This is a genomic window from Embleya sp. NPDC008237, assembly GCF_042956465.1.
Classification (GTDB): Bacteria; Actinomycetota; Actinomycetes; order Streptomycetales; family Streptomycetaceae; genus Embleya.
Genome location: NZ_JBIBGL010000004.1, coordinates 228,102 through 450,602 on the forward strand (window position 1 = coordinate 228,102; position 222,501 = coordinate 450,602).

The following is a 222,501-nucleotide window of genomic DNA, read 5'->3' on the forward strand; positions in this document are numbered from 1 at the left end:
CACCGCCGCTGAGTCGTCACCTGGTCTTCGCGGGCAACCCGGGCACCGGCAAGACGACCATCGCGCGCCTGTACGGACGGTTGCTGAAGGCGCTCGGACTCCTGGAGCGCGGCCATCTGGTCGAGGTCGACCGCAGCTCCCTGGTCGGCGAGTACGTCGGGCACACCGGCCCCAAGACGACCGAGTCGTTCAATCGCGCCCGCGGCGGTGTGCTGTTCATCGACGAGGCGTACGCGCTCGTGCCCGCCGGCGTGGCGAACGACTTCGGCGGCGAGGCCGTCGCCACGCTCGTCAAACTCATGGAGGACCACCGTGACGAGGTCGTCGTGATCGTGGCCGGGTATCCCGGCGAGATGGAGCGGTTCATCGCCTCGAACCCGGGTCTGTCCTCACGGTTCACCCGCAGCCTGCTGTTCGACGACTACTCGGCCGACGACCTGGTGCGCATCGTCGAGCACCATGCGGGTCGGCACCGCTACGAACTCAGCGTCCCCGCGCGCAAGGCGCTCGGCGAGTTGTTCGTCGCGATGCCGCGTGGCGCGCAGTTCGGCAACGGCCGCACGGCGCGCCAGGTGTTCCAGCAGATGACCGAACGTCAGGCGATGCGAATGGCCGAGATCGACGCACCCGACGAGCGCCAGTTGGTCGTCCTCGACGAGATGGACCTGCCGCGGCCGGCGGGCTCGTCCTGACCGTGCACACCCCCTTTGTCATCTGTCGTGCCCATGGAGGAGAGCTCGTGTCCGAACCCAACGAAGCCGGCCCGCACGTCGGTTCGTCCGCGCCGTCGTTGGCGCAGGCGTACGCCCGCCGTCCGGCCCGTCCCCGTCGCGGTCTCCTGCCGGGGCGTCGGGTGTGGGTGTCCCTCGGCTCGGCCGCGGGCATCGCCGCCGTCACGACGCTGGCCGTGGCCCTGACCCCGAGCGGGGCGAGCGGCGACCCGGCGGACGGCGACCGGGTGGTCGCCGCCGCGGGGGCGCCCGGGAACGCGAAGTCCGGCGGATCCGGGACGGTCGGCTCGCCGGGGCCGCCCGGGGCTCCCGGATCGTCCGGGGCTCCGGGAACACCCGGATCACCCGGAGCACCCGGAGCACCGGGATCCCCCGGCTTGCCCGGCGAGTCCGCCGCGTCGCCGACGGGCGCCGGGGCGCCACCCGCGGGCACTCCCGAGGCACCCGCCGCAGCCGGCCCCGAGGCGCCGAGCGCGGAGCGGCCCCCTGCGGCCGGGCCGCCCGCGACGAAACCGCAGGTGCCCCGGTCCGTCCCCCGTGGGCCGGTCGAGACCACCCCGGCGCAGCAGCCCAGGATCGCGGCACCCCCGCCCGCTCAGCCGCCGCGGCCGAACGTCCCGGGCAACCCCCTGCGGAACGGATACACCGGCAAGTGCCTGAGCGGGTCCGCGGGTTCCGACGGCACACCGCTGATCCAGTGGTCGTGCAACGGCGACGTGAACCAGAAGTGGGACATCAGATCCGACGGCACGATCCGGACCAAGGGCCTGTGCATGGACGCGGCGTGGGGCTCCACCGCCAAGGGCACGGTCGTGCAACTCGCCTACTGCAGCGGAAACCCCGCCCAGCAGTTCGCCCTCCGCGGCAACAACATCTACGCGAAGGCGTCCAACATGTGTGTCGACCTGTGGGACTTCAACACCCGCGACGGCGCGGCGATCCGCCTCCACCCCTGCCACTACGGCACAAATCAGGTGTGGACCCGCGGCTGAGACCGACCGCCGACCGTACCCGTCACCCGTCGCAGGCAATCGCGCCGCGGGTGACGAGTAGGCCCGCAGCGCTTGCGCATGATCGCAGCCGCGGCCCCGCCCCACCGGCCGATCAACGGCGTGTGCCGGCGCACACACGCGCAACGCCGCAGGCATCCTTCGGGGAGGGCGGTGCGCTGCACCGGATGGCACGGGTGTCAACTCGCGGCCGCGGGACAGGCTCGGATCATGTCCGGTGTTTCTTGGGGTCGACGCACATCCGGTGTGCCCGCAATGGTCGGGGCCGAGCTTCGCGGGCTCGGGCGGTCGACCGCCCGAGCCTGGCGGGGGCCGGGGCGCGAGCGGGATCTGGTCCGGCAGTCGGCCAAGGCCGCGTTCGCGGCGGTGCTGAGTTGGGCCGTGGCCGGGTGGTGGCTGCGGGCCCCGATGGCCATCATGGCGCCCTGGGTGGCGATCGTGCTCGTGCAGGCCACGGTGTACCGGTCGGTGGCCCAGGCCCTCCAGGTTTTGGTGTCGATGGCGTTCGGAACGCTGATCGCCGCCGTCGGTTGGGCGGCATGCGGCAGCACCATCGGGGCGATGGCGGCGGTGTTGCCGATCACGATGTTGCTGGGCAACTGGCGGCGGTTCGGCGATCAGGGCATGTACAGCTCGACCAGCGCGCTGTTCGTGCTCTCCTACGGCCCGGTCACCGGCGCCACGATCGGCCACCGGCTCGGCGAGGCGCTGCTCGGCGCGACGATCGGGCTCGCGGTGAACTTCCTGGTGTGGCCACCGGTGCACCTGCGGGACAGCCGTCGTGCCGCACTCGACGTCGCGGACGAGATCGCCGAGATCCTGGCCGCATCGGCCGCCGGACTGCGCGTGGAGTGGAACGCGGCGGCAGCGGACGAGCGGTATCGCCGGGCACTGCGGGTCTCCCGCCGTTGGGAGGATCTGCGGGCGGCCACCGAACACGCGCGCGAAAGCGTGCGGATGAATCCGCGCAGGCACCGCCACGGCCCGGTGCCTGAGATCGAGCACGGCTTCCTGCCCACGCTGGAGAACCTGGTCGCCCGCACGATCGCGATCACCAGGACGATTCGCGACACCGCGCGGGAGGACGGCATGGACCTGACGCCGGACGGAAGGACGTTGGCGCCCTATGCCGACTTCCTGGATGCCCTGGCCCGCGCGGTGCGCGAGTACGGCGGGGCCGTGGCCGCGACCGGAACGTCGGTGCCACCGGACGCGGCAGGCTCACCGGACACCCGACTGCGCCGTGCCGGACGCGAGGTGTCCCGAGCCGTCGAGATCCACACCGTCCTGACCGAGCGCCTGCCCGAGGCGGCGCGGTCGGGCCCGCTGACCACCGCACTGACGGGTTCCCTGCTCGCCGAGGCGGGCCGACTGCTGGGCGATCTCGACGCAGGCTCGGACACCGGCCGACATCCGGTCGTCGACTGAGCGGGCTCGTCGCGGACGACATGTCGGCAAGCCCCGGTCGATCGCAGCGGTGGCCGGCACACCCGCGCGGGTCGGAGTTCGACGAGATCGGCCCGCGCGAGCGGCCCGCAACCCGGCCGTACCCGGCACGACGGTCGGGCGGCCTACCACCACGACGCCGCCCGTGCCCGACGCCCGCCCACCGACGGGCGGGCGTACCGCGTTCAGCCTCGGCGGTGGATCATCGACATCAGCAGCCCGTGGGTTTCCGCGTCGGCGGCCACGACCAGCCCGCGACCCGCCTCGCCGATCGGGGCGCCGTCGATCCCGGTGACCACACAACCGGCCGCCCGGCACACCGCGATCCCGGCGGCGAAGTGCACACTCCCCGACAGGTCGCCGCCGTCGGTGACGTACGCGGCGCGCTTGCCGGCCGCGACCCAGGCCACCGCCAGCGTCGAGGACACCACCCGCGGCCGGAACCGCTCGACGAACCCGGGATGGGCCACCAGGTCCACGGCTCGAAAGCCCGGCGCGTTCGGGAACGGCGGATCCAGGTTGACATCCACCAACCGCGAGGCTGACGAGGGCACCAACTGCGTGTCCGCGCCCTCGCGTCGCACCCACGCGCTCGCGCCGTCGGTGTGGAAGATCTCGCCGCCGAACGGGTCGGCCACCGCGGCCGCGCCCTCGCGCAGCGCCACGTTGACGGCGACCACCATGGTGCCGACGGCGTAGTTCAACGTCCCGCACAGGGGGTCCACCAGCCACCGGCGCGCGGCCTCGGCTGTGCCCCGTTGCCCGCCCTCCTCACCGAGCACCGCGTCCTCGGGTCGCGCCGCGCCGATCACGCCGAGAATCGTCTTCTCCGCCTCGACATCGGCGGCGGTGGCGAAGTCCCCTCCGCCCTTGTCGATCCGGGCCAGTCGCCGCCCGTACAGGTCACGCACCACGTCCGCGCCGGCACTCGCCGCGGCTATCGCAACTTCGGCATCGGACAGACCCGCAGATGAGTTGATCATGCTCCGCACCCTACCGGCGTCCCTCGGTGGCACCCGGTGACGCGACATGCCGCGAAACGCGAGGATCGTTCGCCCGAACGCACCGACGACCGCTCCCCGCTGCCACGGGACGACCGGCACCACCCAACCGCGCTCCGCCACACGGCGGTTCCGGCTCCGACTCGGCCCCGACTCGATCGCCTCCGAATCGCGCAGAACAGCGGATCGGGCCCCGGGGCGGACCCGATCCGGCCCCTGCTTCCGCAAACCGGTGGGAGGGTAGGACTCGAACACCCCGCGGTCGGGCACGGCCCCGGACCGACACCGACCCGGAGAAGGACCCACCGATGCCCACCACCCGACACGAGGAACTGCGCGCTGCGGTCACAGCCGCCCGCCGGGCACTCGCCGCCCATCCCGACGCCGCGACCTCACCGGCCCTGGCCGACCTGATCGCCGCCGCCGAACCCTTCGCCAACTTCGCTCCCGCCGTTCCACCCCCCAAAAGACGTGCGAGCGCGGATCCGGCGCGGCGTTCGGAACGGTCGGGCACCGACGACGACACCGGCTCCGACGACGCGGACGTGCTGATACAGGACACGCTCGACGACGAAGCCCGCGGTCCGGCTCCCCATCCGCGAGGGGCGCAGCCGGGCGGCGACGGTCCGCCCGGAGTCCACGCCGCCGTCGCCGGCCCACCATCGTCCATGCCGTAGCGCCCCGCCCGCCCGCCCGCCGCCCGGCCGCCACAGCCGCGCCTCGACCGGGCCGTCCGGGTCGTCGGCAACCACCACGAACCCGGGGATCCGACGCCCGGCACCCGAGCGCGCGGGCGCCTCCTCCCCCTCGGTTGGGAGGAGACGCCCAGCACACGCAGTCCCCCGGAGCCCCCATCGGGGGAGGAACCACGCGCGCCCCATCCCTGCCCCGGCGACGACGCCGCGCACGCGCCCGACCGGGTGAACCGGGCCGGCCGCCGCACCGCCCTGACCGACGGGTGCGGAACAGTCGAATGGGTGACGCTTGAGGCGCCCGTCGGCGGGCAGGTGTGCGGGCACGACGGTGCCGGCTGCGACAGGATTGCCGGGGCCGCACCAGCGGGCTCGTCACGACCGCGCGGAGGAGTCGTGGCTGCTCGCCGGCTCGGATCGCACTCGTGGGCCGTCCGGACGAGAACCCGGTCGAGGACTCCGTTTCCTGGCGGTCCGCGCGCCGATGTCGAGCCGAAGTACCGTCCGCCGTCCGCCCTCGTGTCCCTTGAGGAGGGTCATGTTTCGACTTCGTCGTTCCCTCGTCCGGTGGCGCGTGCCACGACGGACCGGTGCTTCCGGGCGGGCCCGGAAGGCGGTGCGGACCACGCTCGCCGACTGGGGCTGGGACGAGGACCGGGTCGCGCCGGCCGTCCTGGTCCTGTCCGAACTGTTGACCAACGCGCAGCTGTACACCGACGGGGAGGTGGCCCTGGCCCTGCGTCGGACCCGGCGCGGGGCGCGGCTGTCCGTCACCGACACCGATCCCCGGATGCCGACCCGGCGCGACACCGGCCCCGAACACGAGGGCGGTTTCGGGCTGCACATCCTCGACACGATCACCACCGACTGGGGCGTCCGAACCCACCGGGGCGGAAAGACCGTCTGGGCCGATATCGACGCCCCCACCGCCGCCGCTTCGCACCGCCCGAGGCGGTCGAGCGCCCGAGCGAGGACCTCCTTGATCCGGGCGTCGCTCGTGTCGCGGTGGCCCGAGGGCCCGCCCACGACCCGTCGTCGGGCCCGAGCGGGCCTACCGGTGGCGGACGTGTGGCGACGGGCCGGCGCAATCGGTTCGACCGCGCGCGCCGTCGTGTCCACCCTGGTGGGGCGCACGCGCCGACGGGGGTCGGGCCTGATGCTCGTGCACCTCCTGGCCACGGCCCGACCCGCGGCCTGAGCAGGCGGCCCCACTCGGTCCGGTCAGCCGAACCCCGGGCGGACGGCGCCGTGCCATTGCAGGAGCAGGATGGTGGCGTCGTCCTGAAGCCGGTCGCGGTGGTATTCGCGGATCGCCCGGATCAGTCGGCGCAGGGTCTCGGGCGCGGGGAGGCCATCGGCTATGTGCCGGATCACGAAGTCCACGAAGCGGTCCAGTCCGAAGACCTCGCCTTCCGGGTTGCGGGCCTCGGTGACGCCGTCGGTGTAGAGCAGGAGCCAGTCGCCGGGTTCCAGCTGCTCCTCGTACAGCTCGACGGGCAGGCCCATGGCCGTGCCCATCGGGTGCGCCGGCGGGCGTTGCAGAGTGGCGACCCACTGGCCGTTGCGGACCAGGACCGGCGGATGGTGGCCGCGGTTGACCCAGGTCAACATGCCGCTCAGCAGGTCGAGCCGGCCGATGATCGCGGTGGCGTAGCGACTGCGGCCGAACTGTTCCAGGAGGGCGGCCTCGATCGCCTCGCTCGTCTCCACCAGGCCCACCCCGTGGCGGCGACTGCTGCGGCAGCCGGCCAGGGCGAGGGCGACGGTGAGGCCGGCGGAGGTGTCGTGGCCCATCGCGTCGAAGACGGCCAGGTGCGCGGTGTCGCCGTCGACCGCGTACTCGTACGCGTCGCCGCCCATCTCGTACGCGGGCTCCAAGGCCGCGCTGACGGTGGCCTGTTCGCCGGCGAAGGAGCCGGGCGGCATCAGGGTCCACTGCATCTCGGCGGCGAGCCCCATCGGGCGGGTGCGTACCAGGCGCTCGTAGGAGTCGCTGTACGCGCGCTTGCTCACCAGGAGCAGACCCACCAGGAAAGCGAGGTCGAGCGCCCGCTCCAGGACGGCGTCGTCGATCTCGTCCGTCTCCAGACCCAGCACGCCCAGGCGTTCGGCCCCGTCCGTCAACGGAAGCCACAGCCGCCTCGTCCGCGTCTCCCCGGGCGCACCCTGCTCCGCGCCCGCCGGGGCCTCCACGGGCTCGGCGCTCTGAAAGGCCCGGCCGGCCAGGGTGGCGTCCACCCGCAGTTCCGCCTCGGGCGCATCGGGGTCCTGGTCCGTCACCGTCTCGTCCGTGCCGCGGCCGGGAAGCAGGCGCAGCAGTTGCTGCTGCACGTCCACGAGGTAGATCAGCGGACGCAACAGCCCCAATGGTCGGGCGTGCGCGGCGATCAGCCTCGGGAGATCCTCTATGACGGCATGACGAGTGGCCCGGAGCAGCCCGCCCGCCGTGGCCACATCGTTGGGAAGGGGCTTCACCGGCGTCCTGTCTGATTCGGGCCCGATTGCCGGCTGTCGAACACGACATCGCTCGGCTGCTGCCGGTCGGGCAGCATCCGAAAGTAACAGAGCCGGCCCCGGACTGCCCGCAACACCGGCCCACGACGCTCTCGCACCCTGCGCAGTTCCCGTCGACACCGGTCGGCACCCACCCGAACCACCCGCATGTGACCGAGGGATGTGCGTGCGCTCCAGCCGCGGAATCGGGCCGGTTTTCTCGATCCTCCATCGGGCAGACGCACCGTACGGGGCAGTGCCCGGCGGTCGCCGGATGTCCGCCGGCAGACAGGTCGGAGGTACCACCGATGTTCAAGGCCATAGCGGATGTCCTGCGGTCCGTGGGCGGTGCCATCGCCACGGTGGTGACCCTCCCCTTCCGGGCCGTCGCCCGACTCTTCGGCGGCGCATCGGACAGCGCCCACGGCCGCCACTGACCCGCCCGCCCCGCCTCCGCCCCCCGGAGGGCGGAGGCGGGTCCGCGGACCACGAACGGGTCCGCGTTCCGGGTATGGGTGGCCGGGACCGGGTAGTCGCCGCGCATGGCGCGACGACAACAATTGATCAACGCGGATCCCGCACGGGTGTGGGACGTACTCGCGGATGCCAAACGCTACGCCGAGTGGGTCGTGGGCACCCGAAGCATCGAGCGAGCCGACAAGGCATGGCCCCGCCAGGGGGCCCGCCTGGAGTACACGATCGGTTTCGGGCCGATCACGTTCCGGGACGAGTGCGTCGTTCGGCTCTGTGTCCCGGGCAGCCGCCTTGAACTGGAGGCCGTGGCATCGCCGCTGGGGACGGCTCGCATCGGCATCGAACTGCTCCCGTGGGACACCGACACCCTGGTCCTGGTGGACGAACATCCGCTGCGCGGGCCGGCCGCCCGTCTCCACGGGCCGCCGGGCGAGCTCCTTCTGCACCTGCGCAACCGAAGGATGCTGCACAACCTCGCCCGGGTCGCCGAGGAGTCCCCGGGAGAGGAGGCCGGGGAATCCGAAGCGCGGGAGCCGACGCTCGACACCGGCCGCGGACTCGAAGGAGACCGATGACCGACGACGCTGACGCCGTGGTCGTCGGGGCCGGTCCGAACGGACTCGTGGCCGCCAACATCCTCGCGGACCAGGGATGGCGGGTCGAGGTACTGGAGGCCCGGGAGGTGCCCGGCGGCGCGGTGCGCAGCGACCGCGGGGTGCATCCGGACTTCGTGAACGACCTGTTCAGCTCCTTCCATCCGCTCGCCGCGGCCTCGCCGGCGATCGCGGCACTGAACCTGCACGAGTTCGGACTCCGGTGGTCCCGTGCCCCCTCGGTGCTCGCCCACCCGCTCCCGGACGGCCGGTGTGCCACGCTGCGTCACGGCGTCGATGCCACGGCCGCGGGGCTGGCGGCGGATTTCGGCGCCGACGACGCGAGCGGGTGGCGCCGGTTGTCGGCGCTGTGGGACCGGTTGGACCCGCATGTGGTGAACTCGCTCCTCTCTCCCTTCCCGCCGATTCGATCGGGCGCCGCCCTCGCCATGCGACTGGGCAGGGCTGATGCGCTGCGCTTCGCGCGGATGATGGCGCTGCCCGTGCGCAGGTTGGGCGAGGAGGAGTTCTCCGACGTCGGCGCCACGATGTTGTTGGCCGGTTGCGCCCTGCACGCGGATCTGTTGCCGGACGCGGTGCCGAGCGCGGCATTCGGCTGGCTCCTGGCCATGCTCGGCCAACAGTATGGCTGGCCCGCCCCGATGGGTGGCGCCGGCGCGCTGACCGACGCGCTCGTCCTACGTCTCACCTCCAAGGGCGGCATCGTGCGCTGCGGCTCGCGGGTGACGTCGGTCGTCGTACGGGGCGGTACGGCCCTGGGCGTACGCACCGCGGACGGCGAGGCGGTGCGGGCCCGCAGAGCGGTACTGGCCGACGTGCCCGCGCCGACGCTGTACGGCGGCCTCGTCTCCTGGGACGACCTGCCGACCCGGTTGCGCGAGGACCTGCGCCGATTCGCCTGGGACCTGGGGACGTTCAAGGTCGACTGGGCCCTGAACGGGCCGATCCCGTGGACCGCGCCCGAGGCGGCCGGCGCCGGGACCGTGCATGTCGCCGCCGATCTCACCGAACTCTCCGACTACGCCGTGCAGGTCGGCTCGGGCAGACTGCCCGCCCACGCGTTCCTGCTCCTGGGGCAGATGACCACGACTGACCCCACGCGTTCCCCCGCCGGGACGGAATCCGCATGGGCGTACACGCACGTGCCCCGGCACGTCACCGAGGATCTAGGCGGCAGCCTCACCGGACGCTGGGACTCCGCCGAGGCGGAGGCCTACGCGGACCGGGTCGAAGCACGCGTCGAATCCTTCGCCCCGGGGTTTCGCGCACGGATCACCGCGCGCCGGATCCTGTCCCCGCTCGCTCTGGAGGCGGCGAACGAGAACCTGGTCGGCGGCGCCCTCAACGGCGGAACCGCCGCGCTTCACCAGCAGTTGATCTTCCGCCCCGTCCCCGGCCTCGGCCGTTCGGAGACGCCGGTCCGCCGGCTGTACCTGGCCTCCGCCTCCGCTCACCCCGGCGGCGGTGTGCACGGGGCCTGCGGCGCGAATGCCGCCCGCGCCGCCCTGCGCACCGACCGTCTCGCGCTCACCCGCACCATCCGCCGCCGCCCGGTCACCCGCCACGGCTCCCCCGCACAGGACCGTTGAGCCCACCGAGGGCGCGCCGAGACGGCCACCGGGCGAACGGGTTCACCTACGTCTCGATCCGCGCGGACTCGCTCCGGTGCGGCCTCGGCGCGGGCGAGGCGATCGCGCGGGCAGGCGGGTAGGGCCGGGCCGCGGTGCTCGCGCGTGGGGTGCCGGGCGGTCAGCCGCCGATGGCGTCGGCCTGTCGGCGCAGGTCGTGGCCGAAGCCCGCGGGCGCCCGGTAGTCCAGGCGGGACGACGTCAGCACCCGCAACGCCGCGGTGCGCAAGACCCGGCGGCCGGCCGCCTCCAGGGCTTCCACCAGGGCCCGGTCCTCGCCCACCGCCAGCGGGGCGAAGCCGCCGACCTCCAGGTACGCGCCGGCGGAACAGCCGAGGTTGGCGCCGTGCACGTGCGGCGAGCGACCGCTCCAGGAGTCGTACCGAGTCGCGAACGCGGCGGCGCTGCCCGGTGGATGGCCGCTCCAGTCGATCACCGAAACGGTCCCGGCCACCGCGTCCCAGCCCCGGGCGGCCCAGGAGACCTGTCGGGTCAGCCAGTTCGGCGGCACCCGGCTGTCCGCGTCGGTGCTCACCAGCCACAGGTCCTCGGGGTCGCCGCGATCCTCCGCCAACACGGCGGCGAATCCCGCCGCTCGGGCCGCACCCGCGGCGCCCGCGCGTGATTCGACCACCCGGGCGCCGAAGGCCTGCGCGATCTCGGTGGTGCGGTCGCGACAACGATCGGCGGTGACCACGACGGTCGTGGCCACCCCCCGGGCGGCCAGGCGTGCCCGGGCCACGTCCAACGCGGCCAGACAGCCCGGCAGTTCGGCCTCCTCGTCGCGCGCCGGTACGACCACCGCCACCGCACGCACCGGTCGGCCCGCCCGACGGGGGCTCAACGCAGCCCCTCACGGGCCGCGGGCGACACCTCCGCAGCGGGCGCGTCCGCCCGGACGAGCACGTCCAACAGGAAGTCGGGCTCGCGGTGTTCGACGACCCGGACCAGGCCGGGCAGCGCGCACACGGCGGCGTGTACCCGTTCGGCGGGCAGTACGTGCTCCTCGGCGGGCGGTCGCCAGTGCACCGCGACCAGCGTGCCGCCGGGCGCGAGCGTGGCTCGGGCCCGGTGCAGCACGTCCGCGACGCCGGCCGGGTCGAAGTAGTAGAGGAACTCGGAGAGCACGACGAGGTCGAAGGGGACCGCGTCCGGTGCGTCGGCGGGGGTCGGCCACTGCTGCGGCAGGGTCCGCCGCTCGACGCTGACGCCGGGCAGGCCCCTGGTTCGCGCCCGCGCCTGCTCCACCGCGACCGACGCCAGGTCGCAGGCCAGCAGCCGGTCGCAACGCGGGGCCAGCGCGGCGGTCAACACCCCCACCGAGCAGGCCGGTTCGAATGCGCTGCGGTAGCGCTCCCGGGGCAGGGCGGCCAGCGTGAGCGCGTACTTGCGCCGGTCGTAGGCGCGTTCGGCCAACTGCCAGGGGTCCGGGGAGTGCGCGTACAGGTCCTCGAACCGGTGCTGCGGGGGCGGTATGCGGCTCACCGGAACAACACCTCGAAGGACCTTTCGAAGTGGGCGAGTTCCTCCGGCGGCAGGATCACCCGGTCGTCCAGCCCCGGAAGCAGCGGTGCGATCTGCGTCTCGAAACACCCGATCGCGCGTTGCTTGCGGCGGACCCGTTCGGGGTTCAGGTCGATGCGGACCGCCCGCTCCCACGGCACCCGCGGGTCGGCGGGCTCGGCCCAGTGCCACATCCACACGGGATACTCGACCAGCCGGACGCCGGCCGCCGCGCACGCTCCGGCCGCGATCCGACCGGCCGCCTCGTGGTCGGCGTGCAGGTCTCCGGACCACGGCGCGGCACACAGTGCGTACCCGGCCAGCAACTCGGCCAGGGCCGGGATCGTGGCCGCCTCGTGTGCGGCGACGGCGGTGTCGGGCAGACCCAGGCGCACGATCTCGGCGACCGGCCCACCCGGCGACAACACGGCGAGGGCCCGCCTGCTCTCCTCGATCCGGCGGGCCACCAGGTCGGCCGGCGGGATCGGGCCGTTCGGATGCGAGGCGTCGCCGTCGGTGAGCACGACGACCCGGACCCGCTCGCCGGCGTCCAGAACGCTCGCCAGCAGCCCGCCCGCGCCCAGGATCTCGTCGTCGGGATGGGCCGCGACCACCACGAGTCCGCCGACCACCCGGGGGGTGACCCGGGGCAGGCGGTCCAGTCCGCGCCACTGGGCCCACGCGGGCTCGGGCGTGCCGGGCGCCTGGATCGCGTTCTCGTGCTCCGGTGCCGCGTCGGTGATGTGCTCGGCGATGGGCGCAGTGGTGGGCTCGGTCATGGGCTCGGTCGTCATCGGGTGGCCGCCTTCGTTCGTTCCGTCCCGGTTCCCCCGGTCTCGGTCCCCCCGGTCTCGGTTCGCTCGGGTCCGGTTCGCTCGGTCCCGACTCGCTCGGGTTCCGGCGGTGCGGCGGCGAGCAGCGCGCCGAGTCGGGCCAGGTCGCGCTCCGCGTGGTGCTGCCGGATGTAGACGGTGAGGTCGGCGACCGCGCGGGCGTGCCCGGCGTCGTGGCACAGCGGTTCCGCACCCAGGGCCCGCCCGACATGTTCCAGGACGTCGGCGCAGGTGCGCTCCACCAGCGCGCGTACCCGCAGCGCACGAACCTCGGCGGTGCCGGACCGGTCCGCCGGATCCGCGTCGATCTCCGTCGCGGCGGTGCGCAGCGCCTGCGCCGCGGTGTGCAGGGCGAGGTCGACCGTGCCCAGGTGTGCCAGGCCGTGCGCGTCCAGGCGCCCGGCGCGGGCGGCGGCGGTCAGCGGGCGGGCCACCGCGCGGGCGCCGCCGAACCAGCAGGCCGCGACGCCGGCTCCGCCGTGGTGGAACCCGGGTCGGTCCAGGTAGGCGCCCACCGCGCCGAGCGGCCGGCCCGGTACCGCGTCGAGCTCGACGTCGAGGGTCTGGCTGGCCGCCATGCCCACCGCCGGCCAGGAGTCGGGCCGGGGCCGGTAGCCGACGTGGTCGAGGTCGATCCGAAACAGCCGGGAGCCGTCCGCGGTATCGGCGGTGACCAGGGCGTGCGTACACATCAGCGCGCCGGAGCAGTAGCGCCGGACGCCGTCGAGTATCCACGTCCCGTCCCGCGGCGTCGCGGTCAGCCGACTGCCCGGCGGCTCGGCCGCCCAGACGCCCCAGCGCGACCCGGGCGGCACCCTCGCGGCGCCCGGGTCGACCTCGGCGATGATCGCGAGCGCGTCGGCGTGCCCTTCCGCCAGTCGGCCGAGCGCGAGATCCTGCTCGGCGAGCGCGGCCAGGGCCCGCCACCGCGCGCCGGTGGCACCGGAACCGGGTAGTGCGAGGTCCCGTCCGGGGCCGGTCGCGAACCGGGCGAACCGGCTCTCCACCAGTGCCGTGTGCCCGTCCGGGGCACCGTCGATCGCTCCTGCCCCCATGCGTGCCGCCGGTGCGTCGGGTGTCCCTTGGGTTCTCATTCACCTCGGCTACCCCTGGCCTCACGGCCTCATGCCGGCCCGCCCGGTGCTTCCGGGAGGCCGGCGGCGCCACCGATCGGCACCGGCGGATCCGTGGCCGGGGGCTCCCCACCTGCACGTCCGGGCACGGAACCGGGCACGGGCGGGTGCGACGGAAGTGGGCCCTTCAGCCGGCGATGATCACGTCGAACACGAGGGGCGCGCGATCCGCACGAGGGCGTTGCGCTGCTGCCGGTTGACGACACCGGGTTCGGCATCCGCTTTCTGCCGACCCGGGAGCGGAAGGTCGACCGGAACCGAATGCACTTCGACCCGACGGGCACATCCCTGGCGGACCAACGGCGGACGGTGGTCAGGGCATTGGAACTCGGCGCACGGCACATCGACATCGGCCGGCTCCCTGAGGAGGGTCATGTCGTGCTCGCCGACCCCGAAGGCAACGAGTTCTGCGTCATCGCGCCGGGCAACGCATTCCTCGCCGACTGCGGCTTCATCGGAGCTCCGGCCTGCGACGGTTCGCAGGAGGTCGGGTACTTCCGGAGCGAGGCGCTGGGCCGGCCGTCACGTACGGCTCCCGCGCGATGCGGCCCGGGGACCCGCGTCCGGCCGTGCGGCACTTCCCCGGAGGCGGCTCCCGACCCTCCGCAGCCGCCGGACATCCCGGGCCCGGGCAGGCGTGGTCGACCGGGGGCGCCGGAGTCACCTCGGCTACGGCTGCGGCTGCGCCGGCCAGTGGTGGTCCGTGAACAGGCGGGCGACCAGTGCGCCCCGGCTGGATACCTCGGCCTTGGTGAAGATCGTCTTGAGGTGGTCGCGGACCGTGTGCGGCGAGATGAACAGTGCCGTGGCGATCTCGGCGGTGGTCAGCCCGCGTGCGGTGAGCTGGGTGATCTGGACTTCCCGTGAGGTCAGGCCGTACGCCTCGGCGACCAGCACCGCCAGGTCGGCGGGCGTCGCGGGCTCGATGACCAGGGCCACCGGGCCGGGCCTGCCGCCGGGTCCGGTGAGGCACGAGGCGTGGCAGCTGAGCCAACGGCCCTCGGTGGTCCGGATCCGCACCCGGGCGCTGCCGCGATCCCGGCCGTCGGCGATGGCGCGGGCCTGGAGTGCCGTGCCGATCACCCAGATCGGCAGCGTCAGCCCCAGCGGCGTACCGAACGACGGCCCCTCCGGCAGCCGCGCGAGGTGGTGCCGCGCCTCGTCGTTGGCCGACATGGCCTCGCCGGATTCGTCGAAGAGGATCAGGCCGGGCGCCGGGGAGTCCGTGCCGCGCGCGGACGTGAACGGCCGGGCGAGCGTGCGCAGCCGCCCGGCCAGCGGGCGGGACAGGTCGGCGAGCAGCGCGGTCTCCTGCGGGCGGAACGCCTCGGTGGTGCGGAACAGGCTCACCAGGCCCCACGGCCGGTCGCCGATCCGAAGCACGGCGCGCAGCTCGTCGTGCACGCCCTGGGACAGCAGCAGGCGCCGGAACCGGGCGCTGCGGGCGGGCAGATCGCCGGTGGCCGCGCGCAACCCGGCCGCCGGTACGGGGGCACGGGCCAGCTCGCGGAACGGCAGCACGTTCTCCTCCAGCAGTTCGCTTTGCCAGTAGGCCGCACAGCCCTCCCCGGAGCCCAGGTTCTGCACCAGCATCGGTGCGGTGATCAGGCCGGTCTCCGGGTCGGCGGCGGTCCACACGGCCGACTGGAACGGCACCAGCCGCCGCAGCCGGGCCGAGACGCGGCCGAACAACTCCATTGCGTCGGCGGCCTGTTCGGCGGCGGCCAGCACGGGTGCGTGTCGATCGTTCATGCCCGCCCCCGCCACCGATCGGCCCGCCATTCGCCCGCCCCGGTCCCGGGCACCTTCCGGTCCCTCGTCCAGCCCCCGACGCCGCACACCTTCAGGTCCCCCGATCCCGCCTCGATGCCGCACACCTTCAGGCCCCCGTCCCGCCCCGACGCCGCACACCTTCCGGCTCCGGCCTGCCCCGCTCCCCCGCACCTTCCGGCCCCCAGCCTGTCCTGTGGCCACACGGCACGGTACCCCTCGATCGAGGGGGTCGTTCCGGACCGATCTCCCGGAAGTGGGGGATGGGACGCCACGGCAAGGAGGGACAGGGTCGGTGGCATACGACCACCGGAGAGGCACATCATGGATATCGCGATCGTCGGGGGAGGCGCGGCAGCCGTCGGCCTGTTGGACGCGCTGGCCGGTACCGAGGGCAACGCCGCAGGGGGCGGGACCGGCACCATCACGGTCTTCGAGCCGTCGCCACACCTGTGGCGGGGGCGACCGTACGGACCGGACCTGGACGCGGTGTTGGTCAACACGCCGCCGGCCCTCATGTCGGTCCGGGGCGGCGACTTCGGCCACTTCGCGGCCTGGCTGGGCGAACGCGGTGCCGAGCACATCGACCCGCTCCTCGGCCAACCGCTGGTCCCGCGCGCACTCTACGGCGAGTACCTGGTCCACACCGCGGAGAAGGCCGTGGCGGCACTGGGCGAACAGGGCCGGCCCGTGCGCGTCGTGGCCGCGCGGGTGACGGACATCGCCGCCCGCTCCGGCCCGCGCCCGGTCCTGCGTACGGACGACGGGCAGGAGTATCGGGCCGACCGCGTGGCGCTGTGCGTGGGAGGGGGAACTTCCCCGGACCCGTACGGACTTGCCGGGCAGGCCGGCTTCACGGCGGATCCCTATCCGCTCGCCGGCACGCTCGACCGCATCGCCGCCGGTGACGATGTGGCGGTCGTCGGCAGCGGCCTGACCGCCGTCGACGTCGTCGTGGCCCTCGCCGCGCACGGGTATCCGGGGCGGATCACGCTCCTGTCGCGCAGCGGGGTGCTCCCGTACGTGTGGCAGCGCCCGAACGGCCGACGCCCGAACCACGTGACCGTCGAGCGGGTGGCAGCGCTGCATCGCGCCCGGGGGCATCTCGCGCTCGACGACCTGGTCGGCCTGCTGCGCATGGAACTGGCGGACACGGGCGAGAACTTCGACGATCTCGCGGCCCAACTCCGCGATACCCGCACCGACGATCCGGTGCAACGGCTCCGGCGCCAACTCGCCGCGGTCGACGACCCGCGGGTGGGCCGTCGGGTGGTGCAGGAGACGGCGCACAGCGTCGGCCCGTACGCATGGCACCTGTTGCGTGAATCCGACCGCGCCTGGCTGCGGCGCCACCTCCGCACGGTCACGAGCGTCGCTTCGCCGATGGTCCCGGTGAACGCGTCCGTGCTGATGCGACTCCTGGACTCCGGTCAGCTCACCGTCTCTTCCGGCATCGAGGCGATCGAGCCGGTGAACGGGCGGTTCCGGGTGCACACTGCCGAGGGCCGACACACCGCGCACGTCGTCGTCAACGCGGTGAACGCGTCCGCGCAGGCGATCCCGGACCTCGCCCGACCCCTGGTGCGATCACTGACGGCCAACGGTCTGGCCACCCTCCACCCCTCCGGCGGTCTGCTCCCCGCCGACCCGCGCGTGCATGTGGTCGGCGACCTGTCCGGCGGCTCGTTCATCACATCGAGCATCGCAGGCGTGGCCACACAGGCGACCCGCACCGCGGCAGCCCTGCGAACCCCCGGACCGTCGGCCGCAGGCTGAGCCACCATTGCGCCGAACGGAATCTCCGCAGGCCGAGTCCGGCACCCTGGCGGCGTGGCACGGGCTCAGACGCGTGGCTGCCCGGGCAGTTCGACGATGCGGTCGGCGGACGGGCGTTGCACGGTGACCGGTCGGTCGAAGTCCAACCAGTCGAGCGTGACGCCGATGTCGGCCCGGTCTTCCATGGTCAGCCGGGTCGGCAGCAGGTTTCCCTCGGCCGGGAGGTACAGCCGGACATCGCCCAGGGCGTCGTCATGGGAGGACAGCACGATCATCCGGCGCCCCTCCACCTCGACGTCACCCTGCCGCTCGCTCTCCTCGATGCCCTCGGCGAGCGCGCGCGTGTCCGCGAGGCCCTTGATCCGGTTCGGCTCGGCGACGAGCGGGCTGTCCGCGGGCAGCCGTACGTACTTGCCCGTCAGCCGTGCGGCCAGGCCGGGTTCCACCCGACTCCAGGTGCCGGCGTCGCCGTTGAGGTACAACTCGGAGTCGACCGAGACCACATCGAAGGCGCCGACGCCGACCTCCTCGACGGTCACGGTGTAGTTGCGGGTGCCGAGGTCGTACCGCAGGTCCGTGCGTATCGTCCGCTTCCCCACCCGCACCACGCCGCGCACATGCACGGTGCGTACCCTCGACGCCGCGAGTGCGACGCGGGTGTACAGGACCCGATCGTCGAGCGTCGAGTTGTCCTGCGGCCTGTCGCTCGTGGTTCGGGCGTCCGCATTCCCGGACGGAGCCGGCGCCTCGGTGCAGCTCGCGAGCAGTGTCACCGCGAGCGCCGCGACCGCGATCGCGGTCCGCGCCGCCGTCGTATGGGTCGGCTTCGACAAAGGACTCCCCATCCCCCAGCCGGGTCCCGCCGACCACGGCTGCGCCACATGATCGCGGGGCTCGCGCGACGGCCTTCGCGGGGGTGGGCAGGACGGCCCCGCTCCGCCACCACCGCCATCGCCGTTGCCGCCGTCACCGCCGCGCGGGCGCGAAGGCTGTCCGGATGGGCCGTCGGGCGGCCGGGGGAAGGGCTCGGAGGCGGGTCGGGGTGGGTGAGGGGTTGACGGCCGTGTTCATCGGGTGGAAGCCTACGTGATGAAACAACGTTATATGACGTTCGTTTATTACGGCGTCGTGCCGCCGCTCCGGGCCCGGCGGAGCGCGTGCCGGCAACCCTCTTCATCGCAAGGAGCTTCGGCCATGGCTGCAAGAAGACAGGCGCTCGCCCTGCTGGTGAGTGCCTCGCTGGCCGCCGGCACGGCCTGTTCGGCGGGGTCCGGCAGCGGTGCGAGGCCGTCGTCCGGTGCCTCGTTGAGCAGCACCACGCCGCCCGGCGCCGGTGCCCTCGACCGCGTGACCTGGGCGCTGCCGATGGGCGAGCCGACCACCCTGGATCCCGCCAAGGTCGGCGACTACTCGCCGCAGACGGTGGTCGCGAACCTCTGCGACACGCTGCTGCGGATGGCCCCGGACTTCTCCATCGGCCCCGGTCTGGCCGAGAAGGCCACCTGGGCGGACGAACACAACCTCGTGCTCGACCTGCGCCCGGGGGTGACGTTCTGGGACGGCACGCCGCTCACCCCCCGGGACGTCGTGTACAGCCTCCGGCGCCAGACCGACCCGAACACGCAGGGCATCTACGGGAGCGCCCTCGCCCAGGTCACCGCCATCGAGGCCACCGGCCCGCACCAGGTCACGCTGCGCACCAAGGCTCATGACGAGGGCCTGTTCAAGGCCCTGGTGACCCCCTTCGGCGCGGTCGTCCAGGAGACCTTCGCCGCGAAGGCCGGCGCCGGCTACGGCACCCCCACCGGCGGCGTCATGTGCTCCGGCCCGTTCAAGCTCGCGTCCTGGAAGTCCGGCGACAGCATCACGATCACGCGCAACGACGCCTACTGGGACGCGCGGCTCAGGCCCAAGGCCGCCCGGGTCGTCTTCCGTTTCGTGACGAACGGGAACACGTTGACCGGCGCCCTCCTGTCCGGCGAGATCGACGGGGTGTACGAACTCCCGCCCGGCAGCGCCGCGGCACTCGCCAAGGCGAACAACGGGAGCATCCACCTCGGTCCCGCGACGCAGAACGTGATGCTGGTCCCCGGCAATCCGCAGACACCCGCGGCCGACCGTCGCCTGCTGGACGCGCTGTCCCTGGCCGTCGACCGCAACGCGCTGATCAAGAACGCCTTCGGCGGCGACGCCACACTGCTCAAGTCCCTCACCCCGCCGCCGACCTGGGCGGGCGACCCGGCCGCGGCGCAGTTGAACGCCGCGTACGATGCCCTTCCGGCGATCGCCGGGCCGGACCTCGAACGTGCCCGGCAACTCGTCGCCGAGGTCGGCGCGCCGAAGCGCCCGCTGGTGACCGCGATACCCGCGGGTGACCAGCGGGACCTCCAAATCGTCACCTTCCTCCAGGCTGCGGCGAAGAAGATCGGCGTCGACATCGAGATCCGGCAGTTGCAGCCGACCGAGATGTCCTCGCTGTTCTACGATCCGTCGATCCGCAACGGCCTCGACCTCGTCGTCACCTTCGGTTACGTCGCGGCCCCCGACGCCCCCTCCTACGTCGCCGACATGGTCGACGAGGGTGCCCTGTTCAACTGGACCGACTACCGCAACCCGGAGGCGACCCGCCTCCTCGACCAGGCCCGCACCGCCGCCGACCCCTCGGAGGCCGCCGGGGCGTTCGCCCGGGCCCAGGCCGCCTACACCCCGTCCCTGCCGGTGATCTACCTCGTCGCCCCGCACGAGCGGATGTTCATGAACAAGCGCATCAGCGGCGCGCCCGCGTCGTTCGCGTACATGAACATGCCGTGGGCGGCGTACCTCGGCGGCACCGCGTCATGACCCCATCCATCCCCGCACCCCTGGACGCGCACACGATGACGAACTTCGCAGACTCCGCCGAGCCCGCCGGGACGCCGGCCGCGGCGCCGACCCGCACGGGCGCCGACGCCGACGCCCTGTGGAACCGCCCCGCGATCGACCTGGCCGCCGGGATCCGCGCCCGCGAGTTCACCGCCGTCGAGGTCGCCGAGGCGTTCCTCGGCCGGATCGAAGCGGTCAACCCGGTGGTCAACGCTCTCGTCGACATCCGCCCCGACGAGGTCCTGGCGCAGGCGCACGCGGCCGACCGCGCCGTCGCGGCCGGCGGCCCGCTCGGCCCCCTGCACGGCGTCCCGACCGCCACGAAGATCAACACCTCCCAGCGCGGGTACGCCTCCTCGCACGGCATCCCCGCGTGGTCCGGCCTCGTCGCATCCGAGGACGCGGCGTGCGTGGCGGCGTTGCGGGAGGCGGGCGCGGTGCTCCTGGGCCGCAGCAACAGCCCCGCGTTCGCCGTGCGTTGGTTCACCCGGAACGACCTGCACGGACGGACGCTGAACCCGTGGGACCACGGCCGCACCCCCGGCGGGTCCTCGGGCGGAGCCGCCGCCGCACTCGCCGCCGGGATGGTGCCGATCGCCCAGGGCAACGACATCGGCGGGTCGATCCGCTACCCGGCGTACTGCTGCGGCGCGGTGGGGATTCGTCCGACGGTCGGCCTGGTGTCCGCGTGGGAGCCGGCCGGCGAGGTCGAGTTCGACAGCCCGATGTCGTTCCAGACGATGGCCGTGCACGGCCCGATGGCCTGGACGGTCGCCGACCTGCGGGCCGCGATGCACGTCATGGCCACGCCGGACCTGCGCGATCCGGTCGGGATCCCGACGCTGTTGCCGAAAGGCGCAGCGGCGGGTCCGGTCACGGTCGCGGTGGTGCGCGACGTCGGCATCGCCAAGCCGCAGCCGGCCGTGAACGCGGCGATCGACACGGCCTCGCGGGTGCTCGCCGAGGCCGGATACCGGGTCGAGGAGGTCGAACTGCCGTTGCTCGCCGAGGCCGCGCGCCTGTGGTCGCTGCTGCTGTTCGAGGAACTGCGCACGATGCTGCCGGAGATCGAGCGGTTCGGCGACGCGGGCGTGCGGGATTCGCTGGCATCGACGTTCCGCGCCGCCGCCGCGATCTGGGGAGAACAGCCGGACCTGGCCACCTACATCCGGGGCTATGCGCGCCGCGGCACGCTCGTCACCCGGTTGCAGGAGTACCTCGGTGGGGACCGCATCCTGCTCACCCCGGTCTCGGCGGAGCCGCCGCTGGAGCAGGACGCCGACCTGGTGGGCGACGCGCGGATGCGCGAAGTCGTGGCCGCGCAGTGGCCGTTGCAGGCCGTTCCGGTGCTGGGCTTCCCGGCGCTCGCGGTCCCGACCGGCGTCGCCGACGGGCTGCCCTCGGGCGTGCAGCTGATCGGCGGGCGGTTCCGCGAGGACCTGCTGCTCGACGCCGCGGCCGCGATCGAGGCCCGGACGCCGCGGGTGCGTCCGGCGATCCTGCCCGCCTGACGCCGCGATCGCACGGCCGGTGGGGCGGGGTCGAACCGTCCCACCGGGCCCATCGCCCGCGCGGGACTCGGCCCGTGCGGGCCGGTCGCCCGGACGCGCCCCGGCGGTCCGCGGCCGCCGGGGCCTTCCGGCCGCCGGACGGGTCGCCCGCCCGACGCCGGACGGTCCCGCCCACCGCCCGCCTACTGCGCCGGGCCCCCCGCAAGCGCGGTCCGGGCCCGGTTGAGGTAGTCGCGGAACGCCCGGCGCTCGGCCTCCGAGAGACCGTCGAGCATGCGCTCCTCCAGTGCGCCGACCTCGTCCCGGGTCTGCGCCAGGAGCGCCTGTCCGGCCGGGGTGAGGGCGATGAGCAGGCGGCGGCGGTGCGCGGGGTCGTGGCGGCGGGCGATCAGGCCGCGCTTCTCCAGGGCGGTGACCAGATCCCGCATCGCCTGCGGGGTCACGAACGAGTTGCGGGCGAGTTCGGCGCTGGTCAGGCCGTCGCGACGGTCGAGCACGGTGAGCGCGGTGTACTGCAGGGCGGTGATGCCCGCCGGGCGCAGCAGTTCGTCCAGGTGCGCGCGCACCGCGAGTTCGACCTGCTTGACCGCGTACAGCAACAACGGAGCGGCCTCGCCCGGTGCGTCGTCCCCCGTGGCCCGCGCCGCCATACGCCCCACTCCTCGCTCCTCGTTCCGTGGTCCCGCCGTGTGCGCCCCGAGTCTCGCATGCCGGGACGCGCGTCCCGCACCGGTGACCATTGCACGGAATCTTGATATAAGGATTCCTGTCATTGCCTCGACGTGGAGGACCCATCCATGAACACCACAGCCGAGGGCACCCGCGCCAACTTCGGTCTCGGCACGTGGCCCGCCCGCCGTGCCCGGATCTCCCCGGAACGCACGGCACTCGTCGAGGCCGGCCGCACCCTCACGTACGCCGCCCTCGCCGACCGCACGGCACGTCTGGCGGGACACCTGGCCGAGCGCGGGGTGCGCCCCGGGGACCGCGTGGCCTACCTCGGCGTCAACGCCGCGAGCACGTTCGAGACGTTCTTCGCCACGTGGCTGCTCGGCGCCATCGCCGTGCCGCTGAACTTCCGGCTCTCCGGCGCGGAAATCCGCTACATGCTGGCGGATTCGGGGGCGGCCGTGCTCGTCCACAGCCCGGACGCCGACGCACTCCTGGCCGCCGCGGCGCCGCTGCCCGGCACACTGCGCATCCTCATCCCGGCAGAACCGGCAGGGCCGGCAGAACCGGCAGCCCCCGCAGGACCGGCGGACCCGGCACGACCGGCCGAACCGACGCACTCCGCAGACCCGGCCGACCCGGCCCCCGCCCGCCCGACCGGCCTGGCCGCCGCGATCGCCGCCGGCCCCCCGCTCGACGCACCGCCCGCCGTCGACCTCGACGACCCGGCCGTCCTGCTCTACACCTCCGGCACGACCGGCCGGCCCAAGGCCGCCGTGCTCAGCCACGCCAACCTGACCTGGAACACGGTCAACCAGCTCGCGCACCTCGACATCGGGCAGGACGAACGCACGCTGTGCATCTCGCCGCTGTTCCACGCCACCGGGCTCGGCCAGGTCACCCTGCCGACGTTCTTCAAGGGCGGCAGCGTGGAACCGGTCCCCAGATTCGACGCGGGCGCGATCCTCGACCGCATCGAGCGGGCCCGGATCACCGCCTTCTCCGCGGTGCCCACGATGCTGCGCATGATGTGCGAACACCCGCGGTGGGCGGACGTCGACCTGGGATCGCTGACCGGCGTCGTCTACGGCGGCTCGCCGGTCCAGGAGCGCGTCGCCCGCGCGTGGCTCGACCGCGGCGTGCGCCTCCACCAGGGCTACGGCATGACCGAGGCCGCGCCGGGCGTGTACATGGCGCCCGCCTCCGGCGCCGCCGAGCGCCCCGTGTCGGTCGGCGTCCCGCACTTCTTCACCGACGTCGCCATGCTCCGCGCCGACCGCCCCACCACCGTCGCCGGCCCGCCCGGCGAGTTGCTCGTCCGCGGCCCGCACGTCTTCTCCGGCTACTGGAACCGGCCCGCCGACTCCGTCGACGCGTTCGTCGACGGATGGTTTCGCACCGGCGACCTGCTCAGCGTCGACTCCGACGGCTGGGCATCGGTCACCGACCGGGTCAAGGACCTGATCATCTCCGGCGGCGAGAACGTGTACCCCGCCGAGGTCGAAGCCGTGCTGCTCCGGCTCGACGCGGTCGCCCACGCCGCCGTCGTCGGCGTCCCCGACGCCCGCTGGGGCGAGGTCGGCGCCGCCTACATCCAACCGCGCGAGGGCATCGCCCTCGACGAGTCCGGCGTGCGCTCCCACCTGGAGGCACACCTGGCCCGCTTCAAGATCCCCAAGTACGTCGTCTTCGTGACCGCACTCCCCGCCAACGCCACCGGCAAGATCCGCCGCGTCGAGCTGCGCGCCCGAGCGGCCACGGAATTCGCCGACGTGGAAGGAACCTCCGCATGACCCGCCCCGCCGTCCACACCGTCCCCGCCCCCGAGGGCCCGCCGACCGCGGCCACGGCCACATCCGCCGCGACGCCCCTCCCTCCGCCGCCCGCGCTGCCGTCGTCCCTGCACGTCGAGCGGCACGGCCCCGTCGCGGTCCTGCGCCTGTCCCGCCCGGCCAAGCGCAACGCCCTCGACGACGCGACGGTCCTGGGCCTGGAAGCGTTCTTCGCGGCGCCCCCGCCGGACGTGCGCGCCGTCGTCCTGGACGCCGAGGGCGAGCACTTCTGCGCCGGACTGGACCTGTCCGAACTCACCGAGAGCGACACGCTCGCCGGACTGCGGCACTCGCGCATGTGGCACCGTGCCTTCGAGCGCATCGAACGCGGCGACGTGCCCGTCGTGGCGGTCCTCAAGGGCGCGGTCGTCGGCGGCGGTCTCGAACTGGCGTGCGCCGCGCACATCCGGGTCGCCGAACCGAGCACCTTCTACGCACTGCCCGAAGGACAACGCGGCCTGTTCGTCGGCGGCGGCGCGTCGGTGCGCGTCCCGCGGCTGATCGGCGTGCACCGCATGACCGACATGATGCTCACCGGCCGCGTCGTCGACGCCGCCGACGGCCAGGCCCTCGGCCTGTCGCAATACCTGACCGGCGCCGGCGAGGGCCTCGGCCGCGCCCTCGAACTCGCCCGACGCATCGCCGACAACGCGGCCATCACCAACTTCGCCGTCCTCCAGGCGCTGCCCCGGATCGCGGAGGCCGGCCCCGACGAGGGCTACCTGCTCGAATCGCTCATGGCGGCCGTCGCCTCCGGCAGCGACGAGGCCAAGACCCGCATGCGCGCCTTCCTCGCCGGCCGCGCCGGAAAGGTCGGCCGCTCGTGACCACCCCCGCAACCCCCGGCACCACCCGGCAGGACGCGCCCGAATTGTTGCGCGCACCCGCCGCGGACGTGCTCGACACCACCGAACTGGGCCGCTTCGTGCGCCACGTCGAGGCCGCCCGGGGCGAGTCCTTCGCCGACTACCGCGAGTTGCACCGCTGGTCGATCACCCGGCCCGAGGAATTCTGGACCTCCGTCCGGGACTTCTTCCGGGTCCGATTCGCCGGCCCCGAACACGCCGTGCTCCCCGACCACGGCATGCCCGGCGCCCGCTGGTTCCCGGGCGCCACCCTCAACTACGCCCGGCACGCCCTGCACGGCGCCGGCGTCGACGACTCGACGCCCGCGCTCATCGCGTACTCGCAGACCCGCGACCGCGTCGAGCTGAGCCGGGCCGAGCTGCGCGACCGGGTGGGCCGCGCCCGCGCGGGACTGCGCCGCCTGGGCGTCGGCCGGGGCGACCGGGTCGCGGCCTACCTGCCCAACATCCCCGAGACCGTCGTCGCGTTCCTCGCCACCGCGAGCCTGGGCGCCGTATGGGCAAGCTGCGCACCGGAGTTCGGCGCGCGCAGCGTGGTCGACCGATTCGCCCAGATCGAACCCGCGGTGCTGCTCACCGTGCCCGGCTACCGGTACGGCGACAAGCACGTCGACCGCCGCGCGACCGTCGCGGAGATCCGCGCCGCACTGCCGACGCTGCGCACGGTGGTCTGCGTCCCCTACGGCTCCGGCACCGTGCCCGACACCCTCGGGTGGGACGAACTGCTCGCCGAGCCAGGCAGCGCGGACACCGACCCCGTGCCGTTCGACCATCCGCTGTACGTACTCTTCTCGTCCGGCACCACCGGCCGCCCCAAGGCGATCGTGCACGGCCACGGCGGCATCCTGCTCGAACACCTCAAGAACCACGCACTGAGCTGGGATCTGACCCCGGGCGACCGCATGGTGTGGTTCACCACCACCGCGTGGATGATGTGGAACGCGCTGGTGTCCGGCCTGCTCGTCGGCGCGTGCCCGGTGCTGCTCGACGGCAATCCGCTGTACCCCGACCTCGACGCGCAATGGCGCATCGCCGCCGAGACCGAGGCGACGCTGCTGGGCGCCAGCCCCGGCTACCTCATGGCCTGCCGCCGCGCCGGACTGAACCCGGGCCGCGCGCACGACCTCGCCGCGCTGCGCCAGATCGGCGCCGCCGGGAGCCCGCTGCCGCCGGAGGGCTACCGCTGGGTCCACGAGCAGTTCGGCGACCGAGTGCTGCTCAACGTCGGCAGCGGTGGGACGGACGTGTGCAGCGGCATCGTCCAGGGCGGTCCGTGGCAGCCGGTGCGGGCCGGCGAGATCTCCGGACCGGCGCTCGGGGTCGCCGCGGCCGCGTTCGACGCGGACGGCAGGGAGGTCGTCGGCGAACTCGGCGAACTCGTCATCACCGTGCCCATGCCGTCGATGCCCGTCGGCTTCTGGGGCGACACCGACGGCTCCCGCTACCGCGCGGCCTACTTCGACACCTACCCGGGCGTGTGGCGGCACGGGGACTGGGCGCGCTTCGCCGAGACCGGGAGCTGCGTGATCGCCGGGCGCTCGGACGCCACGCTCAACCGCGGCGGCGTGCGGCTGGGCACCGCCGAGTTCTACCGGGTCGTCGAGGAGATCCCGGAGGTCGCGGACAGCCTCGTCGTGCACCTGGAGGACGCGGCGGGCGGCAACGGGGAGTTGCTGCTGTTCGTCGTTCCCGCGTCGGGGGAGGGACTCGGCGCGGAACTGCACGAGCGCATCGTCCGGGAACTGCGCGGCGCGCTCTCGCCGCGACACGTTCCCGACGCCGTCATCGCCGTCGCGGCCGTGCCGCGCAACCGCACCGGCAAGAAGCTCGAACTGCCGGTCAAGCGCATCCTGCTGGGCGCGGACATCGCCGACGTCCTCGGGCCGGACACCCTCGCCGACCCGACCGCGCTCGACGCCTTCCTCGCCCTCGCCGCAGAACGGAGAAACCCGTGAGCACGGACACCGACCACGAGTCGGACGCCGCCGCGGGCGCCGCGACGCCGTACGCCGGCATCGCCCGCGTCGCGATCGTCGGCACCGGCGTGATCGGGGCGAGTTGGGCCGCGCACTTCCTGGCCCGCGGGCTGGACGTGATCGCCACCGACCCGGCCCCGGGTGCCGAGGAGCGGCTGCGCGCCGACGTCGCCGCGCTCCGGCCGACCCCGGCCGGTACCGACTCGGCACACGCCGCCCGGCCCGACCGGTTGACGTTCACCGCGGATGCCGCCGAGGCCGCCGCCGCGGCCGACTTCGTCCAGGAGAACGGCCCCGAACGCGAGGACGTCAAGCGCGCGCTGTTCGCCCGCCTCGACGCGGCGGCGCGTCCGGGGGTCGTCCTGGCCAGCAGTTCGTCCGGCATGGCGGCCACGGTGATCGCCCGCGACTGCGCCGCCCACCCCGAACGCGTGCTCGTGGGCCACCCGTTCAACCCGCCGCACCTGATCCCGCTCGTCGAGGTCGTGCCCGGGGAGCTCACCGCCGAGCACGCGGTCGACACCGCGCTCGCGTTCTACACGGCGGTCGGCAAGAAGCCGATCCGGGTCCGCCGCGAGTTGCCCGGTCACCTGGCCAACCGGCTCCAGGCGGCGCTGTGGCGGGAGGCGTACTCGCTGGTCGACCGGGGTGTGGCGACGGTGGCCGACATCGACACCGCGATCGCGTACGGGCCCGGCCTGCGCTGGGCGATCCTGGGACCGTTCGCCAACCAGCACCTGTCCGGCGGGGCGGGCGGCATCGCGCACGTCCTGGCGCACCTCGGACCGCCGACCGAGGCGTGGTGGCGCGACCTCGGCGACCCGTCGCTCACCCCCGAATTGACCGCCAAGCTCGTGGCCGGCGTGGACGAGGCGCTCGCCGGGATCGACCACACCGCGCTCGCGGCCCGCCGCGACGCACTGCTGCACGTGCTGCTCGCCGCGAAGGCCGACGCCGACCTGCCCTGACGCCCGGCCGCAACCGGCCGCAACCGGCCTCGTCCGCCGCCGGCACATCCCGTCACCCGTCCCACCCGCCTCGCATCCCAGGGAACCACCATGGACCCGACCACCATCGACGCCGTCGACATGCACGTGCACGTCGAACAGGACGGCCACGGCTGTTTCGCTCTCGACCGCGAACTGCTCGACGCCTCCGCCGCCTACTTCAAGGCCGACCAGGACCGCACCCCGACCCTGGAACGCATCGCCGCGCACTACCGCGCCCGCCGCACCGCCGCGGTCGTCTTCACCGTCGACGCGAGTGCCGCGACCGGCCATCCGGCGCTGTCCAGCGAGGAGATCGCCGACGCCGCCGCGGCGCATGCCGACATCCTCGTCCCGTTCGGCTCGGTCGACCCGCACGGCGGCCGGGCCGCCGTCGCCCGCGCCCGCCGCCTGATCACGCGACACGGCGTCCGCGGCTTCAAGTTCCACCCCAGCCTCCAGGGGTTCGACCCGAACGACACGCGTTTCTACCCGCTGTACGAGGCACTCGCCGAGGCCGGCGTACCCGCGCTCTTCCACACCGGGCAGACCGGCATCGGCGCGGGCCTGCCGGGCGGGCGCGGCATCAAGCTGCGGCATTCGAACCCGATGTTGATCGACGACGTCGCGGCGGACTTCCCCGAGTTGACGATCATCCTCGCCCATCCGTCGGTGCCGTGGCAGGACGAGGCGATCTCGATCGCGACGCACAAGGCCAACGTGTACATCGACCTGTCCGGCTGGTCGCCGAAGTACTTCCCGCCGCAGCTGGTGCGCGCCGCGAACTCGATGTTGCGCCACAAGGTGCTGTTCGGCTCCGACTATCCGGTCATCACGCCCGAACGCTGGCTCGCCGACTTCGCGCGACTGGACATCAAGGACGAGGTACGGCCGCTGATCCTCAAGGAGAACGCGATCCGCGTCCTCGGCCTGGCCCCCACCACCGCCACCGCCACCGAAAACGCCACCGCCACCGCCACCGACACCGACACCGACACCGACGACACGAACGCCCGCCGCGTCTAGGTGTATTCACCCGCGCCGAGCCGTCGACCGGCGCAGGCCCCGCAGGTTCCGCAACCCGGCCCCGTGCGCGCCGCGCCGTTTCCGGGGTGCTCAGTCGGTGCCGGCGGGCCTGCGCGTGAGCATGTCCACGATCGCGTTCGCGACCCGCGCCACGCGCTCGGGCGTCCACGGTTCGGGGTCCTCGACGGTGGAGATGAAGTAGCCGCGCACGAGCAGGAAGAGCAGGTCGGCGGCGAGTTCGGGGTCGGCGACGCCCGCGGCGGTGACGGCGTCGAGGAGTTCTCGGCGGGTGGCCGCGGGTTCGCGGGTCTGCGCGGCGTCTGCGGATTCGGCGCCGCTCTGCACGGACGACAACATCTCCACCCACAGGCGGCGCAGTTGCAGGTCGTCCGGGTCGGTCGTGAGGTTCCAGGCGACGGTCGCGTGCAGTCGCTCCCGGCCGTCGAGGCCGTCGACGTGCTCCTCCAGTTCGCCGTTCCATCGGGACTCGGCCGCCGCGACGGCGTTGGTGATCAGGGCGATCCGGGTGGGCACGTAGTTGGTGACCATCGCGGTGGAGCCGCCGAGTTCCCTGGCGACCGCGCGGATGGTCACCGCGCGGGCCCCGTCCCGCGCGGCGACGGTGAGCGTCGCCTTGGCGATGGCCTTGCGGCGCTGGACTTCGTCGACGTCGATCGGCATGAGGGCAACCTAGCTCAGAGGGGGCTTGACGTGGAACTTCGCGTGATGCAACGCTGTTATATCACAGCGTTTTCCACGTGTTCTCGCGTGCTTTCCCCCGCGTTGGAGTGCTCATGAGCCTTGCCTTCGAACGCGTCGCGGCCCAACCCGTTCCCGATCACGCACAGCAGCACATGGTGCGCATGCGCGACGGCGTACGACTGGCCACCGACGTGTACCGCGCCGGATCGGCCCCCGCGCCGACCGTGCTCGTGCGCCTGCCGTACGACAAGAACAGCCGCTACGTCTTCTTCGAGAACGTCGCCGAACGCTTCACCACCCGCGGCTACGTCATGGTCGTCCAGGACGTCCGCGGCAAGTTCCGCTCCCAGGGCCACACCCTCGGCTGGACCGGGGAGGTCGACGACGGCTACGACACGCTCGACTGGATCACCCGCCAACCCTGGTCCGACGGCATCGTCGGCATGTTCGGCGACTCCTACTACGGGTTCACCCAGTGGTCCGCCGTCTCCAGCCAACACCCCGCGCTGCGCGCCATCGTCCCGCGCGTCACCTCCACGAACATCGTCCCCGGCACGGCCGCCTACGCCGCCGCCCGGCAGCCGGTGTGGCTCGAAGGCGCGGACTACCAGGCGCACATCTGGATCGACAACGCCACCTACGACTTCGAACCCGACCTGAGCAAACGACCCCTGATCGCCGCCTACGAGGAAGCCTTCGCGGCGATCGGCAAACGTTCGGCGGGCTTCGACCTCATCGTCGGCGACATCGAACTGCCCGCCTACAACGGGCCCCACCCCTACGACGCGCGCCCCGTCCCGGTGCTGCACTGCGTCGGCTGGTTCGACAACCTCGGCATCGCGCACATGCACGACTACACCGAACTGGCCAAGCGTCCCGGCTGGGCCGCCGTGCAGTACCTCGACGCAGACGCGATCGACCACGAGAACTACTTCCTGGAGAACGCCCCGGTCGGCCCGGCGAACGACCACATGACCGACGAAGACGCCCTGACCAGGCTGCTCGACGCGTACACCGGACCGGCCCTCGACTTCTTCGACGTCTTCCTCAAGGGCACCGCCCACCCCGACACGCTGCCCCGCGTGCGCTGGAAGCTCGGCCACGCCGGCTCGCGCGTCGCGAGCACCTGGCCGCCGTCGGAGGCCGTCGCCCGCGACTGGTACCTCGGCACGCCGCACGCCGCGACCGGCCCGCTCCCGGGCGGCACGCTCGACGAACTCCCGGCATCGGGGCCGGAATCGGTGACCTGGCGGTACGACCCCGACCACCTCGTACCGTCCGCGGTCGCCAACACCTTCATGCTGCTGCACGACCACCCGGACGAAAGCGCCACCGCCGACCGGGACGACGTGCTGGTCTTCACCGGCCCCGCAGCAGCCGGCCCGCTCGACCTGGCCGGCCCGGTGCACGCCGTCCTGCACACCGAGAGCACCACCCCCACCCACGACCTGTTCGTCCGGCTCCTGGACCTCGCCCCCGACGGCACCGCCCGGCTCGTGCTGCGCGGCTGCGCCCAGGCGGACGCCGCCGGCGCGCACGAGATCGAACTCGGCCACACCGGCTACCGGTTGCGCCCCGGGCACCGGCTCGCCCTGATGGTCGCCGGCAGCGACTTCCCCAACCACCTGCCCAACTCCGGCACCACCGAGAACCCGTGGCTGACCACCGCGCCCAAGGCCGGCGTCCAGACCCTGCGCACCGGGCCCGCGTACCCGTCCCGGCTGCGCCTGACCGTGCTGCCGCCGGCCCCCGGCACCGACCCGGACGGCGAGTGAGCGCCATGTCGCCGTCCTTCGTCGCCGGCCGCATCGCCACGCTCGCCGTCACCGTCGTGATCGCCGGCCTGGCCATCCACGGCGCCCTCATGCTCGCCCCGGGCGACCCGGCCACCCTGCTCGTCGGCGGCGCCCGCAAGCCCGATCCGGCGGTCCTCGCCCGAATCCACCGCGACTACCACCTCGACGACCCGTTCCTGCAAGGCTGGTGGCACTGGTTCTCCGGTTGCCTGCACGGCGACTTCGGCAAGTCGCTCGTCTACCGCGACAGCGTCGGCCACCTGATCGGCTCCCGCGCGGGCGACACGTTCGCGCTCGTCGGGTACGCCGCCGTCCTGGTCATCGTGCTCGGCACCGCCGCCGGGACCCTGGCCGCGCTGCGCGGCGGGCGTACCGAGGCGCTGGTCACCACGGCGACCGCGAGCGCGATGGCGGTGCCGACGTTCATCATGGCGGTGCTGCTGATCTGGGTGTTCGCCGTGCAACTGCCGTGGTTCCCGGTCTACGGCACCGGCAGCGGCTTCACCGGGACCCTGGCGCACCTGACCCTGCCCGCCATCGCCCTCGCCGTCTCGTGGATCGGCTACGTCGCCCAGGTCACCCGCGCGGCCGTACGCGCCGAACTGCGCGCCGAGCACGTCGAGACCGCACGCAGCCGCGGCGTGCCCGAGTCCGTCGTCATCCGCCGGCACGTGCTGCGCAACGCGTCCGGGCCGGTCCTCGCCGTCTCCGGCGTCGGGGTCGCGGGTCTGATCGCCACCACCGCGGTCGCCGAACAGGCCTTCGGCATCGGCGGATTGGGCGCGCTGATGATCGACGCCGCGGCCAAGCAGGACCTCGCGGTCGTGCAGGCCGTGTCGCTGCTGTTCGTCGTCGTCTTCGTGGTCGTCAACACCCTCGTCGATCTGGTCGGCGCGGCCCTGGACCCGCGGTCCGCACGGAAGGGAAGCCGATGAGCAGCACCGCGGCCGGCCGCACGGCCGGCTCCCACCCCGCGCCCCGGGCCGAGCCGGAGCACCCGCCCTCCGCACGCCCCCGGCCCGGCGACCGCATCACCCCGGCCGCGGCCTGCGTGCTCGGTGCCTTCGTCCTGCTCGCCCTGATCGGACCCTTCATCGCGCCGCACGACCCCAACGCCGTCGACCCGTTCGACGTCAACGCGCAACCGTCGGGCGCCCACCTGCTCGGCACCGACGACACCGGCCGGGACATCCTGTCCCGGATCATCTGCGGAACCCGCGCCGCCCTGATCGCACCGGCACTCGTGGTGGCCTTCTCGACCGTGGTCGGAGTCCTGCTCGCGCTGTCCGCGGCCTGGTTCGGCGGGTGGGTCGACCGGATCGTCTCCGGGCTCCTGGACGTGGTCTTCGGCTTCCCCGGGCTGATCCTCGCGGTGCTCGCCGCGGCGGTCTTCGGTGCCGGGCTCGTCGCCCCGGTCGCCGCGCTCTCCATCGCCTACCTTCCGCTGGCCACCCGGGTGGTGCGCTCCGCGGCGCTGAAGGAACGCGCACTGCCGTACGTCTCCGCCCTGCAACTCCTGGGCGCCCCCACCCGCCGCATCTGGCTCCGCCACCTGCTGCCCAACCTCGCCCCGCTCGTCCTGGTCCAGGCCACCATCGGCTTCGGCTACGCACTCCTGGACGTCGCCGCGATCTCCTTCATCGGCCTCGGCGCCCAACCGCCCGACCCGGAATGGGGCCTCATGGTGTCCAACGGCGCCTCCGGCATCCTGGCCGGCCACCCCCAGCAGTCGCTGTTCACCGGACTGGTCGTGCTGGTCGTCGTGGTCGCCGTCAACCTGCTGGGATCGGGGCTCTCCCGGCGCCTGCTGGGAGAGAACACATGACCCCGACCACGAAGCCACCGCTCGCGCCGCTGCTGGAGATCGGTGCGCTGCGCCTCGACCTTCGAATCGACGGCACCCCCAGGACCGTCGTGCACCGGGCCGACGTCACCGTGGCGGAGGGCGAAGCGATCGCCCTGGTCGGCGAATCGGGATCCGGGAAATCGCTCACCGCGCGTTCGGTGTTGCGCCTCCTGCCGCCCGGCGCGCAGGTGCACGGCACCTTGCGCTTCGCCGGCGAGTCGGTCCCGGACATGACCCGCACCCGGCTGCGCGCCTATCGGGCAAGCGAGGTCGCGATGGTGTTCCAGGACCCGCGCGCCCACATCAATCCGGCCCGCGGCGTCGGCGACTTCCTCATCGAGGGCCTCACCACCGCATGCGGGATGCCCGCGTCCGACGCCCGGCGCAAGGTCGCGGGCATCCTGCGCGAAGTCGGCATCACCGACGCGGAGCGCCGCATGCGGCAACGCCCGTGGGAGTTGTCCGGCGGACTCCTCCAACGCGTGATGATCGCCGCCGCCCTGGCCGCCGAACCCCGATTGTTGCTGGCCGACGAACCGACCACCGCGCTGGACGTCACCACCCAGGAGGAGGTGATGGCGATCATCGCCGAGGCCCGCGAGGCCCGCGGCCTGGCCATGCTGTTCATCACCCACGACCTCGAACTCGCGGCGGCCGTATGCGACCGCGTCGTCGTCATGTACGCCGGATCGACCGTCGAACAGGTGCCCGCCGCAGCGCTCCACGAAGGCACCGCACACCCGTACACCCGGGCCCTGCTCGCCTCCCGACCCGCCGTCGGCGGCCCGAGGGCCGAACTGCGCGCGATCAGCGGACGTCCGCTGTCCGGATTCGAAGTACCGCCCGGATGTGCCTTCGCCCCGCGATGTCCGCAGGCCGAGCAGCGGTGTCGCATCGAACGCCCCGAGCCGCGCCCCGCCGGCCCCGGCACCACGGCATGCCACTTCCCGCACACCACCGCACCCGAGGAGGCCGGCCGCCATGCTTGAGGTCACCGACCTGCGCAAGGTCTACGGCGGTTTCGTCGCCGTCGACGGCGTCGGCTTCGCCCTGGGCGCGGGCGAATCGCTCGCGGTGGTGGGGGAATCGGGATCCGGCAAGACCACCACCGCGCGCATGATCGCCGGGCTGGAGCCGCCGAGCGGCGGACGCATCGTGGTGGCGGGAGAGCAACGCCGGCCCGGGTGCAGGGGCGGCGCGGACCGCCGGACCCGGGCCGGGCAGATCCAGATGGTCTTCCAGGACCCGTATTCGTCGCTGGACCGGCGCCAGTCGGTCGCGGACGCGGTGGCCGAGGCCGTCGGGCTGCATCGTCCGCTCGAGGGCGAGGCGCTGCGCGCCCGGGTCGCGGAACTCCTGGACATGGTCGGCGTGGACGATCGCCAGGCCCGCTCGCTGCCCAAGGAACTGTCCGGCGGCCAGCGTCAACGGGTGGCGATCGCCCGCGCGCTGGCGGCAGAGCCACGCGTGCTGATCCTGGACGAGGCCGTCGCCGCACTCGACGTGTCGATCCAGGCGCAGATCCTCAACCTGCTGGCCCGCATCCGCGAAAGCACGGGCACCGCACTGCTGTTCATCACCCACGACCTCGGTGCGGTCCCCTACGTCAGCGACGAGGTGTTGGTGATGCGCGCCGGGCGGATCGTCGAGCACGGTCCGGTCGAGCGGGTGCTCGGCGCGCCCGAGGACGCCTACACCCGCCGTCTGATCGACTCGATCCCCAAACCCGGATGGGTACCGCGCCGGCGCGGGCCCGATACGGCGTGACACCGCAGGACCACACCCGGCACACTCCGACCCCGGAATTCTCCGACCCCTTCATTCTCCGACCCCCTCCCTCCCTTCCCTTCCCTTCTCGTCGAGGACCCGCAATGACCTTCACTCCCGCCCTCGAATTCGCCTTCGAGATCCGCGCCCACGTCGCCGAGACGCTGCACATCGGCCACGGCGACGGCGAGATCACCGAGTTCACCCCGATCGTCGGCGGCACGGTCGCCGGACCCTGGTTCAACGGCACCGTGTTGCCCGGCGGCGGCGACTGGAGCAACACACGCGGCGAAGTCTGCGAACTGGAGGCCCGCTACCTGATCCGCGCCGACGACGGCGCGGTCGTCGACATCGTCAACCGCGGCTACTACCGCCCCGCTCCGGACGGCCCCGACCAGTACGACGGCGACCTCCGGGTCACCGAGAAGGGCCACTACTACCGCACGTCGCCGATCTTCCGCACCGACGCCCCGGCCCACCGCCGCCTCGCCGAGACCGTGTTCGTCGGCCTGGCCCGGCCGGACGGCGAGGACGTCGTGGTGATCAGGATGTACGCGCTGGCCTAGTGCGGCGGACCCGGCGGGCGCCCGGCCGGGGGCCCACCGGACACCGCGTACACCGAGGCCCCGAAGGCAGCGGCCGGAGCCGACCGCCTTTCGGGGCCTCGGTGTTCGGGCACGTCCGTACGACGCGGATCGCTCAGTCGGTTCCGGACTCCATGGCCGCGTGGTCGAGGGCGTCGGATGCCTCCGCGACGGCCTCGGCGTCCTCGCTGCTCGCGGCAATGGCCGTCGCGCCGCCCGGGGTCAGCTCGCCGATGAGCCGGCTCCACGGGTTGAGCGCACCGTGCGCGGCGTACTGTTCGAGCTTGTTCCGCGAATCGGCGATGTCCAGGTTGCGCATGGTGAGTTGCCCGATCCGGTCGGCCGGAACGAACGGCTGGTCGAGGCTGCGCTCCATGGACAACTTTTCCGGGTGGTAGCTGAGGTTCGGGCCCTGCGTGTCGAGCACCGAGTAGTCCTGGCCGCGCCGCAGCCGCACCGTGACGCTGCCGGTGATCGGGTAGCCGATCCACCGCTGCAGGCCGTCCCGGAGCATGAGCGCCTGCGGGTCGAACCAACGGCCCTCGTAGAGCAGTCGCCCGAGCCGGCGCCCCTCGACGTGGTACATGGAGATGGTGTCCTCGTTGTGGATGGCGTTGAGCAGCCGCTCGTAGCACACGTGCAGCAGCGCCATGCCGGGAGCCTCGTACACACCGCGGCTCTTGGCCTCGATGATGCGGTTCTCGATCTGGTCCGACATCCCGAGCCCGTGACGGCCGCCGATGGCATTGGCCTCGCGCACCAGTTCCGTCGCGTCGGCGAAGGCGCGTCCGTTGATGCGCACCGGGCGACCGTGCTCGAACTCGACGGTGACGTCCTCGGTCGCGATCTCCACCTCGGGGTCCCAGTAGGCGACACCCATGATCGGGTTCACCATTTCGAGCGAGGTGTCCAGGTATTCGAGACGCTTGGCCTCGTGCGTGGCTCCCCAGATGTTCGCGTCGGTGGAGTACGCCTTCTCGGCGGAGTCGCGATAGGGCAGGTCGCGTTCCGCCAGCCAGGTGGACATCTCCTGCCGACCGCCGAGCTCCGCCACGAACTCCCCGTCGAGCCAGGGCTTGTAGATCCGCAACTCGGGGTTGGCGAGCAGACCGTAACGGTAGAACCGCTCGATGTCGTTGCCCTTGTACGTGGACCCGTCGCCCCAGATGGAGACGTCGTCCTCGTGCATGGCCCGCACCAGGAGCGTGCCCACCACGGCGCGCCCGAGCGGGGTGGTGTTGAAGTAGGCCTGCGCACCCGAGCGGATGTGGAAGGCGCCGCAGGCCAGCGCGGCAAGGCCCTCCTCGACCAGCGCGGCCCGGCAGTCCACGAGCCGCGCCTGCTCCGCGCCGTAGGCGAGGCCACGCTGCGGCACGTCGCCCAGATCCGGCTCGTCGTACTGACCGATGTCGGCCGTGTACGCGTAGGGGATCGCGCCGCGTTCCCGCATCCACGCCACCGCGACCGAGGTGTCCAGCCCGCCGGAGAAGGCGATACCGATCCGTTCGCCGACCGGCAGCTTGTTCAAGACCTTCGACATGTGTGCACCCCAAGCGGCCCGATCGCGCGTGGCCCCGAATCGTAACGAGTGAGCCCGGGAGAACCCGAGACCGACAGCATGGCATAGATTTACGCTTCCCAGCAAAACTATGCACTCGATCGGGAAGGCCGCCTCCCGTCGCCGCCCCCGGAGGGCTCCGCCGAGCGGGGCCCGGGCGGGCCCGACCCCCTCCCCCACCCACGCGACGCGGTCCCGCCCGGCCGCACCGCGGCGAGCCGGGCAGGGCCGCGGGCGGGCCTACTTCGCCGGGTCGACCGCGAAGGTGCGGGCCAGGTCGTCGAGGACCATGTCCGCGCCCTGGAGCGAGACCGAGGTCATCCAGTGCTCGTCCTTGACCTCGTACACGTGTCCGGCCTGAACGGCCTTCAGGCGCTGCCACAGCGGGTTGGCCAGGAACTTGTTCTTGCGCTCCTCGCCGCCGGAGAAGGACGTCATGAAGATGTAGTCGGCGTCCGCCTGCCCGATCTGTTCCTCGCTGACCTCGATGTTGAACTTCTCGGGGTCGCGCTGGTTTTCCGGACGGGTCAGGCCCATGTCGCTCAGGATGATGCCGCTGAACGTCTTGCCCAGGTAGATGCGCGTCGGGCCGTCCACGAAGCGCACGACGGACACCGTGGGCTTGTTCGCCTTCGCGTTGATCGCGTCGCCGATCTTCTTCGCGCGCGTCTCGTACGCGGCCAACTTGGCCTTGGCCTTGTCGTCCTCGCCGAGCGCCTGGCCGACGAGCTTGACGTTCTCCTTCCAGATCGGGCCGGTGGTCTTGACGAAGACGGTCGGCGCGATCTTGGACAACTGCGCGTAGAGCTGGTCGTGTCGCACGGTCGCGGAGATGATCAGGTCGGGCTTGAGCAGCGCGATCTGTTCCAGGTTGGGGCTGTCGAGCGGGCCGACCTCCTTGGTGTTCTTGACGGCGTCGCCGAGGTAGGGCGGGAAGCCCTTCTGGTCGCGGTAGGAGCCGATGCCGCCGATCAGCGGAACGTCGAGCGCGGCGACCGCCTCGACGAGACTGTTGTCCAGCGCCACCACGCGCTTGGGCTTCTCCTTGATCGTGGTGGTGCCCTTGTCGTGCGTGATGGTGCGCGGGAACGACGCGGTGGAGGCCGCCGCGCCGGAGGACGCCGCCGCGGGCTTGTCCGTACCCGCGGCCTTGTCGTCGGAGTCCTCGCCGCACGCGGTGAGGCCCGCCGTCAGCGCGATGGCGAGTGCGGCGAGACCGAGACGGGCGTTTCGTCTACGGCGTCCGAGCGTGAGCATGAATCCTCCACGAATGACAGGAACGACAGGAACGACGGGGACAATCGGGACAACAGGACCGACGGGGCCATGCGATCCGGCAAGGGACATCCGGGCAGGCGGCAGCGCGAAGCCACCTTCGGCCGGGGAAGTGGAAATGAGGTTAGCCTTGCCTTTCCGGGCAGATGCGACGGGGTCGCGTTTTCCGGATTTTAGGCGTGCCTTACCTTACGTTCGTGCACTCGAACACCGATCTCGTCGCCCCGCGCGCGGCACCCGAACGACCACCGGCGCCGGACCGCCACGGCACCGGTCGCCGCGTCACCGTGGCAACGACCCTGCTCGCGGCCCTGGCCGTGGTCGTCTTCGCATCGCTCGCCATCGGCACCAAGAACGTCCCGCTCACGGACGTCTTCCACGCGCTGGGCGGCAGCCGCGAGGGCGACGCGATCATCGTCCGGGACCTGCGCGTTCCCCGCACGTTCCTGGGCCTGTTGGTCGGCATCGCCCTCGGCGTCGCGGGCGCGGTCGCGCAGGACATCACCCGCAACCCGCTCGGCGACCCCGGCCTGATCGGGGTCAGCGCGGGCGCGGCATGCGCGGTGGCGGCGAGCATCGGCCTGCTCGGACTGACCAGCCCCTACCAGTACGTGTGGTTCGCCTTCCTCGGCGCCGCACTCGCGGGCCTGCTCGCCTACCTCGTCGGCGGTACCGGGTACGGCGGCGCCACCCCCGCCAAGCTCGCTCTCGCCGGCGCCGCCGTGACCGCACTGCTGGACGCGTTCACCAACGCGCTCGTCCTCCTGGACGTCCGCACCCTCGACCAGTACCGCTTCTGGGCCGTCGGCTCGCTGGCCGGACGCGACACCGATCTCGGCGTGCGCCTCCTGCCGTTCGTGGCCGTCGGACTGATCCTGGCCCTCGCCCTGTGCGGCCGACTCAACGCCCTCGCCCTGGGCGACGACCTCGCCTCCACCCTGGGCATCAAGGTCGGCACCACCCGCGCCCTCGGCGCCCTCGCGGTCATCCTCCTCGCCGGCGCCGCGGTCGCCGCCGCGGGCCCGATCACCTTCGTCGGCCTGGTCGTTCCCCACCTGGTACGGGCCTTCACCGGCCCTGACGCCCGCTGGCTCGTGCCCTGTTCCGGCCTCGCCGGCGCCACCCTCACCATCGGCGCCGACGTCGTCGGCCGACTGGTGGCGCGCCCCGGCGAACTGGAGGTCGGCGTGGTCACCGCGATCCTCGGCGCGCCCTTCCTGATCGCGCTGGTCAAGCGCGGCAAGCTCAAGGAGCACGCCCGATGAGAGTGCAACTGGGCCCCTTCGGCATGTCCGTGCGACCCCGCGTCGCGATCGTCACCACCGCACTGCTCGCGACCATCGCGTGCGGGCTGGTCGCGTCGGTGTCCATCGGTACGTTCTCCATCCCGATCCGCGACGTCGTCGACTCGCTGCTGGGCATCGGCTCCGGCGACGCCGACCTGATCGTGCACGAACTGCGGCTGCCACGCGCCCTCACCGCGCTGCTCGTCGGCCTCGCGTTCGGCCTGTCCGGCGCGATCTTCCAGGCCGTCACCCGCAATCCGCTGGCCGGACCCGACCTGATCGGCATCTCCGCCGGCGCGAGCGCCGGCGCCGTCTGCGCGATCCTGATCGGCGGCGTCACCTCGGCGGGCGCCGCGTCCTTCGGCGCCGTCCCCTTCGGCGCGCTCGCCGGGTCGATGCTCACCGCCGCCTTCATCTACCTGATGGCCTATCGCGGCGGCACCATCACCGGCTACCGATTCGTCCTCGTCGGCCTCGCGATGCACGGCGTGTTGATGGCCGTGACCCGCTGGATGCTCGCCCGGGCCGACATCGACCAGGCCTCCCGCGCCATGGTGTGGCTCACCGGCAGCCTGAACGGGCGGGACTACGCGCACGTGCGCTGGGTCGGCATCGCGCTGGTGATCCTCGTGCCCCTCGCGCTCGCCCTGGCCCGCCCCTACCAACTCCTCCAGTTCGACGACGACACCGCGCTCAGCCTCGGCATACCGCTGCGCCGCGCCCGCATCGCCCTGCTCGTGGTGGCCACGTGCCTGGCGTCGGTGGCCGCCGCCTCGGCCGGACCGGTCGCGTTCATCGCGCTCGGCGCACCCCAGATCGCCCGCCGACTCACCGGCACCGCCGGCATCCCGCTGATCGCGAGCGGACTGGTCGGCGCCGCGACACTGCTCGCCGCCGACCTGGTCGCCCGACTCGCCTTCTCGCCGACCGAACTGCCGGTGGGCATCGTCACCGGCGCGGTCGGCGCCCCGTACCTGATGTGGCTGCTCGCCCGGACCAACCGGGCCGGAAAGGGTTGACGTGACCACCACCGCACCGGACCCGGCCGGATTGTCCGGCCACGGTCTTCGGCTGGGCTACGGCGACCGCGTCGTGGCCGAAGACCTCGACCTGCACATCCCCGCGGGCAAGGTCACCGCGCTCGTCGGCCCCAACGCGTGCGGCAAGTCCACCGCGCTGCGCGCCCTGGCCCGCCTGCTCAAGCCGGCAGCCGGCGTCGTACACCTGGACGGCAGCGACATCGCCGACCTGCCCGGCCGCGAACTCGCCCTGCGCCTGGCCCTGTTGCCCCAGACGCCGACCGCACCCGACGGCATCGGCGTACGCGACCTGGTCGCCCGCGGCCGCACCCCGCACCAGCGCTGGTGGCGGCAGTGGTCCTCGGCCGACGACGCCGTGGTCGATCGTGCCCTCGCGGTCACCGGCACCACCGCCCTCGGCGACCGCTCCATCGACGAACTCTCCGGTGGCCAGCGGCAACGGGTGTGGATCGCGATGGCGCTCGCCCAGGACACGAACGTGCTCCTGCTCGACGAGCCCACGACCTACCTCGACCTCGCCTACCAGGTCGACGTACTCGAACTCGTCGCCGACCTCAACCGCACCGACGGACGCACCGTCGTGATGGTCCTGCACGAACTCAACCACGCGTGCCGCTACGCCGACCATCTCGTCGCGATGCGCGCCGGCCGAGTCGTCGCCGCAGGACCTCCCGCCGACATCGTCACCCCCGAACTGGTCCGCGAGGTCTTCGACTTGCGCACATCGGTCATCCCGTGCCCGGTCTCGGGCGTCCCGCTGGTGATCCCGCTGGGCGGCCGACGAGAGACCACCGAACCACCCGTCAAGGCTTGACCCGCACCCGCACCCGGACGGGAGCGCCCGGGCGCCCATCACCCCGGCCCCGGCCCGGCGGCGCCCGGCGCACTCCCCGCGGCGGGCGGCGCCGCGCCCTGCGCGCACGATCGTCGACCACGCCGAACGCCCCGCGGCAACGCCCGATCACGGGGTTTCGGCATCGGACGACTGGGCCGCCGCGTGTGCGGCGAGGCCGTCGGCCATGCGCTGCATGACGCCCCGCATGACGCGCTCCATCAGCCAACCCGTTCCCCAACGGGCGGAATAGGTGCCGTGCCAGTGGATGACCGTGCCCCCGTCGGCCGCAGGTGTCAGGTCGACGACCGCCCGATAGTCACGGATGGCCGGGTTGAACGCGTCCTCGTAGGTCAGTTGCCTCTCCTCGTCGAGCCCGGTCAGCCGCTCTCCGGTCACCGTCCGCCCGGTACGGAACGCGCGGACCGCCCCGACGGGATCCCGCCCGTCCGGCTCGAGCCCGCTGGAGCGTTCGGTGTCCAGGCTGTCGACGGTCGACCAGACGGGCCAGGTACGGGCGTCGACGAGCAGACGCCAGACGACGGCCGGAGGCGCCGTCGAAGTCGCGGTCGCGTCGTAGCTGCGCAAGATCCGAATCCTTTCCTTCGCTGCCGCACACCCCGTGCGAAAAGACCGTCCGGGGGTACCGCGACCGCCGGGTCGCGGTGGCCCGGAGCGGCTCCCCGAACGAACACCCGACGTGTCCGGGTCCGTCGGCGAACATGCGGCCACGACGTGGCTGTATGACTCCGTCCGAACCTAGCGACGCGGCCGGCCCGGGGACATGCGCCGGATTGCCGATCACCGATCAGATCTTGCGGTACACCGAGGGCCGGACGCCGACCCGACCCAGGAAGGCCGCGGACAACGCTCCGGGACTCGCGAAACCGCAACGGTCGGCGATCTGCCCGATGGTGAGGGTGCCGTCGGCCGGCAACTCCTGCGCCCGCTCGATCCGCAGCCGGGTGAGGAACCGATGGGGCGTCTCCCCGGTCGCCGCCCGGAAGACGCGGATGAAGTGGTAGACGCTCAGGTGTGCTTCGGCGGCGATGTCGGCCAGCGTGAGCGGCTCGGCCAGCCGGTCGCGCATGACGGCGACGCCCACCCGGACCGCGGCGTGTTCGGGACCCGGCAGGCTTGCGTGCCGGCCCCGGTTCAGCAGGTGCGCGGCGAGGAACGCGGCGGCCGACTCCGCGTACAGGTCGTTCGCGCCGGCGGCGGGCAGTGCGCGCACGAGGTGTTCGACAACCGGATCGCCCGCGTCCGCCGCGGCCGACAGCGCTTCGTAGTCCGGCTCCGAGCCGCCCAGGTGAGCGGCGGCTCGACCGACGGTCGCCGACGGGATGTGCACCTGGATGGTGCGCAGCGCGGACGTCGTCCGGTAGCTGCGTACGCTCGACCGGCCGGGCACGACGAGTTCCAGATTGCCGGGAAGCCGGCGGCGGCGGACCGCCCGCCCGTCCGACCGTGTCCGCATGACCGCGTCCCCGGCCACGCAGAGCACCAGATGCAGGTCGCAGACCCCGGGAAGCCGAAAGTGTTCGACCTCGGGTGCGTGGTCGAAGCACTGCACGAGCAACGAACGCCAGCCCGCCTCACCCCAACTGCAATAGGTGCGCCGCACGGCGGATACCTCGGAGTCTGCGTACGGCGTCAGATCGAAGTCAGACGAATCGAACACGGCACAACCCTAGGGCCAGGGCGGCACGGATCGAGGGCCGGGAACAAGGCACCCGGCCGACCGGTCCCGCGGACGCCCGAGCGGCCACTCACGCCGAGCGGGGCCTGAGCAGGTCCTCGACGAGGGTGTCCACCAGATCGCGGGGGATGCTCGACCCGGTCAGGGCCCGATAGACGATCGGGCCGACGAGGGCGTCGATCGCGATGTCGGGGCCCAGTCGGGGCGAGATCTCGCCGGCGTCGACGGCGCGCGCGAGCATGTCGCGTTCCCGGGCGCGGCGCGGACCGAGGTAGCGCTCGTGCAGGCTCCTGGCCGTGTCGGGATCGTGCTGCGCCTGCGCCACGAGCGCGAGCAGGACCTTGCCTGCCGGGTCGCGGGCGAGGAAGCGCGCGAAACGGCGCAGGTAGCCGCGGATGCTCTCGGCCGTGGGCTCCTCCGTCGGGAAGGGCAGGCGTTTGTCGCTGTCCTCGATGAGGGTGTCGAGGAGGATCTCGACCTTCGAGGGCCACCAGCGGTAGATCGTCTGCTTGGCGACGCCGGCACGGCGCGCGATCGCCTCGACGGTGAGGGCACCGAAGCCGTGCTCGACGAGCAGATCGTCCGCGGCGTGCAGCACGGCCAGACGCGCGGCCTCGTCACGCCGGTTGCCGGAGCGCGGTCTGCGGGGCTGGGAACTCGTGACGGACATGCGAAACACCATATCCGTCGGCGACCTCGTGCCTTACTGTGTAGACGCAACGACTCGTCTAGACAGAGTCGCCCCATCGCGAAGGAGTGCGCGTGTCCGCCATGTCCAACCGTCAAGCCCTCGTCATCGGAGCCTCCCAAGGGTTGGGTCTCGTCCTCGCGAACGAACTCGTTCGACGCGGCCGGCAGGTGATCGCCACGACCCGCCGAAGCGGCGGCGAGCTGCAAGCGAACGCCGACGCCTCGAACGGCCGGCTGAAAGTCGAATCGTTGGAGATGACCAGCCCCGCGGACCTGTCCGCGCTGCGCGAGCGCCTGGAGGGCGTGCGCCTCGATCTGCTCTTCGTCAACGCCGCGATCGACCGGGGCAACCTGTCCATCGACCAGGTCCCGACCGACATGTTCACCGAGGTGATGATCACCAACGCGTTGAGCCCGCTGCGCGCCCTGGAGGCCCTCCGCGGACTCGTCGTGCCCGGCGGAACCGTCGCGGTCATGTCCTCCGAACAGGGCAGCATCTCGCGCAACACCGAGCACGGCTACGAGCTCTACAAGGCCGGCAAGGCCGCGCTCAACCAGCTGATGCGCAGCTACACCACCCGCCATGCCGACGACGGACACACCAAGCTGCTCATCGACCCCGGCCACAACCGGACCCGGCTCGGTGGATTCGACGCGCCGCTGGCCCCCGAGGAGAGCATCCCGGCCGTTGTCGACGTCCTCGAAGCCCAGGCCGGTGCCCCCGGGCTCCAGTTCCTGGACCTGCACGGCGAGATCGTCCCGTGGTAGCGATCCGGGCCGAGCCACCGCGCCGGCACCGCACGTACGGCCGGCAGTGGCGGCCATCGCGTGGCGGGTGACGCGTGACGGCCGAGCGTCCGCCCGGTTCGGTCCGTGGCCGGCCCGGCCCGAGCGGACCGCGCTTCAGGACGCCTTTCGACCGCCGCGCGCGCGTGCGGTGCCGCCGGCATCGCGGACGGCGTCCTCGAGTTGGTCGCGGGTCATCCTGGATCGGCCGGGGATGTCGAGATCGGCCGCCCTGCGGGCCAGTTCGGCCTTGGTGAGCGCGGACAGGTCCTCGGCCTTCCTCGCCGCCGAGCCGCCCTTCCGGCCCTTGTCGCCCGTGCCGGGCCGGGACTTCGCGCCGGCAGGGGTGCCCTTCTTCCCCCGTGGCCGGGTCGTTCCCGCGCGACCCTTGGCGGTGCCCGCGGCCTGGCCCTTGCGCTTCCCCGTCCCGGACCGGCCGGCGCGGGCACCGGCGGTCTCAACGCTGCGGCGCAGGGCCTCCATCAGGTCGACCACGTTGGTCGGTTCGGGGGCCTCGTCGGCTGCCACCATCTCGCGGCCCTGGCGCTTGCTCTCCAGGAGTTCCTCGACCCGTTCGCGGTAGGTGTCGTGGTACTCGTCGGGACGCCAGGGGGCGGCCATCGCCTCGACGAGTTGTTCGGCCATCGCGAGTTCGCGGTCCTTGAAGGAGGTCTTCTTCGGCAGGTGGTCGAGTTCGGTGGCGGGGTCGCGGATCTCGTCGGCGAAGTGCAGGGTCTCCAGGGTCAGCACCCGGCCCTGGGCGCGCAGGGCGGTCAGGTACTGGCGGCCGCGCATCACGAACAGGGCGATGCCCGCGCGGTTCGTGCGTTCCAACGTTTGCAGGAGCAGGGCGTAGACGCGTTCGTACTCGGACTTGGCGGGAGCCAGGTAATAGGTCCTGTCGAAATGGATGGGGTCGATGTCGGCGAGGTCGACGAAGGCGCTTACATCGATGCTCCGCGAGCGACCGGGGGCGATGTCGGCGAGTTCCTCGGGCTCCACGGTGATGTAGTGGCCGCCGCCGGTGTCGTAGCCCTTGACGATGTCGGCGTAGTCCACTTCCTTGCCGGTGCGCTCGTTCACCCGCTGGTTGCGGACCCGGTCGGCGGTGCCGCGTTGAAGTTGGTGGAAGTGGATCGTATGGTCCTCGATCGCGGAGAACAGACCGACCGGCACGGTGACCAACCCGAAGTTGATCACCCCACTCCAGATCGCGCGCGCCATACCCGCTCCTCCTGTCGACGATCGGGTCGGGCAGCGCCGACCGGGCCGAAACGGCGGGACCACCGGACGTCGACCCGGCAGGCCCGTCCGCCTGCCTGCGGACCGGCTGACTACGGGCCGCCTGCTACGGGGCCACCCGCCTGCGGCCGCCCGCGTCACGACGCATGTCCCGGTGCGTCCCCCGGTGCGATCGACATGCCCGACCGACCGCACGGATCCCATTTACCCTATTTCCGACTTTTGTCGCACCTGAAGATCGACGGATCAGGGCCTTCGGCCATCCACGACGCCGCGGCCGCGGTCAGGCCGCAGCAACAGGGGTGGCGTCGAGGAACTCCCGAGTGATCCGGACGAGCCGGCCGGGATCGGCGAACCAGTCCATGTGCCCTTCGCCGGCGATCTCCTCCAGCCGGCTGCCGGGGATCGCCTCGTGCAGTTGCCGGGAACCCGCCATCGGGATCATGGCGTCGCCGCCGAGTCCGACCACCAGGGTGGGGGCGGTGATCCGGGGCAGCAGTGCGCGGATGTCGACGCGCGCGCCGAGGTCGATCCGGCGTCCGATGCCGGGCGGAGGCCATGCGTCGGCCAGGGACTGCGCGAGACCGTCGTGGCCGAACCCGTCCAGCGCGCCTGCGCTGAAACCGGTCAGCATGGAGAACCGCTTGAACAACTCGCGGTCGGTGTCCAGCAACGTGCGCCAGGTCTCGAAGTACAACCGGTCGCGCGGGCCGGTCGAGTGCGCCCACCCGCCGACCAGGACGAGCCTGCGGACCAGCCCCGGGTGGGTGGCCGCGACCGCGGCGGCGGCCACCGCTCCGAGGGAGAAGCCGAGCATGTCGACCGGCCCGTCGACGCGGCGCGGGTGGCCGCGGCCACCTGGTCGGCGATCAGGTCGACGGTCGGCTCGCCGCCGTCGTCGGTGGTGGCGCCGCTGCCGCCGAAGTTGGGGCGGACCACGGTGCGGGCGTCGCCGAAGTGCCCGACGACGTTCCCGAAGACCTTCTCGGCGTCGCCGCCGGTGCCGTGGACGAGCACCAGGCCCGGACCGCGGCCGTCGACCTCGTAGTGCACCTCGGTGTCACGGAGGGAGGTGAAAGGCATGGTGAGCACCCACTCGATAAGCCAGAGCCGATAAGATGAGCACTAAGATAATCAGCGCTTAGCTGAGCGTCAACTAGATGAGCGCTCAGATATTTCAAGGAGGGCACATGCCCGACGCCGTGGCCGAACTGCTCGCGCAATGGCGGCGCGAACGCCCCGACATCGACTTCCGGCCGATCGGCGTGGTCGGCCGCCTCATGCGGATCTCCCGGATGTGGGACAAGGAGATCAAGGACTTCCTGGCCCATCACGACCTGGAGCCCGGCGAGTTCGACGTGCTGTCCACCCTGCGGCGCTCGGGCGAACCGTACGAACTGACCGCCGGCGCGTTCCTCAAGTCATCGCTCGTCACCACCGGTGCGATCACCTTGCGCGTCGACCGTATGGAGACCAAGGGCCTGGTCACCCGCGTACGGGACACCGTCGACCGCCGCTCGGTCCGGATCCGCCTCACCCCCCACGGCCTGGAGGTCGTCGACCGCGTGCTTCCCGAACACATCGCCAACGAGGCCCGCCTCCTCGAAGCCCTCGACCCCGCCGACCTCGAACACTTCACCGCGACCCTGACCACGCTCCTCCGGTCCTACGGCGACACCCCCCGCTGAAGGCGCGTCTTCCTCCCCCCGGGCTCCCCACCGGGCTCCGCGGCGTCCGGTGCCGTGCACCGGCGCGCCGCGCCCGGGGCCCCGCTCGACCCACGCCGGCGGAACGGCCCTCGGACGACCCGGTCGCGGCGCATCCAAGGGGGTCGACCGACGACCCAACGTCCGAGCCCACTCCCCGCATGGGCGCATGCCCACGGGGTAGGCGGCGGTCGACCCGTTGCGAAGGAGCTCACGATGCCCGATCCCGCCTCCCCGCGCGGCCGGGCCGTGGCCCGCCCGCCGATTCCCGCGCCCGCACCGGCTCCCGCGTCCGGTGCGCAGCGGCCGCCCGTGATCACCCTCGGGGTGGAAGAGGAGTATCTGCTGCTGAACCGCGCCGACGGGGAGCCGGTCGCGCGGGCCGAGTCGGTGCGTGCGGCGGCGGACCTACAGGCCGCGCTGCACGACGGCGAGGTACAGCCGGAGCTGCTCCAGGTCCAGGTGGAGGTCGCGACGCCGGTGTGCGAGAGCCTCGACGAGGTCGGCGACCATCTGCTGCGGATGCGCCGGGCGGTCTCCGCCGCCGCGGAGCAGAACGGTTGCCTGCTCGCGGCCTGCGGCGCGGCGCCGTTCGCCTCCGATGGGCACGCCTCGGTCACGGCCCGGCCGCGCTACCGGTCCCTGCAGGCCGACGCCCCGCAACTGGTCGACGAGCAGTTGATCAACGGTATGCACGTCCACGTCCGCATACCCGGCCGCGGTGCGGGCGTCGCCGCGATCAATCGGCTGCGACCGTGGTTGCCGCTCCTGGTCGCGATGTCGGCGAACTCGCCCCTGTGGCACGGCGACGACACCGGCTTCGCCAGTTGGCGCACGGTCGTCTTCGGTCGCTGGGCCGTCAGCGGCATCCCACCGCTGTTCGCCGACGCCAACGACTACGACCGCCGCGTGGACGACCTCCTGGACGTCGGAGCGCTGCGGGATCGCGCCGCGATCTACTGGCAGGCCCGCCTCTCCGAGCGGTTTCCCACCGTCGAGGTCCGAGCCATGGACGTGCAACTGCGCGTGGACGACGCGATGCTGCTGGCGGGGATCGTACGCGCGTTGATCACCACGGCCGTCGCCGAGGACGAGGCGGGCGCCGCCCTTTCCACCCCCGCCCCCGAACTCCTGGCCTCGGCCCAATGGCACGCGGCGCGCTACGGCCTGGATGATGCGCTGATCGATCCGCGGGTCCCTCGTCGGGTGCCGGCCGCGGATCTGATCGGCCGGTTGATGGACCACATTCGGCCGGCTCTCCGGGAGGCCGGCGACGAACCGCGCGTCACCGCACTGGTGGACAGATTGCTCGCCGAGGGGAGCGGCGCCGCACGACAACGCGCGGCCATGCGCCGAGGCGGCCCCGAGGCGCTGCTCGGCCTGATCGCCGCCGAAACGACGGCGGCCCCGGAAAGCCGCCGTTAGCGACGCGGCCGATGGAGGCGCACCGACGCGCGGTGGGTGCGGCGGCCAGGGCCGACAATGCATACGAGGGCGCCGGCCTCCCGGGACGGGACCGTTCGTGGTCGACGCCGGTGCGTGCGTCGGGCATCCGGAGTCGGGTCCGCGGCGAAACGGGTGCACGGGGCGGCAGTGGCCGACCGGCGTTCGGCGCCTCCCGGCGGGCGCTCCCGCCCCGGAGCCCGGGAACGACCGGGTGCTTGCGGACGGACCGGCCTGCAACGGCACCTCCCGGCGGAGTCGGCCTCGCGAAGCCATGGATGTGCCTGCCTCGGCTCCGCCCGGACCGGCCCGAAGGCGGGTGTGGTTCGCGCACGCGAGGGCGCACCGTGGTCGGCGCGCCGGCCCAGGGTGTGGCCACCGTGGGCGAGGGCCTGGCCCTGGACCTGGTGGAGCGGGTCGCCGGTTGGCGGGAGTCCCGCGCCCACCACGATGCGTGGGTTCGCGCCGAGCAGGATCTGGTGGGCCGGCCCGAGGACGCCGTGGCCGACGCGGTCGTGACGGAGCGTCCGGGCCCGGCCCCGACGGACGCGGCCGAGCACTACGCCGAACGCGCGCCGGAGGTGTCCGCCGCGGCGGGCCCGGCGGCCATCCCCCTCGTCGGCCCCCGGCACGGCCTGGCCCTCCCGCGCGTCGACGAAGGGCGGGTCGGCCGAACAGGGTTCAGCCGAGCGCGAGTTGACCGACGACATGGTCGCGGAGTTGACGTTCGTGGGGTTCGTCGGGCCGGCGGATCCGGTGCGCACCGGCGCTGCTCCGGCCGCGGCACGGCTGCGCGACGCGGGAGTGCGGATCGTGATGCTCACCGGGGATCACCCCGCGACGGCCGACGCGATCGCCGCCACGGTCAACGGCGTGCATGAACAAAATTCGTGTACCGGCGCGGAGTTGGACGAGCTCGACGACGACGGACTCGAGATGACCCTGCGCGCGGCGACCACCACGCTGGGCGCCGGATTGGCCCGGAGTGCCGCGCGCGTCACCGGGCGACGCCGCCGCAGCGGCACGATCGCTCTGGCCGCCCTGGTCGGCACCCAACTCGGCCAGACCCTGACCACCGGGCCCCGGACCGCAACGTCCTGATCGCCGGGCTGGGTTCGGCGCTCGTCCTCGCGGCCGTGATCCAAACCCCGGGGCTCAGCGGCTTCTTCGGCTGCACGCCGCTCGGCCCGATCGGCTGGACGATCGCCCTGAGCGCGACCACCGTCGCAACCGCGCTCAACCTGGCACCGACCCCCATGGCGCGGCGGCTGTCCCGGCAGACGTGAAGCCGTCGACGCCGACCGCGAGTGTGTCGGCGACGGCACGACGGTATCCGTACCCATGAGCACTCAATAGGATGGTTTATCCGCCAATCACCTTATTTGCAGCCTGATTCCCGCCTACGGTGACTCCCGCATGGGCTGCCGAACGCGAGGAGTCGCCATGACCACCGGTACGGTCCTGTTCGCCTTGTCCGACGACCCGGAAGGCAACGGTTCGGGAGCCGAGCAGTTGCGGCGAATCCGAGCGCAGGTCCAGGCGCAGGGGTTCGAGGTGCGCTGGGTGCGCACGGCCCGGGACGCACGAGCGGTCCTGCGCACCGAAGCGGGCCTGGCCGCCGCGGTGTTGGAGTGGGAACTGTCCCCCGCCGCCACACCGGAGTCGGAGTCGGGAGGCGCGGCGGTGCTGCGCCGGATCGGCCGGCGCTTCGAGAACCTGCCGGTCCTGCTCGTGATGGCCGACGAAGACCTGGAGCAACTGCCGCTGTGGGCGGCGGAGTCGGTGGTCGGCTACGTCTGGCCGTTGGAGGACACCCCGGCCTTCATCGCCGGACGCCTGGTGCACGCGGCGCGCTCCTACCTCGAAGCCGTGTTGCCGCCGTTCTTCCGCGCACTGCGCCGATTCGGCGACGCGCACGGCTATTCGTGGCACACTCCCGCACACGCCGGCGGTGTGGCGTTCCTGAAGTCCCCGGTCGGGCGGGCCTTCTTCGACCACTTCGGCGAGCAGTTGTTCCGCAACGACCTGTCGATCTCGGTGGAGGAACTCGGTTCGCTGTTCCAGCACACCGGACCGATCGGCGACGCGGAGCGCAACGCCGCCCGGATCTTCGCCGCCGACCGCACCTACTTCGTGTTGAACGGGAACTCCACCGCGGACCGCATGGTCGGGCACTTCTGCGTCACCCATGACGAGATCGCGCTGGTGGACCGCAACTGCCACAAGTCGGTCCTGCACGGCCTGGTCCTGTCCGGAGCCCGGCCCGTCTACCTCGTCCCCACCCGCAACGGTTACGGCCTCGCCGGCCCGCTCCCCCCGGCCGAACTCGCCGCCGACGCGGTCGCCGCCCGCATCCGGGCCAACCCGCTGACCCCCGACGCGGTCTCCGACCGGGCGCAATACGCGGTCGTCACCAATTCCACGTACGACGGACTGTGCTACGACGCGGTCGGGGTCGCGCACGCGCTGGGCCCCAGCTCTCCCCGGGTGCACTTCGACGAGGCATGGTTCGCGTACGCCCGCTTCCACCCCCTGTACGTCCGGCGCTACGGCATGGCGGTGGACGCCACCACCTTCCCCGGTCCCGATCGGCCCACCGTCTTCGCCACCCAGTCCACCCACAAGCTCCTCGCCGCCCTCTCCCAGGGTGCGATGGTCCACGTCAAGGCGTCCCCGCGCGCGCCGGTCGAACACGAGCGGTTCAACGAGGCGTTCATGATGCACGGCACCACCTCGCCGCTGTATCCCGCCATCGCCTCGCTGGACGTGGCGGCCGGGATGATGGACGGCGCCCAGGGTCACTGGCTGGTCGACGAGGCCGTCACCGAAGCGATCCGCTTCCGCCAGGCCATGGTCCGCATCGCGCGCCGCATCGCCGACGCCGGCGATCGCCCCGACTGGTTCTTCGGTGTCTGGCAGCCCCCCACCGTCACCGACCCGGCCACCGGCCGTGCCCTCGACTTCGCCGACGCCTCGCTCGACCTGCTGCGCACCGAGGCATCCTGCTGGCAACTGGAGCCCGACGCCGACTGGCACGGCTTCACCGGCCTCGACCGGGGCCACTGCATGCTCGACCCGATCAAGGTCACCCTCACCTGCCCCGGCATCGACGCCGCCGGGCGCACGGGCGAACTCGGCATCCCCGCCCGGATCCTGACCTCCTACCTGGCCGCCCGCGACATCGTGGTGGAGAAGACGGACAGCTACACCGCCCTGGTCCTGTTCTCGATGGGCATCACCAAGGGCAAGTGGGGCACCCTGCTGGACGCCCTGATGGACTTCAAGTCCCTCTACGACCAGAACGCGCCGCTGGACCGGGTCCTGCCCGACGTCGTCGCCCACCACCCCGGCCACTACGCCGACGACACGCTCAAGGACCTGTGCCGACGGATGCACGACCGGCTGTGCGCCGCCGATCTGGTCGAACTCCTCGACACCGCGTTCCGCGAACTCCCCGAGCCGGTCGCCCCGCCCCAACACTGCTACCGACAGCTGATCCGCAGCGGCACCGAACGCGTACGCCTGGCGGAGGCGTCCGGGCGCGTCGCCGCCGCCATGGTCACCGTCACCCCGCCGGGCATCCCCGTCGTGATGCCCGGCGAATGCCTCGGCGGCACCGACGGTCCCCTGCTGCGCTACCTCACCGCTCTGGAGACCTTCGACCGCCACTTCCCCGGCTTCCGCAGCGAAACGCACGGCGTCACCATCGACCCGGACACCGGCGACTACCTCATCGAGTGCGTACGACCCGGCCACGAAAGGCCCACCCCGCGCCCCTGAACACCGCACCACGACGCCGCTCGCCGTCGCGGCGGTCGCCGACTCGTCGTCGGCCTCGTGCGGTGCGCGCACGCACCCGTGACACGGCCGGGCCGGGCCGCCCCGCCCGGCCCGCACGTCGAGGGCCTGCCGTGGCGGTGGCGAGTTCTCCCTCCCGCCGAAGGCCGCGGGGCGCTCAAACCGGCGCCGGGCCCTCGATGCGAATCACCGAGACGAGCCGGGCGTCCTCGTCGACGTGGTAGGCGGCGACGCACCCGGCAAGGAGCACGTGCCGGAAGTCGCGTCCGGTGATCGCCAGCGAGTCCGGGTGGTACGGATCCTCGGCGAGCCGGCCCAGTTCCGCGTCGAAGCGTCTGCGCGTCTCGGACGGCAGGGCATGCAGGCCGGCCTGGGCATCCTGCGCGAACCACATCCGAAAGCTCATCCCCGAACATCCCTACCCGGTTCGTGCAGTCCCACGAAGCCCGTGCCGTCGCCGGCTTCGAGTCGTGCGACCAACGCCTCGTCCTCCCGGACGGCCTCCGCCGGCAGACCCCAGCGCGCCGCCACCAGCGGAACGTGCGCGAGCGGGACGGACCCCACCGCGCGATCGAACTCCTCCCGCCGCTCCTCGGGCAGCGCCTCCCGGATCCCGTCGAGTGTTCCGGGGAGATCCACGAACCGCCCGCCGATGCGTGTGTGCAACAACCTCGCGTCTTCCGCCTGCATATCCACTTCCTCGATCGATCGACGTGCCATGGTTCCGCCCGGTGGCGGGCTTCTCGTCGATGAACCCGCGGGCTGACGGCATGGAAAGGGCGCTTCTCCCATCCGTCCCTTTCTCAATCCGAGCCGTGGTCATATTTGCCTCTGTGATATCCCCGGATTTGCGTCCGCAAGTCCTCCACGCCCTGGTGGGCGCCGGGCGCGCCGGTGACGAGCAACTGCCGGCATGGGATCGCCGCCCGGCCGACCGGCACCGCGGCCTGCGCGGTCCCCGCGTGGCGGTCGTACCGGGCCTTGTCGATCGGCAGCGCACCCCCACGCTCACCCACTGGGTCACCAGCGTCAACGGCATGAAGCGGGAGTTCGACGCCGCCGTCACCGAACAGATCCCGGACGAACGCGTCGCCTGGACCACCGTCGAAGGCGAGGTCCGACAGGCCGGTGTGGTCACCTTCCACCGCTTGGACGACGGCCGCTGCAAGATCATGCTGCCGCTCGACCACGACCCGCAGGGCATCGCGGACACCGTCGGAGACAAACTCGGCTTCGTCCGCCGTCAAGCCAAAGGCGACCTGACGCGCTTCAAGAAGTTCATCGAGTCCAGGGGCACCGCGACCGGAGCCTGGCGCGGCGAGGTGTGAGCGCGGACGGGTGGAACGACTCGCCGACCCCGACCCGGCCGGGCAGCGCCCATGCCGTCGGGGTCGGCCCGCGAGGGCACGAAGGGAACGGCATGAACAGCGAGAACGTGGAGAGCATCCGAAACGCCCAGGTCCTCGTTCGTATGCGGTCAGCATGCCGCCCGGCGGATGATCGCGCAGGGCGACGGTGGCCGGATCGTCAACATCACCAGCGTGCACGAACACCAGCCTCGGGTGGGCAGCGCCCCGTATTGCGCCGCCAAGGGCGGCATGCTCGGCATGGGCCCCAAGCGGGTTCGCCCTAAGCGGGTTCGCACTTGACCGACGACTCGTGGCGCCGCCCCTGACCGCCCGGCGGGAACGCCTCTCGGCCTCGAACGCGTTTTCGGAGCAATCGGTTCGAACGTTGGTTTGAGCGGTCCGGACACTGCGGTAGAGGTGATCTTGTGGGTGAGCCGAACGGCGTTGACAGGCCACCCACCCCCCGGACGACGCATACCGCCGTCCGCGAGATAGGCGCACCGACGACGCGCGTTCAACGAGCGGTCGCGCGCGTCGTCGGTGCGTCCCCGTGTTCGGCGTGGTGCGAGCCCGTCAGGCCCGCCCACCCGGCCCGCAGCCGGAGTGGGACGGACGGCACCCGGCCGGGGACTGCGTTCAGGTGCGGTGGTCCTCGGTGCCCAGCCCGAGGGCCCTGGCCAGCTGTTGCACGCTCTCGTAGTCGAAGCCGTCGGCCGGCAACTCGGCAACGAGGTTCACCAGGCGGTCGGGGGCGGCCTCCTCGCGCAACCGCGCCAGGAGCGCCTCGCGATCGGCGGGGTAGACGTCACGCCCCAGGTGCCGGGCCAATTCGCTCCGCGTCTGCACGTCGGTCGCGTTCATTCCCGGCGGTGTCCCGCCCACGCCCGAGGCGCGTTCGACGAGGTCCTCGTTCACCGGAGCATTGTCGTTCTCGTGAGTGTCCATGATGTGCGTCCGATTCACTTCGCTGAGGAATCCCGGATCGGACCCGGTAACTCCCGATCCGGGTGGGCACGATCGCCCATACCCACGGTCCTCGCGAGCACCCGCCTTCGCCGGGTCGAGATCACGGAGGTGCGGAGTCCCGTGCCCGGGAGCGCGCAGTGCCGGGCATCGCGAGCCTGCGGGAGGGCTACAACGCGGCAGGCGGCACCGCCGACAACGCCCCGCTCGAAGGCGTCGAAGCGCACCCGGTCGAGGAGGATGACCGGCCCGAGGAATCGGCCCCCGAGGAGGATTGAGGAGACGCGTCGAGCCCGGGTCAGGTGATCAGGACCTGCGTACACGATTCCTTGAGTTTCGCGTTGGCCCAGCGGACCTGCCGCAACGTGTCGGGATGGCAGCGTTGGGCCAGGGCCAGCAGTTCGGCGTCCTTGAGTCCCCGGGCGGCCTGGGCGATCATCACCCAGTCGACGGAGACCCCGGATGCCTTGACGTAGACCTCGCGCAGGTCGCGCAACATCAGCAGACTCGCGTCGGGACGGCGGCCGATCAGCTCGCCCGCCTTCTCGCGCAGGCGATGGGCGACGCCCGTCTCCTCGGTCGGCTCGGCGTCGAGGTGGAGATCGAAACGTTTGCCGAGGTCGGCGATGTCCCGGGCATGACGTTGCGACCAGCGGGCCAGGTCGCCGCCGAGATGGTGGATCTCGTGGTCGACCCGGTGGCGGTCGGCCACCCGCAGCAGTTCGCGGGCCAGGTCCAGCTCGTCGTGATGCAGTTCCTGGAGGGCGAGTGCGATCTTCACGACGGGTTCCCTTCGCGTGCCGGCCCGAGATTCTCGTCGGCTTCGGCCTCGGGTCCGCCCCGGGTGCCGTCGATGCCCGGCTCGGCCGGAGCGCTCGCGCCGACGGTGGGCGCGGGGGCGGGCCCTGGTCCGGGACCGATCCGGCGCAGTGCGGCGGCGGCGGTCTTGAAGATCGGCTGCTTGGAGGCGGGATCCCAGTCGGTGAGCGTCAGTTCGTTGGCCGCGCGGCCGCCGTCGAATCCTGGTTCGGATCCGGTTTCGGTGTCCCAGTAGCCGTAGTGGAAGGGTACGAACAGCACGCCGTCGCGGATCTCGGTGATCCGCGCGGCGGCGCGGACGCTGCCGCGTGGGGTACGGACCTCGACGAAGTCGCCTTCGCGAATTCCCGCGGACGCCGCGTCGTCGACCGAGAGTTCCACCCACACCTCCGGTGCCGCGGCCTGGAGTTGAGGCGCGCGAGCCGTCTTGGTGCGGGTGTGGAAGTGGTAGAGGGTACGGCCGGTGATCAGCGCGTAGGGGTGCTCGTCGTCGGGTTGCTCGTGCGCCGGCAGGTATTCCGCCGCCTTGATCACCGCTTTTCCGGACGGATTCATCGCCCGGTACTCGACCGGTTCCACGGGCGCTCCGGTGATCAGGTCGCGTCCGTAACTCTCGCAATGGTCCGGGTCGCTCCAGAACCCACCGTCGGTGTAGAGGCGTTCGGTCCCGTCCGGACTGTCGTCACCGCACGGCCACTGGATGCCGCCGCGTTCCCTGAGCTTGGCGTAGCTGAGGCCCGTGTAGTCGCACGGACGGCCCCGGCTGCACTCCTGCCAGGCCCGAAACGCCGACTCGGGGTCATGCCAGGTGATCAGCGGTTGCCCGTCCTTGTCGGTCAACTCCAGGCGCCGGGCGTAGTCGAGGAAGATGTCGAGGTCGGAGCGGGCCTGCCCGGGCGGATCGACGGCCTTCTCGGAGAGGTGGACGGTGCGGTCGGCGTTGGTGAACGTACCGGTCTTCTCGCCCCACCCGGCGGCCGGCAACACGATGTCGGCGAGTTCGGCGGTCTCGGTGAGGAAGAGGTCCTGCACCACCAGGAGCAACCGCTGCTGGGACAACACCGAGCGCACGCGCGCGAGTTCGGGCAGGGACACCGCCGGATTCGTGCCGGAGACCCACAGCAGCCGGATCGAGCCTTCCTCGACATAGCGCAACATCTGCATCAGGTGGGTGGGCGGCGCGTAGTGCGGAATCTGCTCCGGCGCCACGTTCCACAGGCGGGCGAGTTCGGCCACGTGCGCGTCGTTGGCCCAGTTGCGAAAGCCGGGCAGGTCGCCGTCGGCACCGCATTCACGGGTGTTCTGCGCGGTGGGCTGGCCGTTCATCTGGAGCACACCGCACCCGGGTTTGCCGAGCATGCCCCTGAGCAGATGCAGATTGTTGACCTGCACGGCCGCCGCCGTGGCCTGATGCGACTGGTAGAAGCCCTGGAGCACGGTGGAGACCAGGCGCTCGGCCGTACCCAGGATGCGGGCGGCGGCACGGATGCGCTCGGCGGGAACGTCGCAGATGCGGGCCGCGAGTTCGGGGGGATAATCGGCGACCCGCTTTTCGAGTTCGTCGAAGCCGACCACGTGGGCGTCGAGATAGGCGCGGTCGATCCAGTCGTTGGCGATGATCTCGTGCAGAAGCGCGTTCATCAGCGCGACGTTCGTACCGGGTCGCGGTGCGAGGTGCACGCGGGCGGCGCGGGCGACCGGGGTGGGGCGGGGGTCGACGCACACCAGTTCGGGCGCGTTGGGGCCGGCCAGGCGGTCCAGTACGCGCATCCACAGCACGGTCTGGGTCTCGGCCATGTTGTGTCCGAACAGGGCGATCGCGTCGGCGTGGTCGATGTCGGTGTAGGAGCCGGGCTGGCCGTCGCAGCCGAAGGACTCCTTGAGCGCGGCGGCGGCCGTGGCGGTGCACAGCCGGGTGTTTCCGTCCAGGTGATTGGTGCCCAGGCCGCCGTGGGCGATCACGCTCAGCGTGTAGTACTCCTCGGCGAAGAGCTGGCCGGTGGTGTGGAAACCCAGTGCGCTGGGGCCCTGTTCGTCCAGGAGTTCGCGGGTTCGCCGGACGATCCGGTCCATCGCGGTGTCCCAGTCGGTCTCCACCAACCGGCCGCCCTCGCGGACCAGCGGACGGGTCAGTCGGTCGGCCGAGCCGTTGGCCTGCCAGCCGAACAGGTCCTTGGGCCCCAGGCGGCCGTGGTTGACCCGATCGTCGGCCCGCCCGCGCACCCCCACGATGCGGCCGTCCTTGACGGCGATGTCCATCCCGTCACCGTTGGAATGCAGAATCGACGCGGTCGGCACCCACCGGTCCACCTCGCCGGGAGTGACGCCCTGCGCCAAGTGGGTGTCCACCCGGACCGGCCAGGGTTGCCCCGGTCCGTACGGCGTGCGGGTCCCCCACGGTTCGGCAATACGATCCTTGCGACTCACGTGCGGCCTTCCCTCCTGCGCCATGTCGGCGAGAGCTACCCGAAGGGGCAGGCCGCAAACTGCTTCGGGTCCCCGTCGGGGCCGGCCCGGAGCGATGCGGAGCGCGCGGATTTCTTCCGCCGCGAGCAGGCGCGAGCCGCGAGGACGCCGAGCAGGCCAGGGTGCTGTTGGCAAAGCGGCTCGGTGGGTGGCACCCGCAACGTTCGCGATCCACGCCGCGCCGCCCGCGCGGACGCGCGCGTGCGTCAGCGAAGGCGCCGCCCCCGGGCGGCGCCTTCGCCTTGCAGCGATTCGTCCGTGTTCCCGTCCGTCCCCGTCGTCACCGACGCGGAGCGTCCGGCCCGTCCCCGGGGGAGCGCATCCGGCCCTGCCGCACCCGGTGGTCCTTGTCGGCGGGCGCGGAACGCCAGTACGCGTCCGACAGCCACATCAGTGCCCGGGCCATCGCCTCACCACCCGTCGATTCCTCGGCCTCTCGCGCCGCGCAACGATCCGGCCCGACCCCGTTCGTCCCCATCGCCCACGCTCCTCACCGGCCGCCCACCCCGGGCGTCTCCACCAAGACTGTCCGCGCCCGCCACGGACATGCACGGCGCACCGCCGAAATTCGGCGCGGTACGACCGCCCCCCACCCGGCGAGGACGCGCAGCGTCACGTCGTCGCCCACAACCCCGGCGCGCGACCACGCACGCCGGTGGGCACCCGTCCCGTCGGCTACGCGGCCCGGCCGGCCAGGAGCCTGCGGGTCACGGTCGCCAGGCGCGCGCCCTGGTAGCGGGCGGCCTCGAGGATGTTGTCACCGGGCTCGCCGGTGCCGGACGCGTGCGCGGTGCCGTACGGGTTCCCGTTGGCGCCGTACACGACCGGGTCGGTGTAGCCCGGCGAGACGATCAGCGAACCCCAGTGGTGCAGCGTGTTGTACAGCGCCAGCAGGGTCGACTCGTTGCCGCCGTGCAGGTTCGCGGCGCTGACGAAACCGGTCGCCGGCTTGTCGACGAACACACCCTGCTGCCACAGCCCGCTGGTGGTGTCGATGAACTGCTTGAGCTGCGACGAGATGTTGCCGAACCGGGTCGGCGAGCCGAACGCGTAGGCGTCGGCCCACACGAGGTCGTCCAGCGTCGCGACCGCCGTGTCCCGGGTGGCGTCGAGGTGCGCACGCCATGCCGGGACGGAGTCGACGACCTCGTCGGGCGCCGACTCGGACACGCGACGCAGGCGCACCTCGGCCCCGGTCTTCTCGGCGCCTTCCGCGACCGCGCGGGCCAATTGATGCACGTTGCCCGTGGACGAGTAGTAGACGACGGCGATCTTGGGGGTCATGACGGAACCTCCGGCAGCGACTGATCGGATTGTTATCCGCTTCGCCGGAGAGTCAAGCGGATAGGAATCCGTTTGGCAAGCGAAAAGCGGATGGCTATCCGCTAGGCTGCGATCATGAGCCCCGCGCCCCGTATCGATCTGCCGATGGCCGAAGACCGCCCGCCGGAGCGGGCCGACGCGGCCCGCAACCGTCGCCGGATCCTCGATGCCGCAGGCAGGATCGTCGCCGAGCAGAGCCCCGAAGCGCTCACCATGAACGCGGTCGCGCATGCCACCGGCATCGGCGTCGGCACGGTCTATCGCCGGTTCGGCGACGTCGCGAGCCTGCTGTTCGCGCTGTTGGACGAACGCGAACAGGCCTTCCAGGCGGCCTTCCTCGCCGGCCCGCCTCCGCTGGGCCCGGGCGCGCCGGCCGCCGACCGCCTGCGTGCGTTCCTGTACGCACTCCTCGACCGGGTCGCGGAACAGCACGCCATGCTGCTCGCCGCCGAGGTCGCCGATCCGTGTGCGCGTTACGTCAGCCCGCCCTATCGCGCGCTGCGGATCCATACGGCGACGCTGATCGCCCAACTGCGGCCGGACGCCGACGCCGCGACCGTCGCGGACTTCGTCCTGTCCCCCCTCGCCCCGAGCATGCTGCACCACCTGCGCACCGACCGCGGACTGACGATCCCCGAGATCAAAAGCGCCCTCGACCAGACCCTGGAGCTGTACGGGCTGCACTGACCCGGACCAGTCGCCCTCCACGCCCCGCCGTCGCGCCACCCCGCGCCCCGACCGCGACACCCGACCGTGCCGCCGCCGAACACCTGTCGACGGAGCGGCATTTCCCGCTTCCGGGAGGCTGCCCGCGGAAGACGGGTTTGGCGACGGGTCGACGGGCGAGGCTCTCCCACGGCCGGCACTCGAACATGCCCGTTCCGTGACGAGACGGGGAGGGGAAGGATGGACACCCATCACGACTCGACACACCCCCGGGGAGCAGTGGTCTCACCGCCCTCGCGCGCCGCGATATACCTGCTGCCTGCGGAGGCCCGTTGCCTCGTCGCCGGCAAACACTTCCCCCTCGAAGCCGCGGGCCGCGACGACCCGCACACCGACAGCGCCCCCTTCCGCGGGGACGCGCCGAACAACCCGCCCCCCGAGGACGGCGCCATCGCGAGTTGCGGCTCACCGCAGGCACGTCTGCTCGACAAGATCCACGACGATCGTTGCGCCACCGAGGTGTACGCGAACCAAACGCTGCCGTTCGTCTGGGAACTCGACGCGCCGTACCCGGTGCGCAGATTCAACTACTTCATCACCCGTACCGGCTGGGATCCCGCCCAGGCCCTGAGCCGAGCCCAGTTCGAGGCCACCCCCTTCGCGACGCTCGTCACGCCCGGCACGGCGACCGAATGCCGCAGGGCTGGGGTCCAGGAACTGCACGAGATCACCCTGCCCGCGCGACTGCCCGGGCACCACGTCGTCCTGGCGGTCTGCGAATTCGCCGACACCGGTGACGCCCTGTATCAGGCCGTCGACCTCCGGTTCGTGCCGTACACCGGCCGCTCGTGATCCGAAAAGATCGCCGACGCGTAGAGCGGGGACGGCGCCGCCCCGGTCGGGGACGGCGCCGTCGAAGGCCGGCGAGGGTGGCCGCCTCACGGCGGAAGGCACACCGTGGCTCCAGCCGAGCGGTATTCCACGGAGGCAATGGTTGGGCCCGGGGGCACACCCTCACCGACGTTTCATCACAACGGGCGGCGCCGGTCCGACATTCCCGGCCGGGAGAACCGAGTTTCCGAGGGTGCGCCCGGCACCTGCCCGGGCATCGCGGATCGGCCGCGCCGGCGGCTTCCGGCCGGGACGGACCGCTCCGTTCGCCGCCGGAAAGTGCCCGGCACACACTGGAGCCATGGACATCTTGGGCGCAAGGGCGATCGTGGTCATGCCCGATCGCGACGAGGTCGAGGTGACCGTGGACGTCCACGACTGGCCGGTGGACGGCGACGCGTTTCCGCACACCTGGAACGCGGTGGTCCCCCGGGACCTGAACCTGAACGTGGGCGAGGAGATCACCCTGTTCGTTCGGGACGAGAACACCGCCCTGGGGCATACGTGCGTGGTCGTGTCCAACACCCACCACAGGACCTGCCTGTGCGCACACGAGTGACCGGGACCCCGCCGAGCGCGGATGATGCGGAGGCCGTTCAGGAGGTTCCGGGTTCGTTCCAGCGGCGGGCCGCGTGTTCGCCCAGTGTCGCGACGCGATCGGTCCAGCGGGTCCCCTTCGCGTGCTCGCTCGCACCCGAGGTCTCCCCGGATCTCGCCGAGGAACCGGCCGAGGGCAACAACCGGGCGGCGAGGGACAGCGCACGGGTCGTGGTGGCCGGGGCCAGTCCGTGGGCGCGGACGGCAACCTTGGCCACCGCCGTCAGCACGAGTTCGGGCTTGCGTCGGATCCCGGCGCGCACGATCAGCCGGGCCGCTCGCTCGGCGTCCATCGAGATCAGGGGCAGCGACGCGGCGGCGGCGAACCAGGCGTATTCGCGCGAACGTCGTCCCGTGAAGCGGGCCGCCCGGTGGGAGCCGGTGCGCATCAGGCCGGGGACCGCCGTGGTCACGCTCACACCCGAACCGGCGAGTTCGGCTCGCAGCCCCTCGGAGAAGCCCGTCGCGGCGAACTTCGCGCAGTCGTAGGGCAGCAGGTGCGGTGCCGCGATCCGGCCGCCGATCGAGGTCACGTTGATCACCCTGCCCTCGCCGCGCTCGCGCATGCCCGGCACCACCGCGAGGGTCAGTCGCACCGCGCCCATGAACATGACTTCGATCGCCCGGCGGAACGCGTCGACGTCCAGCGATTCGACCGGGCCCACCGTGATGATCCCGGCGTTGTTGACGAGGATCTCCACGGGCCCGTGCCGCCTGGTCACCTCCACGACCATCTCGTCGACGGCCCGACCATCGCTCAGGTCGCACTGCTCCCAGGACACCGAGCGCCCGGTGTCGCGGCGGATCAGCGCCGCGGCGTCGGCGAGTTCCTCCTCGTCCCGGGCGCAGATCGTCACCCGCGCCCCCAACCGGGCCAACTCGCGCGCGATCAGCAGACCCAGGCCGCGCGAGCCGCCGGTGACGAGTGCGACCCGGCCGCGCACGTCCGCCGTCGTACGCGAGCGAACGCGGCCTTGCAGACCGGCCTGCGTGGTGTCGGTCACGGCGTTTCCCTTCTCCTGCGGCAACCGCTCCGGGCGGGCTCCGGGCGCGTTCGTGGCCGAGAGCACTGCCGACACCGATGCCCGCGCAGCCGCGTGGCAATCACACCGGTCCCCCCGCCGGGGGCCGGCGGCCGGGAAGGCGGGAGGCTCCGCCCGCTCGGCGGGATCCGGCCACGCCGGCGGTGGCCAACAGTGCCGCCGCCGCGGTCAGCGGGCGGCGGTGCCGGGAGAGCCATGGTTGCGGGGCCCTGCCGTGCGCCCGCTCGTCGAAGTCGCCGTGTGCGCCGCGGTCGTGGTTGCCGGGGCTGCCGTCGTCGTCCAGGGGCCGGTAGAGGTTGCCGGCGTGGTCCGGCTCGCCGGGGTGCGACGTCTGCTGGGACGCGTAGCCGGTGCGGGCCAGGTAGCGATCGAGCAATGCGGGGGCCAGGCGGTTGGCGAGGATGGTGGCGGCCGTGGAGGCGCCGACCCAGAATTCCTTGCGGCCGGGGTGGTCCGCGGCGAACACGATCGCCCGGGCCGGGATTTCGGGTTGGTAGATCGGCGGGACGGGTTGCGGCTTGCGGGGCAGCCGGGACCGTACCCAGGTGAACTGGGGGGTGTTGACCGCGGGCATCTGCACGAGGGTGATGCGTACGTTGCTCTTCTCGTGCAGGAGTTCGGTGCGCACCGAACCGGTGAAGCCGTTGACGGCGTGTTTGGCGCCGCAGTAGGCCGATTGCAGCGGGATGGGCCGCTCCCCCAGCGCCGAGCCGACCTGGACGATGGTCCCGGCGTCGCGGGGACGCATGCGCGACAGCGCGGCGCGAGTGCCGTTGACGAATCCGAGGTAGGTGACCGCGGTGGCCCGTTCGTACTCGTCGGCGGTGATCTCGGCGAAGGGGGCGAAGATCGAGGCGAAGGCGGCGTTGACCCACACGTCGATCGGGCCCAGGACGTCCTCGATGCGATCCGCGGCGGTCTCCACCTGCGTGTGGTCGGCCATGTCGGTGGGCAGCACGAGGGCTTGGCCGCCGGCGGCCTCCACCTCGCGGGCGGCGGCGTGCAGGCCGGCCCGGCCGCGGGCGAGCAGGGCCACGCTGTCTCCGCGGGCGGCGAACCGGCGCGCGGCGGCGCGCCCGATGCCGGCGCTCGCTCCGGTGACGACGACGATGCGGGTCATGATCGGTTCCCTTCCGAAGGCCATGGCCGGCTCAGGCGGGCGGCGGATTCCAGCAGCAGCGCGTGCACGAATGCCTGCGGCAGGTTGCCGCGCAGTTGCCGCTGGGTGATGTCGTACTCGTCGGCGAACAGGCCGGACGGCCCGCAGGCGGCCCGGTTGCGTTCGAACCAGCGATGCGCCTCGACCTCGTGGCCCTGCTGGTGCTCGGCGAGCGCCACCACGAACCCGCGGAGCAGGAAGGCGCCTTCGGCCTCCGCGAGCGGGCGCGCGTCGTGCCGGAAGCGGTACGCGTAGTGGTCCTCGGTCAGTTCGGCCAGATAGGCGTTCAGCGTGGCCACCGTGCGCGGGTCGTCGCCCGCGAGCGCGCCGCGCAGCGACGGGAACAGCAGGGCGGCGTCGCATGCCCCGTCGTTCGGGGAGCGTTTCCAGCGCCCGTCGGGATGCAGGTTGTGTGTGCTCGTGTGCTCAACGATCGCCTCGGCCAGGGCTCGCCAGGTGGGTGCGTCCGGAAGGTGTTCGGCGATCGCCCACAGCCCCGCCGCGCAGATCAGCCGGCTGTGCGTCCACGCGCGCGGCTCCAACTCCCGGATGCCGGCGTCGGGTTCGAACCGGCGCCGGGCGATCGCCTCGGCCGCGATCCGGGCGGCGGCGCGGGCGTCCGGGTCGAGGCGGTCGTCCGCGGCGGCCTCGGCGAACAGCAGCAACGCCTCGCCGAACACGTCGAGTTGGAACTGCCGGTCGACCCGGTTGCCGACCAGGTCGAAGCCGCCCGGGTAGCCGGGGAGGTCCACGGGTCGCAGGTCAGGGATCGGCCCGCCCGCGGCCGTGTACGCGGGCCGCAGGTGCGGCCCGTGCTCGCGCAGGCGGCCGGCGACGAACCGCACCGCGTCGTCGAGCAGGGGGTACGCGCCCGCCGCGGCCACCGCCCGGCCGCCGTAGCACTGGTCCCGGATCCATACGTACCGGTAGTCGTGGTTGCGGCCCTGTTCGGCGCGTTCGGGCAGGCTCGTGGTGGCGGCGGCGACCATGCCGCCGGTCGAGGCGGTCAGCCCGCGCAGCACCGCATGGGCGTGTCGGGCGTCGCGGGGTGCCAGGGTGGCGTCCAGGCGGGGCACCGCCTCGGCCCAGGCCCGGCGGGTCCGCTCCCAGGCCCGGTCGGGATCCACCGGCGCGGGCAGGGCGCGGTCGCCGATCTCCAACACCGGGTCGCGGCGCTCTCCTGCGGCCAGGCGAACCCGCGCGACCAGGTGCCCAGTCCCGTCCGGGCGGGCCGACGGCGCCCCCGACCAGCGCACCTCCAGCTCTCCCACGCGTCCGGCCTCGCCGTCGGCGACAAGCGCGTAGTCACGCAGACTCTGCGGCGGGAACCGCGGAGTCCTCGCGAACTCGGGGTCGACGTGCATGTGCTTCACCGATCGCGGCGGGTGGCGTCGGCCATCTCCTCGTGGCGCGCCTGGATGAAGCGTGGCCGGTCGTCCGCCCGCCCCCACGCGGCCGGCAGCCCGTTGATGCCGTCTCCCGGATAGGCGAAGACGTGCTCGACGCCCCACTCGCGCAGCCTGGTGAGAACGTGATCCGAAACCTTCTCCGACATGACCTGTCCTCTCCGGTGCACGCCGGCGGCGTGTTCGGGGCTCGATCCGCTCGACATCGCGCTCGCCGCGTTTTCGGCCTGCGGGTCCGACGAGCCGCACGCGACTCGGCTACCCGACGCGAGCCCGGATATACGCGCGCGACGCGGGAGCATGTGCGCGCCGAGTCGCCCGGACCGCGGCCGGTGAATCCCGTTCGAATCCCGAGTCGGATCCCGATGGGGCATCGGGATCCGAACGGACCGGGCCCGGATGCCGCGCGCTGCGGTCGCGCATGGGTTGCATGCGAGGGGACAGCAGTAGGCCATGGTTGTTCACACACGTTCCGTACACATTGCCGCGCCCGCCGACCGGGTCTATCTCACGCTCGTCGATCCGCTGCGACTGCTGCGCTACTTCCCACCGGTCACCGAGGTCGGCGCGGTCGCCGAGGACTCCTGGGAGGTCACCGTCGGAGAGGGGGCGACCGCCGTGCGGGCCGCGCTCGCGCTGGATCGCGACGGCCCGGCAACCCGGATCGGCTGGGCCGTACGCGACTCGCCCTATCGCGGCACCGTCGTCGTCTCGGGCGGGCCCGGCGAGGTCGACAGCATCGTCACCGCGACCGTCAGGGACGCGGAGGACCCGCCGGATCTGGACGCCGAGCTGGCCCAGACCCACGACCCCGGCGACTTCGGCGGCTCGCACGGCCGGGAGGCGCTGCCGGTGGACGCGCTCACCGCCGACCCGGCCGCTCGCCCGGCCGTCGGAGACGTGCTGGAACGGGCGCTGGACCATCTGCGCGCGTATGTCGAATCCGATCCCGACCGACGCTGACCTCGTCGCCGTGCGCGCGGGTCGGCTCCCACCCGAGGCGGCTGCCCTGGTGGGAGCCGACCCGCGCGCACACATGACGACCGGTCCCGCCCCCATCGGGTGGGGCGGGACCGGTCGTCGACTCGGACGCGCGACTCGGGCGTCCGGGTCGTGTCAGGCGTCCCTGTCGTGCTCGCGCGCGCCGGGCTCCGCCGGTCGGGAACCGAGGTTGCCGAACCCGGGCAGGTCGTGCGGTCCGCGCCGATGGCCGTCTCGGGGCATCTCCGCGGACTCCCGGCGTTCGCTCCCCGGGTCCGGGGTCGAGCCGGCGGGCAGGTCCCGCGGCGGGGCCGGCGGCGGGCGACGCCTGCGCCGCACCCCGCTGACCACCGGAATGATGAGCAGGACGGCGATCAACAGGGCAGCGAGGATCGCCACCGTGGTGACGGTTTTGGGGGAAGCCGAGGCGAGCTGTGCCAGAGCAGTCATGTCGGCACCGCTACCCCGACTCGGCGCAGCAATGCCTGGCGACCTCGGTGGACGAGTGTGGTCGAGTGCGGCGGACTCCGCGCCGGCCGGCATGTCGGCGCGGTTCTCGGGAAGCGGGTTCCCATGAGGATCTCGACTACGGTAAGCCGCCTGGAGCAGGCCCAGGGCCTGGACCGTCCCGCGGCGTGGCTACGCACACTGGTGGGCCGGCTGCCGCAGGGCCCGGTCCGGGACACATTGCACGGCGTGCCGCTGGGGCACGCGGTGCACCCGGTGCTGGTGCAGGTGCCCATCGGCACCTGGCTCTCCGCCTCGATGCTCGACCTCGTGCCGCGGACCGGGCCCGCGTCCACGGTGTTGATCGCGGTGGGCATCGGCGCCGCGGCGCCCGCCGCGGCCGCGGGGCTGGTGGACTGGGCCGAGACGCACGAGCAGCAGCAGCGGGTGGGTCTCGTGCACGCCGCGTGCAACACGGTGGCGGTGGGCCTGTACTCGGCCTCGCTGCTGGCCCGGCTGGGCAACCGACCACTGCGCGGCCGGATGCTGGCCCTGGCCGGGTTGGCCGCGGCCGGCACGGGCGGCCTGCTCGGCGGGCACCTCGCCTACCGCCAGGCGACCGGCGTCAATCACGCCGAGCACGTGCCGCACGTGGTCGGCGACGGCTCCCGCTGGCATTCGGTCGGCCTGCTGTCCGCCCTTCCGGAGGGAAAGCCCGCCCGGCGCCTCCTCGGCGAGACCGCGCTGCTGGTCGTCCGAAACGGTTCGCAGGCGCACGTACTCGCCGATCGCTGCTCGCACCTGGCCGGTCCGCTGTCCCAGGGCGAAGTCGCCGACGGCTGTGTGACCTGCCCCTGGCACGGCAGCGTGTTCTCCCTCACCGACGGCGAGGTCGTGCACGGCCCGGCGACCGCCCCGCAACCGGCCTTCGAGACCCAGATCCTCGGCGGAGAACTCCAGGTCCGCCTGCCGGGCGCCGGATAGCCGCTGCCACCGCCCGGACGCGTTCCCGGCGTCCGGGCCGGTCCCGCACGACGCCCCCGGTCGGGCGGAGGCGCTCGACCGCGCCGCGCCATACCCACGAGACGAGGCATCCGGGTTCCGCTCCACCGACCGCGCGCGCCCGATCACGTCGGGTTCGGCGAGCGTCCGCAACCGGGTCCCGATCGGCCGGCGTCCCGTGTTTGATCGGGCGTCGACCGGTCAGGCGATTCGGTACGGGATACCCCCGCCCGGCCGGCGGTCGTGGTTCCCGCGACTCGACGGGTCCCCCGAGGCCGCCGGCCCATCGAGTACTCGACTCCGGAGATGATCGCGATGAAGGCACTCACCTGGCACGGCAAGCGCGACGTACGCGTGGACACGGTCCCCGACCCCACGCTCAAGGATCCGGACGATGTGATCGTCAAGGTCACCTCCTCCGGGATCTGCGGCTCGGATCTGCACCTGTACGAAATCCTCGGCCCGTTCCTGAGCGAGGGCGACATCCTGGGGCACGAGCCGATGGGGATCGTCGAGGAGGTCGGCGCCGAGGTCACCCACGTGCGACCCGGCGACCGGGTGGTGATCCCGTTCAACGTCTCGTGCGGGGTGTGCCACACCTGCACGCAGGGACTGCATTCGCAGTGCGAGACCTCGCGGGTGCGCGAACAGGGCATGGGCGGCGCGCTGTTCGGCTACACCAGGCTCTACGGGCAGATCCCGGGCGGACAGGCCGAATACCTGCGGGTGCCGTTCGGCAACGAACTCCCGATCAAGGTCCCCGAAGGGCCGCCCGACGATCGGTACGTCTACCTCTCGGACGTGCTGCCGACCGCATGGCAGGCGGTCGAGTACGCGGCCGTCCCACCCGGCGGCACCGTCGCCGTGCTCGGCCTGGGCCCCATCGGCGACATGGCGTGTCGCATCGCGCTGCATCGGGGCGCCGCCCGCGTGTTCGGCGTCGACCTGGTGCCCGAACGGCTGGCGCGGGCACAGCAGCGCGGCGTCGAGGTGTTCGACCTCACCGCACATGACGACGTCGCCGAGGCGATCCGGACCCTCACCGACGGTCGCGGGCCGGACGCGGTGATCGACGCGGTGGGCATGGAGGCACACGGCGCGCCGGTGGGCAGGCTCGCCCAGCAGATCGCCGGCCTGCTGCCCGACGTGGTCGCCGAGAAGATGATGCGCAAGGCGGGCGTGGACCGGCTCAGCGCGCTGTACACCGCGATCGATCTGGTCCGCCGCGGCGGCACCGTCTCGCTCTCCGGCGTCTACGGCGGGATGGCCGACCCGCTCCCGCTGTTGACCATGTTCGACAAGCAGATCCAACTGCGCATGGGTCAGGCGAACGTGCACCGGTGGGTGAACGACATCCTGCCGCTGCTGGAGGACGACGACCCGCTGGGTACCGAGGATTTCGCCACCCACCGCGTCCCGCTCGCCGAGGCGCCGCAGGCGTACGAACGGTTCCAGAAGAAGCAGGACGGCACGGTCAAGGTCCTGCTGCGCCCCTGAGACCCACCGACCGGCGCGGCCCCGGCGGCGGGGCCGCGCGCGTAGGCTGGGAGCGACAGCCGTGGGCCTCTCGTGGCCTCCTGCGGAGCACACGAGTTCCCATCGAAGTTCGTGGGCCGGCGGATCGACGCGAGTCTCCTCCTTCCCTCTCCGGGATTCTCGCGCGATGACACCACCCCGTACCGATCTCGCCGGCGCGTTGACCGACCTCCTGGAGGCGGGCCGTCGCGCGACCTTCGAGGACCTGCCCCGCCTGCCGGACACCGCCGCGTTCCGGGCCGGCCTCGGGTACGCCGCACTGTTCGGCCCTGCAGGAGGAGGTGCCGCGCGAGGTGACCGGTCGCGGGCCCGACGATCGGCTCCTGCTCCACACCGATGGCATCACCGAAGCCCGCGACGGCAACGGGGAGCGCTTCGGCATCGAGCGATTCACCGACTTCGTCATCCGCCATCACGCCGACGGCCTACCCGTCGCCGAGACCCTGCGCCGGTTGGTCCACACCGTTCTCGCCTACCACCGGGGCCGACTCGACGACGACGCCACCGTCCTGTTCTGCCGGTGGAACGGCCATCCGAAGAGCACGCACTGACCGCGCGCCCGCGAAGGAGCGCCACGACGTCCACCGTCCTGCCGTCCTCCGCCGCCCCCGCCCGCCAACCGCTCATGTGTGCGCATCGATTCGCCGGGTAGCGGAGGGGGACGGCGCGGGCCTCAGGTGCTCGCCGTACCGAGAAGAGGCAGGTTTCATGGGGCACGGCGGGAACGTCATCGAGGAACTCACCGTCGATCATCGCGAGGTCGATGCGCTGTTCGCACGGATCGAGATCCTGCCGGTCGGAGACTCGCGGCGGCGGGAGGTGGCCGACGAGTTGACCATGGAGTTGGTCCGGCACTCCGTCGCGGAGGAGATGCACCTGTACCCGGCGGTGCGCGAGCACGTCGAGGACGGGGACTCGATCGCCGACAAGGAACTCGCCGACCACGCCGCCGTGGAGGAGCTCCTCAAGGAACTCGAAGGCCGCCCCGCCGACGACGGCCGCTTCGACGACCTGGTCGCCCGCCTACGGCTCGCCGTGGGCGAACACGTCCGCGACGAGGAGGGTCGGCTGTTCCCCCTGCTCGCCGCCGCCTGCACGAACGAGGTGCTGGACGTGTTGGGCGACCGGGTCCGCGCGGCGAAGAAGACGGCGCCGACCCGCCCCCACCCCTCCGCCCCCGACACCCCACCCGCCGGCCGGATCCTGGCCCCGGGTCTCGGCCTGGTCGACCGCGCCCGCGACCTGCTCTCCGGCCGCGGCGGCCACTGACCCCGGAGTCCCCGTTCGGCGGCTCGCCGCGACGCACGTGACCCGCCGGCCCGGCAACCGGCGGGTCACGCGGCGGTCGCGGCGGCCGCGCGGATCTACCAGCGGTACCAGCGGCCGCGCCTTCCGCCGGTCCCGGCCGAACGGAAGAGGAAGCCGAGGAGCCAGATGACCAGGACTGCGATGGCCACCCACCACAGGACCTTGATCGCGAACCCGGCGCCGAACAGGATCAGCGCGAGGAGCAGGACGAGAAGCAGGGGAATCATCGATTTCACCTCCGCCGAATTTGTGCCCCGTCCTTGGGTCCGCACGCCACGGTCACGCACCTTTTCCTGACGATTTGTCGCGCCTTCGACGGGCCGGCCGACCGCCCGGACCGACGGTGGCCCGTCCGGTGCGGCCGCGCATGTCCTCCCGGCTGTCGGGTACGCGGCATGACGTCCGATTTTCCCCACGCGAGGTGAGCGGCATGCCCAGCGGATCGAGTCCCAAGCGGGAACGTCAGTACGAGCACATCAAGGAAAGCGCGAAGAAGCGCGGCGAAAGCACCAAGCGTGCCGAGGAGATCGCGGCCCGCACGGTGAACAAGGAGCGCGCCCAGTCCGGTGAGTCCAAGACGGCGAGCCGTACCTCCGTCAAGGACAAGCCGGCCGGCCGACGCGGCGGGCAGCGCTCGCACAGCGGCGCGCAGGGTCCCACCTACGACCAGCTCTACGCGGACGCCAAGCGCCAGGGCATCAAGGGCCGCTCCTCGATGAACAAGAAGCAGCTCCAGCAGGCGCTGAGCCACTGACCCGACGGCCGAGGCGCCCTCCCCCGCGGGTTCCGCCCGGAGGCGCGGCCCGACCCGACGCCGCCCCTCAGCCGTGGCGTCACGGCTGAGGGGCGGCGGTCGGGTACCGACCCGCTCGGCGGGCGTCGTGCTCGTCTTCGTGCACCGGCGCCGCCGCGCGGCCCGCCGACCGCGCCGGGTCGCACGCGATGGATCAGATGGTGTCCGCCCCCGCCGTCGGGAAGCGGTCCCATACCCGGTGGGTGCCCAGGAGTTCGGTGATCCGGGTCAGTACGGCGGACGCGTCCGCGGCCACGACCACTCCCGGGGCATTGGTCGGAATACCGGCTGCCACCAGGCATTCCTCGCTGTCTCCCCAACCGCCGATGGCCTTGGCGTGGCGGTACGCCTCGGCGAGCATGAGCAGGACCCGCGGGTCGGTGCCGGACTGCGGGGCGCCGTTGCCCGCCTTGGCGTCCCGCGCTCCGTACGCGTCCTTGCCCGGGGCCGGGGAACCGGCCAGCAGGATCGCGTCGAACTCGATCGAGCGCGCGGTGGCGAAGCTGCGCTGCACCGGGATGGGTGCGTCGTCGTCCGCCCCGAGGGTGCCGCCGGTGGGGCCGATGACCAGCGGCACCATGCCCGCGTCGAACACCGCCCGCCGCACCGCACGCACGCCCTCCAGGTCGGCGGCCGGGTCGGCGACGATGCCGATCACACGGCCGGCGACCGGCCACGTGCCGCCGATCTGCGACAGCGCCGGGCTCGGTTCCACCGAGGCCAACGGCTCCGAGGGCGAGGGTGCCGGCAGCCCCAGGCCCTCGGCGACGCGCGCACACAGCAGCGGGTCGATCTCGGCCAGCACCCGCAGGTTGCGTTCCTTGATCCCCTGTTCGTGGCACTTGCCGAGCTCGAACGTGTACGCGGCGATTACGTGTTCGCGCTCGACCGGGGTCAGGCTGAGCCAGAACAGTCGGGGCTGGCTCGTGTGGTCGGCGAACGATGCCGGGGCCTCGCGGACCTTGGCCGCGGGTGGCAGCGGGACCGGCACCTCCACGTAGCCGCCGAGGTCGGCTCCGGCGGTGAACGGGCAACCGCCGTCGAGCGAGTTCGGTCGATACGGCGCCACTCCGCGATGTACGGCGTCCTGGTGCAGGCCGTCCCGGAGCATGTCGTTGATCGGGGCGTGCGGGCGGTTGATCGGGATCTGCGCGAAGTTGGGGCCGCCGAGTCGGCTGATCTGCGTGTCGAGGTAAGAGAACAACCGGCCCGCCAGCAGCGGGTCGTCGGTGATGTCGATGCCGGGGACAAGGTGACCGGGGTGGAAGGCGACCTGTTCGGTCTCGGCGAAGAAGTTGCTCGGGTTGGCGTTGAGCGTGAGCAGGCCGATCGGCTGGACGGGCGCGAGTTCCTCGGGAACGATCTTGGTCGGGTCGAGGAGGTCGATGCCCTCGAACGTCTGGTCGGCGGTGTCCGGGAAGGTCTGGATGCCCAGTTCCCACTGTGGGAACGCCCCGGCCTCGATCGCGTCGGCGAGGTCGCGACGGTGGAAGTCGGGATCCATGCCGCTGATGATCTGGGCCTCCTCCCACACCAGCGAGTGCACGCCCGCCTTCGGCTTCCAGTGGAACTTCACCAGCGTGGTGCCGCCGTCGGCGGCCACGAGCCGGAAGGTGTGGATCCCGAAGCCCTCCATCGTGCGGAACGAGCGCGGAATGGCGCGGTCCGACATGTTCCAGATGGTGTGGTGGGTGGCCTCGGTGTGCAGCGAGACGAAGTCCCAGAAGGTGTCGTGGGCGCTCTGGGCCTGCGGGATCTCCCGATCGGGATGCGGCTTGCCGGCGTGGATGATGTCCGGGAACTTGATCGCGTCCTGGATGAAGAACACCGGAATGTTGTTGCCGACCAGGTCGAAGACGCCCTCGGAGGTGTAGAACTTGGTGGCGAACCCCCGCGTGTCCCGCACCGTGTCGGCCGAGCCCCGCGAGCCCAGCACGGTCGAGAAGCGCACGAACACCGGCGTCTCGACGTCCTTGCCCAGGAACGCGGCCTTGCTCACGCTGCCCGCGTTGCCGTAGCCGACGAAGACGCCGTGCGCCGCCGCGCCTCGGGCGTGCACGACCCGCTCGGGGATGCGCTCGTGGTCGAAATGGGTGATCTTCTCGCGCAGATGGTGGTCCTGGAGCAGGACCGGTCCACGCGGTCCGGCCTTGAGCGAGTGGTCGGTGTCCGGCAGTCGTACGCCCTGGGCGGTGGTCAGGTACGCACCGCCCTGCGCCACGGCGGCCTGGTCCGTGCCGGTGGGCTGCCCGGTCGGGCTCACCGGATCGGGACCGCTCTGGTCCGGCTTCGGGGGAAGCGGCTCGCGCGGTTCGGTGGGCTCGTCGAGCGGGACATTCTCGGTGCCGGGGCGGCCGGGGATCACACCCGCCGGGTCGGTCCTGCGGCTCGCGGGCTCGGGCTTGGCCATGCTCTTCCTCCGTGTACCAGGTTCTCGGGCGGTGGGTGGGCTCGGACCGGTGGCACTGCTCGCGGACGGGCGCCGTCGACTCGGGCGGGTCCGAACCGGTCGCGACAGTCACGGCTACCCGTACCGGCCGGATCAAACCGAAACGCCGGTGCCGCCGGGGCCGGGCCGGCGCCCTCGCCCGGCCCGGTTCCCCGACCGATCGATCGCACGGGTGGGTCGCGCCGCGCCGCCGACCCGGATTCCCGGCCTTCGTTCCCCGACACTTTCCCGAAGGCGCGCATGCGCCATCGGGGTGTCGGGATTCGAGGATGTGTGGGCAGCCGAGGGACATGGATCAGTCGGAGACACCCGTTCTGGATGCGCTCGTGGCCTAACCACAAGAGGGCCTACACACCGTTCACCCCACCGGGTCACAAGCAGGGCCGGGGCATCGACGCCCGCACCATGGCGATATTGGGGCAGGACGTGTTCCGCTCCGACCTCCTCGCCACCTCAGGACTGGACGACCGGAAGTCCCGGGAGGGCGTGCCGGCCCAAGCCCAGGAACTGATGGCCGAGGCCATACACGCCCGGCACACCTTCTTCTCCACATGCGGCAGTTCGCTCTCGGTCGAAAGCGCGATGCTCTCGGTCACCGGGCCGCACCAGAAACCGGTGATCTCCCGGGACGCCCACAAATCCGTGGTGTCCGGACTCATCCTCTCCGGCGTGCGCCCGATCTGGGTGGAGCCGACCTGGGACCCCGAACTCCACCTGGCCCCTCCCCCACAGCCCCGGGCGTACGCCGCGGCCTTCGCCGAACACCCGGACGCCCGGGGCGCGTTGGTGACGAGCCCGACCCCGTACTGCACCTGCGCGGATCTGGCCGCCATTGCCGAGGTCCGCCATGCACGTCGAGCATGCCGAGTTCCTGGGCCCCCAACGCGCCCACGACCTCGACCCGCTCCAGATCGTCATCGACATCCGGGCACCGGGGAGCACCGGCTACGCCGCCGCCGACTGGCTGCGCGAGCGCCACCGGATCAATCTGCACGTGTCCGACCATCGCCGGATCAGCGCACAGCTGACCTACGCCGACGACGACCACACCACCTCCACGCTGCTCCGAGCACGACCATCGGCCGTCCGGACCCGAACGGGCGCTCGGCGAGCACGGTCGGGCCGCTCGCCGAGGTTTGTCGCGAGTACGTCAGGGCAGCGGGGCGAAGAGACCGGCCGGCCCGGAACCGACTCGGCCCCCTCGCGTAGCGGCGAAGCCGGCCGAACGTCGGCCGCCCGGAAACCACGACCGGCGCGGCCGGACCCCCACACGAAGACCCACCGAGAATGGACTCGTCACCATGACCGACATCGACCTGACCGGGCGCCGCATCCTGGCGATCGTCACGAACTACGGCGTGGAGCAGGACGAACTGCTTGTCCCGGTCCGCCACTTGCGTGATCGCGGCGCCGAGGTGGACATCGCGGCGGCATCGGCGGATCCGATCCGAACACTCGTCGGCGACAAGGACCCCGGCGAGAACGTCCAGCCCACCCTCACCCTCGCCGAGGCCGATCCGGCCCGCTACGACCTCCTGCTCGTACCGGGCGGCACCCTCAACGCGGACTCGCTGCGCCTGAACGACACCGCGATCGGCATCGTCCGCTCGTTCACCTCCTCGGGAGGGCCCGTGGCCGCCATCTGCCACGGCCCGTGGGCGCTGGTCGAGGCAGACGTCGTCCGCGACCGCACCCTGACGTCCTACGCCTCCCTGGAGACGGACATCCGCAACGCCGGCGGCCGTTGGCTCGACGAACCGGTGGTGCAGGACGACACCGGCGACTGGGTACTGATCACCTCGCGCACCCCCGACGACCTGAAGGACTTCCTCGGCCGGATCGACGCCACTCTGACCCGGTCCTGACGGACCACCCCCGCAGGCCGCACGGCATGCGCAGAACGGGAGAGGAAACGGTGGACCATGGTCGCCGCACGCGAGGACAACCGGGCGCTCGTCATCCTCGCCAACTTCGTGTCGCCGCTGACGGTCGACCTGCGTGCGGCGTCCGTCCCGCGCCGGTGGTCCGAACAGGCCCCGCGCAAGATCTGGCTCACCCGGCCCGGTCACGTCCTCCTCGTCCCGCTCCCGCTGTCCGAGTCCTTCCGCCGCTACGCCTTCGGGCGACTGGGGATGTCCGAGGACAGCGTCACCGTCGTCACCGTGCCGGACATCCCCCGCGTACCGATGGCGGAGGCCGTCGCCGCACACGGCCTGCTGGAACCGCTGCGCGCGCTCCTGCGCGAGTCCCCGGACGCCCGCCTGCTGCCGACCGCACTGGACGAAGCCTGCGTTGCCCTCGCCGCCGACCTCGGCATCGGGATCGAACCCTATCCGGCGGGCGGCCCCTCGCTTCGAGTCGTGCGCACCGTGGCGGACCTGAACACCAAGTCCGGCTTTCGCGCCATCGCGACCCGACTCGGCATCCGCCTGCCCGACGGCGTCGTGTGCACGTCTGCGAACCTCGCCCGCGCCACCGACGAACTCCTCGCCGCGTGGAAGCGGGTCGTCGTCAAACCCGACCGCTCCGCCGGCGGCCACGGGCTCCGCTTCGTCACCCGCGACGATCGCGCCGCCGCGACACCCCCGACCGCGGGGGAGCGCTGGGTCGTCGAACAGTACGTGGACCACAACCGCGCCGTCAGCGCACAGGGGCACTGCGCACCGGACGGCGTGTCGGTGCCCTTCGACGGGGAAATGCGGATGAGCGGCGGCTCCTTCGCCGGCTATCGTTCCCCGCTGCACGACGTCCCGGGCGTCGCCCGCGCCGAACTGGCCACCTGGACCCTCGCCCTGGGACGGCACCTGGCGGCCGAGGGCTACCGAGGCCCGTTCAGCCTCGATGCCGTCTGTGCCCCGGACGGGACCCTGCACGCCCTGGAGTGCAACGTCCGGCGCACCGCGACCACCACCCCGCACGTCCTGGTCACCCGCCTCACCGGCAATCCCGCTTCCGCCTGGTCCACGGGCACGATCCGCACCGATCCGCCGTGCCCCTTCGACGCGGTGGCGGAACGGCTGATCGCCACGCGTTTGGACTTTCGGCCGGAGGCCGGCCAAGGCGTGATCATCTATACGGATCGCCCCGTCGACGGTGTCGGCTGGCGCTACGTGGCGATGGCGCCCGACCACGACGGGCTCACCGAGCTGGAGACCCGGTTGACAGCCTCCTTCGGAGGCGACGACGCCGGAGGGTGACGCGGACGGTGCCCGGGGGGCGTCGGCGCGTCGGCGTCGCCCCGGCCCGGCCTCGGATCGGGGCGACGCCGCGACCGCGGCGAACACGTACGTGACGCGGCCCAAGCCGCCGCCCGGACGCCCGGAGGTTCCGTTCCCGGGGATCGCGCCGCCGGAGGCTGCCGGGCCGGGGTCAGAACGGCCGGTCGCCGAGGATGGTCACGCGTTCCATGATCCGCTTGTGCGGGTGGTAGTCCGCGCTCGCGTAGTGCTGCGTGGCCCGGTTGTCCCAGAACGCGACCGTGCCGGGACGCCAGCGCAGCCGGCACTGGTACTCCGGGTGCCGGGCCTGGTCGTACAGGAACGCCAGCAGTTCGCGGCTCTCGTCGTCCGGCAGACCCTCGATGTGGTGGGTGAAGATGCGGTTGACGTACAGGAGTCGGCGGCCGGTCTCCGGATGCGTGCGCACGACGGGGTGCGCGACGGCGGGGTATTTCTCCTGCTGCCGGGCCAGTTCCTCGGGCCCGAGGGCGTTGCCGAAGGTCTGGGTGAAGTCGTGGACGGCGCTGAGCCCGTCGATCCGCGTCCTGGTCGCCTCCGGCAAGCCGTCGTAGGCCGCTGCCATGTCCGACCACAGCGTGTCCCCGCCGACCGCGGGCACGTGCACGGCGCGCAGGATCGAGCCCATCGGGGGCGTGGTCTCGAACGACGCGTCCGAGTGCCACACGTTCTCGACGGCGGGCGAGTCGGCGCCTCGGGAAAGGCGGACGACCTCGACGACGTCGTCCGCCTTGGGCAGGAAGGGGTGCACCTCCGGCGTGCCCCACAGCCGCGCGAGATCGCGGTGCCGGGGCGCGGTGAGCTCCTGGTCGCGGAAGAACAGGACCTTCCATTCGAGCAGGGCCCGGTGCAGCTCGGCGTGCAGTTCCGGGCCGAGCGGCCCGGCGAGGTCGACACCGGTGATCTCCGCACCGATCGTGGGGCTGCACGGCGCCAGTGCGAACAGTTCGTACGGCGCGGTGGGCCGGTAGTCGCCGGTGGGGCAGAGTTCGCGCACCGGCACGGCGGACAGGCCGTTGTCGAACACCGGCCGGGTGGTCTCGGGAGTTGTGGTCACGACGGAAAACCTCCATGGGTGAGGGGAAACGGAAGTGCCGGAGCGGTCCGCCCGGTCACGTCGTGCATGCGGCGCCGCCGGCAGCGGGGGCGCGGCCGTGGCGCATGAGCACGGCCACCAGGCCGACGACCGTCGTGCCGAGACCGAGCAGGGCCCGGCGTTTGCCGTAGGTGTCGGCGAGTTTGCCGGTGAGCGGGATGCTCACCACCGCGCTGAGACTGACGATGGTCAGGACCCAGGCGATGTGCGGCGTGGGGAAGTCCGCGGCCATGCAGCGCAACGACGGGTAGACCAGGGTCAGTTCCATCGGGGTGAGCTCGGATGTCAGCACGATCGCGGTGAGTGCGACGGCGAGCCGGAACCGGCTGTGCAACGGGGTGGGGTCCGCGGACGCGTCCGGAATTTCTTCTGCGGTTCCGGGATGGGGGTCGGCGATGCGCTGACGGCCACGAGGGCCTCCTTCAAACGGCGTGGCGTGCAAACGGCGTGGCGTGGCTCCGGGCAGGGTGCGGCGCCGGCAGTGCGGAGCTCCGGGCAGGGCGGGGCGGCGCGTCGGCCGGGCGGAGACGGCGGGCGCGCGGGCGTGGCCGGTGGGCGGTTCTGCTCCGGCAGGTGGGGGAACTGCGGTATGGGAACGGGAGGTGATGTCCTGCCGGTCCCGGCAGGGGATCACCCGGACGGGGCCTGCGGTTTGCAGCCCTACGGGGCGCCGGGTTTCCGGATCGGCTCCGGTGGGGTTCCCGATGCGGCGAGGGCCAGGGTTTCCGGGCGGCACGGCGCGGTGAGGAGGCCGACGCCGGCGTCCACCAGGTCCGCCACGTACAGCGCGGTGGCGTCCGCGGCGAAGTGGGGGTCGATGCCCTGGCGCAGCTCGCGTTCGGCGAGTGCGCGCGTGACGAAGCCGGCGAAGTGTTGCCAGCGGCGGAGGGCGACCCAGCCCGGGAAGGTGCCGCCCGGCAGTTTCAGGGCGCGGGCGTTGAGTTCCTTCAACCCCGTGGTCCATGGGCTCTGCCCGAGGTCGTCCGGTGCGAACGTGACGACGTCGGGGTGCACGGTGTAGGCGGCCTGTACACAAAAGCGCAGGTACCAACTGCCCCCCGAGGGGCTGTCGCGCAGTCGGTCCAGCAGTTCGGCGAGGGGCAGCACGAACGCCTCGGCGAGGGCGTACGGGTCCTGCGCCCGCCCCTGCCGGTCGAACAGTGCGATCAGTTCGATGCGGCGCGCGTTGATCGGCCCCATGCGGTACTCGAAGATCGCGTCGACCAGTCCCTGCGGCGACCCGAAGTGGTACTTCACCGCATTGGTATTGCGCTGCCCGGCCGCCACGGCGATCTCCCGGGCCGAGACCGCGTTGATCCCCCGCTCGGCGAACAGGCGTTCCGCCGTCGTCATCAGGCAGAGCCGGGTGGCCGCCGAATTCTCCATGTCGGGGACGTTAACGCAGATGCGTTAATCATTCAAGGGTCCGCCGGATCCCGGGTCCGGACCCGCCCGGTGTCACCGGTAGCGCAGTGCTCCCGCGGCCGTGGCGCTCGCTCCCTGCCGGAACCGGACCGACGCCTGCCGATCGTCGCGCAGGAAGCACTCGATCCGGGCCGGCGGGTCGAACTCGGTGAAGTGCGGGGTCCGCAGTCGAAAGGCCGTCGGCCGCAACAACTCGCCGTCGCTGGCGACCGCGACCGCCTGTCGGGCGGCCTCGACGAGCACCATGCCGGGCACGTGGTCGCCGGCGTGGTCGAAGAAGAACGGATGCAGATGATCGGCGGGATCCAGTTCCAGGGCTCCGCCGGCGCCGTGTGCGAGCAGTACGTCGCGGGGCAGCGTCGCGTCCACCGCCTGCGGCGTCGGTCTGCGGCGCGGTCGAGGCCCCGACGGCCCGAGCATTCCACCGCGCAGGGCGGCGTATGTGGGTGCGTCCAGGAACCGCGCGTTGCCTCCCGCGCGCGCGAAGGTCGTGACGCCGACCGAGAGCCGAATGCGCAGCCGCAATCCCCTCAGTCCCCGGCCGTCGCGGGTGGGGCGCAGGTCGTCGACGTACGCCAAACAGGTGATATCGGTGGCGCCGCTCTGCAAACGCGGCTCCAGGGCGATGTCGACACCGTAGAAAAGGTCCTTGATCAGAAAGTGCGCCTCCAAGGGCACCGAAAAGAACTGCGACGGGATGAAGATCCCCAGTTGGCGAAGGGTTTCCACGATCATCAGCCGACTGTGTCCACCGTCGCCGGCCGGCGGGAACGTGGGGTGCGAGCGGGGCCATTGGGCCGCGGTCAGGAAGGTCGCCTCCGCGAGGCGCACCACATCGGTCAGCAGCACCTCGGCCACCGAGGTCCGGTGCACCGACTCTCGCGCCACGGTGCGCGACCAGCTCAGCGGTCTTGCCGAGAGACCCGAGGACGCCGCGCCGCCGCCAAAGGTTGTCATGAATACAAGCAGAACCCAGTCGCCGGGAAGGTGCACGTCGTCTTCTCGCCGTGCCTTGCGCGGCATGGAGAAGGCCCGGCGAGGTCCGGCGATCGGCGTGCCGTCGTGTCGCGTCGGCCATGCGCCGACACCCGCCGCGAAGCACCTGGGCAACACCGGTATCCACGCAGACATCCGAGCTGGAGGTGGCACGTGCAGGCACGGGCAGGGACGACTCGCCAATCCCTTCTGGAGACGGCGGCACGCCTGTTCCACGAGCAAGGTTTCGCCGGGACTAGCATCAGCGACATCGGCAACGCGTCGGGGCTCACCAGCGGTGCCATCTATTTCCATTTCTCCAACAAGGATGCCCTGGCCCGCGCGGTCGTCGAGGCCCACTTCGCCACCTGGCCGGAGCTGATCGAACGGCAAGGCCCGGCGGAGGGGCCCGCGTTGCAGGCCCTGGTACGGCTGAGCTTCGCGGTGGCCCGGGCCTATCGCGACGACCCCGTGGTCCGCGGCGGAGCACGGTTGTGGGGAGAGCGCTACGCCATCGACGCGAGGCTGCCGACTCCCTTCGTGGGCTGGATCGCCACCGCCCGCGCACTGTTGGAACGCGCCCGGGAGGAGGGCGACCTCGCGGACCGGGTCGATCCGCCGGCGGCTGCCCGCTCGATCATCCACGCCTTCTTCGGCATGCACACCGTCTCCGACGCGCTCTCCGGCCGCGCCGACATCGAGGACGACCTGACCGACCTGTGGCATCTGCTCCTGCCGGCGCTGCTGGCCGATCCGCGCCGCGCCGAGGACACCCTGGCCCGGGCCGTGGCGGGCGCCACGGGCTGCGCCGACCAAGCCGGCCCGAGGGTGCGGGTGGACGCCGAATAGCCCGGGTTCGCAAGCGGCGGGGCCGGCGCCCCGGGCGGGGCCGCTCCGCCGCGGTCAGCCCGGGAGGGTCTCCCCGCCGATGGGTGCCAGGACCTCTCCCGTGTAGTAGCCGGAGAGCCGGTTCGACGCGAAGAACACGTAGGAGGGCGCGATCTCGTCCGGGTGTGCGGCACGGCCCATCGGGGTCTGCTGCCCGAAGGAGGCGACCTTGTCCTCCGGGAAGGTCGCGGGAATCAGCGGGGTCCACACCGGCCCGGGCGCGACGCAGTTGACCCTGATGCCGCGTTCGCGGAAGGACTGGGCCAGGGAGTAGGTCAGGGCCAGGATCGCGCCCTTGGTCGCCGAGTAGTCGATCAGCGTCTTGTTGCCGCGCAGTCCGTTGATCGAGGACGTGTTGATCACCACGCCGTCCGAGGGCAGGTGGGCCAGCGCCGCCTTGGTGGTCCAGAAGTAGCTGTGGATGTTGACCCTGAAGGTGTACTCCCACTGTTCGCTGTCCAGTTCGGCCAGGTCGTCCACGGGCTTTTGGGTGCCGCAGTTGTTGACCAGGATGTCCAGGCCACCGAGATCGGTCGCGGTGCGCTCCACCAGGTCGCGGCAGTTCGCCTCGACCGAGAGGTCGCTGCGATAGGTGGTGCAGGTGCGGCCGGCCTCCTCGACGAGTCGGGCCGTGTGGGCGGCGTCCTCGTCCTCCTGGTCGGACAGGTACCCGATCGCCACGTCGGCGCCCTCCTTGGCGAAGGCGACCGCCACGGCCCGACCGATCCCCGAGTCGCCGCCGGTGATCAGCGCGCGGCGCCCGGTCAACAGTCCGCTGCCGGTGTAGTCGCGCATCTCGTCGCGGGGGGCCGGGTCCAGGTCGCCGGTGGTGCCGGGGTGCGCCTGCTGCTGCGGCGGAGCGGGGTGTTGCTCCGAGGGCGAGTTCATCGGCGGCCTTTCTCTCGTCCGGGCGTCCCTTCCCGTCCATCCACGCCCGGGCGCCGAGCGCGTCTCGGCCCCGGGCCCGGGCGTGGACCGGGGACCGTCGTCGGGTACCCGGGAACCTCGCGGCCATGCCGCCCGGTTTCGGTCCTGTGCTCGCGGGGCCGACCAGCGGTCGCCCCGGCCGGCCGGGACCGTGCGCACGATGCCCGGCTGCGCGCCGCGGGTGCCACGGGTGAGCGGTCCGTCGTACGCGTGGATGGGCCGTCAGGGCGTATCGGCGGGGCGGCCGACCGCGGGTGGGTCCACCAGGGCGTCGATGCGCGCGACCAGATCCGGATGTCGGGCGGTCAGGTGCGGGCGGGTCGCGGTGAGCGGGTCGATGAGCGCGGCCGGGTCGTCGCCGCCCAGCGCCTGGTCCAATCTGCCCACGGGAGCGCGGGAGCCCACCGGCAAATCGGTGAGCGCGGTGATCTGACCCGCCAGGCGCCGCAGGTCGGCGGCGTTGTCACGGGCCCGGGCGGTGGCGGCGCGGTCGGCGGCGCGGCGTTCGCGGGTGGCCGTGACGCGTTCCTCGCCGGTGGATCCGGCCGGGCCCGGGCGCAGCCGGAGATAGCGGCGCTCCGCGGCCTGGCGGCTGGCCACGCCCAGGGGTTGGGCCAGATCCGCCCAACTGGCCCCGGCATCGCGGGCGGTCTCGATCAGCCCGCTCTCCCAGCCGGCCAGGCGTTCGCGGATCTCGCGCAGCAGCAGCAGCGAGGCCAGGGCCTGTTCGGGGCCCTGGTCCGCTCTCGCGGGCTCGCCGTCGCCGTTCTGTGCCGTGCGGACGGCCTGGTCGATGGCTTCCAGGGCCGCGGCGGCGGCGAGGAAGGAGGCGGGCCCGGTGGGGTGGCCGGCCGGTCTGCCGGATCGATCGTTCGCGGTCATCGGAACTCCTCTCGGCTCGTCTCTCGGATCGTCATCCTTTCGACGACCTCCGTGTTTGTCATCCATCCGATGACATGCTACAACGGTTTCAGGCAGCCCGACCGGGCGCTACCGACCGAATCTTTCGGAGGTGTTTTCGCGATGTTGATGCGTACCGACCCCTTCCGCGAGCTCGACCGGCTCGCGCAGCAGCTCCTCGTGCCCGGCAACCCCTCGCGGCCGACCGCGATGCCGATGGACGCCTACCGCGACGGCGAGGTGTATGTGGTCGCGTTCGACCTGCCGGGTGTCACCCCCGAGGCGATCGACATCGACGTCGAGCGCAACATGCTCACCGTCAAGGCTCGCCGCGAGCCGGTCGCCAAGGCGGACGAGGTCCAGATGGAGCTGTCAGAGCGTCCCGTGGGCGTCTTCTCCCGCCAGATCGTGCTGGCCGACACCCTCGACACCGAGCGCATCGACGCCGACTACGAAGCCGGTGTGCTCACGCTGCGGATCCCCATCGCGGAGCGGGCCAAGCCTCGCAAGATCTCCATCGGCACCGGTTCCGACCGCAAGGTGATCACCGCCTGAAGCGGGGCGACCACCGTCCCCTGCACCGGGCGGGGCGGACGCGCCGGGAAACCGCGCCTCCCGCCCCGCCCGTGCACCGCCGAAACTCCCGCCGCCCGCACACCCGGTACGGGCGGCACGGGGCGGTCCGGAGCGGGCACGGCTCGCCCTGGCGGCACGATCCCCCACCCTCCGGGACCGACGCCGTCGGAGCCGTGTCCTCCCCCTTCCGATCGACACCCCGACACCACCCGTCACCCATCCAGCCGGCGAACCCGAGACCGGAAAGGCGATCCGCAGCCATGCACCCCCGCAGCGAAACCTCCTCCGTGGCGTTGAGCACCTATGCCGACCTGGTGGACAAGGTCCGTCTCGAAGGGGCCTACCGCACCCGGGAGGAGGCCGAGGACGCGATCCGCGTCGTGCTCTCCGGGCTGGGTCGGCAACTCACCGGCCGGGAGCGTCTGGAGCTCGCCGCCCGGCTGCCCCTGGAAGCCGCGCTCCGGCTCACCTCGCACACCCTGGACCCGGAGCCCTCGACCGGACTGGGCTTCGTCAAGGACATCGCCGCCCGCACCGGCACCACCCCCGGCATCGCCCGCTGGGACACCGGCTCCGTGCTGACCGTCGTCGCCGCGCTCGCCGGACCCGACCTCGTCACCCGCATCCTGACCCGGCTGCCCGCCGGCTGGGCCCTGCTGTTCGGCCGCGCCGAACTCGCTCCGGCGGCCTGAGCACGCCGCCACCACACAGCGCCGACGAGGACCCGGAGCCAACCGCCGGGTCCTCGTCGGCGTGCCCGGGGTCGCCCCCGCCCACCCGGGAGACGAGTCCCGGGAACCCGTCGGGGCGACACCGGCCACAGCCGTGCCCGGACGTCCCCGAGGCCACCTCCGTCCGGGTGGTGTGCATGAACACGGCAGGGCCGGGCAAGCGATCTTTGCCCGCGCCGAACGCCGACTCCGCCGAACCGAGCGGACGGCGACCGACGACCGTGCCTGATGCTCCCCGTCCGAGGGAGCGCCCACCCGGCGGCAGGCCGTAGTCACGGCGCCGCGACCCAATGCTCGTCACGATGGAATCGGTGATCGCCGATGCCATCGCACTGCCGGAGGCCCCCATGTCAACAATCGGTGTCACGGTTTCCCCCCTCGGCCGGATCCTCACCGCCCCGGGCGTGTACGTCCCCCAGTCGGACAGCTTCCTCCTTGCCGAGGCGATCCGCCGGGAGGGCATAGGCCCGGGCACCCGAGTCCTGGACATGTGCACCGGCAGTGGGGCCCTGGCCGTGTACGCGGCCCGGCTGGGGGCCCGGGTGACCGCCGTCGACAGCACCAGACGCGCCGTCCTGACCACCCGCGCCAACGCGCTGCTCGCCCGCCGGCGGATCACCGTGCGACGCGGCGACCTGCTGTCGGCCGTCACCGGTCACTCCTTCGACCTGGTCGTGTGCAATCCGCCGTACGTGCCCGCGCCCCGGCCCGGCGTTCCGCAGTTCGGCGCCGCCCGGGCGTGGGACGCCGGACTTCGCGGCCGGGCGGTGGTGGACCGGCTCTGCGCGGCGGTCCCCGACGTACTGCGGCCGGACGGCGTCCTGCTGATGGTGCACTCCGGCCTGTGCGACGCCGAGGCCACTCTGGACGCACTGGAACGGTCCGGCCTGCGCGCCACGATCGCCGACCGCACGAGCATCCCGTTCGGCCCGGTCCTGCGCGAGCGGCTGGACTGGCTGCGCCGCACCGGCCTGGTGGGCCCGCACGACAGTCACGAGGAATTGGTGGTCGTCCGTGCCGAAAAACGCTGACCGCCCGCGCCGGATCACCGCCGACCGCGACGGCCCCCTCCTGATCGAAGGCCCCGTGGAGGTGGCCCTTCCGAACGGAGAGGTCGTCACGTCGCGACGCTTCGTCGTCGCCATCTGCACCTGCCGGCGCAGCCGCACCTACCCGTGGTGCGACACCAGCCACCGCCCGCGCACCGCATCGGCGTGCGCGGGTCCGTCGTCGGGCGAACCGAGGACGGAAACGACCGACGACGAAGGGAGCCGCCCGTGACCGTGTCGACGCATGCCTCCCACGCCGCCCCGGCGCTGCCGCGACCGCGCGGCGCACTGTCCGCGGGCGTGATCGCCGCTTTGCACACCGGCCGAGGCCCCCTCCCCGGGCTCGACGAGGTCGCCCACGCCCATCCCTTCGGCGAGGACCTGCATCTGGCCCTGTACACGCTGTACGAGTTGCACTATCGAGGCTTCGCCGGGGTGGCCGACGATCGCGAATGGGACCCGGAGCTGCTGAGACTGCGTGCCGCCCTCGAAGAACGCTTCCACACCGCACTGCGTACGCACGTCCACGACGACCGACGTGTGGACGACGTGCTGGCCGCGCTCCTGGTCGAGCCGACGGGGGACGACGGCACCAGCGTCAGCCGGTTCCTCAGTACCCGGGGAGAACTGTGGCAGCTGCGCGAATACGCCGCGCTGCGCTCGCTGTATCACCTCAAGGAGGCCGATCCGCACGCCTGGGTCATCCCCCGCCTGCGCGGTCGGGCCAAGGCGGCGATGGTGGCCATCGAGTTCGACGAATTCGGTGCGGGCCGCGCCGAGGACGTCCACGCCCAACTGTTCGCGGATCTGCTGGTCGACCTCGACCTGGATCCGTCGTACGGGCGGTACCTGGACGCGGCGCCCGCCAAGGTGTTGCCGACCGTGAACCTGATGTCCCTGCTCGGCTTGCACCGCGCGCTGCGCGGCGCGCTGGTCGGGCACTTCGCGTGCGTGGAGGTGACCTCCTCCCCCGGCTCCCGCCGATTGGCCCAGGCAATGCGCCGGACCGGTGCCGGACCCGCGGCCGAGCGCTTCTACGCCGAGCACGTCGAAGCCGACGCCGTCCACGAGCAGGTCGTGCGCCGCGAGGTGATCGGCGGCCTGCTCGCCGACGAACCGGACCTGGAAGCCGATGTCGTCTTCGGCATCGCCGCCACCGAGTTCCTGGAGGGCCGCCTCGGCGACCACCTCCTGACCGCGTGGCGAGCCGGACGCAGCGCCCTGCGCATGCCGCTCGACGCGTCCTCGACCTGAGCCCGACCGCTCGTCGTGCGGCCGGGCCGGCCGAAACCGGGCCGGGACGGTACGGGTGCCGCCGTGCAGGATCGCCGCAGGCCGGGTCGTCGCCGATCGCACACTCGGCATAGGCCGAACACTCGTCGCAGGCCGAAAGAGGTGCAGCGATGACGAAGACCGCCCTGATCGTGATCGACATGATCAACGCCTACGAGCACGAGGATGCCGAGGCCCTGATCCCATCGGTCCGCGAGACGCTGCCCGCGATCCGCGCGTTGATCGCGCGAGCTCGTGCGGCCGAGATCGATCTCGTCTACGTCAACGACAACTTCGGCCGGTGGCGCTCCCACCACGACGAGATCCTCGACATCGCGCTGCGCGGTCCGCATGCCGACCTGGTCGAGCCGATCCGGCCCGACGACACGTCGATGTTCGTGGTCAAGGCCCGCCACTCGATCTTCTATCAGACCCCACTGGAGTATCTGTTGGCCCAGCGCGGCGTGGATCGGGTGGTGCTGTGCGGACAGGTCACCGAGCAGTGTGTGCTGTATTCGGCGCTGGACGCGCACATCCGACATCTCCGGGTGGCGGTGGCGCAGGACGCCGTCGCCCACATCGACGCCGAACTCGCCCGAGCGGCCCTGCGGATGATGCGCCGCAACATGCACGCCGAGGTGCGCCCATGGCGCCGACTCGACCTCGGCGAGCCCGCGCGGTCGGGTTCGGCGGCGCGGGAACACCCGACCGGGCGGTGACCGCGTGCATTGGTCGACCGGGTGACGGTCCGCCGAGTGAAGTCCCTCCCGTGAAGGCCCGCCGGGTGCCGGCCCTTCGAGATGAAGGCCCACCGGGTGAAGGCCCGCCGGATGCGGTCCACCCGCGGGCGACGTCCGGGTGCCTCGACAGCCGTTTGCATTGCGACACGCTGACGCAGCGTGGCTGATTGATTACATAACGTATTCAACCTAACGTAATGATCGTTATGTTTCGGGCCGGCGTCGTTCGCGGACGCCCCCTTCGGGGGACGTGCCCGCACCGCCGCCTCGGGACTTCGCGCGGGCACCCTCAGGGCCCGCTCCTCTCGATCGGACGGCTCATCGATGACAGGCAACTCCCTTCTCTCCTGGACCCCGGCGGCCATCGTCTTCGATTGCGACGGGACCTTGATGGACAGCGAATGCCACTGGGTGGAGGCGCGTGAACGGGTTCTCCGTGGATATGGCATCACGGCCCCGAGCGACTTCGGCGAACGCACCAAAGGTTTGCATTTCACCGAATGCGGACGGGTCATGACCGAAGTGGCCGGCCTTGCGGCCCGCCATGCCGACCGGGTGACCGGGCAACTCCTCGACGAGTTCCGCCGGTTGGTCGCAGCCGATCCCGTGACGATCCCCGGTGCGGTCGACTTCGTGGGCCTGGCCTCGCACTTCGCGCCCCTTGCCGTGGCGAGCAACTGTCCCCGCGACGTGGTGGAGTCGGGACTGGCGCACGCCGGACTGCTCCACCACTTCGCCGACGTCGTGGTCCCGGACGTGGACCTGCGCCCCAAGCCCGACCCGGACGTCTACCTCGCGGCCACCCGAGCCTGTGGCGCCACCCCCGCCGTGACCCTGGCGGTGGAGGACTCGTACTGCGGCATGCTCTCCGCGACGCGCGCGGGCCTGCGCGTCCTGGGGGTGGGCCCCGACCCGCGCGACGAGGAACTGGCTCTCGCCGACCTGTGGGTGAGCACGCTGGCCGACGCCGACCTCCTGCACTGGGCCAAGACCCGCGAGAGCCTGCCGGATTCGTACGTGCCGGCGGCCGGCCGGGCGGTTCGGGCAACGGCAGCGGCCGTGGCGCGGTGACCGTGCGCTGATCGCGGTGATCGCGCCGTGATCGTGCGACGGGGGTGCCGACTCGCCCGGTGACACCGTCGCGACGGCAGCGACCCGGGGGCTTCGCATACCCACGCGAAGTCACCATGCAATCGAGGAAGTTCGTGGTGCAGCCCGGCGCGACTTCGGGGTCTTCCCCGGAGTCGCGCCGGGCCGTACCGCGTTGTGCGGGGCGAATGTCGTGCCGTCGCCGCGCCCTCGACACGAGCATCGCGCGCCGATGACGCACGCCCACCGGACCACCCGCGCCGCGCGTCGGACTCGTACGACCGGGCGCGGGCCGATCGCCCTTCCCGTCGCACCGATTCACAATGCCGGGTGTGCGGCAGAGTCGGCGGGGCAGGCGTGGGTCGAACCATTGGAACCGACGAAACCCGGATGACGGGCGATCCGTTGCCCGCTGCGGGCTTCGTCGACAATCGAGGAGAGTTCCTGTGAGCACCGGCGCCAACGTTTGGGGTCACCGACCCGAGTCCGGCCACACCGCCGGCACGAGCCTGGTCGGCTACAAGGTCGACGCCACCGACGGCCACATCGGCAAGGTCGACAAGCACAACGACGACGTCGACGCGTCCTATCTCGTGGTGGACACGGGCGTGTGGATCTTCGGCAAGCACGTCCTGCTGCCCGCGGGCACGATCTCGCGCATCGATACCGAGAACAAGGTCGTGCACGTCTCGCGCACCAAGGAAGAGATCAAGAACTCGCCCGAGTTCGACAAGGACAAGCACCTCGACGACCACGAGCATCGCACTCGTATCGGCGACTACTACGGCAACACGGCGCCGGGCGCCCCGGGCGCGGGCCCTGCCGGCACGCTGTAACCGACCGGCGGTTGCGGCGCCGATGCCCGAGCCACGAACCGACAAGGCGGCATCGCCTTGCGCTCCGCGCGCATGATCGCGCTGGCTGGTGGGGTGGGGTGCGGGGCCGGCCCCCCCCGTAGCGGGGCCGCGGCCCCACAGCCGGGGGGCCGGCGCGGCGGTCCGCCCCCGGACCCCGGGCACGGTCGGGGCAGCAGCCGCGGTCCGGATCCGACCGCGCCGCGTTCCCGAGGGTCCCCCGATGATCGGCGCCGCAGCCCTCACCGTCATCCATCAGGATCGGCTGGAGTTCGGACATGCCCACCTCGCCCCACAACCCGTCCGCACCCCGGATGTGGACCCTGTCGAATGCCCCCGGCATCCTGGGGCAGGTCCGCGCCGCCGTCCGCGACACGCTCGACGCCTGGGGCTGGCCCCCGGAGCGCACGGACGACGTCGTGCAAGTCGTCTCGGAACTGGTGGGCAACGCTCTCCGGCACACCTGCGGCGAAGCGGAGTTGACGCTGGCCCCCGCCCCCGACGGAATCGAGATCGGGGTGACTGATCGCGCCCGTGATCTCCTCGTTCTCCAACGTCCCGCGAACGCGGACGGCGGCTACGGATTGCGCCTGCTCGACATGCTCAGCACGGGCTGGACCGTCGAACAGTACGCCACCGGCAAACACGTCCGCGCCCACATCCGACGCTGAACCCGTGCGCCCCGCGGCGCGACCGGGCGGGACGGCGGCTGCGACCCCGCCCGCTCCCCGGGGCGAGGTCACGCGAACCGCGGGCCTCCGTCGACGCATCGACGGAGGCCGCCTGGACGTGTCCGGGCCCTCCGCCATATTGTGTCGTCGTAACGACGACACGGCACGGCGTCGCCGAGGGGATGACTTCCGATGGGGCACAAGGAGCGCGGCCCGGGGCCGACGCCCGGCGCGGCGCGCGATGATGCCCCGGCCGCCCTGGATACCGGCGTGGTCCTGGGATGGATCCGGGACGCGATGCGCGCGGTGCACGCGCCGAAGTGCGCACCCGATGCGCCCGGCAGCGCGGTGAGCGCGAACCAGGTGCTGGTCGCGCTCACGCTGCTGCGCGAGCTGCGCTCGGAGCTGGCCGGTTGGGAACCCGATCTGATCGAGGCCGCCCGGGAGTTGGGTACCAGCTGGGCCGATCTGGCGCCGGCGTTGGGGGTGGCGAGCCGCCAGGCGGCCGAACGCCGCTATCTGCGACTTCGGCCCGCCCCGGACGGCTTGCCGGCCACCGGGGACCAGCGGGTGGCCGCCGAGCGGGACAGGCGGGCCGGTGACCGTGCGGTGGCCGGCTGGGCCCGGACCAACGCGGCGAGCCTGCGGGAACTGGCCGGGCAGATCGGCGCCCTGACGGACCTGCCGGCCGGCTCCGAACCCGACCTGGCCGCGCTGCACCGGGCCCTGGATCGGGACGATGCCGCGGACCTCCTGGTGCCGCTGGCCGAGGCCGGCGGCCATTTGCAGCCCGGTCATCCGGCGCTGGCCGAGCGGGTCGGCGCCGTGGGTCGCCGCACCGCCGAGGTGCGCCGGGCCTGCGACCGGCTCCGCCGGGAAGGCAGCCGTGAACGTGCCGCCGAGTGAGGATGCCGGAGTCCGCCGCCGGGGGGCGCGCAAGACGCAGGTACCGGTTCGCGGAAATTCCTCCGGAAGTATCCGTTCCATCATGTTTCATTCCGAAAGGGGACCCCAGAGTGGGTAGCAGCGTCGAAACGCTGGAATTCCAGGCCGAGACCCGTCAGTTGCTCCAGTTGGTGATCCATTCGATCTACTCGAACAAGGACATCTTCCTGCGCGAGCTGATCTCGAACGCCTCGGACGCTCTGGACAAGCTGCGGCTGGAGTCCCTGATCGACTCCGACCTCGATGTCGACACCTCCGACCTGCACATCGCCTTGGAAGTCGACAAGGACGCCCGCACGCTGACGGTCCGCGACACCGGGATCGGCATGACCCGGGACGACCTCGTGGAGCTGATCGGCACGATCGCCAAGTCCGGCACCGCCGGCCTGTTGGAGAAGCTCAAGGAGGCCAAGGAAGCCAAGGAAGCCACCGACGCGGCCACGGCACAGAACCTGATCGGGCAGTTCGGCGTCGGCTTCTACTCGGCGTTCATGGTCGCCGACAAGGTCACCCTGCGCACCCGCAGGGCCGGCACGGACTCCGGCACGCAGTGGGAGTCGGACGGCGAGGGCACCTACGAGATCCAGGCCGTCGACGGCCTGCCGGTGGGCACTTCGGTCACCCTGCACCTCAAGGCCGCCGACAGCGAGGACGGGCTGGCCGACTATCTCGCGGAGTGGAAGATCCGCGGGATCGTGAAGCAGTACTCGGACTTCATCCGCTGGCCGATCCGGATGGCCACCGTGCGCACCGACTCCGACGGCGTCACCACGCACGGAGTCGACACGCTCAACTCGATGAAGGCGCTGTGGGCCCGACCGCGCAGCGAGGTGACCGAGGCCGAGTACCACGAGTTCTACAAGCAGATCAGCCACGACGGGCTCGACCCGGCCGAGACCATCCACATGCGGGCCGAGGGCAACTTCGAGTACGAGGCCCTGCTGTTCATCCCCTCGCACGCCCCGTTCGACCTGTTCTCCCGCGAGTCCAAGAGCGGCGTGCAGCTGTACGTCAAGCGCGTGTTCATCATGGACGACTGCGAAGCGCTGATGCCCAACTACCTGCGCTTCGTCAAGGGCGTCGTGGACGCCCACGACCTGTCGCTGAACATCTCCCGCGAGATCCTGCAGCAGGACCGTCAGATCCGCGGCGTGCGTCGGCGCCTGGTCAAGAAGGTCCTCGGCGCGATCAAGGACATGCAGGCCAAGGACGGCGAGCGTTACGCGAAGTTGTGGGCCCAGTTCGGCCGGGCGCTGAAGGAGGGCCTGCTGGAGGACACCGACAACACCGAGGCCCTGCTGGAGCTGGTGTCGGTGGCCTCCACGCACGACGCGGACAAGCCCACCACCCTGCGCGAGTACGTCGAGCGCATGAAGGACGGCCAGGACACGATCTACTACCTGACCGGCGAGACCCGCGCGATGGTGGAGAACTCCCCGCACATGGAGGCCTTCGCCGCCAAGGGGTACGAGGTCCTGATCCTCACCGACCCGGTCGACGAGGTCTGGGTCGACCAGGTCCCGGCCTTCGATGGCCACCGCCTCCAGTCCATCGCCAAGGGTCAGGTCGACCTCGACGAGCCGGCCGAGGACGGCGACGAGGAGGCCGGAGCCGAAAAGGCCAAGCGCGAGCAGGACTTCGCCGCCCTGCTGCCGTGGCTGACGACGACGCTGTCCGAACAGGTGAAGCAGGTCCGGCTGTCGTCACGGCTGACCACGTCGGCGGCGTGCATCGTCGGCGACGCCCACGACATGACCCCGACGCTGGAGAAGATGTACCGGGCGATGGGGCAGGAGATGCCCTCGGTCAAGCGCATCCTGGAACTCAACCCGACGCACCCGCTGATCACCGCGCTGCGCTCGGCGCACGCGGCGAACGCCGACGACCCCGCACTGGCGGAGATCGTCGAGCTGGTGTACGGCGGCGCACTGCTCGCCGAAGGCGGCGACCTGCCCGACCCGGCCCGCTTCACCCGGTTGCTCACCGACCACCTGGCCCGCGGCCTGTGACGCCCTCGGTGCGACCCGCCGCGGCCCGAACGGCCCGGCGGGTCGCACCCCGCAGGCCCGGATCCTGATCCGGGTGATGCCCGGCAGGTGGCCTGCCGGGCATCACGCGGTGCGACGTGGGCGTGCGTCACGTCAGGGACGACGGATTCAGCAGGCTCCGAGGTCCTGCCACACACCCCATTGGCCGGTGGTGCCGGGCGTCTCGCCCAGCGTCCACCACTTGGCCTTCCAGGTGTGACCCTGGTGCGAGACCTGCTGTCCGCCGGTGTAGACCGTGCCCGACGCCCACGCGGGGGCCGTGCACTGGTGGCCGTTTCCACCGGTGATGGTCAAGGCGTAGGTCGCGCTGTGACTCCCGGAGGCGGCGGTTCCGGTCACGGTGATGTTGTACGTGCCCGAGACGGCCGCCGCGGTGGTGTTGACGGTGAGTGTCGAGGAGCCGCCCGCCGTCACCGAGGTGGGGCTGAGCGAGGCGGTGACACCCGTCGGGGCGCCGCTGACGGTCAGGTTCACCGTCTGCGCGGCTCCGGTCGTCACCGCGGTCGAGATCGTCGAGGTGGTCGAGGCGCCGGCGGCGACGGACCCGGAGGCGGGGGTCGCCTTGACCGAGAAGTCGTTGGTCGGCGTCGTGGTGCCGCCCGTGAAGGGCTCGAAGATGTGGCTGAAGTCCCAGGTGTTCTGGGCGATGCCGGAGCAGTTGTCCGCGGCCGGCTGGTTCGGGCAGTTGCCGTTGTCGCGCTGGAGGGCCCAGAACGAAAGGGTGTTGATGCCCTTGGCGACGGCCCAGTTGTAGACCTGGCGGGCGTTGGCGAGGGTGAACGTCTCGGCCGGCCCGAAGTCGTCGACGCCGATCATCTCGGTGACGCCGATCATGCCCCACAGCTGCGCGGGGGTCTTGCTCGGGTACAGCTGCGCGAGCGTGTTGTACAGGCCCTGCGCCGCGGTCTCCGTGTCGTTGGCCATGTTGTGCGTGGCGTTGTCGTAGTAGTCGAACGTCATGATGTTGACGACGTCGACCTTGGTGCCGTTGGCGACGGCGTTGCGCAGCAGGGCCACGCCGTTGGGTGCCAGACCGCTGGTCGTGGTGGGCAGCGTGTAGGAGATCTCGATCTTGCGCCCGTTGGCCGCGGCCCAGTCCTGGACCTGCTTGATGGCCTTGTTCCGCCGGTCGATGCCCACGGTGTTGTCGAGCGCGTCGATCTCGATGTCCATGTCGAGCCGCGTGATGTCGTAGGTCGTGATCACCTTCTCGTACACGGCGGCGATCTGGTTGACATCGGTACAACTGTCGGCGATCTCGGTGCCGGTGGTGTCGGCCGTGTAGCCGCCGAACGAGGGGATCACGTCCCCGCCGTTGGCCTGGATGGTCTTGATGTCGGCACCGAACGTCGAGGAGGCGATCGGCATGCTGCTGTCGCCGTTCCAGTACGCCGTGCAGGAACCCTTGGTCGCCGTCTGGAGGAAGGCCATGGTCAGGTGCTTGGCGCCGGATTGGGCGGCCAGCGCGGCGGGGCTGTCGCCGGTCCACGCCTCGAAGTAGGGGGCGAAGACGTGGCTCGGGAGTGGGGTCGCGGCCTGGGCGGGGCCACCGCCCATCACGGTCAGGCTCACCGCCGCTGCGGCGGTGACGGTCGCGGCTACGGCCGCGCGGAATGTACGCAAGAGTCGCATGTGCGTCCAGTCTGTAAGCAGGGGACGGACCGCCGATTCGCGTGGCACGGCGGCATGGGGTATGAGACAGCCCGGCACGCGCAGAAGTCAATGGTCTGGACCAAAGTGGACTAGACCATTAACTTTCGAAGAAAAGGTTTACCGGGCAAGGGAGTTGCTCGACGCGGCGAACGGCGCCGCCGCTCGATCTCGTCGGCCGGCCCGAAACCGTCGATCCGGCCGCGTCGATCCCGGCGGGGACCGTCGATCCCGGCCCGCGGCGGGCGACTTCCGGCCGGCCGTGGCTCCGCCGTCTCCACGCGCGCACGTGCGACGCCCCGGCGGCACCCGAAGCACACCCGCGTCGCCGGGCGGCACCTCACGACCTGGGAACACACGTGGGCGGACGCCGACCGAGCCCGGGTCACGGCCGTCGGCCGCCACCGACGGATTTCGCCCGCGGGTGATCGAGGTGTGAATCCCGCCCTGGCGACCACACCGCGGGCACAGGCTGGATAGGCTGAAACGCTTCTGTCGACAGGCAGGGTCTCGCGTTCCTCTCTTTCCGCGAACTCCTCCCGGCGCCGGGGTGGGTGGAGTTGATCGTCGGGACGACCGGCGGTCGAGCAAAGGTTGTGGTGCATGACTGGTACGCCGGACGTCGGTACTTCGCCCGCTCCGCGGGGGCGCGCCGATCACGTCGCCGCAACGGCCGACGACGCTGAACTGCGGCAGCTTCTGGCCGGGTTGACGGCGGTGCGCGACGGTGATTTCCGCACCCGGTTGCCCGACGCCGGGACGGGTGTGCTGGGCGAGATCGCCGTGGTGTTCAACGGCATGGTCGACCAGTTGGCGCTGTTCACGTCCGAGGTGACGCGGGTCGCGCGCGAGGTCGGGGCCGAGGGCACGTTGGGCGGGCAGGCGCAGGTTCCGGGGGTCTCGGGCACGTGGGCCGACCTGACGGATTCGGTCAACGCGATGGCGGGAAACCTCACCACGCAGGTGCGCGACATCGCGCAGGTCGCCACGGCGGTGGCCCGGGGAGATCTGTCGCAGAAGATCGACGTGGACGCGCGTGGGGAGATCCTGGAGCTGAAGGAGACCGTCAACACGATGGTCGACCAACTCTCCGCCTTCGCCGACGAGGTCACCCGCGTCGCCCGCGAGGTCGGCAGCGAGGGCCGGTTGGGCGGACAGGCACAGGTGCCGGGCGTGGGCGGGGTCTGGCGGGATCTGACCGACTCGGTCAACTTCATGGCCGGGAACCTCACCGATCAGGTGCGCAACGTCGCCCAGGTGACGACGGCGGTGGCTCGCGGTGACCTGTCGCAGAAGATCACGGTGGACGCGCGCGGCGAGATCCTGGAACTGAAGAACACCATCAACACGATGGTCGACCAGCTCTCGTCGTTCGCCGACGAGGTCACCCGGATGGCCCGCGAGGTGGGCACCGACGGGCGATTGGGTGGACAGGCGGACGTCAAGGGCGTCTCGGGCACCTGGCGGGACCTGACCGACTCGGTCAACTTCATGGCCGGGAACCTGACCGCCCAGGTGCGGTCGATCGCGCAGGTGGCCACCGCCGTGGCGCGCGGCGATCTGTCGCAGAAGATCCGGGTGGACGCGCGCGGCGAGATCCTGGAACTGAAGGAGACCATCAACACGATGGTCGACCAACTCTCCGCCTTCGCCGACGAGGTCACCCGCGTGGCCCGCGAGGTGGGCACCGACGGGCGGCTGGGTGGACAGGCGGACGTCAAGGGCGTCTCGGGCACCTGGAAGGACCTGACCGAGTCCGTCAACGTGATGGCGGACAACCTGACCGCCCAGGTGCGGTCGATCGCCCAGGTGACCACCGCCGTGGCGCAGGGCGATCTGTCGCAGAAGATCCGGGTGGACGCGCGCGGCGAGATCCTGGAACTGAAGGAGACCATCAACACGATGGTCGACCAACTCTCCGCCTTCGCCGACGAGGTCACCCGCGTCGCCCGCGAGGTGGGCACCGAGGGAAATCTCGGTGGGCAGGCGACGGTGCGCGGCGCGTCGGGCACGTGGAAGGACCTGACCGACAACGTCAACGTGATGGCGTCCAATCTGACCGGTCAGGTGCGATCGATCGCGCAGGTGGCCACGGCCGTGGCGCGCGGCGACCTGTCGCGGAAGATCACCGTCGAGGCCAAGGGCGAGGTCGCCGCGCTCGCCGAGGTGATCAACACCATGGTCGACACGTTGTCCGCGTTCGCCGACGAGGTCACCCGGGTGGCTCGGGAGGTGGGCACCGAGGGAATCCTGGGAGGCCAGGCCCGGGTGCCGAATGTGGCGGGCACGTGGAAGGACCTCACCGACAACGTCAACTCGATGGCGAACAACCTCACCGGTCAGGTGCGCAACATCGCGCTGGTGACCACCGCGGTGGCCAACGGTGATCTGTCCAAGAAGATCGACGTCGACGCGCGTGGCGAGATCCTGGAACTCAAGACCACCATCAACACGATGGTCGACCAGTTGTCGTCGTTCGCGGCGGAGGTCACCCGAGTGGCCCGCGAGGTGGGCAGCGAGGGCCGGTTGGGCGGTCAGGCCGAGGTGGAGGGCGTCTCGGGCACGTGGAAGCGGCTCACCGAGAACGTCAACGAGCTCGCCGGGAACCTGACCCGGCAGGTGCGCGCGATCGCCGAGGTGGCCAGCGCGGTGGCCGAGGGCGACCTGACGCGTTCGATCACCGTCGACGCCTCCGGGGAGGTGGCCGAGCTCAAGGACAACATCAACGCCATGGTCGGGTCCCTGCGGGAGACCACCCGGGCCAACGAGGATCAGGACTGGCTCAAGTCGAACCTGGCCCGGGTCTCGGGGCTGATGCAGGGTCACCGCGACCTGGCGGTGGTGGCCGAGTTGGTGATGGACGAGCTCACTCCGCTGGTCTGCGCACAGTACGGGGCGTTCTACCTCGCCGAGGAGGGCGAGACGGGGACGGCGCTGGGCCTGATCGGCTCGTACGGTCTGCCGCTCCCGCGCGACGCCGCCGAGCGCATCCCGCTGGGGCGTTCCCTGGTGGGCCAGGCCGCCCGCAGCCGTCGCATCATCGCCGTGGACGATCTCCCGGCCGACTACGTGGTCTCCTCGGGGTTGGGGCAGACCGCGCCGAACGCGTTGATCGTGCTGCCCATCGTGGTCGAGGAGCAGGTGTTGGGGGTGATCGAGTTGGCGTCGGTCACCCCGTTCACGGCCGTCCATCGGGACTTCCTCGAACAGTTGATGGAGACCGTGGGTGTCAACGTCAACACGATCGTCGCCAATGCCCGTACCGACGAACTCTTGGACGAGTCCCAGCGGTTGACGGGCGAGCTGCGGGTGCGTTCGGAGGAGTTGCAGAACCGGCAGGAGGAACTGCAGCGCTCGAACGAGGAATTGGAGGAGAAGGCGACGCTGCTGGCCTCACAGAACCGTGACATCGAGGCCAAGAACCTGCAGATCGAGCAGGCTCGGCAGGAACTGGAGGATCGGGCGAGGCAGTTGACGCTCGCCTCCAAGTACAAGTCCGAGTTCCTGGCCAACATGAGCCACGAGTTGCGGACCCCGCTGAACAGTCTGCTCATCCTGGCCCAGCTACTGGCGCAGAACCCGAGCCGCAACCTCAGCCCCAAGCAGGTCGAGTACGCGGGCATCATCCACTCCGCCGGGTCGGACCTGCTCCAGTTGATCAACGACATCCTGGACCTGTCGAAGGTCGAGGCGGGGAAGATGGACGTGCACACCGAGCGGGTGTCGGTGCGGCGACTGCTCGACTACGTCGAGGCCACGTTCCGCCCGATGACCACACAAAAGAGCCTCGCGTTCGAGATCACCACCGCGCCCGGGGTGCCGACCGATCTGCTGACCGACGACTCGCGGTTGCGGCAGGTGTTGCGCAACCTGCTCTCCAATGCCGTCAAGTTCACCGATCGCGGCGGTATCGAACTGCGTATCGAACCGGCCGCCGACCACGAGGTCCCGACGATCGTCCACCGCGGCGGCGCCGTGGTGGCGTTCCGCGTCAAGGACACCGGGGCGGGCATCGCCGAGCATCAGCTGGAGACCATTTTCGGCGCGTTCCAGCAGGCCGACGGCACCACCAGTCGCAGATACGGCGGCACCGGTCTGGGGTTGTCCATCAGCCGGGAGATCGCCCATCTGCTCGGTGGCGCGATCACCGCGGAGAGCCTCCCCGGGCAGGGCAGCGTCTTCACCCTCCACCTGCCCGTGGTGCACGCCGCCTCCGAGACCCGATCGGCCCCGGAGGAGACACCGCACCCGGCCGACCGCGACACCCCCCGCCGACCGGTGCCGCCGGTCGAGCCGCCGGCGCACCGGCGTGTACTCGTGGTCGAGGAACAACCGCACGGCTTGCTCAGCCTGGTCGCCCAGAGCGCGGTGGCCGACCTCGCCGCCGGCGCCCACGACGGCGGGACGCGGCCCGGCGCCGACGTGTTGACCGTCATCGACGCACAGGAGGCGGCCGCCGCCCTGGCCGCCGAAGCGTGTCACTGCATCGTCTTGGACCTGGGTATGCCGGGGGGCCAGGCCCTGAGCCTGCTGGAGGCGCTGGACGCCGACTCCGCCTCCGCGAACGTGCCGGTCCTGGGACACAACAGCAGGCGCCTGCCCCAGGATCAGGAGCGCGCGCTGCAGTCACGCGCCGAGGTCCAACCCCTGGAGTTGCTCTCCGGGCTGGACGAACTCCGCGAACGCATCGCACTGCACCTGTCCGCGGAACAGCCCGGCGACGTGCTCCCACTGGTCCGCGTCGCGGAACCGACCCACCTCGCGCCCTCCCCGATCGACGAAACCCTCGCGGGACGCACCGTGCTGGTGGTCGACGACGACCCCCGCAACCTCTACGCCCTCAGCGGCATCCTCGAATTGCACTCCATCCGAGTCCTGCACGCCGAGAACGGCCGCCAGGGCATCGCCGCCCTGCTGGCGCACCCCGAGGTGGACCTGGTCCTGATGGACGTGATGATGCCCGAAATGGACGGCTACGCGGCCACCGCGGAGATCCGCGGCATGCCCCGGTACGCCGACCTGCCCATCGTGATCGTCACCGCCAAGGCCATGCCCGGCGACCGGGAGAAGAGCCTGGCCTCGGGGGCCAGCGGCTACGTCACCAAACCCGTGGACACCGACGACCTGCTCACCGTGCTGAACCATCACCTCGTGTCGCGCTGAGCCGCGCCGGCACCCCCACGCCCGCCCACGAGAAGCCGAGCACACGATGAGCACCGACCCGCCGCGACACCGGCCGTCCGACCCGGGCCCCGATGCGCCGCAGCCCCGTCCGGACGTCCCGGCGGGCCGACGGTCGCAGGACGCTCACGATCACCCGCCCACCGCCGCGACGAAGGGCCGGCGGCAATGGCAGTCCCTCTCCGCGGTGGGACGACTGGCCGCGACCGTCGAGCGCCTGCACCGCGAGGTCAAGGCCGCCCAGGCCGCCGCCGACGGCCGGGCGCTGATCGAACTCGCCAAGGGCATCCTGGTCGAGCGCCTGCGCTGCAGCCCCACCCAGGCCGCCCGCCAACTCACCGCCCTCGCCCGCCGGGCCGGCGTCTCCGAGATGGAACTCGCGGCCGACATCGTCAACCGCACCGCCGCCGACCGCCTCACCGAGGCCGCCCGCGACTTCGTCGACGACACCGGCCGGCCCGCTCCGTCCGACCCCGACCCGGTGGGCATGCGACTGCGCACGGCGGAGAGCGGGGCGTGGGCCGCCACCGACACCGAGGCCGTCGCCCGCTCGCTGCTCGAACACGCCCTGGCGCCGCTGGGCGCCGCCGCCGTCGCCGTCTGGGCCGTCGCCTCCGACGGGTCGCTGACCCTGGCCGGCAGCGCCGGATTCACCGAGCACGAGGCCACCCGATGGCGCCACGTCCCGCCCGGCGTCGCCACCGTGGCCCGCCGTGCGCTGACCGATCTGGACTGGGTCTGGATTCCTGCCCTGGCCGAAGCCGGTGTTCCCTCCATCGGCCAACACCACCTCACCGGCGCTCGCGCCGCGGCACCCGCCGGCACCGGTGGCCGCGTCCACGGCATCCTGGAGATCTGCTGGCCGCACACCCTGCCCGCACAGCCCGCCCGGGTCCGACGCCAGATCGAAGCACTGGCCGAACTGAGCGCCCACACGCTGGAGGTGTGTTCGCCGACCCGTGCCACGGCAGGGTCCCGCCCGGCCGACCCCGGACCGGTCGAACTCGTCGACATCGCCGACTGCCTGCACGACTCCGCCATGGTCCTGGTGCCCCATCTCGACGGAGGCGGACGCCTTGCCGACTTCCGCGTCCACCACACCAACCGACGCTTCGTCGATCCCGCCGGCCGACCCGCGGGCCTCGTCTCGGGTTCGCTTCTGTTGGAGGCCTACCCGCTGGCCGCGAATCCCGGTGGCCTGTACGACATCATCGAACGCGTCTACGCGACGGGAGAGCCCTACCGCGCCGAACGCGTGACCCTGACCGCACTCGTCGACCAGGTGCCCCTCGACGCGACCGCCGACGTGGCCGCCACTCGTCAGGGCGACGCCGTCCTGCTCATCTGGCGCATCGAACACGCCAGCGCCCGCTTGGCGAACCTGCTGCAGCACGCCCAACGGCTGGGCCGCATCGGCGGATTCGAGGAGGACACGCGCACCGGACGGATCGCCTGGAGCGAATCCCTGTTCGCCCTGCACGGACTTCCGTACACGGCCGCCCCCGTCTCCCTGCGGGACCTGCCCCTGCGTGCGCACCCCGACGACGGCCCCGCGCTCGATCGCTTCCTGCGCACCCTGCTGGACCAGCACCGCAACGCCACGGTCGCCTTCCGCCTCGAACGCGTCGACGGCGTGACCCGACGCATCCGCATCATCGCCGAACCCGTCCTGGACAGCCACGGACGGCTGATCGCGGTACGCGGGGCCTACCAGGACGTCTCCGCCCAGCACTGGACGGAGGTCGCCCTCGCGGTCACCCGCGACCGACTCGCCCACTCCGAGCAACAGGCCACCGAACACGACCGCCTGGCCCGGCAATTGCAGCACGCCATCATGCCGCCGACGCACACGCCACCGGCCGTCACGGGCCTGAACGTCGCCGTGCGCTACCGACCCGCCGCATCCGACGCCGCCGTCGGCGGCGACTGGTACGACGTGGTGATCCTGCCCTCCGACCACATCCTGCTGTGCGTGGGCGACGTCGCCGGCCACGGCATCGACGCCGCCACCAGCATGATCGTGCTGCGCAACGCACTGCGCGGCCTGGCGATCACCGGAGCCGGACCCGCCCAACTCCTCGCCTGGTTGAACATGGTCGCCCACCACCTGACGGACCGCGTCACCGCCACGGCCATCTGCGGCCTCTACGATCCGACCACACGCGTCATGCGGTGGGCCCGCGCCGGCCACCTGCCCCCGGTGCTGATCCGCGCCCACCAGGCACAGACCCTGCCGCTGTTGGAGGGCCCGCTGCTGGGCGCCTTCGCCGACGTGATCTACGACGAGGACGAGGTCCGCCTGGCCCCCGACGACACCCTGCTGATGTACACGGACGGCCTCATCGAGCGCAGGGACCGCTCCCTACAGGAATCCCTGGAGCAACTCCTGATCACCGCCCGCACCGAGGCCGCCACCGTCGAGGATCGTCTCGATCGAATCCTCACGCACAGCCGGGCCGACACCGACGACGACACGTGCATCATCGGTCTCCAGGTCACCTGAACACGGTCACCGCCCCCGCCGATCGCGACCCGGCGGTTCTATCGGACGGGCCCTGCGGGCGTCTCCTGCTCCGGGACCGCCGGGCCGGGTGTGTCCGAATCGCTCTTCGGGTGCCGCTCGCCCGGATCGTGGTTCTCGTAGGCGTCGTAGCGCCAGAACGGGCGGACGGCGAGGCTGCCCAGGATGACCAGGACGATGCAGAGCATGGCGCTTCCCGACCAGGCGATGCCGAGGGTCGTGGCCGCCGCCATGGCTCCCGCGCGCAGGTCGCCCAGGCGCGGGCCGCCGGCCACCACGACGGTGAAGACGCCCTGCATGCGGCCGCGCATCTCGTCCGGAGCCCAGGTCTGCAGGATCGTCTGCCGGTAGACCGCGCTCACCAGGTCGGCGGCGCCGGCGAGCATGAGGAAGAGGACGGCGAGCCAGAGTGCGTGGGTGAAGCCGGCCAGCGTGATGGCGGTTGCCCAGCCGACCACCGCGACGGTGAGCGCGACGCCCTGGCGTCGCACGCCCGCGATCCACCCGCTGCACAACCCGGCCAGCAGGGATCCGATGGCGACCGCCGAGTACAGCAGGCCGATTCCACCGTGGAAGCGGGTGGCGGCGGCCTCGGGGAAGAGGGCGTTCGGCATCGCCAGCACCATGGCGGCGATGTCCACGCCGAACGACATCAGGAGTACCGGGCTGCCGCCGATGAAGCGAAGGCCCTCCAGCACGGCGGACACTCCCCTTCCGGCCGCGGCCCCCGCCGGTTTGATCGCGGGCAGCCGGAACGTCGAGTAGAGGGAGACGGTGAACAACACTGCGTCGGCGCCGTAGGCATAGGCGAACCCGTGCGGGAAGGTGAGGAGAACACCCGCGACGAGCGGCCCCAGGATCTGGCCGATGTTGCTCACCGTGAAGCTCAGCGTGTTGGCCGCGGGAATCATCTCGTACGGCACGATCCGCGGGATGATGGCGCCGCGCGCCGAGGAGGCCGTGGCGAAGCCGGCTCCCTGGACGGCGACCAGGACCAGCAGAAGGATCTCGGACCGGGCGTCCAGGAGCGTCTGGGCGAGCAGCGCGATCGTCACCGCCCAGGTCACGAGCGACGACCACAGGCACAGCAGCCGACGGTCGACCATGTCGGCGATGGCACCGCCGTACAGGCCGAACACCACGATGGGCACGAATCCGGCGAGTCCGGCCAGGCCCACGTACAACGACGAGTGCGTCATCGAATAGATCTGGACCGGGACGGTGACCTCGGTGACCATCGTTCCCACCAGCGAGGCGCCCTGACCGAACAGGACGCGCCGATAGGCCGGGACGGCAAGGGGTCGCGTGTCCACGGCCGCGCGGCGCAACCGGCCGAGCAGGCCCGCGGGCGGCTTCGGCTCGTTCGACACCGTCACCGTGCGGCCGTTCCGAACGTCGTCCCGTGGCGGGCGAGTGATCCCGGACACGGGAAGGGACGATGCCGTCGGCTACGCGAAACCCCCGGTGCTGTGCTCATGACGTCACGCTGTCATGCGGCCCCGATGGCTTGCTTCCATTAATCTGCCTACTTGTGTCGCAGAACCGCCATCACCTGTCGAACGCGCCCTCGACGGCCCACGCCCACGCCGCCGGCGACTTCATCGACCGCCACCGGCACGACTACCACCAGCTCATCTACGTCAGCTCCGGGGTTTTCGCCATCCGGACCGAGCAGGGCGCCTGGGTGGCGTGCCCGGATCGTGCCGTCTGGATGCCGGCGGAGATGTGGCACGAGCACCGGGTCTACGGGCACAGCTCCGTGCACACCCTCGGCTTTGCCTCGGGCGACGCCCCCCTGGCCGTCGACTCGCCCACGGTTCTGGCCGTGGACGGGCTGCTTCGTGAGCTCTTCATCGCCTGTACCGAACCGGACCTGCCGGCAACGGAGTTGCAGCGGCTGCGGGCGGTGCTGAACGATCGGCTGCGCCGTGCCCACATCCGCCCGCTGACCCTGCCGACGGCGCGGGACCCGCGCCTTGCCCACGCCTGCCGGGTGGTCGAGGACGATCTGAGCCGGCCCCGAACCATTGCCTGGCTGGCCCGCCACGTCGGCGTCGGGGAGCGGACCCTCACCCGGCTCTTCCGCACCGAGTTCGGCACGACCTACCCCCGGTGGCGTACCAACACCCGGGTCTTCCACGCCATGATCCAACTGGCCGAGGGCGCCACCGTCACCGCAACGGCCCGCCGCTGCGGCTGGGCCACGACCAGCGCGTTCATCGACACGTTCGCCCAGACCATGGGCCGGACACCCGGCGCGTACCGGAGTGCGGCCCAGCGCCCGGCCACGACCGGCCCGTCGACGGAGGAGTCGGCCGCAGGATCGTCCGCGGCCGACGTCCCGAGCCGAGCCGTGCCCATCCGCGGCAAGGGGGCGGAGGCGGTCGACCACACCCTCGTCGAACGTGACCGGCAGAGCCTGGGGATCGAGCGGTAGCCCACGCCCCGATCCGCCTGCCCGAGTCGTCGCGCTCGGTGGCACCCGACGACGACCGCGGTCGCCGATCGTCCCCTCGTTGCCGAAACGGCATGAAGGTTTGCCGTGGGATCGGTGGCGTCGCAAGGTGGTCTGCATGAGCGAGAACACGTTGGTGCGGACGAATGATCGAGTGTGGGACGTCGTGGTCGTCGGGGGTGGTGCGGCGGGACTGTCGGCCGCGTTGACCCTGGCGCGGGTGCGTCGGTCGGTGCTGGTGATCGACGCGGGCGAGCCGCGCAACGCTCCGGCCGCTGCGGCGCACGGCTTCCTGTCGCGGGACGGGATCGCGCCGTTGGAACTGCTGCGGCTGGGGCGGGAGGAGGTCGCCTCCTACGGTGGGCGCGTCGAGTCCGGCCGCGTCTCGGGGGTGCGCCGCGAGGGCGCACATCTGGTGGTGACGACCGAGGACGGCGTCCGGGCCCGGGCGCGGCGCCTGTTGGTCACCACGGGGCTGGTGGACGAGCTGCCCGACGTCCCCGGGCTCGCGGAGTTGTGGGGACGCGACGTGTTGCACTGCCCGTACTGCCACGGGTGGGAGGTGCGTGATGCGGCGGTCGGCGTACTGGCCACCGGTCCGGCGGCGATCCATCAGGCGCTGATGTTCCGGCAGTTGACGTCCGACGTGACGTTGTTCCTGCACACCGGCGGCGATCCGACCGACGAGCAGTGGGAACAACTGGCCGCACTCGACATCGACGTGGTCGACGGCGAGGTCCGCGCGCTGGAGGTCGACGACCGGGGCCGGCCGGCGCGCGTACGTCTGGCCTCGGGCGAGTCGGTCGCGGCGGACGCCCTCGTGGTGGCGCCGCGGTTCGTGGCGCGCGCCGGCTTCCTCGCCGAGCTGGGCCTTGCGGTGCACGAACATCCGATGGGCATGGGCGTACAACTGGTCGTCGAGCCGGGCGGGTTCACCGGCGTCGAGGGAGTGTGGGCGGCCGGTAACGTCACGGACCTGATGGCCTCCGTCCCGGTCGCCGCGGCGTCGGGGGTGCAGACCGCAGCGGCGATCAACATGGACCTGATCGGCGCCGACGCGACGGCCGCGGTCACCGCCCGCGCCGGCGAGGCGGCGCAGGCGGCGGCGAGGAACGCCTAGCCGGCCCGGGGGGACCGGGTCCGCTCGCGGAGGAGCGGGCGGAGGCGTCCGGCCGGGACGTGGACCCACTCGTGCCCCTCGCGCGGCGCATGGCTCACGGCGCATGGCTCGCGGCGCAGCGCTCGGGCAGGTGTTCGCGGGCGATCGACCGCCCCATGGCCTCCAGCAGCGGGGCGGCTTGGGCGATGGAGCGTTCCGGGTCGGGTTCGAGGCTGCCCAGGGTGTAGCCGGCCCGGAATCCGGCGGCGACGACCTGCTCGCGGGTCAGGCTCAGGCGTCCGCACACGGCGATGACCGGGACCCCGTGGAGCCGGGCGCGGCGGGCGACGCCCAGCGGGGCCTTGCCCTGGAGGGTCTGCGCGTCCATGGAGCCCTCGCCGGTGACGACCAGGGTGGCGTCGCGCAGCGCCTGTTCGATCCCGACCGCGTCCAGGACGACGTCGACGCCCGGGCGGCGCCGCGCGCCCAGGCACACCAGCGCGCCGAAGCCGCTGCCCCCGGCGGCCCCCGCGCCCGGCAGCGCCGCGATCCGCCCGGCGCGCGGGCCCACGGTCGACGTCAGGACGTCGAGCAATCGGCCGAGACCGGCCTCCAGTACGGCGACGTCCCGGGGGCCGGCGCCCTTCTGCGGCCCGTACAGGACCGCGGCCCCGCCGGGCCCCAGCAGGGGTGCGTCGACATCGGTGGCGAGCACGAACTCGGTGGCTGCCAGCCGCGGATCGAGGCCGGTGAGGTCGGCGTGGGCGAGGCCGCGCAGGGCCGCGCCGCCGTCGGGTGTCGCTCCCCCGTCGGCATCGGTGAACCTGGCCCCCAGCGCGCCGAGCAGTCCCGCTCCCCCATCGGTGCAGGCGCTGCCGCCCAGGCCCAGCACGATGGTGCGCGCACCGGTGTCCAGCGCCGCCCGCACGACCTCGCCGGCGCCCCTGCTGCTCGCGGTGAGCGGCGCCCGGATGTGGTCGGGCAGGAGGTCCAGGCCCGAGCTTTGGGCGAGTTCGACCACGGCCGTGTCACCGCGTTGGGCGTAGGAGGCGCGGACGGCCCGGCCGGTGGGCCCGCCGACGGTGACGATGCGGCGCCGGAAGCCGCACTGGACGAGTGCGTCCACCGTGCCCTCACCGCCGTCGGCGATGGGCAGAGTGGTCACCGACAGACCGGGGCGGGCACGGCGCAGCCCGGCCGCGAGGTGCCGGGCCACCTCCGTCGCGCCGAGCGAGCCCTTGAACTTGTCCGGCGCGAGCAGGACATGCGGCGGGCGCGTCCCGGGCGTCCCTGCCCCCGGTTGGGCGGCGGCGCCGCGGTCCGGGTCGGGTGCCGGCGGGACGGAGTGGGCCACGGTCATGCGGAGCCTTGTCCGGACGGCGGTTCGACCGGTCCCCGCGACCAGGGCTCGCCGCGCAGGGCGGCCTGCACGAGGTGCATCATCTGCTGCTGGTCGTCGATCTCCTGCCGGCGGCTGCTGGTTTCGTGGCCGCCGCTGAACCAGTCGATCCGGACGTCGCCGCCCGCGCGTTGCAGGGCCTTCGCGTAGGCGTACGCCTGCTTGGGGGGAGTACGGGTGTCGTGGGTCGCCTGCACGATCCACACCGGTGCGCGGACCGCTTCGACGTAGGTGATCGGCGAGGAACGCCGGTAGCGGTCCGGGTCGAGGTCGGGGGCGGCGCCGAAGAACGCCTTCCAGGCCGCGCGCAGGGCCGGGTTCATGTCGTCGTAGGCGGTCACCCAGTCGGCCATCGGAACGAAGGCCATCGCCCCCGCGAACAGCTTCGGCAGCCGGCCCACGGACAGCAGGGACAGGAAGCCGCCGTAGGAGGCACCGGTGACGAAGACCCGGCCGGCGTCGGCGATGCCGTCGGCCACCAGTCGGCGCACCGCCGACTCGATGTCCTCCAGTTCCCGGTCGCCGATGGAGCCGATGAACCCCTCGCGGAACCGGCGGCCGAAGGTGACCGAGCCTCGGTAGTTCAGCGACGCGTACGCCACCCCCGCGGCGACCCAGGCCTGTGCCTGCGGATTGTAGGAGTCCACCGACACCAGGTTCGGGCCGCCGTGCAGGTTCAGCACCAGGGGCAGCGGAGCGTCGGCGTCCGGGGGCCGGCACACCCACAGTTGCAGCGGGGTGCCGTCGGTGGAGTGCACCGTGTACGAGGTGGCGCGCACGCCCGGCGCCACGTCGGCCGGCGGATCGGCCGCGGGCGCCTCGCCCGTCGCGCGGTCGACGTGCAGGACGGTCAGGGGCTGGTCGAAGCGCTGGTGGAGCAGCCGAATGCGGCCGTCGGCGGCGTAGTGGGAGGCCCACTGGTGCAAATGGGCGGCGGCGACGTCGGGCTCGAAGTACGCCCCGGTCGGATGGGCGACCGCCGTCAGGGCCCGGCTGCGCAGGTCGAACTCCAGCACCCGGTGCAGGCCCTCGTCGACGTGGACGAGCAGAATCCGCGAGCCGTCGTCGGACCAGTCCAACGCGACCAGGTCGCCGCGCAGATGCGGGGCGTCCACGTCGGTGCGGCTGCCGTCGGCGGGGTCCCACACGCACGGGCGGGCGTATCCGGTGCGCTCGGTGGACACGAGCAGCCGGCCGTCGCCGACGACCGGGGAGAAGCGCACCGCCCGTACGGGTGCCTCCGGGCCGTCGGTGAGCCGGCCGAGGACCGCTCCCGTGTCGGTCGCCACGACGGTGACGGCGAAGCGGCGCACCCCGGGGTTGTGGTCGGTGGTGTCGATGCTCGCGATGTGCCCGTCGGCGGAGATCAGCCCGTTCCATGCCTCGTGGGGCGAGGTGAACAGCCGCCTGGGCGCCGAGCTTCCCGAGCGGTGCACGTGCCAGAGGCTGAAGCCGTCGGGGGCGGCGGCGGTGATCACGATGCCGTCGCCGTGTCGGGCGGTGTCGATGCCCCGGAGCGTGTAGGGCGCGAGGTCGGGGGTCAGGTCGCGGCGGTCGGTCCCGTCCACGGAGGTGGCCCACACGTGTCCGACTTCCGAGCCGTTGTCGTCGTGCAGGCTCAGCACCCATGCCCCGTCCGCGCTCAGGATCGCCTCCCCGGGGTCGCCGACGTCGCTCGGGAGCGGCAGGTCGGTCCCTCGCGGTACGTCTCGGCGGACGAGGGCCTGGCCCTGCTCGGTGTCCTCGACCACCAGACACAGGTCGCGCTCTCCGCGCCCGCGGCGCACGGACAGGATCCGGTCGGTGCTGAAGAAGCGGTGCCAGGACACGGTCATGGTGCGGGCCTTTCGGGGGTGGTGTCGGCGTCGGGTTGCGGTCGTGCGGGGATGTCGGCGGTCGGCTGCGCTGCGGCGGGGGTCTCGGCGGCCGGTTGCGGCCGGATCTCGGGGAAATGGCAGGCGGTCAGGTGTCCCTCGCTCGTCTCGACGAGTGGCGGTGTCACTTCCGCGCACACGTTCTGTGCCTTCCAGCAGCGCGTGCGGAAGCGGCAGCCGGAGGGCGGGGCCAGCGGGCTGGGGATGTCGCCCTCCAGCACGATTCGCTTGCGGGTGCGCTGGATACGCGGGTCGGGGATCGGCACGGCCGACAACAGGGCCTGCGTGTAGGGGTGCCGCGCGGAATCGAACAGCGAGTCCACCGGCGCGTGTTCGACGATCCGGCCGAGGTACATCACGGCGACCTCGTCGCTGATCTGGCGGACCACGGACAGGTCGTGGGCGATGAACAGGTAGGTCAGTCCGAGCTGTTCCTGGAGGTCGTCCAGCAGGTTGACCACCCCGGCCTGGACGCTGACGTCCAGGGCGCTCACCGGTTCGTCCAGGACCAGCACGTCGGGTTCCACGGCCAGCGCCCGGGCGATCCCGATGCGCTGGCGCTGCCCGCCGGAGAACTGGTGCGGGAAGCGGTGGGCGTGCGCGGGGTCGAGGCCGACCAGGTCCAGCAGTTCGTGGACCCGCTCCCGTTCGCGCTTGGGGTGCAGGCCGTGGATGCGCAGCGGCTCGGCGAGGATGGCCCGCACGCTCATCTGCGGGTTGAGCGAGGAGTAGGGGTCCTGGAAGACGAGTTGTACCCGGCGGCGGATGTCCGACAGGGCCCGTCGGTTCGCGGTGGCGATGTCGGTCCCGTCGAGCAGGACCCGTCCGCCGGCGGGGGTGACCAGGCGCACGAGGCAGCGGCCGAGGGTGCTCTTGCCGCAGCCGGTCTCGCCGACCAGGCCCAGGGTGCGGCCGCAGGCGATGCTGAAGTCCACCCCGGAGACGGCCTGCACGACGCCGGCGTTACGGCCGCGTCCGCGGCCGGTCCGGTATTCGGCGACCAACCCGCTGACGTCCACCGCGGTCGTGGTCATCGTGTCACGCTCCCGATCTCGTGGTGGCGCACGCACGCCGTCGTGTGGGTCGGATCGACGGCCTGCGGTGGCGCGTCGACGTCGCCGCAGACCGCCGGGACCGCGTGCGGGCAGCGGGGCTGGAACGGGCATCCGGTGGGGCGTTCGCTCGGCAGCGGGGGCCGGCCGGGGATCTGTACCAGTCGTGCGGCGCGGCGGTCGATGCGCGGCAGCGATCCCAGCAGGCCGGTCGTGTACGGGTGGGCGGGGTGGTGGAACAGCGCGTCGACCGGGCTTTCCTCCAGCTTGCGTCCGCAGTACATGACCATGACGCGGTCGGCGATGCCGGCGACCACCCCCAGGTCGTGGGTGATCAGGAGCACCGAGGTGTGGGTGCGGTCCTGGACGCGCTCGATCACGTCGAGGACCTGTGCCTGCACGGTCACGTCCAGGGCGGTGGTCGGTTCGTCGGCGATGAGCAGGTCGGGGTCGTTGGCGATGGCCATGGCGATCATGACGCGCTGGCGCATGCCGCCGGAGAGTTCGTGCGGGTACTGGTCGGCGCGCTCGCGTGGGGAGGCGATGCCGACCAGGTCCAGGAGGTCGACGGTGCGCTCGCGCAGGGCCTGGCGGCTTCGGCTCGCGTCGTGCACGGCGACGGCCTCGGCGACCTGCGTGCCGATGGTCATCATCGGGTTGAGCGCGGCGAGTGCGTCCTGGAAGACCACCGCGATCCGGTTGCCGCGGATCGGGCGCAGTTCGCGGTCGGAGAGGTCGAGCAGTTCCTGTCCGCGAAAGAGCACCGATCCCCGGGCGGTCGCGTTGCGCGGGAGCAGGCCCATGATCGCCATGGTGGCGGCGCTCTTGCCCGAGCCGGACTCGCCGACGATGCCCAGGGTCTCGCCGGGGGCGACGTCGAAGGACAGGCGTTCGACCGCGGTCACCGGGCCGGAGTCGGTCCGGTAGGTGACGGTGAGGTCGCGTACGGACAACACCGGGGACGTGTCGGGGGTCATCACTGCCTTCCCTGGGGGTCGAAGGCGTCGCGCAGGCCGTCGCCGACGAAGTTCACCGCGAGCACGGTGATCAGGATCGCCAGGCCCGGTACGTACAGCAGGTAGGCCTGCGAGGTGCCGATCAGTCCGGCGGCCTGGCTGAGCATGTTGCCCCAACTGGATTGGGGCGGTTGGATGCCGAACCCGAGGAAGCTGGTGGTGGATTCGAGGATGATGGCGGTGGCGACCGCCAGGGACACGTTGACGGCGATCACGCCGGTCAGGTTGGGCAGCAGGTGGCGCACGACGATCCGCGGATTCGAGGCGCCGATGACCCGGGCGGCCTGGATGAACTCCTTGTTGCGCAGGGTGAGTACCTGCGAGCGCACGACCCGGGCGATCATGGTCCAGCCCAGCGCGGAGAGCACCAGGACGATGGTCACCGGTGAGGGGCCCACCGCCTGCAGGGCCAGGGCCAGGACGGCGATGGCGGGCACGATCAGGAAGAGGTCGGTCACCCGCATGATCAGTTCGTCGGCCCAGCCCCCGGCGAATCCGGCGATGGCGCCGACGGCGGTGCCGACGATGGTGGACAGCAGCGCGACGCAGATGCCGATCGCCAGCGAGACCTGCCCGGCGAACAGGACTTCGCTGAGGTAGTCGCGGCCGAGCGAGTCGGTGCCCAACCAGTGGGCCGAGGAGGGCTGTTGGGCACCCAGCAGGAGATCCTGCCGGTTGTGCGGGTAGGGCGCGATCCAGTCGGCGCCGAAGCAGGAGATCGCCAGGGCGGTCAGGATCAGCAGGCCCACCACGGCCGGGCGGTGGCGCAGGAGGCGTTCCAGCACGATCCGGTGCCGGGGCTTGTCCTTGGTCGCCGAGGGTTCGGTCGCTGCGGGCGTCGGGGTGGTCGGCGGCGCGGATTCGGCGATCCGCAGTGCGGCGGAGTCGGTCATCGCAGGGCCACCCTCGGGTCCAGGAGCGCGTACGCCACGTCGGCCAGCAGGTTGAAGGCGATCACGGCGACGGCCACCACGAGCATCCACGGGATCAGCACGAACACGTCGCCGGCCAGGATCGAGCTGAGGAAGAGCCGGCCCATGCCGGGGATCGCGTAGATCTGTTCGGTCACGACCAGCCCGCCGACCAGCGCGGCGGCATCGAGGGCCACCACGGTGACGAACGGGGCGAGCGCGTTGCGCAGGGCGTGCCGGAACAGGATGCGGCGGCGCGGCACGCCCTTGGCCCGGGCGGTGCGCACGTAGTCGCTGCCGAGGGCTTCGAGCATCGAGGTCCGGCTGAACCGGGACCAGCCGGCGACCAGGCCGATGGTCAGGGTGACGACGGGAAGCGCCAGGTGGCGGAAGTAGTCGAGGTTGATCCCGCTTCGGCCCACCGAGTGCAGACCGATGAAGTACAGCGGGGGTTCGCTCAGGCCGAACTGCTGCCTGGGCCACACCGCCAGGACCTGGATCAGCACCAGGCCGAGCCAGAACGCGGGCATCGCGATACCCATGTAGGAGAGCCCGGTGAGCACGTAGTCCCCGACCGAGTACTGGCGGGCCGCGGAGTAGATCCCGATGCCCAGGGCGATCACGGCGGCGAACAGCACTCCCCAGAACATCAGTTGCAGGGTGACTTCGAGTGCGGACCCGATCATCGGCAGCACGGACCCGCTGGTTCTGGTGCTGGTGCCCCAGTCCCCGGTGACGAATGCCTTCATCCACAGCAGGTACTGCTCGGGCACGGATCGATCCAGGCCGAGCAGCTCCGTCTGCCGGCGCACAGCGCCGGGGTCGGTCGACTGGCGCAGCTTGGCGAGCGGGTCGAAGGTGGCCCGGACCGCCCAGAACAGGATGAAGGAGGCGATCACCAGCACGGGCAGCGAGTAGGCCAGGCGGCGCACGGTGTATCTCAACATGGGGTGTCCTCGGCAAGGAGTCGGGCGCCGGTCATTTCGCCAGCCCCCATTCGGCGAGATTCCAGAACGGGCCCCGGACGGGGTTGATGCCGATCGGGCCGCCGACTCTCTTGCCGGTCAGCAGGATGTTGGGGACCGCGCCCAGGGGGAGCGAGGGCACGGCGTCGGCGAGCAGCTTCTCGGTCCGGTGCGAGGCCTCCAGCCGGGACGTCTGGTCGACGTCGGTGCTGACCCTGCCGAGCAGCGAGTCCAGGCCGGGCACGTTCGCGCGGATGAAGTTGATGCCCGAATTGCCGTTGGCCTCACTGGGGATCGCCGCCGAGCCGAAGCTGGCGTCCAGGGTGGGGTCGGGGAAGGAGTCGGTCAGCGTCCACAGGCCCAGTTGGAAGTCCCCGGTCGGGGCGACCTTGCCGAACAGGTTCGCGGCGCTGGTGTTCTTGATCGTCATCTTGAATCCGGCCTGGCGTAGTTGCGACTGCAGGATCTGCTCGGTGAGTTCGCGGCTCTGGTTGCCGGCGAGGGAGACGATGGTGAACTGCGCGGCGCGGCCGTCCTTGGCCCAGATCCCGTCACCGTTCCTGGCCCACCCGGCGGCGGTCATGATCTGCTCGACCTTGGCCGGGTCGCGCCGGTAGGTCGCGAAGTCCTCGGTCGCGAACGCGGACACCAGGGGTGACAGGAAGCTCTGCGCGGGCGCGGTCACGCCCAGCGAGCCGAAGAGCTTGCGTACGATGGCGCCGCGGTCGACCGAGTAGGCGACCGCCTCGCGGACCGCCTTGGAGTCGAACGGGAACGCCGCGTTGTTCATCCACAACGCCTGAAGGTTCCCGGTCCGGGTCTCCACCTGCATGTTCGCGCTGCCGCCGAGCGAGTTGATCTGGGCGAGCACGTCGAGCTGCGGCGTCGGGTACAGCGCGTCGAGCTGACCGCCGGCGAACGCCTGGAACTCGGCGGCGGTGTCGGTGGTGAACTGGAACGTCACCTTGTTCAGGTGCGGTTTGGCGCCCCAGTAGCGGTCGTTGGGGACCAGGGTGACGGAGGTGCCCCGGATCCAGGAGGCGATCTTCCAAGGGCCGCCGCTGAAGGTGTAGCCGTTCTTCATCAGCGCATTGCGGTCCTTGCCTTCGAGCAGGTGCGCCGGCAGCACTCCGTACTCGGCGCCGAACAGTTGTCGCCAGTTGGCGTAGGGGGACTCGAGGGTGACGATCGCGGTCCGCGCGTCCGGGGTGGTGATCGAGTCGATCAGGTCGTAGCCGGTCCGGGTGAAGATGTCCTTGCCGTCGCGGATCTGCAGCGCGGTGTATCTCAGGTCCGCCGAGGTGATCGCTTGTCCGTCGGACCAGACCGCGGCGGGGTTGAGCCGGTAGGTGATCGTCTGCCGTCCGTCCACGACCTCGGTGGTGGGCGTGGAGGCCATCAGGTCGGACGTGACGGGAACCCAGTCGTCGTCTTGGCGCACGACGGTGAAGACCTGCGGGATCGTCTGGGTCTGCATGAGGTAGGTGCCCCAGATGGAGCCGGCGCAGGTGGAGAGCCAGTCGGCGCAGTCCGGCTCCTGCTCGGCGCCGATGACCAGGCTCCCGCCCTGCTTGACCGGGACGTTGCCAGTGGAGTTGCCCGGCGCCAGTGCCGGCGTGCCCGACGTGCATCCGGTGGCCACGAGAACCGCCAGTGCCGCAAGGGCACTTCCGATCGGGGTTCGGCGCCGTCCGGCTCGGGACGGCCTGTGGTCGTTTCGTGACTGAATCATGGTTTTCGACCTTCCCTGTACGGGATGTCCCCGGGAGTCGATGATCAGAGTAGGGAGACGTGAACCGCTTAGCAATACAAGTAGGCTAGGAGTTAGCCGATGAGATTGACTTGAAATGTGGCGAGGCTTTCGGCAGGCTCGACCCAGCTGCGCCCATCGGCGCCGACTCCCAGGGAAGGACCCGCATGAGCGCCCCGAAGACCGAGGACACGCCCGGCCCCCGACCGCAGGGTTCGGCACGTCGCCGGCTCCCCCGTGACACCCTCAGCCGCCGGGTCATCCTGGACGCGGCCGAGCGGGTCGCCGCCCGCGACGGACTGGACGCCTTCACGTTCCAGTCCCTCGCCAAGGAGGTGAACGCCCACCCCACCTCGCTCTACCGGCACTTCCGCGACAAGGACCAACTGGTCCTGGAGTTGATCGACGACCTGCGGGCCCGCTCCTACGGCGGCCGGCTGGAGGCGACCGATTCCTGGCGCGAGGACCTGCGAACCCTGGCCCGCTACATCCACGAACACCTGCTGCGCTACCCGCAGTTCGCCGTACAGATGGCCGCGCGCACCACGCGCAGGCCCACCGAGTTCGCCAACGTCGAGTTCGCCTTGGACGCGCTGCTGCGCGCCGGCCTCGACGAGGAGGACGCGGCCATGTACCTGCGGGTGTTCGGGAACGTGGTTCGCTCGCTGGCCAGTATGGAGGCGGGCATGCTCGTCCTGGACCCGGAGACCCGCGACGGCGACACACTGGCCTGGCAGTTGGAATACCGCAGGCTGCCGGCCGAACAGTACCCGCGCATCGCCGCGATGAGCGGGCAGCTCAAGGACATCGGCGACCCGCAGGTCTTCGACACCGCGGTGGACCTGTTCCTCGATGCGATCGAGGCCCGTGCCGAGCAGGCTCGGAAGGGGAAGTCCGCGCCCGAGGGAGCGTGAGCCGACCCGGCCGGCATGCGCCTGGTAGGCCGGCGTGCGGTCGAGGCGAATGCGGCAGGCGCAGGATCGGTACGGACGCGGTCAGCGTGCGGTCGCGGCGACGGCCGGTGCCCGGATCAGCCCGGCCACCAGCATCGCGCGCTCCGGAAGCGAGCCCAGGTCCACCCACTCGTGCCGGGCGTGCGCGCCGGCACCCGCCGGGCCGAGCCCGTCCAGGGTGGGAATGCCCAGCCCGGCGGTGAAGTTGCCGTCGGAGGCACCGCCGACCCGGGCCTCCTCGATCGCGGCCAGCCCAAGCTCGCGGGCCAACCTTTGTGCGGCCAGCAGGAGTTGCGCCGACATGGCGCGTTCCAACGGGGGCCGGTTGATGCCCCCGGCCAGTTCGACGCCGGCTCCCGGCAGCTTGGCGCACAGGACGCCCAGCGCCTCCTCGACCCGCTCCAACTCCCTCCGTTCCCAGGCCCGTACGTCCACCTCGACATAGGCGCACTCGGGCACGGTGTTGGTCGTGGTCCCGGCCCGACCGACGGTGGGGGTGACCGTGGTGCCGCGGCCGCTGTCGCCGAGCCCGTCGATCGCCAACACCTGGTGCGCCAGCTCCACCAGGGCGTTGACGCCGAGTTCCGGCTCCAGCCCGGCATGGGCCGCGCGTCCGCGCACACCCAGCCGATACAGCGCCACGCCCTTGCGGGCGGTCTTGAGGGCCCCGTCCCGACCGGGCTCCAGCACCAGCACCGCCCGGCAGCCGGCCGCCGCCTCCTCGACCAACGCGCGCGAGGTGGGTGAGCCCTGCTCCTCGTCGCCGGTGACCAGCATCCGCACGTCGTCCGGGCCGCCCGCCAGTTCCAGCGCGTCCAGAGCCGTCACCAGGCCCGCCTTCATGTCGAACACCCCCGGCCCGGTCGCCCGTCCGTCCACCGCGGTGAACGGCCGCTCGGCGAGCGTGCCCAGCGGCCAGACGGTGTCGGCATGGCCGAGCATCAGCACCGGAGCCCTGGCCGGGTCGCTCACCCGCTCGTGCACGTACAGATGCGACACCCCGCCCCTGACCACACGTTCGGCCCTGCCCAGCAGGCCGTTCGACCACGCGGCCAGCAACTCGTACAGCGGGTCCAACCCCGGCACGTGGCCGGACGGTGTCTCCAGCTCGACCAGTTGCCGCAGCCGGCGCAGCGAGCGGGCGGTGTCGACGTCGGGGGAAGTGTTCAACGGGATGCTCCCGGTTCGGTGTTCCGACAGAACGAGATCAGGGCGTGCGCCACGTCGTGCGGTGCCTCCTCGCACAGGTAGTGGTCGGCGCCGACGGGTGCCGCTTCGACGTGGCGCGCATAGGACTTCCAGATGCGCGGCACGTCGAAGCCGCGCCCCACGTAGCTGTGCGTGCCCCACAGCGCGAGCAGCGGCGGCTCGACCATCCGGCCCCGCTCGCGGTCGTGTCGGTCGTGCACCAGGTCGATGCCGGCCGCGGCCCGGTAGTCGGCGCACGAGGCGCGCACCGTGGCCGGGTCGAAGCAGCGCTCGTACTCGGCCTTCGCCGCCTCGTCGACGGGCACCCCGCCGGCGTGGCGACCGGCGAAGCGGCTGCGCAGCCAGGTCGGGGTGTCCGCCAGGATCAGCCGCTCGGGCAGGTCGGACTCCAGCGCGAGGAAGAACCAGTGGAAGTAGGTGGAGGCCATCGCCCGGTCCACATTCTCGAACATGTGCAGCGTCGGCACGATGTCCAGGACCGCCACGGACCGCACCCGCTCGGGAGAGTCCAGCGCCATCCGGTGCGCGACGCGCGCACCCCGATCGTGTCCGACGACCGCGAAGCGGGAAAAGCCCAACGACTGCATCAGCGCGACCTGGTCGGCCGCCATGACCCGCTTGCTGTAGGGCTCGTGGGAGGCGGTGTCGGCGGGCTTGTCGCTGTCGCCGTAGCCGCGCAGGTCCGCCAGGACGACGGTGTGGCCCGCCGCGACCAGTTCCGGGGCGACCCGGTGCCACATGGCCGAGGTCTGCGGGTAGCCGTGGAGCAGCAGGACCGGAGGACCCTGGCCCGCGACGAGCGCGTTGATCCGCACGCCGTCGCGAAACGACGCGACGCGCCGCAGGCCGGGCAGGCCGTGTAGGTGGTGTGGGAGGCGCAGGCCGGGCAGGTGGTGGTTTCGATCGTGCGGGTTCATGCGACCGTTCCGGTTCGGCGCAGCTCCGCGATGAAGGCGTCGCACACCTGGTCCGTCGACAGCGCGCCGCCCAGGTCGGGGGTGACCGAGCCGGCGGCGACCACCCGGTCCATCGCCCGGACGAGTTCTCCGGCCGCCTCCCGCTCGCCGAGGTGTTCCAACATCAGGGCGGCGGACCAGATCTGGCCGATCGGGTCGGCCGATCCGGTGCCGACGATGTCCGGCGCGGAGCCGTGGATCGGCTCGAACATCGACGGCCCGCGCCCGGTGGGGTCGATGTTGCCGCACGGGGCGACGCCGATGCTTCCGGCCAGGGCGGCGGTCAGGTCGCTGAGGATGTCGCCGAAGAGGTTGGAGGCCACGATCACGTCGAACCGCGTGGGGTCCAGGACGAGCAGCGCGGCCAGGGCGTCGACGTGGTAGTGCGTGAGTTCGACGTCGGGGAAGTCGGCGGCGACCTCGGCCACCACCTCGTCCCAGAACGGCATGGTGTGCACGATGCCGTTGGACTTGGTGGCCGAGGCCACCCGGCCCGAGCGGGTGCGGGCCAGCCCGAAGGCGTAGCGGGCGATGCGCTCGACGCCCAGTCGCGTGAACACGGCCTCCTGCACCGCCAGTTCGTGCGGCCGGCCGCGGTACAACCGGCCGCCGATCTCGCCGTACTCGCCCTCGGTGTTCTCCCGCACCACCACCAGGTCGAACGGTCGCTCGTCGCGCAGCGGCCCGCGGACCCCGGGCAGCGTACGCACCGGGCGCAGCGAGACGAACTGGTCGAACTCGCGCCTGATGGGGATCAGCAGTCCCCACAGGGACACGTGATCGGGAACCTCCGGCGTGCCGACCGCGCCGAGCAGGATCGCGTCGGCCTCACGCAGTCGTTCGATGCCGTCCTGCGGCATCATCGCGCCGGTCTCGGCGTGGAACGCGCACCCCCAGGGGTGCTCCGTCCACGACAGTTCGAACCCGTGGGTCGCGGACAGTACGTCCAGGACCCGCCGAGCGGCCGGCACGGTCTCCCGACCGATGCCGTCGCCGGGAATCGCCGCGATCCGATATGTGCGCACCTGTAGTTCCCCTCGCCAGTTAGCAACACATCTAGCCTAGGAGATAGCCACAGTGAATTGCTAGAGGCGATCGCATGTCACCGCGCCTCGCCCTGCGCTCCCACTCGGCCGGCGCCGCGCCGGAGACGGCGCGTCGTCGCTTCCCGTGTCGTCCACCGATGGGCGCAACCGCGCGCGCCGTCGGCAGGCTCCCGGGTAAGGATGGCAACGATGCAGGGCTGCGCTGCCGGCACGCGGTGCGCACGGGTCGCCGGGAGATGTGAGCACATGACGATCGATCGACGCGCGTTTCTGACCGCTTTGGGTGTCGGCGGTGCCATGGCGGTGACGGGTGCGGCAGCCGCGGGGACGACGCGGGGCGCGGGGCCGGTGTTCGGCGGGCGGCCGGTGCCGGGCGACCCGGGGCGGCGGGTGTCCGTGGCGGTGGTCGAGCCGCCGGACTGGTCGGCGTTGAAGGCGCGGCTCGACGGGCGGCTGCTGCTGCCGCAGGACCAGGGGTACGGCGTGGCCCGGCTCGGATACAACGAGCTGTACGACGACCAACTGCCGGCCGCGGTGGCCCGGTGCACCTCCGCGGCGGATGTGCAGAGTTGCCTGGACGCGGCCCGTGGACACGGCGTGCCGATCACCGCGCGCAGCGGCGGGCACAGCTACCTCGGGTACAGCGTGCCCGACGGCGGGCTGGTGATGGATCTGCGGCCGATGGCGCAGGTCCGGGTGCAGCCCGACGGGACGGTGCAGGTCGGCGCGGGGGCCCGACTGATCGAGGTCTACGCCGCGCTGGCGCAGGCCGGGCGCCTGATGCCGGCCGGTTCCTGCCCGACGGTGGGGGTCGGCGGGCTGGCCCTGGGCGGCGGGATCGGGGTGTTGACCCGCAAGTACGGACTGACCTGCGATCGGCTGGTCTCGGCGGAGGTGGTCACCGCCGACGCGCGGGTGCTCACCGCCTCCGAGTGCTCCGAGCCGGACCTGTACTGGGCACTGCGCGGCGGGGGCGGCGGCAACTTCGGCGTGGTCACCCGGTTCACCTTCAGCACCGAGCCGGCGCCCGCACTCACCGTCTTCTCGCTGCGCTTCCCGGCCGCCGCGACCGCCTCGGTGATCGGGGCCTGGCAGCAGTGGATCGCGGACGCGCCGCCGGAACTGTGGTCGAACTGCGTGGTCTCCGGCGGCACGCCGCCGACCTGTCGGGTGGGCGGGTGCCATGTCGGCACCGCCGACGGGCTGAACCCGCTCCTGGACCGGCTGATCGCCGCCGCCTCGACGCAGCCGACCTCGCGCAGCGTGCAGGCCAAGAGCTATCTGGACGCGATGAAGTACATGGCCGGCTGCGCGAACGACACCATCGCGCAGTGCCACCCGACGTTCGAGGGCGGGCGGTTGCCGCGCTCGTCCTTCGTCGCCGTCTCCCGGGTGCTGCCCGCCCCGCTGGACGCGCAGCGGATGGTGCAGCTGATGGCCGGGCGTACCGGGATGGACCTGCTGCTGGACTCGATGGGCGGCGCGGTCGCGCGGCTCGCCCCCGACGCGACGGCCTTTCCGCATCGCTCGGCGCTGGCCACGGCGCAGATCTACGCGAGCACCACACCCGCCGGCCAGGCCGAGGCCACGGCCGCGGTGGACGCCGTCCGGGACGGACTCGAAGCGCTGGGCGCGACGGGCGCCTACGTCAACTACATCGACGCGAACCTGCCGGACTGGGGTACCGCCTACTACGGCGGGAACCTGACCCGCCTGAAGGCGGTCTCGCAACAGTACGACCCGGACGAGGTGTTCTCGTTCCCCCAGTCGGTGGCGCGGGCCTGAGCCCGTCCCACCACCTCGGCAGGATCGTTCGGCGCCCGGGTCCGGCGGCCGGGCCGCCGGACCCGGGCGGCAACGCGGTTGCAGGATCCGCGCACCGAGACCGTCGGCCTTCGGGGTCCGGCACCGGATCGATCCTCAAGCCCCGGGGTCCGGTTGCACCGGTTCGGTCAAGTGGGCGCGAACGGCCTCCAGTTGGGCGGCGAAGGCCAGGCCCAGGAACAGCGCGATCGAGGTCAGGTAGGCCCACAGGATCAACGACACGAACGCGCTGAGGGGTCCGTAGACCGAGTCGAAGGAGCCGCTGAGCCGGACGTAGAGGCCGAGCAGCCAGGTCAGCAGCACCCACAGCACCAGGTAGACGGCCGCCCCGAACGCCAGCCAGGTGAAGCCGGGTTGGCTGCGGCGCGGGGACCACCGAAACACCGCGGACGCCGAGATCAGCGCGAGCGCGACACCCACCGGCCAGCACAGGACGCCCGACACCGTGCGCTGCGTATCGCTCCAGCCGTATACGTCGGCGGCTGCCCCGACCATGTCGCGGCCGGCCACGGTCAACACCACGCCGAGCCCGATCGGCACACCCACCACCAGCGTCATCACCGCGGCGCGGCCGTACTTGCGCGCGAACGGGCGATCACGCTCGACGCCGTATATGCGGTTCGCGCCCCGCTCGATCTGGCTCATCGCGGTCGCGACGTTGACCAGCGAGAACAGCAGTCCGAGGGAGAGTGCGACCGCGCTTCCTTCGCCCGCGTCGCGCAGGGTGTCCTGCACGACGGCCGAACTCGGGCCCGTGGACAGCCGAGCGAGCGCGGCGGAGACGAACCGGCCGAATTTGTCGGTGTGCAGGACCCGGGAGAGTCCGACGACGGCGATCGCCAGCGGGACCACGGAGAGCACCGTTTGTAGGGCGAGCGCACGCGAGTGGGTGAACCCGTCCGCGTACCGGAAGCGGATGAACGCGTTCCTGACCAGCTTCCACCCGCCGTAGCGGCGCAGCGTCGCCCACGCCTCGTCCCCGGAGAGTTCCTCGCCCATCATGTCCCGCGTCTGCGGAACCTTCATCGCTGTGCCCATGGACGGCTTCTGCCCGGCCCTCGCGAATGCAGCGCTCGACGGCGGGTGGGTTTCCTTCCCGGCCCGATCGTGCCGCGTCGCCCGGGAGCCGGTTGCCACTCGGAGGCCCTGCGGCGTCGGGCGCCGGCCGACCCCCGGGGCGGCCCCGCGCGCACGCGTCGGAGGCAACTCGGGATCATGTATGCGAGTCGCGGTCGGTGGGGTCGGGGCGGGAGCGGATCGGGGACGTCGATGGCACACGTGGGTTCGGTTGTGCGGGTGACGGCGGCAGCAGTGGGAATGGCGTTGTTGACGGGGTGTTCGGCAGCCGTGGACCTGGCCGACGCGACCTCCGGGAACCTGTCGGGACTGGGCGACAAGGCGCTGCACGAGCGGATGCGCAAGGCGGTGAACGGTGTTCGCTATGTCCGCATCTCCGACGTTCGGGCGGCAACCACGAGCACCCGCACCGAAGTGCATCTGGACATGCGGACCGGCGACTTCACCACCAGCGGCAAGGCGGCGAGCCACACCATCGAGATGATCAGCGTCGGCGGGGAACTCTACGTCAAGGCTTCGCGCGCCTACTGGCAGCGGCGCCTGGGGGCCGACCGGGCAGACCTGGTGGCCGCGTTGGAGGGCAAGTACGGGCATGCCGCGGCCGACGATCCGGTGCGGTCGAAAATGGCGGCCACGGCCAAGGCGGTCGACCCGCGCACCGTCGTGGACAAGTTGGCGAAGGCCGATCGACGCGAGGAGACCTTCGTCGACGGGCGTCGTATGGTCGTGCTCGTAGAGACCGAGGCGGGCGAAGCCGCCCGGATGTACGTCCCGGCCGACGGCCCGGCACTGCCCTACCAGGCGATCTCGACCGGCTCCGGATCGGACGACGGGGCCGTCACGGTGACCTGGTCGGAATACGACCGTCCCGTCGACATCAAGGCACCTGCCCGCGACCTCGTCGTCGAACTCCCCAACCTCGGCAAGGCGCCCGGCCCCGCACTGTGACCGGCGGGTGCGACGGAGTCTCGCACCGCGCTCACCCCGGAGGCCCGTCGTCGGGCGGCGGATGCGGGCCGCCGGGGCGTACGTGCGCCCGGATGCCCTGGAGACCGAACAGGATGAGCAGCTCGACCGCGCCGCCGTCGGCGCTGCCCAGCCAATGCGGCAAGGACGTGTCGAACTCCGCTGCCTCACCCGCCGAGAGCGTCAGGTCGCGCTCGCCGAGGACCAGTCGTAGGCGACCGTTGAGCACGTACAACCACTCGAAACCCTCGTGCGTCTGCAGGGTCGGTTCGAGCGGTTTCGGCCGAGCCGGGATGAGCATCTTGAACGCCTGCGTCCCGCCCGGCCGCCGCGACAGCGGGACGAAGACCATCCCGAACCGCCGGATCGGCTGCAGGTGGATCCGCGGATCGCCGGTGCGCGGGGCGCCGACGAGCTCGTCCAACGGCACGTCGTAGGTCCGGGCCAGCGGCAGCAACAATTCCAGGGTCGCCCGGCGCTGTCCGCCCTCCAGCCGGGACAGGGTGCTCTCCGACACCCCGGTCGTCGCCGCGAGGTCGGCGAGCGTGATGCCGCGTTCGCGACGCAGCGCACGCAGCCGCGGCCCCACCGCGTCGAGCACGTCTTCCGTTTCGAGATCCACGGATCCATCTTGCCAGAACCGCAAGTTCTCGTGCCGTATCCGGTGCGCCTGGCAAGACTGAGCGTGTTCCGACGGAAGGAGACCCGATGAACACCCCTGATGCGGTCGCGTTCTGGGACGGCGTCTACGCGGACCGACCTACCGACCGCGACCCGCGGCCGAACGGCCGGCTCGCCGAGACGGTCGCGGACCTGCCGCCCGGCGACGTGCTGGACCTGGGCTGCGGCAACGGCGGCGACGCCCTGTGGCTCGCCCGCCGGGGATGGCACGTCACCGCCGTCGACATCTCGGCCGTGGCCGTCGACCGGCTCGCCGACCTCGCCCGCTCACTCGACCTGGACGACCGGATCGTCGCCGAACGGCACGACCTGCACGAGTCCTTCCCATCGGGCCGGTTCGACCTGATCTGCGCCCACTACCTGCACACCCCCTTCGGCCTGGACCGGGCCATGGTCCTGCGGGTGGCCGCGTACGCGCTGCGCCTGGGCGGGCGGCTGCTGGTCGTCGACCACGGCTCGACCGCGCCGTGGTCGTGGAACCGGGATCCGGACGCGCGCTACCCGACCCCGCAGGAGGTCGCCGCGGACATCGACCTGGATCCGGCGGCCTGGATGGTGGAACGGGCCGACTCACCCCGTCGGATCGCGACCGGACCGGACGGGCGTACCGCCGAGGTCACCGACCACGTCCTGCTCATCCGCCGCACCGGCTGACCCGGCCGCTCCCCCGCTCGAAGACCACGACGCCCACCGCGCACACCGATCGACGGCACGACCGGGCGCCGACTCCCCCACCTTCGCCAGGACAGGACCCCATGATTCCCGCACCACGGCCGTCGTCGCGCCGCCGCCCGCGATTCGGGCGGACGGTGGCGACGATCGCGCTCGCCCTCCTGCTGACGAGCGGCGCCGCCGCCTGCAGCACGTCGCCCGACGACGTTCCCTCCTATGCCACGGCCACCCGGGACGATCCGAAGTTCAAGAACACCTTCCGGCACGAGTTCGCCGACGTCGACGGCGTGCGGATGCACTATGTGACCGGCGGAAGCGGCCCGCCCGTGGTGTTGATCCACGGCTGGCCGCAGACCTGGTTCGGCTGGTGGCCGATCATGCCGGCCCTCGCCGAGCACCACACCGTCTACGCGGTCGACCTCCCCGGGCTGGGCGACAGCACCGGCACGCCGACCGGCTACGACAAGGCCACCCTGGCGCGGTACGTGCACAACCTGATCGCCGTTCGACTCGGGCTGCGCGACGCCCGTGTCGTCGGGCACGACTTCGGCGCCGCGGTGGCGTTCCAGTACGCCGGTCAGTTCCCCGCCGACACCGCCCGGCTGGGCTACCTCGACCTGCCGCTGCCCGGGCCCGCGATCGATGCGCGCACCTACCGCTCACTGAGCTGGCACATCGCCTTCCACTCCCAACGCCGGGTCCCCGAGGCGGTGGTCGGCGACGACGTCCGCGCGTACCTGGCCCTGTTCTACCCCCAAGTCTCTTTCGGGGGAACGGCGTTCGGCGGCACCTCGGAGCGATCCCCGTTCACCGACGCCGAGATCGACGAGTACGCACGGACCTACGGCCGGCCCGAGGCGCTGTCGGGCGGCTTCGAGCTCTACCGCGCCCTGGACAAGGACGTCCGCGACACCACGGCGGTGGCACCGACAGGTGTCCCGACCCTGCTCATGACCGCCCAGGGGCAGCTCGACCCGATCCGGGCCACCCTGGCCTCACGCATGACCAACATCGTGCGCGCGGTGGATGTGCCGAACGCGGGGCACTGGCTCGTCGAGGAGAACCCCCGTTTCGTCACCGAGGAGTTGCTGCGCTTCCTGGACGGATGACCCGCGCGAGCCCGGCGCGGGGTGCCGGGCGGCACCCCGCGCCGGCGCGGTCCCGTCGCATCGGGCGGCCCGAACCGGGCCGTGTCCGGCGAGATCGTCGGCAGTCGGCTTGCTGCGGCAGAATTGGGCCGTGCCAACCACCGAATCGGACAGGATCGAACTGAGCGCGGACGAACTCCGTGGGATCGCGGGCTACGCCGCCGATTGTGCGCGCAGGGTGTTGTCGATCTTCGAACGAAGTCTTCCCGCCGACCCTCGCCCTCGCGACGCCATCGATGCGGCAGACGCCTTCGCCGGGGGTGGCCGGCGCACGGGCGCCCTGCGGCAGAGTGCGTGGGCGGCGTACAAGGCGGCGCAGGAAGCCGCTTCACCCGCCGCGGCCGACGCGGCACGAGCGGCAAGCCATGCGGCCGCCGCCGCGTTCCTGCATCCCCGGGCGAGCGCCCATCAGGTGAAGCACATCCTCGGCGCGGCAGCGCATGCGGCGCGCGCGGAGGAACTGGCATCCGAAGAGGGCGGGCACGTCACCGCGGGGACCCTGGAATGGGCGCGGCAGCACGCGCCGGCGGCGGTCACCGCGGTGCTCGCCCGACTGCCCGCCGCCCCTTCCGGAGGCGGGCGCGTGGGCGAGTTCACCCGCGATCTCGACGCCGCCCTGCGCGCCTGAGAACAGCGATCCCGAAGGCCCACCGAGATGACGCGTCGACGCTCCCGGTGGGCACGGGCGTGGGGGGTGCGGGTCAGCGGTAGCCGGTGGTGTCGGCGGGTTTGCCGGCGTCCTGGACTTCGACCATGTAGCGCCAGGCGTCCGGACGGCTGCCGTCGAGGTCGGTGAAGCCGTATTCGTGGGCGAGTTCGCCGCTGGAGAGGGATCGGCCGTTCCACCGGGCCCGTTCGGGGTCCGAGGCCAGGGCGGCGACCGCGCGTCCGATGTAGGCCGGGGTCTCGGAGATGGCGAAGTGGGGTTGCTTGCCGAGTGCGTCGCGCCAGGTCTCCTCGGTGACGCCGAAGGCGTCCAGCATGATCTCCGAGCGCATCCAGCCCGGCGTCAGCGACAGTGCGGTCGCGCCGTATTCGGCGAGTTCCTTCGACTGCGCGAACGCGAGGCGGTTCACCGACGTCTTGGCCAGGTCGTAGAAGAGCGAGATGCGGTAGTTCTCGGCGTTGTACTGGGCGGTGCCGTCGGTGATCTCGACGACGAGGGCGCCCGGTTCGCGGATCATCAGGGGTAGGGCGTGGTGGCTGGTGATGATGTGGGTGTCGATCGCCAGCCGCAGGATGTGCAGCCCGTCGTCGAGCGAGTGCTCCCACAGCTTCTCGTTCCAGCCGAAGAGCAGTTCGCCGCCCCAGATGTTGTTCACCAGCACGTCCAGGCGGCCCTGTTCGCGGTCGATGCGGGCCACCAGTGCGGCGACCTGCTGCGGTTCCAGGTGGTCCACCCGTACGGCGATTCCGTGTCCGCCCGCGGCGGTGACGCGTTCGGCGGTCTCCTCGATCGTCTCGTCGCGGTCGATCTCCGAGCGTTCGGATCGGGTGCTGCGGCCGGTCACGTACACGGTGGCTCCCGCCGCGCCCAGCTGAGTGGCGATCCCCCGCCCGGCACCGCGCGTCGCGCCCGCAACCAGTGCCACCTTGCCGGTCAGTGTGTTGGTCATGCGAACGATCATGCCGACAATCCCTGACGAGGTGTGTCAGGGATTATGCGTCGATCCCGACTTCCACGGGTACCGGCGTCCTTTCGGCCACGGGAGCGCCGTGCGTGACCGAAAGTCAGGCATCGCCGACTCCATGTAACGCAGATCACGTCGATGTTCACCCTTCGAGGCCACGAGACGACTCATCGTCATGCAATGATGTGCCATGTGAGATGTGAAATGTCACACCTCATCAAAAGCATCCGACTCCGGGTGCCACGACATCGGAGGCCTCCCATGAAGTTCATGACGACCGCGGCAGCGATAGGCATAGCCGGCCTGAGCGTCATCGCCACCGCGCCGGTCGCCGGCGCCGACCCCGCCCCGACCACCGTGACCTGCGGCGCCTCCGGGCTCCAGTCCGGTCTGTCGACCAAGGTCTGCGCCGAGATCACCGGTGACACCGTCCGCCTCTTCGGTCAGGTCGGCCTTGCCGGCCCTCCGTCCCCCGGCAGTCCGCCGCAGCAGCCGCAGCCGCTGACCCTGCGCCTGTCCGGCAACGTGGCCGGCGTCTCGCTCGGCGCGGTGAATCAGGACGCGCTCTTCCACTACACGACGATCAAGGTCACCGGCGTGGGCGGCACCGTGCCGTGCGGTTCGACGGTGCACGGCAGCTTCAGCGTGGATTCCTACCAGTGGCCGGCGCGGCCGGTGACCATCGATCTCGCGATCCCCTGCTGACACCGGCTGATCCGACCGCAGGCGGCGGCACGTCCGTGCCCCGTCAGCCGGACGTAGCCGGACGCGCAGCGCCACCCGGGTGCACCCCACGGCGTCGATCGGGTCCGGTCGACCTCGCCCGGCCGGGCGGTCGCCGACGCCGGCGGCGCAGCGGGTGACCGCGCATCACAGGGACCTCGGACTCCGCGAACGCATCGCGGAGTCCGAGGTCCCGGCGTTTCGGGGCGTGCGGTCGGGCTGCCGTGGAACGGCCGAGAAACCGGTCGGCGCCGGCCGCACGGCCGGCACCTCTTCACGTGACCGCCGCGGGCGGCCGACGCTGCCGCCCTCAGGTGTCGAAGTCGACGGTCAGCGTGTCGGAACCGGGGTACGTCTGGCAGGTCAGGACGTAGCCGGCCTCGGTTTCCGCCGGATCGAGGGCGTAGTTGCGGCGCATGTCGGCCGTGCCGTCGCGGACGAGGGCCCGGCAGGTGCCGCACACGCCGCCCTTGCACGCGAACGGCATGTCCGGGCGCAGCCGGCCGGCGCCGTCCAGGATGCTGGTGTCGCGGGGCAGGTCGGCGACCGTGGAGCGGCCGTCCAGCACGATGGTCACCCTGCTCACCGGTCCGTCCGCCTTCGCGTCCTCGCGGTGGACGGCCGGGGGCGGTGTGTCGTCGGCGAAGAACAGTTCCTGGTGGACGCGTTCGTCGGGCACCCCGAGGGTGGCCAGGGCGCGCCGGGCGTCGCGGATCATGCCGTGGGGGCCGCACAACCACCAGTGGTCGGCGCGGTCGACGTCGACCAGGCCGTCGATCAGGGCCAGGAGGCGGTCGTGGTCGAGGCGGCCGGAGAACAGGTCCGCCTCGCGGGGTTCCCGGGACAGCACGTGGGCGAGTTCGAAGCGTGCCGGGTGCAGGTCCTTCAGGTCGGCCAGGTCGTCGGCGAACATCACCGTGTCGGTGCGGCGGTTGCCGTACAGGAGGGTGACGCGCGAGCCGTCGTGAGCGGCGAGCACCGATTCGGCGATCGACACCATCGGGGTGATGCCGGAGCCCGCAGCGATCAACACGTGGTGCGCGGGGGTGGACACGTCGGCCGTGAAGGTGCCGGTCGGTGCCATCACCTCGACGCTGTCGCCGGGTCGCACGTCGTGCACGAGCCAGGAGGAGAACAGTCCGCCGGGTACGACGCGTACGCCGATGCGCGGTCGGGTGCCGGCGGCGGAGCAGATGGAGTAGGAGCGGCGTTCGTCCGCGCCGTCGATCTCGCGGCGCAGCGTGAGCGACTGGCCGGGGACGAAGGCGAAGGTGTCGGCCAGGTCCTCGGGCACGTCGAAGGCGACCGCGGCGGCGTCCTCGCACAGCCGCTCTACCGTTGCCACGCGCAGGCGGTGGAAGCGCGGGCGCCGGCGGGCGGGCGACGGCGCGGTGCCGGAGATCGTGGTCGTCGGCTCCTGCATCAGATCTCCTTCATGTGCTCGAACGGCTCGCGGCAGGCGAGGCAGCGGCGCAGTGCCCGGCAGGCGGTGGCGGCGAACCGGGAGGTTTCCTCGGTGTCCGTCGAACCGCAGTGCGGGCAGGGCACGCGGCGGCGGGTCGGCAGCAGGTCCAGTGGGACGGGGCCCGCGACGGGGCGCGGTGCGCTGCCGGGCGGGGCGATGCCGTAGCGGGCGAGTTTGCGGCGCCCGGCGGCCGTGATGCGGTCGGTGCTCCACGGCGGGTCCAGGACGGTGCGGATCTCGACGCGGGCGAATCCGGCCGCGTGCAGGCGGGCGGCGACCTCGGCGCGCATCTCGGCCATGGCCGGGCAGCCGGAGTAGGTGGGGGTGAGGCCGGCGACGACGGTTCCGTCCGCGGTGATGTCGACGTCGCGCAGCACGCCGAGATCGGCCAGGGTCAGGGCGGGCAGTTCGGGGTCGGGGACCTGTTCGGCGATGTGTCGGGCGCGGCGGACGTCCGACGCGACGCCTGCGGTCACCATGTCGCTCCCGGGTGGGCCCGGGCCAGGCCCTGCAACTCGGCCAGGAGCGGGGCCAGATGCTCGGTGTGCTCGCCGTTCCTGCCGTGGCCGGGCAACGGCGCGGCGGGGGGCGGGACGGCCAGGCCGGCGACGTCCAGCACCTGGGTCAGGACCGTCCCGACCTCCTCGCGTGCGTCGTACGCCTCGTACAACTCGGGCAGCCAGGGGGCGACTTCGTGGAGTGCGGTGTGCATACGGCGGTGCGACTCCTCGGTGCCGTCGCCCAGCCGCACCGTCCACTCGGCGGCGTACTGGCGGTGGTAGGTCAGCTCCTTGACGCCCTTGGCGGCGATGGCCGCGAGCACCGGGTCGGGGGATGCCACCAGCCGGGTGAGGTGCGCGAGTCGCCAGGTGGACAGGAGCAGCAGCCGGGCGATGGTGAACGCGAAGTCACCGTTGGGGAGTTCGGCCAGGCGTACGTTGCGGAAGTCGGCCGGGTCGCGCAGGTAGGCGTAGGCGTCCTCGTCGCGACCGCTGCCGTCGGCGCGGCCGCAGCGTGCGTAGAGCAGGCGTGCCTGGCCGAGCAGGTCGAGGGCGATGTTGGCCAGGGCCAGCTCCTCTTCCAACTCGGGGGCGCGGGTGGTCCATTCGGCCAGGCGCTGAGCGCCGATCAGGGCGTCGTCGGCCAGCGCCAGGCAGCACGCGGCGAGTTCGACGGCGTCCACGTGTGCGGGCAGCGTGGTGTCCACGCCGTGCAGGGGATCCTCGAAGCCGGTGCCGAAGGCCCAGCGGGCGTCGCCGCCGTCCCCGTCGGCCAGGGACGGGTGGAGGTGGTCGTCGGGCATGACCTGCTCCTCAGATGTGGGGGACGTCGTCGGGGATGTCGTAGAAGGTGGGGTGGCGGTAGACCTTGTCGGCGCTGGGGGCGAAGAAGGGGTCCTTCTCGTCCCGGCTCGAGGCGGTGATGTGCCGCGAGCGCACCACCCAGATGCTCACGCCCTCGTTGCGGCGGGTGTACAGGTCCCGGGCGTGGGTCAGGGCCATGCGGTCGTCGGCGGCGTGCAGGGAGCCGACGTGGACGTGGTTGAGGCCGCGCTTGCCGCGCACGAACACCTCGTAGAGGGGCCAGTCGACCCGGGTGGGGGTGTCGTTCATGCCGCTGCTCCTGTCGGGGTGGGTGTCGGGGTGGTGTGCTTGGCCGCGTGGGCGCTCGCTGCCTCGCGGACCCAGGCGCCGTCCTCGTGGGCGGCCTTGCGTCGTCGGATGCGCGCGCTGTTGCAGGGCCCGTCGCCGCGGATCACGCGTTGCAGTTCGGCCCAGTCGGGGGTGCCGAAGTCGTGGTGTCCGCGGTCGGGGTTCCAGATCAGCTGCGGGTCGGGCAGGGTCACGCCGAGGGCGCGTGCCTGAGGCACCGTCATGTCGACGAAGCGTTGGCGCAGTTCGTCGTTGGTGTGGCGCTTGATCTTCCAGGCCATCGACTGTGCGGAGTTGGGCGAGTCGTCGTCGGGCGGGCCGAACATCATCAGGGAGGGCCACCACCAGCGGTCGACCGCGTCCTGGACCATGGCGCGCTGGGCTTCGGTGCCGCGCATCATCGTGGCGAGTTGCTCGTATCCCTGGCGTTGGTGGAAGGACTCCTCCTTGCACACGCGGACCATGGCACGGGCGTAGGGCCCGTAGGAACTGCGGCACAGCGGGACCTGGTTGCAGATGGCGGCGCCGTCGACGAACCAGCCGATGACGCCGACGTCGGCGTAGCTCAGGGTGGGGTAGTTGAAGATCGAGGAGTACTTCTGGCGGCCGTCGATCAGGCGCGCGGTCAGGTCGGCGCGGTCGGCGCCGAGGGTTTCCGCCGCGGAGTACAGGTAGAGGCCGTGGCCGGCTTCGTCCTGGACCTTGGCGAGCAGGATGGCCTTGCGGCGCAGGGAGGGGGCGCGGGTGATCCATTCGCCTTCGGGCTGCATGCCGATGATCTCGGAGTGCGCGTGTTGGGCGATCTGGCGGATCAGGGTCCGGCGGTAGCCGTCGGGCATCCAGTCGCGGGGTTCGATGCGCTGGTCCCTGGCGAGGGTGGCCTCGAAGTGTCGGGCGAGGTCCGGGGGTACGTCGGGCGCGGGTGACGGGGTGGTGGGTGGTGTGGCCATCGAAAGATTCCCTACCGACCGTTCGTTCGGTCCATGGTGTGGCGAAACCGGAGCCCGCGCGGGGCTTCGGGGTGGGTCAGTGTCCCTGGAAGGTGGGCCGGTCGCCCGCCAGGAAGGCCCGTACCGCCGCGCGGTGGTCCTCGGTGCGGCCCAGTCGCTCCTGGGCCGCCGCCTCCCGTTCGAGCACGTCGGCCGTGTCCGCGAGTCGCAGCAGCGCCTTGACCTCGGCGTAGGCGGCGGTCGGTCCGGCGGCCAGGCGTCGGGCCAGGGCCAGCCCCTCGTCGGTCGCGGCACCGTCGGGCACGACGCGGTGCACGAGGCCGCAGCGGCGGGCGGCCTCGGCATCGATCCGTTCGTCGAGAAGCATCAGGGCCGCCGCCCGTGCGGGCCCCACCGCGCGGGCCAGTGCGCCGCTGACGCCGGTGTCGGCGGCCAGGCCGATCCCGGTGAAGGCGGTGGCGAAGCGGGCGCTCTCGGCCGCGACCCGCAGGTCCGCGCACAGCGCCAGGCCCAGTCCGGCGCCGACGCAGGCGCCCTCGACGGCGACGACCACCGGTTGGGGCAGCGCGTGCAGCGCGCTCACCAGCGGGTTGTACTGCGCACGCACGATGGCGAAGGCGGATGCGGGGTCGTGCTCCAGGGCGCGGGCGTGTTCCTTGAGGTCCTGGCCGACGCAGAAGTGCCGGCCCCGGGCGGCGAGCAGGACCGCGCGAACCCTGGTCCCGTCGTCGCGCACCCGACGCACGGCGGCGAGCAGTTCGCGGCGCAGCGGCGCGTCGAGGGCGTTCCCGGCGGCGGGGCGGCGCAGTTCGAGCACGGCGACGTCGCCGTCGAGGGTGTATCCGACACGGGCGTCGTCCGGGGCGGTCTCGGTCACGGCCATGCGTAGAACCCCTGTCCGGTCTTGCGGCCCAACTCGCCGCAGGCGACCTTCTCGCGCAGCAGTCGGGGCGGTGCGAAGCGCTCGCCGAGGGTGGCGTGCAGGTGTTCGGCGATGGCCAGCCGCACGTCGAGGCCGACCAGGTCGGTCAGGCGCAGCGGGCCCATCGGGTGCCGGTAGCCCAGTCGCATGGCGTCGTCGATGGCCTCGGGGGCGGCGACGCCGTCCTCGACCATGCGGATCGCCTCCAGGCCCAGGGCCAGGCCCAGCCGGCTGCTGGCGAATCCGGGCGAGTCGTTGACGACGACGTCCTGTTTGCCCAGGGCGTGGGTCCAGTCCAGGGCGCGGGCGAGCACGTCGGCGGTGGTGTCGGGGGCGCGGACGAGTTCGACGAGTGCGGAGGCGGGGACCGGGTTGAAGAAGTGCATGCCCAGGAAGCGGCCGGGCCGGGTCAGGGCCGCGGCGAGGTCGGTGACGGACAGCGAACTGGTGTTGGTGGCCAGCACGGTGCCCGCGTCGACGACGCGTTCGGCGGCGGCGAGCAGGCGGGCCTTGAGGGCGGCGTCCTCCGGGACGGCCTCCACGATCAGGTCGGCGTGCGCGGGCAGGTGTTCGACCGCGTCGACCGTGGTCACCCGGGCGAGCACGTGCGCGGGGGGTTCGGTGCGGGTGCCGCGTGCGGCGGCGCGTTCCAGGCCGACGGCGATGCGTCCGCGGGCCGCGGCGGCGGTGTCGGGGCTGCTCTCGACGATGGTGACCGAGGAGCCGGCGGCTGCGAACGTCTGCGCGATGCCGGCGCCCATGCGGCCGCCGCCGATCACGCCGACCACGGCGGGCGGGGCCGGTGGGATGGGGCTCATGTGCGGCTCCTTGCGTCCAGGAAGCGGGTCATCCGGTCCTTCTTGTCCTGGCTCTCGAAGAGCACGGCCTGGGCCAGGTCGTCGGCGATCGGATGGGCGCCGGGCGCGTCGACGACGAGTTTGGTCAGCCGCAGGGCGAGGGCCGAGGAGCGCGCCATGCGGTCCAGCAGGGCGTGCGCGCGGTCGAGGAGTTCGTCGGCGGGGACGACGTCGATGACCAGTCCCGCGGCCAATGCCGCGCGGGCGTCGAGGCGGTGGCCGGCGAGCAGGATCTGCTTGGCGACGGATTCGCCGACCAGTGCGGGCAGGAGCCGGCAGGCGCCGGCGGCGGCGAGGATGCCCAGGCCGGGTTCGGGGTTGCCGAAGACCGCGTCGGGGCCGGCGATGCGCAGGTCGCAGGCGTAAGCCAGTTCGGCGCCGCCGCCCAGGGCCCAGCCGTCGACGGCTGCGACGGTGGGCATGGGCAGTCGGCGTACCCGTTCGAACAGGCGGCTGTTGATGCCCTGCAGGGCCTGGTCGCGACCGCGGTCGCGCAGTTCGGCGATGTCGGCGCCGGCCGCGAAGACTCCGCCGTGGCCGGTGAGCAGGAGCAGTCTGGGGTCGCGCTCCAACAGGTCGCACACGGCGTGCAGTTCGCCGATCATGCGGGCGTCGATGGCGTTGTGCTCGCGCGGGCGGTGCAGGGTGACGACGACGCGGTCCGCGCGCTCCTCGATCCGCAACGTGTGGTACTCGTGGGCCGGTTCGGGCCTGGCCCGGGTGCCGCTCATGTGCGCTCCACGAGCATCGCGACACCCTGGCCGACGCCGACACACAGGGTGGCCAGGCCGCGCCGGGCGTGCTCGCGTTCCAGGCGTCCGAGCAGGGTCAGCACGATGCGGGCGCCGGAGCAGCCGAGCGGGTGGCCCAGCGCGATGGCGCCGCCGTCGGCGTTGACGACGTCCTCGTCCAGGCCCAGGCGCCCGATGACGGCCAGGGCCTGGGCGGCGAACGCCTCGTTGAGTTCGACCGCCGCCAGGTCGGCGATCCCCCATCCGGCGCGGGCGAGCACCTTTTCGGTGGCGGGCACCGGGCCCAGGCCCATCAGGTGCGGTTCCACCCCCGCGGAGGCGGAGGCGACGATCCGCGCCCGCGGGGTGAGGCCGTGCCGTCGCACGGCCGCCTCGCCGGCCAGGACCAGGGCTGCGGCACCGTCGGACAGGGGTGAGGCGGAGCCTGCGGTGACGATGCCGTCCGGGCGGAAGAGGGTGCGCAGGCCGGCGAGTTTGTCGAGCGTGGTCGCCGGGCGGGGGCCCTCGTCCCGGGTGACCGCGTCCGCTCCGACGGGCACGGGCACGATCTCGCGGTCGAAGTGGCCCTGTTCCCGGGCGGCGACCGCGCGTTGGTGACTGCGCAGGGCGAACGCGTCGGAGCGGGCGCGGGTGATCCCGTCCAGGGCGGCGACCTCCTCGGCGGTCTCGCCCATCGACAGGGTGATCCGGCCCGCGTCGGGGGGCGCGGCGCGATCGGCGGCGGTGAAACGGGGGTTGGTGAAGCGCCAGCCCAGGGAGGTGTCGTGCACGGCCCCGGGCTTGGCCCAGGGGGTCCCGGGCTTGTCCATCACCCACGGCGCGCGGGTCATCGACTCGACGCCGCCGGCGACCACGAGGTCGGCCTCGCCGGCGCGGATGCTCTGGGCCGCGCAGGCGAGGGCGGTCAGCCCCGAGGCGCACAGCCGGTTGACGGTGTAGCCGGGCACGATGTGCGGAAGGCCGGCCAGGAGCACGGCCATGCGGGCGACGTCGCGGTTGTCCTCGCCGGCCTGGTTGGCGGCGCCGAGGATCACCTCGTCGACGGCGTCCGCGGGGATGCCGGCACGGCGTACGGCCTCGCCGACCACGAGGGCGGCCAGGTCGTCGGGGCGGACCGTGGCCAGGGCGCCGCCGTAGCGGCCCTGCGGGGTGCGGGCGCCGTCGACGATGTAGACGGCCTCAGACACCGACCGGCTCCTTCGCGGCGGGGCGGCGGGATTGCAGGGTGGCGAAGCGGGCGGTGACGAACGCGGGGTCGGACAGGGTGGCGCTGGCGGCGGGGTTGGCGGCGCTGCCGTGGAAGTCGCTGAAGGCGGCGGACTGGTTGACGAACACGCCGCCGGTGAGGTTCTCCGACAGGTGCACGCCCGCGTCCAGGGCGGCCTCGCGGGCCGCGGCCAGCACGGTCTCGCTGGTGGAGTGCACGGCGGCGGTCAACGCGCCGTGCGCGCCGACGCACTCGCGCAGGATCGCCAGACCGTGCTCGGTGGAGTCGGTGCCGATGACGAAGGAGACCGGCCCGAACCATTCGCGGGTGTAGGTGTCCCGGTCGGTGTTCGCGTCGAGGCGGGCCACCAGGGGTGTGCGCACGATCGCCTTGGGGTGCTCGGGGTGCGCGATCTCGGTCGAGGCGTGCACGGTGTGGCCCAGGGTCGCGGCCGCTTCGAGGGTGTGCCGCACGCCCTCGTTGACGATCGCGCCGAGGGTGTGCACGGCGCGCGCGGGGTCGGCGAGCAGGCGGTCCAGTGCGGCGCCCAGGTCGGCGGCGAACTCGTCGGCGGTACGGGGGCCCTGGTCGGTCGCGAAGCCTTCGCGCGGGATGAGCAGGTTCTGCGGGGTGGTGCACATCTGGCCGCTGTACAGGGACAGCGAGAAGGCGAGATTGCCCAGCAACCCGCGATAGTCGTCGGTGGAGTCCAGGACGACGGTGTTGAGCCCGGCCTTCTCGGTGTACACCGCGGCCTGGCGGGCGTTGGCCTCGAGCCAGTCGCCGAAGGCGGTCGAGCCGGTGAAGTCGACGATGCGCACGTCGGGGTGCAGGGCCAGGGTGGCGGCGCTGCGGCCGTCCGGCGCCTCGGCGGCGAGCAGCACCACGTCCGGGGAGAAACCGGCCTCGGCCAGGACCTCGCGGGCGATGCGCACGGTGATCGCCAGGGGCAGCACGGCGCCCGGGTGGGGCTTGACCACGACCGGGTTGCCGGTGACCAGGCTGGCGAACAGGCCCGGGTAGCCGTTCCAGGTCGGGAAGGTGTTGCAGGCGATCAGCACGGCGACGCCGCGTCCGACGGGGGTGAACGTCTTGTCCAACTCCAGCGGTCCGCCCTTGCGTTGGGGCTTGCTCCAGCGGGCCGCGACGGGGTGGCGCTTTTGTTCGGCCCAGGCGTAGGCGACCGCCTCCAGGCCGCGGTCCTGGGCGTGCGGGCCGCCGGCCTGGAAGGCCATCACGAACGGCTGCCCGGTGGTGTGCTGTACGGCGTGCGCGATCTCGAAGGTCGCCGCGTTCAGGCGGGCCAGGATCTCGGCGGCGACGCCGGCGCGGGTGTCGGGGTCGGCGACGCGCCAGGGCCCGGCGGCGGCCTTCGCGGCGGCGACGGCCTGCTCCGGGTCGAGGCGCGGATAGGAGATGCCCAGCGCACGACCGTACGGGGAGGTCTCACCGGCGAGCACGCGGCCGTCGCCGGGGTGGTCGGGCAGCGCGAACGGGCGGCCGATCTGCTCCTGGAACGCCGCCTCGCCGAGGGCGGGGGCCTGCTCGCCGTAGACGGAGGTGCTCGGCGACTCGGGGTAGGGCGTCCAGTGGTCGCGGTGCGCGGTGGCGTGCACCGCCTGCTCCAGCAGCGTGCGATGGCGCGCGAAGAAGTCGGGGCGCTCGGAGTTCACGTCGGGCATGCGATCCACCTCATGACATGCAGCGGTGATGCGGGACTGTTCGGTCCGGCGGACGTTACCGAATGTTCGGTCGGTTAACAAGGCGGTGGATGTGCCCGAAAGGCCTCGCCGGCGGCGCCGGGTGCGCGAACTGCGGCGATCGTGACCTGCGGCTGCTGACACAATGACCCGGTGAGCAGTACACCCGTACACAGGAACACCGGCCGCGTGGGCCGCCCCGGCTACGATCGCGACTCGCTGCTGGAGGTGGCGGTGGCCGCGTTCAACGAGCGTGGCTACGACGGCACCGGCATGGAGGAGTTGGCCAAGCGCCTGGGCCTGAGCAAGTCCAGCATCTACCACCACGTCTCGGGCAAGGAGGAACTACTCGGCCTGGCCCTGGGACGCGCCCTGGACGCCCTGTTCGCGGTTCTGGACGAGATCCCCGAGCCCGACACCTCGGCCACCGCCCGGCTGGAACACGTGGTGCACCGCAGCGTCGAGGTCCTGGCCGCCGAACTTCCCTACGTCACCCTGCTGTTGCGTGTGCGCGGCAACAGCGCCGTGGAGCGGCGGGCGCTGGACAAGCGCCGCGAGTTCGACCGTCGCGTCGCCGAACTGGTCACCCGTGCCGCGGCCGAGGGCGGCGTGCGCGCCGACGTCGACCCGCACCTGACCAGCCGACTGCTGTTCGGCACCGTCAACTCCCTGGTCGAGTGGTACCGCCCGGACGGCGACCTGCCGGTGTCCGCCCTGGCCGGCGCCCTGACCACGGTCCTGTTCGACGGCCTGCGCGCCGCGCCCGGGAGGCGACCGTAGGCCGTGTCCGGCCACGCGGCGGGCCGCGACCCGCCGCCGGCACCGCCCCGGCCGGCGCGACATCGATCCGGGGTCGAGCCCGCGGGCGTGTTCACGCCTCCCAGACGGCGCCGCGGCCCGGCGCCTCCTCGAAGACCAGCCAGGTACGGGTGGAGCGCACGTTGGGAATGCTCTGGATCTGTTCCAGGACCACGTCGCGCAGCACGGTGTTGTCCGGGGTGCGCACCAGGGCCAGCACATCGTAGTCGCCGCCGACCAGCGCCAGGTGCTCGATGTAGGGGATCTCGCGCAGCCGTTCGCCGACCGCGCGCCAGGCGTTCTGCTGGATGGTGACGGTGACGTACGCGGTCGTGCCCAGGCCCACCCGCTGCGGGTTCAGGCGTGTGGTGAAGCCGGAGATCGTGCCGTCCTCGACCATGCGGCCGATGCGGGCGTAGGCGTTGGCGCGGGAGATGTGGATGCGCTCGGCGAGAGCGCGCACGGATATCCGTCCGTCCGCGACGAGTTCGGCGATGATCGCGCGATCGGTGGCATCCGGGGCGCCGGCCAAACGTCCCGGCTCGGGACCCGTCGATGCTTCATTCTCGGACATTCGGCTCCCATGAGTGTCTGGTGGCGACAATTTATCGCACGATTCCGGAAATCCTTGAACAGAACTTCGACCGGATGGAGCATTCACCTGTCAAACGTCCAACGAAAGCGAGCGTCTTCGATGTCTCCGATATCCGCGACGGCCCTGCGCCGGGCGATGCAGAGCTTCCTTCCCTCGCTCGCCCCGGTGCGCTTCGTCGCCGAGGACGGCACGGCCGCGCCGGAGCCCGCCGGATACCCCGCCCCGGACGACGCGCACCTGCGCGAGGCCTACCGGCGCATGGTGCTCGGGCGCCGGTTCGACACTCAGGCCACCGCGCTCACCAAGCAGGGCCGGCTCGCCGTGTACCCCTCCAGCCGCGGCCAGGAGGCCTGCCAGATCGCCGGTGTGCTCGCGCTGCGCGAGGACGACTGGCTGTTCCCGACCTACCGCGACTCGGTGGCCCTGGTCTCGCGCGGCGTGGACCCGGTCGAGGTGCTGACGCTGCTGCGCGGGGACTGGCACTGCGGCTACGACCCGGTGGCCACCCGGGTGGCGCCGCAGTGCACGCCGCTGGCCACCCAGGTGCTGCACGCCACCGGCATGGCCGAGGCGATGCGGCGCAGGGGCGAGGACCGGGTGGCGATGGCGTTCATCGGCGACGGCGGCACCAGCGAGGGGGACTTCCACGAGGCGCTCAACTTCGCGGCGGTCTTCCGCGCGCCGGTGGTGTTCTTCGTACAGAACAACAAGTACGCCATCTCGGTGCCGCTCGCCCGACAGAGCGCGGCACCCGCGCTGGCCTACAAGGGCGTCGGGTACGGCGTGCGCTCCGAACAGGTCGACGGCAACGACCTGGTGGCGGTGCTGGCGGTGCTGACCGCGGCGGTCGCCCACGCCCGCGCCGGGAAGGGCCCGTTCCTGGTGGAGGCGCACACCTACCGCATGGACGCGCACACCAACGCCGACGACGCGACGCGCTACCGCGACGCGGCCGAGGTGGAGACCTGGCGCGCGGCCGACCCGCTGGCCCGCCTGGAGGCGCACCTGCGCGGACGCGGCCTGCTCACGGACGAGGACGTCGCGGCCGACCGGGACGCCGCCGAGGCCTTCGCGGCCGACCTGCGCACCCGGATGAACATCGACCGCGAGGCCGACCCGCTCGAACTGTTCGACCACGTCTTCGCCGAACCGACCCCGCAACTGCGCGAGCAACGTGCCCTGCTCGCCGCCGAATCCGCTGCCCAGGAGGCCTGAGATGGCGACCCTCACGATGGCTCGGGCGCTGAACACCGCCCTGCGCGACGCGTTGACGGCGGACGAGCGGGTGCTGATCTTCGGTGAGGACGTCGGCCCGCTCGGCGGCGTCTTCCGCATCACCGACGGCCTCACCCGCGACTTCGGCGAAGAGCGCTGCTTCGACACCCCGCTCGCCGAGGCCGGCATCGTCGGCCTGGCCGTGGGCATGGCGATGGGCGGCTTCAGGCCCGTGGTGGAAATGCAGTTCGACGCCTTCGCCTACCCCGCCTTCGAACAGATCGCCTCGCACGTCGCGAAGCTGCGCAACCGCACCCGCGGCCGGCTCACCCTGCCGATGGTGATCCGCATCCCGTACGCGGGCGGCATCGGCGGCGTGGAACACCACTGCGATTCGAGCGAGGCGTACTACGCCCACACGCCCGGGTTGAAGGTGGTCACCCCGGCGACGCCCGAGGACGCGTACTGGCTGCTGCGCGATGCGATCGAGGATCCGGATCCGGTGGTGTTCCTGGAGCCGAAGAAGTTGTACTGGGCCAAGGCGGAGGTCGACGTCGCCGCGCGCGGCGCCCGCGAGTTCGGTCGCGCGGTCGTGCGCCGCGAAGGCTCGGACGCGACGCTGGTGGCGTACGGGCCGTCGGTGCCGGTGGCGTTGGAAGCGGCGGAGGCGGCGGCGCTGGAGGGCCGCAGTCTGGAGGTCGTGGACCTGCGCACACTCGTACCCTTCGACGACGACACGGTGGCCGCGTCGGTGCGCCGAACCGGGCGCTGTGTGGTGATCCAGGAGGCCCAGGGCTTCGCGGGGATGGGAGCCGAGATCGCGGCCCGGGTACAGGAGCGTTGTTTCCACTCGCTGGCCGCGCCGGTGTTGCGCGTGGCCGGGTTCGACATCCCCTATCCGCCGCCGAAGCTGGAGCATGCGCATCTGCCGGGAGTGGATCGTGTGTTGGACGCCGTGGACCGGCTCCAGTTCGACGACACCCCGGACGTGCGGCACCTCGTCAAGGGGGCGGCGTGAACACCGACACGCTCCGGGCGCAGGTCTTCCTGCTACCCGATCTGGGCGAGGGCTTGACCGAGGCCGAGATCGTCGAGTGGAAGGTCGCCGTCGGCGACACGGTGGACGTCGACCACATCGTGGTCGAGGTCGAGACCGCGAAGGCCGCCGTCGAGGTGCCCGTGCCGTACGCGGGCACGGTGTTGTGCCTGCACGCCGAGGCCGGCACGGCACTCGCGGTGGGCCGTCCGCTGATCACGGTCGGCCCGGCGGGCGGGGAGACCGGCGTGGATCCCGGGGGCGTTGGCTCCGCGGGCGGGGGCTTCGGTGACGGGGGCTCCGGTGGTGTGGACTCCGGTGCCGTGGGTTCTCGCGCGGGGGACCCGCGTGTCGCCAATCCCGGTGTTGCGAGTCCCGGTGCCTTGGATCCCGGCGCTGCGGACCGCTATCGCGAGGAGGAGCAGGCGGGCTCCGGAAACGTCCTGATCGGCTACGGCACCGGCCACGCACCGGCATCCCGGCGGCGGCGTCGAGGCCCGGCCTCCCGCGGCACCGCCCTGCCGGGCCCGCGAGTCGGAGACCGGTCCGCACCGAGGCGGGATGTACGGCCCGCCGGCGACCATGCGCCGACGCCGGAATCGGGCCGGGCATGCCTGGTCATCTCCCCGCTGGTGCGCAGGCTGGCCCGTGACCACGGCATCGACCTCACCCGGCTGACTCCCGACGGCGCCGACGGCATCGTCCGCCGCGTCGACGTGGAACAGGCCATCGCCCTTGACAAGCAGGCGAGTTCGGCCGCTCCGAACGAGCCGCTGGGCGCCTCGGGCGTGGAGCGCATCCCGCTGCGTGGCATCCGTCGTGCGGTCGCGCACAAGCTCGCCCGCAGCCGGGCCGAGATCCCGGACGCGACGACCTGGGTGGACGTGGACGCCACCGCGCTGCTGGCGGCCAAGGACGTGCTCCAGGCCGCGCATCCGGAGCAGCGAATCGGCCTGTTGGCGATCCTGACCCGAATCTGCGTCGCGGGCCTGCGGCGCTTCCCGGCACTGAACTCCAGCGTGGACACCGCCCGCGAGGAGATCGTGCGCTTCGCGCACGTGAACGTGGGCTTCGCCGCGCAGACCGAGCGCGGCCTGGTCGTGCCCGTGGTGCGTAACGCCCACACCCTGACGACCGCGCAACTCGCCGCCGAGCTGGCCCGGTTGACCGCGCTGGCCCGCACCGGCAGCCTGCCGCCCGAAGCGCTGACCGGAGGCACGTTCACGCTCAACAACTACGGCGTGTTCGGCGTGGACGGCTCGACCCCGATCATCAACCATCCCGAGGCCGCGCTGCTGGGGGTCGGCCGCATCGTCGACAAGCCCTGGGTCGTCGACGGCGCGCTCGCCGTACGCAAGGTCACCCAACTGTCGCTGAGCTTCGACCACCGGGTCTGCGACGGAGGCGTGGCGGGCGGCTTCCTGCGGTACGTGGCCGACTGCGTCGAACGCCCGGCGACACTGCTGGCCGACCTCTGAGCGCTCCCCCCGCCTCGCCGGCGCGGCCCCGTCGGGGTGGGGGCGTTGGGGCCGCGTCCGGCCCGCGCTCACATGGCGCGGGCCGACGTCCGGATGGTATGCGGACGCGGTCGTGCGGGCCGGGGTCGGCGATCTCCGCGGCCCGGACGGAGTGCGCGGCCGTGACGGTGGCGAGGTCGCCGGGTGCGTGGGTCAGTGGAGGAGCAGGCCGGCGAGGAGGAGTTCGACCATGCGACGGGCGTCGTAGCGGGAGTCCTTGTTCGCGCCGATGCACAGGTTGCCGACGGCGAACATCAGCTCGAAGGCCCGGATGTCGGGGCGGATCTCGCCCGCCGCCGCTGCGGCGTCGAGCAGATCGGCGCAGACGGGCACGAGCCGGTCGATGAAGTAGGCGTGCAGGGTCGCGAAGCCGGCGTCGTCGGACTGTAGTGCCTCGGCCAGGCCGTGCTTGGTGACCAGGAAGTCGACGAAGAGGTCGATCCAGCGGGTCAAAGCGGTGTGCGGTGACGTGCCGCTCGCCAGCAGGGCCGGGCCTGCCTCGGCACACGCCTCGACCTGGTGCCGGTAGACGGCGACGATGAGGTCGGCCCGGGTCGGGAAGTGGCGGTAGATCGTGGCGACGCCCACGCCGGCCCTGGCCGCGATGTCGCGCACGGGCGCATCGACGCCGGACGCGACGAAGGCCGCGCCGGCCGCTTCCAGCAGCGTCTCCTCGTTGCGCCGGGCGTCGGCCCGCTTCCTGGGGGCCGTCGATCCCGATTCGTTGCCGATGTCGGGCATTGTGCAATTGCCTCCGTCGTCCGGTTGCCAATCAGAACATTGTTCCGCATCGGCATTACCGGAACATTGATCCGTTTATCCATGATGTCAAGAGCGTCAACCGCAGGCCGCTCCCGGCCGTCGGAGGCCGGTACCCCTCCGGGTGCCGGCCTGGAACGACCACTCGGGACCGTCGATGGGGATGATCGCCGGGCGCCCGTCGGGTTCAGGTGTAACGCGCCGTGTCGTGCACCGCGCCGAAGCGGGGAAAGATCCTGTCCACGGTGAAGTCGTGTTCGTCGGCCGCGAATCCGGACATGGCGTCGGCGACGAACTCCACCTCGTAGTCGTGGTCGCTCGCGGCCCGCGCGGTGGATTCGACTCCCATGGTGGTGACCAGGCCGGCGAGGACCACCGTGTCCACGTCCCGCTCGCGCAACCGCTCGTGCAGGTCGGTGCCGTGGAATGCGCCGACGGTGTGCTTGACGACGACGATGTCCCCGGGGTGAACCAGGCCGTCGGCGAAGCCGCTTCCCGGCGGCTGCTCGCTCACGTTGGGTCTGTCGACGCGAACGAGCACCACCGGGCGCCGGTCCGCCCGGAACGCGTCGGCCAATCGGCGGCAGCGGGCGAGTACTTCCTCACCGGAGTGCGGTGCCAGGGGCAGGGCGAGGATGCGGGGCATCAGGTCGATCAGGATCAGTGCAGTGGTCACGCGGATGATCGTAGGCCGAGGCCGCGGAACGTCGTCGGGTCGTCGGTCGCGACAGTGGGAATCAGCGGCCGTTCGCGATCAGTCGGGCCGCCACGGCTCGGCCGTGGGCGAGTGGGTCCGGTTCCCACCCGCGCAACAGGCCGGCCATCGCGCCGTCGTACACGAGCAGTACGTCCGCGGCCAGGGTGGCGGGGTCCGGGCCGCCGACCGCGTCCGCGAGCAGGGTCAGCCTGGTGCCGAGCAGCGCCGACTCCGCGGCGAGTACCGCATGGGCGGGGTGCTCCGGCGACGGGAGTTCGGTGCCCGTCGCGAGGAAGGCGCAGCCGCGTGCGGGGATGTGGCGGTTGCGGTAGGTGGCGACGGCGTCGAAGAGTGCCAGCAGCTTGCCGGCGGGGGTGTCCGCGGCGTCCACGGCCTCCTGCCAGATCCGGTCCCAGCGATCCAGGCGGCGTTGCAGCGCGGCGGTGATCAGACCGTCCTTGCCGCCGAAGTGTGCGTAGAGCGTGCCGGGCGAGACGTGCGCCTGCTCCAGGACTCGGTCGACGCTCGTTCGAGCGATGCCGTCGCGGTAGAAGAGCTCGTCGGCGGCGTCGAGCAGCCGGGTCCTGGGAGGCGCGTCCGGTTTCGGTGCGGAGTGGTCGGCGGGGTCGGGCCGGGGGTCCTGTGCCATGCCCGTACTATAACGCTCGTTATACCGAAACGATCGTTACGGCGGTGGGGGCGTCGATGTCGGGCCGGGTCATCGCACCGGCCGAGAGGTGGATATGGCGGGCACCTTGGGAGCGGGAACAGGAGCAGGGGCAGGAGCAGGCCCGGGAACAGCCTCGGGAGCAGAAGCAGGGTCGTCGGGACCGGGATCGAGGGGATCGGGGGCGGCGTCGGGGTCCGCTCGGCGGGGTCCGTTCGTCGGCGCCGTGTTGGTGCTCGTCAGCTGTCTGGGTGTGCAGACCTCGGCCGCGCTCTCGTCGGGGCTCTTCGGCGCGTTGAGCGTGCCGGCCGTGGCAGGACTGCGGCAGGCAACCGCGGCGCTCGTCCTGTGCGTGCTGGTGCGGCCGAGGGTGCGGCGGCGTGGTCGGGCCGAATGGACGGGGATCCTCGCGTACGGATCGGCGATGGCCGGCATGAATGTGGCGTTCTACGGTGCGGTGGACCGGCTGCCGCTCGGCGTCGCGGCCGCCCTGTTGTTCCTGGGGCCGTTCACGGTCGCGGTCGCTTCGGTTCGGACCCGGCGCGACGCGCTGTTTCCCCTGGTCGGCCTGGTGGGCGTCGTGCTGGTCACTCGGCCCGGAGGGGGTGTCGAGTGGCTCGGGATCGGTTTCGGGTTGCTCTCCGCACTCGCGCTGGCGCTCTACACCGTGTTCGCGCAGCGAGTCGGCCGAGTCGACCCGGGATTGCACGGCCTCGGCCTGTCCGTGGCGGTTTCGGCGGTGCTGTTGCTGCCCTTCTCCGGGCCCGCCGTACCGCGGGTGGAGGCAGGTCAGTGGGCCCTGGTCGGCCTGTCCGGCGTCCTCGGAGTGGCGCTGGCCTTCACGCTCGACTTCACCGCCGTCAGACTCGCCGGCGCCCCGGTGGTGGCAACCCTGTTCGCCCTCGACCCGGTGGTGGGGACCCTGGTGGGCGTCACAGCCCTCGGCGAGGACCTGCCCCCGTCCGCACTCGCCGGTATCACGTTGATCGTCGCGTCCGGCGCAGCGGTCACATGGCGCGCGGGGACACGGCCGTCCACCGATGGGAACGCTTGACGCCGCCACCCGCAACCAAGCCGTCCGCCGCCCACGTCGAGCGCCGCCTACGCCGAGCGCCGGCTACGTCGAGTCAGCGGCCTGCGGCGAGTGTGCCTGGGCCAGTCGGGTGCAAAGGGCACGACCGGGCCCCCGGTCCCCTTCTCACGGAGCCGACCCCGAGACGGGCCGGAAGATCCCCCCAGGGGCCGATGATCTCTGCCCTCGGGCCGACGGTGCCTGCCCTCCGGGCGCGACGGCGCCTGCCCTCGTGGCCGCACGTGCCGCCCTCGGGGCCCGATGATCCCTACTCCAACGTCGGGGTAGGGTTGCCGATGGCAAGGGCGGCCACCTGCCGGCCCGCCGATGCCGCGTCGGAGCCACGTCGCCCCGGCGAAATTCCGACCGTACGGGAGAAGCGCGTGCGCGAGCCTTCGGGGCCCTGCGTCGCCTGCCCGTCAAGCGCAGCCTGCCCGCCGTGACATCCAGGCCTCGGGCGTAAGCCCGCCCGCGCCGCGACGCGGGCCGCGCACACCGCCCCATCACTCGCTGCCGGTTCCCGTGGGTCACGGGGCTGCCCGCGGGGTGCCGCTCGGCCTCCGCGCCCTTACCGCGCACCCGCGTTGTCCCGGACCGGGTGTGCCCGAGCACGACAGGTCCCGCTGCGTTGTCCTCCCCTGCCGCTCCTGCCTCCTCTGCCGCCGCCGTGTCCTCCGCTTCCCCGACCGCGCGACTGCGACGTATCCGGCCCGACTGGCTGCGCGATCCGAGGGTCTGGCGCACCGAAGTACTCGCGGGTCTGGTGGTCGCACTCGCGCTGATCCCCGAGGCGATCTCGTTCTCGATCATCGCGGACGTCGATCCGGCGGTCGGCCTGTTCGCGTCGTTCACGATGGCCGTGGTCATCTCCGTCGTCGGTGGCCGCCGGGCGATGATCTCCGCGGCGACCGGTGCGGTCGCGCTGGTCATCGCGCCCTTGAACCGTGAACACGGGTTCGGTCACCTGGTCGCCGCGGTCATCCTCGCCGGCGTCTTCCAGATCGTCCTGGGCGCGCTCGGACTGGCCAAGCTCATGCGGTTCGTACCTCGTTCGGTCATGGTCGGCTTCGTCAACTCCCTTGCCATCCTGGTCTTCATGGCCCAGGTGCCCGAGATGCACGACGTGCCGTGGCCGGTCTATCCGCTCATCGCGGCGGGGCTGACGCTGATGGTGCTGTTCCCGCGCGTGACCAAGGTGGTCCCGGCGCCGCTGGTGTCCGTCGTCGTGCTCACCGTGATCACCGTGGCCGCCGGGATCGCGGTGCCGACGGTCGGCGACAAGGGCGAACTGCCGTCCGCCCTGCCCACTCCCGGCCTGCCGGACGTGCCGTTCACGTTCGAGACCCTCGGGATCATCGCGCCCTACGCGCTCGCGATGGCGCTGGTCGGGCTGATGGAGTCGCTGCTGACCGCGAAGCTCGTCGACGACATCACCGACACCCGTTCCGACAAGACCCGCGAGTCGATCGGCCAGGGCATCGCGAACATCGTCACCGGGTTCTTCGGCGGCATGGGCGGGTGCGCCGTGATCGGCCAGACCATGATCAACGTGAAGGTGTCCGGCGCCCGTACCCGCCTGTCCACCTTCCTGGCCGGCGCGTTCCTGATGGTGCTGTGCATCGTCTTCGGACCGGTCGTCTCGGACATCCCCATGGCCGCCCTCGTCGCGGTCATGATCATGGTCTGCGTCGCCGCGTTCGACTGGCACTCGATCGCCCCGAAGACCCTCCGGCGCATGCCCGCCGGCGAGATCACCGTCATGCTCGTCACCGTCGCGTGCGTGGTGGCGACCCACAACCTCGCCATCGGCGTCGTCGTCGGTTCGATCACCGCCATGGTCATCTTCGCCAAACGCGTCGCCCGCTTCGCCGAGGTCACCGGCGCCGTGGACCCGACCGGCACCCGGGTCGTCTACGCGGTCACCGGCGAATTGTTCTTCGCCTCCTCCAACGATCTGGTGCACCGGTTCGACTACCGGAACGACCCCGACGACGTCGTCATCGACCTGTCCGATGCCCACATCTGGGACGCCTCCTCGGTCGCCGTCCTGGACTCCGTCGAGACCAAGTACGCCGCCCTCGGCAAAAAGGTCACCCTGATCGGGCTCAACGAGCACAGCGCGCGCTTCCACGCAAACCTCAGCGGCGAACTCACCGGCAGCCACTGACACCAGGGGCCGGCGCCCGGATGCCCGGGGCCGCGATGGCGGCCGGAGGGACAAGGCAGCCGCAATCGGGAAGCCCCGCGCCGGCCGACGCCGCCCCGGCTGCGATCGTCATCTCCGCGGCGAAGCAGCCCCGCACCCGCCGGGGTACGCCACCTCGGTCGTCACATCTCGCCCGCCACGCCGGCGTCCGGGGCGCCGTCGGCCGGAGCCTCGGGGCGTACGGCGGTGCCGAGGATGTGGCTCGCCGCGGGTGTCGGGACCCGCGTGTCCGGAAACGCGAAGCGGTCCAGCTCGGTGATCGCGAAGCCGGCCCGGCGGATCGCGGCCTCGGTGTCCCGTCCGGTGTGACAGCCTCCGCACAGCAGCGGCCACACCGTCGCGTCCACCACCCGCTGCACCCGCCGCATCCGCGTACCGCGCGCCCGCACGTGCTCGAAGAACCGCAGCCGGCCACCCGGCCGCAACACCCGGTACGCCTCGCCGAGGGCCGCATGCGGGTCGGGCACCGAGCACAGCGTCAGACAGAACACCACGGCATCGAACGCCCCGTCCTCGAACGGCAGCCCATCCGCCAGGCCGTCCCGGACGTCCACCGGCACCGGCGCACCCCGGGCGGCCTCGACGGCCAACGCCCGCAGCCGCGGCTCCGGTTCGACCGCCACCACGCGCGCCACCGACGTGGGATAGTGCGCGAAGTTCGCGCCGTGCCCCGCACCGATCTCCAACACCTCACCGGCCAGGCCGCGCAGCAGTCGGCTGCGGTGCTCCCCGACGCCCGCCTTCTCCAGCCCCGGTCCCGCCACATTCGCGTAGAACCGCGCGAACACCGGCCTCCGCACCGCCCGAGCCTGCGACCTCGGCATCCGCCGGCCACCACCTTCCCTGCAACGCGCGACCGGCACGCGCCGGTACCGGCCGGCACCCGGCGAACTCCATGCACGATAACGCGGTGACGGCGCCGGCGAGGCCCGGCGCTCCCGGCCGGGATCCGCCGGACACGTTCGCCGCCGGCACGCGGGCCGCAGAACCGGACCGGCTCCCACCGAACGCGCGGTCGGGTGGCGGTGGAGCGTCCTCCGCCTCCGCGTCGGCAGCCGCCGGTCCCCGAACGGGCCACGAATCGGGCCGATGTCGGACCGGTCTGGCACCGTGGCCCGCATGGCCTCACCGCTCAAGGACATGATCAACGCGACCTCCGTCGCCGCCCTGGCCGACGGAGTCGCCGCCGCCCGCGGCGTCTTCCCCCGCGACCGCTTCGTCGCCCGCGCCCTCGCCGGGCTGGACGGGCTGGAGCTCAAGGCCCGTGTCGGCCACGTCGCCCGCGCCCTGCACGCGAGCCTGGACCTGCCCTTTCCGCAGGCCGCGCCGGTCCTGCGCGAGGCCACGACGCACACCGGCCTGGACATGTGGAGCGGCTGGCCCGCCACCGACTACGTCGCCACCCACGGCGTCGAGCACCTCGACGAGGCCATGAACACCCTCGCCGTGATCACCCCGTTCGCCACGGCCGAGTTCGCGGTACGCCCCTACCTCGACCGCTACCAGGACATCGCGCTGAAGATCGTCCGGGACTGGGCCGACGACCCCGACGAGCACCTGCGTCGCCTCGCGTCCGAGGGCACCCGCCCGCGGCTGCCCTGGGGTGCGCGCGTGCGCCGGCTGATGTCTCCCGGCCCGACGCTGCCGATCCTGGAGCGGCTGCGCGACGACCCGAGCGAGTACGTACGCCGCTCGGTCGCCAACCACGTCAACGACATCGCCAAGGACCATCCCGACACCGCGCTGGCCCTGCTGCGCCGCTGGCACGCCGAGGGCGGCGAGCACACCGACCGCGTCGTGCGCCACGCCGCCCGGGGTCTGCTGCGGGCCGGCCATCCCGAGGCACTCGGCCTCGTGGGTGCGGCGCACGGCAGCGGCACGGTCGAATCGCTGGTGGTCGCGGACACCGTCGTGACCGGCGACCGTCTCCCGTTCACCGTCACCGTGCGCGCCGAGGTGCCCGGACCGCTGCTGCTGAAGTACGCGGTCTGCCGCGACGGTTCCCGCCGGGTGTTCCACCTGGCCGAGCGGGTCGCGCAGGGTGCCGGGGACACGTTCACGCTCGCCAGGGCACATTCGTTCCGCCCGGTGACCACGCGCGCCGAACCGCCCGGCCCGCGCGACCTGGAGATGATCGTCAACGGCGAGGTCCGCGCCACGGCGCCGTTCACACTGCTCCCCTGACACCCGCCGGCCCGAGACGCCCGTCGGGCCGGGCGATCAGCCCAGATAGAGCGGGAATCGCGCCGCCGTCTCGCCCAGTTCGGCCTGTTCCACGTCGGTCGGGGCGCGCCGTCCGGTGCCGATCAGCAGCGCGTCCTTGTCGGAGAACGACGCGGGGAAGGCCACCCCCGCGATCCTCTCCAGCAGCTCGCGCGTGCGGGCAAGACCTTCCGCGGGCGGCCCGGCGGCCTCCGGCAGGTGCGCGATCAGGTCGAGGTGGTGCAGCGTCCACTCCAGGACGTACGCGTCGAGATAGTCGGCGGCGGTGAGAACCTGGTCCTGCGTACTCACCCGCAGGCCCGAATCGGCCAGCTCGGCGGCCCGGCCGGCGGCGGAACCGACGTCGTCCAGGTGGAACTTGAGCAGCCCCGGCTCCTGGTAGGCGGCGGCCAGTCGCACGATCAGCGCGTCGAGCGGGTCCTCGCCCGTCGGCGGTGTTCGCGCGACGTGCCAGTAGGTCACCGCATCCCGGGTCGGCTCGGTGTCGGCCGGGGTCACGAGGGTGATCAGGACATCCTGCGCGTCGATGACCAGGTGACACACCAGGTCCCGCACAAGCCAGCCGGTACAGCCGGACGGCCGCGCAAAATCCTCGTCCCGAAGCTCGGCAACCGCCTGGCGCAACGCCGTCCACGAACGTGAGAAGAGATCCACGGCCGCAAGCTAGCAGCGCCCCACCCACCCCAGCGACCCGATTCCCGGCCCCACCCGCCGAGCCCCCGCGTTCGGAGCGCGAAGGGCGGATCGGGGATGCGGCAGCGGTGATCGATCTCGTGCCGCTTGGCTGCGCCCTGGTTGCGCATGCCGACCGGCCAGGGTGGGGCGTCGCTCCGAGCGTGCTCGTGGCCCGCACCGCCGTCCGCGTCGTCCGCCGCCCCGCCCGCACGCTACGGGAGGGGGTCGAGGTCGCCTTCGATTGTGGTTCGGGTGATCCGGGGGCGGTTCCAGAGGGCCAGGAGGTCGTTGGCGATGGCCACGATGGGGAGGACGTCCTGGTTGCCGTGCACTTCGATGGCGGCGGCGGACAGGCTGCGTGGCACGGCTCCGGCGTCGAGGAGGACGCGCCACTCCTGCGGCCCGAGTTCCAGGAACTCCAGGCCGGTCAGGCTCGCGATCTCGAGCGGGTCGGCGAGCGTACCGGGGTAGGCGCTGAGGGTACGCAGGCGCGGAAGCCCGACGACGGGCGCGAGGCTGAGCGGAGCGTCGTCCCACACGCCGATGGACAGGACTTCCAGGTCGGCGTGGGCGGCGGCTTCGATGCTTCTCAGGTTGCCGGTGTTCACCCGGGCCACGGCCGGCGGCCCGTCGTCGTGACGGTTGCCGCGATGCGCACCGGGCCGCTTCGACACCAGGTCGAGGAGGGAGTCGGCGAGCAGGTCGGCGCCGATGCTCTTCTCGTGGCTGAGCATGATGATCTGGCCGACGTGGCCGCGCGGCCCCGGAGTCAGGTCGACCGCGAGCCGGTCCCCGCCGCCGTTGTCGCCGAAGACGATCCAGCCGGGCGAGCCGACCAGGCCCTGCACCGCGGCGTCCGGCGCGGTGACGACCGCCTCCATGGCCGCGAACTCCCAGCGGCAGTGGCGGGAGGGTGCGTCGGCAACGTACAGGTCGTCCAGGGAGAAGAGTTCACAGCCGACCGCCGCACAGACGCGTCGCTCCGCCTCGTGGTCGTCGCCCCAGTCCTGCCAACGTGCCCGCACCACCCGATAGAGCACCTTGAGCTCATCGGGCAGCGTGACACCGAGCCGCGCTTCCGCGGCGCCGATCTCCGCCTCCGTCGCGCCGATGGCATCGGGCAACCGCCCGCGCAACGTTCGGTCCAGCAGGGGCAGATCCACCGAAGCGGCCGACACCGCCCCGGGCACCGGATCGGGGAGCCGTCGCCAGGGCTCGGGAAGAGCGCCCTCGACCAGGATGAGCGCTCCCGGATGCGGGGTGCCGATGCCGGGCTCCACCGCGGGACTCGGCCCGAGCAGGTGGAGGGCCGTCCTCCCGGTCGACGAGATCTCCGCCGTGAACGAGATGTCGTCGACGCCGGCGTCCACGAGCGCGCTCTGCACCCGCTGCACGGCATCCATCTCGTCCCGCATGTCGTCGACTTGGGCGGCTCGACCGGGCTGCGGCGACCGTCGGCGCAAGGACGGGCTCCAACCGTGTCGGCCGATGCGTCCCGCCACATGGGCGGATGTACCGACGTGCCTCGTCGGGCGGCCGGCCCGCAGCAGCCGCAGCACGGGCTCCCAGGTCGCGAAGTCGTGTATGGCGGGCGAGGAACTCGGCTTCCGATCGATCATGCCTCCAGACCGTACGCGGGGGCACTGACGCGCCGGCCCGCCTGGTCCGGGGCGTGGGCACGATGGAGTCGGTTGACGACGGACGCAACGAAGTCCGATGGCTGCCTCCGGGTCCGGGTCGGCGCACCCGACCGGGGGCAGAGGCTGCTCGGAGACGATCGCTGAGAACTTCGTCCCGCTCCCCCACCGCGCGCCCCGGAGGCTTGTGCCCCACCCGATCGGGTGAACATCCCACCGGACTCGGGGCATTTGTAGCAAGCTCGGCGATGGTGCCGATCGGTGACGGCACCTCGGCCGCGACCTCCCGGAGGCCCTCATGAACCCGGAAGACCTGAAGTACACCAAGGACCACGAGTGGGTGCGATCGCTCGGCAACGGGCGGGTGGCCGTCGGGATCACCGCATTCGCACAGAAACAGCTCGGCGACGTCGTCTTCGTCGAACTGCCTTCGGTGAACGACCGGTTCGAGGCGGGCGAACCGTTCGGCTCGGTGGAGTCCGTCAAGGCGGTGACCGAGGTCTACATGCCGCTCACCGGCACGATCACCGCCGTCAACCCCGGCCTCGGCGATTCACCGGAGGACGTCAACACCGACCCCTACGGCGACGGATGGATGATCGAGATCACCCTCGCCAAGGGCGACGAGACGGCAGATCTGCTCACGGCCCCCGAGTACGAGGACTACGTCAAGGCCGAGTCCGCCGACTGATGCCCCCGGCCGCCTAGGCAGGGCACTCTCGACCGACCGGGCGAGTGGCGGTGCCGCCGGTCGCCGCGTACCCCTCTCGGTCGGAATTCGTGCGATCGGCGCTCGGGAGGCGGCCCGCCCGGATACGGTTCTGGTCGAAAGTGCCACGGGTAGCCATGGAGAGAGCGCGTGAGCGAGGACGAATCCCTGGAGCGGTGGGCCGCGCGCCGCGCGCAGCGGCTCCGCCCGGTCGGCGAGCGCAAGGCGGTCCATCTCGTCGGCCCGCCACGCGCCCCGCACGTCGACCGCGAGGCGCCGCGCGTCGTCCTGGAATGGGACGGATACCAGTGGGTCACCCTCGCGGTCGTGGCGAACTACGTCGAGGCCGCCCGCCTGCTCTACCCGGGCGCGCAGGAACGAGCACTCGGCAACGGCGATCCGTCGGAGCGGCAATCCGAGTCGTCCGAGCGCGGGGCCCGACTCGGTCCGGGCCCGGGCAGGCATCGCAAGTCCCCCTGAACGTGCGGGCGCCGACGCCGATCCCGACGTCGGCTGCGCCGGCCGGAGCATCGGCCCTGCCGGAGAAACCCACGACCACCTCCCGGGCGGCATATCCGCCGCCGCCCTCGTAACCGTACGGCTGTGCAAGGCGTCGGCTCCGGAGCCGGCCGGCAACGGGCAGAACCGGACTCGGTGGGGCTCGTCCGACTGCGAGTGTCCCCGGCCGCGATGACACGGATACGTTCCGGTTCCCGGCCCTGAGGTCGGGGAGCCGGCCGGCCGATCGCGTCCGGCCCGTCGAGGCCACAGGCGCATGCTTCCGATGTCCGTCGGCAGTTCGGCCGACCCGGCACCCGGCGGCGCCGCACGGCACACGACCCCACATCGGCCCCGCCTTCCGCGCGCGATCACGACCCGACCCTGCTCCGAAAAACGCGCCGACATCTAGGTTATTAGTTTGCTAGCATCGATCCGTGGGCGACGAAGATGTGAAGCAATTCAACGTCTACCTGCCGATCGGATTGATCAAGCAGGTCAAGCACCGTGCCATCGAGTCGGAGCTGTCGCTGTCGGCGCTGGTCGCCGCCGCGTTGCGTGCCTACCTCGACGACACCCGACCCGAACGAGAGCCATCGTCCGAGAAGGAGAGTTGACATGACCACCGAAGGCATCGAGGCCGTGTTCCTGGAGACGCACAACTGGGGCAAGGCGGCCAAGTTCTTCCAGGGTCTGGGATACGAGCTGGAGTTCTCGACCGATCACAACTCCGGTCAACTCCGCAACGGCGACGGCCCGTACGTGTTCATCGCCGAGGTCCCGCAGGACCAGGAACCCGGAATGCGGCTCGTCCTGAAAGTGCCGGATGCGGATGCGTTCAGCCCCGCCGGCGGCACCGAGGTGGTCACGCCGTTCGAGGACACGCACTACGGCACCAGGGAAATGGTCGTACGCGACCCCGACGGTCGTCTGTGGAACCTCCAGGCTCCGGCGCAGCCGTGATCCCGAACATCGGAGAGGGAGTTCGCGATGGTTGACGAACGAACCGCGGCACGCCCGGACGGCGCCGCGGCACGCCCGGACAGTACGGCGGTACGGACCGCCCTGTGGCGGGCCCTGCACGTCCGACTCGACACGCCGCCGTACGTCCTGGAGGACGAGGTCGGCCTGCAACTGGCCGACCCCGGCGACGACTGGCTCCGTCGCGGGGACATGGACCCGACCCTGACCGAGTGGTTTCGGGCGGCGATCGTGGCCCGGGCCCGCTTCATCGAGGACCTGGTGGTCGAAGAGGCCGCTCGGGGCGTCGACCAATACGTCATCCTCGGAGCCGGCCTGGACACCTTCGCGCAGCGCAGACCGGAAATCGGCTCCCGCCTGCGGGTGTTCGAGGTCGACCAGGCCGAACCGCAGGCCTGGAAGCGCCGGCGGCTGGTCGAACTCGGCTTCGGCGTCCCGGACTGGCTGCGGCTGGTTCCGGTCGACTTCGAGGCGGGCGGATCGTGGTGGGATCGGCTGACGACCGCCGGTTTCGACGCCGACCGGCCGGCGGTGGTGGTCTCCACGGGTGTCGCGCTGTATCTGACCAAGGAGGCGAACGCCGCCACGCTGCGCCGACTCGCGTCACTCGCCCCGGGATCCACGCTGGCCATGACGTTCCAGCTGCCGCCCGAACTGCTCGACGCGGACAAGCGCGCCGGGTTCGAGGTGGCGGTGAAGGGTGCCAGGGAGTCCGGAACGCCGTTCGTCAGCTTCTTCGCCCCGGAGGAGATGTTGGCACTGGCCCGCGAGGCCGGCTTCCCGGACGCCCGGCACGTATCGGCAGCCGACCTCAACGACCGATACTTCGCCGACCGCCCGGACGGCCTTCGCACGTCGAGCGGGGAGGAACTCCTGCTGGCAACCACCTGATTCACCCTCGGCCGCGCTCCCGGGCAGCCCGGCGACACGCGGAGTCCGCCGAGCCGGGCGCAGGTCCATGCGGGACCTGCGCCCGCCCGATTCGGATGCGATCAGGGGGCCCGGCCGGAGGCAATCGGTGAGCCCCGATCGGGGAGCGACCGGTGGGCCCGGCCGGGAAGAGATCAGTGGCCCGGTCGGGGAGGGACCGGTGAACCCCCGGTTCGGGAACGATCAGTGGGCCACGGCGTCCGGTTCCCGCAGGACGGCCTGTCCCGCCCCGCGGTGTTCGGCGGCCTTGGCCGGATCCGCCTCTTCGAGCAGGACGGCGATCCCCTCGTGCGCCCGGGCCTCCTCGTGCCGGTAGCCCAGGGCCGGCGCCGCCTCCAACGCCTGTCGGTGCAGCCGCAACGCCTCCTCGGGCAGGCCCGCGAGCCGGCAGGTCTCGGCGTAGTCGTTGAGGAAGCGGATCTTCCAGTGTTCCTCGAACAGTTCGTCCAGCAGCGCGAACGCCTCCCGGTGACTGGCCAGTGCCTCTTCGTGGCGGCCCATCCGACGCAGCGCGACGCCCAGGCAGTTCAGGCACCACGCCTCGTTGTTCAGGTGCCTGTCGGCGCGGGCCGATTCCAGCGCCCGGCGCAGGTGTTCCGCCGCCTCGTCGGGTTCGTCGCCGGCGATGGCCACGCCGAGGGTGATCCGGGCGGTCAGGGTGGGCGGCCAGGCGGGGTCGGTGTGCGGCATGTCCAGGACGTCGCGGGCGCGTTGCGCCGCCTCCTCCCGGTGTCCCAGTTGCAGCATCGCCCACGCCTCGGATGCGGCCGCATGTGCCGCCCCGGCCCGGCAACCGGCCGTCTCGTACGCCTTTCCCGCCGTCCGGAAGAGTTCGAGCGGCTCCTGGACGTATCCCTGATCCCACCTCAGATAGCCGCGGCGCATGGCCAGTTCGGCCCGGGCCCCGACGGTCCCGGCCCGGGACAACGACGGTTCGGCGGCCTCGTACGCGGCGTCGGCCTCGGCCATCCGTCCCGCGTTGTAGCGCGCGAATCCCAGGTCGCTGTGCGCCTCGGCCAGGTGCAGTGGATCGTCCAGGCGCTGCGCGGCGGCCAAGGAGCGCTCGAAGAGGTGGTTGAGATGCGTCGTGCCGCAGCGCCGCGCGAAGTATGCGCGCATGAAACGCGGCAGTTCGCATACGTGCACGTCGGCCCCGGTGGCGTCGGCGATCTCGAAGGCGGCGATCAGGTTCTCGTATTCCGCGACGAGCCAGGCGAAGGCCGCGTTCTTGTCGGTGAATCGGGGTAGTTCCGCCGGGGCTCGGCCCGCGGTGGCCGGTCGGCCGGGCGCCAGGAACGCCATCGCCTCGTCGGCGGCGGCGGTGGCGTGTACGTAGTAGTCGAGCATCCGGCCCAGCGCGCGTTCGCGCGCGACCGCCGAGTCCTGCTGCGCACCGGCCCGACGCGCGTGCTCGCGCACCAGGTCGTGCAGCCGGTAGCGGTCCGCGGTCGGCTGCTGGACGAGGTGCGCGTCGAGCAGGTCTTCGAGGACGGCCCGGGCGCTGCTCACCGGGACGTCCGCCACGGCCGCGACCACGTACTCGTCGAAGGTCGATCCGGGCAGCAGGCCGAGCATGCGGAACAGGCGGGCCTGGGACCCGGGCAACTGCCGTACCGACATCGCGAACGCGGCGTCGAACTCCCCGGTCCCCTGGGACAACCGGTCGACCAGGACGCCCACGGTCCAGCCCGGCCGGTGGCGCAACCGGGCCGCGGCCAGCCGCAGGGCCAGCGGCAGATGGCCGCACAGGCGCAACACCTCGGCGGCGGACTCCGGTTCGCGGGCCAGTCGACCGTCCGCGCCGCCGGGATCACCGCTCGCGCGGGCCAGCAGTTCGGCGCTTTCCTGCGGGCTGAGCACGTCCAGCGACACCGGGGGGACCTCGTCCAGGCCCAGGAGTCGGTTGCGGCTGGTGATCAGGGCGACGGAGGGGCCGGCGCCGGGCAGCAGCGGACGGACCTGGTCGGCGTCGACGGCGTTGTCCAGGACCACGACGGCGCGGCGGCCGGCCAGTTCCGACCGCCAGCATGCGGCCAGTTGTTCGACGCCCTCCTGGGGGACCCGCTCGGAGGGGACGTCGAGCGCGGCGAGCAGCATGCGCAGCGCGGAGCCGGAGTCGAGCGGCTCCCGGCCCTCGGTGAAGCCGTGCAGGTCCACGTAGAGCTGGGCATCGGGGTAGTCGGCGGCAAGCCGGTGAGCGGCGTGTACCGCCAGGGTGGTCTTGCCGACGCCCGCCATGCCGTCGACGGCGACCACCCGGTGGCTGTCGACCGCGGCGAGTACCGCAGCGAGCGCGTTGTGGCGTCCGGTGAAGTCCGGGACGTCGCGCGGCAGGTCGTTGCGGGGCGTGGGCCGGGCCTGGCGGCTGGTCCGGGGCGGGGCGGGGAGGGGGGTCGAGGAGCGTTCCCACAGGGGGCGCAGCGGGCGGGGGTCACGCTTGACGAGCCGGCAGAGCGCGATCACCGCGGGCCAGGGCGGCACGGTTTGCCCGCTGAGGTAGCGCGAGAGGGACGAGGAGCTGAGGCCGGTGTCGCGCGCCAGGGCCCGTACACCGAGCCCGGAGAGCTCCTGGAGCAGACGCAGCCGGGCCGCCAGTTCGTCCTGCGGCTCGGCCTCGTCGGTCCGCGGTCGCACATCCATCGGATCCTGCCTTCCTGTCCCGTCCCGGTGAGAGCTTTCCGGGTCGAGTTTTCGCTGTTCACGGCCGTTCCGGCTGTCCCACGGCGTCCCATCGAGGTCGTCGTGGCACGCCGGTTCGGCTGTCATGGATACATCACCCGGGCAGACCGGGCGCCGATCCGGACAACCGGAAGAGGAGCACACCGAGATGCGGTCTCGTATGCGGAACCCCGCCATGGTGCTGTCCGACGCGATGCAGCCTATTCAGGAGATCTTCGCGGTCGTACACGCAGGTGGCGTGGACGGGCAGACGCTGGAGTTGGTGCACCTGCGGGTCAGCCAGATCAACGGCTGCAGCGCGTGTGTCGACGCCGGCGCCAAGACGGCCCTCAAGGCCGGCGTGAGCGGCGAGCGGCTGGCCGCGGTCGCCGCGTGGCGGGAGGCCCCGTACTTCAGCCCCGGCGAGCGCGCGGCGCTGGCACTGGCCGAGGCCGCGACGCGGCTGGCGGACCGGCCCGACGCGGTGAGCGACGAGGTCTGGGACGTGGCCGCCACCCACTTCGACGAGAAGCAGTTGGCCGCGATCGTCCTGATGATCGGCGTCACCAACATGTTCAACCGGCTCAACGCCACCACTCGCCAGGTCGCCGGCGCGTGGGGATGACAGGCAGGACGCCGACACTTTTCGGGTAACGGCCCGGGAGGGTCGGCTCGGGCGAAGGTGCGCGGGTGACGGGGGCGGCACAGCGGGCTCCGGCACGCGGGACCGGCCGCCGATGGGCCGACGCAGCGACGCACGAACAGCCGAATACGGCAACACACGGATACACAGACATCCGGACACGAACACACGGCATCCGGAACTACCGATAGGAATCCGCCATGAGCAGCACGAAGAAGTCCGCCGCGCGCACCACCGCGACCGAGAAGTCGTTCGAGGGGTTCTCGGCCGAGGAACGCGCAGCGATGAAGGACCACGCCCAAGAGCTGAAGGCGTCCGCACGCGCGGGATCGAAGGCGGCCAAGGCGGCGGAGGCGGAAGCCGCCGTCGTCGCGAAGATCGCGGAGATGCGGGACTCCGACCGGGTCATGGCGGAGCGGCTGCACGCCATCGTCAAGGAGAACGCACCGGATCTGGCGCCGAAGCTGTGGTACGGCATGCCCGCATACGCCCGGGACGGCAAGGTCGTCTGCTTCTTCCAGAGCGCGGAGAAGTTCAACGCCAGGTACGCGACCCTCGGCTTCAGCGACCAGGCGACCCTCGACGACGGCGCGATGTGGGCGACGTCGTACGCCCTCAACGAACTCACGGCCGCCGGCGAGGCGCGCATCGCCGAACTCGTGCAGAAGGCGGCTGGTTGAAACCCGTGCTCGGCGCGGCACGGCGCTCCCGGGGTCGGGCGGGACGGACACCGTGCCGCTGGGTGGCCGGTTCCTGCCCGATCCGGGGCGACGTACGGTGCGGGGCTCGCCCTTGTGGGTGGGCCGAACGCCGCGAAGGCGGGGGTCGGCCCTACCGGGAGCAGGACGCGCCGGTATCGGTGCCGCTGCCGGTACCGGCGCGTCGATCACCCAAACCTCACCGAGCTGCTTGCTTCGTGGGGTCGGAGATGGGGGTGCGGGACCGGGGTCAGGGCTTGATCGCGTCGTCGTACGACTTGACGATGCGGTCCAGGAACGCCGTCACCGTGGCCCGTTCCTGCTCGGTGAGGGCCTCGACGGCGTCGTGCACGCCGCGGACGATCGGCGCGACGTGTTCGAACGCGGACACCTCCCAGTCCTGCGCGGGTGACACGATCACCTTGCGGCGGTCGGTGGGGTGCGGTGCCCGGCTCACGTGCCCACCCGCCACGAGGCGGTCGATCACCAGCGTGGTCGCCGCGGTCGAGGCGTCCAGGCGGCGGGCCAGTTCGGTCGGGGTGGCCGGTCCGTGCTCGACGAGGTGATCCATCACGGCCAACCCGGCGGCGTCCACCCGCATCTCGCGGCCCAGATAGCGCTCGAACCTCTGCTGACGCAGCGTCAGGGTACGCAGCCGATCACGGATGTCGTCGTACCGGCCCACCCCCCGGCGCGCGGTTGCGGTGTCCTTGCGGGCGGAGTCCGGCCGCGGAACCTTGGCGGCCCCGCCGGCGTCGGCTCGTCTGGGGTTCATGAGGCACAGACTACTCTCGATATTGGCAACATGATTGGTAACCAATAGGGCCGAAAGCCCCTCGGTCCCAGGCTGTTCGCATCCCGGCACGCTCCCCTTCCCGCGCGCTTCCCTTCCGGCACGCTTCGCCTCCCGGGCGCTTCACACCCCGGCTCCTCACCTCCCGCCGATGTCGACGCGAGCTCCCACCGGCGCCCGAGGAGTTCGCGTCGACGTTCTCGACCGTCAGCCCGCGTTGCGAGCCGGACGCTTCGCCCCGGACGCCGCGGACTCCCGGGGCTTCGCCGACCCTCCGGTGCCGGCCCCTCCCCCGTCGCCCGCTCCCTCCGGCCGTCCCGGCCACCAGAAGTGCTTGCCGGTCAGCAGCACGAGCGCGGGTACCAGCACGGTCCGGACGACCAACGTGTCGAGCAGGACGCCCGCGCCCACGATGACCCCGATCTGCGTCAGGGTGATGAGCGGCAACACGCCCAGGACCGCGAACACCGCGGCGAGCAGGATGCCGGCACTGGTGATGACGCCACCGGTCGACGCCAAGGCCCGCAGGATCGCCGCCCGGGTGTCGTGGCCGGCCACGGTGTCCTCGCGGGCCCGGGCGATCAGGAAGATGTTGTAGTCGACGCCGAGCGCCACCAGGAACAGGAACGACAGCAGCGGCACGTTGTCGTCCAGTGCCGGGAAGTCGTACACGGTGCCGAACACCATCTCCGCCGCGCCCAGAGCGGAGAAGTAGGTCGCCACCACCGTCAGTACGAGCAGGGCCGGTGCCACCAGCGCCCGGAGCAGCAGCACCAGCACACCGAACACGATGGCCAGCACCAGCGGCACCACGATGCGGGTGTCGCGGTCGGTGGCCCGCGCGACGTCGTACTCGCCGGCGGTCGTTCCGCCGACCAGGGCGTGTGCGTCCGGGACGTCGGCGAGGGCCCGGCGCAGTCGGACGAGCGTGGCGTCGGACCGACTGCTTCCGGGGGTCGAGTCCAGGATCACGTCGGTGACCGCGTACCGCCCGAAGGTGGCGCCGGGCTCCACCGACGAAACGCCCTCGACGCCCTCGGCGGTCTTGGCGACCGCCGCGCCGGTGGGGGCCGAGGACACCACGGTGAGCGGCTGGGTGGCGCCGGCCGGCCGCACCGACTGCAGCGTCTTCGCGCCTTGGACGCTCTCCGGCGTCTTGCGGAAGATCTCGTTCTGCGACAGGCCCACGGACGTGCCGAACAGTCCGCACGCCAGCGCCCCGAGTACCGCCGTCGCGCCGACGGACACCAGTACCGGACGCGCCGAGACGACCCGGCCGAGCTTGGCCCACACCCCGTCCCGGTCCGCGGCGATCGGGTCGCCGACCCGGGGAATCAGCGGCCAGAACAACCAACGGCCCGGCAGCACCAGGGCCGCGGGCAGCACGACCAGACCGAAGAACATCGCGATGACGATCCCGCAGGCACCCGCGAAACCGAGTCCGCGATTGACCGTCAGTTCGGCGGCCAGAAGGGTGAGCAGGCTCAGCACGACGGTGCTTCCGCTCGCCAGTACGGCGGGGACGACACCGCGCAGCGCGCGGCGCATCGCGGCGAACCGGTCCTCCTCCGACCGCAGTTCGTCGCGGTAGCGCGATACCAGCAGCAGGGCGTAGTTGGTGCCGGCGCCGAAGACGAGCACCGACAGGATGCCCGCCGCCGAACTGTCCACCGCGACGTCGACCTTCGGCGCGAGCGCGCCCACGACGACGGTGGCGAGGCGGTCGCCGATCGCCACCACGACCAACGGCACCAACCACAGCACCGGACTGCGATAGGTGACCAGCAGCAGCACGGCGACGACCAGTGCGGTCACCACCAGCAGGGTGACGTCCGCGCCGTCGAACACCTTGGTCAGGTCGGCGGAGACCGCCGGACCCCCGGTGACCTGCACCCGCAACGGCCTGTGCACGCCGTCGGACGCGACCTTGCGCACCGTGGCGACGAGCCTGTCGTTGTCCTTGCCCTCCAGCTTGTCGGAGACCGGTACCGGCACGGTGGCCACGGTGCCCTTGGGGTCGAACACCGCCTCGGCCGGGACCCCGTCGAGGCCGACCGCGCCGAGCGGCGCCGCCCGTCCGCCGATCACGGCCCGATCGGCCTCGGTGAGCGCGCTGCCGTCGGCGCGGCTGTAGACGACGAGCACCGGGGTCCGGCCGCCGCCGGTGGGCCCGTCGACGATCTTCGCGGCCTTGGCGGACTGCGACGACGCGGGCAGATTGGCCCCGTCCGCGCCGGGGGTGTTCGCCTCGGAGGGGCCCAGCGCGAAGACGGCACCGACGAAGACCAACGTCAGGAGCAGGACCGTGACGGCGATCGGGCGCGGGCCGAGTCGCGCGCTCGGGACGCGCGGCGCGGGTCCGGCGCGCCCCGGGGGCTTCGGGGGCTTTGGGGGCTCCATATATACCTCACGAGATTGCTAACTTCATTAGTAATTGAACGACTGTCCCAGACCGGACGCCGCAACGCAACCGGCGCCGGAACACGGAGGCACGGGGCACGGGGCGCGGGGCACGGGGACGCGGAGGCGTGAGGGCGCGGGGGCGCGCGCGCCGCCTCGTGGCGCACCCGGAGCAGGGGCGGGCGGGAGCGTGCTCCCTGGGTCTGTCGGAACGTCGGCGGCCCATGCCAGGGTTGGACCATGACCACGACACCGGATGGACGCGTGATCCCACCCGCGTACGCCGATGAGCGCGCCATGCTGGATGCCTGGCTCGACTTTCACCGAGGCACCCTGGCTCTCAAGTGCTCCGGCCTCGAGGACGATCAATTACGTCTGGCCTCGACGGCATCCTCGTCGATGACACTTCTGGGTCTTGTCCAGCACATGGCGGAAGTCGAACGCAACTGGTTCCAACGCGTGTTCGCGGGCCGGGATGTGCCCCCGGTCTTCGACGACAGCGGCGCCGACGGCTTCACCCTTCAACCCGACCGGAGACTCGACGAGGTGATCGCCGTCTGGCAGGGCGAAATCGCTCGAAGCCGTGAACTCATCACCACCGCATCGCTGGACGACTCCGGCCGGCTGTCACAACAGGACGCCGAATCGCTGGGCGGCTCCGGGATTTCTCTGCGCTGGATCATGGTGCACATGATCGAGGAATACGCGCGACACAACGGTCATGCCGATCTCCTTCGTGAAGGCATCGACGGAGTCACGGGGACGTAGACGCGGCAGTCGCCGATGACTTCGCCCCCTCGACTCGTCGACCGCCGACCGCTTCGCCTACGACTGGTCGTTCGTGGTGTCGGAGGTCGCCGCACCCCGGGGCCTGTCATCTCCGGGGTCGGGGTGGCCGTCGTGCCAGGTGAAGAAGGAAAGACGACCTTCGGCATCGGCGACCTGGTCGTCCGGGGGTTCGTCCGCAAGACCTCGTGAGCGGTCGGGCAGCCCCGCCGCGGTGTCGCCGCCTGCCCGGATCGCCACGATCCCGGCCGCGAGCAGGACCAGCAGAATCACGGCCGCGACCGCGACCCACACCAGGACGTGCGTCCACCACTGCGCAACCGCCTCGGGAATCCGCCTGAAGTCGGCACATCCACAAGCGATTTCGGCTTCTCGCATGGATCCCCCTCAGCCGGAGCGAGCCCAGGGCCTGTCTTCGATCCCGCGCCGAGCACCACGACGCGGGATTGAAGACAGACCCTAGGTCGCCCTCGCCCCGCCCGGCAGCGACGAATTCGAATCACTCCCCGATCGCGGCCGACCCGTGACCCGGATCCCTCGGATCACCGAACGCCCGCTACCGGCAGGGGCGTTCACCGACGTGCGACGCCTGGAAGACGTGATGGCTGAAGGTGAGCCGACCCGGCGGTGCAATTCGGGCACGAGCCGCCGTCCCGGCACGCTGTCGGCCCGATCTTCGCCCCGTCCGATCCGTTTCCCTTCGGCGCCGAACGTCAACCTCCGGCCAGGCGCCACAGCGAGGTGATCTCTGCGGCGCGGGCGGCGTGGAGCGGATCGGCCCGGTCCCCGGCTCGCGGATGCCGGGGTCTGGTGTCGATCCGGTCCAGCACGTGCAGGCCGGCCGCCTCGATGCCGGCCAACAGGTCGCTGCGCGTGCGGAGTCCGAGGTGCTCGGCCAAATCCGACAGGACGAGCCATCCTTCACCGCCGGGTTCGAGATGCGTGGCGAGTCCGTTCAGGAAATCGCGGAGCATGCTGCTTTCCGGGTCGTAGACGCCTTGTTCCACGGCGGACGTGGGCCTGGCCGGAATCCAGGGCGGGTTGCAGACGACCAACTCCGCGCGCCCGTCGGGAAACAGGCCGGGGCCCACGATGTCGACGCGGCCGGTGACGTGCAGTCGGTCGACGTTCTCGCGTGCGCAGGCCAGGGCCCGCGGGCTGATGTCCGTGGCCACGATGCGGCCGACTCCCCGGTGGGCCAGGACGGCCGCGAGTACCCCTGTGCCGGTCCCGAGGTCGAACGCGGTCCGGCAATCCGCGCGATGCCGGCCTGTGCCCACGGGCAGTGGCGTCCGCGCGACCAGATCCACGTATTCGCCTCTGACCGGGGAGAACACGCCGTAGTGCGGGTGAATTCGAGCGCCGAGGGCCGGTACCTCCACGCCCTTCGTACGCCACTGATGCGCCCCGATCACACCCAGCAGCTCCGTGAGCGAGACCGCCGTCGGCTCGGACGGCGGACCGTACGCTTCGGCGCAGGCCCTGCGCACATCGGGGGCTCTGCGCAGGTCCAGGCGGTGGTCGCCGTCCAACAGGACCAGCAGCCGAGCCAGTACGCGGGCACGATGGCCGCGGGCTCGGCGGTACAGGTGGAAGGACTCGGCCGGACCGGCACCTTGCCGGGGCGGTTTGCGGTCGATGCGGCGGCTCATCGCCTGCAGGAGTCGTCGTGCGTCGTGGAAGTCGCCCCGCCACAGCAGGGCGGTTCCCTCGCAGGCCAGGCGGTAGGCCGTGTCGGCTTTCATGCGGTCGTCCGCCGCGGTGACCCGGTCGGGGAGGCGGGTCGCGCTCTCGGAATGCCATCGAGCGGACCGAATGGCGTCGACGGCGTCGGTCCAGTGGATCGTGGACATCACGTACTCCTCGTGATCGAACATGCGGGGCACGAAGAGCACTTCGACGAGAGGAGCCGGGAAGCAGAGGACCGGCGCAAACGGCCCGTGCCACGGCACGGGTTCGCGTATCAGGGCAGGTAGGGGCTACCGCTCCCGCGTCGAAGCGCGAGAGGAGAGGTCGCCGAGAACCATGCCGAGTGTCACGATCAGCCCCTTCGGGGTCGGGAGATGACGTACAGGAGGCTCGCACATGCCTGTCTCGGCAGGCAAGCCGGCTCCCGTGTACGCCCGCTCCGGTTGCCTACGCCGACTCAGGCGTCCAAGCGCCGCTTGGCGAGCCACGCGACCATCTCCGGGTCGCGGTGGTCGAAGAACAGCGACGCTCCGGTCTCCAGGGTGGCGATCGCCGCCATCTGCTCGTCGGTGAGTTCGAAGTCGAAGATGTCGATGTTCTCCGCCATGCGTTCCGCGTGCACCGATTTGGGGATCGCGATCACGCCACGCTGGGTCAACCAGCGCAGCACGACCTGCGCCACGGACTTGCCGTGCTTGTCGGCGATCTCGCTCAGGAGCGGGTGTGTGAACAGGTTGTTGCGGCCCTCGGCGAACCCGCCCCACGACTGGATCCGGACCCGGTGTGCACGCATGAGCTCCTGGTCGGCGATGCGCTGGAAGAACGGGTGGGTCTCGATCTGGTCGACAGCCGGCGTGACGTCGTTGTTGACGATGAGGTCGATCAACCGGTCGGGGTGGAAGTTGGCGACGCCGATCGCCTTGGCCCGGCCCTCGCGGGTCAGTTCCTCCATGGCTCGCCACTGGCCGTAGACGTCGCCATAGGGCTGGTGCATCAGGTAGAGGTCGAGGTAGTCCAGGCCGAGCTTGGTCAGCGACGTCTCGAAGGCACGCCGGGTGTTCTGCTGTGCGGGAGCGTCCTGGATCCACAGCTTGGTGGTGACGAACAGTTCCCCGCGTGCGATGCCGCTGCTCTTGATGGCGCGGCCGACCGCCTCCTCGTTTCCGTACGCGGCGGCGGTGTCGAGCAGTCGGTATCCGACGGCCAGCGCCTCGGAGACGGCCTGCTCGGTCCGCTCCGGCGCAATCTGGTAGACGCCGAAGCCGAGGATCGGCATCGCGACGCCGTTGTTCAGGGTGACGTTCCGCATCGGGTTTCCTGTCTGTCGAGCTTCGTCGCCGGTACGACCTGGTCGCGGCGGCCCTTGAGGGCTCGGCCGAGCAGTTCCTCGTTGGTGTACGGACCGTGGATCTCGGCCGTGTCGATCAGGGTGACGCCCGGCTCCAGGGCGCGGTGCAGGGTACGAACGGACTCCGCCTCGTCCGTCCCGGAGCCGGTGTATCCGTGGGACATCCCCATCGCGCCGAGACCGATCCGGGAAACGTCCGGGTCGCGCAGCTTGATGCGGCGCATCGGATCCCCTTCTTTCGTACCTTTGCCTTGCGGCCGTCGTGTCGTCGTGTATCCACCTTCACGCCGTTTCACCCCTGGTGGCAGACCGGGCTCTTCGGGGTAATGGCAGGGCCCCCACGGCGCCGCCGGGCGGGTCGGCGCGATGTGACACTGAAGGCATGGCACCTGAACGGAGCGGTCGGTCTGCGCCGAGCCAGGTCCCGCGACAGTTCGGCCATGCCCAGGACGCCGCCCTGCGGAGGCGGCGGCCTGTACGACACCGCCTCCCGCGCCCCGTCCCAGCCCCGGACCGGCCCGGCGAATCGCAGCGCACCGACCGCCAGGCCTCTCAGTTCTCCCCGGCCACGTCCGCCGTAGGCGCCGTCGCCCGCAGTCGGTCGTAGGTCAATACCACGGCCCCGGTGTCGGTGCTGGTCACATTGGTCAGGCTCCACGACGTCGACGGGAAGCCCTTGTCGAACAACACGGCGCCGCCGCCGGAGAGTTCCGGGCACAACATCATGCAGATCCGGTCCACCTCGTCCGCCGCCAGCAGCGCGCGGATCAGGCTCATGCTGTTCTGGATCACGATGTCCCCGCCGTTGCGACCGCGCAACTGCCGCACCACCTCCGCCGGATCGCCGTCGACGATCCGGGCGCCGGTCCAGTTCGCCTCGGTCAGGGTCGTGGAGAACACCACCTTCTCCACCTCGTCCAGCCACCGCCCGTACGCACGGTCACGCGGATCGGCGTTCTCGTCCCGGCCGACCGCCGGCCAGAAGCCACCGAACCCCTCGTAGTTCTTCCGGCCCAGCAGCGCCGTGGTTGCCCCGTTGACGATCCGGGTCAGGATCTCCCGCGCCTGGTCGCTCACCGCATGCCGACCGATCCAGCCCATGTCGGCCTCGCCGCCCGGGCCGGTCACATATCCGTCCAGCGAAATGGTGAAGTTCGCCACCACGGTGCGTCCACCCGTGTGCAGCGTCGTCGTCTCGCCCATGGTCGTTCTCCTCGATCCCGGTTTTCCCGCTCGGTGTGGTTCCATCGTGGACGCCGAGCCGAACCGGAACATCTGCCAGATGGCAGATCTTCGGCACCCGGGTGGCAGACCTTCCCCACCCCACCCCGCGGACCTTGCGCAAGCCGGGTGGCAAACTCCTCGACCATGGTGATCCACCTCCCCGCGGACTTGTCGTCGTTCGTCGGCCGGGCCGACGAACTGGAGTCGATCCTCCAGGCATTGACCGGCAGTCGACTGCTCACGCTGGCCGGCCCGGGCGGCTGCGGCAAGACCCGGCTGGCGATCCGAGCCGCGCGGGAGAGCGCCGGTGACGACGCCGTGTGGGTGGACCTGTCCGAGGCGTCCCACGACGACCACGTCACCCAGCGCGTCGCCGAGGCACTCGCCGTACCCGTACCGCGTTCGGATCCGGCCGCCGTGGCCGCCGCACTGGCCGACGGCCCGACCCTGGTCGTGATCGACAACTGCGAACAGGTACGCGCCGGCGCCGCCGCGTTCGTCGAGGTCGCCCTGCGACGATGCCCCCGCCTCACCGTTCTGGCCACCAGCCGCGAACCCCTCGGCATCACCGGGGAACGCGTCTGGCGACTGACCCCGATGGTCCTGACCGAGGCGATCGACCTGCTCCTGGAACGCGCCGACGCCGACCCCACCGACACCGCCGCACGCACCGCGGCCCGCCGCATCTGCGATCGCCTCGACCGACTGCCGCTCGCCCTGGAACTGACGGCCTCGTGGGCCGGCACCCTCTCCCTCCACGAGATCGCGGCGATGCTCGACCCCGACGCCGACCACCCGCTACCGGAGGGCGGCCGACCCTCGGCCCCCTTCCGGCAACGCACCCTGACCGATTCGATGGACTGGAGCCACCGGCTCCTCACCGGCGACGAACGTGTCCTGCTGCGCCGACTCGCCCCGTTCCGACACTTCGGCATCGACGCCGTCCGGGCACTGTCCGACGAGGACCACACCATCGACGCCCTGCTGCGCGCACTGCGCGGCCTGATCGACAAATCCCTGGTCGTCTGCGACGTCTCCGGCCCCCGCGCACGACACCGCATGCTCGGCGTCGTCGCCGAGTACGCGCTGGCCCGACTGCGCGAAGCCGGCGAGGAGACCCGGGCCCGCCGACGGCACGCCCAAGCACACCTCGACCTGCTCCGGGCCCTTCGACCACTGGCCGCCACCGACAAGGACCGGTGGCGCGAACGTGTCCGGGAATTCCGGTCCGATCTACCGGCCGCGGCCCGGTGGTGCCTGGCCGGCGGCGACCCCGACCTCGGCCGTCGCCTGTGCGTCGAGGCGGCATGGTGGTGGCACCTCACCGGCGACCGCACCGGGCTGCACCTGCTCCGCCGCGCCGCCGACCTCGACCCGGGCAACGACGACGCGCTCCAGGCCCGCGTACTGGTCTCCCTCGCCCTGATCGGCGAGGTCGTACAACCCGACCCGCAAACGTTCGCCGCCGCCGAACGCGCCGCGGCACTCGGCCGGGAGGCCGGCGACCTCGGCACCACGCTGCTCGCGCAACAACTGGTCGCCATCGGCCTGCTCCACACCGACCTCGCCGCCGCACGCGAACTCGCCCTGCGTACGCATCACGAAGCCGAGGCCGGCGGCGACGACTTCAGCCGCGACGCCGCCGGTGTACTCGTCGGCCTGATCGACCAACTCGGCGAAGACCACGCCGCCGCCTTCGACCGACTCGAACGGTCCGCAACCGCATTGCTCCGGCGCGGCGACCGGGCCATCGCCACCACCGGGCTCGCCGCCCTGGCCGTCGGCCGAACCCACATCGGGGACCTGGTCGCAGCCGAGCGAACCGCCATCCGCGCCAGGGACGCCGCCGCCCCACTGCACGATTTCGTCCGGATCGGCACCGCGGCCTGGGGGCTGGCGCGCATCGTCGCCCTGCGCGGTCGACCGGACGAGGCCGAGGCGATCCTCGACGAGTTGCAGCGGGTGATCGACGAGGCTTCCACAGCCCCCTACGTTCCCGGCTGGTCAGCGACCCGCGCCCAGGTCGCGCTGTGGCGGGGAGCCGCGACGCAGGCGCTGCACTGGTGCGATCGGGAACGACATGCGATCACACCCGATCTCCTGCTCACCCACGCGGCCGCGCTGCGGCTCGCCGGCGACCCGGCAGGCGCTCGGCGGCGGTTGGAACTGGCCGAGTCGTCCCCCACCCTCGCCGCGATGCCACAACTGGGGGCCGTCGCACTGGCGGAGCGGGCACAGCTGACCGCCACCGAGGATCCGACGGCGGCGACCGCCCTGCATCGGGACGCCCTGCGCATCCGCCTCCGGCACGGCCTGGTCCTCGGCTGCATCGACAGCCTGGAGGCGCTGGCAGCCCTGGCCGGCACACCCGAGCAGACCGGACTGCTCCTCGGCGCAGCGGAGCGAGCCCGCCGCGAGACCGACTACCTCGCTGCCCGACCGCCCCTGCCGGACGGACCCGCATTCGCCACGGCACTGGACCGAGGCCGCGCCCTGACCCTGGACCAGGCGGCGGAGCGCGCACTTCGGGAACGCCGCCGCGGCACCCGGCCGGCGACGGGCTGGGCCGGCCTCACCCCGGCCGAACGCTCGGTGGCCGAACTCGCCATCCGCGGACTCAGCAATCCGCAGATCGCGGCCGAACTCTTCATCGGACGCGGCACCGTCAAGACCCACCTCGCACACGCCTACGCCAAGCTCGGTGTGGCCAACCGCACCGAACTGGCCCGCAACTCACCCACCCGCACCGGCGAAGCCCCCGGGCCGAACCCCCGGTAGGAGACGCCCACCCCCGCGACGGGGCAAGGCACAGCTCCGGCCGACGAGCGTGGCCCCGACAACGGTGGCCCGGCATCGTCGCCCGGCACCCTGCGCGGCACGAACACGTCGGGCAACCGGACGAGTTCGACATCCCCGCACAGCTTGCCGGGGCCGACCCTCCACCTCGTTCCCGGAAGCCCCCGGCCCGGCAAGGCGTCGCCGGGCCGGGGGCACCGGGAGCCGCGTCCCGAGTCGGCGCCATCCCCGCGGCAGTCCCGGTCGGTTCCGCTTGGATTCCGACCGGTCCGCTCGGTTCGGTGAGTCCGCTCGGCCCGGTCGGCTCGGTCGGCTCGGTCGGCCCGGTCGGCCGGTCAGTCCGATCAGTCCCGTCAGTCCAGACAGAACTCGTTGCCCTCGGGGTCGGCCATCACGATGTGGCCCGTACCCAACGGTGGAGCGGGCTCCTCGCGGTGCACCCGCGTCGCCCCCAGCGCCACCAGCCGCGCGCACTCGGCCTCCAGCGCCGCCATCCGCTCCTCCCCCCGGAGTCCGGGAGCCGCCCGCACGTCCAGGTGCACGCGGTTCTTGGCGACCTTGCCCTCCGGTACCTGCTGGAAGAACACCCGCGGACCGTGCCCCTCCGGATCCTCGATGGCCGAGCGCGTGTTGCGCTGCTCCTCGGGTACGCCGATCCGCGCCAGGAAGTCGTCCCACGCGGACAGCGGGTCGCCGCCCTCGGGCACGTCCACCCCGGGCGGCCCGGGGTGGACGTATCCGAGCACGTCGCGCCAGAAGGACGACAACGCCCGCGGGTCGTGGGCGTCGAAGGTGACCTGGATGTGGCGGCTCATCGGCTCGCTCCGTTCGTTCGTGGCGGATGTCGCGACGGGGTTCGTGATGGGGTCGGTCGTGGCTGCGTGACGAGTTTCGTCGACCACGAGTACTCCTCGTCGCCCCGGACCACCCTGACACCACATGCGGACCGTTTCGGTCCGCAATCTCTGCCAGGGTGGGCGCCATGGACGCGGCAAACGGCGACGAGCTACGCACGACCGAGCGAGTGCTCACCCTCCTGGGCCTGCTGCAACAGCGTCGGGCCTGGACCGGCCCCGAGCTCGCCGGCCGCCTCGGCGTCACCGCGCGAACCGTACGGCGCGACGTCGAACGACTGCGCACACTCGGCTACCCGGTACACGCCGACCCGGGGATCGGCGGCGGCTACCGACTGGGCCCCGGCACGGACCTGCCGCCGCTGCTGCTCGACGACGAGGAGGCGATCGCCACCGTGGTCTCGCTCATCGCCGGTGCCGCCGGAGCGGTCCCCGGCGCAGGCGACGCCGCGCTGCGGGCCCTGAGCAAACTCGACCGCGTACTGCCCACCCGGCTACGACACGAGGTGCGCGCGCTCTCCGCCTCGGTGGAATCCTTCGGCGCCGCCCCCACGCCGATCGACCCCTCGACGCTCATGACACTTGCCGCAGCCTGCCGCGACGAGGTCGAGGCAGGCTTCGACTATCCGTCCGGGACCGCGGTACGCCGGCGACGGGTCGAGCCCTACCGCCTGGTCGCCTCCGATCGCCGCTGGTACCTCCTCGCCTACGACCTCGATCGCGACGACTGGCGCACCTTCCGCGTCGACCGCATGACCGATGTCGCGGCGCGCACCTGGCGCTACCACCCGCGCAGCGCGCCCGACGCGGCCGCCTACGTCCAGGAGGGCGTGGCCAATCGGGTCTACCCGCACCGGGTACGCCTGCTCGTGCACGCGTCGGCCGACACGGTCCGTACCCGGATCTCGGCCTCGGCGGCGGTCGTACGACCACGCGGAAACGAGCGCTGCGAGGTGCTCAGCGGTGCCGGATCCCTCGACGCCATCCTCCTGCACGTCGTCATGCTCGGACACGACTTCGAGATCCTCGACCCTCCCGAACTCGCGACCCGAGCCCGCGCCCTGGCGCAAAAGCTCCTCTCGGTCGGCACCGCGACCCCACCGGCGGAGGACGCACCGGCGCCCTGAGCCGCGACCGGCCCGGCGCACCGCTCACCCTCCGCCCACCCGGGCGGCGGGCCCCGGCGGATCGCCCACGCCGCCGCGAGACCGGCCGGCGGGCAGGTGGACCGGCCGCTACGCGGTCAGTTGCTTCGGGGGCACGGTCGCGCCCTGGAAGGTGACGAAGACGCTGACGTACCCGTGGTGCACATCGGCAGTGGGAAAGCTGGTGAGTTCCCAGTACGCGCCGACGACACCGGGGCCGCAGGGCAGGTTGCCCGCGCCGGACGGCAGCGCGGTCGGCATGATCTGCAGGGACGTGAAGGAGATCGGCACGCTGGTTCCGGCGGGGTCGGTGCACGTGTACGTGCCACCGATCGTCAGCGTGCCGTTCTGCACCGGAAGCCACGCCGGGTGCGCCTCGGCCCATAACACCTCCAGCGACCTGGTACCCGCGACCGCACCCGGCGCGGCACCGGCGACCGGGGCCATCGTGCCCACGGCCGCGACGGCACAGGTGGCGGCGGCCAGCAATCGGACCGCGAGCTTGGACACGTCGGATACGCGGGAATCGGCATCGCCGGAATCGGAAACGCGGGAAGGGCACAGGCGGGAAAGGGACATGGTCGGACTCCTTCATGAGCGGCGGGAGTGCGTGTGCGGCAGCGGAGTGCAGGTACGCGGGACCGGCCCGGTCGTCATCTGCGTCGACGCCGAGTCCGACACTCCCCCATTCAGCCCGAACCCCCCGCGATTTCCTACGCCGACTTCGGCCAATTTCCCGCCGGTCGGCGGGAACCGGCGCGAAGCACCCCGCACGAGTACGGACCCCGGGTGCTCGTCGCCCCCGGCCGGGTCCGGCCGGCCGCCGCCCCGCCGCCCGTTCCCGCAGGTCGGGGCCATGTCGCCGGACGGTGCTAGCGTCGACGCATGACCCCGGAAGAACTCGCCAACCTCGCTCACCTGCGCCGTGCGCGGGATCTGATCGACCGCGAGTACGCCCGGCCGCTCGACGTGCCGACGATGGCCCGCCGTGCGCTCATGTCCCCGGGGCACTTCTCGCGCCGCTTCCGGGCGGCCTACGGCGAGACGCCGTACAGCTACCTGATGACGCGCCGCATCGAGCGGGCGATGGCCCTGCTGCGCGGGGGAATGAGCGTGACCGACGCCTGTATGGCGGTCGGCTGTACCTCGCTCGGCTCGTTCAGCTCACGGTTCACCGAGATCACCGGCGAGACCCCCAGCGCGTACCGCAACCGCGAGCACCACGCCCCAGCGGCGATGCCCGCATGCGTGGCGAAGGTACACACCCGCCCGACGAGAAATCCGAGCAGGATTCGAGAAGCAGGCCGAGGCGACGCCGCCTAACGTGGGCGGCATGAGCATCGCACTCCAGTATTGCCACATCACCGTCAACGACCCCGACGAGGCGCTCCCGTTCTACCGCGACGGCCTCGGCCTCGAAGTCCGCAACGACGTCGCCTCCGACGGATTCCGCTGGGTCACCCTCGGCAGTCCCACCCAACCGGGCCTGGAAATCGTGCTGTCGGCACCTCACGCGGGCCGGTCCCAGGCCGACGGAGACACCCTGCAGGAACTCCTCACCAAGGGCGTCCTGCCGATGACCGTCTTCAGCACCGACGACGTCGACGCGACCTTCGAACGGGTGCGGGCCTCCGGCGCCGAAGTGCTGCAGGAGCCCATCGACCAGGACTGGGGCCCCCGCGACTGCGCCTTCCGCGACCCCTCCGGCAACATGGTCCGGATCCAGCAGGGACCCAAGGCGTAACCCTCGGTCTCCCGAGCACCCGCCGACGGCCGTCGGGCCGCAGCCGGCGTGCGCGAGGTGCTCGGGAGACCGTCACGCATCACGCCGACCGGGACCCGCCGACCAGTTCGTCCCCGAGCGGGCTGCGCCGATACAGGACCTGCCGGCCGGCGCGTGCCCGGGCGACCAGCCCCGTGGCGTACAGCACGCGCAGATGCTGGGAGACCGCACTCGGGGTGACCCTGAGGCGGCGGGCCAATTCGACCGTGGGAAGCGGCTCTTCGAGGGCGGCGAGCAGTCCGGCCTCGGGCGCTCCCACCAGCGATACGAGCGCTTTCGTGTCCACGACCGGCGCCCGCGCCCACAGCGTCGCCACCCCGCGACTGGGATACATCAGCGTCGGCGACTCCTCCGGGCTCACCGGCGGCGCGGGCTTGTGCGCGAACACCCACGGCATCAACAACAGGCCGCAGCCCGACCCGGTCAACCTGGTCTGCATGCTCGGCGTGCTCGCCTCCGCCGCCGTCCTGGCCGTGGGCTCCCGGGGTGGCGCAGTCGGCCTGGCCGCCCTGGTACTCGGCACCCTGGTGCTCGACATCGCCATGCAGTCCGGCATGGTCGCCAACCAGGCCAGGGTGTTCGCCCTGCGTCCCGACGCCCGTAGCCGACTCAACACCGCCTAGCCTCGGCCCCGCACCCCTCGGGCGAGCGGCTCGCGACGCCGATTCGCGCGCCTTCCCGTCGCCACGGCCCGCATGCTCGAGGGAGGCCGCGCACTGCGGGTCTGCTTCGTCGGGTGAGCCCGTGAGCTGCTTGGTCACCAGGAGGTTCCTCAGTCACCGAAAAGTGCGTTCTTCCAGGTCAGCCCACACTCTCCTACAGTTCTCGAGTAACTACGAGAGAGCGGATTCGGTATGGCTGTGACCCTGGTGAACCCCGTCGGACTGCCGGTCGTCGATGCGTACCGGCAGGTGTCGGTCGCGACGGGATCGAAGCTGATCTTCATCGCCGGGCAGGTCGCCTGGGACGCCGACGGGGCCACCGTCGGCGCAGGTGATCTCGCGGCGCAGGTCGAGCAGTGCTACCTCAACATCGGCACCGCCCTGGCCGGTGTCGGCGCGTCCTTCGACGACGTGGCGAAGCTGACCGTCCACGTCGTCGACTGGACCCCCGACAAGCTGCCCCTGTTCAGGGAGGGAGCCGCCCGAGCCGCCGCGAAGCTCGGCGTCACCCCGGTACCGCCGGGCACCCTGCTGGGAGTTGCCGCCCTGGACATCCCCGACCACCTGGTCGAGATCGAGGCCACCGCCATCATCGACTGACAGTGCGGATCGGCCACGGCGCCCCTCGGGGATCCCGGCAGGCGAACGGTGGGCCCGGCAACAACGGGCGGCGCGGCGCAGCTGCGACCCGAGAGGGGACGCGGCCCGACGGCCGGACGGGGGTGAACGAGCGTCGGGCCGCGCGTGCCGACCACGGGGGTACGCCGGCACATATGCACGACTACCCGGCTCGCGGAAGGTGATTCGTCTGCGACCTTCGGTATTCGGCCGCCCGAGCACACCCGCAAGTAGGCGAAGGCAGGGCTTTGCCCGGTCGTCGGCGTCCTCCGAGCTCAGGGGGTTTGCCCGACGAGGTGGTGGGTCAAGTCCGGGATCAGGGGCGGGAGTACGCCTGCGGCGCCGGTGATGCGGAACTCGGTGATCGTGGCGGGGCAGCCCTCCTTGACCAGGCGGGCCAGGGCGGCCAGGCGGTGGTTGCCGTCCAGGACCAGGATGCGGTCGGGCGCGGCGGCGTAGGTCGCCAGGGTGAGGTGGATGGCGCCGGTGATGGCCTGCTCGGAGTACCAGTGCTTGACCGCGGTGATCCGCGCTTCGCGTTCGGGTTCCAGGAGGATGCCGTCGCGGGCCACCCGGGTGTGCGGGATCGGGTGGGCCGCGGGGTCGTCGTAGCCGACCTCGCCGCCGGCCGGGGACGCCGGATCGTGGTACCAGGGTGTGCGGTAGTGGGCCAGAGCCGCCAGGTCGCGGGGTTCCATCGTGGTGAGCACGCGCTCGATCCGCACCGCACCGTCGTTGTCGCCGACGAGTCCGGCGAGTCGGTCCCAGTCGAGATGCACCCGGATGCGGTCGGGGCCCTGGGTGTAGTGGTGGCGGAACGCGCCGAAGGGCACCCGGGTGCCGGTGAGGGCGGACAGCCGACGAGTCGCCGGGTCGATCGTGCTGCTCCAGTGGTCCCGCACGGTCGTGGACCGGTCCGCGGCGGCCTGCGCGCTTTCGGCCAGGCGCAGTACCACGGTGTGGAAGCGGTCCCAGTCGTCGGTGCTCCAGGTGGCGTGGGGTTCGAGCGAGCCGGCCAGGCGGCGCTCGATCTGATCGAGGACGGCGCGGACGGTTTCCAGGTACTCGGTTTGCATGGTGGTTCGCGCCAGCGGCAGCAGGGCCATGCCCGAGCGGGCGTCGTAGCATGCGCGGATGATCTCGCCGGCGGGCGAGCGGGTCCGCAGGCCGGGTACCCCGGCGGACAACACCGCCACCTTCTCGATAAGTTCGAGGTCGGCCAGCGCTTCCTGGATCAGAGTCTGGCGACGGGCGAGCAGGATGCCGACGGTGACGGTGACCACGGCGCCGAGCACCACGCTGGAGGCCCAGTCCGACAGGCTCCAGGCCTGGCCGCGCCAGGCCAGGACCGCGTCGAGGACCAGCGCCACGACCGGTACGGCCGCGAGCGGCCAGTAACTCCGCACGAAAGAACGCACGTTCGCCACACATCCCCCTCGGCGCCACCCGTCGCGCGTGTTCCAAGGATTGCAGAGGACGGCTTGCCCGGAAGGCACTTCGGAGAGTTCCGCCGGGCCGTGGGCGCCGACGCATCCGGCGCGAGTTCCGGGCCGATGCGGAGTTCCGACATCACCAGTTGCTCGAGGAGTTCCCGGGACGAGAGGTGTAGCGGCCGGCCCGACGTCCTGCCCGGGCACGACGTCCGAACGTCGCGCCGATCAGCGCGACGAACACAAGCCCGACCACGATCGGTCCGAAAACACAGAGCAACACGATCAGAAGCACACTCGACACGCTCTGCCCCGCTCTCTTCAGGCGGTCACCCGTGCGACCAGGCTACGGGTCGGGCCGGAACGCACACCACATCAGCCCGCTCCGCCGCGGTCAGTCCGGGATCAGGACCGCTGCGCCGTGGACGCGGTCGGCCGCCAGGTCCGCGAGGGCTCGGTCGGCATGGCTCATCGGATAGGGCGTCGTCGTCACCCGCAGGTCGATCTCGGCCGCCAGGCGAAGGAATTCGACGCCGTCGTGCCGGGTGTTGGCGGTAACGCTGCGCAAGGTGCGTTCGTGGAAGAGGTGCCGCTGATAGTCGAGTGGCGGGATGTCGGTCATGTGGATGCCCGCGACGGCCAGGGTTCCGGAACGGTCGAGCGCGGCGAGCGCGACGGGCACGATGTCGCCGACCGGCGCGAACACGATGGCGGAATCCAGCGGCTCCGGCGGCGCGGCACGGGTGTCGCCGGCCGAGGCGGCGCCGAGTTCGAGGGCCAGTCGGCGGGCCTGTTCGGAACGGGTCATCACGTGGACGCGGGCGCCCCGCGCGAGCGCGACCTGCGCGGCGAGGTGAGCCGATGCGCCGAAGCCGTAGATGCCCAACCTGCCACCGGTGGGCGGCAGATCGGCGCGGAGCAGCGCGCGGTAGCCGATGATGCCCGCGCACAGCAGCGGTGCCAGGCGCTCGGCGTCGGCGCTCGCCGGCAAGGCGTACGCGTAGTCCTCGGGCACCACCGCCCGGTCGGCGAAACCTCCGTCGGCGTCCCAGCCGGTGTAGCGCGAGGCGGGGCACAGGTTTTCCGCTCCCGATCGGCAGTACCGACAGCGCTCGCACGTGTGGCGAAGCCACGCGATCCCGACCCGATCGCCGGGGGCGAATCGCGTCGAGCGCGGCCCGACGGCCTCGACCTCCCCGACCACCTCGTGGCCGGGGACGGTGTTCGCCCGGTGGGGCGCCAGGTCGCCCTCCGCGAGGTGTAGATCCGTACGACAGACGCCGCACGCCTCGACCCGCACCAGAACCTCACCCGGATCCGGCGGGCTCGGCTCACGTTGGACGAGATCGAGGGGCCGGCTCTCCATCGGCCCCGGGCGGGCGACCACCCAGGAACGGTCCGCCCGGCGGGTCCGCGCCGTGTCGGCGTTCATCCGACGTCTCCTTCCTGCGGGACGATCGCAGTCGCGATCGCGCCGCGTGGCGAAATGGGACGGCGGACGGTCGACTGCGGATGTGGACGTCTTGGTCGGCCCGCCGAACGGCCCACCGTCCGGTAGCCCCTTCCACTGTCTCTCCGCGAGCACCTCGATGGCGGGGCGAGCCGCCCGGCGACCCGCTCGGGGGCTCCGGTGTCGTCGCGGAGGGGAGGCCGTGCCGGGCAGGGGACGGCGGGCGCTTCGGCCGCGGACATCGGAGAATCGAAGGAGCGGGGGAGACGGATTCGGCAGGCGGGTTCGACAGACGGTTCCCCGCCGCCCATCCGTCCGGGACCGGTGCCCGGAAGGAGAAGAAGTTGTGCTCTTCACCGATCGTGTCGACGCGGGACGAAAGCTGGCGGAACACCTGGCGGCCTCCAGGGACAGGGACGAGAACGAGGACCTGATCGTGCTCGGCCTGGCCCGGGGAGGGATGCCGGTGGCCGCCGAGGTGGCCGAGGTGCTCCGCGCCCCATTGGACGTGTGCCTGGTGCGGAAACTGGGCGTCCCCTTCCAACCGGAACTGGGCATGGGCGCCGTCGCCGAAGAGGGGGTCACCGTCCTCAACGACCACGTCGTGCGGGCCTCGGGTGTCTCCAAGGCCGAATTGGCGGAGATCGAACGGCGAGAACGGGACCTGTTGGAACGGCGTGCCCGGCGCTACCGGGGCGAACGGCCGCCCCTGGAACTCGGCGGCCGAACCGTCGTGGTCGTCGACGACGGCATCGCGACCGGATCCACCGCCCGCGCGGCCTGCCGCGCCGCTCGGGATCGAGGTGCGGCGCACGTGGTGCTCGCCGTACCGGTCGCACCGGCCGGCTGGGGGCAGGGACCCGAGCGGGACGCCGACGAGGTGGTCTGCCTGCACAACCCGGTCGGTTTCCTGGCGGTCGGACAGTTCTACGCGGACTTCTCCCAGACCACCGACGAGGAGGTGGTCGAATGCCTCGACCGGGCCATTGCCCGCCGTGCGCAGTCGCCGCCCGAGGCGAACGCCGAAGCGGAGAGGGTCGCGAACCACGACGTCGAGCTACCGCTACAGGTCGGACCCATGCGGCTTCCGGGACACCTGAGCCTGCCCGCAGGAGCCGAACGCGTCGTCGTCTTCGCGCACGGCAGCGGCAGCAGTCGACACAGCCCGCGCAACCGCTACGTGGCGACCGCGCTGAACCGGGCCGGCCTGGGCACGCTGCTGTTCGATCTGCTCACCGAGCACGAGGAACACGCCCGCTCGAACGTCTTCGACATCGAACTACTGGCCAGGCGCCTGATCGAGGTCACCCGCGAACTCCGGGAGCGGCCCGAAACCCGAGGGCGGGCGGTGGACTACTTCGGGGCGAGCACCGGCGCCGCTGCCGCACTGTGGGCGGCGGCCGAGCTCGGCACCGACGTGGGAGCGGTCGTCTCCCGAGGCGGCCGGCCCGACCTGGCCCAGGCACATCTGCCCACCGTCACGGCCCGGACCCTGCTCATCGTCGGCGGCAACGATCACGCCGTACTGGAGCTCAACAGCCGCGCGCGCACCTTCCTGCGCTGCGAGAACCGCCTCGAGGTCGTCCCCGGGGCCGGCCATCTGTTCGAGGAACCGGGCACCCTCGACGCGGTGGCCGACCTGGCCAGGGACTGGTTCCTCGGCCGACCGGCCGCCTGACCTGCGTGCCCTGCGTGCCCTGTGTGCCCTGTGTGCCCGCTCACCCGCCCTCGTCGCCCGGCCCGCCCGATGCCGATCGGCGCGTCCGCGCCGCGTCGGCCGACCGGTCCCGCCGCCCACCGATCCGGGAGGCGCACGGTTCCGCAGCGGATGCCCGGACCCGGGCCGGAGCGCACGATGAAGCCATGAACCAGAGCATGGGCGACATCAGCCTCCCGGGGCGACTCGCCGGGCCGGACGAGGGGATCAGCCCGGAGGAATTGGCGCTCGCGGCGCGCAACCACGGCATGCCGTTGGAGGCGCTGCGCCACGACGTGACCCCACCCGGATTGCACTACCTGCTCACCCACTACGACATCCCCGACACCCGGGCCGACGACTGGCGGCTCGTGGTAAGCGGGCGGGTACGGACCCCACTGACCCTCGACATGCGGACGCTGCGATCCCTGCCGGCCGTCACCCATCGCGTGACGATTGAGTGCGCGGGCAACGGCCGGGCGCGCCTGACGCCCCGGCCGGTCAGTCAACCGTGGCTGGTCGAGGCGGTCGGCACCGCCGAGTGGACCGGTGTGCCGCTGCGCCTGCTGCTTGCGGAGGCCGGGGTGGAGCCGGATGCCGTCGAGGCGGTCTTCGCCGGAGCCGACCACGGCGTGGAGCGCGGCGTCGAGCAGGACTACCGGCGCAGTCTGCCGACGGCGGTCTGCACCGGGAGCGATCCGGAGCCGGAGGTGCTGGTGGCCTACGACATGAACGGGCTGCCGCTGCCGCCGCAACACGGCTGCCCGCTGCGCCTGGTGGTGCCGGGTTGGTACGGGATGGCGCACGTCAAATGGCTGCGGGAGATCACTCTGGTCGCCGAGCCGTTCGCGGGCTTCCAACAGGCGGTGGCCTATCGGTATCGGCAGGAGCGGGACGAACCCGGTGAGCCGGTGACGCGGATCGCGCCCAGGGCGTTGATGATCCCGCCCGGATTTCCGGACTTCATGTCGAGGACCCGGGTGGTGCGGCCCGGCCCGGTGCTGCTGCGGGGAAGGGCATGGTCCGGCTTCGGGGCGGTGGCCCGGGTCGAGGTCGGCACGGACGACGGGCACACGTGGAGTGCGGCGGACCTCGACCCGGAGGACGACCATCGGTGGGCCTGGCGGGGGTGGAGCGCGAGTTGGCGGGCCACGGTCGGCACCCATGTACTGAGTGTGCGGGCGACCGATGCGGCGGGTAACACGCAGTCGCTCACCCAGTCCTGGAACCGCGGCGGCTTCGGCAACAACGCGGCACAGCGGGTTGCCGTTTCGTGCATCGCGCCATGACCGAGCCGCTCGAGCCCCCGACGGCGAGACGGTACCGGCGACCGTGCCGGCGGTGACCGTTGCGCGGGAGTCACGCATCCGCGCGATCCACCTCCCCGAGACACCCACACGACGCCGGTCGCGCACCTCGCTGCTACGGCCGAAGTTCCAGCACGTCGGCGATCACGCAGCTGACGTTGTCGGGGCTGCCGGAGTGGTTGGCCAGGGCGACGAGTTCGCGTACGGCGTGTTCCGGGTCGGCGACGGTGGACACGACGTGGTGCATGTCCTGGGACGGGACGACCGAGGACAGCCCGTCCGAGCACAGCAGGTAGCGGTCGCCGGCGCGGGCATCGTGCCGGCGTATGTCGGCGGCGACCGGAGAGTTTCCGATCAGGGCACGCATCAGCAGTGAACGCTGCGGGTGGGAGGCGGCTTCGTCGGCACTGATGCGGCCCTCGTCGACCATCGCCTGCACCAGTGTGTGGTCGTGGGTGATCCGGAAGAGCTCCCCGTCGCGCAGGAGATAGGCGCGCGAGTCGCCGATGTGGACCAGGGTCGGCTGGGATCCGGTCCACAACATCGCGGTCAGGGTCGTACCCGCCACCGGGGTGGCGGGGTCGTCCGCGGCGACGGCGTGCACCGCCTGGCGGGCCTGCTCGATGGCGTCGCCCAGGACGTTGAGGAGTTCTCCCGCCGGGATGTGCTCGGTGTCCAGTCGCTTGAGGACGTCGACGGCCGCTGCGCCTGCGGGGGCGCCGGCCGGGCCGAAGCCGTCGGCCACGGCGAGAAGTCGGGGTCCGGCGTACACGGTGTCCTGGTTGCAGGTGCGGACCAGGCCGGTGTCGGACAGTGCGGCGTAGCGGATGTGCAGGGGTTGGGTGGTCGGTGCCATGGCTGCGTCCTTCCGGGACAGGTGGTCGAGAAGGAAGGTGGCGAGGTCACGGCGTGCGGCCGTGTCGGCTTCGACCTGTGCCCAGAAGGTGCGGATCTCCCGGGCCGCCGCGGCTGCGTCCAGTTCGCACACCCGGTGGATGCGCGTCAGCGGCATTCCGAGCCGGCGAAGCCACGCCACCAGACGGGCCCGCTCCAGTTGCTCGGGGGCGTAGAACCGGTAGCCGGTGGTCGGGTCCACCCGGGCGGGAGGCAGCAGTCCGAGCTTGTCGTACAGACGCAGCGCCTTCGGCGAGAGCCGGGACAGCTTCGCGAACGCCCCGATGGTCAGCAGCGCCATGGCCATTCCTCCTCGTGCCGGGCACGTCGTCCGGCTCCATCGATGCTGGGGCCTGCCCCCGGGTGAAGGTCAATCGGTGCTCCCGTTCGGTGATCGGCTGCGGGTCGTGCGTCGGAGGCCGGGCCCCTGCGGAGGGTTCGTTGGGAGTCGGCCGGCGAGTGTGGGCGGGTAGGCGACCCGTTCGCGTTCGGTCGATTCCTGCGGCGGCACGGCGGCACGGGGGCAACGAGATGCGCCCCCTACTGCCGCCGAAGGGCGTCGGGGTCCGCTCGGCCGGGATCGCTCCTTCGGGAGTCGCCCCTCCGGGCGCCGTTCGGTCGGACACCGTTCAGCCGGGGGAAGTGGCGATGCGTACTCGGGTGCCGGCGTGGTCGGAGAGGAATGAGGCCAGTTTCCGGCCCTGTTCGGCTACGGCGGTGCGGTCGGCTCGGGAGAGGCGGCCCAGCGGGGTGACGACCACGGTGTCGGTCTCGACGGTCCAGGTGGCTGCGACGCGGCCGTCGACCAGGACGACGCGGGCCCCGGCGACCGACAGGCCGCGGTGGGCGTCGTCGATGATCCGGGTGCGGTCGTGGTAGCCGAGGATCGCGTTGTCGAACGCGGGCAGGAAGCGTACCGGGGCGGGGGTGTCGGGGTCGGGGCGCGGCGCGTCGGGGAGGTCGAGCAGTACCCGGCCCTGTGCGTCGCGGAAGCTGATCAGCTCCTCGCGCATGGCGGTGACCGCGGCCGGGAGTCCGGCGAGGCCGCTCCAGGCGCGCAGGTCGGCGGTGGCGGCCGGGCCGAACGCGGCCAGGTAGCGCCGGACCAGCGCCCGGCCGACCGGATCGGAGCCGTCCGCGGAGGGCGGGTCGATCTCGCGGCCCAGCCAGGACGAGAGTTGTGCGTTGCGTACTCCTGCCCTGGTGCGCCAGAGCCCGCGCGGTGGCAGTTGCACCATCGGCACGAGGGCGGCGATCAGCATCTCCCCCAGTGCGCGCGGGTGTGGGGTCGGCCGGCGTTCGGAGAGGGCGCGGACGAGTTCGGTCATCGTGCGAGGTTCGCCGTCGGCCATGATCGCCCGGCCCGCTGCGGCGAGTTCGTCGAGGTCGACTCCGTCGAGTTCGCTGCGGTAGGTGCCGAGGACACGTTGGCGCAGCATGGTGTCGTGGCGGGCGCGCCAGGCCAGGGCGTCGTCGGCGGTGACCAGATGGACGGTACGGCGCATCAGGTGGGTCCGCACCACGCGCCGCTCGACGAGCAGGTCGGAGAGCGTCGCCGGGTCGAAGGCGTGCAGCCGCGACCAGAGTCCGACGAAGGGCTCCTGCGGTTCCTGCGCCTGTAGGCCGGCGAGATGGGCGACGGCGTCGAGGACGGGGAGTTCGGCGCGATCGAGGAGCAACTGCCGGGCGAGCGTGGCGCGGTTGAGCGCCCGGGTGTCGAGGACGGTCGTCGCGGTCATCGCGCGGCACGCTCCTCGCCGGCCACGCGGGTGCGCCCGTCGTCGGGATGGTGAACCCGGCGGTGACGGCCGTCGGCGGAGCCGCGGGCACTGGAGCGGTCGTCGGTGGAGCCATGGGCGGTGGGGCGGCGGTCGGCGGGGTGGTCGTCGGACCGGGGGCGCAGCGGTCCACCGGGTCGGGTCGGCTCGCGCGTGTTCACGGGGGCGCCGTTTCCTTCGATGTCGTCGTGCGGGATTCGAGTGCCGTCGAGGTTTCGCGGCCCGCCCGGGTGTTCGCCCGTGGGTCGGGGCCGGGGCAGCGCCCACATGACGGCGGGCCGCGTCGCGCGCCGGGTGGGCGTCCGGGAATCGTACGGTCGGGCGCGGCCCGGGGGGATGCGGCCGAGGGCGGATCTGCGGTCGCGCGGGTCCGGTACCCGTTCGGCCGGTTCCTCGTCCCGGAGGTGTCGAGGGACCGGTGACGCCGCGGTTTGCACCCGGCGGCACCGGCCCGCACGACGGCCCGCGGTCAAGGCGGGCCGGTCCTCGATCACATCGACGTCTGCCCGTCGAGCGTCTCGCGCAGGATGTCCGCGTGCCCGGCATGCTGGGCGGTCTCGGCGATGACGTGCATCAGCACCCGGCGCACGCTGCGTACCGCGTCCGGCTCGTGCCAGGGCGCCCGGGGCAGCGGGTGCGTGGCGGACAGGTCGGGCACGGTCGCCACGACTTCCTCGGTCCGGGCGGCGACCTGCTCGTAGCGCGTGAGGATGCCGTCGAGCGTCTCGCCGGGCAACATCAGGAAGCCGTTGGCGTGGTCGATCGCCCACTGCGGGACCTCGCGTGCGGTGCCCGCCGCGAGGTCGGCCCAGGTGACACCGTCGGGCAGGTCGTAGGGCATGGCCGACGGCCCTTCGAGCACGAAGCGCAGCCATCCTTCCTCGATGGATGCCACGTGCTTGATCAGCCCGCCCAGGCACAGCGCGCTGACCGTCGGGTGTGCGCCCGCCTGTTCGTCGTCGAGCCCGCGGACCGTGCCGGTCAGGTTCCGCCGCGCGGTGGCGAGCGCGTCGAGCAGGTCGGCCCGCTCGGCATCGAGGGGGGTCGCGGGCGTGGCGGGCGTGGTCTTGGGGGTCACGGTGGTCGGGTCCTTCCGGTCGTTCTCGTTCTTCGGCACGAGACAACGATCGCAACAGAAGAGGACAGGGAGTGTCCTCTACCGGAGAGAGGATGGAGTCATGCCGAAGACCTCAGCGCGTCTGCTCTCCCTGCTCTCGCTGCTCCAGGCCCGTCGGGACTGGCCCGGGGCGCTGCTGGCCGAGCGGCTGGAGGTCAGCCCGCGCACCGTGCGCCGTGACGTGGATCGCCTGCGCGAACTCGGCTATCCCATCGTCGCCTTCAAGGGACCCGACGGCGGCTATCGGCTCGGCGCCGGCACGGAGTTGCCGCCGCTGTTGTTCGACGACGACCAGGCCGTCGCCCTTGCCGTCGCGCTGCAGATCGCCGACACCGCCGGGGTCGGGATCGACGAGGCCGCGGCACGGGCGCTGACCACCGTCCGGCAGGTGATGCCGCCGCGGCTGCGCCGCCGGATCGACATCCTGCAGGTCACCGCCGTGCGGCGGCCCACGATGCGACCGGACTCGACGGTCGACAGCGGCGTGCTCATGGCGCTGGGCGCTGCCGTGCACGCGCGCGAGGTGCTGCGCTTCGACTACGTCCCGGCCTCCGCATCCGCTTTCGGGCCCGTCTCCGCGGCAGCCGACGGCGACCGCGCCCCGTCCCCGCCGCGCCGGGCGGAGCCGCACCACCTGGTCACGTGGGGCGGGCGCTGGTACCTGGTGGCATGGGACCTCGACCGCGAGGACTGGCGCACCTTCCGCGCGGACCGGATCACCCCGCGCGTCCCCACCGGACCCCGCTTCTCCCGGCGCGAGTTGCCCGGTGGAGACGTGGCCGGCTTCGTCGCCGGCCGCTTTCGCGACTCCGACGGCTCCGGCGGCCGGCCCTGCCGCGGCGAGGTGATCCTGGACCTGCCGGCCACCGCCGTCTCCCGCTACGTCCGCGACGGCATCGTCGAGGAACTCGGCCCGGACCGCTGCCGCCTCGTGCTGGGCTCGTGGTCCTGGCCCGGCCTGGCCGCCGCCGTCGGCGCATTCGACGCAGACATCGAAGTCGTCGGCCCGCCCGAACTCAGGGACGCCTTCGCACACTTGGCCCACCGCTACGCCGCCGCCGGCCGACCCACCGCACCCGGCCCGATCCGGTGAACCGAGTTCGCATCGGCCCCGGCCGGGCGGCAACGCACCGCCTGCCGCACTCGCCCGCCCCACCACGTACCGTCCGGCCCGTCCGGTCTTCCCCGAAGAAGGCCGGACGGGCCGACGGACACGGCCTAGGCGGCCTCGCCGTCGTGGTCCCACAGGGCGGTGTCGTGCGCGGCCACGAGGGCGCGGATGCGGGTGAGGATGTCGCCGGCGGGTTGCGGGTCGAGGCGGCGGCCGTCGCGCAGGCGTAGCGCGATGTGGTCGTTCACGGCTTCCTTGGCGCCGATGACCGCCTGGTAGGGAACCAGGCGGGCCTCGCGGATGCGGGCGCCCAGGGTGCCGCGCTCGGGCTCGGCGATTTCGGCCCGCAGTCCCAGGTCCGCGCAGCGCGCCACGAGCGCTTGCGCGGTGGGCAGTTCGTTCGCCGAGATCGGGAGGGCCACCAGTTGCACGGGCGCGAGCCAGGCGGGGAAGGCGCCGCCGTGCGCTTCGATGAGGTGGGCGACGGCGCGTTCCACGCTGCCGATGATGCTGCGGTGGATCATCACCGGCCGGTGTTTGGCGCCGTCCGCGCCCATGTAGTCCAGGTCGAATCGCTCGGGTTGGTGGAAGTCGACCTGGACGGTGGACAGGGTGGACTCCCGGCCGGCCGGGTCGACGACCTGGACGTCGATCTTGGGCCCGTAGAAGGCGGCTTCGCCCTCGACCGCCTCATAGGGGAGTCCGGAGTCGTCGAGCACCCGGGTCAGCAGCGCGACCGACCGCCGCCACATCTCGGGCGCGGCCACGTACTTGCCGCCCGGCCCCGGCAGCGAAAGCCGATGGCGCGCCGCGGTGATGCCCAGCGCCCGGTACGCGTCGGCGATCATCCCCAGCGCGGCCCGCGCCTCCTCGGCGACCTGGTCCAGGGTGCAGAAGATGTGCGCGTCGTTGAGTTGGATGGCCCGCACCCGGGTCAACCCGCCGAGCACGCCGGAGAGTTCGGAGCGGTACATCGCGCCCAACTCGGCCATGCGCAGTGGCAGGTCGCGGTAACTGTGCGCGCGGGAGCGGAAGATCACCGCGTGGTGGGGACACAGACTCGGCCGCAGCACCACCTGCTCGCCGCCCAGGTCCATCGGCGGGAACATGTCGTCGCTGTAGTGCGACCAGTGGCCCGAGATCTCGTACAGCTCCCGCTTGCCGAGCACCGGCGAATAGACGTGCCGGTAGCCCGCCCGGCGCTCGGCGGCGCGGATGTACTCCTCCAGAGCGTGCCGTACGGTCGCGCCGTCGGGCAGCCAGTACGGCAGTCCGGCGCCGATCAGCGGGTCGGTGTCGAACAGATCCAGCTCGCGGCCGAGCCTGCGGTGGTCGTGCATGGCGGTCTCCTCGCGGGGGTTCGCTGTATCGGGCGAGTGACCGCAAGACAAAGCCCCGGGGCACTCGCCCCGGGGCTTTGACCAAGAACTCTGTCAGCGCGCCGGGACACTCTCCGGCGTCGTCGTCATTGCAGCGCGCTTCATGTCGTCGACGATAGCAACCGATGCGCCGCCTCCACGAGTCTTTTTCACCGGAGCGTCCGGGGAATGTCCCGGGCGACGACCGGGCTCGGGTCGGCGACCGCGCGCGTCCGGTGGCTACCGGCGGATCAGTCCCGCCACCAGTCGTCGAGCGGGGTGACCGGGACGGCGCGCTTGTGGCGGGTCGCGCGGTGGATGGACTCCAGCCTCTCCGCCACCTCCGGGGCGACGTCGAGACCTTCGAGGTAGTCGTCGATCTGGCTGTACGTCAGACCGAGGGCCACCTCGTCCGGCAGCGCGGGCCGGTCGTCCTCGAGGTCGGCGGTGGGCACCTTCTCCCAGACGCTCGGCGGTGCCCCCAACTCCTGCAGCAGCACGGCGCCCTGGCGCTTGGTCAGCCCGGTCAGCGGGGTGATGTCGACACCCCCGTCGCCGTACTTGGTGAAGAAGCCGGTCACCGCCTCGGCCGCGTGGTCGGTGCCCACGACGAGCAGACCCAGCTGGCCGGCGATCGAGTACTGGATCACCATGCGCTCGCGCGCCTTGATGTTGCCGCGTACGAAGTCGCGCAGCCCGGGCGCGTCATGGGACGAGTCCCCCAGGCCGAGTGCCACCTCGGCGGCGACGGCGTCCGCGCCGGGCTTGACGTTGACCGTGATCGACCGGTCGGGCCGGATGAACTCCAGTGCGATCTGCGCGTCGTGCTCGTCGGCCTGCACCCCGTAGGGCAGCCGTACGGCGACGAACGTGGCCTCGTGCCCCTCGGCCCGCAGTTCCTCGGCCGCGAGCCGGCACAGCCGGCCGGCCAGCGTGCTGTCCTGGCCGCCGCTGATCCCCAGCACGTAGCCCTTGGCCGGGGTCGACCTCAGGTAGTGCTTGAGGAAGTCGACCCGCTGCCGGATCTCGACCTTGGGCACGATGGTCGCCTTGACGCCGAGCTCGGCAAGAATCTGCTCCCGTGGGTTCACCATCCACGTACTGTATCGGCGGCCGGAATCGACCTGCGGAGCGACCCGGCGGCGACGCGGCCCTCCGGGCGGTGCCTTTCGGCGGTGGCCGTGCGGGCCCCGTCGCCGGTTCCCGCACGGCCCGTCACGCCCGCCGTAGCGGCCCGGCGATCAGCGCCGGCCGGTCGGGTCGATCACCGCCGGGTGTTCGGCGTCGTCACGATGCCGGCCACCTTCTGTGCCGGCCCGTCCACGGTGTGGCCCAGCCCGGAGGGGTCGAAGTTGGCGAGCCGGTCCAAGACCGGTGGTTTGGGTGCGGCGGCGTGGGCGGCGGCCGATCCCAGCGTCAACGCGGTCGCGGCCAGGGCGGCGGCCGTGCAGATGCGGCGCATGGGGAATTCCTTCCGGCATATGGACAAGACCTCATGGGCGCAACGATCGGACGGCCGCCGGGACACGGACCCGGCGGCGGTTCGGGCGAGCGTCGCCGTGCCGTGTGGCGCCGGAAGGGACGGAGAGGACTGGCTTCCCCATACCCATCACGGCATGCAGCTCTCCGGGAAAGGCATTTGATCGGCATGCGCCAACCGGACAGGCTGCCTGAATGCTTGTCAGTCAGTGCCGATCGGGAAGGAAGTGCCGGGCCGTGCGGACCGTAACCCTGGGCAGACCCGCCATCGACCGCGACGACACCGCCGAGCGACGCGAAGGTTCGGGCCGCCCGGCGTTGCCGACACCGAACGGCGCGTGTAGGTCACCCGAGGCGGTCACCCGGACCGTGGCGGGGTTCGCGGGGGTGTCGGCGCATGAGTGACGCGAACGTGGACATGGACGTGAACCCGGCGAATAGGGACGCGGTGAATGTGGACGCCGAGTTGGACGTCGCGTTCGATGCCCGGGCGACGGTGGGGCCGGAACGGTTCGCCCGGTTGATGGAGCGCTACCGAGCGGAGTCGGTGCGGGCGGTCACCGATCTGCCGGGCGTGACGGGCCTGGTCTACGACGCCCCGAGCGGGGAGCGGCTGGATGTCTGGGGGCCCGGCTCGGAGGAGGCGCCGCGCCCGGTGTTCGTGTTCGTGCACGGCGGCTATTGGCGGGCGTTGTCGCGCGCGGACTCGGCCTTCGCGGCGCGCATGTTGGCCGAGCGTGGCGTGGCGACCGTCGTGCCGGACTACACGTTGGCTCCGCGAGCGACCCTGGAGGAGATCACCCGGCAGGTGCGCGCGGCGATCGCGTGGGTGTACCACGAGGGAGCGCGGTACGGGCTGGATCGTTCGCGGCTGGTCGTGGGCGGCAGTTCGGCGGGGGGTCACCTGGCCGCGATGACGATGGTCGACGGCTGGCAGGCCGAGGTCGGCCTTCCCGAGGACGTGGTCGCGGCCGGGTTCCCGATCAGCGGATTGTTCGACGTCCGGCCCCTGGTGCGTACCCGGGCCAACGAGTGGTTGAGGTTCGACGAGGAGCGTGCGGCCGCGCTGAGCCCGCTCGTCCTGGGGGCGCGGCCCCGGATGCCCGGTGTCACGGTGATGGCCCGGCAGGAGGCGAGCGGTTTCACCGAGCAGTCGCGCGCGTTCGCGGCGCACTGGGGCACGGAGTTGTTGGTCGTGCCGGAGCGCAATCACTTCGACGTGGTCCTGGATCTCGCGGATCCGGAGACGGCGATGTCGCGTGCCCTGCTGGGACTCTTCGACCGGCTGTGACGGCGGGTCGTGGTGCCGTTCAGCCCCGCCCGGGCTGCGGAACGCGGACGGAGGCCATGCCCGCGGCGGTGGCGGCCCGGATCCCCAGGTCGGTGTCCTCGAACACCAGGCACTCCCGCGCCGGCACGCCCAGGTGCTCGGCGGCCTTGAGGAACCCCTCGGGGTCGGGCTTGGCCCTGGCGTAGTCGCCGGCGCACACCAGTACGTCGAACCTGTCGAGCAGGCCCAGTGCGGTCAGCGACGCGGTGACGGAATCGCGGGTGCTGCCGGAGACGACGGCCGTGGGTATGCGTCCGCAGGCGTCGTCGATGTGCGGAAGCACCCCCGGTACGACGGTCACCTGCGGCAGCAGTTCACGAAACAGGAGTTCGCGACGCTGCGCGACGGCCTCGACCGGCATGTCCAGCCCCTGGTCCCGGTTGAGCGAGGCGATGATGCCCGCCACCGTCCGGCCGCCCCAGGCGTAGAAGAGGTCCTCGGGGAAGGAGCAGCCCCACTCGTCCAGCGCTTGCTTCCAGGCCCGGTAGTGCAAGGGCATCGAATCGGCGATGGTGCCGTCGCAGTCGAACAGGTAGGCACGGAACTCGCCGGGCGGCAGGGGGATGATCATCCGAGCACCGTATAGCGCTCCGATCGCTCACGGCCGCGTCGGGTGCCGACCGAACCTCGACGGTGTGAACCTCCGGTGCCTGCTCGGCGCCGTCCGACCGGGCCGCCGCCCCGCTACCGGTCGCGGGTGTTGTCCATGATCAGGTCGGCGGCGCGGGCGAGGACCTCGGCGCGGGTGCGGCCCTGGTGGTCGGCGGCGAGGGAGTGGTGTCCGATCGCCACGCAGAAGGCGATCAGGCCGCGGGCCTCGACCTCGTCGGGGTCGGAGCAGAAGGTGCCGAACATTTCGCGGAGCAGGTCCATGCGTCGGTTGTCCACGCGTCGCAGGCGCTCGGCGACCGCCTCGTCGCGGCGGGCCCAGTCGCGGACCGCGAGGTCGATGGGCAGCAGCCGGTCGTCGGAGAAGGTGAGCATGCCGGCACGCCGGGCCTTGGTTCTGGGGTCGCCGCCCTCGCGTTCGACCTGCTCGATCACCTCGTCGGTGCTCTCGCGTTCCCAGGTGTCGAGCATCGCCGCCAGGAGCGCGTCGCGGTCGGCGAAATAGCCGTAGAACCCGCCCTTGGTGACGCCGAGGCGTTTCGCCAGTGCCTCGACCCGGACGGCGTCCGGGCCGCCGTCGGCCAGGGCTCGCAGACCTTCCTCGACCCATCTGTCGCGCGGCGTGCGAGCAACGCCCACGGTGTGCCACCTCACTCTTCCACTCTTCGACCCCGATATACGCAACCGCATAGTCGATCTTGCCTTGTCTTATACGCAAGCGTATAACAGGTGGGGAGACACCGCCCCACCCCAGGAAGGCCGCAGCCATGAGGCTTGCCCGCACGGCCCACACCGAACACCCGTGGCGGATCCACGAGTTCACCCGTGACTTCCGGGTCGAGGACGTGTGGTCCTACCGCACTCCCGGCGCCGGACCGGCCGACTTCCCCACCATGCTCACCGCGATGCGCAGCCGCGGCGGATTCGGCAAACAGGCCCCTCCGGCCCGGTTCCTCTTCGCGGTGCGCTGGAAGCTCGGTGCCCTCCTCGGCTGGGACGAAGCCGCGGCGAGCCTGGGAGAGCGGGTTCGACCGCTGCGCGACCGCCTCCCCGAGGATCTGACCGAGACCGTGGACGCCTCGAAGGCCGGCGGCAGCCCGTTCACCCCGATGTACGAGTTGGCCGACGAGGCCGCCCAGGAACTGGCGAACAAGACCTGTCACGCCGTGATGCACCTGGGTTGGGTGCCCACCGACGACGGCGACCACGAGTTGCACATGGCCGTCCTGGTCAAGCCCAACGGCCGCCTCGGCAGGCTCTACATGGCCGCCATCGCACCCTTTCGCCACCTGATCGTCTACCCGGCGCTGACCCGCCAATGGGAACGCGCCTGGCGCGAACGCACCACCCCACACCCCGAGTCCCCCGCCCCCCGCCCGTAACCACCGAAGCCGCCGGACGCGCCCCGACGCGCCCGCCACCAACTACGGCCCCGCCCACCGGGATCGGTGGGCGCGGGTCGTGGGAGAGTGAAGCGCATGACGACTTGAAGAGCACCGGGCGCACGGCGGGGGTGGACCAAGGTCTCGACCCTGGACACCGTCGAGCACGGGGACCGACAGGCCTGCGCAGCCTGCGGAACGACCGTGCGCACCTACCGATTCCGCCGCCACCCGCCCGAATCCGCGATGTTCGAGCGGTGCATCGGCCTGGCCTGGTGTCCCGAGTGCCGGATCTACATCGGCGCGATGGTGTACGTCCCCCGCACCCTCCCGCTCGTCGACGCGCTCGCGTCGCTTCCCGCCGACGAGCGAACTCGGTTGCTCCGCAAGGAGGCGGCCCTGATCGACCACCTGGATCGCCACACCGGCCGCTGACCCACCCCCGCCGGCCCACCAGGCGCCCGACCCACCTGCCCAAGCCGACGGTGGGTGCGGTTCCGACTTCCGGGGTGGACGTCGTCTTCACCGCCGACGACCGGGGCGGTTCGTGATCGGTGCCAGGGGGCCGCGCAGGAGGCGTCCCGGCAGGGCGCCGGTGTGGACGCCTTCGCGGAAGGCGACTTCGCCGGACACCACGGTGGCGGCGATGCCGGTCGCACGCTGACGGAGGCGGTACGCGCCGCCCGGGATGTCGTACGCGACTTCCGGCATCAGCGGGGCGACCGTGTCCGGGTCGATGACGTTGAGGTCGGCGGCGAGTCCTTCGCGCAGCAGGCCGCGGTCGGGGAAGCCCCAGGCCGCGGCCGGAGCGTAGGTGACCATGCGGATCGCCTCCTCGAACGTGAAGGCTCGCTGTTCCCGCACCCAGTGGCCCAGCAGCAGCGTGTGCAGGGGTGCGTCCGCCATGGAGCCGACGTGCGCCCCGCTGTCGGTGAAGGTCATCACCGTGCGGGGGTGGCGCATGACCGGCAGCGGGTCCGCGGGATCGTCGCTGACCACGGCCTGGATGAACATCCGGTGGAAGTCGCTCTCCAACGCCAGGTCGAGGATGCGGCCGATCCGGGTGATGCGCCCGGCGGTGATGCCGACGTCGGCGCGGTAGCCGGGCAGGCCCGAGCCGTCGACCACGGTGCCGCCTCGGATGACCAGGTCGTACATGTACCCCACCTTTCCTCGCAGGCGCTCCACCATCGGTTAGCCAATGGCTAACGGTCACCGTCGCGTGCCCCGCGGGCGAAGTCAAGGGCGATCGGAGCCCTTGACTTCTCGTCGGGTTAGCCATTGGCTAACCCGGCGCTCCGAGCGCCGCCCGCCCAGCATGGAGGCCCCCCGTGACCCGTGAACTCCCGCTCGTCGTCTCCGTCGACGACCACGTCGTCGAACCACCGGACCTCAGGATCACGCGCGGCAACGCGCTCGCGATGCTCGGCATGGCGGACCCCGCACTCGGCGCGGACCCCGCGGAGAGTGCCCGATGACCACCATCGCCGCCCGGCTCGTCACCCGCCTCCGCGAACTCGGCATCGAGCACCTGTTCGGCGTGCCCGCCGACTACAACCTCGACTTCCTCGACCGCGTGTACGCCTCGGAACTCGCCTTCGTCGGCACCTGCAACGAACTCGGCGCCGCCTACGCCGCGGACGGCTACGCGCGGCTGCGCGGAGCAGGCGCCCTCGTCACCACCTTCGGCGTCGGCGAACTCGGCGCGATCAACGGCATCGGCGGCTCCTACGCCGAGTCCGTTCCCGTCGTGCAGATCGTCGGCGCACCGTCCACCCGAGCCGTGCACGCCCGGCTCCCCGTGCACCACACCATGGCGGATGGCGACTTCGGCCGCTTCGAACGCATGCACGCCGAGGTCACCTGCGACCGGGTCACCCTGACCGCCGCGGACGCCGCCGTCGAGATGGACCGGGTCCTGCGCGCCTGCTGGACGCACAAGCGCCCGGTGCGCATCGCGCTCCCCTGCGACCTGGTCGACCACCCCGCGCCGCAACCCGACGAGCCTCTGCTTCCCGACGCGGTCCCGCCACAGGCCCCACTGACCGACGCTTTCCGCGCGCGGGCCGCGGCGCTGCTCGCCCACGCATCGCGCCCCGCCGTACTCGCCGACCACCTCGTCGAACGGCACGGCGCTCACGAGGCGCTGGCCGACCTCATCGCTGCGGGCCCGTTTCCCGCCGCCGTCATGAACATGGGCAAGGGGGTCGTCGACGAGAGCGCCCCGACCTTCGCCGGGATGTACGTGGGAGCCGGCAGCGGGCCGGCCACGCGCCCCCTCGTCGAGGACGCCGACTGTCTCATCGCCGTCGGCGTGCTCATCAGCGACGGCAACTCCGGCGGCTTCACCCACCACTTCCCGGCCGGCCGGACGATCGACGTCGGACCGTACGCGTCGCGCATCGGGGACACCGAGTTTCCCGGTCTGCCCATGACGGATGCGCTCGCGGTGCTCACCGACATCGCCAAGAGCGGCGTACGCGGGAAGTTGCCACGACTCCCGGCCCGCGCCACGCGGGTCCGCGCGCCGCACGAGCCGCTCACCCAGGCCGCGCTGTGGGACCGCTTCGCCGCACTCGTTCGCCCCGGCGACGTGGTCGTCGCCGAACAGGGCACGTCCTTCTTCGGCATCGTCGACACCCGCATGCCCGCCGGAGTCACCGTCGTCGGCCAAGTCCTGTGGTCGTCCATCGGCTACACCCTGCCCGCCGCACTCGGCACCTGCATCGCCGCGCCGCAACGGCGCACCCTGCTCGCCATCGGCGACGGATCGTTCCAGCCGACCGCCCAGGAACTCGGCACCATCGCCCGCGCGGGAGCGACACCGGTGATCCTCGTCGTCAACAACGGGGGCTACACGATCGAACGGGCCATCCACCCCACCGACGCCCCGTACAACGACATCGCCCCCTGGCGCTACACCGACCTGCCCGCCGCGTTCGGCGCCGACCACGCCCTCACCGCCCGAGTCACCACCGTGGCCGAACTCGACGCCGCCCTGGAGACCGCCGGCCGCAATCCCGACCGACTCGTGCTCGTCGAAGCCGTCGTCGCACCCGAGGACTACCCCGGCCGGCTCGCCGCCATCGCCGCCAAATACCGGCCCGCGCCGCCGGATTGAGGAATCGTCCACCGATGCCCGCCGCGCCGGGTGAGCCGGCGATGTCCGCCACCGGGACGTCCAGCACACTGACGGCATGACGAACGAGACCTCCGCCCCCGAGCAGATCCTGGCCGCCGCGACCGAGCTCTTCCACGAACGCAGCCCCGCTGCGGTCTCGCTGCGGGAGATCGCCCGGCGGGCGGGGGTCAACTACGGGCTGATCCACCACTACTTCGGGACGAAGGAGGCGGTGCTCGCCGAGGTGTTCCGCACCTCCGCCCTGCACGGCGGCCGGCTGCTCGCCGACGCCGAGGACACCGAAACGGCCCTCGCCCGGCTGGGCCGCGACCCGCGCGCATACGCCCGCATGCTCGCCTGGGCCGTTCTGGACAGCGACACGTCCAAGGTGTTCGCCCACGAATCACCGGCCATCCGAACCCTCACCCGACTGGTCGGACGGGAGTGGGAAGCGGGACCGTCACCCGACCGCACCCGCGACGGGTACGACCCGCGTGTCGTCGCCGCGACCTCCGTGCTCGCCGTCCTGGCCTGGAGCGTGTTCGCCCCGTACGTCTTCCCGGCCGCCGGGCTCACCGACCGCGACCCGGACGACGTGCACGCCGAAGTCCTCGAACTGCTTCGGGACATGATCGCCGCCACCGGCCCGATCCCGGCCCCGGCCCACGAAGAAGCGGAGACCCACGACCGGGACTGACCCGCGCCGCCCGGCGACCCCCGAGCCCTGCGGGTGCCCGTGTCCGCCGTCGCACCGGACGGCTACTCGGCGGACATCGCCTCGCGCATCGCCCTCGCGGTGGCGGCCGGGTCGTAGCCCTCGGGGACACCCTCGATCAGGATGATGTCGCCCTCGATGTGCCGCGAGCGCAGCGGCGCGATCTCCTGGTACGCGGGCGAGTCCCACCAGGTGCGTGCCTCGACGATCCCGGGGAAGCCGATCATCACGACGCTCCCGGGCCAGCTGCCCTCCTTCACCTCGTGCTGCGTGACGTGTACCAGGAAGCGGCCGCCGTACGGCTCGAAGGTGGCGGGCAGTCGCTCGATGTAGTCGGCGATCTCGGGGTGCGGGGTGGCGTTCCGCAGGTTGGCGATGGCGTAGGCGGTCATGGTTCGCTCCTCTGTTCCGGTCCATCGGGTGGTGGCGCTCTCTTGTGACCACCAACCTAGGGACCCGGGAACGACGGGGAATCAGTCACGCATAGGTATCCGGCCGCGCGGCAGCAGCAACGCCGGCACCAGGGCGAGGGCGGCGAGTCCGGCCAGGACCAGGAGGGCGGGGCCGATCGCCGAGGCGGACGTCACAGCCGCGGGTCCGGCCCCGGACGACTCGGCCGGCATCATGCCTGCGGCGACGGCGATTCCCAGCGTCGGACCGACGTTGTTGGCGGTTTGTTTGAGCCCCCCGACGACCCCGGCGTATCCGGGTGGGGCGTCGCCGACGACGGTTCCGGTGGCGGTGACCATCACGGCGGCGAAGCCCGTGCCCAGCCCGATGAAGGCCGCCCAGGTGAGGAGCCAGGTGCTGTGCGGATCGAGCCGGGACAGGGCGACGATGCCCAGGACGACGAGGAGGACGCCGGCGATCGCGGTGTGGCGCGGTCCGTACCGGCGCACTGCGGCGCTCGCGAGGGGCGCGCCCAGGACCATGGGCGCGGTCAGCGGAAGTACCCGCAGACCGGTGGCGAGCGGACCGAGCCCGAGCACGTTCTGCACGAAGAACGAGGTCACGAACAGCGCCCCGAACATGCCGCCGGTGATGAGCAACATGATCAGCATCGATGCCGTCACGGGGACGGACCGGGCCACCGCCGGGGGCACGATCGGGTGCGTGGCGCGGCGCTCGTGCAGGACGAGCACCAGCGCGACGCCCGCCGTCGCGGCGAGTCCGAGCCACGTCGGCGCGGCGGTCCATCCGTGCGCGGGCACGTCGGCCAGGGTGTGTACCAGGACCGCGAGGGCGCCTGCGAGCAGGGCGGCTCCGAGCAGGTCCAGCCGCTGCGATCCGGCATGGGCGGGCGTCGGCACCCGGAGGGTGAGGGTGAGTACCGCGATCGCGAGCGCCACGGGGACGTTGATCCAGAACACCGAGCGCCAGCCCAGCTGGGTGACGAGGATGCCGCCGAGCAGCGGTCCGGCCGCCGCGGCGATCCCGATCGCGCCGGTACGGATGGCGACGGGCGTTCCGAGCCGGTCCGGCGCGTGGGTCAGCCTCAACAGTGCGAGGGTGGCGGGTTGCAGCAGTGCGCCGAACACGCCCTGGACGGCCCGCAGGGCGATCACCCAGCGCACGTCCGGCGCGACCGCGATGCCGGCCGAGGCGGCTCCGAAGCCGAGGACGCCGATGAACATCAACCGCGGGTGCCCGTATCGGTCGCCCAGGCGCCCGGCGATCACGAGCAGCCCGGCCACCGCGAGCAGGTAGCTGGTACTGGTCCACTGGACCTGCGCCACACTCGCCCCGAGGTCGCGCTGCAGGCTGGGCTGGGCCACGAGCAGCACGGTGCCGTCCAGCGCGACGATCATCGCACCGGCCACGCTGACCGCGAGCGCGAAGCGTTGCCTGAGGTTCTCGGTCATGCAGCGGCCGGGCTCGTGGTCGCCGGGCCTATGTGGGCGTCCAGGGCCGCGGTGACGAGCAGTTCGAGCCGGCCGCCGTCGGGGGCTGCCTCTGCCGACGGGGTGTCGAGGGCGAGTTGCAGGCTGTCCCAGACCCACAGCTGGGCGATGCCGTGCAGGTTCGACCAGAGCGCGGCGGCGGTCACCGCCGGTGGCGGGGCGGCGTCGTCGCCGCGCGCGGTGTCCCGCCCGCCGCCCCGGTGTGCGCTTTCCCGCTCGGCCCGGCATTCGGCGATGAGCGCGACGATGGTCTCGAACAGCGGGAGTGTGGACTCCCGGAGCCGGGGTCCGGGCGATGCGTGGGGCCCGCTGTCGAGCAGGTCGTGCCGGAACATCAGCTCGAACATGCCGCGGTGTTCCAGCGCGTACCCGACGTAGGTCCGGGCGAGCGCCTCCAGCCGGCGGCGCGGTGCCGCGACCGCGGCGGTGGCGACCTCGAACCGTGCACCCAGGTCCGCGAATCCGCGCCGGGCGATCGCCGAGAGCAGCTCGTGGTGGGTGGCGAAGTATCTGCGCGGAGCCCCGTGCGACACGCCCGCACGGCGGGCGATCTCACGCAGCCCCAGTGCGGCGATGCCGTCCGTCATGACGACGTCCACACCGACGTCGATCAGCCGTTCCCGAAGGGAGTCTTCCTGTGCCATGGACACTGTCTACCAACATGTGTAGACACTGTCTACCAGATGCGTAGACAGTGTCTACTTAAATCGCGGGGTGCAGGCCCGCCCCGCGCATGTCGTCAGCCGCGCGACGGCGCCGCTTCCCCCTCGCGCCGAGGGGGCACACCCAGTGCCAGCACCGCGGCGTCGTCGTCCAGACCCGAGCCGAAGGAGGCCAGGAGGTCGGTGACCGCGTCCACCGCGGCGCGGGCGCCCACCGGTGCCAGCGCGGCGGCGAAGTCGAACAGGGCGTCCTCGCCGTAGCGGTCGGCCTTCGGGCCCGGCCCCGGGCGGCGGGCCTCGGTGAGGCCGTCGGTGTACAGGAGCAGCGTCTCCCCCGGGTCCAGGCGCACCGTCGAGGTGGTGAAGTGCGCGTCCGGAACGACCCCGACGAGCTGCCCGCCGGGCGTGGGCCGAAACTCGGCGCCGCCGTCGGCGCGCAGGAGCAGCGCGGGTGGGTGGCCGCCCGCGGCGAGCACGATGGTGCAGCCGTGGGCATAGGGCGTGATCGGATCCATGTCGGGGGTGATCGGGCCGAGGTCGGGGGTGATCAGGCCGAAGATCACGGTGCAGAAACGCGGGTCCTCGCCCCGGTATTCGTGGTTGAGCACGGTGTTGAGGTTGCGCAGCACCGCGACCGGGTCCGCGTCGTACACGGCCGCGGCGCGCAGCGTGTAGCGGGCGAGCGAGGTCACGGCCGCGGCGGCGACGCCCTTGCCGCACACGTCGCCGAGGAAGAACCCCCATCGGCCGTCGGCGAGCGGGAACAGATCGTAGAAGTCGCCGCCGACCCGATCGGGCGAGGCGATGTGGTAGTACGCGGCCACCTCCAGGCCCGGCACCTCGAACAGGGTCGGCGGCAGCAGGGTGCGTTGCAGGGTGGTGGCCAGGCGTTGCAGGCGTTCGCGTTCGAGGTCGGCCTCGCGGCGTGCGCGCAGCAGTTCGGTCTCGTACGCGCGACGATCGCGGGCGTCGATGATCGTCGTGCGGATCAGCAGGGGTTGGCCGTGGCTGCCGGTCTTGACCACGGAGGTGACCAGGACGGGCAGGCGGCTGCCGTCGGTGACCTCGAGTTCGAGGGCGACGCCGCCGATCTCGCCCTGCATGGTCAGCAGGGGCGCGAAGTGCGTCTCGTGGTAGAGCCTGCCACCGACGGTCAGCAGGTCGGCGAAGCGGCGCCGGCCGACGAGTTCCTCCCGGGTGGCCCCGAGCCAACCCGTCAAGGTGGCGTTGACCTTGACGATGGTGCCGTCCAGGAGCGTGGACAGGTAGCCGCACGGTGCGTGCTCGTACAGGTCCTCGGCGCTGTCCTCCAGCAGGGCCGCGAAGGCGGCCGCGTCACCGCTCGGAGGCCCGTCTTCGCCGCTCGGACCGCCGCCGTCCGGCCCCGACCCGGACGCGCACATCATCGCGCGCTCGCGAAGGCGACGAGCGCTTCGGCGGTCGCCTCGGGCGCGCTCAGCTGCGGGCAGTGGCCGGTGGCCTCCAGCGTGACCAGGCTGCTGCCGGGGATTTGGGCCTGGACGAATCGACCCACCTCGGGCGGCGCGATCGCGTCCTGGCGGCATTGGATCACGAGGGTGGGCGTAGTGACCTCGGCCAGGTCGGCACGGTTGTCGGACAGGAAGGTGGTGTGCGCGAACACCCGGGCCATCCCGGGATCGGTACGGCAGAAGCTGTTCGTCAACTCCTCGCCCAGTTCGGGGCGTTCCGGGTTGCCCATGATCACCGGAGCCATCGCGGCCGACCAGCCCAGATAGTTGCTGTCCAGCGAGACCAACAGCTCGTCGATGTCCGCACGGGTGAAGCCGCCCCGGTAGTCCCCGTCGTCGATGTAGCACGGCGAGGGGGTGAGCAGCACCAGACCGGCGAAGCGCTCGGGCTCACGAATGGCCGCCAGGACGCCGATCATGGCGCTCACCGAGTGCCCGACGAACACCACGTCCCGCAGGTCCGTCTCCGCGCAGATCGCCAGCACGTCGTCGGCGTAGCCCGCGAGGGTGGAGTATCGCTCGGCATCCCACGCGGCGGGGTCGGACCGTCCGGCGCCCACGTGGTCGAAGCGCACCACCTTGAATCGTTCCTCCAGTACGGGCAGGACCAACCGCCACATGTTCAGGTCGCATCCGAACCCGTGCGCCAACAACAGGACGGGACCGTCCTGCCGACCCGACACCAGCACATGATTCCCACTCCGAACATGCATGCGACCATGATCCCACCGCTTGTACGACCAACCCCGTCACCCACACGCCATACGCTCCCCGCCACACTCCCCGCACGCGCCGAAGACCATGCGCCGGGGCCGCAGCCGGGTCCGGCGCGCACCCCGGTGGCGGGCCCGATCGACATGCCCGATGCCGCCGTCCGCACCCTCGGCAAGGCCCTGGACGAGGCCGGCGACTCCATGGCCGCCGACGGGTCGCCGCCGGCCCGGGGAGGGCGCCCGCGCGGACGAGCGGCCGACCCGGGCCGCCCGCGCGCGTTCCGGCACGGCGAGTGCGGCAAGCGCGGCGAGCGCCGGCCGCATCGATCAGGATTCGAGAAGCGCCGGTCGTATCGCCACACCTAGCGTGATGGGCATGGCAACCATCGCTTCCGTGACCCTCGACGTGGCCGACCCCTCGGCCGCCCACCACTTCTACGCGACCGCGTTCGGTCTGGACACGCAGCTGCGCCTGCGCGCCTCGAATGCGCCCACGACCGGCTTCCGTGGGTTCGCACTGGCGCTCACGGTGTCCCAGCCGGCCGACGTCGACGCCCTGATCGGCGCGGCCCTGGAGGGCGGCGCCACGTCGCTGAAGCCCGCGACGAAGTCGCTGTGGGGCTACGGCGGTGTCGTCCGGGCACCGGACGGGACGATCTGGAAGGTCGCCACCTCGGAGAAGAAGAACACCGGCCCCGCCACCCGGACCATCGACGACATCGTGCTCCTGCTCGGCGTCGCGGACGTCGTCGCGAGCAAGCGCTTCTACGTCGAGCGGGGCCTGGTCGTGGCGAAGAGCTTCAGCCGCGTCTACGTCGAGTTCGCCGCCGGAGCGGGCCCGGTCAAGCCGGCCCTGTACCGCCGCCGCGCCCTGGCCAAGGACGTCGGCGTGGCTCCCGACGGCACCGGATCCCACCGCCTCACCATCGGCGGCGACGCCGGAACCTTCACCGACCCGGACGGCTACGCATGGGAGGCCGCGGTACCGGCAACCGCCCCCTGACCGGCCGAGCGGAATCCCGCTTCCTGCGCCGGCTCGCCCGGCGCATATCGAGGCGGGCCCGGAGCCGGGGCCCCGCCTGTACGCGCTCTCGGAGAAACCGCTTGCGGGCGCCGGGCTGAACCCTGCGTTCCCCATCACCGGGCGATGACCATCCGCATGTGATCGGCCGCCGCGCCCGACCCCGGACGGCGGACGGCGGACGGCTCAGGCGACCCGGTACGCGCCCTCGCCCGAACCCGGCCCGGCCCCGGCCTACCGCGCAGGTTTACCCGGAATCTCCACCGCTCGTTGGATGTCCCGTTCGCCGCGCATCCGGCACGCTGCCGGAACCGCGCCCAAGCGCGCGGAACGGGGGAAGGAAAGCGCAGTGTTCGTGCGGTGGTTGCGGTTGCGGTTGGTGGCACAGGTGTTCGTGATCCTGGCCCTGGCCGCTGGTGCCTGGGGCGGCGGAGCGGTCGCGGGTGCGGCCGAGGAGGACGCCGGGCGGCTGCTGGTCGCCCTGGACGTCTCGGGCTCGATGAACGAGCCGGAGGGATCGCGGGCCGGGCTCACCAAGATCGCCGCGGCCCGGGCGGCCGTCGACGAGGTGGTGGGCGCGGTACCGCCCGGCGCGCGCATGGGCCTGCGCACGTACGGGGGCGGCTGTACGTCCTCCGCGCTGCTCGTGCCGGTCGGCCCCGTCGACAAGGCCGCGTTCGGCAGGGCCGCGGCCGGGGTGAAGGCCGATGGCGACACGCCGATCGCGTACGCGCTGCGCCAGGCCGCCGGTGACCTGCCCGGGCCGGGCCCGCGCACGATCCTGCTGGTCTCGGACGGCCGGGAGACGTGCGGCGGCGACCCGGTCGCGGTGGCCCGCGAACTCGCCGCCGCGGACGTCCGCGTGCGCATCGACGTGATCGGCTTCCGGGTCGACGACGCGGGCCGCAGGCAACTGACCGATGTCGCCCGGGCCGGCCGCGGACAGTTCCACGACACGCTCGACGGCGCGGAGTTGGCCAACCGCCTGCGGCGGGCCGCCGAGCGTGCGCTGCGCCCGTACCGCCCGGCCGGCACGCCGGTCACCGGCACGCCGACCGCCCCGTCGGCACCCGTGCTGCGACCGGGCGAGTACCTGGACGTGATGCCTCCGGACACCGCCGACACGCACCCGCGGCGGTACTACGGCATCGACGTCCCGCGCTCCGCGACCGCCCACGTGTCGGCGACCGTGCCCTGGAACGCCCCACCCGGCAAACCGGCCGGCAACGCCGTGCGGGTCGCACTTACCACCGTCGACGGCCGAGTGTGCGCCGAACGCGAGCAGGTACGCGGCAAGGACCGTGACCACACCCTCAACGGCGGCTACGTCACCGCCCACGCCACCGTCGAACTCGAACCCGACCCCGCCGCCGCCCCGGGCGCCTGCGGAGGCGGCGGCCGCTTCCTCGTCCGGGTCGACAATCGCGAACCCGGATACCGCGACACGCAGGCACCGCTCGAGATGAGCATCGTGATCGAACCCGAGATCACCGACCCGAAGGCGCTGCCGCCCGCCTGGACGGCCACCGACGTACCGACCGTCCATGCCCGGGCCACCGCACGGCCGACGACCGGGGCCGGCTCGTACGGCGACGCGCCGCCGATCACCGACGGCGTGCACACCGACGCCCTGCGACCCGGCGAAGAGGTCTACTACCGCGTACACCTGACCTGGGGCGAACGCCTGACCTACCGCCTCGACCTGTCCGAACTCCCCGCCTCCGAACGTCGAGCGGTCGGCGGTACGGCCAAGATCCGCACCGGGCCGGTGAACCCGGTCCGCGACTGGGCCGCACTGCCCGGCGGCAACACCGACTGGCGCGACTACGACGGCAGCGCACTCACCATCGTGAGCGCCACCGCCCCGGTACGCCACAACAACCTCGACAGCGCCGAGTACGCCATCGCCTCGGCATCCCTGCCCGGCGACTACTTCATCTGGTTGCAGATGGACGTCGCGAACACCGACCCGCAACTGCGCGTGCCCTTCACGCTCACCGTCAACATCGACGGCGTCCCGAACGGCGCCCCGCGCTACCGCGATCCGACCAACCTCGGCTCCCCCGAATCGCAACTCTCCGCCCCGGCAGGCGTGTCCACTCCCGGCACTCCCCCCTCGTCGGCACCTCCCCCGGCCGCCGCACACTCCTCCGCCGGAGACTCGGGCCGGTCCTCCACACTCCGCTGGGCGACCGTCGCCGCCGCGAGCATCGCAGTCGCGACGGCGGCAACATGGCTGACCCTGCGCCGAGGCCGCCGCCGTTCCTGACCGATCGTGCTCGACGCACCGCACCGGACGACGGCGGGCCCGCACCAACGTCCCCACCCCCTCCTGATGCATCATGGGCCGGCACTGGACCCCGCCCGGGCGTCCGGGACAATGGCCCGACAGACGCACGTGACGGGGAGGGATGGGCATGCCACGGTCACCTTCGGCCAACGAGGAACTGCGTGAGCGCTCGCGCCGACGCATCCTCGACGCCGCGCTCGTCGTCTTCGCCGAGCGGGGCTACGCCGGGGCGACCATTTCCCAGATCGCCGCCCGCGCCGAGGTCGCCAGGGGCCTGGTCACCTACTACTTCTCGACCAAGGACGAGTTGCTGGAGACGTTGCTGTCCGAGGCCCTGCAGGTCATGTACGGGGCGATCATTCCGCCGGAGGGCGAGCGCACCGCCGACGAGCGGCTGGCCGGGCTCATCGACCGGACGCTCCAGGGCGCCGCGGCGAGCGTCGATGTGCAACGGCTCCTGTTGTCGCTCATGTTGCAACCGGCCACCCGGGCCACCTACGCCAAGGCCGAGCGGGCGAACCTGGCCGCGCTGGAGGATGCCGAGGATCGAATCCGGGCGATCTTCGCCGAACGCGGCGCACTCGACCCGGGCGCCGAGGAGGCCACGCTGCGAAGTGTCCTGGAAGGCGTGATCTTCAAACTGGCCGTCTACCCCGATACGTACCCACTGGCCGCGGTCCGCGCCCGCCTCTTCCACATGTACGACCTCCCGACCACCGACCCCGCCCCACCCCGCCCTGCGGAACGCCTCCGCACTTCGCAGCCGTAGGGACGACGCCGGAGCGAGCACGCGACGGGTGCGCCGAGCGCGCTCCACGGCGAGCCGCCGACACTCGGGGCCGACCGCGCTTCGGGCGCAGCCCGTCGGTGCGCTCGAGGGTGGCTTCGGCAACCGCCCGAATCCGAACCCGTGCCGTTCGGTGGCGCCTTCGCGCCCGCAGCCGCCGTCGCCTCCGCCAAAGCCGACTCCGGCGATCGAGCCGCTTTACCTTCGGGTGATCTTCAGTCACGGACGGTAGAGATTTTTGTTGACTGGACAGCCATCCAATTGAAAATATGGGGCCGCGCATCGCGGTGGTGCGTATGTGTCCGTTGGTGCCTGGGGGCCCTTCATGCCGGATGTCACCGTCTCGTCCCAAGTGCCGCAGGGGCTGCCCGTGTTGGGCGATCCGGCGTGGGCGCGGGCCTTGAACCTGGTCGAGCGCGCGGCGCTGGGGGGCGAAGCCGCCGGGGAGGCCGAGGAAAGGGCGCTCAGACGGCTGGCCAGATGGCGCGGCCCGGACCCGGGGTGGTTACCGGCGCGGCTCGCGGTGCTCGGCGAAGGGTGGGACGAGGCCCGGCTGTTCGCGCTGTTGGCCGAGCCCACCGGGCAACTCGCCGAGAGGGCGGGGCGGGTGCCCGAATGGTGGCAGGCCCTGGAACGCATCCTGGGTCGGGAGGAACCCCCGGCGGCGGGCGCCGCGGCCGGCCGGCACAGCGGAGTCGTGTCGATCGTACGGCCGTTCGTGGCCGACGCACTCGACCGGCTGCGCGCCGAGTTGCCGCGGGAGAGCGCGGACGGGCTGTGCGGCGACATCGGCGACGCGCTGGGCAAGTCGCTCGTCGTGGCCGCGTTGCGGACGCTGGTCCTGGAACTCAACGTGATGCGGGTGAGTGGGAGGCTCCGCGGGGACACGCCGGTGGAGCGTTTCGGGTCGTTCGTCGAACAACTCGCCACCGCGACGGGGCGGGCGGGGCTCTTCTTCGAATACCCGGTGCTGGCACGGCTGTTGGCGCGGCGTACCGAGCAGACGGTGACGGCCGTGACGGAGGTGTTCCGCCGCTGGAACGCGGACCGGGAGGCGATCGGGTCGGCGCTGTTCGCCGGGAGGGACCCCGGGACTCCCGTCTCGATCGCGCTCGGTGGCGGGGACACCCACGGAGGCGGCCGGGCGGTGGCCGTGTTGCGGTTCGCCGGTGGGCAGCGGTTGGTCTACAAGCCGCGGCCGTTGGGGGTACACGCCCGGTTCGGCGAGTTGCTGGCGTGGTTCGACGAGCGGATCGGCGGGATGGGACTGCGCGTTCCCGCGGCGCTGGAGCGTGACGCGTACGGGTGGATCGAGTTCGTCGAGCCGGCCGAGTGCGGTTCGGCCGACGAGGTGGCGGACTACTACCGGCGGTTGGGGGCGTTGCTCGCCCTGCTGCATGCGGTCGAGGGCGCCGACTTCCACTACGAGAACCTCATCGCGCACGGTGCGCAACCGGTGCTCCTGGATCTGGAGGGGCTGCTGCATCCGCACCGATTGCCCGGAGTCGACGAAGAGGACCCGGCATCCGCGGCGCTGATGTCCTCGGTGATGCGGGTGGGGCTGCTGCCCATCGTGCTGTCCGGCGAGATCGGCGAGTTGGACATGGGCGGGGTCGGCGGGGACCGCGGGGCCGCACTGCCGTTCGCGGCGCCCGCATGGGAGGACCTGGGCACCGACACGATGCGGCTGGTCCGGACCCGGTCCGTCTTCGAGGGCTCGGACAATCGGCCGATGCTGGACGGGAAACCGGCCGAACCGACTCATTTCGTCGAGGAGTTGGTCGAGGGCTTCACCGCCGGATACCGCGTCGTCGAGCGATGTCGCGGCGAACTGCTGGGCGAGGAGGGATTGTTGGCCGGCTTCGCCGGACTGGAGGTGCGGGCGATCCTGCGGCCCACCCAGGTGTACGCGACGCTGCTGGACGAGGGCACGCATCCGGACCTGCTCCGGGACGCGCTGGACCGGGATCGGTTTCAGGACTTCCTGTGGGCGATGTCGCGGCACGACCCGCAGTTCGCCCGCCTCATCCCGTACGAGCAGGCCGAATTGTGGGAGGGCGACGTCCCGATCTTCCACGGTCGGCCCGACTCGCGCGACCTGTGGACCGGCCGGGGCGAGCGGATCGCGGGCTACTTCGCGCAGAGTCCGTTGGAACGCGCCCGGGCCAAGCCGGCCGGCTTCGGCCCGGTCGACCGGGCCCGACAGGAGTGGCTGATTCGGGCCTCCCTGGCCACCCGGCCGAACGTCACGGCCGCCGAGCGCCCCGACGCCGAGGCCGCGACACACACGTACGCGCCGACCGTCCGGCCGGCGAACGACACCCCCGTCGCCGCCACCTTCCCACCGGCAAACGACATCCCCGCCACCACCTCCCGGCCCGCGAACGACAACCGCCACCCGTCCCCCGCCACGAACACGACCGCGGACGCCTGCCTGGAGGCCGCCACGCGCATCGGTGACCGGCTGGCCGCTTCGGCGATCCGACGGGACGATCGGGTCTCCTGGCTGGGGCTCGCGCAGATCGGGGACGCCGGCTGGCAGGTGGCGCCGGCGGGTGGTGGTCTCTACGACGGCGCCGTGGGCATCGCGCTGTTTCTGGCCAGGCTCGGGGCGGTCACCGGCGAGCGGCGTCATCTCGACCTCGCGGTGCGGGCGTTGTGGAACATACCCGGGCTGCTCGACGGCCCGGCCGGAGCGCTCGGTGGTGCGGCGGGCTTCGCCGGGCTGCCGGGAGTGGCGTACGGGCTGATGCAGATCGGCGCGTGTGTCGGCGAGGACCGGGTGCCACCGGTGGCGGATGTCGTACGGCTGATCGCGCAGCGGTCGACGGAGGGCGGAGCGTACTCGCCGGATGTGCTCGGCGGTGACGCGGGCACCGTCGCGGCGTTGCTGGCCGTGCACGCGCACACCGGCTCCGCGCAGGCGCTGGAGATCGCCCTCGACTTCGGCGCCCGGCTCGTGGAGCGCGCCGAACCCCAGGCCGAGGGCATCGGCTGGCGACACGCGGCGCACCCGCAGGCGCTGGTCGGCTTCTCGCACGGTGCGGCGGGCATCGGCTGGGCCCTGGCCGGGCTCGCGGCGGTGGCGGGTGACGGCGCGATGCGGGAGGCCGCATGTGCCGCCTTCGCCTACGAACGCGCCGAGTACCGCCCCCGGTGGCGCAACTGGCCCGACTATCGGCACGACAGGCGGGCTCCGGACGCGCCGGTCTCGCACATGTACGGCTGGTGCCACGGCGCCCCGGGAATCGGTCTGGCCAGGGCCGACGTCCTGGGCCTGCACGACACGTACGACACTCCCGCCCTGCGCGCGGATCTGCGACTCGCACTGTCGGCGACCGTGCACGGCGCGACCGCTTCCGCCGCGCACTGCCTGTGTCACGGCACGCTCGGCAACGCCGAACTCCTGCTGGTGGCCCGTGAACGCGGTCTCGCCGACGTTCCCGAGCCGACCGGGTTCGCCGCGGCGGCGATCGGGGAGGGCCCGCGCTGCGGCACCCCGCAGCACATCGAGACACCGTCGCTGATGACGGGCCTGGCCGGGATCGGCTACGGGTTGCTGCGCCTGGCGGCCCCGGAGCGGGTGCCCTCGGTGCTGCTGCTCCGGCCACCGTACGAGACGTGCGGGGCGAAGGGGTGAGCATGCCGAAGTCCCCACCCACCACGGGGAAGACGCCGCCGCGCCATCGGCCGGGTCGGGTCACCGGGGTGGTCGCCTGGGTGATCGCGAGGCTGCGGCGCCGGACCCGGCGCGTGCCACTGCGCCAGCAACTGACCGACACCGAATGCGGCATCGCCTGCCTGGCGATGATCGCCGGATTCTTCGGTCGGCACACCACCACCGCGGACGGCCGAAGGCTGCTGGAGGCCGGTCGGGACGGCCTCTCGATCGGCAGGTTGATCGAGGTCGCCGGCGAACTCGGGCTGTCCGCCCGCGTCGAACGGGCCGATCCGGCGCAACTGCCGCCGGGCCCACTGATGTTGTTCTGGCGCGGACGGCACTTCGTGGTCCTGGAGCGACGCTCGGCGAAGTGGGCCCACATCGCCGATCCGGCCGACGGGCGCACGCGCATATCGCACGAGGAATTCGCCGCCGACTACAGCGGCATCCACCTGCGCCTCACCCCGCGCCCCGACTTCACCCGCCGGCTCGGGCGGCCGCGCGACTGGCCGATGGTGCGCTACCTGCGGGACGTCCTGGCGGTTCCCGGTACCAGGGGGCCGATGGCGGGCATCCTGCTGGCCTCGGCCGTACTGCAAGGCCTGGGCCTGGCCCTGCCGTTGGCCACCGCCTACGTGATCGACACCCTGCTGCCGGACCGGCGAACCGACCTGTTGCCCCTGCTGGCCGCGGGGGTGGCGGTCGTCGCGCTCGCCCAGGCCGTCACGGCGCTGACCCGCGGCTGGGTCGTGGTCACCCTTCGCACCCGGGCCAACGCGGTGCTCACGCCCGGCTTCATGACGCATCTGCTGCGCCAACCTCTGTCGTTCTTCCTGCGCCGCTCGCGCGGCGATCTGCTGTTGCGGCTGGCCAGCGTGACGACCGCGCGCGAGGCGCTGACCGGTCAGCTGCTCATGGTGGCGCTCGACGCCTCGATGCTCGGCTGCTACCTGATCGGGCTGGCCGTGCTGGCACCCGAGTACGTCCTGGTGACGCTCGGACTGGGCGGACTGCAACTCGCCGTGATCATCGGCAGCTACGGGCGCCAGGGCAGACTCTCCCAGCGGGAGTTGACGGCGATGTCGCGTGAACAGGGCTATCTGGTCGAGACGCTCGACGCGGTGCTGCCGGTGAAGGCCAACGGAGCCGAGGGTCGGGCGCTGCGCCGGTGGCGGACGCTGTTCGAGGTGCACCAGCAGGCGAGCCTTCGCCGCGGGCGTACCTCCGCCGCCGTCGACGCGGCGTTGGGCACACTGCGGGTGATCTCGCCGCTGGTCCTGTTGACCGTCGGGGTCGGGCTGGTCCTGGACGGCGCGATGCAGGTCGGGGTGATGCTCGCCGCCAACGCGGTCGCCATCGCGGTGTTGGAGCCGTTGAACTCGGTCGCCACCGCCGGTCAGTCCCTGCAACTGGTCAGGGCGCAGGTGGAACGCATGTACGACGTGCTGGACTCGGAACCGGAACGCAGCGGGGAGGAGCCACTCCCGGGCCGCAGTCCCATCGGCGTCGAGCTGAGCGGGGTCACCTTCGGCTACGACCGCGAGGCCGCCCCCGTGCTGAACGACATCGCACTCACCCTGCCCCCCGGCCGCAAGATCGGGGTCGCCGGGCGCACCGGTTCGGGCAAGAGCACGCTCGCCCTCCTCATGCTCGGACTGCTCCTGCCCGACCGGGGCACGATCCTGCTCTCCGGGGTCCCGCTGGAACGCCTGGACCTGCCTGCGCTGCGAACGCATTGCGGCGCCGTGCTCCAGGACCTGTCGCTGTTCGACGGCAGCATCGCCGACAACATCGCGCTCGGCAGCCCCGAGTCGACCCGGACCGAGGTGGAGCACGCGGCCGTGCTCGCGGGTCTGCACGAGGACGTACGGCGCATGCCGATGGGCTACGAGACCAACGTCGGCGAGGGCGGCATCGCGCTGTCCGCCGGGCAGCGGCAGCGGGTCGCACTCGCCCGCGCGCTGGTGCACCGCCCCCGGCTGCTGATCCTGGACGAGGCGACCAGCCACCTCGACCCGGCCACCGAACGTGCCGTCGACGCGGCCCTGAACCGGCTGGAGATCACCCGGCTGGTCATCTCCCACCGGTTGTCGGCCATCGAGAACGCCGACGAGATCGTCGTGCTCGACGCCGGCCGGATCGTCGAACGCGGCCGGCACGCCGACCTGCTCGCCCTGGGCGGGCACTACGCCGACCTGTTCGGCCCCCGTTCCGCCGGAGCGCCGGAAGGCCCGGCCCGCTCCGGAGGCGACGGCGCGACCAGCGCCGTTCTCACACCCTGAGGTACTCGCATCCCGAGAAGGAAGGACCGTCCATGAACAATCCGAACGACATCGACGACCTGATCCGCGCCTGGAAGGACGAGGACCGGCGCGAGGAACTGCCCGGCCTCGTCCACCCTTCCGGTGACATCGACCTCACCATGATCTCCGGCGGCGACGTGCACACCGGCAAGTTCGCCCGCAGCACGTGGCTGTTGTCCGGCCCGCTCTGCGCGACCGTGTCCTTCGCGGCCGGCTGCTGGTAGCCGACCCGATCGACAGGCACGGGCGGCCTCCCGGCACGGAGGGAGGCCGCCCCGTGTCGCCGAGGGCGCTCGTGTGCCTGTTCGTACCGGGCCCGGAGCCGACGAGGCGGGCGATGCCGTGCTCGCCGGACTTCCAGGAGCCGGTGAACGTGGGCACCGCGATCGCACAGGGGGAAGGAAGCCGCTGCGATTCGGTCGCGGCGGCAGGTCGCGCTCCACTTCGCCCGCAGGGGCATCGGCCGGGGGGTGCATGCCCGGCGGTCATACATCCGGGCCACACACAACGAAGTCATATGGCGACACTCAGTGCCCCGTCGGGTGAATGGTGACACGTGCAGCTCGACGTGTGCGCGGAGCGTATCGATTCGCCGCTTCGGGGCGTGCGAGGCGTGGGCGCCGGAGCGCTCGACTTCGTTTGGGTGCGCACCCGTCGGGCACGCGGCAGTTATCCGGTCCGTCCGACCGTGGGAGGTGAACGGTATGGCCGTCGTGACCGAGTCCGTCGAAGTGGACGTCCCGCTGCACACGGCATATCTCCAGTGGACCCGGTTCGAGGATTTCCCGCAGTTCATGGACGGGGTCGAGGAGGTGGTTCGGCTCGACGCCCACCACCACTACTGGAAGACGTACACCGGAGGCGCGACCCGCGAGTTCGGCACCGAGACCGTCGAGGAACTGCCGGACGAACGTCTGTCCTGGCGCACGGTCTCGGACGAGCCCCGGCAGCATGCCGTCGTGACGTTCCGGGCGGTCGACGCGGCCCACACCGCGGTGAACGTCGTCACCGAGGTCGAACCCGAAGGGCTCGCCGAACCCGAGGACGGCGTACCGCCCTTCACGGACACCCGAGTCAGGGCGGATCTGCTGCGCTTCAAAAAACTCGTCGAGGCCCGCGAGAAGCACGGCAACGCCGAGCGCAGCCGGATCGCCCCGGACTGACGCCGGTCCACGCCGAAGCCGGCCCTCTCAAGGTGGCAGGCCGGCCGGCCTTCCCGTGGCCGGACACCCGGGCTCCCGCACGGGCTGCGGCTATACGGGCTGCGGCTCGGGCTCCGGTTCCGGATCGGGGTTGGGCGGTACCGGTCCCGGGGGCGGCTCCGGCACCGGCACGGGTACCGGGTCGGGATCCGGCAGGGGCGACGGGCGCGGCGGGCGGGTGTCCGGGTCCACCGGCATGGGGATGGTCATCGCGTTCACTCCCTCGGGTCGCTCGCCCAACGGCCTACCCGGATCCGGCACTATGATTCATCCACGCCGATCCTCCCCGTCGCGGGCGGCGCGCGGATCCGTCCGGATCCCGCGGTCGGCCCGCTCGACCGACAGCGGTGGTTGCGGGTCGCGCGTCAGTCCATCCGCCCCGGCAGTCGGTCCAGGATGGGTCCCAGGTCGAGCCCGCCGGGCAGGGTGCCGAACGCCAGACCTCGGTCGGGGGCCAGTCGGGAGGCGCAGAACGCGTCGGCGACCGCGGCCGGGGCGTGCCGCACCAGCAGGGAGCCCTGGAGGACGAGGGCCATCCGTTCGACCAGGCTGCGGGCCCGCAGTTCGATGTCCGGGGTCGGCGCCAGGTCGGCGCGAAGTGTGCGCCAGGCGGTGTCCAGGCGGGCGTCCGCGCCACGGGCGGCGTCGATTTCGGCGGCGAAGGCGGCCAGGGACTCGGGTTCGCGCCGGAGGGCGCGCAGGACGTCGAGGGCCTGGACGTTGCCGGAACCCTCCCAGATGCCGTTGAGCGGCGCGTCGCGATACAGCCGCGGCAGTCCCGAGGCTTCGTCGTATCCGTTGCCGCCCAGGCATTCCAGTGCCTCGACGACGGCCACGGGTTGGCGCTTGCACACCCAGTACTTGGCCACCGCGGTGGCCGTCCGCAGGAAGGCGCGTTCGTGGTCGTCGCCGCGCTGTGCCCGGTCGACGGCGCCGGCGACGCGCAGGGCGAGCGAGCTCGCGGCCTCCGACTCCACACCGAGGTCGGCGATCACGTTGCGCATCAGCGGCTGGTCGATCAACGTGCGGCCGAACACCGAGCGGTGACGCACGTGATGGGCGGCCTGTGCGAGGGCTGCGCGAATGCCGGACGCGGAGCCGAGGACGCAGTCGAGCCGGGTCATGGTGACCATGTCGATGATGGTGCGTACGCCGCGGCCCTCGGCGCCCACCGGCCAGGCGACGGTGTCGTCGAACTCGGGCTCGCTGCTGGCGTTGCTGCGGTTGCCGAGCTTGTCCTTCAGGCGCTGGATGCGGAAGGTGTTGCGGCTGCCGTCGGGCAGCACGCGGGGTACCAGGAAGCAGGACAGGCCGCCGGGCGTCTGGGCGAGGACCAGGAACAGGTCGTTCATCGGGGCGCTGGTGAACCACTTGTGGCCGCGCAACCGCCAGGTGCCGTCGGCGTGTTCGATGGCGGTCGTGGTATTGGCGCGTACGTCGGTGCCGCCCTGCTTCTCGGTCATCCCCATGCCCGCGAGCAGGCCGCGCTTGGACGCGGGCGCGCGCAGCCCGGGGTCGTAGCTGCGACTGGTGAGCAACGGCTCGTACACCGCGGCGAGTTCGGGTGCGGCGCGGAGCGCCGGGACGACGGCATAGGTCATCGAGACGGGGCAGCCGTGTCCGGCCTCCGGGGTGGTCCACACCATGAAACCGGCCGCGCGGGCCACGTGCGCGCCCGGGCGGGGGTCGGCCCAGGGGGCTCCGGTCAGTCCCTCGCGGACCGCGACGTCCAGCAATCGGTGGTAGGCGGGATGGAATTCGACCTCGTCGATGCGGTTGCCGTAGCGGTCGTGGGTGTGCAGGACCGGCTCGCAGCGGTTGGCCTGCTCCGCCCATGCCTGGACCTCCGCGCTGCCGGCGAGCCGTCCGACGCGGTGCAGGTCGGTCTCGTACCAGTCGGCGCCCTCGCGTCGGATGCCCTCCAGCAGCACCGGGTCGTCGGCGACGTCGTGCCCCACCAGCGGCGGGGGCTGGTTGGTGACCTCGTGGGTGCGGGCGGTCGGGTTGCTGCGCGGCGGGGGTGTTGTCGGCACGGTCATCGGGAGCCTCCTGGAGGGACGGAACGCGCGTCGACGCGGGCGCCCGCGCAGCGCAGCGACATGGCGATCAGTTCGGCGACGAGGTCCTCGACGGCCTCCCGGGCGGGTGCCGCCAGAGGGTCGACCAGGACCTCGCCGATCGCGCCGGTGAGCGCGGCGGCGGTGATCTCCGGGTCCTGTGCCGGCATCAGCCCGGTGGCCATGCCCTCGCGGACCACCTGGGCGAACAGTTCCCGGTAGCGGCGGCGGAACTCCAGCCGCTGCTCGCCCACGGCGGGTTCGGCGGGCGCGGCGAGCAGGGCGTGGGCCAGGCCGCGCCGCTCCAGGGCGCGGCGGGCGAACACCGCGACGCCCTGCGCGAGCCGCTGGGCGGCGTCGCCGTCCCCGTCCTGCAGGACCTTGCCCAGGACCTCGACTTCGCGTCCGGAGGCCCGGCGGAACACCTCGACCGCCAGGGCGGCCTTGGACGGGAAGTGCTGGTACACGGAGCCGGCCGACATGCCCGCCGCGGCGGCCACCGCGGTCACCGAGGCGTTGGCCCAGCCGACGTCGGCGACCACGGTGGTGGCCTGTTCGACCAGGTGTTCGCGGGCCGCGGCCAAGCGGTCCTGCTCGGCGGGTGTCTTGCGGTAGGCCATACAAGCAGTGAACCAGCATTCAGAGCTTCGGATCAAGGCCCGCGCGGACGACACGCCGCACGGCGGACACCTCCGTGGGTGCGCGGCGTCTGCCGTCACGCACCCCGGTTCGACCGCCCGTCCGAGGGCCGACGGGCGCCGAGGCGGGCGCGGTAGGCGGCCACCGCGTTGCGGTTGGCGCAGGCGGTGCTGCAATAGCGGCGGGAGCGGTTGCGGGTGAGGTCCAGGACGATGCCCCGGCAGCCCTGGTCCGCGCACAGGGACAGGCGGGACAGCTCGTCGACGCGCACCACGTCGGTCATGGCCATCGCGGTCTCCACGACGACGCGGGTGGCCAGCGGCGCGTCCGAGGACACCGCGTGCAGGTGCCAGTCCTGGTCGTCGTGACGGACGAGCTGCGGGAGGGCGTGGGCCTCGGCGAGCATCGTGTTCACCAGTCCCGCGGCGCCTTCCCGATCGGCGGTCAACAGGTCGCGCAGGACCGGCCGCAGCGCTCGCAGGCTCGCGAGTTCGGCGGCATCGCGGTCCCGGCGCCCGGTGTAGCGGTGCTCGGTGTACCACGCGTCCAACTCCCGGACGGTGGTGAGGGTGTCCGACCCCACCGCGCTGTTGGCCAGCGCCACGGCTGCCTGCAGGGCGGACTCGGTGTCATGACCAAAAATCATTTTGACATCTTACATCCAGCCCTCCTACCGTCATGGTCTATGACCCATGTTGCCGATGACGCACCGCTCGTCCGCACCTCCGCCGGCGACGGAGGCGGCGGTCTCTTCCTCGCCCTCGTCTCGGCGACGGCCTTCGGCATGTCCGGGTCGTTGGCGCGCGGACTGCTCTCGACCGGCTGGAGTCCGGGAGCGATCGTCCTGGCCCGGGTCGGCATCGGCGCGCTCGTCGTGGCACCGTTCGCGGTCGCTTCCCTGCGCGGACGGTGGCGGCAACTGCGCGCGCAGGCCCGCACCGTGCTGGTGTACGGCGTACTGGGCCTGGCCGGGGCGCAGTTCTGCTTCTTCTCCGCGGTCGCCGCCATGGACGTCGCACCGGCACTGCTCATCGAGTACACCGCTCCGGCCGCCGTCGTGGTGTGGTTGTGGGCGCGTCGTGGTCAGCGCCCGCGGCCGTACACCATGGCCGGCGCCGGCCTGGCGGCCGTGGGCCTGATTCTGGCCGTCGACCTGATCTCCGGCGCCGACCTGGCCTGGTCGGGCGTGGCCTGGGCGCTCGCGGCGATGGTGGGCCTGACGGCGTACTTCCTCATCGCGGCGGACACCGACACCGGCCTGCCGCCCGCCGCCCTGACCGGTGCAGGGCTCGCGGTCGGAACGCTCGCCCTCGCCGCCCTCGCGGCCGTCGGACTGTTGCCGATGCACGCCGGCGTCGAACCGGCCGGCTACCGGATCGGTGACGTGCCCTGGTGGCTGCCCGTGCTCCTGCTCGGCCTGGTCACCGCCGCCTTGGCCTACACGACGGGAACCGCGGCCGGCCGCCGACTCGGCTCACGCACGGCCTCGTTCGTCGCGCTGTTGGAAGTCGTCGCCAGTGTGATCTTCGCCTGGTTGCTGATCAACGAGACACCAACCCCCTCCCAAACGACCGGCGGCCTCCTGATCATCGGCGGCGTCACCCTGGCCAAACTCGACGACCGACCGTCTCGCGAGACGCCCTGACGGCCCGATCAGCCGATTCGGCTCCGGACAACGAGACCGAACACCCGGACGACATGCCGACATCGGCGGCCCGGATGCCCGGTTCGGCATCGACGAGAGCGTCCCGAACGTCGTCGAGACCCTCGACGCCCCGCGGGGCACACCCGGCCTGCACTGCGTCGACCGTCTCGGCCGCGCGGTAGCGTGGTGAACGCGGCACCACAGCACGCCGGCACGTGACGCGGCGGCTCGGACCGCGCAGCGTGAGGGACGCGGGAGAGACCACCGATGGCAGCCACTTCGAAACGATCGGCCGAGCCCGGCCGGGAGGCCTGGGCCCTCATGCACCGGTTCGTCGAAGCCCACAACCGCCGGCGCGAACTCGCCGACGCGCTCGGGTTCCGCCTCGGCGGCGGCCGCGGCAAAATCCTCTTCCAACTCCGCGACGGGCCGAAAACCCTCAGCCAACTCGCGGACGCCAACCGCCTCGACGCCCCCTACGCCACCCTCGTCGTCGACAAGCTCGAAGCCCACGGCCTCGTCGAACGCCGACCGCACCCCGACGACCGCCGCCGCAAGCTGGTCACGCTCACGGACGCCGGGCACGACGCCATCGCGACCGCCGACGCCATCCTGCTGCGCCCGCCCCCGGCCATCGACACCCTCCCGGCCGAAGACCTGGGGCAACTCACCGAACTCCTCACCCGCCTCCTCGATGCGGACGAAGCCAAGGCAAAAGCCGAGGAGTGACCCGGTGGGCAACGCGGTCGCGTGGCACCTCGCCTCCCGGCGCGCGGCCGACGATCGACTCTCGGGTGTCCACGTGAACCGACGGGCCCGGGAAGCTCCGACTGCACATCGACGTCAACGCCACCGATCGCGACCGGGACGCCGAGTCGGAGCGGCCGCTCGCCCTCGGCGCCCGACCGCACGACACCACGGGAACAGCGACGCGCCGGTCCCGACCTCGCCGAAGGTCGGGATCAGCCCATCGGTGTCGCTATCGTTACTCCCCGTCCGCGCCGGTTCGGGTGCGCCGAGGGAAGGTCCGCCGTGATCACGAGCGTCCTCATGGTCGAGCAACCGTTGTCCGTGACAGATGTCGACTTCGTCACGACCCTCCACGACGAGCAGATCTCGTTCGTCGTCCTGATGAACCCGCGAGGCGCGGAGGACCGACTCCTGCGCACCATCGACGATGTCGCCCTCGGCGAGCTGGAAGAGGCGGTCCACGAGGGCGACGAGCCCGAGGGCGAGGAGGCCCGCCGGCCCGCCGCCCTCGCGCTCGAACACACGCTCCGACTGCTGCGCGAGGCCGGCTCCGAGGCCGTCGGCCAGGTTGTCGACGGCCACCCGCTGGATCTCCTGCGATCCGTCGTGGACCAGGTCGGCGCCGACGAGGTGATCGTGTTGACCGCCCCGCACCTGGTCGAGGAGTTCTTCCACCGGGACTGGGCAAGCCGGGCCCGCCACAAGGTGGGCGTCCCGGTCCTCAAGCTCTACGCCCACAGCGAGGACGAGCAGGGCGAACAGGGCGAACAGGGCGAACAGGAGTAGTCCGAGGTGCCGCGCACGGGGTGGGACGGACGTTGACCACACGGCGGCAATTCGTCGGCGGCGTCGGCACCGTCGGTGCCGTGACGTTCCTGGGCGGCGGTCGAGCCGCAGCGGCGGAAACGAGTGCGGCCGATCCGGGGACGGACCCGGCGCGGCAACTCCGCGCCCGCAATGCGATCTTCGCGATCGACGCCGACACGCAGACGCACTACGACGCGCTCCGGGCCGAACTGATCAGGCATCTGGGCCCGGTGGTCATCGTCCGGAACGACGACCGGGGCGGCCGGTACACCCTGATCCACAACGGCGAGCAGGAGTCCCTGCACCCGGTGTCCGAGGTATTCGAACTGGCCAAGTCGATCGCCCATGCGCCGCTCGGCATCTACTCGATCATCGCGCCGTATCTCGGTCGTCGGATCCCGGAACTCCCCGGCTCCGAGCGCCTGGACCGGCACGACGTGGACATGGTGGCGTTCAAAGGGCCCGGGACGACCGACTGGGTCGCTCCCCTCCAGTCGTTCGCCGCCACCTTGACCGTCGCCCGCCGGCAACTCGGCGACGCCGACATGCCATCGGAACTCGAGGCATCGAGCACCCGGATCCTCGACGCGTCGCTCGGGTTCGTCGAAGAGTCGGTACGGCGACGCTCCTTCGACATGACGTCGTTCGAGAACTACACGAGCCGGTTGACCGACGACATCCCGACCAACCTCGAACATGCGGCGCGGGCCCAGATCGAGGGTGTCGAAGCGCTCATGACGCGCTGGCGGGACAAGGTCGGCGCGGCGGACTGGCCCGGCCTGTACGTCGTCGTGTTGTCGATCTGGACCACGTCCGCCCCGAACCAGAATTCGATCATCGTCAAGCGTTTCATGGACCCCGCGACGGCCGACTCGCACCTGATCGACCTGCAGACCGCCCAGCCGCCCGCCGACCCCATCCACGTCGCCCTGGACAACCTCGCCCGGATCGTGCAGGACAATGTCGCGGCCGAACTGGTGTTCCCGCTCGACCACCGTCTGGCGGACGCGTTGAAGGGGCCCGCGGATCTGGTGGCGCCGGCGATCCTGACCCGACTCGCCTGCCCCTACCGAACCGGGACCGCAACAAGGAGCACCGCCGGCGCATCTCCCCGGCCCGACCCGGCCGGGAGCCGGTCGAGCCACGCCGCCTCCGACCCCGCGCGCGGGTAGGGCCGGCAGGGCCGATGAGAACGTCGGCGACGTACCCCCCTCGCCGGGCGTCGTCGCCGAACCGCCGGACCCTCGAAGCCCCCGAGATCCAATGCCTCGAACCTCCGCCCCACGTCGAGAAGTTGTGTCGGTCAGGCCGCCAATGCGTGAACATCCTCACAACGCCTCCTTGCCCTGCCCCTCGACCCGGGCCGTCGGCGTCCGGTGGGCGGACGCCCGCGCCGCCGCGCCTTTCGCGACGCGCCGGCGTGCGGGCGGTCGCAATGGTCGCAATGCTCCGAATGACCCATGCATTCAAGCCATTTCCCACGTTCGTCCGGTCGTGTTTTCGAATACTCGCCCCGGGCACCCGGCACATCGAATTCAGGCGCCATGGCTCGATATACCGGACATATAACTCGATCCCGGGAATGGTCACCCAGCTGTAGTCGGCGCGAAAGAAGAAGTGTCGGCGCCGCCCGGAACGGGGAAGTCGACGCCACTACACTCGCTACGCCCCATCGACGAGAGAGCAGCGGAGAGTGATACGTGCAGCGGGCGGGTCGCGCTTTCCGCGATGCGCCGGACGGAGACCGGGCGACGTGCCTCGCGCACCCGGACGACGCCGAAATCGACTCGCTGCGCGCGCCGTTGCCCGCCTGATTGCGCGACGAGGACCGTGGGAATGAACTTTGTACAGGACCCCGCACTCTGGTACGGGGTGGCCGGCACCTGTGCTGCGGCCGTTTATGTGGCCCGCAGCCGAATAACCGTCAAGGACCTGAGGGAGAGGAATCGCCTGCTGGCCGAGGACGTGCGCATGCGCGACGACGAACTCGACAACGTCGTCCGGGTGCTGCTGCCGGCTCTGGTCGAGACCGGGGAACGACTCAAGGGATCGCTTCTCCGTCACGAGGAACTACGCGCCACTCCCTACGCGCACAACATCGAGACGGTCGTGGAGATGTTCACCACCGCCGTCGAGGACGCCCGCGATCGTGCCGACCACTCGGCCAAGAACGCGCTGAAGGCCGCCATGCGCACGCTTCAGGCGCTGGCCGGCGAACAGCAGTTGGCGATCTCCGACATGCAGAACAACTATGTCGACGCGCAACTGCTCCAGGATCTCCTGGCGATCGACCACATGAACTCGCAATTCGGCCGCCGCGCCCAGGTCATCGCCGCCCTCTGCGGCGGCTGGACCGGACGCCAGCGCGCCGCGGCGCCGCTGTACGACGTCATGCGCGGCGCGAAGGGCCGCATCCGCGACTACCTCCGCGTGGAGATCCGGATGCAGTCCAACGTCGCCGTCATCGGCCGGGCGGTCGAGCCGGTCGCCCTCGCGGTGGCCGAACTCCTCGACAATGCCGCCAGTTACTCCCCGCCGCACACCACCGTCGAGATCAACTTCCAGACCGTGCCCAACGGGGTGTGCATCATGGTCGACGACGCGGGCGTGGGCATGCACGAGGAGGCCCGGCAAAGCGCGGCCCGCTACCTGGGCGCCACCGAGCCGGTCGGCATCACCCGCCTGGGCCACCCGCCGCAGTTCGGCTTCCCCGTCATCGGCATGCTCGCCGCCCAGTACGGCTTCACCGTCTCGGTGGACACCCGATCGCCCTACGGTGGCATGCGCGCGGTGGTGATGCTCCCCTCCGAACTGCTCACCACCGCCGTCGACGCGGACCCCGCCCCGGTCCCCGCGCAGCGCCGCGTCACCCGCGCCCCCCGTGCCGCGGCCGCGCCCGCGGAATCCCGGCCCGCCGCGCCCGCGACCACCGCTCCCGTCGCCGACGAAGGAACCGCCGCCCTGGACGGAGAACTGCCGCAGCGCCGCCGCCGGGCCCCGCTGCCGGTCGACCGCACGCACCAACCGGCGCCGACGGACGCCCCCGACCGATCGGACGCGGAGACCGCGGGGCTGATGGGTGCGTTCCTGCGCGGAACCCGCTCCGGCCGCGTTCCCGAGACAGACGAAAAAGGGCAAGAAAACCGATGAACAACGACCTGGCCTGGATTCTCAACGACGCCCTCAAGGTGCCGGAGGCGCGGCACGCCATCCTGCTGTCCGCGGACGGAATATTGCGCGCGCATTCCGACGGGATATCTCGGGACGAGGCCGATCGGCAGGCCGCGGCGCTGTCCGGACTGCAATCGATCAGCCGGAGCACGGCGGAGTTCATCGGTGATTCCGAGACGCCGTGGCGCCAGACGCTCGTCGAGTTCGGTGACGGGTTCATCTTCCTCGTGGCGGCCGGCCCCGGCGCCTATCTGGCTGTATCGGCCACGCAGAACGTGGACATGGAGATCATCACGTTCCGCATGCAGCAGCTGGTTCGCCAACTCGGAAAGGAATTGACCAGCCCGCCCCGACGGAATGCGGATCATTCGGTATGACCAACGATCGCACGGCGAAATCCGACGCCCCCGACTTAGTGCGCCCCTACGTCATCACCCGCGGCCGCGGCCACCCGACCCGCGAGGGTCTGGACCTGGTCAGCCTGGTGATCGCGTTGCCCGGCGACGAGTCCCCACACATCCTTGACCCCGAGAGCACCCGCCTGCTC

Annotated in this window: 210 protein-coding genes and 5 pseudogenes (2 of these 215 running past the window's edge); 115 read left to right on the forward strand and 100 right to left on the reverse strand. The window is 72.0% G+C overall.

The annotated features are described in order from the left end of the window. The 3 genes from ACFZBU_RS11425 to ACFZBU_RS11435 form a co-directional block, all read left to right on the forward strand. On the forward strand, positions 1-692 hold the end of the coding sequence (locus tag ACFZBU_RS11425; protein ID WP_391583276.1) for a right-handed parallel beta-helix repeat-containing protein. It extends 1,936 nt beyond the left edge of the window; 692 of the gene's 2,628 nt are visible here — the last part of the coding sequence; its start codon lies off the left edge, out of view; it ends in the stop codon at positions 690-692. Positions 693-739: 47 nt separating this feature from the next. After that, positions 740-1,723 carry a ricin-type beta-trefoil lectin domain protein gene (locus tag ACFZBU_RS11430; RefSeq protein ID WP_391583277.1) on the forward strand — a complete coding sequence of 328 codons (984 nt, stop codon included), beginning with the start codon at positions 740-742 and terminating at the stop codon, positions 1,721-1,723. Positions 1,724-1,951: 228 nt separating this feature from the next. Further along, the gene (locus ACFZBU_RS11435; RefSeq protein WP_391583278.1) at positions 1,952-3,169 is read left to right on the forward strand and encodes an aromatic acid exporter family protein; all 1,218 of its coding nucleotides are present in this window, start codon (positions 1,952-1,954) and stop codon (positions 3,167-3,169) included. Positions 3,170-3,372: 203 nt separating this feature from the next. Here ACFZBU_RS11435 and ACFZBU_RS11440 read toward each other — a convergent pair whose 3' ends face one another. After that, positions 3,373-4,170, reverse strand: coding sequence for an inositol monophosphatase family protein (locus tag ACFZBU_RS11440; protein WP_391583279.1), 798 nt, complete (start codon positions 4,168-4,170; stop codon positions 3,373-3,375). Positions 4,171-4,496: 326 nt separating this feature from the next. Here ACFZBU_RS11440 and ACFZBU_RS11445 point away from each other — a divergent pair, with 326 nt between their 5' ends. Further along, complete coding sequence (locus ACFZBU_RS11445) at positions 4,497-4,865, forward strand: hypothetical protein (protein ID WP_391583280.1); 369 nt, start codon at positions 4,497-4,499, stop codon at positions 4,863-4,865. A gap of 553 nt (positions 4,866-5,418) precedes the next feature. Next, complete coding sequence (locus ACFZBU_RS11450; RefSeq protein ID WP_391583281.1) at positions 5,419-6,078, forward strand: ATP-binding protein; 660 nt, start codon at positions 5,419-5,421, stop codon at positions 6,076-6,078. 23 nt (positions 6,079-6,101) lie between these two features. Here ACFZBU_RS11450 and ACFZBU_RS11455 read toward each other — a convergent pair whose 3' ends face one another. Continuing rightward, positions 6,102-7,355 carry a PP2C family protein-serine/threonine phosphatase gene (locus ACFZBU_RS11455; RefSeq protein ID WP_391583282.1) on the reverse strand — a complete coding sequence of 418 codons (1,254 nt, stop codon included), beginning with the start codon at positions 7,353-7,355 and terminating at the stop codon, positions 6,102-6,104. 326 nt (positions 7,356-7,681) lie between these two features. Here ACFZBU_RS11455 and ACFZBU_RS11460 point away from each other — a divergent pair, with 326 nt between their 5' ends. From ACFZBU_RS11460 to ACFZBU_RS11470, 3 genes are all read left to right on the forward strand, one after another. Continuing rightward, positions 7,682-7,810 (forward strand): LPFR motif small protein, encoded by a 129-nt coding sequence (locus tag ACFZBU_RS11460; protein WP_391583283.1) that lies wholly within the window; start codon positions 7,682-7,684, stop codon positions 7,808-7,810. Positions 7,811-7,915: 105 nt separating this feature from the next. Beyond that, positions 7,916-8,422 carry an SRPBCC family protein gene (locus ACFZBU_RS11465; RefSeq protein WP_391583284.1) on the forward strand — a complete coding sequence of 169 codons (507 nt, stop codon included), beginning with the start codon at positions 7,916-7,918 and terminating at the stop codon, positions 8,420-8,422. Then, positions 8,419-10,050 (forward strand): phytoene desaturase family protein, encoded by a 1,632-nt coding sequence (locus ACFZBU_RS11470; RefSeq protein WP_391583285.1) that lies wholly within the window; start codon positions 8,419-8,421, stop codon positions 10,048-10,050. Before ACFZBU_RS11465 ends, ACFZBU_RS11470 begins: the two co-directional genes overlap by 4 nt. Positions 10,051-10,210: 160 nt before the next feature. Here the strand turns inward: ACFZBU_RS11470 and ACFZBU_RS11475 are convergent, their stop codons facing one another. From ACFZBU_RS11475 to ACFZBU_RS11490, 4 genes are read right to left on the reverse strand one after another with little or no spacing between them, the layout of a single operon-like run. Beyond that, complete coding sequence (locus tag ACFZBU_RS11475) at positions 10,211-10,933, reverse strand: glycosyltransferase (protein ID WP_391583286.1); 723 nt, start codon at positions 10,931-10,933, stop codon at positions 10,211-10,213. After that, positions 10,930-11,574, reverse strand: a complete 645-nt coding sequence (locus ACFZBU_RS11480; RefSeq protein ID WP_391583287.1) for a methyltransferase — start codon at positions 11,572-11,574, stop codon at positions 10,930-10,932. Before ACFZBU_RS11480 ends, ACFZBU_RS11475 begins: the two co-directional genes overlap by 4 nt. Beyond that, the gene (locus ACFZBU_RS11485) at positions 11,571-12,386 is read right to left on the reverse strand and encodes a PIG-L deacetylase family protein (RefSeq protein WP_391583288.1); all 816 of its coding nucleotides are present in this window, start codon (positions 12,384-12,386) and stop codon (positions 11,571-11,573) included. The genes ACFZBU_RS11480 and ACFZBU_RS11485 overlap by 4 nt, the downstream gene beginning before the upstream one ends. Beyond that, positions 12,383-13,480, reverse strand: coding sequence for an acyl-CoA dehydrogenase (locus tag ACFZBU_RS11490; RefSeq protein ID WP_391583289.1), 1,098 nt, complete (start codon positions 13,478-13,480; stop codon positions 12,383-12,385). Before ACFZBU_RS11490 ends, ACFZBU_RS11485 begins: the two co-directional genes overlap by 4 nt. A gap of 246 nt (positions 13,481-13,726) precedes the next feature. On the opposite strand from ACFZBU_RS11490, the pseudogene ACFZBU_RS11495 reads away from it, so the two are divergent. Next, positions 13,727-14,080 (forward strand): annotated as a pseudogene (locus tag ACFZBU_RS11495) (VOC family protein); the annotation flags it as partial. Between the two features lie 147 nt (positions 14,081-14,227). Here ACFZBU_RS11495 and ACFZBU_RS11500 read toward each other — a convergent pair. Next, complete coding sequence (locus ACFZBU_RS11500; RefSeq protein ID WP_391583290.1) at positions 14,228-15,310, reverse strand: LuxR C-terminal-related transcriptional regulator; 1,083 nt, start codon at positions 15,308-15,310, stop codon at positions 14,228-14,230. Between the two features lie 342 nt (positions 15,311-15,652). Here ACFZBU_RS11500 and ACFZBU_RS11505 point away from each other — a divergent pair, with 342 nt between their 5' ends. Beyond that, on the forward strand, positions 15,653-17,104 hold the full coding sequence (locus tag ACFZBU_RS11505; RefSeq protein WP_391583291.1) for an FAD/NAD(P)-binding protein: 1,452 nt from the start codon (positions 15,653-15,655) through the stop codon (positions 17,102-17,104). A gap of 65 nt (positions 17,105-17,169) precedes the next feature. On the opposite strand, the gene ACFZBU_RS11510 is transcribed toward ACFZBU_RS11505, so the two are convergent. Then, positions 17,170-17,937, reverse strand: coding sequence for a hypothetical protein (locus ACFZBU_RS11510; RefSeq protein ID WP_391583292.1), 768 nt, complete (start codon positions 17,935-17,937; stop codon positions 17,170-17,172). Between the two features lie 361 nt (positions 17,938-18,298). Between ACFZBU_RS11510 and ACFZBU_RS11515 the strand changes: the two genes are divergently transcribed. Beyond that, a complete protein-coding gene (locus ACFZBU_RS11515) occupies positions 18,299-19,945 on the forward strand; it encodes an ABC transporter substrate-binding protein (protein ID WP_391583293.1) in 1,647 nt (548 codons plus the stop codon). Then, complete coding sequence (locus tag ACFZBU_RS11520; protein WP_391583294.1) at positions 19,942-21,477, forward strand: amidase; 1,536 nt, start codon at positions 19,942-19,944, stop codon at positions 21,475-21,477. Before ACFZBU_RS11515 ends, ACFZBU_RS11520 begins: the two co-directional genes overlap by 4 nt. A gap of 182 nt (positions 21,478-21,659) precedes the next feature. Here the strand turns inward: ACFZBU_RS11520 and ACFZBU_RS11525 are convergent, their stop codons facing one another. Next, the gene (locus tag ACFZBU_RS11525; protein WP_391583295.1) at positions 21,660-22,127 is read right to left on the reverse strand and encodes a MarR family winged helix-turn-helix transcriptional regulator; all 468 of its coding nucleotides are present in this window, start codon (positions 22,125-22,127) and stop codon (positions 21,660-21,662) included. A 147-nt stretch (positions 22,128-22,274) separates the two neighbouring features. On the opposite strand from ACFZBU_RS11525, the gene ACFZBU_RS11530 reads away from it, so the two are divergent. From ACFZBU_RS11530 to couO, 5 genes are all read left to right on the forward strand, one after another. Then, a complete protein-coding gene (locus ACFZBU_RS11530) occupies positions 22,275-23,939 on the forward strand; it encodes a long-chain fatty acid--CoA ligase (protein ID WP_391583296.1) in 1,665 nt (554 codons plus the stop codon). Then, positions 23,936-24,805 (forward strand): crotonase/enoyl-CoA hydratase family protein, encoded by an 870-nt coding sequence (locus ACFZBU_RS11535; protein WP_391583297.1) that lies wholly within the window; start codon positions 23,936-23,938, stop codon positions 24,803-24,805. Before ACFZBU_RS11530 ends, ACFZBU_RS11535 begins: the two co-directional genes overlap by 4 nt. Then, on the forward strand, positions 24,802-26,799 hold the full coding sequence (locus tag ACFZBU_RS11540) for an acetoacetate--CoA ligase (RefSeq protein ID WP_391583298.1): 1,998 nt from the start codon (positions 24,802-24,804) through the stop codon (positions 26,797-26,799). Before ACFZBU_RS11535 ends, ACFZBU_RS11540 begins: the two co-directional genes overlap by 4 nt. Continuing rightward, positions 26,796-27,788: a 3-hydroxyacyl-CoA dehydrogenase NAD-binding domain-containing protein gene (locus ACFZBU_RS11545; RefSeq protein WP_391583299.1), complete on the forward strand. Its 993-nt coding sequence runs from the start codon at positions 26,796-26,798 to the stop codon at positions 27,786-27,788. Before ACFZBU_RS11540 ends, ACFZBU_RS11545 begins: the two co-directional genes overlap by 4 nt. Positions 27,789-27,878: 90 nt before the next feature. Then, on the forward strand, positions 27,879-28,832 hold the full coding sequence (couO, locus tag ACFZBU_RS11550; RefSeq protein WP_391583300.1) for a 4-hydroxyphenyl-beta-ketoacyl-CoA hydrolase: 954 nt from the start codon (positions 27,879-27,881) through the stop codon (positions 28,830-28,832). Positions 28,833-28,922: 90 nt separating this feature from the next. Here couO and ACFZBU_RS11555 read toward each other — a convergent pair whose 3' ends face one another. Further along, positions 28,923-29,513 carry a TetR/AcrR family transcriptional regulator gene (locus ACFZBU_RS11555; RefSeq protein WP_391583301.1) on the reverse strand — a complete coding sequence of 197 codons (591 nt, stop codon included), beginning with the start codon at positions 29,511-29,513 and terminating at the stop codon, positions 28,923-28,925. A gap of 113 nt (positions 29,514-29,626) precedes the next feature. On the opposite strand from ACFZBU_RS11555, the gene ACFZBU_RS11560 reads away from it, so the two are divergent. The 6 genes from ACFZBU_RS11560 to ACFZBU_RS11585 all read left to right on the forward strand — a co-directional run bounded on the left by ACFZBU_RS11560 (position 29,627) and on the right by ACFZBU_RS11585 (position 35,509). Beyond that, positions 29,627-31,309 (forward strand): CocE/NonD family hydrolase, encoded by a 1,683-nt coding sequence (locus tag ACFZBU_RS11560; RefSeq protein ID WP_391583302.1) that lies wholly within the window; start codon positions 29,627-29,629, stop codon positions 31,307-31,309. Between the two features lie 5 nt (positions 31,310-31,314). Beyond that, positions 31,315-32,265, forward strand: a complete 951-nt coding sequence (locus tag ACFZBU_RS11565) for an ABC transporter permease (protein ID WP_391583303.1) — start codon at positions 31,315-31,317, stop codon at positions 32,263-32,265. Next, positions 32,262-33,155 (forward strand): ABC transporter permease, encoded by an 894-nt coding sequence (locus ACFZBU_RS11570; RefSeq protein WP_391583304.1) that lies wholly within the window; start codon positions 32,262-32,264, stop codon positions 33,153-33,155. Before ACFZBU_RS11565 ends, ACFZBU_RS11570 begins: the two co-directional genes overlap by 4 nt. After that, positions 33,152-34,165, forward strand: coding sequence for an ABC transporter ATP-binding protein (locus tag ACFZBU_RS11575; RefSeq protein ID WP_391583305.1), 1,014 nt, complete (start codon positions 33,152-33,154; stop codon positions 34,163-34,165). The genes ACFZBU_RS11570 and ACFZBU_RS11575 overlap by 4 nt, the downstream gene beginning before the upstream one ends. Beyond that, positions 34,158-34,943: an ABC transporter ATP-binding protein gene (locus ACFZBU_RS11580; protein WP_391583306.1), complete on the forward strand. Its 786-nt coding sequence runs from the start codon at positions 34,158-34,160 to the stop codon at positions 34,941-34,943. The genes ACFZBU_RS11575 and ACFZBU_RS11580 overlap by 8 nt, the downstream gene beginning before the upstream one ends. Before the next feature lie 104 nt (positions 34,944-35,047). Next, positions 35,048-35,509 (forward strand): DUF3237 domain-containing protein, encoded by a 462-nt coding sequence (locus ACFZBU_RS11585; protein WP_391583307.1) that lies wholly within the window; start codon positions 35,048-35,050, stop codon positions 35,507-35,509. A 133-nt stretch (positions 35,510-35,642) separates the two neighbouring features. On the opposite strand, the gene argG is transcribed toward ACFZBU_RS11585, so the two are convergent. Both argG and ACFZBU_RS11595 read right to left on the reverse strand, forming a co-directional pair. Further along, positions 35,643-37,067, reverse strand: a complete 1,425-nt coding sequence (argG, locus tag ACFZBU_RS11590) for an argininosuccinate synthase (protein WP_391583308.1) — start codon at positions 37,065-37,067, stop codon at positions 35,643-35,645. 258 nt (positions 37,068-37,325) lie between these two features. Beyond that, on the reverse strand, positions 37,326-38,342 hold the full coding sequence (locus ACFZBU_RS11595; RefSeq protein ID WP_391583309.1) for an ABC transporter substrate-binding protein: 1,017 nt from the start codon (positions 38,340-38,342) through the stop codon (positions 37,326-37,328). A gap of 215 nt (positions 38,343-38,557) precedes the next feature. Here ACFZBU_RS11595 and ACFZBU_RS11600 point away from each other — a divergent pair, with 215 nt between their 5' ends. The 3 genes from ACFZBU_RS11600 to ACFZBU_RS11610 are packed head-to-tail and all read left to right on the forward strand — an operon-like array spanning position 38,558 to position 41,500. Beyond that, complete coding sequence (locus ACFZBU_RS11600; RefSeq protein WP_391583310.1) at positions 38,558-39,625, forward strand: FecCD family ABC transporter permease; 1,068 nt, start codon at positions 38,558-38,560, stop codon at positions 39,623-39,625. Then, complete coding sequence (locus tag ACFZBU_RS11605; protein WP_391583311.1) at positions 39,622-40,665, forward strand: FecCD family ABC transporter permease; 1,044 nt, start codon at positions 39,622-39,624, stop codon at positions 40,663-40,665. The genes ACFZBU_RS11600 and ACFZBU_RS11605 overlap by 4 nt, the downstream gene beginning before the upstream one ends. A gap of 1 nt (position 40,666) precedes the next feature. Next, a complete protein-coding gene (locus ACFZBU_RS11610) occupies positions 40,667-41,500 on the forward strand; it encodes an ABC transporter ATP-binding protein (RefSeq protein ID WP_391583312.1) in 834 nt (277 codons plus the stop codon). Between the two features lie 147 nt (positions 41,501-41,647). Here the strand turns inward: ACFZBU_RS11610 and ACFZBU_RS11615 are convergent, their stop codons facing one another. The 3 genes from ACFZBU_RS11615 to ACFZBU_RS11625 all read right to left on the reverse strand — a co-directional run bounded on the left by ACFZBU_RS11615 (position 41,648) and on the right by ACFZBU_RS11625 (position 43,887). Next, positions 41,648-42,106 carry an SRPBCC family protein gene (locus ACFZBU_RS11615; protein WP_391583313.1) on the reverse strand — a complete coding sequence of 153 codons (459 nt, stop codon included), beginning with the start codon at positions 42,104-42,106 and terminating at the stop codon, positions 41,648-41,650. A 220-nt stretch (positions 42,107-42,326) separates the two neighbouring features. Beyond that, a complete protein-coding gene (locus tag ACFZBU_RS11620; RefSeq protein ID WP_391583314.1) occupies positions 42,327-43,199 on the reverse strand; it encodes a helix-turn-helix domain-containing protein in 873 nt (290 codons plus the stop codon). 88 nt (positions 43,200-43,287) lie between these two features. Further along, positions 43,288-43,887: a TetR/AcrR family transcriptional regulator gene (locus tag ACFZBU_RS11625; protein ID WP_391583315.1), complete on the reverse strand. Its 600-nt coding sequence runs from the start codon at positions 43,885-43,887 to the stop codon at positions 43,288-43,290. A 101-nt stretch (positions 43,888-43,988) separates the two neighbouring features. Between ACFZBU_RS11625 and ACFZBU_RS11630 the strand changes: the two genes are divergently transcribed. Beyond that, positions 43,989-44,675: an SDR family NAD(P)-dependent oxidoreductase gene (locus tag ACFZBU_RS11630; protein WP_391583316.1), complete on the forward strand. Its 687-nt coding sequence runs from the start codon at positions 43,989-43,991 to the stop codon at positions 44,673-44,675. Between the two features lie 135 nt (positions 44,676-44,810). Here ACFZBU_RS11630 and ACFZBU_RS11635 read toward each other — a convergent pair whose 3' ends face one another. Then, positions 44,811-45,917 (reverse strand): Ku protein, encoded by a 1,107-nt coding sequence (locus ACFZBU_RS11635; RefSeq protein ID WP_391583317.1) that lies wholly within the window; start codon positions 45,915-45,917, stop codon positions 44,811-44,813. Between the two features lie 301 nt (positions 45,918-46,218). Continuing rightward, positions 46,219-46,752, reverse strand: a complete 534-nt coding sequence (locus tag ACFZBU_RS11640; RefSeq protein WP_391583318.1) for an alpha/beta fold hydrolase — start codon at positions 46,750-46,752, stop codon at positions 46,219-46,221. Positions 46,753-47,125: 373 nt separating this feature from the next. On the opposite strand from ACFZBU_RS11640, the gene ACFZBU_RS11645 reads away from it, so the two are divergent. From ACFZBU_RS11645 to ACFZBU_RS11665, 5 genes are all read left to right on the forward strand, one after another. Further along, positions 47,126-47,623, forward strand: coding sequence for a MarR family winged helix-turn-helix transcriptional regulator (locus tag ACFZBU_RS11645; RefSeq protein WP_391583319.1), 498 nt, complete (start codon positions 47,126-47,128; stop codon positions 47,621-47,623). A gap of 234 nt (positions 47,624-47,857) precedes the next feature. Then, positions 47,858-49,066 (forward strand): glutamate--cysteine ligase, encoded by a 1,209-nt coding sequence (locus ACFZBU_RS11650; protein WP_391583320.1) that lies wholly within the window; start codon positions 47,858-47,860, stop codon positions 49,064-49,066. A 714-nt stretch (positions 49,067-49,780) separates the two neighbouring features. After that, a complete protein-coding gene (locus ACFZBU_RS11655; protein WP_391583321.1) occupies positions 49,781-50,185 on the forward strand; it encodes an HAD family hydrolase in 405 nt (134 codons plus the stop codon). A gap of 35 nt (positions 50,186-50,220) precedes the next feature. Then, positions 50,221-50,370: a hypothetical protein gene (locus ACFZBU_RS11660; RefSeq protein ID WP_391583322.1), complete on the forward strand. Its 150-nt coding sequence runs from the start codon at positions 50,221-50,223 to the stop codon at positions 50,368-50,370. 157 nt (positions 50,371-50,527) lie between these two features. Next, on the forward strand, positions 50,528-52,864 hold the full coding sequence (locus tag ACFZBU_RS11665; protein ID WP_391583323.1) for an Orn/Lys/Arg decarboxylase N-terminal domain-containing protein: 2,337 nt from the start codon (positions 50,528-50,530) through the stop codon (positions 52,862-52,864). A 175-nt stretch (positions 52,865-53,039) separates the two neighbouring features. Here ACFZBU_RS11665 and ACFZBU_RS11670 read toward each other — a convergent pair whose 3' ends face one another. Together ACFZBU_RS11670 and ACFZBU_RS11675 are read right to left on the reverse strand one after the other, a co-directional pair. After that, complete coding sequence (locus ACFZBU_RS11670; protein ID WP_391583324.1) at positions 53,040-53,288, reverse strand: type II toxin-antitoxin system RelE/ParE family toxin; 249 nt, start codon at positions 53,286-53,288, stop codon at positions 53,040-53,042. Continuing rightward, complete coding sequence (locus tag ACFZBU_RS11675; RefSeq protein ID WP_391583325.1) at positions 53,285-53,572, reverse strand: hypothetical protein; 288 nt, start codon at positions 53,570-53,572, stop codon at positions 53,285-53,287. The genes ACFZBU_RS11670 and ACFZBU_RS11675 overlap by 4 nt, the downstream gene beginning before the upstream one ends. Positions 53,573-53,730: 158 nt before the next feature. Between ACFZBU_RS11675 and ACFZBU_RS11680 the strand changes: the two genes are divergently transcribed. Continuing rightward, positions 53,731-54,210, forward strand: coding sequence for an SRPBCC family protein (locus tag ACFZBU_RS11680; RefSeq protein WP_391583326.1), 480 nt, complete (start codon positions 53,731-53,733; stop codon positions 54,208-54,210). A gap of 138 nt (positions 54,211-54,348) precedes the next feature. Further along, positions 54,349-54,483, forward strand: a pseudogene (locus ACFZBU_RS11685) (SDR family NAD(P)-dependent oxidoreductase); the annotation flags it as partial. 384 nt (positions 54,484-54,867) lie between these two features. Here ACFZBU_RS11685 and ACFZBU_RS11690 read toward each other — a convergent pair. After that, a complete protein-coding gene (locus ACFZBU_RS11690; RefSeq protein WP_391583327.1) occupies positions 54,868-55,146 on the reverse strand; it encodes a DUF2795 domain-containing protein in 279 nt (92 codons plus the stop codon). A gap of 188 nt (positions 55,147-55,334) precedes the next feature. On the opposite strand from ACFZBU_RS11690, the gene ACFZBU_RS11695 reads away from it, so the two are divergent. Beyond that, the gene (locus ACFZBU_RS11695) at positions 55,335-55,472 is read left to right on the forward strand and encodes a hypothetical protein (RefSeq protein ID WP_391583328.1); all 138 of its coding nucleotides are present in this window, start codon (positions 55,335-55,337) and stop codon (positions 55,470-55,472) included. Positions 55,473-55,492: 20 nt separating this feature from the next. Here the strand turns inward: ACFZBU_RS11695 and ACFZBU_RS11700 are convergent, their stop codons facing one another. The 4 genes from ACFZBU_RS11700 to wrbA all read right to left on the reverse strand — a co-directional run bounded on the left by ACFZBU_RS11700 (position 55,493) and on the right by wrbA (position 59,763). Then, a complete protein-coding gene (locus ACFZBU_RS11700; protein ID WP_391583329.1) occupies positions 55,493-55,975 on the reverse strand; it encodes a hypothetical protein in 483 nt (160 codons plus the stop codon). Beyond that, positions 55,972-58,440, reverse strand: a complete 2,469-nt coding sequence (locus ACFZBU_RS11705) for a molybdopterin oxidoreductase family protein (RefSeq protein ID WP_391583330.1) — start codon at positions 58,438-58,440, stop codon at positions 55,972-55,974. The genes ACFZBU_RS11700 and ACFZBU_RS11705 overlap by 4 nt, the downstream gene beginning before the upstream one ends. A gap of 319 nt (positions 58,441-58,759) precedes the next feature. Continuing rightward, a complete protein-coding gene (locus tag ACFZBU_RS11710; RefSeq protein WP_391583331.1) occupies positions 58,760-58,957 on the reverse strand; it encodes a hypothetical protein in 198 nt (65 codons plus the stop codon). Positions 58,958-59,154: 197 nt separating this feature from the next. Beyond that, the gene (gene wrbA / locus ACFZBU_RS11715; protein ID WP_391583332.1) at positions 59,155-59,763 is read right to left on the reverse strand and encodes an NAD(P)H:quinone oxidoreductase; all 609 of its coding nucleotides are present in this window, start codon (positions 59,761-59,763) and stop codon (positions 59,155-59,157) included. 114 nt (positions 59,764-59,877) lie between these two features. On the opposite strand from wrbA, the gene ACFZBU_RS11720 reads away from it, so the two are divergent. From ACFZBU_RS11720 to ACFZBU_RS11730, 3 genes are all read left to right on the forward strand, one after another. Further along, entirely contained in the window at positions 59,878-60,489 is a 612-nt protein-coding gene (locus ACFZBU_RS11720) for a TetR/AcrR family transcriptional regulator (RefSeq protein WP_391583333.1), read from the forward strand. Positions 60,490-60,708: 219 nt separating this feature from the next. Then, positions 60,709-61,320, forward strand: a complete 612-nt coding sequence (locus ACFZBU_RS11725) for a lytic polysaccharide monooxygenase auxiliary activity family 9 protein (RefSeq protein ID WP_391583334.1) — start codon at positions 60,709-60,711, stop codon at positions 61,318-61,320. A 340-nt stretch (positions 61,321-61,660) separates the two neighbouring features. Continuing rightward, positions 61,661-61,918, forward strand: coding sequence for a hypothetical protein (locus tag ACFZBU_RS11730; protein WP_391583335.1), 258 nt, complete (start codon positions 61,661-61,663; stop codon positions 61,916-61,918). Positions 61,919-61,955: 37 nt separating this feature from the next. Here ACFZBU_RS11730 and ACFZBU_RS11735 read toward each other — a convergent pair whose 3' ends face one another. From ACFZBU_RS11735 to ACFZBU_RS11750, 4 genes and pseudogenes are all read right to left on the reverse strand, one after another. Beyond that, positions 61,956-62,960 carry an SDR family NAD(P)-dependent oxidoreductase gene (locus ACFZBU_RS11735; RefSeq protein WP_391583336.1) on the reverse strand — a complete coding sequence of 335 codons (1,005 nt, stop codon included), beginning with the start codon at positions 62,958-62,960 and terminating at the stop codon, positions 61,956-61,958. A gap of 100 nt (positions 62,961-63,060) precedes the next feature. Then, entirely contained in the window at positions 63,061-64,119 is a 1,059-nt protein-coding gene (locus tag ACFZBU_RS11740; RefSeq protein ID WP_391583337.1) for an SDR family oxidoreductase, read from the reverse strand. Further along, positions 64,116-65,522 (reverse strand): glycoside hydrolase family 15 protein, encoded by a 1,407-nt coding sequence (locus ACFZBU_RS11745; RefSeq protein WP_391583338.1) that lies wholly within the window; start codon positions 65,520-65,522, stop codon positions 64,116-64,118. Before ACFZBU_RS11745 ends, ACFZBU_RS11740 begins: the two co-directional genes overlap by 4 nt. A gap of 29 nt (positions 65,523-65,551) precedes the next feature. Beyond that, positions 65,552-65,713, reverse strand: a pseudogene (locus ACFZBU_RS11750) (thiamine pyrophosphate-binding protein); the annotation flags it as partial. A gap of 304 nt (positions 65,714-66,017) precedes the next feature. Between ACFZBU_RS11750 and ACFZBU_RS11755 the strand changes: the two are divergent. Further along, positions 66,018-66,527 (forward strand): SRPBCC family protein, encoded by a 510-nt coding sequence (locus ACFZBU_RS11755; protein ID WP_391583339.1) that lies wholly within the window; start codon positions 66,018-66,020, stop codon positions 66,525-66,527. A 153-nt stretch (positions 66,528-66,680) separates the two neighbouring features. Here the strand turns inward: ACFZBU_RS11755 and ACFZBU_RS11760 are convergent, their stop codons facing one another. Beyond that, positions 66,681-66,995 carry a DUF6479 family protein gene (locus ACFZBU_RS11760; protein WP_391583340.1) on the reverse strand — a complete coding sequence of 105 codons (315 nt, stop codon included), beginning with the start codon at positions 66,993-66,995 and terminating at the stop codon, positions 66,681-66,683. Positions 66,996-67,118: 123 nt separating this feature from the next. Here ACFZBU_RS11760 and ACFZBU_RS11765 point away from each other — a divergent pair, with 123 nt between their 5' ends. The 4 genes and pseudogenes from ACFZBU_RS11765 to ACFZBU_RS11780 all read left to right on the forward strand — a co-directional run bounded on the left by ACFZBU_RS11765 (position 67,119) and on the right by ACFZBU_RS11780 (position 70,799). Further along, complete coding sequence (locus tag ACFZBU_RS11765; RefSeq protein WP_391583341.1) at positions 67,119-67,976, forward strand: Rieske 2Fe-2S domain-containing protein; 858 nt, start codon at positions 67,119-67,121, stop codon at positions 67,974-67,976. A 333-nt stretch (positions 67,977-68,309) separates the two neighbouring features. Next, positions 68,310-69,491, forward strand: coding sequence for a zinc-dependent alcohol dehydrogenase (locus ACFZBU_RS11770; protein WP_391583734.1), 1,182 nt, complete (start codon positions 68,310-68,312; stop codon positions 69,489-69,491). Positions 69,492-69,838: 347 nt separating this feature from the next. Then, positions 69,839-70,081: pseudogene (locus ACFZBU_RS11775) on the forward strand (PP2C family protein-serine/threonine phosphatase); the annotation flags it as partial. 157 nt (positions 70,082-70,238) lie between these two features. Beyond that, positions 70,239-70,799: a hemerythrin domain-containing protein gene (locus ACFZBU_RS11780; RefSeq protein ID WP_391583342.1), complete on the forward strand. Its 561-nt coding sequence runs from the start codon at positions 70,239-70,241 to the stop codon at positions 70,797-70,799. Positions 70,800-70,894: 95 nt separating this feature from the next. Here ACFZBU_RS11780 and ACFZBU_RS11785 read toward each other — a convergent pair whose 3' ends face one another. Next, a complete protein-coding gene (locus ACFZBU_RS11785) occupies positions 70,895-71,065 on the reverse strand; it encodes a hydrophobic protein (RefSeq protein ID WP_391583343.1) in 171 nt (56 codons plus the stop codon). A gap of 203 nt (positions 71,066-71,268) precedes the next feature. Between ACFZBU_RS11785 and ACFZBU_RS11790 the strand changes: the two genes are divergently transcribed. Continuing rightward, positions 71,269-71,592: a plasmid stabilization protein gene (locus tag ACFZBU_RS11790; RefSeq protein WP_391583344.1), complete on the forward strand. Its 324-nt coding sequence runs from the start codon at positions 71,269-71,271 to the stop codon at positions 71,590-71,592. A 193-nt stretch (positions 71,593-71,785) separates the two neighbouring features. Here ACFZBU_RS11790 and ACFZBU_RS11795 read toward each other — a convergent pair whose 3' ends face one another. Beyond that, entirely contained in the window at positions 71,786-74,041 is a 2,256-nt protein-coding gene (locus tag ACFZBU_RS11795) for a catalase (RefSeq protein ID WP_391583345.1), read from the reverse strand. Positions 74,042-74,485: 444 nt separating this feature from the next. Between ACFZBU_RS11795 and ACFZBU_RS11800 the strand changes: the two genes are divergently transcribed. The 3 genes from ACFZBU_RS11800 (at position 74,486) to ACFZBU_RS11810 (ending at position 77,277) form a co-directional block, all read left to right on the forward strand. Next, positions 74,486-75,289: a hypothetical protein gene (locus tag ACFZBU_RS11800; RefSeq protein ID WP_391583735.1), complete on the forward strand. Its 804-nt coding sequence runs from the start codon at positions 74,486-74,488 to the stop codon at positions 75,287-75,289. Between the two features lie 92 nt (positions 75,290-75,381). Then, the gene (locus tag ACFZBU_RS11805; RefSeq protein WP_391583346.1) at positions 75,382-75,945 is read left to right on the forward strand and encodes a DJ-1/PfpI/YhbO family deglycase/protease; all 564 of its coding nucleotides are present in this window, start codon (positions 75,382-75,384) and stop codon (positions 75,943-75,945) included. A 57-nt stretch (positions 75,946-76,002) separates the two neighbouring features. Further along, entirely contained in the window at positions 76,003-77,277 is a 1,275-nt protein-coding gene (locus ACFZBU_RS11810; protein ID WP_391583347.1) for a peptide ligase PGM1-related protein, read from the forward strand. Positions 77,278-77,449: 172 nt separating this feature from the next. Here ACFZBU_RS11810 and ACFZBU_RS11815 read toward each other — a convergent pair whose 3' ends face one another. The 4 genes from ACFZBU_RS11815 to ACFZBU_RS11830 form a co-directional block, all read right to left on the reverse strand. Then, positions 77,450-78,373 (reverse strand): TauD/TfdA dioxygenase family protein, encoded by a 924-nt coding sequence (locus ACFZBU_RS11815; RefSeq protein WP_391583348.1) that lies wholly within the window; start codon positions 78,371-78,373, stop codon positions 77,450-77,452. Positions 78,374-78,428: 55 nt separating this feature from the next. After that, entirely contained in the window at positions 78,429-78,746 is a 318-nt protein-coding gene (locus ACFZBU_RS11820) for a hypothetical protein (protein WP_391583349.1), read from the reverse strand. A 326-nt stretch (positions 78,747-79,072) separates the two neighbouring features. Then, a complete protein-coding gene (locus ACFZBU_RS11825; protein ID WP_391583350.1) occupies positions 79,073-79,798 on the reverse strand; it encodes a TetR/AcrR family transcriptional regulator in 726 nt (241 codons plus the stop codon). A gap of 72 nt (positions 79,799-79,870) precedes the next feature. Further along, on the reverse strand, positions 79,871-80,794 hold the full coding sequence (locus ACFZBU_RS11830; protein ID WP_391583351.1) for a ScbA/BarX family gamma-butyrolactone biosynthesis protein: 924 nt from the start codon (positions 80,792-80,794) through the stop codon (positions 79,871-79,873). 192 nt (positions 80,795-80,986) lie between these two features. Here ACFZBU_RS11830 and ACFZBU_RS11835 point away from each other — a divergent pair, with 192 nt between their 5' ends. Then, complete coding sequence (locus ACFZBU_RS11835; RefSeq protein ID WP_391583352.1) at positions 80,987-81,661, forward strand: ScbR family autoregulator-binding transcription factor; 675 nt, start codon at positions 80,987-80,989, stop codon at positions 81,659-81,661. A 54-nt stretch (positions 81,662-81,715) separates the two neighbouring features. On the opposite strand, the gene ACFZBU_RS11840 is transcribed toward ACFZBU_RS11835, so the two are convergent. Next, the gene (locus ACFZBU_RS11840) at positions 81,716-82,588 is read right to left on the reverse strand and encodes an SDR family oxidoreductase (RefSeq protein ID WP_391583353.1); all 873 of its coding nucleotides are present in this window, start codon (positions 82,586-82,588) and stop codon (positions 81,716-81,718) included. A gap of 261 nt (positions 82,589-82,849) precedes the next feature. Continuing rightward, positions 82,850-83,509 carry a type III effector protein gene (locus ACFZBU_RS11845; RefSeq protein ID WP_391583354.1) on the reverse strand — a complete coding sequence of 220 codons (660 nt, stop codon included), beginning with the start codon at positions 83,507-83,509 and terminating at the stop codon, positions 82,850-82,852. Between the two features lie 141 nt (positions 83,510-83,650). On the opposite strand from ACFZBU_RS11845, the gene ACFZBU_RS11850 reads away from it, so the two are divergent. The 11 genes from ACFZBU_RS11850 (at position 83,651) to htpG (ending at position 93,463) form a co-directional block, all read left to right on the forward strand. Further along, complete coding sequence (locus ACFZBU_RS11850) at positions 83,651-84,082, forward strand: Hsp20/alpha crystallin family protein (RefSeq protein ID WP_391583355.1); 432 nt, start codon at positions 83,651-83,653, stop codon at positions 84,080-84,082. Between the two features lie 281 nt (positions 84,083-84,363). Then, positions 84,364-84,795 (forward strand): DUF2267 domain-containing protein, encoded by a 432-nt coding sequence (locus ACFZBU_RS11855; protein ID WP_391583356.1) that lies wholly within the window; start codon positions 84,364-84,366, stop codon positions 84,793-84,795. 386 nt (positions 84,796-85,181) lie between these two features. After that, a complete protein-coding gene (locus ACFZBU_RS11860) occupies positions 85,182-85,865 on the forward strand; it encodes a HemK2/MTQ2 family protein methyltransferase (RefSeq protein WP_391583357.1) in 684 nt (227 codons plus the stop codon). A 61-nt stretch (positions 85,866-85,926) separates the two neighbouring features. Next, complete coding sequence (locus tag ACFZBU_RS11865; protein ID WP_391583736.1) at positions 85,927-86,115, forward strand: CDGSH iron-sulfur domain-containing protein; 189 nt, start codon at positions 85,927-85,929, stop codon at positions 86,113-86,115. Further along, entirely contained in the window at positions 86,112-87,137 is a 1,026-nt protein-coding gene (locus ACFZBU_RS11870) for an iron-containing redox enzyme family protein (RefSeq protein WP_391583358.1), read from the forward strand. Before ACFZBU_RS11865 ends, ACFZBU_RS11870 begins: the two co-directional genes overlap by 4 nt. Positions 87,138-87,286: 149 nt before the next feature. After that, positions 87,287-87,874 carry a cysteine hydrolase family protein gene (locus ACFZBU_RS11875; RefSeq protein WP_391583359.1) on the forward strand — a complete coding sequence of 196 codons (588 nt, stop codon included), beginning with the start codon at positions 87,287-87,289 and terminating at the stop codon, positions 87,872-87,874. Between the two features lie 345 nt (positions 87,875-88,219). Next, positions 88,220-88,966, forward strand: a complete 747-nt coding sequence (locus ACFZBU_RS11880) for an HAD family hydrolase (protein ID WP_391583360.1) — start codon at positions 88,220-88,222, stop codon at positions 88,964-88,966. A gap of 464 nt (positions 88,967-89,430) precedes the next feature. Beyond that, on the forward strand, positions 89,431-89,820 hold the full coding sequence (locus ACFZBU_RS11885) for a PRC-barrel domain-containing protein (protein ID WP_391583361.1): 390 nt from the start codon (positions 89,431-89,433) through the stop codon (positions 89,818-89,820). A gap of 296 nt (positions 89,821-90,116) precedes the next feature. Beyond that, complete coding sequence (locus tag ACFZBU_RS11890) at positions 90,117-90,509, forward strand: ATP-binding protein (protein ID WP_391583362.1); 393 nt, start codon at positions 90,117-90,119, stop codon at positions 90,507-90,509. A gap of 192 nt (positions 90,510-90,701) precedes the next feature. Further along, a complete protein-coding gene (locus tag ACFZBU_RS11895) occupies positions 90,702-91,415 on the forward strand; it encodes a hypothetical protein (protein WP_391583363.1) in 714 nt (237 codons plus the stop codon). 110 nt (positions 91,416-91,525) lie between these two features. Then, a complete protein-coding gene (gene htpG / locus ACFZBU_RS11900; protein ID WP_391583364.1) occupies positions 91,526-93,463 on the forward strand; it encodes a molecular chaperone HtpG in 1,938 nt (645 codons plus the stop codon). Between the two features lie 147 nt (positions 93,464-93,610). Here htpG and ACFZBU_RS11905 read toward each other — a convergent pair whose 3' ends face one another. Next, positions 93,611-95,134 carry a glycosyl hydrolase family 18 protein gene (locus tag ACFZBU_RS11905; protein ID WP_391583365.1) on the reverse strand — a complete coding sequence of 508 codons (1,524 nt, stop codon included), beginning with the start codon at positions 95,132-95,134 and terminating at the stop codon, positions 93,611-93,613. Between the two features lie 621 nt (positions 95,135-95,755). Between ACFZBU_RS11905 and ACFZBU_RS11910 the strand changes: the two genes are divergently transcribed. Next, on the forward strand, positions 95,756-100,315 hold the full coding sequence (locus ACFZBU_RS11910; RefSeq protein ID WP_391583366.1) for a HAMP domain-containing protein: 4,560 nt from the start codon (positions 95,756-95,758) through the stop codon (positions 100,313-100,315). 46 nt (positions 100,316-100,361) lie between these two features. Then, on the forward strand, positions 100,362-102,836 hold the full coding sequence (locus ACFZBU_RS11915; RefSeq protein WP_391583367.1) for a SpoIIE family protein phosphatase: 2,475 nt from the start codon (positions 100,362-100,364) through the stop codon (positions 102,834-102,836). Between the two features lie 38 nt (positions 102,837-102,874). Here ACFZBU_RS11915 and ACFZBU_RS11920 read toward each other — a convergent pair whose 3' ends face one another. After that, on the reverse strand, positions 102,875-104,224 hold the full coding sequence (locus tag ACFZBU_RS11920; protein ID WP_391583368.1) for an MFS transporter: 1,350 nt from the start codon (positions 104,222-104,224) through the stop codon (positions 102,875-102,877). Positions 104,225-104,385: 161 nt separating this feature from the next. On the opposite strand from ACFZBU_RS11920, the gene ACFZBU_RS11925 reads away from it, so the two are divergent. Both ACFZBU_RS11925 and ACFZBU_RS11930 read left to right on the forward strand, forming a co-directional pair. Beyond that, on the forward strand, positions 104,386-105,291 hold the full coding sequence (locus ACFZBU_RS11925; protein WP_391583369.1) for an AraC family transcriptional regulator: 906 nt from the start codon (positions 104,386-104,388) through the stop codon (positions 105,289-105,291). 136 nt (positions 105,292-105,427) lie between these two features. Next, a complete protein-coding gene (locus ACFZBU_RS11930; protein ID WP_391583370.1) occupies positions 105,428-106,429 on the forward strand; it encodes an NAD(P)/FAD-dependent oxidoreductase in 1,002 nt (333 codons plus the stop codon). 94 nt (positions 106,430-106,523) lie between these two features. On the opposite strand, the gene ACFZBU_RS11935 is transcribed toward ACFZBU_RS11930, so the two are convergent. The 7 genes from ACFZBU_RS11935 to ACFZBU_RS11965 are packed head-to-tail and all read right to left on the reverse strand — an operon-like array spanning position 106,524 to position 115,267. Further along, positions 106,524-107,768: a glycerate kinase gene (locus ACFZBU_RS11935; protein WP_391583371.1), complete on the reverse strand. Its 1,245-nt coding sequence runs from the start codon at positions 107,766-107,768 to the stop codon at positions 106,524-106,526. Then, positions 107,765-109,642, reverse strand: coding sequence for a S9 family peptidase (locus ACFZBU_RS11940; RefSeq protein WP_391583372.1), 1,878 nt, complete (start codon positions 109,640-109,642; stop codon positions 107,765-107,767). The genes ACFZBU_RS11935 and ACFZBU_RS11940 overlap by 4 nt, the downstream gene beginning before the upstream one ends. Next, entirely contained in the window at positions 109,639-110,715 is a 1,077-nt protein-coding gene (locus ACFZBU_RS11945) for an ABC transporter ATP-binding protein (RefSeq protein WP_391583373.1), read from the reverse strand. Before ACFZBU_RS11945 ends, ACFZBU_RS11940 begins: the two co-directional genes overlap by 4 nt. After that, positions 110,712-111,710, reverse strand: coding sequence for an ABC transporter ATP-binding protein (locus ACFZBU_RS11950; protein WP_391583374.1), 999 nt, complete (start codon positions 111,708-111,710; stop codon positions 110,712-110,714). The genes ACFZBU_RS11945 and ACFZBU_RS11950 overlap by 4 nt, the downstream gene beginning before the upstream one ends. Beyond that, the gene (locus ACFZBU_RS11955; protein ID WP_391583375.1) at positions 111,710-112,642 is read right to left on the reverse strand and encodes an ABC transporter permease; all 933 of its coding nucleotides are present in this window, start codon (positions 112,640-112,642) and stop codon (positions 111,710-111,712) included. The genes ACFZBU_RS11950 and ACFZBU_RS11955 overlap by 1 nt, the downstream gene beginning before the upstream one ends. Then, positions 112,639-113,607: an ABC transporter permease gene (locus tag ACFZBU_RS11960; RefSeq protein ID WP_391583376.1), complete on the reverse strand. Its 969-nt coding sequence runs from the start codon at positions 113,605-113,607 to the stop codon at positions 112,639-112,641. The genes ACFZBU_RS11955 and ACFZBU_RS11960 overlap by 4 nt, the downstream gene beginning before the upstream one ends. A 31-nt stretch (positions 113,608-113,638) precedes the next feature. Further along, entirely contained in the window at positions 113,639-115,267 is a 1,629-nt protein-coding gene (locus tag ACFZBU_RS11965; RefSeq protein ID WP_391583377.1) for a peptide ABC transporter substrate-binding protein, read from the reverse strand. A 275-nt stretch (positions 115,268-115,542) separates the two neighbouring features. Here ACFZBU_RS11965 and ACFZBU_RS11970 point away from each other — a divergent pair, with 275 nt between their 5' ends. Then, complete coding sequence (locus ACFZBU_RS11970) at positions 115,543-116,289, forward strand: TetR/AcrR family transcriptional regulator (RefSeq protein ID WP_391583378.1); 747 nt, start codon at positions 115,543-115,545, stop codon at positions 116,287-116,289. An 81-nt stretch (positions 116,290-116,370) separates the two neighbouring features. Here ACFZBU_RS11970 and ACFZBU_RS11975 read toward each other — a convergent pair whose 3' ends face one another. Genes ACFZBU_RS11975 through ACFZBU_RS11985 form a run of 3 tightly spaced genes read right to left on the reverse strand, consistent with a single transcriptional unit; the run spans position 116,371 to position 119,518 of the window. Beyond that, complete coding sequence (locus tag ACFZBU_RS11975; RefSeq protein ID WP_391583379.1) at positions 116,371-117,498, reverse strand: M20 family metallopeptidase; 1,128 nt, start codon at positions 117,496-117,498, stop codon at positions 116,371-116,373. Further along, positions 117,495-118,454, reverse strand: a complete 960-nt coding sequence (locus ACFZBU_RS11980; RefSeq protein ID WP_391583380.1) for an alpha/beta fold hydrolase — start codon at positions 118,452-118,454, stop codon at positions 117,495-117,497. The genes ACFZBU_RS11975 and ACFZBU_RS11980 overlap by 4 nt, the downstream gene beginning before the upstream one ends. Beyond that, the gene (locus ACFZBU_RS11985; protein ID WP_391583381.1) at positions 118,451-119,518 is read right to left on the reverse strand and encodes a tartrate dehydrogenase; all 1,068 of its coding nucleotides are present in this window, start codon (positions 119,516-119,518) and stop codon (positions 118,451-118,453) included. Before ACFZBU_RS11985 ends, ACFZBU_RS11980 begins: the two co-directional genes overlap by 4 nt. Before the next feature lie 267 nt (positions 119,519-119,785). On the opposite strand from ACFZBU_RS11985, the gene ACFZBU_RS11990 reads away from it, so the two are divergent. After that, entirely contained in the window at positions 119,786-121,324 is a 1,539-nt protein-coding gene (locus ACFZBU_RS11990) for an FAD-binding oxidoreductase (protein ID WP_391583382.1), read from the forward strand. A gap of 135 nt (positions 121,325-121,459) precedes the next feature. Here ACFZBU_RS11990 and ACFZBU_RS11995 read toward each other — a convergent pair whose 3' ends face one another. After that, positions 121,460-122,401: a YihY/virulence factor BrkB family protein gene (locus ACFZBU_RS11995; protein ID WP_391583383.1), complete on the reverse strand. Its 942-nt coding sequence runs from the start codon at positions 122,399-122,401 to the stop codon at positions 121,460-121,462. Positions 122,402-122,680: 279 nt separating this feature from the next. Between ACFZBU_RS11995 and ACFZBU_RS12000 the strand changes: the two genes are divergently transcribed. Continuing rightward, the gene (locus ACFZBU_RS12000; RefSeq protein ID WP_391583384.1) at positions 122,681-123,388 is read left to right on the forward strand and encodes a hypothetical protein; all 708 of its coding nucleotides are present in this window, start codon (positions 122,681-122,683) and stop codon (positions 123,386-123,388) included. A 31-nt stretch (positions 123,389-123,419) separates the two neighbouring features. On the opposite strand, the gene ACFZBU_RS12005 is transcribed toward ACFZBU_RS12000, so the two are convergent. Continuing rightward, positions 123,420-124,028 carry a helix-turn-helix domain-containing protein gene (locus ACFZBU_RS12005; RefSeq protein WP_391583385.1) on the reverse strand — a complete coding sequence of 203 codons (609 nt, stop codon included), beginning with the start codon at positions 124,026-124,028 and terminating at the stop codon, positions 123,420-123,422. Between the two features lie 86 nt (positions 124,029-124,114). Here ACFZBU_RS12005 and ACFZBU_RS12010 point away from each other — a divergent pair, with 86 nt between their 5' ends. From ACFZBU_RS12010 to ACFZBU_RS12020, 3 genes are all read left to right on the forward strand, one after another. After that, positions 124,115-124,741 (forward strand): class I SAM-dependent methyltransferase, encoded by a 627-nt coding sequence (locus ACFZBU_RS12010; RefSeq protein WP_391583386.1) that lies wholly within the window; start codon positions 124,115-124,117, stop codon positions 124,739-124,741. 101 nt (positions 124,742-124,842) lie between these two features. After that, positions 124,843-125,868 carry an alpha/beta fold hydrolase gene (locus tag ACFZBU_RS12015; RefSeq protein ID WP_391583387.1) on the forward strand — a complete coding sequence of 342 codons (1,026 nt, stop codon included), beginning with the start codon at positions 124,843-124,845 and terminating at the stop codon, positions 125,866-125,868. Between the two features lie 130 nt (positions 125,869-125,998). Further along, positions 125,999-126,535, forward strand: a complete 537-nt coding sequence (locus ACFZBU_RS12020) for a putative immunity protein (RefSeq protein ID WP_391583388.1) — start codon at positions 125,999-126,001, stop codon at positions 126,533-126,535. Between the two features lie 73 nt (positions 126,536-126,608). On the opposite strand, the gene ACFZBU_RS12025 is transcribed toward ACFZBU_RS12020, so the two are convergent. Continuing rightward, a complete protein-coding gene (locus tag ACFZBU_RS12025) occupies positions 126,609-127,523 on the reverse strand; it encodes an SDR family oxidoreductase (protein ID WP_391583389.1) in 915 nt (304 codons plus the stop codon). 276 nt (positions 127,524-127,799) lie between these two features. Between ACFZBU_RS12025 and ACFZBU_RS12030 the strand changes: the two genes are divergently transcribed. Further along, positions 127,800-128,243: a hypothetical protein gene (locus ACFZBU_RS12030; protein ID WP_391583390.1), complete on the forward strand. Its 444-nt coding sequence runs from the start codon at positions 127,800-127,802 to the stop codon at positions 128,241-128,243. Positions 128,244-128,571: 328 nt separating this feature from the next. Here ACFZBU_RS12030 and paaE read toward each other — a convergent pair whose 3' ends face one another. The 10 genes from paaE to paaN form a co-directional block, all read right to left on the reverse strand. Continuing rightward, positions 128,572-129,684, reverse strand: a complete 1,113-nt coding sequence (gene paaE / locus ACFZBU_RS12035; protein ID WP_391583391.1) for a 1,2-phenylacetyl-CoA epoxidase subunit PaaE — start codon at positions 129,682-129,684, stop codon at positions 128,572-128,574. Further along, positions 129,684-130,205, reverse strand: a complete 522-nt coding sequence (paaD, locus tag ACFZBU_RS12040) for a 1,2-phenylacetyl-CoA epoxidase subunit PaaD (protein ID WP_391583392.1) — start codon at positions 130,203-130,205, stop codon at positions 129,684-129,686. The genes paaE and paaD overlap by 1 nt, the downstream gene beginning before the upstream one ends. Next, a complete protein-coding gene (gene paaC, locus ACFZBU_RS12045) occupies positions 130,199-131,029 on the reverse strand; it encodes a 1,2-phenylacetyl-CoA epoxidase subunit PaaC (RefSeq protein ID WP_391583393.1) in 831 nt (276 codons plus the stop codon). The genes paaD and paaC overlap by 7 nt, the downstream gene beginning before the upstream one ends. 10 nt (positions 131,030-131,039) lie before the next feature. After that, on the reverse strand, positions 131,040-131,339 hold the full coding sequence (paaB, locus tag ACFZBU_RS12050) for a 1,2-phenylacetyl-CoA epoxidase subunit PaaB (protein WP_391583394.1): 300 nt from the start codon (positions 131,337-131,339) through the stop codon (positions 131,040-131,042). Beyond that, complete coding sequence (paaA, locus tag ACFZBU_RS12055) at positions 131,336-132,328, reverse strand: 1,2-phenylacetyl-CoA epoxidase subunit PaaA (RefSeq protein ID WP_391583395.1); 993 nt, start codon at positions 132,326-132,328, stop codon at positions 131,336-131,338. The genes paaB and paaA overlap by 4 nt, the downstream gene beginning before the upstream one ends. A 76-nt stretch (positions 132,329-132,404) precedes the next feature. Further along, entirely contained in the window at positions 132,405-133,211 is an 807-nt protein-coding gene (locus ACFZBU_RS12060) for an enoyl-CoA hydratase/isomerase family protein (RefSeq protein ID WP_391583396.1), read from the reverse strand. Continuing rightward, positions 133,202-134,068 carry a 3-hydroxyacyl-CoA dehydrogenase family protein gene (locus tag ACFZBU_RS12065; protein WP_391583397.1) on the reverse strand — a complete coding sequence of 289 codons (867 nt, stop codon included), beginning with the start codon at positions 134,066-134,068 and terminating at the stop codon, positions 133,202-133,204. The genes ACFZBU_RS12060 and ACFZBU_RS12065 overlap by 10 nt, the downstream gene beginning before the upstream one ends. Beyond that, entirely contained in the window at positions 134,065-134,838 is a 774-nt protein-coding gene (locus ACFZBU_RS12070; RefSeq protein ID WP_391583398.1) for an enoyl-CoA hydratase/isomerase family protein, read from the reverse strand. Before ACFZBU_RS12070 ends, ACFZBU_RS12065 begins: the two co-directional genes overlap by 4 nt. Next, positions 134,835-136,046 carry a thiolase family protein gene (locus ACFZBU_RS12075; protein ID WP_391583399.1) on the reverse strand — a complete coding sequence of 404 codons (1,212 nt, stop codon included), beginning with the start codon at positions 136,044-136,046 and terminating at the stop codon, positions 134,835-134,837. The genes ACFZBU_RS12070 and ACFZBU_RS12075 overlap by 4 nt, the downstream gene beginning before the upstream one ends. Continuing rightward, positions 136,039-137,748 (reverse strand): phenylacetic acid degradation protein PaaN, encoded by a 1,710-nt coding sequence (paaN, locus tag ACFZBU_RS12080; RefSeq protein ID WP_391583400.1) that lies wholly within the window; start codon positions 137,746-137,748, stop codon positions 136,039-136,041. The genes ACFZBU_RS12075 and paaN overlap by 8 nt, the downstream gene beginning before the upstream one ends. A 171-nt stretch (positions 137,749-137,919) precedes the next feature. Between paaN and ACFZBU_RS12085 the strand changes: the two genes are divergently transcribed. After that, a complete protein-coding gene (locus ACFZBU_RS12085) occupies positions 137,920-138,546 on the forward strand; it encodes a TetR/AcrR family transcriptional regulator (RefSeq protein ID WP_391583401.1) in 627 nt (208 codons plus the stop codon). Between the two features lie 91 nt (positions 138,547-138,637). Here the strand turns inward: ACFZBU_RS12085 and ACFZBU_RS12090 are convergent, their stop codons facing one another. Continuing rightward, positions 138,638-139,138: an Lrp/AsnC family transcriptional regulator gene (locus ACFZBU_RS12090; protein ID WP_391583402.1), complete on the reverse strand. Its 501-nt coding sequence runs from the start codon at positions 139,136-139,138 to the stop codon at positions 138,638-138,640. Between the two features lie 120 nt (positions 139,139-139,258). Between ACFZBU_RS12090 and pdhA the strand changes: the two genes are divergently transcribed. Genes pdhA through ACFZBU_RS12105 form a run of 3 tightly spaced genes read left to right on the forward strand, consistent with a single transcriptional unit; the run spans position 139,259 to position 142,888 of the window. Beyond that, on the forward strand, positions 139,259-140,374 hold the full coding sequence (gene pdhA / locus ACFZBU_RS12095; RefSeq protein ID WP_391583403.1) for a pyruvate dehydrogenase (acetyl-transferring) E1 component subunit alpha: 1,116 nt from the start codon (positions 139,259-139,261) through the stop codon (positions 140,372-140,374). A gap of 1 nt (position 140,375) precedes the next feature. After that, positions 140,376-141,392: an alpha-ketoacid dehydrogenase subunit beta gene (locus tag ACFZBU_RS12100; RefSeq protein WP_391583404.1), complete on the forward strand. Its 1,017-nt coding sequence runs from the start codon at positions 140,376-140,378 to the stop codon at positions 141,390-141,392. Then, positions 141,389-142,888 carry a dihydrolipoamide acetyltransferase family protein gene (locus tag ACFZBU_RS12105; RefSeq protein ID WP_391583405.1) on the forward strand — a complete coding sequence of 500 codons (1,500 nt, stop codon included), beginning with the start codon at positions 141,389-141,391 and terminating at the stop codon, positions 142,886-142,888. Before ACFZBU_RS12100 ends, ACFZBU_RS12105 begins: the two co-directional genes overlap by 4 nt. A gap of 192 nt (positions 142,889-143,080) precedes the next feature. Here the strand turns inward: ACFZBU_RS12105 and ACFZBU_RS12110 are convergent, their stop codons facing one another. The 3 genes from ACFZBU_RS12110 to ACFZBU_RS12120 form a co-directional block, all read right to left on the reverse strand. Continuing rightward, positions 143,081-143,668 carry a TetR/AcrR family transcriptional regulator gene (locus ACFZBU_RS12110; protein ID WP_391583406.1) on the reverse strand — a complete coding sequence of 196 codons (588 nt, stop codon included), beginning with the start codon at positions 143,666-143,668 and terminating at the stop codon, positions 143,081-143,083. Between the two features lie 205 nt (positions 143,669-143,873). Then, on the reverse strand, positions 143,874-144,362 hold the full coding sequence (locus ACFZBU_RS12115; protein ID WP_391583407.1) for an isochorismatase family protein: 489 nt from the start codon (positions 144,360-144,362) through the stop codon (positions 143,874-143,876). 61 nt (positions 144,363-144,423) lie between these two features. After that, a complete protein-coding gene (locus ACFZBU_RS12120) occupies positions 144,424-145,032 on the reverse strand; it encodes a TetR/AcrR family transcriptional regulator (protein ID WP_391583408.1) in 609 nt (202 codons plus the stop codon). A gap of 244 nt (positions 145,033-145,276) precedes the next feature. Between ACFZBU_RS12120 and ACFZBU_RS12125 the strand changes: the two genes are divergently transcribed. Together ACFZBU_RS12125 and ACFZBU_RS12130 are read left to right on the forward strand one after the other, a co-directional pair. Continuing rightward, positions 145,277-146,104, forward strand: coding sequence for a DMT family transporter (locus tag ACFZBU_RS12125; RefSeq protein ID WP_391583409.1), 828 nt, complete (start codon positions 145,277-145,279; stop codon positions 146,102-146,104). A 685-nt stretch (positions 146,105-146,789) separates the two neighbouring features. Further along, on the forward strand, positions 146,790-148,289 hold the full coding sequence (locus tag ACFZBU_RS12130; protein ID WP_391583410.1) for a SulP family inorganic anion transporter: 1,500 nt from the start codon (positions 146,790-146,792) through the stop codon (positions 148,287-148,289). 161 nt (positions 148,290-148,450) lie between these two features. On the opposite strand, the gene ACFZBU_RS12135 is transcribed toward ACFZBU_RS12130, so the two are convergent. Beyond that, complete coding sequence (locus ACFZBU_RS12135) at positions 148,451-149,152, reverse strand: class I SAM-dependent methyltransferase (RefSeq protein ID WP_391583411.1); 702 nt, start codon at positions 149,150-149,152, stop codon at positions 148,451-148,453. Positions 149,153-149,447: 295 nt separating this feature from the next. On the opposite strand from ACFZBU_RS12135, the gene ACFZBU_RS12140 reads away from it, so the two are divergent. Next, the gene (locus ACFZBU_RS12140) at positions 149,448-150,512 is read left to right on the forward strand and encodes a DNA alkylation repair protein (protein WP_391583412.1); all 1,065 of its coding nucleotides are present in this window, start codon (positions 149,448-149,450) and stop codon (positions 150,510-150,512) included. A 36-nt stretch (positions 150,513-150,548) separates the two neighbouring features. On the opposite strand, the gene ACFZBU_RS12145 is transcribed toward ACFZBU_RS12140, so the two are convergent. Both ACFZBU_RS12145 and ACFZBU_RS12150 read right to left on the reverse strand, forming a co-directional pair. After that, positions 150,549-151,205 (reverse strand): maleylpyruvate isomerase N-terminal domain-containing protein, encoded by a 657-nt coding sequence (locus tag ACFZBU_RS12145; RefSeq protein ID WP_391583413.1) that lies wholly within the window; start codon positions 151,203-151,205, stop codon positions 150,549-150,551. A gap of 233 nt (positions 151,206-151,438) precedes the next feature. Beyond that, complete coding sequence (locus ACFZBU_RS12150) at positions 151,439-152,845, reverse strand: SMI1/KNR4 family protein (RefSeq protein ID WP_391583414.1); 1,407 nt, start codon at positions 152,843-152,845, stop codon at positions 151,439-151,441. Between the two features lie 316 nt (positions 152,846-153,161). On the opposite strand from ACFZBU_RS12150, the gene gcvH reads away from it, so the two are divergent. From gcvH to ACFZBU_RS12175, 5 genes are all read left to right on the forward strand, one after another. Beyond that, positions 153,162-153,554 (forward strand): glycine cleavage system protein GcvH, encoded by a 393-nt coding sequence (gcvH, locus tag ACFZBU_RS12155; RefSeq protein ID WP_391583415.1) that lies wholly within the window; start codon positions 153,162-153,164, stop codon positions 153,552-153,554. Positions 153,555-153,722: 168 nt separating this feature from the next. Beyond that, positions 153,723-154,052, forward strand: coding sequence for a DUF6087 family protein (locus ACFZBU_RS12160; protein WP_391583416.1), 330 nt, complete (start codon positions 153,723-153,725; stop codon positions 154,050-154,052). A gap of 455 nt (positions 154,053-154,507) precedes the next feature. Next, positions 154,508-154,687, forward strand: coding sequence for a CopG family transcriptional regulator (locus ACFZBU_RS12165; protein WP_391583417.1), 180 nt, complete (start codon positions 154,508-154,510; stop codon positions 154,685-154,687). 1 nt (position 154,688) lies between these two features. Then, positions 154,689-155,033, forward strand: a complete 345-nt coding sequence (locus ACFZBU_RS12170; protein ID WP_391583418.1) for a VOC family protein — start codon at positions 154,689-154,691, stop codon at positions 155,031-155,033. Positions 155,034-155,060: 27 nt separating this feature from the next. Further along, positions 155,061-155,942, forward strand: coding sequence for a class I SAM-dependent methyltransferase (locus ACFZBU_RS12175; protein WP_391583419.1), 882 nt, complete (start codon positions 155,061-155,063; stop codon positions 155,940-155,942). Positions 155,943-156,164: 222 nt separating this feature from the next. Here the strand turns inward: ACFZBU_RS12175 and ACFZBU_RS12180 are convergent, their stop codons facing one another. Next, a complete protein-coding gene (locus ACFZBU_RS12180) occupies positions 156,165-158,621 on the reverse strand; it encodes a tetratricopeptide repeat protein (RefSeq protein ID WP_391583420.1) in 2,457 nt (818 codons plus the stop codon). A 187-nt stretch (positions 158,622-158,808) separates the two neighbouring features. On the opposite strand from ACFZBU_RS12180, the gene ACFZBU_RS12185 reads away from it, so the two are divergent. Together ACFZBU_RS12185 and ACFZBU_RS12190 are read left to right on the forward strand one after the other, a co-directional pair. Further along, positions 158,809-159,264 (forward strand): carboxymuconolactone decarboxylase family protein, encoded by a 456-nt coding sequence (locus ACFZBU_RS12185; RefSeq protein WP_391583421.1) that lies wholly within the window; start codon positions 158,809-158,811, stop codon positions 159,262-159,264. A gap of 218 nt (positions 159,265-159,482) precedes the next feature. Further along, on the forward strand, positions 159,483-159,962 hold the full coding sequence (locus ACFZBU_RS12190; protein ID WP_391583422.1) for an iron chaperone: 480 nt from the start codon (positions 159,483-159,485) through the stop codon (positions 159,960-159,962). Positions 159,963-160,230: 268 nt separating this feature from the next. Here the strand turns inward: ACFZBU_RS12190 and ACFZBU_RS12195 are convergent, their stop codons facing one another. Beyond that, a complete protein-coding gene (locus tag ACFZBU_RS12195) occupies positions 160,231-160,755 on the reverse strand; it encodes a MarR family winged helix-turn-helix transcriptional regulator (RefSeq protein ID WP_391583423.1) in 525 nt (174 codons plus the stop codon). A 225-nt stretch (positions 160,756-160,980) separates the two neighbouring features. Beyond that, entirely contained in the window at positions 160,981-163,173 is a 2,193-nt protein-coding gene (locus ACFZBU_RS12200; protein WP_391583424.1) for an MMPL family transporter, read from the reverse strand. Positions 163,174-163,413: 240 nt separating this feature from the next. Here ACFZBU_RS12200 and ACFZBU_RS12205 point away from each other — a divergent pair, with 240 nt between their 5' ends. Beyond that, a complete protein-coding gene (locus ACFZBU_RS12205; protein ID WP_391583425.1) occupies positions 163,414-163,941 on the forward strand; it encodes a DinB family protein in 528 nt (175 codons plus the stop codon). A gap of 57 nt (positions 163,942-163,998) precedes the next feature. Here the strand turns inward: ACFZBU_RS12205 and ACFZBU_RS12210 are convergent, their stop codons facing one another. The 4 genes from ACFZBU_RS12210 to ACFZBU_RS12225 form a co-directional block, all read right to left on the reverse strand. Then, entirely contained in the window at positions 163,999-164,337 is a 339-nt protein-coding gene (locus ACFZBU_RS12210; protein WP_391583426.1) for a hypothetical protein, read from the reverse strand. A 335-nt stretch (positions 164,338-164,672) separates the two neighbouring features. After that, positions 164,673-165,812: a methyltransferase gene (locus ACFZBU_RS12215; RefSeq protein ID WP_391583737.1), complete on the reverse strand. Its 1,140-nt coding sequence runs from the start codon at positions 165,810-165,812 to the stop codon at positions 164,673-164,675. Positions 165,813-166,105: 293 nt separating this feature from the next. Then, a complete protein-coding gene (locus ACFZBU_RS12220) occupies positions 166,106-167,272 on the reverse strand; it encodes an aldo/keto reductase (RefSeq protein WP_391583738.1) in 1,167 nt (388 codons plus the stop codon). 276 nt (positions 167,273-167,548) lie between these two features. Further along, the gene (locus ACFZBU_RS12225; protein WP_391583427.1) at positions 167,549-168,199 is read right to left on the reverse strand and encodes a dihydrofolate reductase family protein; all 651 of its coding nucleotides are present in this window, start codon (positions 168,197-168,199) and stop codon (positions 167,549-167,551) included. Positions 168,200-168,364: 165 nt separating this feature from the next. Here ACFZBU_RS12225 and ACFZBU_RS12230 point away from each other — a divergent pair, with 165 nt between their 5' ends. Continuing rightward, complete coding sequence (locus ACFZBU_RS12230) at positions 168,365-170,998, forward strand: LuxR C-terminal-related transcriptional regulator (protein ID WP_391583428.1); 2,634 nt, start codon at positions 168,365-168,367, stop codon at positions 170,996-170,998. Positions 170,999-171,369: 371 nt separating this feature from the next. On the opposite strand, the gene ACFZBU_RS12235 is transcribed toward ACFZBU_RS12230, so the two are convergent. Beyond that, a complete protein-coding gene (locus tag ACFZBU_RS12235; RefSeq protein WP_391583429.1) occupies positions 171,370-171,831 on the reverse strand; it encodes a VOC family protein in 462 nt (153 codons plus the stop codon). A 167-nt stretch (positions 171,832-171,998) separates the two neighbouring features. Between ACFZBU_RS12235 and ACFZBU_RS12240 the strand changes: the two genes are divergently transcribed. Next, complete coding sequence (locus ACFZBU_RS12240; protein ID WP_391583430.1) at positions 171,999-172,997, forward strand: helix-turn-helix transcriptional regulator; 999 nt, start codon at positions 171,999-172,001, stop codon at positions 172,995-172,997. Positions 172,998-173,105: 108 nt separating this feature from the next. On the opposite strand, the gene ACFZBU_RS12245 is transcribed toward ACFZBU_RS12240, so the two are convergent. Then, positions 173,106-173,594, reverse strand: coding sequence for a hypothetical protein (locus ACFZBU_RS12245; protein WP_391583431.1), 489 nt, complete (start codon positions 173,592-173,594; stop codon positions 173,106-173,108). 306 nt (positions 173,595-173,900) lie between these two features. Between ACFZBU_RS12245 and ACFZBU_RS12250 the strand changes: the two genes are divergently transcribed. Both ACFZBU_RS12250 and ACFZBU_RS12255 read left to right on the forward strand, forming a co-directional pair. After that, positions 173,901-174,338 (forward strand): helix-turn-helix transcriptional regulator, encoded by a 438-nt coding sequence (locus ACFZBU_RS12250; protein ID WP_391583432.1) that lies wholly within the window; start codon positions 173,901-173,903, stop codon positions 174,336-174,338. 10 nt (positions 174,339-174,348) lie between these two features. Beyond that, complete coding sequence (locus ACFZBU_RS12255) at positions 174,349-174,759, forward strand: VOC family protein (RefSeq protein ID WP_020551562.1); 411 nt, start codon at positions 174,349-174,351, stop codon at positions 174,757-174,759. 79 nt (positions 174,760-174,838) lie between these two features. Here the strand turns inward: ACFZBU_RS12255 and ACFZBU_RS12260 are convergent, their stop codons facing one another. Next, positions 174,839-175,084 (reverse strand): ArsR/SmtB family transcription factor, encoded by a 246-nt coding sequence (locus tag ACFZBU_RS12260; protein WP_391583433.1) that lies wholly within the window; start codon positions 175,082-175,084, stop codon positions 174,839-174,841. On the opposite strand from ACFZBU_RS12260, the gene ACFZBU_RS12265 reads away from it, so the two are divergent. Beyond that, on the forward strand, positions 175,077-175,421 hold the full coding sequence (locus tag ACFZBU_RS12265; protein WP_391583434.1) for a hypothetical protein: 345 nt from the start codon (positions 175,077-175,079) through the stop codon (positions 175,419-175,421). The two genes, ACFZBU_RS12260 and ACFZBU_RS12265, sit on opposite strands and share 8 nt — an antisense overlap. Before the next feature lie 231 nt (positions 175,422-175,652). Continuing rightward, entirely contained in the window at positions 175,653-176,060 is a 408-nt protein-coding gene (locus ACFZBU_RS12270; RefSeq protein ID WP_391583435.1) for a RidA family protein, read from the forward strand. A 293-nt stretch (positions 176,061-176,353) separates the two neighbouring features. Here ACFZBU_RS12270 and ACFZBU_RS12275 read toward each other — a convergent pair whose 3' ends face one another. Next, positions 176,354-177,496 (reverse strand): hypothetical protein, encoded by a 1,143-nt coding sequence (locus ACFZBU_RS12275; RefSeq protein ID WP_391583436.1) that lies wholly within the window; start codon positions 177,494-177,496, stop codon positions 176,354-176,356. 406 nt (positions 177,497-177,902) lie between these two features. After that, a complete protein-coding gene (locus tag ACFZBU_RS12280) occupies positions 177,903-178,940 on the reverse strand; it encodes a zinc-dependent alcohol dehydrogenase family protein (RefSeq protein WP_391583437.1) in 1,038 nt (345 codons plus the stop codon). 364 nt (positions 178,941-179,304) lie between these two features. Here ACFZBU_RS12280 and ACFZBU_RS12285 point away from each other — a divergent pair, with 364 nt between their 5' ends. Beyond that, entirely contained in the window at positions 179,305-180,636 is a 1,332-nt protein-coding gene (locus ACFZBU_RS12285) for a phosphoribosyltransferase family protein (RefSeq protein WP_391583438.1), read from the forward strand. Positions 180,637-180,821: 185 nt separating this feature from the next. Further along, positions 180,822-181,943 carry a sulfite oxidase gene (locus ACFZBU_RS12290; RefSeq protein ID WP_391583439.1) on the forward strand — a complete coding sequence of 374 codons (1,122 nt, stop codon included), beginning with the start codon at positions 180,822-180,824 and terminating at the stop codon, positions 181,941-181,943. Positions 181,944-182,076: 133 nt separating this feature from the next. Here the strand turns inward: ACFZBU_RS12290 and ACFZBU_RS12295 are convergent, their stop codons facing one another. From ACFZBU_RS12295 to ACFZBU_RS12310, 4 genes are all read right to left on the reverse strand, one after another. Continuing rightward, on the reverse strand, positions 182,077-183,156 hold the full coding sequence (locus ACFZBU_RS12295; protein ID WP_391583440.1) for a MerR family transcriptional regulator: 1,080 nt from the start codon (positions 183,154-183,156) through the stop codon (positions 182,077-182,079). A gap of 328 nt (positions 183,157-183,484) precedes the next feature. Further along, positions 183,485-184,594, reverse strand: a complete 1,110-nt coding sequence (locus ACFZBU_RS12300; protein WP_391583441.1) for a winged helix DNA-binding domain-containing protein — start codon at positions 184,592-184,594, stop codon at positions 183,485-183,487. Continuing rightward, on the reverse strand, positions 184,591-184,794 hold the full coding sequence (locus ACFZBU_RS12305) for a hypothetical protein (RefSeq protein WP_391583442.1): 204 nt from the start codon (positions 184,792-184,794) through the stop codon (positions 184,591-184,593). The genes ACFZBU_RS12300 and ACFZBU_RS12305 overlap by 4 nt, the downstream gene beginning before the upstream one ends. 329 nt (positions 184,795-185,123) lie before the next feature. Next, positions 185,124-185,711 (reverse strand): DinB family protein, encoded by a 588-nt coding sequence (locus ACFZBU_RS12310; protein WP_391583739.1) that lies wholly within the window; start codon positions 185,709-185,711, stop codon positions 185,124-185,126. A gap of 100 nt (positions 185,712-185,811) precedes the next feature. Here ACFZBU_RS12310 and ACFZBU_RS12315 point away from each other — a divergent pair, with 100 nt between their 5' ends. Continuing rightward, positions 185,812-186,843: a helix-turn-helix transcriptional regulator gene (locus ACFZBU_RS12315; RefSeq protein ID WP_391583443.1), complete on the forward strand. Its 1,032-nt coding sequence runs from the start codon at positions 185,812-185,814 to the stop codon at positions 186,841-186,843. A 125-nt stretch (positions 186,844-186,968) separates the two neighbouring features. Here ACFZBU_RS12315 and thrS read toward each other — a convergent pair whose 3' ends face one another. The 3 genes from thrS to ACFZBU_RS12330 all read right to left on the reverse strand — a co-directional run bounded on the left by thrS (position 186,969) and on the right by ACFZBU_RS12330 (position 189,681). Beyond that, positions 186,969-188,252, reverse strand: a complete 1,284-nt coding sequence (thrS, locus tag ACFZBU_RS12320) for a threonine--tRNA ligase (RefSeq protein ID WP_391583444.1) — start codon at positions 188,250-188,252, stop codon at positions 186,969-186,971. A gap of 218 nt (positions 188,253-188,470) precedes the next feature. After that, positions 188,471-189,313: an ammonia-dependent NAD(+) synthetase gene (nadE, locus tag ACFZBU_RS12325; RefSeq protein ID WP_391583445.1), complete on the reverse strand. Its 843-nt coding sequence runs from the start codon at positions 189,311-189,313 to the stop codon at positions 188,471-188,473. A gap of 170 nt (positions 189,314-189,483) precedes the next feature. After that, positions 189,484-189,681, reverse strand: coding sequence for a hypothetical protein (locus ACFZBU_RS12330; RefSeq protein WP_391583446.1), 198 nt, complete (start codon positions 189,679-189,681; stop codon positions 189,484-189,486). 414 nt (positions 189,682-190,095) lie between these two features. Between ACFZBU_RS12330 and ACFZBU_RS12335 the strand changes: the two genes are divergently transcribed. Further along, a complete protein-coding gene (locus ACFZBU_RS12335; RefSeq protein WP_391583447.1) occupies positions 190,096-190,989 on the forward strand; it encodes an alpha/beta hydrolase in 894 nt (297 codons plus the stop codon). Between the two features lie 19 nt (positions 190,990-191,008). On the opposite strand, the gene ACFZBU_RS12340 is transcribed toward ACFZBU_RS12335, so the two are convergent. Next, the gene (locus ACFZBU_RS12340; protein WP_391583448.1) at positions 191,009-191,599 is read right to left on the reverse strand and encodes an HAD family hydrolase; all 591 of its coding nucleotides are present in this window, start codon (positions 191,597-191,599) and stop codon (positions 191,009-191,011) included. 113 nt (positions 191,600-191,712) lie between these two features. Continuing rightward, positions 191,713-192,276 (reverse strand): TetR/AcrR family transcriptional regulator, encoded by a 564-nt coding sequence (locus tag ACFZBU_RS12345; RefSeq protein WP_391583449.1) that lies wholly within the window; start codon positions 192,274-192,276, stop codon positions 191,713-191,715. 128 nt (positions 192,277-192,404) lie between these two features. Here ACFZBU_RS12345 and ACFZBU_RS12350 point away from each other — a divergent pair, with 128 nt between their 5' ends. Both ACFZBU_RS12350 and ACFZBU_RS12355 read left to right on the forward strand, forming a co-directional pair. Continuing rightward, complete coding sequence (locus tag ACFZBU_RS12350; protein ID WP_391583450.1) at positions 192,405-193,019, forward strand: DUF2867 domain-containing protein; 615 nt, start codon at positions 192,405-192,407, stop codon at positions 193,017-193,019. 204 nt (positions 193,020-193,223) lie between these two features. Next, positions 193,224-193,454, forward strand: coding sequence for a hypothetical protein (locus ACFZBU_RS12355; RefSeq protein WP_391583451.1), 231 nt, complete (start codon positions 193,224-193,226; stop codon positions 193,452-193,454). An 87-nt stretch (positions 193,455-193,541) separates the two neighbouring features. Here ACFZBU_RS12355 and ACFZBU_RS12360 read toward each other — a convergent pair whose 3' ends face one another. Further along, positions 193,542-194,177 (reverse strand): amidohydrolase family protein, encoded by a 636-nt coding sequence (locus tag ACFZBU_RS12360; RefSeq protein WP_391583452.1) that lies wholly within the window; start codon positions 194,175-194,177, stop codon positions 193,542-193,544. 173 nt (positions 194,178-194,350) lie between these two features. Here ACFZBU_RS12360 and ACFZBU_RS12365 point away from each other — a divergent pair, with 173 nt between their 5' ends. The 3 genes from ACFZBU_RS12365 to ACFZBU_RS12375 all read left to right on the forward strand — a co-directional run bounded on the left by ACFZBU_RS12365 (position 194,351) and on the right by ACFZBU_RS12375 (position 196,837). Further along, positions 194,351-194,497 (forward strand): hypothetical protein, encoded by a 147-nt coding sequence (locus ACFZBU_RS12365; RefSeq protein ID WP_391583453.1) that lies wholly within the window; start codon positions 194,351-194,353, stop codon positions 194,495-194,497. Next, a complete protein-coding gene (locus ACFZBU_RS12370) occupies positions 194,494-196,140 on the forward strand; it encodes an alpha-keto acid decarboxylase family protein (protein ID WP_391583454.1) in 1,647 nt (548 codons plus the stop codon). The genes ACFZBU_RS12365 and ACFZBU_RS12370 overlap by 4 nt, the downstream gene beginning before the upstream one ends. A 76-nt stretch (positions 196,141-196,216) precedes the next feature. Continuing rightward, positions 196,217-196,837 (forward strand): TetR/AcrR family transcriptional regulator, encoded by a 621-nt coding sequence (locus tag ACFZBU_RS12375; protein WP_391583455.1) that lies wholly within the window; start codon positions 196,217-196,219, stop codon positions 196,835-196,837. Between the two features lie 62 nt (positions 196,838-196,899). On the opposite strand, the gene ACFZBU_RS12380 is transcribed toward ACFZBU_RS12375, so the two are convergent. The 5 genes from ACFZBU_RS12380 to ACFZBU_RS12400 all read right to left on the reverse strand — a co-directional run bounded on the left by ACFZBU_RS12380 (position 196,900) and on the right by ACFZBU_RS12400 (position 201,621). Continuing rightward, positions 196,900-197,247, reverse strand: a complete 348-nt coding sequence (locus ACFZBU_RS12380; protein WP_391583456.1) for a DUF1330 domain-containing protein — start codon at positions 197,245-197,247, stop codon at positions 196,900-196,902. A gap of 81 nt (positions 197,248-197,328) precedes the next feature. Beyond that, a complete protein-coding gene (locus ACFZBU_RS12385; RefSeq protein ID WP_391583457.1) occupies positions 197,329-198,717 on the reverse strand; it encodes an MFS transporter in 1,389 nt (462 codons plus the stop codon). After that, the gene (locus ACFZBU_RS12390) at positions 198,714-199,400 is read right to left on the reverse strand and encodes a TetR/AcrR family transcriptional regulator (protein ID WP_391583458.1); all 687 of its coding nucleotides are present in this window, start codon (positions 199,398-199,400) and stop codon (positions 198,714-198,716) included. The genes ACFZBU_RS12385 and ACFZBU_RS12390 overlap by 4 nt, the downstream gene beginning before the upstream one ends. Positions 199,401-199,495: 95 nt before the next feature. Further along, entirely contained in the window at positions 199,496-200,821 is a 1,326-nt protein-coding gene (locus ACFZBU_RS12395; RefSeq protein WP_391583740.1) for a PP2C family protein-serine/threonine phosphatase, read from the reverse strand. Further along, positions 200,821-201,621 (reverse strand): alpha/beta fold hydrolase, encoded by an 801-nt coding sequence (locus ACFZBU_RS12400; protein ID WP_391583459.1) that lies wholly within the window; start codon positions 201,619-201,621, stop codon positions 200,821-200,823. The genes ACFZBU_RS12395 and ACFZBU_RS12400 overlap by 1 nt, the downstream gene beginning before the upstream one ends. 376 nt (positions 201,622-201,997) lie before the next feature. Here ACFZBU_RS12400 and ACFZBU_RS12405 point away from each other — a divergent pair, with 376 nt between their 5' ends. From ACFZBU_RS12405 to ACFZBU_RS12435, 7 genes are all read left to right on the forward strand, one after another. Further along, complete coding sequence (locus ACFZBU_RS12405; protein ID WP_391583460.1) at positions 201,998-202,624, forward strand: glyoxalase; 627 nt, start codon at positions 201,998-202,000, stop codon at positions 202,622-202,624. Between the two features lie 367 nt (positions 202,625-202,991). Next, positions 202,992-204,911, forward strand: a complete 1,920-nt coding sequence (locus tag ACFZBU_RS12410; RefSeq protein ID WP_391583461.1) for a VWA domain-containing protein — start codon at positions 202,992-202,994, stop codon at positions 204,909-204,911. 148 nt (positions 204,912-205,059) lie between these two features. Further along, positions 205,060-205,701, forward strand: coding sequence for a TetR/AcrR family transcriptional regulator (locus ACFZBU_RS12415; protein WP_391583462.1), 642 nt, complete (start codon positions 205,060-205,062; stop codon positions 205,699-205,701). Between the two features lie 343 nt (positions 205,702-206,044). Continuing rightward, a complete protein-coding gene (locus ACFZBU_RS12420; RefSeq protein ID WP_391583463.1) occupies positions 206,045-209,359 on the forward strand; it encodes a type 2 lanthipeptide synthetase LanM family protein in 3,315 nt (1,104 codons plus the stop codon). A gap of 2 nt (positions 209,360-209,361) precedes the next feature. Next, the gene (locus tag ACFZBU_RS12425; RefSeq protein ID WP_391583464.1) at positions 209,362-211,662 is read left to right on the forward strand and encodes a peptidase domain-containing ABC transporter; all 2,301 of its coding nucleotides are present in this window, start codon (positions 209,362-209,364) and stop codon (positions 211,660-211,662) included. 32 nt (positions 211,663-211,694) lie between these two features. After that, positions 211,695-211,907, forward strand: coding sequence for a hypothetical protein (locus ACFZBU_RS12430; protein ID WP_391583465.1), 213 nt, complete (start codon positions 211,695-211,697; stop codon positions 211,905-211,907). Between the two features lie 480 nt (positions 211,908-212,387). Beyond that, positions 212,388-212,846: an SRPBCC family protein gene (locus ACFZBU_RS12435; RefSeq protein ID WP_391583466.1), complete on the forward strand. Its 459-nt coding sequence runs from the start codon at positions 212,388-212,390 to the stop codon at positions 212,844-212,846. 90 nt (positions 212,847-212,936) lie between these two features. On the opposite strand, the gene ACFZBU_RS12440 is transcribed toward ACFZBU_RS12435, so the two are convergent. The 4 genes from ACFZBU_RS12440 to ACFZBU_RS12455 form a co-directional block, all read right to left on the reverse strand. Continuing rightward, complete coding sequence (locus ACFZBU_RS12440; protein ID WP_391583467.1) at positions 212,937-213,095, reverse strand: hypothetical protein; 159 nt, start codon at positions 213,093-213,095, stop codon at positions 212,937-212,939. Between the two features lie 155 nt (positions 213,096-213,250). Continuing rightward, positions 213,251-214,924, reverse strand: coding sequence for an acyl-CoA dehydrogenase family protein (locus ACFZBU_RS12445; RefSeq protein WP_391583468.1), 1,674 nt, complete (start codon positions 214,922-214,924; stop codon positions 213,251-213,253). After that, positions 214,921-215,562 (reverse strand): TetR family transcriptional regulator, encoded by a 642-nt coding sequence (locus ACFZBU_RS12450; RefSeq protein ID WP_391583469.1) that lies wholly within the window; start codon positions 215,560-215,562, stop codon positions 214,921-214,923. Before ACFZBU_RS12450 ends, ACFZBU_RS12445 begins: the two co-directional genes overlap by 4 nt. A 95-nt stretch (positions 215,563-215,657) precedes the next feature. Next, positions 215,658-216,227: a CGNR zinc finger domain-containing protein gene (locus tag ACFZBU_RS12455; protein WP_391583470.1), complete on the reverse strand. Its 570-nt coding sequence runs from the start codon at positions 216,225-216,227 to the stop codon at positions 215,658-215,660. A 39-nt stretch (positions 216,228-216,266) separates the two neighbouring features. Between ACFZBU_RS12455 and ACFZBU_RS12460 the strand changes: the two genes are divergently transcribed. From ACFZBU_RS12460 to ACFZBU_RS12495, 8 genes and pseudogenes are all read left to right on the forward strand, one after another. After that, positions 216,267-217,226: a DMT family transporter gene (locus ACFZBU_RS12460; RefSeq protein ID WP_391583471.1), complete on the forward strand. Its 960-nt coding sequence runs from the start codon at positions 216,267-216,269 to the stop codon at positions 217,224-217,226. A 267-nt stretch (positions 217,227-217,493) separates the two neighbouring features. Then, positions 217,494-217,955 (forward strand): MarR family winged helix-turn-helix transcriptional regulator, encoded by a 462-nt coding sequence (locus ACFZBU_RS12465; protein WP_391583472.1) that lies wholly within the window; start codon positions 217,494-217,496, stop codon positions 217,953-217,955. 86 nt (positions 217,956-218,041) lie between these two features. Further along, a pseudogene (locus ACFZBU_RS12470) lies at positions 218,042-218,152 on the forward strand (VOC family protein); the annotation flags it as partial. A 106-nt stretch (positions 218,153-218,258) separates the two neighbouring features. Then, positions 218,259-218,762, forward strand: coding sequence for an indole-3-glycerol phosphate synthase (locus ACFZBU_RS12475; protein ID WP_391583473.1), 504 nt, complete (start codon positions 218,259-218,261; stop codon positions 218,760-218,762). A 32-nt stretch (positions 218,763-218,794) separates the two neighbouring features. After that, positions 218,795-219,955 (forward strand): hypothetical protein, encoded by a 1,161-nt coding sequence (locus ACFZBU_RS12480; RefSeq protein WP_391583474.1) that lies wholly within the window; start codon positions 218,795-218,797, stop codon positions 219,953-219,955. A gap of 664 nt (positions 219,956-220,619) precedes the next feature. After that, the gene (locus ACFZBU_RS12485) at positions 220,620-221,933 is read left to right on the forward strand and encodes an ATP-binding protein (RefSeq protein ID WP_391583475.1); all 1,314 of its coding nucleotides are present in this window, start codon (positions 220,620-220,622) and stop codon (positions 221,931-221,933) included. Then, positions 221,930-222,331, forward strand: a complete 402-nt coding sequence (locus ACFZBU_RS12490) for a roadblock/LC7 domain-containing protein (RefSeq protein WP_355535719.1) — start codon at positions 221,930-221,932, stop codon at positions 222,329-222,331. Before ACFZBU_RS12485 ends, ACFZBU_RS12490 begins: the two co-directional genes overlap by 4 nt. After that, positions 222,328-222,501, forward strand: partial view of a DUF742 domain-containing protein gene (locus ACFZBU_RS12495; protein WP_391583476.1) — the 5' end (the start) only. The gene runs 195 nt beyond the window's last position; 174 of the gene's 369 nt are visible here — the first part of the coding sequence; it begins with the start codon at positions 222,328-222,330; its stop codon lies off the right edge, out of view. The genes ACFZBU_RS12490 and ACFZBU_RS12495 overlap by 4 nt, the downstream gene beginning before the upstream one ends.

What these genes read in the sequence shown, in the direction of transcription:
- ACFZBU_RS11710 (WP_391583331.1), bottom strand. Translation starts at nt 58,957, where the DNA reads ATGGGGACGAACGGGGTCGGGCCGGATCGTTGCGCGGCGCGAGAGGCC.
- ACFZBU_RS11980 (WP_391583380.1), bottom strand. Translation starts at nt 118,454, where the DNA reads ATGAACCCGCACGATCGAAACCACCACCTGCCCGGCCTGCGCCTCCCA.
- ACFZBU_RS11670 (WP_391583324.1), bottom strand. Translation starts at nt 53,288, where the DNA reads ATGAGCTTTCGGATGTGGTTCGCGCAGGATGCCCAGGCCGGCCTGCAT.
- ACFZBU_RS11520 (WP_391583294.1), top strand. Translation starts at nt 19,942, where the DNA reads ATGACCCCATCCATCCCCGCACCCCTGGACGCGCACACGATGACGAAC.
- ACFZBU_RS11560 (WP_391583302.1), top strand. Translation starts at nt 29,627, where the DNA reads ATGAGCCTTGCCTTCGAACGCGTCGCGGCCCAACCCGTTCCCGATCAC.
- ACFZBU_RS11555 (WP_391583301.1), bottom strand. Translation starts at nt 29,513, where the DNA reads ATGCCGATCGACGTCGACGAAGTCCAGCGCCGCAAGGCCATCGCCAAG.
- ACFZBU_RS11810 (WP_391583347.1), top strand. Translation starts at nt 76,003, where the DNA reads ATGGTCGCCGCACGCGAGGACAACCGGGCGCTCGTCATCCTCGCCAAC.
- ACFZBU_RS11875 (WP_391583359.1), top strand. Translation starts at nt 87,287, where the DNA reads ATGACGAAGACCGCCCTGATCGTGATCGACATGATCAACGCCTACGAG.
- ACFZBU_RS11460 (WP_391583283.1), top strand. Translation starts at nt 7,682, where the DNA reads ATGTTCAAGGCCATAGCGGATGTCCTGCGGTCCGTGGGCGGTGCCATC.
- ACFZBU_RS11580 (WP_391583306.1), top strand. Translation starts at nt 34,158, where the DNA reads ATGCTTGAGGTCACCGACCTGCGCAAGGTCTACGGCGGTTTCGTCGCC.
- ACFZBU_RS12120 (WP_391583408.1), bottom strand. Translation starts at nt 145,032, where the DNA reads ATGGCACAGGACCCCCGGCCCGACCCCGCCGACCACTCCGCACCGAAA.
- ACFZBU_RS12150 (WP_391583414.1), bottom strand. Translation starts at nt 152,845, where the DNA reads ATGATCGATCGGAAGCCGAGTTCCTCGCCCGCCATACACGACTTCGCG.
- ACFZBU_RS11625 (WP_391583315.1), bottom strand. Translation starts at nt 43,887, where the DNA reads ATGTCCGTCACGAGTTCCCAGCCCCGCAGACCGCGCTCCGGCAACCGG.
- ACFZBU_RS11515 (WP_391583293.1), top strand. Translation starts at nt 18,299, where the DNA reads ATGGCTGCAAGAAGACAGGCGCTCGCCCTGCTGGTGAGTGCCTCGCTG.
- ACFZBU_RS12060 (WP_391583396.1), bottom strand. Translation starts at nt 133,211, where the DNA reads ATGGCCGTGACCGAGACCGCCCCGGACGACGCCCGTGTCGGATACACC.
- ACFZBU_RS11860 (WP_391583357.1), top strand. Translation starts at nt 85,182, where the DNA reads ATGTCAACAATCGGTGTCACGGTTTCCCCCCTCGGCCGGATCCTCACC.
- ACFZBU_RS12225 (WP_391583427.1), bottom strand. Translation starts at nt 168,199, where the DNA reads ATGGGCGAGACGACGACGCTGCACACGGGTGGACGCACCGTGGTGGCG.
- ACFZBU_RS12205 (WP_391583425.1), top strand. Translation starts at nt 163,414, where the DNA reads ATGACCACGACACCGGATGGACGCGTGATCCCACCCGCGTACGCCGAT.
- ACFZBU_RS12290 (WP_391583439.1), top strand. Translation starts at nt 180,822, where the DNA reads ATGAACCAGAGCATGGGCGACATCAGCCTCCCGGGGCGACTCGCCGGG.
- ACFZBU_RS11535 (WP_391583297.1), top strand. Translation starts at nt 23,936, where the DNA reads ATGACCCGCCCCGCCGTCCACACCGTCCCCGCCCCCGAGGGCCCGCCG.
- ACFZBU_RS12025 (WP_391583389.1), bottom strand. Translation starts at nt 127,523, where the DNA reads ATGACCAACACACTGACCGGCAAGGTGGCACTGGTTGCGGGCGCGACG.
- ACFZBU_RS11575 (WP_391583305.1), top strand. Translation starts at nt 33,152, where the DNA reads ATGACCCCGACCACGAAGCCACCGCTCGCGCCGCTGCTGGAGATCGGT.
- ACFZBU_RS12335 (WP_391583447.1), top strand. Translation starts at nt 190,096, where the DNA reads ATGAGTGACGCGAACGTGGACATGGACGTGAACCCGGCGAATAGGGAC.
- ACFZBU_RS12450 (WP_391583469.1), bottom strand. Translation starts at nt 215,562, where the DNA reads ATGGCCTACCGCAAGACACCCGCCGAGCAGGACCGCTTGGCCGCGGCC.
- ACFZBU_RS12465 (WP_391583472.1), top strand. Translation starts at nt 217,494, where the DNA reads ATGGCAGCCACTTCGAAACGATCGGCCGAGCCCGGCCGGGAGGCCTGG.
- ACFZBU_RS12455 (WP_391583470.1), bottom strand. Translation starts at nt 216,227, where the DNA reads ATGATTTTTGGTCATGACACCGAGTCCGCCCTGCAGGCAGCCGTGGCG.
- ACFZBU_RS12070 (WP_391583398.1), bottom strand. Translation starts at nt 134,838, where the DNA reads ATGAGCGGCACCCGGGCCAGGCCCGAACCGGCCCACGAGTACCACACG.
- ACFZBU_RS11570 (WP_391583304.1), top strand. Translation starts at nt 32,262, where the DNA reads ATGAGCAGCACCGCGGCCGGCCGCACGGCCGGCTCCCACCCCGCGCCC.
- ACFZBU_RS11970 (WP_391583378.1), top strand. Translation starts at nt 115,543, where the DNA reads ATGAGCGCCCCGAAGACCGAGGACACGCCCGGCCCCCGACCGCAGGGT.
- ACFZBU_RS12135 (WP_391583411.1), bottom strand. Translation starts at nt 149,152, where the DNA reads ATGCCGAGGTCGCAGGCTCGGGCGGTGCGGAGGCCGGTGTTCGCGCGG.
- ACFZBU_RS11465 (WP_391583284.1), top strand. Translation starts at nt 7,916, where the DNA reads ATGGCGCGACGACAACAATTGATCAACGCGGATCCCGCACGGGTGTGG.
- gcvH (WP_391583415.1), top strand. Translation starts at nt 153,162, where the DNA reads ATGAACCCGGAAGACCTGAAGTACACCAAGGACCACGAGTGGGTGCGA.
- ACFZBU_RS12255 (WP_020551562.1), top strand. Translation starts at nt 174,349, where the DNA reads ATGAGCATCGCACTCCAGTATTGCCACATCACCGTCAACGACCCCGAC.
- ACFZBU_RS12010 (WP_391583386.1), top strand. Translation starts at nt 124,115, where the DNA reads ATGAACACCCCTGATGCGGTCGCGTTCTGGGACGGCGTCTACGCGGAC.
- nadE (WP_391583445.1), bottom strand. Translation starts at nt 189,313, where the DNA reads ATGGTGAACCCACGGGAGCAGATTCTTGCCGAGCTCGGCGTCAAGGCG.
- ACFZBU_RS12420 (WP_391583463.1), top strand. Translation starts at nt 206,045, where the DNA reads ATGCCGGATGTCACCGTCTCGTCCCAAGTGCCGCAGGGGCTGCCCGTG.
- ACFZBU_RS11640 (WP_391583318.1), bottom strand. Translation starts at nt 46,752, where the DNA reads ATGCTCGGCTTCTCCCTCGGAGCGGTGGCCGCCGCCGCGGTCGCGGCC.
- ACFZBU_RS11790 (WP_391583344.1), top strand. Translation starts at nt 71,269, where the DNA reads ATGCCCAGCGGATCGAGTCCCAAGCGGGAACGTCAGTACGAGCACATC.
- ACFZBU_RS12445 (WP_391583468.1), bottom strand. Translation starts at nt 214,924, where the DNA reads ATGACCGTGCCGACAACACCCCCGCCGCGCAGCAACCCGACCGCCCGC.
- ACFZBU_RS11850 (WP_391583355.1), top strand. Translation starts at nt 83,651, where the DNA reads ATGTTGATGCGTACCGACCCCTTCCGCGAGCTCGACCGGCTCGCGCAG.
- ACFZBU_RS12390 (WP_391583458.1), bottom strand. Translation starts at nt 199,400, where the DNA reads ATGGCACAGGAAGACTCCCTTCGGGAACGGCTGATCGACGTCGGTGTG.
- ACFZBU_RS12415 (WP_391583462.1), top strand. Translation starts at nt 205,060, where the DNA reads ATGCCACGGTCACCTTCGGCCAACGAGGAACTGCGTGAGCGCTCGCGC.
- ACFZBU_RS11490 (WP_391583289.1), bottom strand. Translation starts at nt 13,480, where the DNA reads ATGGGGGCAGGAGCGATCGACGGTGCCCCGGACGGGCACACGGCACTG.
- ACFZBU_RS12440 (WP_391583467.1), bottom strand. Translation starts at nt 213,095, where the DNA reads ATGACCATCCCCATGCCGGTGGACCCGGACACCCGCCCGCCGCGCCCG.
- ACFZBU_RS12400 (WP_391583459.1), bottom strand. Translation starts at nt 201,621, where the DNA reads ATGCATGTTCGGAGTGGGAATCATGTGCTGGTGTCGGGTCGGCAGGAC.
- ACFZBU_RS12250 (WP_391583432.1), top strand. Translation starts at nt 173,901, where the DNA reads ATGACCCCGGAAGAACTCGCCAACCTCGCTCACCTGCGCCGTGCGCGG.
- ACFZBU_RS12270 (WP_391583435.1), top strand. Translation starts at nt 175,653, where the DNA reads ATGGCTGTGACCCTGGTGAACCCCGTCGGACTGCCGGTCGTCGATGCG.
- ACFZBU_RS11565 (WP_391583303.1), top strand. Translation starts at nt 31,315, where the DNA reads ATGTCGCCGTCCTTCGTCGCCGGCCGCATCGCCACGCTCGCCGTCACC.
- ACFZBU_RS12180 (WP_391583420.1), bottom strand. Translation starts at nt 158,621, where the DNA reads ATGGATGTGCGACCGCGGACCGACGAGGCCGAGCCGCAGGACGAACTG.
- ACFZBU_RS12295 (WP_391583440.1), bottom strand. Translation starts at nt 183,156, where the DNA reads ATGGCGCTGCTGACCATCGGGGCGTTCGCGAAGCTGTCCCGGCTCTCG.
- ACFZBU_RS11585 (WP_391583307.1), top strand. Translation starts at nt 35,048, where the DNA reads ATGACCTTCACTCCCGCCCTCGAATTCGCCTTCGAGATCCGCGCCCAC.
- ACFZBU_RS12385 (WP_391583457.1), bottom strand. Translation starts at nt 198,717, where the DNA reads ATGACCGAGAACCTCAGGCAACGCTTCGCGCTCGCGGTCAGCGTGGCC.
- paaN (WP_391583400.1), bottom strand. Translation starts at nt 137,748, where the DNA reads ATGCCCGACGTGAACTCCGAGCGCCCCGACTTCTTCGCGCGCCATCGC.
- ACFZBU_RS11725 (WP_391583334.1), top strand. Translation starts at nt 60,709, where the DNA reads ATGGACACCCATCACGACTCGACACACCCCCGGGGAGCAGTGGTCTCA.
- ACFZBU_RS12300 (WP_391583441.1), bottom strand. Translation starts at nt 184,594, where the DNA reads ATGACCGCGACGACCGTCCTCGACACCCGGGCGCTCAACCGCGCCACG.
- wrbA (WP_391583332.1), bottom strand. Translation starts at nt 59,763, where the DNA reads ATGACCCCCAAGATCGCCGTCGTCTACTACTCGTCCACGGGCAACGTG.
- ACFZBU_RS11805 (WP_391583346.1), top strand. Translation starts at nt 75,382, where the DNA reads ATGACCGACATCGACCTGACCGGGCGCCGCATCCTGGCGATCGTCACG.
- ACFZBU_RS12090 (WP_391583402.1), bottom strand. Translation starts at nt 139,138, where the DNA reads ATGTCCGAGAATGAAGCATCGACGGGTCCCGAGCCGGGACGTTTGGCC.
- ACFZBU_RS12175 (WP_391583419.1), top strand. Translation starts at nt 155,061, where the DNA reads ATGGTTGACGAACGAACCGCGGCACGCCCGGACGGCGCCGCGGCACGC.
- ACFZBU_RS11780 (WP_391583342.1), top strand. Translation starts at nt 70,239, where the DNA reads ATGGGGCACGGCGGGAACGTCATCGAGGAACTCACCGTCGATCATCGC.
- ACFZBU_RS11675 (WP_391583325.1), bottom strand. Translation starts at nt 53,572, where the DNA reads ATGCAGGCGGAAGACGCGAGGTTGTTGCACACACGCATCGGCGGGCGG.
- ACFZBU_RS11440 (WP_391583279.1), bottom strand. Translation starts at nt 4,170, where the DNA reads ATGATCAACTCATCTGCGGGTCTGTCCGATGCCGAAGTTGCGATAGCC.
- ACFZBU_RS12240 (WP_391583430.1), top strand. Translation starts at nt 171,999, where the DNA reads ATGGACGCGGCAAACGGCGACGAGCTACGCACGACCGAGCGAGTGCTC.
- ACFZBU_RS12485 (WP_391583475.1), top strand. Translation starts at nt 220,620, where the DNA reads ATGAACTTTGTACAGGACCCCGCACTCTGGTACGGGGTGGCCGGCACC.
- ACFZBU_RS11825 (WP_391583350.1), bottom strand. Translation starts at nt 79,798, where the DNA reads ATGGAGAATTCGGCGGCCACCCGGCTCTGCCTGATGACGACGGCGGAA.
- ACFZBU_RS11760 (WP_391583340.1), bottom strand. Translation starts at nt 66,995, where the DNA reads ATGACTGCTCTGGCACAGCTCGCCTCGGCTTCCCCCAAAACCGTCACC.
- ACFZBU_RS11650 (WP_391583320.1), top strand. Translation starts at nt 47,858, where the DNA reads ATGCCCGATCCCGCCTCCCCGCGCGGCCGGGCCGTGGCCCGCCCGCCG.
- ACFZBU_RS11915 (WP_391583367.1), top strand. Translation starts at nt 100,362, where the DNA reads ATGAGCACCGACCCGCCGCGACACCGGCCGTCCGACCCGGGCCCCGAT.
- ACFZBU_RS12110 (WP_391583406.1), bottom strand. Translation starts at nt 143,668, where the DNA reads ATGCCCGACATCGGCAACGAATCGGGATCGACGGCCCCCAGGAAGCGG.
- ACFZBU_RS12065 (WP_391583397.1), bottom strand. Translation starts at nt 134,068, where the DNA reads ATGAGCCCCATCCCACCGGCCCCGCCCGCCGTGGTCGGCGTGATCGGC.
- ACFZBU_RS12000 (WP_391583384.1), top strand. Translation starts at nt 122,681, where the DNA reads ATGGCGTTGTTGACGGGGTGTTCGGCAGCCGTGGACCTGGCCGACGCG.
- ACFZBU_RS11525 (WP_391583295.1), bottom strand. Translation starts at nt 22,127, where the DNA reads ATGGCGGCGCGGGCCACGGGGGACGACGCACCGGGCGAGGCCGCTCCG.
- paaD (WP_391583392.1), bottom strand. Translation starts at nt 130,205, where the DNA reads ATGGTGACCGCAGGCGTCGCGTCGGACGTCCGCCGCGCCCGACACATC.
- ACFZBU_RS11990 (WP_391583382.1), top strand. Translation starts at nt 119,786, where the DNA reads ATGACGATCGATCGACGCGCGTTTCTGACCGCTTTGGGTGTCGGCGGT.
- ACFZBU_RS12210 (WP_391583426.1), bottom strand. Translation starts at nt 164,337, where the DNA reads ATGCGAGAAGCCGAAATCGCTTGTGGATGTGCCGACTTCAGGCGGATT.
- ACFZBU_RS11740 (WP_391583337.1), bottom strand. Translation starts at nt 64,119, where the DNA reads ATGACCCGCATCGTCGTCGTCACCGGAGCGAGCGCCGGCATCGGGCGC.
- ACFZBU_RS12380 (WP_391583456.1), bottom strand. Translation starts at nt 197,247, where the DNA reads ATGACCGCCTACGCCATCGCCAACCTGCGGAACGCCACCCCGCACCCC.
- ACFZBU_RS11840 (WP_391583353.1), bottom strand. Translation starts at nt 82,588, where the DNA reads ATGAACTCGCCCTCGGAGCAACACCCCGCTCCGCCGCAGCAGCAGGCG.
- ACFZBU_RS12370 (WP_391583454.1), top strand. Translation starts at nt 194,494, where the DNA reads ATGACCACCATCGCCGCCCGGCTCGTCACCCGCCTCCGCGAACTCGGC.
- ACFZBU_RS12195 (WP_391583423.1), bottom strand. Translation starts at nt 160,755, where the DNA reads ATGAACCCCAGACGAGCCGACGCCGGCGGGGCCGCCAAGGTTCCGCGG.
- ACFZBU_RS12100 (WP_391583404.1), top strand. Translation starts at nt 140,376, where the DNA reads ATGGCGACCCTCACGATGGCTCGGGCGCTGAACACCGCCCTGCGCGAC.
- ACFZBU_RS11950 (WP_391583374.1), bottom strand. Translation starts at nt 111,710, where the DNA reads ATGACCCCCGACACGTCCCCGGTGTTGTCCGTACGCGACCTCACCGTC.
- ACFZBU_RS12460 (WP_391583471.1), top strand. Translation starts at nt 216,267, where the DNA reads ATGACCCATGTTGCCGATGACGCACCGCTCGTCCGCACCTCCGCCGGC.
- ACFZBU_RS12490 (WP_355535719.1), top strand. Translation starts at nt 221,930, where the DNA reads ATGAACAACGACCTGGCCTGGATTCTCAACGACGCCCTCAAGGTGCCG.
- ACFZBU_RS11960 (WP_391583376.1), bottom strand. Translation starts at nt 113,607, where the DNA reads ATGTTGAGATACACCGTGCGCCGCCTGGCCTACTCGCTGCCCGTGCTG.
- paaA (WP_391583395.1), bottom strand. Translation starts at nt 132,328, where the DNA reads ATGGCCACACCACCCACCACCCCGTCACCCGCGCCCGACGTACCCCCG.
- ACFZBU_RS12435 (WP_391583466.1), top strand. Translation starts at nt 212,388, where the DNA reads ATGGCCGTCGTGACCGAGTCCGTCGAAGTGGACGTCCCGCTGCACACG.
- ACFZBU_RS11595 (WP_391583309.1), bottom strand. Translation starts at nt 38,342, where the DNA reads ATGCTCACGCTCGGACGCCGTAGACGAAACGCCCGTCTCGGTCTCGCC.
- ACFZBU_RS11665 (WP_391583323.1), top strand. Translation starts at nt 50,528, where the DNA reads ATGACCACCGGTACGGTCCTGTTCGCCTTGTCCGACGACCCGGAAGGC.
- ACFZBU_RS12200 (WP_391583424.1), bottom strand. Translation starts at nt 163,173, where the DNA reads ATGGAGCCCCCAAAGCCCCCGAAGCCCCCGGGGCGCGCCGGACCCGCG.
- ACFZBU_RS12315 (WP_391583443.1), top strand. Translation starts at nt 185,812, where the DNA reads ATGCCGAAGACCTCAGCGCGTCTGCTCTCCCTGCTCTCGCTGCTCCAG.
- ACFZBU_RS11450 (WP_391583281.1), top strand. Translation starts at nt 5,419, where the DNA reads ATGTTTCGACTTCGTCGTTCCCTCGTCCGGTGGCGCGTGCCACGACGG.
- ACFZBU_RS12235 (WP_391583429.1), bottom strand. Translation starts at nt 171,831, where the DNA reads ATGAGCCGCCACATCCAGGTCACCTTCGACGCCCACGACCCGCGGGCG.
- ACFZBU_RS12350 (WP_391583450.1), top strand. Translation starts at nt 192,405, where the DNA reads ATGAGGCTTGCCCGCACGGCCCACACCGAACACCCGTGGCGGATCCAC.
- ACFZBU_RS11800 (WP_391583735.1), top strand. Translation starts at nt 74,486, where the DNA reads ATGGCGATATTGGGGCAGGACGTGTTCCGCTCCGACCTCCTCGCCACC.
- ACFZBU_RS11635 (WP_391583317.1), bottom strand. Translation starts at nt 45,917, where the DNA reads ATGGCGCGCGCGATCTGGAGTGGGGTGATCAACTTCGGGTTGGTCACC.
- ACFZBU_RS12330 (WP_391583446.1), bottom strand. Translation starts at nt 189,681, where the DNA reads ATGCGCCGCATCTGCACGGCCGCCGCCCTGGCCGCGACCGCGTTGACG.
- ACFZBU_RS11890 (WP_391583362.1), top strand. Translation starts at nt 90,117, where the DNA reads ATGCCCACCTCGCCCCACAACCCGTCCGCACCCCGGATGTGGACCCTG.
- ACFZBU_RS12215 (WP_391583737.1), bottom strand. Translation starts at nt 165,812, where the DNA reads ATGTCCACGATCCACTGGACCGACGCCGTCGACGCCATTCGGTCCGCT.
- ACFZBU_RS12395 (WP_391583740.1), bottom strand. Translation starts at nt 200,821, where the DNA reads ATGTGCGCGTCCGGGTCGGGGCCGGACGGCGGCGGTCCGAGCGGCGAA.
- ACFZBU_RS11910 (WP_391583366.1), top strand. Translation starts at nt 95,756, where the DNA reads ATGACTGGTACGCCGGACGTCGGTACTTCGCCCGCTCCGCGGGGGCGC.
- ACFZBU_RS11795 (WP_391583345.1), bottom strand. Translation starts at nt 74,041, where the DNA reads ATGGCCAAGCCCGAGCCCGCGAGCCGCAGGACCGACCCGGCGGGTGTG.
- ACFZBU_RS11530 (WP_391583296.1), top strand. Translation starts at nt 22,275, where the DNA reads ATGAACACCACAGCCGAGGGCACCCGCGCCAACTTCGGTCTCGGCACG.
- ACFZBU_RS12190 (WP_391583422.1), top strand. Translation starts at nt 159,483, where the DNA reads ATGAGCAGCACGAAGAAGTCCGCCGCGCGCACCACCGCGACCGAGAAG.
- ACFZBU_RS12230 (WP_391583428.1), top strand. Translation starts at nt 168,365, where the DNA reads ATGGTGATCCACCTCCCCGCGGACTTGTCGTCGTTCGTCGGCCGGGCC.
- ACFZBU_RS11720 (WP_391583333.1), top strand. Translation starts at nt 59,878, where the DNA reads ATGAGCCCCGCGCCCCGTATCGATCTGCCGATGGCCGAAGACCGCCCG.
- ACFZBU_RS11830 (WP_391583351.1), bottom strand. Translation starts at nt 80,794, where the DNA reads ATGACAACCTTTGGCGGCGGCGCGGCGTCCTCGGGTCTCTCGGCAAGA.
- ACFZBU_RS11445 (WP_391583280.1), top strand. Translation starts at nt 4,497, where the DNA reads ATGCCCACCACCCGACACGAGGAACTGCGCGCTGCGGTCACAGCCGCC.
- ACFZBU_RS11770 (WP_391583734.1), top strand. Translation starts at nt 68,310, where the DNA reads ATGAAGGCACTCACCTGGCACGGCAAGCGCGACGTACGCGTGGACACG.
- ACFZBU_RS11940 (WP_391583372.1), bottom strand. Translation starts at nt 109,642, where the DNA reads ATGACCGTGTCCTGGCACCGCTTCTTCAGCACCGACCGGATCCTGTCC.
- ACFZBU_RS12425 (WP_391583464.1), top strand. Translation starts at nt 209,362, where the DNA reads ATGCCGAAGTCCCCACCCACCACGGGGAAGACGCCGCCGCGCCATCGG.
- ACFZBU_RS11630 (WP_391583316.1), top strand. Translation starts at nt 43,989, where the DNA reads ATGTCCAACCGTCAAGCCCTCGTCATCGGAGCCTCCCAAGGGTTGGGT.
- ACFZBU_RS11845 (WP_391583354.1), bottom strand. Translation starts at nt 83,509, where the DNA reads ATGACCGCGAACGATCGATCCGGCAGACCGGCCGGCCACCCCACCGGG.
- ACFZBU_RS12030 (WP_391583390.1), top strand. Translation starts at nt 127,800, where the DNA reads ATGAAGTTCATGACGACCGCGGCAGCGATAGGCATAGCCGGCCTGAGC.
- ACFZBU_RS12015 (WP_391583387.1), top strand. Translation starts at nt 124,843, where the DNA reads ATGATTCCCGCACCACGGCCGTCGTCGCGCCGCCGCCCGCGATTCGGG.
- ACFZBU_RS11945 (WP_391583373.1), bottom strand. Translation starts at nt 110,715, where the DNA reads ATGACCACGACCGCGGTGGACGTCAGCGGGTTGGTCGCCGAATACCGG.
- ACFZBU_RS12185 (WP_391583421.1), top strand. Translation starts at nt 158,809, where the DNA reads ATGCGGTCTCGTATGCGGAACCCCGCCATGGTGCTGTCCGACGCGATG.
- argG (WP_391583308.1), bottom strand. Translation starts at nt 37,067, where the DNA reads ATGTCGAAGGTCTTGAACAAGCTGCCGGTCGGCGAACGGATCGGTATC.
- ACFZBU_RS11895 (WP_391583363.1), top strand. Translation starts at nt 90,702, where the DNA reads ATGGGGCACAAGGAGCGCGGCCCGGGGCCGACGCCCGGCGCGGCGCGC.
- ACFZBU_RS11485 (WP_391583288.1), bottom strand. Translation starts at nt 12,386, where the DNA reads ATGACGACCGAGCCCATGACCGAGCCCACCACTGCGCCCATCGCCGAG.
- ACFZBU_RS11605 (WP_391583311.1), top strand. Translation starts at nt 39,622, where the DNA reads ATGAGAGTGCAACTGGGCCCCTTCGGCATGTCCGTGCGACCCCGCGTC.
- ACFZBU_RS11880 (WP_391583360.1), top strand. Translation starts at nt 88,220, where the DNA reads ATGACAGGCAACTCCCTTCTCTCCTGGACCCCGGCGGCCATCGTCTTC.
- ACFZBU_RS11955 (WP_391583375.1), bottom strand. Translation starts at nt 112,642, where the DNA reads ATGACCGACTCCGCCGCACTGCGGATCGCCGAATCCGCGCCGCCGACC.
- pdhA (WP_391583403.1), top strand. Translation starts at nt 139,259, where the DNA reads ATGTCTCCGATATCCGCGACGGCCCTGCGCCGGGCGATGCAGAGCTTC.
- ACFZBU_RS11755 (WP_391583339.1), top strand. Translation starts at nt 66,018, where the DNA reads ATGGTTGTTCACACACGTTCCGTACACATTGCCGCGCCCGCCGACCGG.
- ACFZBU_RS12140 (WP_391583412.1), top strand. Translation starts at nt 149,448, where the DNA reads ATGGCCTCACCGCTCAAGGACATGATCAACGCGACCTCCGTCGCCGCC.
- ACFZBU_RS11730 (WP_391583335.1), top strand. Translation starts at nt 61,661, where the DNA reads ATGGACATCTTGGGCGCAAGGGCGATCGTGGTCATGCCCGATCGCGAC.
- ACFZBU_RS11645 (WP_391583319.1), top strand. Translation starts at nt 47,126, where the DNA reads ATGCCCGACGCCGTGGCCGAACTGCTCGCGCAATGGCGGCGCGAACGC.
- ACFZBU_RS11745 (WP_391583338.1), bottom strand. Translation starts at nt 65,522, where the DNA reads ATGCACGTCGACCCCGAGTTCGCGAGGACTCCGCGGTTCCCGCCGCAG.
- ACFZBU_RS12430 (WP_391583465.1), top strand. Translation starts at nt 211,695, where the DNA reads ATGAACAATCCGAACGACATCGACGACCTGATCCGCGCCTGGAAGGAC.
- paaB (WP_391583394.1), bottom strand. Translation starts at nt 131,339, where the DNA reads ATGAACGACACCCCCACCCGGGTCGACTGGCCCCTCTACGAGGTGTTC.
- ACFZBU_RS11765 (WP_391583341.1), top strand. Translation starts at nt 67,119, where the DNA reads ATGAGGATCTCGACTACGGTAAGCCGCCTGGAGCAGGCCCAGGGCCTG.
- ACFZBU_RS12405 (WP_391583460.1), top strand. Translation starts at nt 201,998, where the DNA reads ATGGCAACCATCGCTTCCGTGACCCTCGACGTGGCCGACCCCTCGGCC.
- ACFZBU_RS11500 (WP_391583290.1), bottom strand. Translation starts at nt 15,310, where the DNA reads ATGAACGATCGACACGCACCCGTGCTGGCCGCCGCCGAACAGGCCGCC.
- ACFZBU_RS11930 (WP_391583370.1), top strand. Translation starts at nt 105,428, where the DNA reads ATGAGCGAGAACACGTTGGTGCGGACGAATGATCGAGTGTGGGACGTC.
- couO (WP_391583300.1), top strand. Translation starts at nt 27,879, where the DNA reads ATGGACCCGACCACCATCGACGCCGTCGACATGCACGTGCACGTCGAA.
- ACFZBU_RS11995 (WP_391583383.1), bottom strand. Translation starts at nt 122,401, where the DNA reads ATGGGCACAGCGATGAAGGTTCCGCAGACGCGGGACATGATGGGCGAG.
- ACFZBU_RS12170 (WP_391583418.1), top strand. Translation starts at nt 154,689, where the DNA reads ATGACCACCGAAGGCATCGAGGCCGTGTTCCTGGAGACGCACAACTGG.
- ACFZBU_RS12340 (WP_391583448.1), bottom strand. Translation starts at nt 191,599, where the DNA reads ATGATCATCCCCCTGCCGCCCGGCGAGTTCCGTGCCTACCTGTTCGAC.
- ACFZBU_RS12360 (WP_391583452.1), bottom strand. Translation starts at nt 194,177, where the DNA reads ATGTACGACCTGGTCATCCGAGGCGGCACCGTGGTCGACGGCTCGGGC.
- ACFZBU_RS12375 (WP_391583455.1), top strand. Translation starts at nt 196,217, where the DNA reads ATGACGAACGAGACCTCCGCCCCCGAGCAGATCCTGGCCGCCGCGACC.
- ACFZBU_RS11905 (WP_391583365.1), bottom strand. Translation starts at nt 95,134, where the DNA reads ATGCGACTCTTGCGTACATTCCGCGCGGCCGTAGCCGCGACCGTCACC.
- ACFZBU_RS12245 (WP_391583431.1), bottom strand. Translation starts at nt 173,594, where the DNA reads ATGTCCCTTTCCCGCCTGTGCCCTTCCCGCGTTTCCGATTCCGGCGAT.
- ACFZBU_RS11935 (WP_391583371.1), bottom strand. Translation starts at nt 107,768, where the DNA reads ATGACCGTGGCCCACTCCGTCCCGCCGGCACCCGACCCGGACCGCGGC.
- ACFZBU_RS11785 (WP_391583343.1), bottom strand. Translation starts at nt 71,065, where the DNA reads ATGATTCCCCTGCTTCTCGTCCTGCTCCTCGCGCTGATCCTGTTCGGC.
- paaE (WP_391583391.1), bottom strand. Translation starts at nt 129,684, where the DNA reads ATGCAGGAGCCGACGACCACGATCTCCGGCACCGCGCCGTCGCCCGCC.
- ACFZBU_RS11470 (WP_391583285.1), top strand. Translation starts at nt 8,419, where the DNA reads ATGACCGACGACGCTGACGCCGTGGTCGTCGGGGCCGGTCCGAACGGA.
- ACFZBU_RS12280 (WP_391583437.1), bottom strand. Translation starts at nt 178,940, where the DNA reads ATGAACGCCGACACGGCGCGGACCCGCCGGGCGGACCGTTCCTGGGTG.
- paaC (WP_391583393.1), bottom strand. Translation starts at nt 131,029, where the DNA reads ATGCCCGACGACCACCTCCACCCGTCCCTGGCCGACGGGGACGGCGGC.
- ACFZBU_RS11505 (WP_391583291.1), top strand. Translation starts at nt 15,653, where the DNA reads ATGGATATCGCGATCGTCGGGGGAGGCGCGGCAGCCGTCGGCCTGTTG.
- ACFZBU_RS11855 (WP_391583356.1), top strand. Translation starts at nt 84,364, where the DNA reads ATGCACCCCCGCAGCGAAACCTCCTCCGTGGCGTTGAGCACCTATGCC.
- ACFZBU_RS11435 (WP_391583278.1), top strand. Translation starts at nt 1,952, where the DNA reads ATGTCCGGTGTTTCTTGGGGTCGACGCACATCCGGTGTGCCCGCAATG.